At 68.6% G+C, this 227021-nt stretch carries 225 protein-coding genes, 4 tRNA genes and 1 riboswitch (2 of these 230 only partly in view); of the genes, 110 read left to right on the top strand and 119 right to left on the bottom strand.

Features of this window, described 5'->3' with window-relative positions:
* Nucleotides 1–939, bottom strand: the 5' portion of a protein-coding gene (locus DMC64_RS12440; RefSeq protein ID WP_125733577.1) for an NADH:flavin oxidoreductase/NADH oxidase family protein. 291 nt of this gene lie to the left of the window's left edge; the window shows 939 of its 1230 coding nt (coding positions 1–939); its start codon is at nt 937–939; its stop codon lies off the left edge, out of view.
* Between the two features lie 73 nt (nt 940–1012).
* Nucleotides 1013–1387: a DUF4440 domain-containing protein gene (locus tag DMC64_RS12435; protein ID WP_233629630.1), complete on the bottom strand. Its 375-nt coding sequence runs from the start codon at nt 1385–1387 to the stop codon at nt 1013–1015.
* Here DMC64_RS12435 and DMC64_RS12430 point away from each other — a divergent pair.
* Complete coding sequence (locus DMC64_RS12430) at nt 1379–1783, top strand: helix-turn-helix domain-containing protein (RefSeq protein ID WP_125733575.1); 405 nt, start codon at nt 1379–1381, stop codon at nt 1781–1783. The two genes, DMC64_RS12435 and DMC64_RS12430, sit on opposite strands and share 9 nt — an antisense overlap.
* Here DMC64_RS12430 and DMC64_RS12425 read toward each other — a convergent pair.
* Nucleotides 1769–2239: a DUF309 domain-containing protein gene (locus DMC64_RS12425; RefSeq protein ID WP_037340862.1), complete on the bottom strand. Its 471-nt coding sequence runs from the start codon at nt 2237–2239 to the stop codon at nt 1769–1771. The two genes, DMC64_RS12430 and DMC64_RS12425, sit on opposite strands and share 15 nt — an antisense overlap.
* A gap of 35 nt (nt 2240–2274) precedes the next feature.
* Here DMC64_RS12425 and DMC64_RS12420 point away from each other — a divergent pair, with 35 nt between their 5' ends.
* The 3 genes from DMC64_RS12420 to DMC64_RS12410 are packed head-to-tail and all read left to right on the top strand — an operon-like array spanning nt 2275 to nt 6385.
* Nucleotides 2275–3714, top strand: coding sequence for a GuaB1 family IMP dehydrogenase-related protein (locus tag DMC64_RS12420; RefSeq protein ID WP_037340859.1), 1440 nt, complete (start codon nt 2275–2277; stop codon nt 3712–3714).
* Nucleotides 3715–3746: 32 nt separating this feature from the next.
* The gene (locus DMC64_RS12415; RefSeq protein ID WP_125733574.1) at nt 3747–4790 is read left to right on the top strand and encodes a glycosyltransferase family A protein; all 1044 of its coding nucleotides are present in this window, start codon (nt 3747–3749) and stop codon (nt 4788–4790) included.
* Nucleotides 4787–6385 (top strand): alkaline phosphatase family protein, encoded by a 1599-nt coding sequence (locus tag DMC64_RS12410; protein WP_125733573.1) that lies wholly within the window; start codon nt 4787–4789, stop codon nt 6383–6385. Before DMC64_RS12415 ends, DMC64_RS12410 begins: the two co-directional genes overlap by 4 nt.
* A gap of 61 nt (nt 6386–6446) precedes the next feature.
* On the opposite strand, the gene DMC64_RS12405 is transcribed toward DMC64_RS12410, so the two are convergent.
* Nucleotides 6447–7733 (bottom strand): PhoH family protein, encoded by a 1287-nt coding sequence (locus DMC64_RS12405; RefSeq protein ID WP_016337181.1) that lies wholly within the window; start codon nt 7731–7733, stop codon nt 6447–6449.
* Nucleotides 7734–8463: 730 nt separating this feature from the next.
* On the opposite strand from DMC64_RS12405, the gene DMC64_RS12400 reads away from it, so the two are divergent.
* The gene (locus DMC64_RS12400; protein ID WP_037340855.1) at nt 8464–8712 is read left to right on the top strand and encodes a hypothetical protein; all 249 of its coding nucleotides are present in this window, start codon (nt 8464–8466) and stop codon (nt 8710–8712) included.
* Nucleotides 8713–8772: 60 nt separating this feature from the next.
* Here the strand turns inward: DMC64_RS12400 and DMC64_RS12395 are convergent, their stop codons facing one another.
* Nucleotides 8773–9549: an isoprenyl transferase gene (locus tag DMC64_RS12395; RefSeq protein ID WP_037306485.1), complete on the bottom strand. Its 777-nt coding sequence runs from the start codon at nt 9547–9549 to the stop codon at nt 8773–8775.
* A gap of 86 nt (nt 9550–9635) precedes the next feature.
* Between DMC64_RS12395 and DMC64_RS12390 the strand changes: the two genes are divergently transcribed.
* The 3 genes from DMC64_RS12390 to DMC64_RS12380 all read left to right on the top strand — a co-directional run bounded on the left by DMC64_RS12390 (nt 9636) and on the right by DMC64_RS12380 (nt 11667).
* Complete coding sequence (locus tag DMC64_RS12390; RefSeq protein ID WP_369797418.1) at nt 9636–10322, top strand: hemolysin III family protein; 687 nt, start codon at nt 9636–9638, stop codon at nt 10320–10322.
* A 188-nt stretch (nt 10323–10510) separates the two neighbouring features.
* Complete coding sequence (locus DMC64_RS12385; RefSeq protein ID WP_125733572.1) at nt 10511–10882, top strand: pyridoxamine 5'-phosphate oxidase family protein; 372 nt, start codon at nt 10511–10513, stop codon at nt 10880–10882.
* Nucleotides 10883–10920: 38 nt separating this feature from the next.
* Nucleotides 10921–11667: a potassium channel family protein gene (locus DMC64_RS12380; RefSeq protein ID WP_125733571.1), complete on the top strand. Its 747-nt coding sequence runs from the start codon at nt 10921–10923 to the stop codon at nt 11665–11667.
* Here DMC64_RS12380 and DMC64_RS12375 read toward each other — a convergent pair.
* The 3 genes from DMC64_RS12375 to DMC64_RS12365 form a co-directional block, all read right to left on the bottom strand.
* Nucleotides 11624–13510, bottom strand: coding sequence for an acyl-CoA dehydrogenase (locus DMC64_RS12375; protein ID WP_125733570.1), 1887 nt, complete (start codon nt 13508–13510; stop codon nt 11624–11626). The two genes, DMC64_RS12380 and DMC64_RS12375, sit on opposite strands and share 44 nt — an antisense overlap.
* Before the next feature lie 65 nt (nt 13511–13575).
* Complete coding sequence (locus DMC64_RS12370; RefSeq protein WP_125733569.1) at nt 13576–14931, bottom strand: glycoside hydrolase family 28 protein; 1356 nt, start codon at nt 14929–14931, stop codon at nt 13576–13578.
* Between the two features lie 69 nt (nt 14932–15000).
* Complete coding sequence (locus DMC64_RS12365) at nt 15001–15561, bottom strand: hypothetical protein (protein WP_125733568.1); 561 nt, start codon at nt 15559–15561, stop codon at nt 15001–15003.
* Between the two features lie 155 nt (nt 15562–15716).
* On the opposite strand from DMC64_RS12365, the gene DMC64_RS12360 reads away from it, so the two are divergent.
* Nucleotides 15717–16214 (top strand): hypothetical protein, encoded by a 498-nt coding sequence (locus tag DMC64_RS12360; RefSeq protein WP_125733567.1) that lies wholly within the window; start codon nt 15717–15719, stop codon nt 16212–16214.
* On the opposite strand, the gene DMC64_RS12355 is transcribed toward DMC64_RS12360, so the two are convergent.
* Nucleotides 16195–18213 (bottom strand): thioredoxin domain-containing protein, encoded by a 2019-nt coding sequence (locus DMC64_RS12355; protein ID WP_125733566.1) that lies wholly within the window; start codon nt 18211–18213, stop codon nt 16195–16197. The genes DMC64_RS12360 and DMC64_RS12355 overlap by 20 nt on opposite strands.
* 63 nt (nt 18214–18276) lie before the next feature.
* Here DMC64_RS12355 and DMC64_RS12350 point away from each other — a divergent pair, with 63 nt between their 5' ends.
* Together DMC64_RS12350 and DMC64_RS12345 are read left to right on the top strand one after the other, a co-directional pair.
* Entirely contained in the window at nt 18277–19644 is a 1368-nt protein-coding gene (locus DMC64_RS12350; protein WP_125733565.1) for a 3' terminal RNA ribose 2'-O-methyltransferase Hen1, read from the top strand.
* Nucleotides 19641–22133, top strand: coding sequence for a polynucleotide kinase-phosphatase (locus tag DMC64_RS12345; protein ID WP_125733564.1), 2493 nt, complete (start codon nt 19641–19643; stop codon nt 22131–22133). Before DMC64_RS12350 ends, DMC64_RS12345 begins: the two co-directional genes overlap by 4 nt.
* 70 nt (nt 22134–22203) lie before the next feature.
* Here DMC64_RS12345 and DMC64_RS12340 read toward each other — a convergent pair whose 3' ends face one another.
* Both DMC64_RS12340 and mca read right to left on the bottom strand, forming a co-directional pair.
* A complete protein-coding gene (locus DMC64_RS12340) occupies nt 22204–22533 on the bottom strand; it encodes a hypothetical protein (RefSeq protein WP_125733563.1) in 330 nt (109 codons plus the stop codon).
* On the bottom strand, nt 22534–23427 hold the full coding sequence (gene mca, locus DMC64_RS12335; RefSeq protein ID WP_037340831.1) for a mycothiol conjugate amidase Mca: 894 nt from the start codon (nt 23425–23427) through the stop codon (nt 22534–22536).
* A 146-nt stretch (nt 23428–23573) separates the two neighbouring features.
* Between mca and DMC64_RS12330 the strand changes: the two genes are divergently transcribed.
* The 3 genes from DMC64_RS12330 (at nt 23574) to DMC64_RS12320 (ending at nt 25783) form a co-directional block, all read left to right on the top strand.
* Complete coding sequence (locus DMC64_RS12330; RefSeq protein WP_037340828.1) at nt 23574–24029, top strand: DUF4307 domain-containing protein; 456 nt, start codon at nt 23574–23576, stop codon at nt 24027–24029.
* A gap of 199 nt (nt 24030–24228) precedes the next feature.
* Nucleotides 24229–24729, top strand: coding sequence for a transcription elongation factor GreA (greA, locus tag DMC64_RS12325; protein ID WP_016337198.1), 501 nt, complete (start codon nt 24229–24231; stop codon nt 24727–24729).
* A gap of 250 nt (nt 24730–24979) precedes the next feature.
* A complete protein-coding gene (locus DMC64_RS12320) occupies nt 24980–25783 on the top strand; it encodes an MBL fold metallo-hydrolase (RefSeq protein ID WP_125733562.1) in 804 nt (267 codons plus the stop codon).
* Here the strand turns inward: DMC64_RS12320 and DMC64_RS12315 are convergent.
* Nucleotides 25780–26253 carry an Lrp/AsnC family transcriptional regulator gene (locus DMC64_RS12315; RefSeq protein WP_005167940.1) on the bottom strand — a complete coding sequence of 158 codons (474 nt, stop codon included), beginning with the start codon at nt 26251–26253 and terminating at the stop codon, nt 25780–25782. The two genes, DMC64_RS12320 and DMC64_RS12315, sit on opposite strands and share 4 nt — an antisense overlap.
* 122 nt (nt 26254–26375) lie before the next feature.
* Here DMC64_RS12315 and hppD point away from each other — a divergent pair, with 122 nt between their 5' ends.
* The 8 genes from hppD to DMC64_RS12260 all read left to right on the top strand — a co-directional run bounded on the left by hppD (nt 26376) and on the right by DMC64_RS12260 (nt 36147).
* Nucleotides 26376–27575, top strand: a complete 1200-nt coding sequence (gene hppD / locus DMC64_RS12310; protein ID WP_037340823.1) for a 4-hydroxyphenylpyruvate dioxygenase — start codon at nt 26376–26378, stop codon at nt 27573–27575.
* A 198-nt stretch (nt 27576–27773) separates the two neighbouring features.
* Nucleotides 27774–28319, top strand: coding sequence for a YbaB/EbfC family nucleoid-associated protein (locus DMC64_RS12305; protein ID WP_125733561.1), 546 nt, complete (start codon nt 27774–27776; stop codon nt 28317–28319).
* Nucleotides 28320–28352: 33 nt separating this feature from the next.
* Nucleotides 28353–28667: a type VII secretion target gene (locus DMC64_RS12300; RefSeq protein ID WP_037340818.1), complete on the top strand. Its 315-nt coding sequence runs from the start codon at nt 28353–28355 to the stop codon at nt 28665–28667.
* Complete coding sequence (locus DMC64_RS42670) at nt 28667–33322, top strand: hypothetical protein (protein ID WP_158634211.1); 4656 nt, start codon at nt 28667–28669, stop codon at nt 33320–33322. Before DMC64_RS12300 ends, DMC64_RS42670 begins: the two co-directional genes overlap by 1 nt.
* On the top strand, nt 33322–33768 hold the full coding sequence (locus DMC64_RS12275; protein WP_037340815.1) for a hypothetical protein: 447 nt from the start codon (nt 33322–33324) through the stop codon (nt 33766–33768). Before DMC64_RS42670 ends, DMC64_RS12275 begins: the two co-directional genes overlap by 1 nt.
* On the top strand, nt 33765–34886 hold the full coding sequence (locus tag DMC64_RS12270) for a TNT domain-containing protein (protein WP_125733557.1): 1122 nt from the start codon (nt 33765–33767) through the stop codon (nt 34884–34886). Before DMC64_RS12275 ends, DMC64_RS12270 begins: the two co-directional genes overlap by 4 nt.
* An 11-nt stretch (nt 34887–34897) precedes the next feature.
* Nucleotides 34898–35749 (top strand): ferredoxin, encoded by an 852-nt coding sequence (locus DMC64_RS12265; protein ID WP_125733556.1) that lies wholly within the window; start codon nt 34898–34900, stop codon nt 35747–35749.
* A 119-nt stretch (nt 35750–35868) separates the two neighbouring features.
* Nucleotides 35869–36147 carry a hypothetical protein gene (locus DMC64_RS12260; RefSeq protein WP_125733555.1) on the top strand — a complete coding sequence of 93 codons (279 nt, stop codon included), beginning with the start codon at nt 35869–35871 and terminating at the stop codon, nt 36145–36147.
* Between the two features lie 131 nt (nt 36148–36278).
* Here DMC64_RS12260 and DMC64_RS12255 read toward each other — a convergent pair whose 3' ends face one another.
* The 6 genes from DMC64_RS12255 to DMC64_RS12230 all read right to left on the bottom strand — a co-directional run bounded on the left by DMC64_RS12255 (nt 36279) and on the right by DMC64_RS12230 (nt 42342).
* Nucleotides 36279–37436 (bottom strand): cystathionine gamma-synthase, encoded by a 1158-nt coding sequence (locus DMC64_RS12255; protein WP_037340807.1) that lies wholly within the window; start codon nt 37434–37436, stop codon nt 36279–36281.
* A 51-nt stretch (nt 37437–37487) separates the two neighbouring features.
* Nucleotides 37488–38081, bottom strand: coding sequence for a hypothetical protein (locus DMC64_RS12250; RefSeq protein ID WP_125733554.1), 594 nt, complete (start codon nt 38079–38081; stop codon nt 37488–37490).
* 35 nt (nt 38082–38116) lie between these two features.
* Entirely contained in the window at nt 38117–38587 is a 471-nt protein-coding gene (locus DMC64_RS12245; RefSeq protein ID WP_125733553.1) for a hypothetical protein, read from the bottom strand.
* A 36-nt stretch (nt 38588–38623) separates the two neighbouring features.
* Nucleotides 38624–39184, bottom strand: a complete 561-nt coding sequence (locus tag DMC64_RS12240) for a hypothetical protein (protein ID WP_125733552.1) — start codon at nt 39182–39184, stop codon at nt 38624–38626.
* A 153-nt stretch (nt 39185–39337) separates the two neighbouring features.
* On the bottom strand, nt 39338–40738 hold the full coding sequence (locus DMC64_RS12235; protein WP_125733551.1) for a hypothetical protein: 1401 nt from the start codon (nt 40736–40738) through the stop codon (nt 39338–39340).
* A 233-nt stretch (nt 40739–40971) separates the two neighbouring features.
* Nucleotides 40972–42342, bottom strand: coding sequence for a cystathionine beta-synthase (locus DMC64_RS12230; protein ID WP_125733550.1), 1371 nt, complete (start codon nt 42340–42342; stop codon nt 40972–40974).
* 179 nt (nt 42343–42521) lie between these two features.
* Between DMC64_RS12230 and DMC64_RS12225 the strand changes: the two genes are divergently transcribed.
* Entirely contained in the window at nt 42522–43742 is a 1221-nt protein-coding gene (locus tag DMC64_RS12225) for an acetyl-CoA C-acetyltransferase (protein WP_037340795.1), read from the top strand.
* Nucleotides 43743–43842: 100 nt separating this feature from the next.
* Here DMC64_RS12225 and DMC64_RS12220 read toward each other — a convergent pair whose 3' ends face one another.
* The 5 genes from DMC64_RS12220 to DMC64_RS12200 all read right to left on the bottom strand — a co-directional run bounded on the left by DMC64_RS12220 (nt 43843) and on the right by DMC64_RS12200 (nt 49199).
* The gene (locus DMC64_RS12220; protein ID WP_125733549.1) at nt 43843–45378 is read right to left on the bottom strand and encodes a DHA2 family efflux MFS transporter permease subunit; all 1536 of its coding nucleotides are present in this window, start codon (nt 45376–45378) and stop codon (nt 43843–43845) included.
* Nucleotides 45379–45603: 225 nt separating this feature from the next.
* Nucleotides 45604–46872 (bottom strand): YeeE/YedE family protein, encoded by a 1269-nt coding sequence (locus DMC64_RS12215; protein WP_125733548.1) that lies wholly within the window; start codon nt 46870–46872, stop codon nt 45604–45606.
* Between the two features lie 211 nt (nt 46873–47083).
* The gene (locus tag DMC64_RS12210; RefSeq protein WP_233629629.1) at nt 47084–47665 is read right to left on the bottom strand and encodes a hypothetical protein; all 582 of its coding nucleotides are present in this window, start codon (nt 47663–47665) and stop codon (nt 47084–47086) included.
* 111 nt (nt 47666–47776) lie between these two features.
* Nucleotides 47777–48289, bottom strand: a complete 513-nt coding sequence (locus DMC64_RS12205) for a hypothetical protein (RefSeq protein WP_125733547.1) — start codon at nt 48287–48289, stop codon at nt 47777–47779.
* 73 nt (nt 48290–48362) lie between these two features.
* Nucleotides 48363–49199: a Bax inhibitor-1/YccA family protein gene (locus DMC64_RS12200; protein WP_038508335.1), complete on the bottom strand. Its 837-nt coding sequence runs from the start codon at nt 49197–49199 to the stop codon at nt 48363–48365.
* 315 nt (nt 49200–49514) lie between these two features.
* On the opposite strand from DMC64_RS12200, the gene DMC64_RS12195 reads away from it, so the two are divergent.
* The 4 genes from DMC64_RS12195 (at nt 49515) to DMC64_RS12180 (ending at nt 55017) form a co-directional block, all read left to right on the top strand.
* Nucleotides 49515–50984, top strand: coding sequence for a SpaA isopeptide-forming pilin-related protein (locus DMC64_RS12195; RefSeq protein WP_125733546.1), 1470 nt, complete (start codon nt 49515–49517; stop codon nt 50982–50984).
* Nucleotides 50985–50996: 12 nt separating this feature from the next.
* Nucleotides 50997–51686: a class F sortase gene (locus tag DMC64_RS12190; protein ID WP_125733545.1), complete on the top strand. Its 690-nt coding sequence runs from the start codon at nt 50997–50999 to the stop codon at nt 51684–51686.
* A 99-nt stretch (nt 51687–51785) separates the two neighbouring features.
* Complete coding sequence (locus DMC64_RS12185) at nt 51786–53777, top strand: SDR family oxidoreductase (RefSeq protein ID WP_125733544.1); 1992 nt, start codon at nt 51786–51788, stop codon at nt 53775–53777.
* A 118-nt stretch (nt 53778–53895) separates the two neighbouring features.
* Complete coding sequence (locus DMC64_RS12180; protein WP_125733543.1) at nt 53896–55017, top strand: cell division protein DivIVA; 1122 nt, start codon at nt 53896–53898, stop codon at nt 55015–55017.
* Between the two features lie 84 nt (nt 55018–55101).
* On the opposite strand, the gene DMC64_RS12175 is transcribed toward DMC64_RS12180, so the two are convergent.
* A complete protein-coding gene (locus DMC64_RS12175; protein WP_125733542.1) occupies nt 55102–56427 on the bottom strand; it encodes an amidase in 1326 nt (441 codons plus the stop codon).
* 28 nt (nt 56428–56455) lie between these two features.
* Nucleotides 56456–57550 (bottom strand): alkene reductase, encoded by a 1095-nt coding sequence (locus DMC64_RS12170; protein WP_125733541.1) that lies wholly within the window; start codon nt 57548–57550, stop codon nt 56456–56458.
* Between DMC64_RS12170 and DMC64_RS12165 the strand changes: the two genes are divergently transcribed.
* Nucleotides 57549–58031, top strand: a complete 483-nt coding sequence (locus DMC64_RS12165) for a MerR family transcriptional regulator (RefSeq protein ID WP_125733540.1) — start codon at nt 57549–57551, stop codon at nt 58029–58031. The genes DMC64_RS12170 and DMC64_RS12165 overlap by 2 nt on opposite strands.
* 6 nt (nt 58032–58037) lie before the next feature.
* On the opposite strand, the gene DMC64_RS12160 is transcribed toward DMC64_RS12165, so the two are convergent.
* The 3 genes from DMC64_RS12160 to DMC64_RS12150 are packed head-to-tail and all read right to left on the bottom strand — an operon-like array spanning nt 58038 to nt 59484.
* Nucleotides 58038–58613, bottom strand: a complete 576-nt coding sequence (locus DMC64_RS12160; protein ID WP_125733539.1) for a TIGR03086 family metal-binding protein — start codon at nt 58611–58613, stop codon at nt 58038–58040.
* The gene (locus DMC64_RS12155; RefSeq protein ID WP_125733538.1) at nt 58610–59104 is read right to left on the bottom strand and encodes an SRPBCC family protein; all 495 of its coding nucleotides are present in this window, start codon (nt 59102–59104) and stop codon (nt 58610–58612) included. Before DMC64_RS12155 ends, DMC64_RS12160 begins: the two co-directional genes overlap by 4 nt.
* A 29-nt stretch (nt 59105–59133) precedes the next feature.
* Entirely contained in the window at nt 59134–59484 is a 351-nt protein-coding gene (locus DMC64_RS12150) for a helix-turn-helix transcriptional regulator (protein ID WP_125733709.1), read from the bottom strand.
* 276 nt (nt 59485–59760) lie between these two features.
* Here DMC64_RS12150 and DMC64_RS12145 point away from each other — a divergent pair, with 276 nt between their 5' ends.
* The 4 genes from DMC64_RS12145 to DMC64_RS12130 all read left to right on the top strand — a co-directional run bounded on the left by DMC64_RS12145 (nt 59761) and on the right by DMC64_RS12130 (nt 64151).
* Nucleotides 59761–61002: a glycoside hydrolase family 3 N-terminal domain-containing protein gene (locus tag DMC64_RS12145; RefSeq protein WP_125733537.1), complete on the top strand. Its 1242-nt coding sequence runs from the start codon at nt 59761–59763 to the stop codon at nt 61000–61002.
* 155 nt (nt 61003–61157) lie between these two features.
* Nucleotides 61158–62096 carry a PHB depolymerase family esterase gene (locus tag DMC64_RS12140; RefSeq protein WP_125733536.1) on the top strand — a complete coding sequence of 313 codons (939 nt, stop codon included), beginning with the start codon at nt 61158–61160 and terminating at the stop codon, nt 62094–62096.
* Nucleotides 62097–62203: 107 nt separating this feature from the next.
* Entirely contained in the window at nt 62204–62908 is a 705-nt protein-coding gene (locus DMC64_RS12135) for a TetR/AcrR family transcriptional regulator (RefSeq protein ID WP_125733535.1), read from the top strand.
* A gap of 37 nt (nt 62909–62945) precedes the next feature.
* A complete protein-coding gene (locus DMC64_RS12130) occupies nt 62946–64151 on the top strand; it encodes a cytochrome P450 (RefSeq protein WP_125733534.1) in 1206 nt (401 codons plus the stop codon).
* On the opposite strand, the gene DMC64_RS12125 is transcribed toward DMC64_RS12130, so the two are convergent.
* Nucleotides 64148–64789, bottom strand: coding sequence for a histidine phosphatase family protein (locus DMC64_RS12125; RefSeq protein WP_037340757.1), 642 nt, complete (start codon nt 64787–64789; stop codon nt 64148–64150). The two genes, DMC64_RS12130 and DMC64_RS12125, sit on opposite strands and share 4 nt — an antisense overlap.
* 97 nt (nt 64790–64886) lie before the next feature.
* Nucleotides 64887–65684, bottom strand: a complete 798-nt coding sequence (locus tag DMC64_RS12120) for a TIGR03084 family metal-binding protein (RefSeq protein WP_125733533.1) — start codon at nt 65682–65684, stop codon at nt 64887–64889.
* 129 nt (nt 65685–65813) lie between these two features.
* Between DMC64_RS12120 and DMC64_RS12115 the strand changes: the two genes are divergently transcribed.
* Nucleotides 65814–66260, top strand: a complete 447-nt coding sequence (locus tag DMC64_RS12115; RefSeq protein ID WP_037340753.1) for a heavy metal-responsive transcriptional regulator — start codon at nt 65814–65816, stop codon at nt 66258–66260.
* Between the two features lie 109 nt (nt 66261–66369).
* On the opposite strand, the gene DMC64_RS12110 is transcribed toward DMC64_RS12115, so the two are convergent.
* Both DMC64_RS12110 and DMC64_RS12105 read right to left on the bottom strand, forming a co-directional pair.
* The gene (locus tag DMC64_RS12110; RefSeq protein ID WP_125733532.1) at nt 66370–67497 is read right to left on the bottom strand and encodes an acyl-CoA dehydrogenase family protein; all 1128 of its coding nucleotides are present in this window, start codon (nt 67495–67497) and stop codon (nt 66370–66372) included.
* A 77-nt stretch (nt 67498–67574) separates the two neighbouring features.
* A complete protein-coding gene (locus DMC64_RS12105) occupies nt 67575–68126 on the bottom strand; it encodes a DUF4190 domain-containing protein (protein WP_037340750.1) in 552 nt (183 codons plus the stop codon).
* A gap of 224 nt (nt 68127–68350) precedes the next feature.
* Between DMC64_RS12105 and DMC64_RS12100 the strand changes: the two genes are divergently transcribed.
* Complete coding sequence (locus DMC64_RS12100; protein ID WP_199754955.1) at nt 68351–69550, top strand: sensor histidine kinase; 1200 nt, start codon at nt 68351–68353, stop codon at nt 69548–69550.
* A gap of 30 nt (nt 69551–69580) precedes the next feature.
* Entirely contained in the window at nt 69581–70228 is a 648-nt protein-coding gene (locus DMC64_RS12095; RefSeq protein WP_125733707.1) for a response regulator transcription factor, read from the top strand.
* On the opposite strand, the gene DMC64_RS12090 is transcribed toward DMC64_RS12095, so the two are convergent.
* The 9 genes from DMC64_RS12090 to DMC64_RS12050 form a co-directional block, all read right to left on the bottom strand.
* A complete protein-coding gene (locus DMC64_RS12090) occupies nt 70201–70773 on the bottom strand; it encodes a hypothetical protein (protein WP_125733531.1) in 573 nt (190 codons plus the stop codon). The genes DMC64_RS12095 and DMC64_RS12090 overlap by 28 nt on opposite strands.
* Complete coding sequence (locus tag DMC64_RS12085; protein ID WP_037340743.1) at nt 70773–71609, bottom strand: alpha/beta fold hydrolase; 837 nt, start codon at nt 71607–71609, stop codon at nt 70773–70775. The genes DMC64_RS12090 and DMC64_RS12085 overlap by 1 nt, the downstream gene beginning before the upstream one ends.
* A gap of 22 nt (nt 71610–71631) precedes the next feature.
* Nucleotides 71632–72162, bottom strand: coding sequence for a hypothetical protein (locus tag DMC64_RS12080; protein WP_125733530.1), 531 nt, complete (start codon nt 72160–72162; stop codon nt 71632–71634).
* 346 nt (nt 72163–72508) lie between these two features.
* Entirely contained in the window at nt 72509–73015 is a 507-nt protein-coding gene (locus DMC64_RS12075; protein ID WP_125733529.1) for a winged helix-turn-helix domain-containing protein, read from the bottom strand.
* Between the two features lies 1 nt (nt 73016).
* The gene (locus DMC64_RS12070; protein WP_125733528.1) at nt 73017–74252 is read right to left on the bottom strand and encodes a sulfite oxidase; all 1236 of its coding nucleotides are present in this window, start codon (nt 74250–74252) and stop codon (nt 73017–73019) included.
* A gap of 81 nt (nt 74253–74333) precedes the next feature.
* Nucleotides 74334–74407: transfer RNA gene (locus DMC64_RS12065), tRNA-Leu, on the bottom strand.
* A gap of 167 nt (nt 74408–74574) precedes the next feature.
* Complete coding sequence (locus DMC64_RS12060; RefSeq protein ID WP_005155795.1) at nt 74575–75903, bottom strand: NAD(P)/FAD-dependent oxidoreductase; 1329 nt, start codon at nt 75901–75903, stop codon at nt 74575–74577.
* A gap of 84 nt (nt 75904–75987) precedes the next feature.
* Nucleotides 75988–76680, bottom strand: coding sequence for a uracil-DNA glycosylase (locus DMC64_RS12055; RefSeq protein WP_016337262.1), 693 nt, complete (start codon nt 76678–76680; stop codon nt 75988–75990).
* Nucleotides 76677–77357 (bottom strand): endonuclease V, encoded by a 681-nt coding sequence (locus tag DMC64_RS12050; protein WP_125733527.1) that lies wholly within the window; start codon nt 77355–77357, stop codon nt 76677–76679. The genes DMC64_RS12055 and DMC64_RS12050 overlap by 4 nt, the downstream gene beginning before the upstream one ends.
* A gap of 28 nt (nt 77358–77385) precedes the next feature.
* Between DMC64_RS12050 and DMC64_RS12045 the strand changes: the two genes are divergently transcribed.
* Nucleotides 77386–78882 (top strand): S10 family peptidase, encoded by a 1497-nt coding sequence (locus tag DMC64_RS12045; RefSeq protein ID WP_037340732.1) that lies wholly within the window; start codon nt 77386–77388, stop codon nt 78880–78882.
* 22 nt (nt 78883–78904) lie between these two features.
* Nucleotides 78905–79972 (top strand): hypothetical protein, encoded by a 1068-nt coding sequence (locus DMC64_RS12040; protein ID WP_233629628.1) that lies wholly within the window; start codon nt 78905–78907, stop codon nt 79970–79972.
* Nucleotides 79973–80084: 112 nt separating this feature from the next.
* Here DMC64_RS12040 and DMC64_RS12035 read toward each other — a convergent pair whose 3' ends face one another.
* The 12 genes from DMC64_RS12035 to DMC64_RS11980 form a co-directional block, all read right to left on the bottom strand.
* A complete protein-coding gene (locus DMC64_RS12035; RefSeq protein ID WP_125733526.1) occupies nt 80085–81806 on the bottom strand; it encodes a S8 family serine peptidase in 1722 nt (573 codons plus the stop codon).
* Nucleotides 81807–81883: 77 nt separating this feature from the next.
* Nucleotides 81884–82882 (bottom strand): ABC transporter ATP-binding protein, encoded by a 999-nt coding sequence (locus DMC64_RS12030; RefSeq protein WP_037340729.1) that lies wholly within the window; start codon nt 82880–82882, stop codon nt 81884–81886.
* Complete coding sequence (locus DMC64_RS12025) at nt 82875–83867, bottom strand: ABC transporter ATP-binding protein (RefSeq protein ID WP_016337268.1); 993 nt, start codon at nt 83865–83867, stop codon at nt 82875–82877. The genes DMC64_RS12030 and DMC64_RS12025 overlap by 8 nt, the downstream gene beginning before the upstream one ends.
* 6 nt (nt 83868–83873) lie before the next feature.
* Nucleotides 83874–84827 (bottom strand): ABC transporter permease, encoded by a 954-nt coding sequence (locus DMC64_RS12020; RefSeq protein WP_037340726.1) that lies wholly within the window; start codon nt 84825–84827, stop codon nt 83874–83876.
* The gene (locus tag DMC64_RS12015) at nt 84820–85746 is read right to left on the bottom strand and encodes an ABC transporter permease (RefSeq protein WP_016337270.1); all 927 of its coding nucleotides are present in this window, start codon (nt 85744–85746) and stop codon (nt 84820–84822) included. The genes DMC64_RS12020 and DMC64_RS12015 overlap by 8 nt, the downstream gene beginning before the upstream one ends.
* An 87-nt stretch (nt 85747–85833) precedes the next feature.
* Nucleotides 85834–87453 carry an ABC transporter substrate-binding protein gene (locus tag DMC64_RS12010; RefSeq protein WP_016337271.1) on the bottom strand — a complete coding sequence of 540 codons (1620 nt, stop codon included), beginning with the start codon at nt 87451–87453 and terminating at the stop codon, nt 85834–85836.
* Nucleotides 87454–87709: 256 nt separating this feature from the next.
* Entirely contained in the window at nt 87710–88663 is a 954-nt protein-coding gene (locus tag DMC64_RS12005) for a Ppx/GppA phosphatase family protein (RefSeq protein ID WP_125733525.1), read from the bottom strand.
* A 23-nt stretch (nt 88664–88686) separates the two neighbouring features.
* Nucleotides 88687–89835 carry a lytic transglycosylase domain-containing protein gene (locus DMC64_RS12000; protein ID WP_125733524.1) on the bottom strand — a complete coding sequence of 383 codons (1149 nt, stop codon included), beginning with the start codon at nt 89833–89835 and terminating at the stop codon, nt 88687–88689.
* A gap of 184 nt (nt 89836–90019) precedes the next feature.
* The gene (locus tag DMC64_RS11995) at nt 90020–90529 is read right to left on the bottom strand and encodes a DUF501 domain-containing protein (RefSeq protein ID WP_125733523.1); all 510 of its coding nucleotides are present in this window, start codon (nt 90527–90529) and stop codon (nt 90020–90022) included.
* A 24-nt stretch (nt 90530–90553) separates the two neighbouring features.
* A complete protein-coding gene (locus DMC64_RS11990; RefSeq protein WP_123799156.1) occupies nt 90554–90916 on the bottom strand; it encodes a septum formation initiator family protein in 363 nt (120 codons plus the stop codon).
* A 195-nt stretch (nt 90917–91111) separates the two neighbouring features.
* The gene (gene eno / locus DMC64_RS11985; RefSeq protein ID WP_016337276.1) at nt 91112–92398 is read right to left on the bottom strand and encodes a phosphopyruvate hydratase; all 1287 of its coding nucleotides are present in this window, start codon (nt 92396–92398) and stop codon (nt 91112–91114) included.
* 103 nt (nt 92399–92501) lie between these two features.
* A complete protein-coding gene (locus DMC64_RS11980) occupies nt 92502–92990 on the bottom strand; it encodes a glyoxalase/bleomycin resistance/extradiol dioxygenase family protein (RefSeq protein WP_125733522.1) in 489 nt (162 codons plus the stop codon).
* 71 nt (nt 92991–93061) lie between these two features.
* Here DMC64_RS11980 and DMC64_RS11975 point away from each other — a divergent pair, with 71 nt between their 5' ends.
* A complete protein-coding gene (locus DMC64_RS11975; protein ID WP_016337278.1) occupies nt 93062–93475 on the top strand; it encodes a tetratricopeptide repeat protein in 414 nt (137 codons plus the stop codon).
* A gap of 28 nt (nt 93476–93503) precedes the next feature.
* Here the strand turns inward: DMC64_RS11975 and DMC64_RS11970 are convergent, their stop codons facing one another.
* The gene (locus DMC64_RS11970) at nt 93504–94073 is read right to left on the bottom strand and encodes a helix-turn-helix domain-containing protein (RefSeq protein WP_007028810.1); all 570 of its coding nucleotides are present in this window, start codon (nt 94071–94073) and stop codon (nt 93504–93506) included.
* Nucleotides 94074–94127: 54 nt separating this feature from the next.
* Between DMC64_RS11970 and DMC64_RS11965 the strand changes: the two genes are divergently transcribed.
* Complete coding sequence (locus DMC64_RS11965) at nt 94128–95048, top strand: NAD(P)/FAD-dependent oxidoreductase (protein ID WP_125733521.1); 921 nt, start codon at nt 94128–94130, stop codon at nt 95046–95048.
* On the opposite strand, the gene DMC64_RS11960 is transcribed toward DMC64_RS11965, so the two are convergent.
* Complete coding sequence (locus DMC64_RS11960) at nt 95021–95725, bottom strand: murein transglycosylase (protein WP_125733520.1); 705 nt, start codon at nt 95723–95725, stop codon at nt 95021–95023. The two genes, DMC64_RS11965 and DMC64_RS11960, sit on opposite strands and share 28 nt — an antisense overlap.
* A 274-nt stretch (nt 95726–95999) precedes the next feature.
* On the opposite strand from DMC64_RS11960, the gene efeU reads away from it, so the two are divergent.
* Genes efeU through DMC64_RS11940 form a run of 4 tightly spaced genes read left to right on the top strand, consistent with a single transcriptional unit; the run spans nt 96000 to nt 99680 of the window.
* Nucleotides 96000–96839, top strand: coding sequence for an iron uptake transporter permease EfeU (gene efeU / locus DMC64_RS11955; protein WP_037340711.1), 840 nt, complete (start codon nt 96000–96002; stop codon nt 96837–96839).
* Between the two features lie 4 nt (nt 96840–96843).
* Entirely contained in the window at nt 96844–97974 is a 1131-nt protein-coding gene (gene efeO, locus DMC64_RS11950) for an iron uptake system protein EfeO (protein ID WP_125733519.1), read from the top strand.
* Nucleotides 97971–99236 carry an iron uptake transporter deferrochelatase/peroxidase subunit gene (efeB, locus tag DMC64_RS11945; protein WP_125733518.1) on the top strand — a complete coding sequence of 422 codons (1266 nt, stop codon included), beginning with the start codon at nt 97971–97973 and terminating at the stop codon, nt 99234–99236. Before efeO ends, efeB begins: the two co-directional genes overlap by 4 nt.
* A gap of 33 nt (nt 99237–99269) precedes the next feature.
* Nucleotides 99270–99680, top strand: coding sequence for a PPOX class F420-dependent oxidoreductase (locus DMC64_RS11940; protein WP_037340705.1), 411 nt, complete (start codon nt 99270–99272; stop codon nt 99678–99680).
* Nucleotides 99681–99747: 67 nt separating this feature from the next.
* Here the strand turns inward: DMC64_RS11940 and DMC64_RS11935 are convergent, their stop codons facing one another.
* The 6 genes from DMC64_RS11935 to DMC64_RS11910 are packed head-to-tail and all read right to left on the bottom strand — an operon-like array spanning nt 99748 to nt 104333.
* A complete protein-coding gene (locus DMC64_RS11935; RefSeq protein ID WP_233629625.1) occupies nt 99748–100320 on the bottom strand; it encodes a hypothetical protein in 573 nt (190 codons plus the stop codon).
* On the bottom strand, nt 100317–101690 hold the full coding sequence (locus tag DMC64_RS11930) for a hypothetical protein (protein WP_125733517.1): 1374 nt from the start codon (nt 101688–101690) through the stop codon (nt 100317–100319). The genes DMC64_RS11935 and DMC64_RS11930 overlap by 4 nt, the downstream gene beginning before the upstream one ends.
* The gene (locus DMC64_RS11925; protein WP_037342448.1) at nt 101687–102490 is read right to left on the bottom strand and encodes an ABC transporter ATP-binding protein; all 804 of its coding nucleotides are present in this window, start codon (nt 102488–102490) and stop codon (nt 101687–101689) included. The genes DMC64_RS11930 and DMC64_RS11925 overlap by 4 nt, the downstream gene beginning before the upstream one ends.
* A 17-nt stretch (nt 102491–102507) precedes the next feature.
* Complete coding sequence (locus tag DMC64_RS11920) at nt 102508–103323, bottom strand: zf-HC2 domain-containing protein (protein WP_125733516.1); 816 nt, start codon at nt 103321–103323, stop codon at nt 102508–102510.
* Nucleotides 103320–103862, bottom strand: a complete 543-nt coding sequence (locus DMC64_RS11915; protein WP_125733704.1) for an RNA polymerase sigma factor — start codon at nt 103860–103862, stop codon at nt 103320–103322. Before DMC64_RS11915 ends, DMC64_RS11920 begins: the two co-directional genes overlap by 4 nt.
* Before the next feature lie 54 nt (nt 103863–103916).
* The gene (locus DMC64_RS11910; RefSeq protein ID WP_037340693.1) at nt 103917–104333 is read right to left on the bottom strand and encodes a helix-turn-helix domain-containing protein; all 417 of its coding nucleotides are present in this window, start codon (nt 104331–104333) and stop codon (nt 103917–103919) included.
* Nucleotides 104334–104399: 66 nt separating this feature from the next.
* Here DMC64_RS11910 and DMC64_RS11905 point away from each other — a divergent pair, with 66 nt between their 5' ends.
* Entirely contained in the window at nt 104400–105314 is a 915-nt protein-coding gene (locus DMC64_RS11905) for an NADP-dependent oxidoreductase (RefSeq protein WP_233629624.1), read from the top strand.
* Here DMC64_RS11905 and DMC64_RS11900 read toward each other — a convergent pair.
* The 4 genes from DMC64_RS11900 to DMC64_RS11885 all read right to left on the bottom strand — a co-directional run bounded on the left by DMC64_RS11900 (nt 105311) and on the right by DMC64_RS11885 (nt 111827).
* On the bottom strand, nt 105311–106231 hold the full coding sequence (locus DMC64_RS11900; protein ID WP_125733514.1) for a MazG family protein: 921 nt from the start codon (nt 106229–106231) through the stop codon (nt 105311–105313). The two genes, DMC64_RS11905 and DMC64_RS11900, sit on opposite strands and share 4 nt — an antisense overlap.
* Complete coding sequence (locus DMC64_RS11895; protein ID WP_125733513.1) at nt 106228–107232, bottom strand: hypothetical protein; 1005 nt, start codon at nt 107230–107232, stop codon at nt 106228–106230. The genes DMC64_RS11900 and DMC64_RS11895 overlap by 4 nt, the downstream gene beginning before the upstream one ends.
* 69 nt (nt 107233–107301) lie before the next feature.
* Nucleotides 107302–110856, bottom strand: a complete 3555-nt coding sequence (gene mfd, locus DMC64_RS11890; protein ID WP_037340682.1) for a transcription-repair coupling factor — start codon at nt 110854–110856, stop codon at nt 107302–107304.
* Nucleotides 110857–110912: 56 nt separating this feature from the next.
* Nucleotides 110913–111827: an LLM class flavin-dependent oxidoreductase gene (locus tag DMC64_RS11885; RefSeq protein WP_125733512.1), complete on the bottom strand. Its 915-nt coding sequence runs from the start codon at nt 111825–111827 to the stop codon at nt 110913–110915.
* Between the two features lie 85 nt (nt 111828–111912).
* Here DMC64_RS11885 and DMC64_RS11880 point away from each other — a divergent pair, with 85 nt between their 5' ends.
* Nucleotides 111913–112677, top strand: a complete 765-nt coding sequence (locus DMC64_RS11880) for a helix-turn-helix transcriptional regulator (protein WP_038508252.1) — start codon at nt 111913–111915, stop codon at nt 112675–112677.
* Here DMC64_RS11880 and DMC64_RS11875 read toward each other — a convergent pair.
* Nucleotides 112667–113173 (bottom strand): DedA family protein, encoded by a 507-nt coding sequence (locus tag DMC64_RS11875; RefSeq protein WP_125733511.1) that lies wholly within the window; start codon nt 113171–113173, stop codon nt 112667–112669. The two genes, DMC64_RS11880 and DMC64_RS11875, sit on opposite strands and share 11 nt — an antisense overlap.
* Nucleotides 113145–113747, bottom strand: a complete 603-nt coding sequence (locus tag DMC64_RS11870) for a class I SAM-dependent methyltransferase (RefSeq protein WP_125733510.1) — start codon at nt 113745–113747, stop codon at nt 113145–113147. The genes DMC64_RS11875 and DMC64_RS11870 overlap by 29 nt, the downstream gene beginning before the upstream one ends.
* A gap of 131 nt (nt 113748–113878) precedes the next feature.
* On the opposite strand from DMC64_RS11870, the gene DMC64_RS11865 reads away from it, so the two are divergent.
* The 3 genes from DMC64_RS11865 to DMC64_RS11855 are packed head-to-tail and all read left to right on the top strand — an operon-like array spanning nt 113879 to nt 116907.
* Nucleotides 113879–115045 (top strand): sensor histidine kinase, encoded by a 1167-nt coding sequence (locus tag DMC64_RS11865; protein WP_125733509.1) that lies wholly within the window; start codon nt 113879–113881, stop codon nt 115043–115045.
* Nucleotides 115042–115701: a response regulator transcription factor gene (locus DMC64_RS11860; protein WP_125733508.1), complete on the top strand. Its 660-nt coding sequence runs from the start codon at nt 115042–115044 to the stop codon at nt 115699–115701. Before DMC64_RS11865 ends, DMC64_RS11860 begins: the two co-directional genes overlap by 4 nt.
* A 21-nt stretch (nt 115702–115722) precedes the next feature.
* Nucleotides 115723–116907, top strand: a complete 1185-nt coding sequence (locus DMC64_RS11855) for a sorbosone dehydrogenase family protein (protein WP_125733507.1) — start codon at nt 115723–115725, stop codon at nt 116905–116907.
* A gap of 160 nt (nt 116908–117067) precedes the next feature.
* On the opposite strand, the gene DMC64_RS11850 is transcribed toward DMC64_RS11855, so the two are convergent.
* Complete coding sequence (locus DMC64_RS11850; protein ID WP_125733506.1) at nt 117068–117793, bottom strand: SDR family NAD(P)-dependent oxidoreductase; 726 nt, start codon at nt 117791–117793, stop codon at nt 117068–117070.
* A gap of 32 nt (nt 117794–117825) precedes the next feature.
* On the opposite strand from DMC64_RS11850, the gene DMC64_RS11845 reads away from it, so the two are divergent.
* Complete coding sequence (locus tag DMC64_RS11845) at nt 117826–118347, top strand: isochorismatase family protein (protein WP_125733505.1); 522 nt, start codon at nt 117826–117828, stop codon at nt 118345–118347.
* A gap of 3 nt (nt 118348–118350) precedes the next feature.
* A complete protein-coding gene (locus tag DMC64_RS11840) occupies nt 118351–118743 on the top strand; it encodes an NUDIX domain-containing protein (protein ID WP_125733504.1) in 393 nt (130 codons plus the stop codon).
* A 3-nt stretch (nt 118744–118746) separates the two neighbouring features.
* On the opposite strand, the gene DMC64_RS11835 is transcribed toward DMC64_RS11840, so the two are convergent.
* The 3 genes from DMC64_RS11835 to DMC64_RS11825 all read right to left on the bottom strand — a co-directional run bounded on the left by DMC64_RS11835 (nt 118747) and on the right by DMC64_RS11825 (nt 121109).
* Nucleotides 118747–119385, bottom strand: a complete 639-nt coding sequence (locus DMC64_RS11835) for a hypothetical protein (RefSeq protein ID WP_125733503.1) — start codon at nt 119383–119385, stop codon at nt 118747–118749.
* 81 nt (nt 119386–119466) lie between these two features.
* Nucleotides 119467–120060, bottom strand: coding sequence for a TetR/AcrR family transcriptional regulator (locus DMC64_RS11830; RefSeq protein ID WP_037342446.1), 594 nt, complete (start codon nt 120058–120060; stop codon nt 119467–119469).
* Nucleotides 120061–120158: 98 nt separating this feature from the next.
* Complete coding sequence (locus DMC64_RS11825; protein ID WP_125733502.1) at nt 120159–121109, bottom strand: acyl-CoA desaturase; 951 nt, start codon at nt 121107–121109, stop codon at nt 120159–120161.
* A gap of 173 nt (nt 121110–121282) precedes the next feature.
* On the opposite strand from DMC64_RS11825, the gene DMC64_RS11820 reads away from it, so the two are divergent.
* The 5 genes from DMC64_RS11820 (at nt 121283) to DMC64_RS11800 (ending at nt 126660) form a co-directional block, all read left to right on the top strand.
* Nucleotides 121283–121354 (top strand) — tRNA-Gln (locus DMC64_RS11820).
* A 43-nt stretch (nt 121355–121397) separates the two neighbouring features.
* Nucleotides 121398–123146, top strand: a complete 1749-nt coding sequence (locus DMC64_RS11815) for a diguanylate cyclase (protein ID WP_037340650.1) — start codon at nt 121398–121400, stop codon at nt 123144–123146.
* 44 nt (nt 123147–123190) lie between these two features.
* Nucleotides 123191–124678: a bifunctional UDP-N-acetylglucosamine diphosphorylase/glucosamine-1-phosphate N-acetyltransferase GlmU gene (gene glmU, locus DMC64_RS11810; protein WP_037340648.1), complete on the top strand. Its 1488-nt coding sequence runs from the start codon at nt 123191–123193 to the stop codon at nt 124676–124678.
* Nucleotides 124675–125655: a ribose-phosphate diphosphokinase gene (locus DMC64_RS11805; protein WP_037340645.1), complete on the top strand. Its 981-nt coding sequence runs from the start codon at nt 124675–124677 to the stop codon at nt 125653–125655. Before glmU ends, DMC64_RS11805 begins: the two co-directional genes overlap by 4 nt.
* Before the next feature lie 129 nt (nt 125656–125784).
* Nucleotides 125785–126660: a TIGR03621 family F420-dependent LLM class oxidoreductase gene (locus DMC64_RS11800; protein ID WP_125733501.1), complete on the top strand. Its 876-nt coding sequence runs from the start codon at nt 125785–125787 to the stop codon at nt 126658–126660.
* On the opposite strand, the gene DMC64_RS11795 is transcribed toward DMC64_RS11800, so the two are convergent.
* Nucleotides 126654–127271, bottom strand: coding sequence for an NAD(P)-dependent oxidoreductase (locus DMC64_RS11795; RefSeq protein ID WP_125733500.1), 618 nt, complete (start codon nt 127269–127271; stop codon nt 126654–126656). The genes DMC64_RS11800 and DMC64_RS11795 overlap by 7 nt on opposite strands.
* Nucleotides 127272–127367: 96 nt before the next feature.
* Nucleotides 127368–128489: a hypothetical protein gene (locus DMC64_RS11790; protein ID WP_125733499.1), complete on the bottom strand. Its 1122-nt coding sequence runs from the start codon at nt 128487–128489 to the stop codon at nt 127368–127370.
* A 338-nt stretch (nt 128490–128827) separates the two neighbouring features.
* On the opposite strand from DMC64_RS11790, the gene DMC64_RS11785 reads away from it, so the two are divergent.
* The 4 genes from DMC64_RS11785 to DMC64_RS11770 all read left to right on the top strand — a co-directional run bounded on the left by DMC64_RS11785 (nt 128828) and on the right by DMC64_RS11770 (nt 130888).
* Nucleotides 128828–129433, top strand: a complete 606-nt coding sequence (locus DMC64_RS11785) for a 50S ribosomal protein L25/general stress protein Ctc (protein ID WP_125733498.1) — start codon at nt 128828–128830, stop codon at nt 129431–129433.
* A gap of 10 nt (nt 129434–129443) precedes the next feature.
* Nucleotides 129444–130040 (top strand): aminoacyl-tRNA hydrolase, encoded by a 597-nt coding sequence (gene pth / locus DMC64_RS11780; protein ID WP_125733497.1) that lies wholly within the window; start codon nt 129444–129446, stop codon nt 130038–130040.
* A 159-nt stretch (nt 130041–130199) separates the two neighbouring features.
* The gene (locus DMC64_RS11775) at nt 130200–130559 is read left to right on the top strand and encodes a DivIVA domain-containing protein (RefSeq protein WP_037340635.1); all 360 of its coding nucleotides are present in this window, start codon (nt 130200–130202) and stop codon (nt 130557–130559) included.
* Nucleotides 130559–130888, top strand: coding sequence for a DivIVA domain-containing protein (locus DMC64_RS11770; RefSeq protein WP_038508226.1), 330 nt, complete (start codon nt 130559–130561; stop codon nt 130886–130888). Before DMC64_RS11775 ends, DMC64_RS11770 begins: the two co-directional genes overlap by 1 nt.
* 60 nt (nt 130889–130948) lie before the next feature.
* Here DMC64_RS11770 and DMC64_RS11765 read toward each other — a convergent pair whose 3' ends face one another.
* From DMC64_RS11765 to rsmA, 5 genes are all read right to left on the bottom strand, one after another.
* Complete coding sequence (locus DMC64_RS11765) at nt 130949–132640, bottom strand: fatty acyl-AMP ligase (protein WP_125733496.1); 1692 nt, start codon at nt 132638–132640, stop codon at nt 130949–130951.
* A gap of 51 nt (nt 132641–132691) precedes the next feature.
* Nucleotides 132692–134464, bottom strand: coding sequence for an ABC-F family ATP-binding cassette domain-containing protein (locus DMC64_RS11760; RefSeq protein WP_125733495.1), 1773 nt, complete (start codon nt 134462–134464; stop codon nt 132692–132694).
* 67 nt (nt 134465–134531) lie between these two features.
* Nucleotides 134532–135497 carry a 4-(cytidine 5'-diphospho)-2-C-methyl-D-erythritol kinase gene (locus DMC64_RS11755; protein ID WP_007028772.1) on the bottom strand — a complete coding sequence of 322 codons (966 nt, stop codon included), beginning with the start codon at nt 135495–135497 and terminating at the stop codon, nt 134532–134534.
* Between the two features lie 122 nt (nt 135498–135619).
* Nucleotides 135620–136630: a methionine ABC transporter ATP-binding protein gene (locus tag DMC64_RS11750; RefSeq protein WP_125733494.1), complete on the bottom strand. Its 1011-nt coding sequence runs from the start codon at nt 136628–136630 to the stop codon at nt 135620–135622.
* A gap of 213 nt (nt 136631–136843) precedes the next feature.
* Nucleotides 136844–136934: riboswitch (SAM riboswitch) on the bottom strand.
* A 247-nt stretch (nt 136935–137181) separates the two neighbouring features.
* Nucleotides 137182–138018, bottom strand: coding sequence for a 16S rRNA (adenine(1518)-N(6)/adenine(1519)-N(6))-dimethyltransferase RsmA (gene rsmA / locus DMC64_RS11745; protein WP_125733493.1), 837 nt, complete (start codon nt 138016–138018; stop codon nt 137182–137184).
* 40 nt (nt 138019–138058) lie between these two features.
* Between rsmA and DMC64_RS11740 the strand changes: the two genes are divergently transcribed.
* Both DMC64_RS11740 and DMC64_RS11735 read left to right on the top strand, forming a co-directional pair.
* Nucleotides 138059–138640, top strand: coding sequence for a GNAT family N-acetyltransferase (locus tag DMC64_RS11740; protein WP_158634210.1), 582 nt, complete (start codon nt 138059–138061; stop codon nt 138638–138640).
* Between the two features lie 147 nt (nt 138641–138787).
* Nucleotides 138788–139801, top strand: coding sequence for a DUF222 domain-containing protein (locus DMC64_RS11735; protein ID WP_125733491.1), 1014 nt, complete (start codon nt 138788–138790; stop codon nt 139799–139801).
* A gap of 58 nt (nt 139802–139859) precedes the next feature.
* Here DMC64_RS11735 and DMC64_RS11730 read toward each other — a convergent pair whose 3' ends face one another.
* The 3 genes from DMC64_RS11730 to metG form a co-directional block, all read right to left on the bottom strand.
* Nucleotides 139860–141239 (bottom strand): resuscitation-promoting factor, encoded by a 1380-nt coding sequence (locus DMC64_RS11730; protein ID WP_037340616.1) that lies wholly within the window; start codon nt 141237–141239, stop codon nt 139860–139862.
* Nucleotides 141240–141652: 413 nt separating this feature from the next.
* Nucleotides 141653–142489 (bottom strand): TatD family hydrolase, encoded by an 837-nt coding sequence (locus DMC64_RS11725; RefSeq protein WP_125733490.1) that lies wholly within the window; start codon nt 142487–142489, stop codon nt 141653–141655.
* A gap of 7 nt (nt 142490–142496) precedes the next feature.
* On the bottom strand, nt 142497–144290 hold the full coding sequence (gene metG / locus DMC64_RS11720) for a methionine--tRNA ligase (protein WP_199754954.1): 1794 nt from the start codon (nt 144288–144290) through the stop codon (nt 142497–142499).
* A gap of 62 nt (nt 144291–144352) precedes the next feature.
* On the opposite strand from metG, the gene DMC64_RS11715 reads away from it, so the two are divergent.
* The 5 genes from DMC64_RS11715 (at nt 144353) to DMC64_RS11695 (ending at nt 148894) form a co-directional block, all read left to right on the top strand.
* Nucleotides 144353–144949 (top strand): PadR family transcriptional regulator, encoded by a 597-nt coding sequence (locus DMC64_RS11715; protein ID WP_125733489.1) that lies wholly within the window; start codon nt 144353–144355, stop codon nt 144947–144949.
* 87 nt (nt 144950–145036) lie between these two features.
* On the top strand, nt 145037–146047 hold the full coding sequence (locus DMC64_RS11710) for an ATP-binding cassette domain-containing protein (RefSeq protein WP_125733488.1): 1011 nt from the start codon (nt 145037–145039) through the stop codon (nt 146045–146047).
* Nucleotides 146037–146801 carry an ABC transporter permease gene (locus DMC64_RS11705; protein ID WP_037340604.1) on the top strand — a complete coding sequence of 255 codons (765 nt, stop codon included), beginning with the start codon at nt 146037–146039 and terminating at the stop codon, nt 146799–146801. The genes DMC64_RS11710 and DMC64_RS11705 overlap by 11 nt, the downstream gene beginning before the upstream one ends.
* A gap of 91 nt (nt 146802–146892) precedes the next feature.
* Nucleotides 146893–147507: a glycoside hydrolase family 25 protein gene (locus DMC64_RS11700; RefSeq protein WP_037342442.1), complete on the top strand. Its 615-nt coding sequence runs from the start codon at nt 146893–146895 to the stop codon at nt 147505–147507.
* Nucleotides 147508–147616: 109 nt separating this feature from the next.
* On the top strand, nt 147617–148894 hold the full coding sequence (locus DMC64_RS11695; protein ID WP_125733487.1) for an aminodeoxychorismate synthase component I: 1278 nt from the start codon (nt 147617–147619) through the stop codon (nt 148892–148894).
* Here DMC64_RS11695 and DMC64_RS11690 read toward each other — a convergent pair whose 3' ends face one another.
* Nucleotides 148895–149854 carry a zinc-binding dehydrogenase gene (locus DMC64_RS11690; protein WP_037340602.1) on the bottom strand — a complete coding sequence of 320 codons (960 nt, stop codon included), beginning with the start codon at nt 149852–149854 and terminating at the stop codon, nt 148895–148897.
* 177 nt (nt 149855–150031) lie between these two features.
* On the opposite strand from DMC64_RS11690, the gene DMC64_RS11685 reads away from it, so the two are divergent.
* On the top strand, nt 150032–150508 hold the full coding sequence (locus DMC64_RS11685) for a QsdR family transcriptional regulator (RefSeq protein WP_228708412.1): 477 nt from the start codon (nt 150032–150034) through the stop codon (nt 150506–150508).
* Here the strand turns inward: DMC64_RS11685 and rsmI are convergent.
* Nucleotides 150505–151341, bottom strand: a complete 837-nt coding sequence (gene rsmI / locus DMC64_RS11680) for a 16S rRNA (cytidine(1402)-2'-O)-methyltransferase (protein WP_125733486.1) — start codon at nt 151339–151341, stop codon at nt 150505–150507. The genes DMC64_RS11685 and rsmI overlap by 4 nt on opposite strands.
* Before the next feature lie 68 nt (nt 151342–151409).
* Between rsmI and DMC64_RS11675 the strand changes: the two genes are divergently transcribed.
* The gene (locus DMC64_RS11675; protein ID WP_125733485.1) at nt 151410–152981 is read left to right on the top strand and encodes a dolichyl-phosphate-mannose--protein mannosyltransferase; all 1572 of its coding nucleotides are present in this window, start codon (nt 151410–151412) and stop codon (nt 152979–152981) included.
* A gap of 103 nt (nt 152982–153084) precedes the next feature.
* Nucleotides 153085–153645, top strand: a complete 561-nt coding sequence (locus tag DMC64_RS43210; protein ID WP_233629623.1) for a hypothetical protein — start codon at nt 153085–153087, stop codon at nt 153643–153645.
* An 81-nt stretch (nt 153646–153726) separates the two neighbouring features.
* On the opposite strand, the gene DMC64_RS11660 is transcribed toward DMC64_RS43210, so the two are convergent.
* On the bottom strand, nt 153727–155496 hold the full coding sequence (locus DMC64_RS11660) for a serine/threonine-protein kinase (protein ID WP_125733483.1): 1770 nt from the start codon (nt 155494–155496) through the stop codon (nt 153727–153729).
* Between the two features lie 184 nt (nt 155497–155680).
* On the opposite strand from DMC64_RS11660, the gene DMC64_RS11655 reads away from it, so the two are divergent.
* Both DMC64_RS11655 and DMC64_RS11650 read left to right on the top strand, forming a co-directional pair.
* Nucleotides 155681–157552 carry a propionyl-CoA synthetase gene (locus tag DMC64_RS11655; protein WP_125733482.1) on the top strand — a complete coding sequence of 624 codons (1872 nt, stop codon included), beginning with the start codon at nt 155681–155683 and terminating at the stop codon, nt 157550–157552.
* A 109-nt stretch (nt 157553–157661) separates the two neighbouring features.
* Nucleotides 157662–159242, top strand: coding sequence for a beta-N-acetylhexosaminidase (locus DMC64_RS11650; RefSeq protein WP_125733481.1), 1581 nt, complete (start codon nt 157662–157664; stop codon nt 159240–159242).
* Nucleotides 159243–159291: 49 nt separating this feature from the next.
* On the opposite strand, the gene DMC64_RS11645 is transcribed toward DMC64_RS11650, so the two are convergent.
* Complete coding sequence (locus DMC64_RS11645) at nt 159292–159903, bottom strand: TetR/AcrR family transcriptional regulator (protein WP_125733480.1); 612 nt, start codon at nt 159901–159903, stop codon at nt 159292–159294.
* On the bottom strand, nt 159893–160588 hold the full coding sequence (locus tag DMC64_RS11640; RefSeq protein ID WP_125733479.1) for an MOSC domain-containing protein: 696 nt from the start codon (nt 160586–160588) through the stop codon (nt 159893–159895). Before DMC64_RS11640 ends, DMC64_RS11645 begins: the two co-directional genes overlap by 11 nt.
* 39 nt (nt 160589–160627) lie before the next feature.
* Here DMC64_RS11640 and DMC64_RS11635 point away from each other — a divergent pair, with 39 nt between their 5' ends.
* A complete protein-coding gene (locus DMC64_RS11635) occupies nt 160628–161200 on the top strand; it encodes a TIGR03086 family metal-binding protein (protein ID WP_125733478.1) in 573 nt (190 codons plus the stop codon).
* Here the strand turns inward: DMC64_RS11635 and DMC64_RS11630 are convergent.
* Nucleotides 161154–161537 carry a DUF779 domain-containing protein gene (locus DMC64_RS11630; protein ID WP_037340581.1) on the bottom strand — a complete coding sequence of 128 codons (384 nt, stop codon included), beginning with the start codon at nt 161535–161537 and terminating at the stop codon, nt 161154–161156. The two genes, DMC64_RS11635 and DMC64_RS11630, sit on opposite strands and share 47 nt — an antisense overlap.
* A complete protein-coding gene (locus DMC64_RS11625) occupies nt 161537–163060 on the bottom strand; it encodes an aldehyde dehydrogenase family protein (RefSeq protein ID WP_037340578.1) in 1524 nt (507 codons plus the stop codon). Before DMC64_RS11625 ends, DMC64_RS11630 begins: the two co-directional genes overlap by 1 nt.
* A gap of 105 nt (nt 163061–163165) precedes the next feature.
* On the opposite strand from DMC64_RS11625, the gene DMC64_RS11620 reads away from it, so the two are divergent.
* The 5 genes from DMC64_RS11620 to DMC64_RS11600 all read left to right on the top strand — a co-directional run bounded on the left by DMC64_RS11620 (nt 163166) and on the right by DMC64_RS11600 (nt 168122).
* Complete coding sequence (locus DMC64_RS11620) at nt 163166–164647, top strand: helix-turn-helix domain-containing protein (protein ID WP_125733477.1); 1482 nt, start codon at nt 163166–163168, stop codon at nt 164645–164647.
* Between the two features lie 68 nt (nt 164648–164715).
* Nucleotides 164716–165516, top strand: coding sequence for an SGNH/GDSL hydrolase family protein (locus tag DMC64_RS11615; RefSeq protein WP_125733476.1), 801 nt, complete (start codon nt 164716–164718; stop codon nt 165514–165516).
* Entirely contained in the window at nt 165495–166052 is a 558-nt protein-coding gene (locus DMC64_RS11610; protein WP_125733475.1) for a TetR/AcrR family transcriptional regulator, read from the top strand. Before DMC64_RS11615 ends, DMC64_RS11610 begins: the two co-directional genes overlap by 22 nt.
* Nucleotides 166053–166299: 247 nt before the next feature.
* A complete protein-coding gene (locus tag DMC64_RS11605; protein ID WP_125733474.1) occupies nt 166300–167460 on the top strand; it encodes a sensor histidine kinase in 1161 nt (386 codons plus the stop codon).
* Nucleotides 167457–168122, top strand: a complete 666-nt coding sequence (locus DMC64_RS11600; protein WP_125733473.1) for a response regulator transcription factor — start codon at nt 167457–167459, stop codon at nt 168120–168122. The genes DMC64_RS11605 and DMC64_RS11600 overlap by 4 nt, the downstream gene beginning before the upstream one ends.
* Here DMC64_RS11600 and DMC64_RS11595 read toward each other — a convergent pair.
* Nucleotides 168086–169549: an NAD(P)/FAD-dependent oxidoreductase gene (locus DMC64_RS11595; RefSeq protein ID WP_125733472.1), complete on the bottom strand. Its 1464-nt coding sequence runs from the start codon at nt 169547–169549 to the stop codon at nt 168086–168088. The two genes, DMC64_RS11600 and DMC64_RS11595, sit on opposite strands and share 37 nt — an antisense overlap.
* 94 nt (nt 169550–169643) lie before the next feature.
* Here DMC64_RS11595 and DMC64_RS11590 point away from each other — a divergent pair, with 94 nt between their 5' ends.
* Entirely contained in the window at nt 169644–170378 is a 735-nt protein-coding gene (locus DMC64_RS11590; protein WP_037340562.1) for a DUF2786 domain-containing protein, read from the top strand.
* Here DMC64_RS11590 and DMC64_RS43655 read toward each other — a convergent pair whose 3' ends face one another.
* Nucleotides 170379–170702 carry a CPCC family cysteine-rich protein gene (locus DMC64_RS43655; RefSeq protein WP_233629622.1) on the bottom strand — a complete coding sequence of 108 codons (324 nt, stop codon included), beginning with the start codon at nt 170700–170702 and terminating at the stop codon, nt 170379–170381. It abuts the gene before it with no gap.
* Between the two features lie 50 nt (nt 170703–170752).
* Here DMC64_RS43655 and DMC64_RS11580 point away from each other — a divergent pair, with 50 nt between their 5' ends.
* Both DMC64_RS11580 and DMC64_RS11575 read left to right on the top strand, forming a co-directional pair.
* On the top strand, nt 170753–171508 hold the full coding sequence (locus tag DMC64_RS11580; protein ID WP_125733471.1) for a GNAT family N-acetyltransferase: 756 nt from the start codon (nt 170753–170755) through the stop codon (nt 171506–171508).
* Between the two features lie 131 nt (nt 171509–171639).
* Nucleotides 171640–172362, top strand: coding sequence for a bifunctional 2-polyprenyl-6-hydroxyphenol methylase/3-demethylubiquinol 3-O-methyltransferase UbiG (locus tag DMC64_RS11575; RefSeq protein WP_125733470.1), 723 nt, complete (start codon nt 171640–171642; stop codon nt 172360–172362).
* Here DMC64_RS11575 and DMC64_RS11570 read toward each other — a convergent pair.
* A complete protein-coding gene (locus DMC64_RS11570) occupies nt 172359–173732 on the bottom strand; it encodes a UTP--glucose-1-phosphate uridylyltransferase (RefSeq protein ID WP_125733469.1) in 1374 nt (457 codons plus the stop codon). The two genes, DMC64_RS11575 and DMC64_RS11570, sit on opposite strands and share 4 nt — an antisense overlap.
* A 31-nt stretch (nt 173733–173763) precedes the next feature.
* Nucleotides 173764–174336, bottom strand: coding sequence for a 5-formyltetrahydrofolate cyclo-ligase (locus DMC64_RS11565; protein ID WP_125733701.1), 573 nt, complete (start codon nt 174334–174336; stop codon nt 173764–173766).
* A gap of 218 nt (nt 174337–174554) precedes the next feature.
* Between DMC64_RS11565 and glp the strand changes: the two genes are divergently transcribed.
* The 5 genes from glp (at nt 174555) to DMC64_RS11540 (ending at nt 178738) form a co-directional block, all read left to right on the top strand.
* On the top strand, nt 174555–175826 hold the full coding sequence (glp, locus tag DMC64_RS11560) for a gephyrin-like molybdotransferase Glp (RefSeq protein WP_016337356.1): 1272 nt from the start codon (nt 174555–174557) through the stop codon (nt 175824–175826).
* On the top strand, nt 175826–176497 hold the full coding sequence (locus DMC64_RS11555) for a GNAT family N-acetyltransferase (protein WP_037340548.1): 672 nt from the start codon (nt 175826–175828) through the stop codon (nt 176495–176497). The genes glp and DMC64_RS11555 overlap by 1 nt, the downstream gene beginning before the upstream one ends.
* A gap of 161 nt (nt 176498–176658) precedes the next feature.
* A complete protein-coding gene (glpR, locus tag DMC64_RS11550) occupies nt 176659–177465 on the top strand; it encodes a gephyrin-like molybdotransferase receptor GlpR (RefSeq protein ID WP_037340545.1) in 807 nt (268 codons plus the stop codon).
* A gap of 72 nt (nt 177466–177537) precedes the next feature.
* Nucleotides 177538–177610 (top strand) — tRNA-Ala (locus DMC64_RS11545).
* A gap of 132 nt (nt 177611–177742) precedes the next feature.
* Nucleotides 177743–178738, top strand: coding sequence for a teichoic acid biosynthesis protein C (locus DMC64_RS11540; RefSeq protein WP_125733468.1), 996 nt, complete (start codon nt 177743–177745; stop codon nt 178736–178738).
* Here DMC64_RS11540 and DMC64_RS11535 read toward each other — a convergent pair.
* Genes DMC64_RS11535 through DMC64_RS11520 form a run of 4 tightly spaced genes read right to left on the bottom strand, consistent with a single transcriptional unit; the run spans nt 178714 to nt 181609 of the window.
* Nucleotides 178714–179967 (bottom strand): MFS transporter, encoded by a 1254-nt coding sequence (locus tag DMC64_RS11535; RefSeq protein ID WP_125733467.1) that lies wholly within the window; start codon nt 179965–179967, stop codon nt 178714–178716. The two genes, DMC64_RS11540 and DMC64_RS11535, sit on opposite strands and share 25 nt — an antisense overlap.
* Nucleotides 179964–180311 (bottom strand): VOC family protein, encoded by a 348-nt coding sequence (locus DMC64_RS11530; protein WP_125733466.1) that lies wholly within the window; start codon nt 180309–180311, stop codon nt 179964–179966. Before DMC64_RS11530 ends, DMC64_RS11535 begins: the two co-directional genes overlap by 4 nt.
* On the bottom strand, nt 180308–180463 hold the full coding sequence (locus tag DMC64_RS11525) for a hypothetical protein (RefSeq protein ID WP_037340520.1): 156 nt from the start codon (nt 180461–180463) through the stop codon (nt 180308–180310). Before DMC64_RS11525 ends, DMC64_RS11530 begins: the two co-directional genes overlap by 4 nt.
* A gap of 9 nt (nt 180464–180472) precedes the next feature.
* Nucleotides 180473–181609: an MFS transporter gene (locus DMC64_RS11520; RefSeq protein WP_125733465.1), complete on the bottom strand. Its 1137-nt coding sequence runs from the start codon at nt 181607–181609 to the stop codon at nt 180473–180475.
* Between the two features lie 77 nt (nt 181610–181686).
* Here DMC64_RS11520 and DMC64_RS11515 point away from each other — a divergent pair, with 77 nt between their 5' ends.
* Nucleotides 181687–182244 carry a helix-turn-helix domain-containing protein gene (locus tag DMC64_RS11515; protein ID WP_125733464.1) on the top strand — a complete coding sequence of 186 codons (558 nt, stop codon included), beginning with the start codon at nt 181687–181689 and terminating at the stop codon, nt 182242–182244.
* Between the two features lie 2 nt (nt 182245–182246).
* Here the strand turns inward: DMC64_RS11515 and DMC64_RS11510 are convergent, their stop codons facing one another.
* From DMC64_RS11510 to DMC64_RS11500, 3 genes are read right to left on the bottom strand one after another with little or no spacing between them, the layout of a single operon-like run.
* Nucleotides 182247–182654 (bottom strand): VOC family protein, encoded by a 408-nt coding sequence (locus DMC64_RS11510; protein WP_125733463.1) that lies wholly within the window; start codon nt 182652–182654, stop codon nt 182247–182249.
* A 5-nt stretch (nt 182655–182659) separates the two neighbouring features.
* Nucleotides 182660–184057 carry an aminotransferase class V-fold PLP-dependent enzyme gene (locus tag DMC64_RS11505; RefSeq protein WP_125733462.1) on the bottom strand — a complete coding sequence of 466 codons (1398 nt, stop codon included), beginning with the start codon at nt 184055–184057 and terminating at the stop codon, nt 182660–182662.
* Complete coding sequence (locus tag DMC64_RS11500; RefSeq protein ID WP_125733461.1) at nt 184050–184634, bottom strand: class I SAM-dependent methyltransferase; 585 nt, start codon at nt 184632–184634, stop codon at nt 184050–184052. The genes DMC64_RS11505 and DMC64_RS11500 overlap by 8 nt, the downstream gene beginning before the upstream one ends.
* A gap of 227 nt (nt 184635–184861) precedes the next feature.
* Between DMC64_RS11500 and DMC64_RS11495 the strand changes: the two genes are divergently transcribed.
* From DMC64_RS11495 to mscL, 3 genes are all read left to right on the top strand, one after another.
* Nucleotides 184862–185173: an FmdB family zinc ribbon protein gene (locus DMC64_RS11495; protein ID WP_037340509.1), complete on the top strand. Its 312-nt coding sequence runs from the start codon at nt 184862–184864 to the stop codon at nt 185171–185173.
* A 115-nt stretch (nt 185174–185288) separates the two neighbouring features.
* A complete protein-coding gene (locus tag DMC64_RS11490) occupies nt 185289–185930 on the top strand; it encodes an SAF domain-containing protein (RefSeq protein WP_125733460.1) in 642 nt (213 codons plus the stop codon).
* 91 nt (nt 185931–186021) lie between these two features.
* Nucleotides 186022–186426 carry a large-conductance mechanosensitive channel protein MscL gene (mscL, locus tag DMC64_RS11485; protein ID WP_005155596.1) on the top strand — a complete coding sequence of 135 codons (405 nt, stop codon included), beginning with the start codon at nt 186022–186024 and terminating at the stop codon, nt 186424–186426.
* A 6-nt stretch (nt 186427–186432) separates the two neighbouring features.
* On the opposite strand, the gene DMC64_RS11480 is transcribed toward mscL, so the two are convergent.
* Nucleotides 186433–186606, bottom strand: coding sequence for a hypothetical protein (locus tag DMC64_RS11480; RefSeq protein WP_174491993.1), 174 nt, complete (start codon nt 186604–186606; stop codon nt 186433–186435).
* Between the two features lie 55 nt (nt 186607–186661).
* On the opposite strand from DMC64_RS11480, the gene DMC64_RS11475 reads away from it, so the two are divergent.
* The gene (locus DMC64_RS11475; RefSeq protein WP_073846255.1) at nt 186662–186940 is read left to right on the top strand and encodes a hypothetical protein; all 279 of its coding nucleotides are present in this window, start codon (nt 186662–186664) and stop codon (nt 186938–186940) included.
* Here the strand turns inward: DMC64_RS11475 and DMC64_RS11470 are convergent.
* Nucleotides 186937–187437: a molybdenum cofactor biosynthesis protein B gene (locus tag DMC64_RS11470; protein WP_005155592.1), complete on the bottom strand. Its 501-nt coding sequence runs from the start codon at nt 187435–187437 to the stop codon at nt 186937–186939. The two genes, DMC64_RS11475 and DMC64_RS11470, sit on opposite strands and share 4 nt — an antisense overlap.
* 122 nt (nt 187438–187559) lie before the next feature.
* Between DMC64_RS11470 and DMC64_RS11465 the strand changes: the two genes are divergently transcribed.
* On the top strand, nt 187560–188621 hold the full coding sequence (locus DMC64_RS11465) for an NAD-dependent epimerase/dehydratase family protein (RefSeq protein WP_125733459.1): 1062 nt from the start codon (nt 187560–187562) through the stop codon (nt 188619–188621).
* 71 nt (nt 188622–188692) lie between these two features.
* On the top strand, nt 188693–189496 hold the full coding sequence (locus DMC64_RS11460) for an MBL fold metallo-hydrolase (protein ID WP_125733458.1): 804 nt from the start codon (nt 188693–188695) through the stop codon (nt 189494–189496).
* A 1-nt stretch (nt 189497) separates the two neighbouring features.
* On the opposite strand, the gene DMC64_RS11455 is transcribed toward DMC64_RS11460, so the two are convergent.
* Genes DMC64_RS11455 through DMC64_RS11440 form a run of 4 tightly spaced genes read right to left on the bottom strand, consistent with a single transcriptional unit; the run spans nt 189498 to nt 193813 of the window.
* Nucleotides 189498–190664 carry a serine hydrolase gene (locus DMC64_RS11455; RefSeq protein WP_125733457.1) on the bottom strand — a complete coding sequence of 389 codons (1167 nt, stop codon included), beginning with the start codon at nt 190662–190664 and terminating at the stop codon, nt 189498–189500.
* 53 nt (nt 190665–190717) lie between these two features.
* The gene (locus tag DMC64_RS11450; RefSeq protein ID WP_125733456.1) at nt 190718–191767 is read right to left on the bottom strand and encodes a sensor histidine kinase KdpD; all 1050 of its coding nucleotides are present in this window, start codon (nt 191765–191767) and stop codon (nt 190718–190720) included.
* Complete coding sequence (locus DMC64_RS11445; RefSeq protein WP_125733455.1) at nt 191764–192462, bottom strand: response regulator transcription factor; 699 nt, start codon at nt 192460–192462, stop codon at nt 191764–191766. Before DMC64_RS11445 ends, DMC64_RS11450 begins: the two co-directional genes overlap by 4 nt.
* 10 nt (nt 192463–192472) lie before the next feature.
* Complete coding sequence (locus tag DMC64_RS11440) at nt 192473–193813, bottom strand: hypothetical protein (RefSeq protein WP_125733454.1); 1341 nt, start codon at nt 193811–193813, stop codon at nt 192473–192475.
* 143 nt (nt 193814–193956) lie between these two features.
* Here DMC64_RS11440 and DMC64_RS11435 point away from each other — a divergent pair, with 143 nt between their 5' ends.
* From DMC64_RS11435 to DMC64_RS11415, 5 genes are read left to right on the top strand one after another with little or no spacing between them, the layout of a single operon-like run.
* Nucleotides 193957–194613 (top strand): glycosyltransferase family 2 protein, encoded by a 657-nt coding sequence (locus tag DMC64_RS11435; RefSeq protein WP_125733453.1) that lies wholly within the window; start codon nt 193957–193959, stop codon nt 194611–194613.
* Nucleotides 194610–195254 carry a DUF2064 domain-containing protein gene (locus DMC64_RS11430; RefSeq protein WP_125733452.1) on the top strand — a complete coding sequence of 215 codons (645 nt, stop codon included), beginning with the start codon at nt 194610–194612 and terminating at the stop codon, nt 195252–195254. The genes DMC64_RS11435 and DMC64_RS11430 overlap by 4 nt, the downstream gene beginning before the upstream one ends.
* Entirely contained in the window at nt 195251–195859 is a 609-nt protein-coding gene (locus DMC64_RS11425) for a class I SAM-dependent methyltransferase (RefSeq protein WP_125733451.1), read from the top strand. Before DMC64_RS11430 ends, DMC64_RS11425 begins: the two co-directional genes overlap by 4 nt.
* Nucleotides 195856–196923, top strand: coding sequence for a molybdopterin-dependent oxidoreductase (locus DMC64_RS11420; RefSeq protein WP_125733450.1), 1068 nt, complete (start codon nt 195856–195858; stop codon nt 196921–196923). Before DMC64_RS11425 ends, DMC64_RS11420 begins: the two co-directional genes overlap by 4 nt.
* Nucleotides 196920–197330, top strand: a complete 411-nt coding sequence (locus tag DMC64_RS11415) for a hypothetical protein (RefSeq protein ID WP_125733449.1) — start codon at nt 196920–196922, stop codon at nt 197328–197330. Before DMC64_RS11420 ends, DMC64_RS11415 begins: the two co-directional genes overlap by 4 nt.
* A gap of 113 nt (nt 197331–197443) precedes the next feature.
* On the opposite strand, the gene DMC64_RS11410 is transcribed toward DMC64_RS11415, so the two are convergent.
* The 3 genes from DMC64_RS11410 to DMC64_RS11400 form a co-directional block, all read right to left on the bottom strand.
* Nucleotides 197444–198853, bottom strand: coding sequence for a S1C family serine protease (locus DMC64_RS11410; RefSeq protein WP_125733448.1), 1410 nt, complete (start codon nt 198851–198853; stop codon nt 197444–197446).
* 72 nt (nt 198854–198925) lie between these two features.
* Nucleotides 198926–200008 carry a galactose-1-phosphate uridylyltransferase gene (gene galT / locus DMC64_RS11405; protein ID WP_125733447.1) on the bottom strand — a complete coding sequence of 361 codons (1083 nt, stop codon included), beginning with the start codon at nt 200006–200008 and terminating at the stop codon, nt 198926–198928.
* Nucleotides 200005–200805, bottom strand: coding sequence for a DeoR/GlpR family DNA-binding transcription regulator (locus tag DMC64_RS11400; protein ID WP_037340477.1), 801 nt, complete (start codon nt 200803–200805; stop codon nt 200005–200007). Before DMC64_RS11400 ends, galT begins: the two co-directional genes overlap by 4 nt.
* Before the next feature lie 82 nt (nt 200806–200887).
* On the opposite strand from DMC64_RS11400, the gene DMC64_RS11395 reads away from it, so the two are divergent.
* Nucleotides 200888–201133: a VOC family protein gene (locus DMC64_RS11395; RefSeq protein WP_233629621.1), complete on the top strand. Its 246-nt coding sequence runs from the start codon at nt 200888–200890 to the stop codon at nt 201131–201133.
* Nucleotides 201134–201153: 20 nt separating this feature from the next.
* On the opposite strand, the gene lspA is transcribed toward DMC64_RS11395, so the two are convergent.
* The 6 genes from lspA to DMC64_RS11365 form a co-directional block, all read right to left on the bottom strand.
* Nucleotides 201154–201672, bottom strand: a complete 519-nt coding sequence (lspA, locus tag DMC64_RS11390) for a signal peptidase II (RefSeq protein WP_125733446.1) — start codon at nt 201670–201672, stop codon at nt 201154–201156.
* Complete coding sequence (locus DMC64_RS11385) at nt 201650–202144, bottom strand: carboxymuconolactone decarboxylase family protein (RefSeq protein WP_125733445.1); 495 nt, start codon at nt 202142–202144, stop codon at nt 201650–201652. Before DMC64_RS11385 ends, lspA begins: the two co-directional genes overlap by 23 nt.
* Nucleotides 202144–203568 (bottom strand): HAMP domain-containing sensor histidine kinase, encoded by a 1425-nt coding sequence (locus tag DMC64_RS11380; protein WP_052120752.1) that lies wholly within the window; start codon nt 203566–203568, stop codon nt 202144–202146. Before DMC64_RS11380 ends, DMC64_RS11385 begins: the two co-directional genes overlap by 1 nt.
* Nucleotides 203565–204257, bottom strand: coding sequence for a response regulator transcription factor (locus tag DMC64_RS11375; protein WP_037340466.1), 693 nt, complete (start codon nt 204255–204257; stop codon nt 203565–203567). Before DMC64_RS11375 ends, DMC64_RS11380 begins: the two co-directional genes overlap by 4 nt.
* 85 nt (nt 204258–204342) lie before the next feature.
* Entirely contained in the window at nt 204343–204957 is a 615-nt protein-coding gene (locus tag DMC64_RS11370) for a trimeric intracellular cation channel family protein (RefSeq protein ID WP_037340464.1), read from the bottom strand.
* Entirely contained in the window at nt 204957–205610 is a 654-nt protein-coding gene (locus DMC64_RS11365; protein ID WP_005155565.1) for a response regulator transcription factor, read from the bottom strand. The genes DMC64_RS11370 and DMC64_RS11365 overlap by 1 nt, the downstream gene beginning before the upstream one ends.
* 371 nt (nt 205611–205981) lie before the next feature.
* Between DMC64_RS11365 and DMC64_RS11360 the strand changes: the two genes are divergently transcribed.
* Nucleotides 205982–206054 (top strand) — tRNA-Arg (locus DMC64_RS11360).
* A gap of 251 nt (nt 206055–206305) precedes the next feature.
* A complete protein-coding gene (locus DMC64_RS11355) occupies nt 206306–207646 on the top strand; it encodes an NtaA/DmoA family FMN-dependent monooxygenase (protein ID WP_125733444.1) in 1341 nt (446 codons plus the stop codon).
* A gap of 55 nt (nt 207647–207701) precedes the next feature.
* On the opposite strand, the gene DMC64_RS11350 is transcribed toward DMC64_RS11355, so the two are convergent.
* Nucleotides 207702–209579 (bottom strand): DNA/RNA helicase domain-containing protein, encoded by a 1878-nt coding sequence (locus DMC64_RS11350; RefSeq protein WP_233629620.1) that lies wholly within the window; start codon nt 209577–209579, stop codon nt 207702–207704.
* A gap of 129 nt (nt 209580–209708) precedes the next feature.
* Here DMC64_RS11350 and DMC64_RS11345 point away from each other — a divergent pair, with 129 nt between their 5' ends.
* Nucleotides 209709–211601 carry a DUF2075 domain-containing protein gene (locus DMC64_RS11345; protein ID WP_199754952.1) on the top strand — a complete coding sequence of 631 codons (1893 nt, stop codon included), beginning with the start codon at nt 209709–209711 and terminating at the stop codon, nt 211599–211601.
* 4 nt (nt 211602–211605) lie between these two features.
* On the opposite strand, the gene DMC64_RS11340 is transcribed toward DMC64_RS11345, so the two are convergent.
* A complete protein-coding gene (locus tag DMC64_RS11340) occupies nt 211606–211995 on the bottom strand; it encodes a cupin (protein ID WP_125733443.1) in 390 nt (129 codons plus the stop codon).
* A gap of 78 nt (nt 211996–212073) precedes the next feature.
* Between DMC64_RS11340 and DMC64_RS11335 the strand changes: the two genes are divergently transcribed.
* Nucleotides 212074–212652, top strand: a complete 579-nt coding sequence (locus tag DMC64_RS11335) for a TetR/AcrR family transcriptional regulator (protein ID WP_125733442.1) — start codon at nt 212074–212076, stop codon at nt 212650–212652.
* Here DMC64_RS11335 and DMC64_RS11330 read toward each other — a convergent pair.
* Nucleotides 212623–213093, bottom strand: coding sequence for a molybdenum cofactor biosysynthesis protein (locus DMC64_RS11330; protein ID WP_125733441.1), 471 nt, complete (start codon nt 213091–213093; stop codon nt 212623–212625). The two genes, DMC64_RS11335 and DMC64_RS11330, sit on opposite strands and share 30 nt — an antisense overlap.
* Nucleotides 213072–213566 carry a peptide-methionine (S)-S-oxide reductase MsrA gene (gene msrA, locus DMC64_RS11325; protein WP_063273222.1) on the bottom strand — a complete coding sequence of 165 codons (495 nt, stop codon included), beginning with the start codon at nt 213564–213566 and terminating at the stop codon, nt 213072–213074. Before msrA ends, DMC64_RS11330 begins: the two co-directional genes overlap by 22 nt.
* A 108-nt stretch (nt 213567–213674) precedes the next feature.
* Between msrA and DMC64_RS11320 the strand changes: the two genes are divergently transcribed.
* The 5 genes from DMC64_RS11320 (at nt 213675) to DMC64_RS11300 (ending at nt 223854) form a co-directional block, all read left to right on the top strand.
* The gene (locus tag DMC64_RS11320; protein WP_125733440.1) at nt 213675–214001 is read left to right on the top strand and encodes a hypothetical protein; all 327 of its coding nucleotides are present in this window, start codon (nt 213675–213677) and stop codon (nt 213999–214001) included.
* An 87-nt stretch (nt 214002–214088) separates the two neighbouring features.
* A complete protein-coding gene (locus DMC64_RS11315; RefSeq protein WP_125733439.1) occupies nt 214089–215582 on the top strand; it encodes a TIGR02677 family protein in 1494 nt (497 codons plus the stop codon).
* Nucleotides 215579–216799 carry a TIGR02678 family protein gene (locus DMC64_RS11310; RefSeq protein ID WP_125733438.1) on the top strand — a complete coding sequence of 407 codons (1221 nt, stop codon included), beginning with the start codon at nt 215579–215581 and terminating at the stop codon, nt 216797–216799. The genes DMC64_RS11315 and DMC64_RS11310 overlap by 4 nt, the downstream gene beginning before the upstream one ends.
* A complete protein-coding gene (locus DMC64_RS11305) occupies nt 216796–220779 on the top strand; it encodes a TIGR02680 family protein (protein WP_125733437.1) in 3984 nt (1327 codons plus the stop codon). The genes DMC64_RS11310 and DMC64_RS11305 overlap by 4 nt, the downstream gene beginning before the upstream one ends.
* Before the next feature lie 87 nt (nt 220780–220866).
* Entirely contained in the window at nt 220867–223854 is a 2988-nt protein-coding gene (locus tag DMC64_RS11300) for a BTAD domain-containing putative transcriptional regulator (RefSeq protein ID WP_233629619.1), read from the top strand.
* Here the strand turns inward: DMC64_RS11300 and DMC64_RS11295 are convergent.
* Complete coding sequence (locus DMC64_RS11295) at nt 223851–224264, bottom strand: hypothetical protein (protein WP_125733436.1); 414 nt, start codon at nt 224262–224264, stop codon at nt 223851–223853. The two genes, DMC64_RS11300 and DMC64_RS11295, sit on opposite strands and share 4 nt — an antisense overlap.
* 128 nt (nt 224265–224392) lie before the next feature.
* Between DMC64_RS11295 and DMC64_RS11290 the strand changes: the two genes are divergently transcribed.
* The 3 genes from DMC64_RS11290 to DMC64_RS11280 all read left to right on the top strand — a co-directional run.
* Nucleotides 224393–225241 carry a DUF4394 domain-containing protein gene (locus tag DMC64_RS11290; RefSeq protein ID WP_125733435.1) on the top strand — a complete coding sequence of 283 codons (849 nt, stop codon included), beginning with the start codon at nt 224393–224395 and terminating at the stop codon, nt 225239–225241.
* Between the two features lie 184 nt (nt 225242–225425).
* Nucleotides 225426–226649, top strand: coding sequence for an HNH endonuclease signature motif containing protein (locus DMC64_RS11285; protein WP_125733697.1), 1224 nt, complete (start codon nt 225426–225428; stop codon nt 226647–226649).
* Between the two features lie 269 nt (nt 226650–226918).
* Nucleotides 226919–227021: the start of a hypothetical protein gene (locus DMC64_RS11280; protein ID WP_125733434.1), read on the top strand. It continues 605 nt past the right edge of the window; 103 of the gene's 708 nt are visible here — the first part of the coding sequence; it begins with the start codon at nt 226919–226921; its stop codon lies beyond the right edge, outside the window.

The following is a 227021-nucleotide window of genomic DNA, read 5'->3' as shown; positions in this document are numbered from 1 at the left end:
CGCCATACCCTCCGGGCTGGTGAAGCCGCCGGTGACCATCAGCGCGACGTCGGTGACCTGCCGCGCCTTCGCGGCGTAGTCCAGGAAGTAGGCCTCACGGCTGAGAGTGCTCGCCTTGGCCGAGCCCATCATGGCGGCTTTCTCGTAGGTCCCGCCGGAGACTTCCAGCAGGTCGATGCCCGCTTCACCCAGTTCGCGGACGACTTCGAGCGAGTCCTCCTCGCTGAAACCACCGCGCTGGAAGTCCGCGCTGTTGAGCTTGACCGCGATCGGCACGGCGTCGCCGACCTCGGCGCGCACGCGGGCGACGACTTCGAGCAGGAAGCGGCGCCGCCGGAGCGCGTCGCCGCCCCAGCCGTCGGTGCGCCGGTTGGTCAGCGGGGAAAGGAACTGCGACACGAGGTAGCCGTGCGCGCCGTGGATCTGGACGCCGGCGAATCCCGCGTCGACGACGGTCCGCGCGGCCACCCCGAACCGATCGACGATCGCCTCGATCTCGCCGACGGTGAGCGCGCGCGGCGTCGCGAAGACCGAGCGGATGCCGCGGTCGCCGAACGGCACCGCCGACGGCGCGACCGGCTGACGGGACAGGAAACGCGGGCTCTGCCTGCCCGGATGGTTGAGCTGTGCCCACAACCGGGTCTCGGTCCCGTCGACCGACCGCGCCCACGGCTTGAACTCGGTCGCGTCCGGTTCCCGCGGCACCGCGACGTTGCGCGGTTCGCCGAGCGCGGTGGGCTCGACCATGACGTTGCCGGTGATCAGCGTCCCGGCACCGCCGCGAGCCCACGTCCGGTACAGCTCGGCCAGTTCGGCGGTCGGCCGGTTGCGGCGATCGCCGAGCTGCTCGCTGAGCGCGGCCTTGGCCAGCCGGTTCGGCAGGGTCGCGCCGCATCGCAGTTTCAGCGGTTCGGCCAGCAGTTCCTTGGGCTCGCTCATCGCGCTTTCTCCCGCCGTTACCTACTGGGCAGTATCCCTACTCGAAGTAACATACTCGCGGTATGTCGAGTACTCAAGGCGCGGCGATGCCGAAGGGGTTGTCGATCACGTAGCGCCAGAGCCCGTCCTCGCCACGCTTCGCGACATCGGTCGCCGTCGCGGAGAGGTGCCCTTCGATGCTCCAGTCGACGATCAGCAGGGCCAGGTCACCGGCGACGTGCACCTGGCGCGGCGTCACCTGGATCGGCTGCCCGAGCGCGAGGATCCCGCCGTTCGCGGCCCGGCGTTCCGCGCCGCTCACCCGCACACCGTCCCGGCGGACGAACACGGCGTCCGGTTCGTAGACCGTGTCGAGGATTTCGGCGGATCCGGTGTTGAAGGCGGCTTGGAAGACGAAGGGATGTTCGGCCGGGTCGGTGGTCAAAGGCACACTGGGGGAATGCGTCATGCGGACAGCGAAACCGACCGCGAAGCAGGTCACCAAACGGAAACCTTCGACGGCGAGCTCGTCCCGGACGCCCGCGGCCGCACCCGGCGGCCGGAGCCGGACTGCCCGGTCGAGGTCGCGCTCGCCGCGATCTCGGGCCGCTGGACGACGCTGGTGCTGCGGGAACTGATGGGCGGGCCTCGGTCGTTCAGCGACCTACGCGTGGCATTGCCCGACCTGTCCGCGAAGGTGCTGACAGAACGCCTCGGCGACCTGACCACGCGACGCCTCGCCGTGCGCGAAGAGCTGCCGGGCTTCCCGAGCCGGACCAGCTACCGGCTCACCCCGGCGGGACTGGAGCTACGGCCACTGCTGATCGAGCTGTACCGCTCGGGTTCGGCCCTACTGGCCAAGTAGGCGAGGGGCGACCGGCTCCACCCGAGCCCGCACCTTCACCTCTTCGGCCATCGCCCGCGCCCAAGCCTGCAATCCCGGGATGTCGATCCCGTGCGGCCCCGCCTCGCGAAACGGCTCGATGTTGTCCGCGCCACGCTCCAGCAGCGAAGCCGCGCCGTTGCCGTTGCCCCTGGCCGCGTGGGTCAGGCCGACGGCGAGCTGCGCGAGACCGCGCCACAGCTCCCGCTCCGGGCCGTCGGTGGATTTCCACGCGTCCTCGAACACCTCGTGCGCGTGGAACGGACGGCCCGCGTCGAGCAGGCGCTGAGCCTCGGAAATGGTGTCCTCTGGGCTGCGTTCGATGCCCTCGGGCTGCCGTTCGACCCCGTCGGCGCCGTACGGGAGCGGCCTGCCGAGACCGTCTCGCGGGCGCGCGTTGCGGGCTCGTCCGGCTTCGTCACGGTCCCGGTCCGTCATGCCGCCATTGTCCCACGCGGGTATCCTGGGGCCTCGTGCGCTTTCTCGACGGGCATCGGCCCGCTCACGACCTGACCTACGACGACGTGTTCCTCCTGCCGAACCGGTCGGACGTGGAGTCCCGCTTCGACGTCGACCTGTCCACTGTGGACGGAACCGGCGCGACGATCCCGATCGTGGTCGCCAACATGACCGCCGTCGCGGGCCGCCGGATGGCCGAAACGGTCGCCAGGCGCGGCGGGCTCGTCGTCCTGCCGCAGGACGTCGACGTGGCCGCGGTCGCCGACATCGTCACCTGGGTCAAGAGCCGTCACACCGTGTGGGACACCCCGCTCGTGCTGACCGGCGGCGACGCGGTGGCCGACGCGCTGAACCTGGTCGGCAAACGGGCCCACGGCGCCGTCGTCGTGGTGGACGAGGACGGCAAGCCCGTCGGCGTCGTCGACGAAGCGGCCTGCGCCGGCGTAGACCGCTTCGCACGGCTTGCCGACGTCGCGGAGCCCGCGGTCGTCACGGTCCCGCTGGACACTCCGCCCCGCGAGGTGTTCGAGCGGCTGCACGACCACGGCGGCCGCCTCGCGCTCGGCATCGACGAGAACGGCAGGCTCGCGGGCGTCCTGACCGAGATCGCGGCACTGCGCGCGGAGATCTACACCCCGGCCGTCGACGACGGCGGCAACCTGCGGGTCGCCGCCGCGATCGGTGTGAACGGCGACGTCGCGGCGAAGGCCGAGGCCGTCCTCGCGGCGGGCGTCGACGTGCTCGTGGTCGACACCGCGCACGGCCACCAGGAGAAGATGATCTCCGCGCTCAAGGCCGTCCGGTCGGTGAACCCCCAGGTGCCGGTGGTGGCCGGGAACGTGGTCACCGCGGAGGGCACACGCGACCTGATCCACGCGGGAGCGGACGTCGTCAAGGTCGGTGTCGGCCCCGGCGCCATGTGCACGACCCGGATGATGACCGGCGTCGGACGCCCGCAGTTCTCCGCCGTCGCCGAATGCGCGGCCGCGGCCCGTGAACTGGGCAAGCACGTCTGGGCGGACGGCGGCGTGCGGCATCCGCGCGACGTCGCGCTCGCGCTGGCCGCCGGCGCGTCGGCCGCGATGGTCGGCTCGTGGTTCGCCGGCACCCACGAATCCCCGGGCGACCTGCGCTACGACGAGCAGGGCAAGCCGTACAAGGAATCGTTCGGCATGGCGTCGAAACGCGCCGTCGGCGCCCGCACGCGTACCGACAACGTCTTCGAACGCGCCAAGAAGGGCCTGTTCGAAGAGGGCATTTCGGCGTCGCGGATGGCCTTGGACCCGGCTCGCCCCGGCGTCGAGGACCTCCTCGACTCGATCGGCTCCGGTGTCCGTTCGGCCTGCACGTACGCGGGCGCCCGTACGCTGGAGGAGTTCCACGAGCGCGCGCTGCTCGGGATCCAGTCCGCCGCCGGTTTCGCGGAAGGACGTCCGCTGCCGTCGGGCTGGTGATTCGGCGCACCCGAAGCACTAAGGTGCACCGGGTGAGACGCCTGAGACGGATCGTGGCGGCGGCGAGGGACGACCGCCGCCACGCGGAAAACGGGGAAATCGCCGAGCTGCGGACCGCGCTCGCGGAGCAGGCGGCGGAGATCGAGCGCTTGCGCGCCACGCTGGAGCATCGCACCGCCTGGCTCGAAGACCACGGCAAGGCCCTTCGGGACGGTGAGGCGCGCATCTCCACCGTCGAGGACCGGCAAGCCGCCCTCGACGCCCGGCAGGAAGCGCTCGACGGCTGGCTCGCCGGTCACGACACCGCGTTCGAAGGCCTGCACCTCCGTACCGAAGACCTCGAGGCCGCGCGTGACGTCCGCACGTTCACGCACTGGATCGATCAGCACGAACTCCTTGCCGCACCGAAGATCTCGATCGTCCTGCCCACGCACGACCGGGCCGCGCTGCTGCCGCGCGCCGTCGCTTCGGTGCTGGCGCAGCGTTACGAGAACTGGGAACTGGTGATCGTCGACGACGCCAGTTCGGATTCCACGCCGAAGGTGATCGCCGGTTTCGAGGACCCGCGGATCCGTTCGATCCGGGTCGAGCACGGCGGTGTCTGCGCCGCCCGCAACGCCGGGCTGGCCGAGGTCACCGGCGACGTGGTCGCCTACCTCGACGACGACAACACCATGCATCCCTTGTGGCTCAAGGCTTTGGGCTGGGCGTTCGGCGCGCATCCGGAGATCACGGCGGCCTACGGCGGTTTCGTCATCGACGACATCGGCGGGCTGCCGACGTTGTTCCTGCGCCGCTACGACCGGGAAACCCTGGAGCGGGAGAATCTCGCCGACATCGGCGCCGTCGCGCACCGAGCCGGTCTTCGAGAGGCCCGGTTCGACGAATCGCTGGTCGAGATGGGCGACTGGGATCTGCTCCTGGCGCTGACCGCGAACCGCGCGCCGCTGGTCGTCCCGGCGATCTCCTGCTACTACACGACGACTTCCGGGGACCGGCTTTCCCACGGGCCGACCTACGACGACGATTTCGCCGCCATCCGCCGCAAGCATTCAGGACCGGAGCACCGAGTATGACCGAGCCCGCCAAGATCCTCGTGGTCGCACTCGATGCGTGCGATCCCACCACGATCCGCGAACTCGCCGCCGCGGGTGAGGTGCCGACGCTGGCACGCCTGCTCGAAACCAGCGCTTCGGCGACCACGCACAATCCCTACGGCCTGTTCGTCGGCTCGCTGTGGAGCAGCTTCTTCACCGCGCGCACCGCCGCGCGGACCGGGTTCCACTGCTGGGAAGAGGTCGACACCAAGACCTACGAACGGCGGCTGACCAGCCCGCTGGAGATCCGGGGCACCCCGTTCTGGGAGACGCTTTCCGATGCGGGCAAACGGGTCGCCGTGCTCGACGTCCCGCATTCCCGTGCGGACAAACCGATCAACGGCGCCATGGTGAGCGAATACGCCTGCCACGACCGGCATTTCGGCTTCCACACCTCGCCACCGGAATTGGCCAAGGAGATCGAGGCCGAGTTCGGGCTCACTCCCATCCTCACCGCCGAGCCCGACCTGGTCCGCGACTGGGCGCCGGACGACTATCTCCACCGCGAGGGCCCGCACCGCACGCCGGACGAGGAACGCGCGCTGACCCACGGCCTCGTCGCCGGGATCGGGCAGAAGACCCAGGTCTCGACGAAGCTGCTCGCCGAGGGCGATTGGGATCTTTTCCTTTCGGTGTACGGGGAATCCCACAGCATCGGCCATCAGCAGTGGCATCTGCACGACCCGGGCCACCGCGACCACGACGTCGCGCTCGCCGCGGAACTGGATCCGATCCGCGCGGTCTACCGCGGCCTCGACGAGGCGATCGGCGAGCATCTCGCGCTGGCCGGACCGGACACCACGGTCTTCGTGCTGCTGAGCCACGGCATGGGATCGCGGTACGAGGGAAGTCATCTGCTGCACGAAATCCTGCGGCTCCTCGACACGGTCGAGACCGAAGGACTGCGGGGCGGCGGCGCGATGACGACGGCCAAACGTGCCTACTCCGCACTCCCCCGTCCTTTGAGGACGAAGCTCGCTTCGGCCGCGATGCCCTTGCTGCGCAAGCGTCTCGCTTCTTCCCCGCTGCCCGCGGTGCCGAACTGGGCGACCGCCGAACAGCGGTCGAAGCAGCGGTTCTATCTGTCTCCCAACAACTTCGTCTTCGGCGGGGTGCGGATCAACCTGGCCGGCCGCGAACCGCACGGCGTCGTCCAGCCCGGCGCCGAGTACGAAGCCGTGTGCGAGCAGCTGACCGAAGACCTGCTCTCACTGGTGAACGTCGCGTCGGGGAAACCCGTCGTGCGCGAGGTTTCCCGCACGAGCGACCACTACGACCGGGAAGCCGACGACACGTTGCCGGATCTGCTGATCGACTGGGCCCGCACCGGGCCGATCGAGACGGTCTGGTCGCCCAAGACCGGCGTCGTCTACGGCCCGGACGAGCACTGGCGCACCGGGGACCACCGGCCGGACGGGCTCCTGCTCGCCAGCGGTCCCGGTTTCGAACCGGGCGCGAAACTGCCGGATCTGGACGTCGTCGACCTGGGTTCGACCCTTTCGGCCATGCTCGGCGTGGAACTCACCGACGACGTGGACGGACGGCCGCTTCCCTGGGCGAAACCAGTGTCGTGAGTGTCATGAAAGGGTCGTTCAGGACAGAAAACGTCCTGAACGACCCTTTCATGACATGTGCCTAGCCGTGGTCCTCCAGCATCTCGGTGACGAGCGCCGCGATCGGCGAACGCTCGGAACGGGTCAACGTGACATGCGCGAACAGCGGATGCCCCTTGAGCTTCTCGATCACCGCGGAAACGCCGTCGTGCCGGCCGACCCGCAGGTTGTCGCGCTGCGCGACGTCATGCGTGAGCACGACCCGCGAAGCCGTGCCCAGCCGCGAAAGCACGGTCAGGAGCACGTTGCGCTCCAAGGACTGCGCCTCGTCGACGATGACGAACGTGTCGTGCAGCGACCGGCCGCGGATATGGGTCAGCGGGAGCACCTCGAGCATGCCGCGGTCGAAGACCTCGTCGAGGACGTCCTGGCTGACCAGCCCGCCGAGGGTGTCGAACACCGCCTGCGCCCACGGCTGCATCTTCTCGCTCTCGGAACCGGGCAGGTAGCCCAGTTCCTGGCCGCCGACCGCGTAGACCGGCCGGAACACGACCACCTTGCGGTGCTGGCGGCGTTCCATCACCGACTCCAGCCCCGCGCAGAGCGCGAGCGCCGACTTACCCGTCCCGGCCCGTCCGCCCAGCGAGACGATGCCGACGTCGGAGTCCAGCAAAAGATCCAGCGCCACCCGCTGTTCGGCCGAGCGGCCGTGCAGCCCGAACGCCTCCTTGTCGCCGCGCACGAGCCGGATCCGCTTGTCCGCGGTGACCCGGCCCAACGCGCTCGAACTGCCCGCGAGCAGCCTCAACCCGGTGTGACAGGGCAGTTCACCGACCTCGGGCATCCCGAATTCCGCCGGATCCACCGAAGAGCCGCTGAACAGCGCGTCGACGAGGGTCTGCGGGACGTCCACGTCCGCCATCCCCGTCCAGCCCGAGGGCGTCACCTCCTGCGCGCGGTACTCGTCGGCTTCGAGGCCGACGGCTCCCGCCTTGACGCGCAGGGGGATGTCCTTGGTCACCAGCGTGACCGACGCGCGTTCCGCCGCCAGATTGAGCGCACAGGCGAGGATGCGGTGGTCGTTGGAGTCGGTGCGGAAGCCGACCGGGAGCACCGTGGGATCGGAGTGGTTCAACTCCACCTGCAGGGTGCCGCCGTGCTCACCGATCGGGATCGGCGCGTCGAGCCTGCCGTGCTGACGACGCAGGTCGTCGAGCATGCGAAGCGCTTCGCGCGCGAACCACCCCAGTTCGGGATGGTGACGTTTCGCCTCCAGTTCACTGATGACGACCAGCGGGAGCACGACCGCGTGTTCGGCGAAACGGGTCACCGACCAGGGGTCAGAAAGCAGGACCGACGTGTCGAGCACGTAAGTGGACCGCTGGGATTCGGGCGAGATCGAGGCTTTCTCCGGGCCAGAGGCACCGGTCGAAGAACGGCCAGAGGCCTTGCGGGGTGAACGCTGCGCAGTCACGACGGCATCTCCCTCGTGGGCGTGGCACCACGCCCGCACTCGCTGGGCCGGGCACCTCCCTGGCTAACCGCTCCTTCCGACGTCTTCCGACGTCAGTCGGCACGGCCGCGAGGGCCGGGTGCCGGCCCCCTCGTGCATCCACTGGGCGGCTGTGCCGCCCTGTCGACAACCGCCACGACCAGGGCCTCCCGCGAGAGTCCGCATGGGACGCGAACCCTCACTTCCGGAAGGTACCTGCGTCCGGCCGATCGCGCAGGCAGCCACCACGGTGATTCGCCAAACCGTCATCTCACTGTCGGTCGCGTGACATCAACGCCTGGTCACCATCACGGTGCGTAGTGATGATCTCCATTCAGGGACGCTCGTCGATGCGACCCGGATGGATTAACGCGACGCAGGGCGTTCACCTGATGGGATCGAGGGTTCTACCACGCTTGGTAGCCGGTCGCATTTTGTGCCCGAGACAGAGAACCGGACCGAGTGAAACGCGCCTTTTCGGGCTCACACAATGGGCTTACGCAACGGTCACAACTGCTGAATAGCGAGTAATTTTCTCACTGCGGGACACCCCCACCGGATTTCGGTGCCCCCGATCCCTGAATATCTCTACCAAGGAGTGTGCGAAGTGCTGAAGAAGGCTGGTTTCGTTTCCGCCGTCGCCGCGGGCATCATGATGGTCGGCGGGACCGCGTTCGCCGCCACTGGTGACACCTCCGGCACCCCGGACCCCACGTTCGGCGACGCCTACAACACGTTCATCGAGGGCGGCGGCGCGCTGGGCTACGGTGCCGCTTCGCTGGTCGCCGGTGCCTACACGGGCGTCGCGCTCACCCCGGCGCTGATCGCCCACTCGCTGGAGCACCACCACCACTGATCTTCAGTGACGACGTCGAAGGCCCCGGAGTGCACGCCGGGGCCTTCGTCATGTCACCGGTCAGGAACCGAAGCGCCGGTGCCGCCACGCGTAATCGCGCATCGCGCGGAGAAAATCGACGCGGCGGAATGCGGGCCAATAAGCTTCGGTGAACCAGAATTCAGAATGCGCCGATTGCCAGAGCAGGAATCCGGAAAGCCGCTGCTCACCCGAGGTGCGGATAATCAGATCCGGATCGGGCTGGCCCGAGGTGTACATGTGTTCGGAAATATGGTCGACGTCCAGGATCTTCGCGAGCTCGCGGATCGAGGTGCCCTCGTCGGCGTGCTGGAGCAGGAGTTTGCGGACCGCGTCGGCGATCTCCTGACGCCCTCCGTAACCGACCGCGACGTTGACCTCCATCCCCGAGCGCCCTTCAGTGCGCTCCGCGGCCGCGCTGAGGGCCTTCGCGACCTCGGGCGGCAGTAAGTCAAGGGCTCCCACGATGCGGAGCCGCCAGGGCGTGTGCGGCGCGGCGAGTTCGTCGGTGACGTCGGTGATGATCTTCAGCAGCGGGCTGAGTTCCTCGGCCGCGCGCCCGAGGTTGTCCGTCGAAAGCAGCCACATGGTGACGACCTCGACGTCGGCCTCGTTGCACCAACTCAGGAAGTCGGCGATCTTCTTGGCGCCGGCCCGGTGGCCGTCGGCGACGTCCGTGAAGCCCGCTTCGCGCGCCCAGCGGCGGTTGCCGTCCAGCATGATGGCGATGTGGCGTGGATGGCGCCCCTTGGCCTGCTGGATCAGGCGCCTGCCGTAGGCGCTGTACACGACGTCTGACAAGAAGGACCGAAGACTCACGCCAGTGGAGACTAGTCACCCCGCGGGCCCCAGTGGGACGCGCCACGGAGACTGGCGAAAAACCTACGGTGCCGTAACCTGAGTGAGTGAGCGTAGCGACCGAACCCCAGCCGTCCGGCCCCGCGCCCGTGGTGGACACGCGTCCTCGATTGCGTGGGCACATCCATTTCTGGTCCTTCTTCGGCGCCGTCGCCGGAGCCGCGACCCTCATCAGCCTCGCGGCGTCCACTGTGTCTGGTATCGCCGCTTTGTCCACTTCGGTCTACGGCCTGACCGTCCTCGGCGTCTTCGGCGTCAGCGCGCTGTACCACCGTCGCTTGTGGAGCCCACGAGCATACGAATGGATGAAGCGCGCCGACCATTCGATGATCTTCCTGTTCATCGCCGGCACCTACACGCCGTTCACCCTTCTGGCCATGTCCCAGCCGACCGGGTACATCGTGCTCGCGATCGTGTGGGGCGGCGCGATCGGCGGCGTCACCCTGAAGATGCTGTGGCCGAACGCGCCACGGTGGCTGGGCGTGCCGATCTACATCGCGCTGGGCTGGGTCGCCGTCTTCGTCCTGCCCGAACTGGCCACGCACGCCGGCGTCGCGGCGCTCGTGCTGCTCTGCGTCGGCGGCCTGTTCTACACGCTGGGGGCGGTGTTCTACGCGGTGAAGTGGCCGAACCACTTCCCGGACACCTTCGGGTACCACGAGTACTTCCACGCCTGCACGGTCCTCGCCGCGGTTTCGCACTACATCGCGATCTGGCTGGCGATGTACGCCTAGCTCGCGTGATTGAACCCGTAACTCGCGTGATTGGAGACGGAACTCCGAGTTCCGCCCTCAAACACGCGAGTTACGTCTTCAATCACGCGAGTGCGGTGTCCCGTGACCAGGACGGACACAAGCGTGTTCCCTCTGGCACAAGAAAGTGCCTTCTTCCGCGCTCTCGCCGTGCCAGCCATGATCACCGCATGGCCAAGAACGCACCTCCCCGCCGCCTCGACGACGCGGCCCTCAGCGACTTCCTCGCCGGACACACCTTCGGCGCCCTCGCGACCGTCAAGCGTGACGGCCGCCCGCATCTCTCCACCGTCCTCTACGCGTGGGACCCTGAGACGCGCGAGATCAGGATCAGCACGACCGAAGACCGTCTGAAGGTCAAGCAGCTGCGCAACAACCCGACCGCCTCCCTCTACGTCTCCAGCGCCGACCACTGGAGTTTCGCCGTCGTGGAAGGGAAGGCGGAACTCTCCGAAGTCACGCCAACACCCGAAGGCGAGCGAAGGCTCTACATCACCCTCAAAACCGACAAACTCTATGGAACGGCCCTCGACATCGCTTAACGTACGCACCTGGGAAAGGCCAGGTGAGGAGACGTCCGATGTGGGAAAAGCGGATGGAGTGGCCGCTCAACGCCGCCGCCGTACTGTTCCTGGCCGCGTACGCCTGGCCGATCCTCCAGCCCTCGCTCGGGCACACCGGGCGGGTCTGGTGCGAGGTCGTCACCTGGCTCGCGTGGGCGGTCTTCGCCCTCGACTACGGCGTCCGCCTCAAACACGCCGAGGACAAACGGGTCTTCCTGAAGAACAACGTCTTCGACCTGCTGATCATCGTGCTCCCGCTGATCCGGCAGCTGCGCCTGCTCCGGCTGGTCACGGTGCTCAACGTCCTCAACCGCAACGCCGGCCTGTCGCTGCGCGGCCGGGTCGTGGTCTACACGGTGGGCGCGACGGCGCTCATCGTGTTCTGTTCGGCGCTCGCCGTGCTCGACGCCGAACGCGCCGCGCCGGACGCGCCGATCACCGACTTCCCGGACGCGGTGTGGTGGTCGATCACGACGATCACCACGGTCGGCTACGGCGACCGCTATCCCGTCAGCGGCACCGGCCGGATCGTCGCGGTCGGGCTCATGGTGGCCGGGATCGCCCTGCTCGGTGTGGTCACCGCGACCCTCGCGTCGTGGCTGATCCGCCGGGTGACCGAAGCCGACGAGAACGCGCAGGCCGTGACCCGCGAGCATCTCGACGAGCTGACCCGCGAGGTCAAGGCGTTGCGGGCCGAGCTCGCCGAGCAGCGCGCCCAGGTCAGTCCCGCAGCATCGGAGCCGCTAGGTACGGCTCGGGGATAGCGAAGGCGTCCACGAGGGTCCGCGCGTGCGGGCGCAGGTCGGCGCACAGCGCGTTCACCGCGGCGGTGACGGCCTTCGAGCGTCCGGAGGTCAGGCGTCCGTGTTCGAGGAACCAGCCGCGATCCGCCTCGATGTTCGCGAGCGCGTAGAGGTCGCAGACCCGCTCAAGCAGCTCACGGGCCTCGGCGTCGGCACAACGTTCGATGGCGTCGACGAACGCTTCCAGCACCACCCGGTCGACGTGTGCTCGGCCCGCGCGCAGCACGTGGTCCTGCGCGTCGTTGAAGACACCGAAGGGGTCTGAGCCAGCTTTACGCAGACGCTGCGCGACGCCGGCGAGCACATGCTCTTCGCGGTCTTCGAACAGCTTTAGGTGCCACTCGCGGGAGTAAAGGACGTCGCCGTCGTCGGCCTCGGTGAGCCGCTCGACGACCTTGCGCGCGGACGTCCGTTCGATCACGGCCTCGACGAGCTGCTCCGCCACGAACCGCGCGGTCGCGAGCGGGCTGAGGTCCTCGAAGTGGTCCTTGTAGCTGGTCAGCAAACCCTTCGCGACCAGCTGCAGCAGCACGGTGTTGTCACCCTCGAAGGTGGTGAAGACGTCCGTGTCGGCCTTCAGCCCGGCGAGCAGGTTCTCCGAGAGATAGCCGGAGCCGCCGCATGCCTCCCGGGCCGCCTGGATGGTCGCCGTCGCGTGCCAGGTCGAGACGGCCTTGATGCCGGCGGCACGCGATTCCAGCTCGCGCTGCTCCTCTTCCGGCGCGTCCTCGGCGATGTCGTGCAGCTTCGAGACGAGCCCTTCCTGCGCGAAGTGCAGCGCATACGACGTCGCCAGCGCGGGCAGCAGTTTCCGCTGGTGGGCGCGGTAGTCGAGGATCACGACCTCTTCGCCGTCGGGCCGCGCGAACTGCCGCCGCTGCTCGCCGTAGCGGATGGCCAGCGCCAGCGCGCGTTTCGTCGCGCTGCCGGCGCTGCCCGCGACGCTGACCCTGCCGCGGATGAGCGTGCCGAGCATCGTGAAGAACCGGCGGCCGTCGCTTTCGATCGGGCTCGTGTACGTCCCGTCCTCGGCGACGTCACCGAAGCGGTTGAGCAGCGCTTCGCGCGGAATCCGCACTTGGTCGAACGTGAGCCGCCCGTTGTCGACGCCGTTGAGGCCCGCCTTGCGGCCGCAGTCCTCGATCTCGACGCCACGCGCCTTCTCGCCGCGGATCGGCACCAGGAACGCGTGCACCCCGCGTGACTCGCCGCCGGTGATCAGCTGCGCGAACACCACCGCGAGTTCGCCGTCGCGGGCGGCGTTGCCGATGTATTCCTTCATCGCGCCGCGGTCCGGCGTGTGCACGACGAACTCGCGCGTCGCCGGGTCGTAGGTCGCGGTGGTGCGCAGATGCTGGACGTCCGAGCCGTGGCCGTGCTCGGTCATCGCGAAACAGCCCAGCAGCTCCAGATCCTTGATGTCGCGCAGATACCGCTCGTGGTGGCGTTCGGTGCCCAGCAGCTGCACGGCGCCACCGAACAGACCCCATTGGACACCGGCCTTCACCATCAGCGAGAGATCGCCGAAGCCCAGCATCTCGAACGACGTCAACGCGCCGCCGACGTCTCCGCCACCGCCGTACGCCGGGTCGAAGCCGAGCCCCGGCCGGTCGGTGCGGGCGAGCAGCCGCAGCCATTCGAGCACCTGGGCGCGATGCGTTTCGGTGTCGACGTCGACAGGGTCTTCGAAGACCTCCGCGGCCATCTGCGCGCGCACCGCGCGGCGGAGCCCGGCCCACCGTCCATCGAGGACGGTGGTCAGCACGTCCGGGTCGATCTTCGCGGGAAGTCCTGGTGTGTCCACGATTCCTCCGATGCGGTGCGGTCTGCGTTCAGCCTGCCGCACCGCATCGGGAAGCGCAGGACGAATCAGACCGGTTCCCCGTTGATCGTCGTGTTCTCGAACCGCAGGTCGTCGACGTGTTTCAGGGTGTTCTCCGTGTTCGCGACGCCGTCGAAGCGGCAATCGCTCACCCGCAGCCCCCGAACGTGTGAGTTGGGCAACCCTCGGATGTTGAACGCCGCTTGCCCGCATTTCGTACCGGTCGAACGGCTGAGGGTGAACGGCCCGAACCGGGGCACATGCTCGCCCGTCTGTCCGTTGTAGTCCGGCAGCACGTACACGGCCGAACGGACGAACGTGCCGGAGACGCTGTCGAGATTGACGTTCTCGGTGAATCCGCCGCGCAAGGTGTTCGACTTGACGTACAGCCCGTACTTCGTCTCGCCGGTGACGGTGAGCCTGTGCGCGTAGACGTTCCGGATACCGCCGGTCTGTTCGCTGCCGCAGGTGATCGCGCCCCAGTTGCCGTCCATCACGCAGTTCGCGACGACGATGTTCTGGCACGGCACGCCGACCCTGCGGCCGTCGGCGTCCCGGCCCGATTTCAGCGCGATGTTGTCGTCGTGCGCGCCGAGGTGGGAGTTCACGATCACGACGTGGTCGCAGGACTCCGGATCGCAGGCGTCGGTGTTGGAATGCGCGGTGCTCGCGTCCGTGCGGACGCCGTCGATCGTGACGTTCCGGCAGAGCGTCGGATGCAGCTGCCAGAACATCGGGTTCTTGAGCGTGATTCCTTCGATGAGCACGGTGTCGCACGAGTACGGCTCGACGAACGTGGAGCGCATGGCGTGCCCGGAGCCGGGAACGATCCGCCGCTCCGGCGGGATTCCCTTGGCCACCAACGATTCCAGGTACTCGCGGTCCTTGCCCTTGTTCCAGGACGCCGTGCCCGCCGCGTCGAGGGTGCCCTTCCCGGTCACGGCGATGTTGGATTCCTTGTACGCGTAGATCATCGGCGACCGGTTCACGCACTCGATGCCCTCGTAGCGGGTGAGCACGTTCGGGAACTTCGAGGCGTCGGAACCGAAAGCGAGTACGGCACCCGCCGCGAGATGCAGGTCCACGTTGCTCTTGAGGTACACCGCACCGGTGACGAAGGTGCCCCTCGGCACGACGACGCGTCCGCCGCCGCGCGCGTTGGCCGTCTCGATCGCTTTCCTGATCGCCGCGGTGTTGTCGGTCTTCCCGTCACCTTTGGCGCCGAAGTCGAGCACCGAGAACGTCCGGTCCGGGAAGACCGGCCGTTTCGTCCGCGCGACGATGTCATTGGCGGCGGGCCAGGGAAGGGCCGGGGCCGCCGAGGCGGTGGGCGCGAGCAGTGGGCTCGCGGCCACCGCGAGACCGCCCTTGATGAGCCAACGCCGGGAGAATCTGCCGTCCATGACGCCTTCTTTCGCAAGAGGACTTCGGTGAAGACGGCGGAATCCCGACTCTACGGGCGGACCCCGGCCTCAGGAAAGGTCCGGTCCCTGTGAGCGGAGATCGTCGACCTTGGTCATCGCCTCCCGAAGCTCGGCGAGCCAGGCGTCCGCGTGTTCCCCGACCAGCCGGACCGCCCAGGCGAGCGCCTCCGACCGGGACCGGGCGACACCCGCGTCGACGAGGGTGTCGAGGACCAGGCGTTCCGGCTGCCGCAGCCTGGTCATGACCGGCGCCGAATGCGTGGTGAACAGCCGCCGTGTGCCGCCGAGGCTCGCGCCCCACGCGACCTTGCGCTGATAACGGTGCTCGGCCTGGCGCGCGATCTCGATCCGCTCGTCGCGGGTCTCCTCGCGGAACCGGCTGATCCGGCCGTCCTCGGCCGCCGCGCGGGCCGCGTCGTCGGCGTACTCGCCGGTGAGCGGCTGGAGTTCGCCGACGATGACGATCTCTTCGCGATCCACCGTGACCTCGGGGTCTCCGGTGAACCAGCCCTCGGGGAGCCTGCCGCCGAACCACGCGGCCGCGTCGTCCGCCGCCGGGATGTCCGCCTGCTGCCAGCCACCCCGGCCTTTCCAGCTTCCGCGTCCCATCCGCCTCGCCTCCTCGATTACATGATTACAACGCTGCCGACGCTACGCCCGCAACAGGCGAAACGCACGCGTGTTCTCCCCGGGCGAAAACCCGGGGCAACCTGATGACCTGCGCGGACGTGTTCCCACCAGCAGTCGACAGGGAAGGGGACCTCATGTTGAAGAAAGCCATGATCGGCGCTCTCGTGCTCGGAGCGGCCCAGTTCGGCGTGGTCGTGCCGGCGGCGGCGGAGGCCAAGGACGTGTCCTGGTTCTTGGCCCCGACCGAAGTCGAACCCGGCGGGCAGATCTATGCCGAGACGAAGGCCGCGATGGGCGGCTGCGGACCGGCGACCCCGGTGACATCGCCGGGGTTCGCGGCGCCGCTGCAGTGGACGATCGGCGGCAACTGGGGGAAGGCCGCGGGCTACGGCAAGGTCGGCAAGACACCGGGCAAGTACGTGGCGACATTCACCTGCTCGGATGGCACGAAGACTTCCCGCACTTTCACCATCATCGGAACGCCGCCGACCACGAAGCCACCGACCACCACGAAGCCACCGAAACCCACCAAGACCACGTCGGCCAAGCCGAAGCCACAGGTCGCGGTGAAGCCGGTCGGGGCACCGCAGACGGGCGGCGGCGCCTTCGCCCCTATGTCGTGGGACTGGTGAGCTGAGACCGCAGCTCCTCGGCGGTGGTGACGGGCCGCTCGCACACGTACCCGCGGCACACGTACGCGGCGGCGGCGCCGTCGACCAGCGGCCGATCGGCCAGCAGCGGCACCCCTTCGGCATCCGGGGTCCCGCTCACGACGACGGCACCGTCCGGCAACGACGCGACGGCCGCGGCCAGCAGATCCGCGCGTGAAGCGGCATCCGGGCCGACGACGGCGACCTGCACCGGTCCGGCGGCGGCCGCTTCGGCCACGGTGAGCCAGTGCCCGGCGAACCGCGGCGCGTGGGCGGCGAGCCGTCCCGCCCGGGCGAGCGCCTGCTCGGCCGCCTCGCGGTAGCGGCCCACCCGGTCGTGCCCGGCGAGGACCGACGCGGTCAGCAAGGCGTTCGCCAAGGCCGAGGCTCCCGAGGGGCTCGCGTTGTCGGTCGGGTCGGAAGGCCGCTGCACCAGGACTTCCGCGTCGTCGGCGGTGTCGTAGTAGGCACCCGTCGAGTCCGGGACACCGAAATGGGCCAACGCGAGGTCCAGCAACGTGATGGCGTCCGCGAGCCATCGCGGTTCCCCGGTCGCCTGGTGGAGTTCGAGCAGCCCCTCGGCGAGGCACGCGTAGTCATCCAGCACCCCGGCCGTCGTGCCGACGACGCCGTCGCGGGAGGTCCGGCGCAGGCGTCCGGCCACGAAATGGGTGTCCATCAGGAAAGCCGCCGCGCGAGCCGCCGCTTCGATCCACTGTGGACGATCGAGCCGCGAACCGGCTTTGGCGAGCGCGCCGATCGCGAGCCCGTTCCAGGCGGCGATCACCTTGTCGTCGCGGGCGGGCTGGGGACGCTCGTTTCGCGCGGCAAGCAACGCACGGCGGACTCGCTCATAACGCGTTTCGTCCTCTGGATGCGGTTCACGCAGCCGCAGCGTCGAGGCGCCATGCTCGAAATTGCCCCGTTCGGTCACCTGGAACAGCTCGGCCGCCCAAGCACCGTCCTCGTCGCCGAGCACTTCGGCGAGCTGCGCCGGCGTCCAGACGTAGGTGAGCCCTTCGACGCCATCGGTGTCCGCGTCGAGCGACGCGGCGAAACCGCCCTCGGCCGTCCCGAGGTCGCGCAGCAGGAACTCCGCCGTCTCTTCGACCGCCCGCCGCGCGTACCCGTGCCCGGTCACGCCGTGGAACTGCGCGTAGAACCGCAGGAGCAAACCGTTGTCGTACAGCATCTTCTCGAAATGCGGCACTTCCCAGCGCGCGTCGACCGAGTACCGCGCGAACCCACCCGCGAGCTGGTCGTTCAGCCCGCCCAGCGCTATCGTCTCGGCGGTGTGCTCGACCATGGCGAGGTCGGCTCCGGTGCGCTCGTGGTGACGGAGCAGGAAGTTCAACGCCATCGTCGGCGGGAACTTCGGCGCTCCCCCGAAGCCGCCGTTCCCGGTGTCGAACTCCTTGCGCAGCGTGGCGACCGCGGCGTCCAGCGCCGCACCGTCCACAACGGACTCGGGCAGCGGCCCGCTCTTCTCCGTGAGGTGGGCGATGATCTGCCGGGCACCGGAACGCAGCTCGTCCGGCCGCTCGCCCCAGGCCTCGGCGACCGCGACGAGCAGCTGCGAGAACGACGGCATCCCCGGGCGCGGCGACGGCGGATAGTAAGTGCCGCAATGGAACGGCTCACCCTCCGGCGTCAGGAAACACGTCATCGGCCAGCCGCCCTGACCGGTCATCGCCTGCGTGGCCGCCATGTACACCGAGTCGATGTCCGGGCGCTCCTCGCGGTCCACCTTGATGTTGACGAAGTTCGCGTTCATCAGTGTCGCGGTGGCTTCGTCCTCGAAGGACTCGTGCGCCATGACGTGGCACCAGTGGCAGGCCGCGTAGCCGACCGAAAGCAGGATCGGCACGTTCCGCCGTTTCGCCTCGGCCAGCGCCTCCTCGCCCCAGGGCCACCAGTCCACCGGGTTCCCGGCGTGCTGCAGCAGGTACGGACTGGTCGCGGCCTTCAGGCGGTTCGACATGTCACCAGGGTCGCATGCGGAAAAGCGGGGGCGCAGAACGGCCGTCTGCGCGACACTCGTCCGGTGCTCCTGACCATGACCACCACCCGGAACCCGGCCACCGACCTCGGCTTTCTCCTGCACAAGCATCCGGAGAAGGCGCAATCGCTCACGCTCTCGGCCGGGACGGCGCACGTCTTCTACCCGGAGGCGTCCGACGAGCGCTGCACGGTTTCCCTGCTGGTCGAGATCGACCCGGTCGACCTCGTGCGCGGTGGCGGCACGTCGCTGACCCAGTACGTCAACGACCGCCCGTACGCGGGTGGCTCGTATCTGGCGGTGGCGCTGCGGGCCGCCTTCACCACGGCGCTGGCCGGCCGGTGCGCGAACCGGCCGGAGCTGGTCGACGAGCGTTTCCCGCTGGAGATCCGGGTCCCGTCGCTGACCGCGCGCGGCGGCGCCGAGGTCGTCCACAAACTCTTCGAACCGCTCGGCTGGCAGGTCGAGGCGAAGGTCGTCCCGCTCGATCCCGAGTTCCCGCAGTGGGGCGATTCCCGCTACGTCGATCTCCGGCTGACCGGCACCCAGCGTGTCGTCGACGCGTTGCGGCACCTGTACGTCCTGCTGCCCGCGCTCGACGGCGACAAGCACTACTGGATCGGCCAGGACGAAGCGGACAAGCTGCTGCGTGTCGGCGAAGGCTGGCTCGGCGCGCATCCGGAACGCGACCTGATCACCAACCGGTACCTCGAACGCCGCCGCCCGATCGTCTCGTACGCGCTCGGCCGGCTCGCCGAGGCGGACGACGTTCCCGCTGAGGCCGAGGCCAGGGTCACCGAGCAGCCGGACCGGCCCGAACCGCTGGCCGTCCAGCGTCAGGGCAGTGTGCTCGCGGCGCTCCGGGCGGCGGGCGCGCGGCGTGTGCTCGACCTCGGCTGCGGTGGTGGCGCGTTGCTGCGCGTGCTGCAGAAGGAGCCGTCGTTCACCGAGATCGTCGGTGTCGACGTGTCCACGAGCGCGCTCGACATCGCCGACAAGCGGCTGAAAGACAAGACGCGGATCACCCTGAAGCAGTCCGCGCTGACCTACGCGGACCCGTCGCTGGCCGGTTACGACGCGGCTGTGCTGATGGAGGTGATCGAGCACGTCGACGAGGAGCGCCTGCCCGCGCTGGAGCACGCCGTGTTCGGGGTCGCCGCGCCGCGGACGGTCCTCGTCACGACGCCGAACGCCGAGTACAACCGGCACTTCGAATTCCTCGAAGAAGGCCGGTTCCGGCACGCCGACCACCGTTTCGAGTGGACACGCGAGCAGTTCCGCACGTGGGCCGAAGGAGTCGCGGCACGGCGCGGCTACGACGTCCGCCACCTGCCGGTGGGACAGGAGTCCCAGGAATCAGGACCGCCGACCCAGATGGCGGTCTTCACGTCTCGAAAGGAGGCCGTGGCATGAAACTGACCATTCCCGACATGTCCCTCGTCGTGCTCGTCGGCGCCTCCGGCTCCGGCAAGTCGACCTTCGCGCGGACGCATTTCGCGCCGACGCAGGTGCTCTCCAGCGACTACTTCCGCGGCCTGGTGGCCGACGACGAGAACGATCAGAGCGCTTCGGGCGCCGCTTTCGACGTGCTCCACTACGTCGCGGCGAAGCGGCTCGAAGCGGGACGGATCACCGTCATCGACGCGACGAACGTCCAGCGCGCGTCGCGGGCGAGCCTGCTGAAGCTGGCGAAGGAGTACGACGTCCTTCCGACGGCGATCGTGCTCGATCTGCCCGTGAAGGTCTGCCAGGAACGCAACGAGGCCCGGCCGGACCGCGATTTCGGCGAGCACGTCGTCCGGCGTCAGCGCGGCGAACTGCACCGCTCGCTGAAGTCGTTGGAGCGCGAGGGTTTCCGTCGCGTGCACGTGTTGCGGAGCGAGGCCGAGATCGCCGAAGCGGAGATCGTCGTCGAGCCGCTGCGCAACGACCGTCGCGACCTCACCGGACCGTTCGACGTCATCGGCGACGTCCACGGTTGCCGCGAGGAACTGGACGAACTGCTCGTCGAACTGGGCTACGTCGACGGCGTGCACCCGGAGGGACGGACCGCCGTGTTCGTCGGCGACCTCGTCGACCGCGGCCCCGACACGCCGGGCGTGCTGCGTCGCGTGATGGCGATGGCCGAGGCGGGCAGCGCGCTGGTCGTCTGCGGGAACCACGAACAGAAACTGGTCCGCGCGCTGAACGGGCGCAAGGTCAAGACCACGCACGGTCTCGCGGAGTCGCTGGAGCAGCTTTCGGCGCAGGACGAGGACTTCCGCGCGAAGGCGCACGCCTTCTGCGAAGGACTCATCGCGCACTACGTCCTCGACGGCGGCAAGCTCGTCGTGGCGCACGCGGGCCTGCCCGAGAAGTTCCACGGACGCGCGTCCGGCCGGGTGCGGAGCACCGCGCTCTACGGCGACACCACCGGTGAGACCGACGAGTACGGCTTGCCGGTGCGATTGCCCTGGGCGCGCGACTACCGCGGCAAGGCGATGGTCCTCTATGGACACACGCCGACGTTGGAGCCGGAGTGGATCAACGGGACCATGTGTCTCGACACCGGTTGCGTGTTCGGCGGCAAGCTGACCGCTTTACGTTACCCGGAGCGGGAAGTCGTCTCGGTCAAGGCGAAGAAGGTCTGGTACGAACCGACCCGGCCGCTCGAACCGGCGCGGCCGCTGGGCGGACGCGAGCCCGCGGTGCTGGAACTGGGTGACGTCACCGGGAAGCGGATCGTCGAGACCCGGCACCACGGCCGGGTCGGTGTCTCCGCCGAGCAGTCGGCGGCGGCACTGGAGGTGATGAGCCGCTTCGCCGTCGACCCGCGCTGGCTGCCGTACCTTCCGCCGACCATGGCGCCGTGTTCGACGTCCGCCACGGACGGCTACCTGGAACATCCCGAAGAGGCTTTCGCCGAGTTCCGCGCGGCGGGTGTCGATCACGTCCTGTGCGAGGAGAAGCACATGGGTTCGCGGGCCGTCGTGCTCGTGTGCCGTGACGACGACGTGGCTCCCGCGCGGTTCGGGATCCAGGGACCCGGCGCGGTCTACACCCGCACCGGCCGTCCGTTCTTCGCTCCGGACCAGAACGCGCGGCTGCTCGCCGATGTGCGGGAAGCGGCGTCAGACCTGTTCGAGGAACTGGACACCGGCTGGCTGCTGCTCGACGCGGAGTTGCTGCCGTGGAGCGCGAAGGCCGGATCGCTGATCTCGGGCCAGTACGCGGCCGTCGGCGCGGCGGCGCAGTCCGTGCTGCCCGCCGCCGTCGCGTCACTGGACGCGGCCGCCGCTCGCGGGATCGACGTGTCGGAACTGTTGGCACGCACCAGGACTCGCGAGTCCACTGTGGACGCGTACCGGCAGGCGTACCGGCGTTACTGCTGGCCGACCGACGGTCTCGACGGTGTCCGGCTGGCGCCGTTCCAGATCCTGGCGTCGGAGGGACACGCGTACCACGACCGGCCGCACGAGTGGCATCTTTCGCTGCTGGACCGGCTCACCGGCGACCGGTTCACCCGCACGCGGACGCTGGCCGTCGACACCACCGACCCGGCGTCGGTGGCACGCGGCGTCGAGTGGTGGCTGGAGTTGACCGGCGCGGGTGGCGAAGGCATGGTCGTCAAACCGGCGGCGAACCTGACTCGCGGCGCGCGCGGGCTGGTTCAGCCCGGCGTGAAGGTGCGCGGACGCGAGTACCTGCGGATCATCTACGGGCCGGACTACACGCTGCCGGAGAACCTCTCGCGCCTTCGCAAGCGGGGTCTCAACCGGAAGCGGGCACTGGCGTCGCGGGAGTACGCGCTGGGGCTCGAGGCGCTGGAGCGGCTGGCGCGCGGGGAACCGCTGTGGCGGGTGCACGAGTGCGTATTCGCTGTGCTGGCGCTGGAGTCGGATCCGGTCGACCCGCGCCTCTGACGCGCTTCCCGAATGTCATGAAAGGGTCGTTCAGGACACTTTATGTCCTGAACGACCCTTTCATGACACTTCAGTCGGACTTGGCGGTCGGCTTCTCGGCCTTCGCCGCGGGCGCCTCCGCGTCGGCCTTCGGCGCCTCGGTGGCCTCCTCAGCAGGAGCCTCCGAAGCGGAGGCGGGCTCGTCGAAGCTCTCCGGCAGCCGCTTCAGGTGCTTGGTCATCGACCGCACCAGCAGCCCGACGGCGATCAGGAACAGGATCAGGATCAGGAAACCCACCGGCGACGACTTGCCGAAGTCCTCACCTTGGCCGCCGTTGTCGCCGTTGCCGGGCTGCTGCGCCAGGAACTGCGACGACACCGTCACCGGAATGACGGCGAACGCCGGCACCACGAAACTCATCTAACCCTCCTTCAAGCCGGCGAACAGATCGTCCTCCGGCAGGGTGCTGTCCACCAGTGAGCGGACCAGCTCGTACTCCTCGGTCGGCCAGACCTCGCGCTGCAGGTCGCGCGGGACGGCGAACCAGCGGCTGTTCGGGTCGATCTGGGTGGCGTGCGCCTTGAGCGCCTCGTCACGCTGCTCGAAGTACTCGCCGCATTCGACGCGCGTGGTCACCCGCTCCATGACGTCGGCCTTGTCCGGGTCCCACGACTTGAGCCACTCCTCGTACGGCGACTCCAGGCCGCGCGCGAGCAGGGCCTCGTGGAACACGGTCATCCTGGCGCGCGAGAACCCGTGCACGTAGTACAGCTTCATCGGCTGCCACGGCTCGCCCGCCTCCGGGTACCGCTCCGCCTCGCCCGCGGCGTCGAAGGCCGCGACCGAGATCTCGTGCGTGCGGATGTGGTCGGGGTGCGGATACCCGCCGTTCTCGTCGTAGGTGACGATCACGTGCGGGCGGAACTCGCGGATGACCTTCACCAGGGCGCCGGTGGACTCTTCGAGCGGGATGACCGCGAACGAGCCTTCGGGGACCGGGGGAAGCGGGTCGCCCTCGGGCAGCCCCGAGTCGATGAACCCGAGCCACGTGTGGCTCACGCCGAGGATCTTGGCCGCGCGGGCCATCTCCTCCCGGCGGATCTCGGTCATGTTGGCCAGTACTTCGGGACGGTCCATGGCCGGGTTCAGCACACTGCCCGCTTCGCCACCGGTACAGGTCACGACCATGACCTCGTGCCCCTCGGCGGCGTACCTGGCCATGGTGGCGGCACCCTTGCTCGACTCGTCGTCGGGGTGCGCGTGCACCGCCATCAGGCGGAGGCGTGACTTCGGCGGTTCCTCGGCAGACACCATGCTCCGAACGTCCCCTTCTCGTTCCCTATTCCCCTCCAGACCCTGCCTGACGGCTCGCCCGGCCGGGCGCGGATACTCGAGGGGAACCACTCGCATACGCCCCCATTGTCCCTGCGAGCACGACGACACCAACCGGGAGGCCCGGGTTGAGCACGGGACAGGACGCTCCCACCGCGGAAAGCACCCGGACGGACGTGCCAGGAGACCGGTACGGCAAGACCCGCGCCGCGAAGCCCGCCCGCTGGCGGCGCCTGGTGTTCGCCCTGGTCGCGCTGCTGGTCAGCGGTGGGATCGCCTATGTCGCGTACACGAACTTCGGCAGCGCGCCCATCGAGGGCGAACGCGTCTCGTTCTCCGAGAAGCCGGGCGACGCGATGGAGATCACCATCAACGTGACCAGGGACGATGTGAACCGTCCCGGCGTGTGCGTCGTCCGGGTCCGTGACAAGGCCGGCGCGGAAAGCGGCCGTAAAGAGGTCCTCGTTCAGCCTGGTTCGAAGAACAGCCGGGTGACGACCACCATCAAGAGCATCGGAAAGCCGGTCACGGCTGATATCTTCGGATGCTCATACGACGTACCACGGTACCTGTCAAGGCCATAGCGGCCAACGGGGTGAAACAGGCGCCCAACGCCGAGGCGCGACCGAATTCCACCGGCGGCGATACCTCGCGCCGTGTTACTCTGATCTACCGGCACGGCCCAAGACGGGCCGTGTTTTTCCTTTATCTCAGCCAGGCCGGCGCGCCATGCCGGTCCGGTGGCCGGCTTGTACACCCAAGCCTGGCAGGCCCTACTAGGAGATGGTGACCGTGAGCGACACAAAGGTGACCTGGCTGACCCAGGATGCCTACGACAGGCTCAAGCAGGAACTCGACCACTACATCGAGCTCCGCCCGGTCATCGCTGCGAAGATCAACGACAGCCGGGAAGAGGGCGACCTCAAGGAGAACGGCGGCTACCACGCCGCCCGTGAGGAGCAGGGCCAGCACGAGGCCCGCATCCGCCACCTCCAGGAGCTCCTCCGCTCGGCCAAGGTGGGCGAGCCGCCCGCCAACGACGGCAGCGCCGGACCGGGCAAGGTCCTCACCGTGCGTTACGACGGTGACGACGAGGACGAGAACTTCCTCTTGGCGACCCGTGAAGAGGGCACCGAGGGCGACCTGGACGTCTACTCGCCGGAGTCCCCGCTCGGCAAGGCGCTGCTCGGCGCCAAAGAGGGCGAGACCCGCGAGTACGAGCTGCCCAACGGCAGCATCCAAAAGGTGACGCTCGTGAAGGCCGTGCCGTACACCGGCAAGTAAGTGCGCCGCCGGTCTCCCCAAGGGCGCCCAGCGCCCGACGGAGACTTCACCCGTCGCGCGCCGCTTTGCGGCCGAAGGCCCCGGAAACTCGATGAAGAGGCGCCCTCCACGCAGCGCGAGTTCGACTGCGAACCGGCGCCTCTTCGGCGAGTTTTCGTCAGCGCGCGACAATCGACACTGCGCCCGGCTCCATGGCCGGGCGCGCATATGAGCCGTTAGCGTGACCTCCGGAGAATTCTGGAGGGAAACGATGAGCGAACTACCCATCTGCGTCGCCTGCGGCATGCAGTACGCGGAGCCCCGGTCGGACTGCCCGATCTGCGAGGACGAACGTCAGTACGTCCCGCAGGCCGGACAGCGCTGGACCGATCTGAACGCCGTCCGAGCGAGCGGGACGTATCAGGCACGTATCGAGGAGCAGGGCCCCGGCCTCATCGGGGTCGGGTCCACTCCCAACTTCGCCATCGGCGAGCGCGCCCTGCTGGTCAAGGCCGAATCCGGCAACTTCCTGTGGGACTGCGCGGGCTTCATCGACGACGACCTCGTCGCCAAGGTCCGTGACCTCGGCGGCCTCACCGGCATCGCGATCAGCCACCCGCACTACTACACCACCATGGTCGAATGGGCCCACGCCTTCGACGTGCCGGTCTACCTGCACGAGGGCGACCAGCAGTGGATCGGCAGGCCGGATCCGGCGATCAAGCTGTGGAGCGGGACGACCCTCGACGTCGCCCCCGACCTGCGGCTCATCAACCTCGGCGTGCATTTCGCCGGCGGGACGGTGCTGCACTGGCCGGGCGGGGAGAACGGCCGCGGCGCGGTGCTCTCGGGCGACATCCTGCAGGTCATCCCGGACCGTCGCTTCGTCGGCATGATGTACAGCTACCCGAACCTGATCCCGGAGCGCCCCGAGGTCGTCCGCCGCGCGGCCGAACTGCTCGAACCGTACGCGTTCGAGGCGATCTACGGCGCCTGGTGGGACGCGATCATCCGCACCGACGGGCACGAGGCGGTCCAGCGGTCGGCGAAGCGGTACCTGAGCCAGGTGGGCTAGCTCCTCGCCAGCCGTTCCAGCAGCGGCCGTACGCGCGGCGGAACCGGCGTCGACAACGCGATCGACGTCGAGGTCCGCCGCACGTACGGCGCGCCGACCACCTCGTCCACCACCCGCTGCAGGTCGTCGTTGTTGCGCGCCACCATCCGCACGAAGAGATCGCCCTGCCCGGTCGTCGCGTGGACCTCGCACACCTCGTCGATGGCGGACAGCGCCTCCGCGACCTCGGCCCGCCTGCCCTGCGCGATCTCCAGGACGGCGAACGCGGTGAGGCCGTATCCCATCGCCGCGAGGTCGAGTTCGGGCGGGAACCCGCCGAGGATCCCACGTTCGGTCAACCGGTCCAGCCTCGCCTGCACGGTGCCCCGCGCGACGCCGAGACGGCGGGCGCATTCGAGCACGCCGAGCCGGGGCGAGTCGGTGAGCAACAGCAGCAGCCGCGCGTCCAGTTCGTCGAGCGAGTCCGACATCGTGCCTACCTCCTACGCAGGTTGCCCACTTTGACTGCGTCTCCCGCCCTCTCACTGGACATAGTGCGCAGCAAAATCTTTGACCATTGCACATTTTGTCACGCCCTCGGATGCTTCAGGGCATGACGCACACAGTGGAACCCCAGGGTGCTCTTGACGACGTGAGCTACGACCAGCTGCGTCAGCTCGTCGGCCTCGTCGACCACGACTCTTCGACCGACCCCTTCCCGGTGAAGTCGATGGACGCGGTGGTGTTCATCGCGGGCAACGCCACGCAGACCGCCTGGTTCTACCAGGTCGCGTTCGGCATGCAGCTCGTCGCGTACTCCGGCCCCGAAACCGGCAACTTCGAGCGCAAGTCGTTCGTGCTGAAGTCGGGCTCGGCCCGCTTCGTGATCACCGGGGGCGTCAAGCCCGACTCCGCGCTGCTCGACCACCACCGCCGTCACGGCGACGGCGTCATCGACCTCGCCCTCGAGGTCGCCGACGTCGACAAGTGCATCGACCACGCCCGCGCGCAGGGCGCCACCGTCCTCGAAGAGCCGCACGACGTCTCCGACGAGCACGGCACCGTCCGCATCGCCGCGATCGCGACCTACGGCGAGACCCGCCACACGCTGATCGACCGGTCGAAGTACACCGGTGTCTACCTGCCCGGCTACGAGCCGCGCGAGAGCAAGATCGTCCGGCCCGAAGGCGCGCCGAAGCGACTGTTCCAGGCCGTCGACCACTGTGTCGGCAACGTCGAACTCGGCAAGATGGACTACTGGGTCGACTGGTACCACCGCGTCATGGGCTTCGTGAACATGGCGGAGTTCGTCGGCGACGACATCGCGACCGAGTACTCGGCGCTGATGAGCAAGGTGGTCTCCAACGGCAACCACCGCGTCAAGTTCCCGCTGAACGAGCCGGCGATCGCGAAGAAGAAGTCGCAGATCGACGAGTACCTCGAGTTCTACGGCGGCGCGGGCTGCCAGCACATCGCGCTGGCCACCAACGACATCGTCACGACGGTGAAGGCGATGCGCGCGGCGGGCGTCGAGTTCCTCGACACCCCGGACTCCTACTACGACGACCCGGAGCTGCGCGCGCGGATCGGCGAGGTCCGGGTGCCGATCGAGAAGCTCAAGGAGCACCGCATCCTGGTCGACCGCGACGAGGACGGCTACCTGCTGCAGATCTTCACCAAGCCGATCGGCGACCGCCCGACGGTGTTCTACGAGCTCATCGAGCGGCACGGTTCGCTCGGCTTCGGCAAGGGCAACTTCAAGGCCCTGTTCGAAGCCATCGAGCGTGAGCAGGAGCGTCGAGGCAACCTCTGACCCGGCAGTTCGCAGGGCGTGAAAGGGCTCTTCATCGCACTTCGTGCGGTGGAGGGCCCTTTCGCTACGTGACGGGGCCGACTTTGTCGGCGGAGGGTGGTACACCGGACGGGAACTAAACTTCGAGCGCACCCGGAACCGGAGGCCTCTCCGGACCGTCAGTGTGAAGACGTCAGCACGCAGCTTGGAAGGGTCCCGATGCCGGACAACGTCGACGCCAGCGAACGCATGGTGGACAACTGGACGAAGCAGATCCAGGAGACCGCCGCGCGCTATCAGGCGATGGCCGCCCGCATGCAGGGTCAGACCGTGACCGAGCGGTCGAAGGACAACACCATCGAGGTCACGATCGACTCGAAGGGCCTCCTCACGAACCTCGTCATCTCCGAAGCCGCGAGCGGCAAACGGATGGCGGAGGTCTCGGCGCAGGTCATGCGCCTCGTCCAGCTCGCGCAGTCACGGATCCCGGAACTGCTGCAGGCGGCGATGGCCGAGACCGTCGGCACGAACGACGAGACGGCGAACAGGGTGATCGCGGAGGCGCAGAGCACCTTCCCGGAAGCTCCGCCGGAGGAGGACCTCGCACCGCCGGAGCCCGAGCGGCACCACCGCTTCGGCCCGGAGGAGGACGATCCCGCTCCGCCGCCGGCGCAGGCGAACCCGCCCCAACCGAAGCCGATCCCGCGTCGCCGCCGCACGCAGGACGACGATGACGACGACTTCGGCGGCAGCATTCTTTCGTAGCCGTTCCATCCGGCCTGGTAGAGGGGAGAAACCATGGCAGGCAAGGGTTTTGAGCTCGGCGCCGACCTCGACGCGCACGCCAAGCAGATCGACGGCATCGCCGACGGCCTGCGCACGGCGGTCGACGCCGCGCAGCAGGTGAGCATGCCGACCGACGCGTACGGCATCATCTGCCAGCCGTTCCGGATGATGCTCGACCCGGTCGAGGAGTTCGGCATCAACGCGCTGACCAAGGCCGTCGAGGCCGCGACGGCGGTGGCGAACAACGTGCGGTCCGCGTCCAACGCCTACCAGACGCAGGACGAGAACTTCGCCGCCGAGTTCAAGAACGCGCAGGTGCCTGACTGATGCCCGAGGGAAACCCGCTCGTCGCGAAGGCGCCGACGGATGGCGACGGCCCGGGTCCGCTGACGGCCGGGAACAGCGAATACGGCTACGCGGCGGGCATCGGCGTCGCCGAGTCGGCCATGGACGCCTTCAACGGCATCTCGAACGGCGACTGGATCGGCGGCGGGCTCGGTGTGCTGAGCCTCGCGGGCGAGCTCGCCAGCGCGGCGATCGACCCGTTCGGTTACCTGATGTCGTCGGTGGCCTCGTTCCTGATGGAACACATGCAGCCGCTGAAGGACATGCTGGACGCCGTCGCCGGCGACCCGCCGGTCATCCAGTCGTACTCCGAAACCTGGGGCAACGTCGCCAAGAAACTGGAAGACACGCAGGTCGAGTTCTCGAACGCGGTCAAGAACGGCACGACCGGCTGGACGGGCGAGGCGGCCGACCAGTACCGCAAGCAGGCCGCGGAACAGGCCGAGGCGATCAGCGGTGCGGCGACGGTCGCGGGCGCGATCAGCACCGTCGTGATGATCTTCGGCGAGATCGTCGCGTTCGTCCGTGAGTTCATCCGCCAGCTGATCGCGGACGCGGTCGGCAAGCTCATCGCGTGGGTCATGGAGACCGTGTTCTCCCTCGGCTTCGGCACGCCCGTGGTGGTCGCGCAGGCCGTCACCGCGATCGCCAAGTGGGCCGCGAAGATCGCCGACAAGCTCAAGGAACTGTGCGACGCGATGCGGCGGGTCTCGCCGCTGCTCGGCAAGCTGGCCGACGTCTTCGAGAAGATCATCAAGATCTTCGGCAAGATCGCGGGCAAGGTCACCGGCCTGGACGTGATCAACACCAAGAACATCAAGACGGGCGGGTTCATCCAGCGCGGCGGCAGCGGCGGCGGATCCGGTGGGTCCGGCTCCGGCTCCGGCTCGGGTTCCGGGGACGGTCCGGACGGTGACGGTTCGGGCAGTGGTAGCGGCTCCGGCGACGGCTCGAACGGCGACGGCTCCGGCAGTGGCTCCGGTGACGGCAATGGCTCCGGTGATTCCGGCAGTGGCTCCGGTGACGGCAGCGGCTCGGGCGACGGCTCCAACGGTTCGAACGGTTCCGGCGGCGACACGGGCAGCTCGGGCGATTCGGGCGGCCCGTCGAGCACCACCCGCGGCGACGGCGGCGGCTCATCGTCCACAAGGGACGGTGGCGGCTCGCCGTCCCGGTCCGACGGCGGCTCTCCCGACCGCACCGGCGACGGACCGTCCACTTCGGACGGTGGTACGGGCGGCAACGGTTCCCCCAGCGCCGCCCGCTCCGACACGTCGACTCCGCACACCCGGTCCGACGGCGGCTCACCGAGCCCGAACCGCACGGACACCGGCGGTTCGCCCAGCCACACACCGGACGGCGGCTCCCCCGCCCCGCACACTCGTGCGGACACCGGCGGCTCCCCGAGCCACACACCGGACAGCGGCTCCTCCACTCCGCACACCCGTGCCGACGGCGGTTCACCCGCTCCGCACACCCGTGCCGACACGGGCGGATCTCCCAGCCACACACCCGACAGCGGCTCCCCCGCCCCGCACACCCGTACGGACACCGGCGGGTCCCCGAGCCACACACCGGACAGCGGCTCGCCCGCTCCGCACACCCGTGCCGACAGCGGCTCCCCGAGCCACACCGGCGACGGCGGCGGCTCGCCCCGGACGCACGGCGGCGACGGCGGCGGTTCACCCACCCCTCGTTCCGACCCGTCGCCCGGTCACCACGGCGGCAACGACGGCGGCAGCCCCACCAGGCCGACCGACAGCGGCACGACGACCAGCGGTACCGCGCCGACGGCACCGCGTCTCGGCGACGCGGGCCCGTCGCACGTGCCTTCGCAGCGCGGCGGTTCCGGCGGCGACGGTTCGCCCGGTGTCCCGCCGCAGGGCCAGCCGATGGCGGGCGGCATGCCGCCCCAAGGCGCTCCGGGCGGCACCCCCGGCGGCACTCCGGGTTCGCCCGGCGGCAGGCCGCAAGGTGGCGGCTGGACGGGTACGCCCGGTTCGCCGCGCACCCCGGACCCGCACGCCCCGCGTACACCCGACACCCACACCGGTCCCAGCCGCGGTCCCGGTCAGACCGGCCCCGGCGGACGGCCCAACCAGCCGCATCAGCCGCAGCCGGTCGCCCGTGGCAACGACTTCGGCCCCGGCGCCCAGCCGCACACCGGCACTCCCGGCACCCACGGCCCGGGCAACCGGCCGGGCGGCACGGGTCCCGGCAACACCGGTCCGGGCGGCCGAGGCCCCGGGGGCCACTCCGGGCCGCCGCACTCGCCGGACGGCCACGGCCCCGACGGGCACGGCCCGCGCCAGGACGGCCACCCCGACGGTTCGCCGCACGACCGCGGCCCCGACGCCGAGCCGGATCGTCCGCTGACGCCGGACGAGGTCAACCAGCGGCATTCCGAAAGCACGCCCGCGGGCAGCTCGTACCACCGCGGCGACTCGGACATGGGCGACCTGCCGCACCGGGTCCAGCCGGATCCGGACGGCCGCTACACCGTCGACGTGCACGTCACGCCGGACGGCCACGCCCGTATCGGCAACCGCACCTACACCCCGGAAGAGTTCGCGGACATCCTGCGGCGCAACGGGGATTACGACGGCCGCCCGATCCGGCTGATCGGCTGCGACGCCGGCTCGAACGATTTCGCGCGCCGTCTGTCGCGGGAACTCGACACCGAGGTGATGGCGCCGAGCAAACCGGCGTGGACCGACTCGAACGGGCGCGTCTTCTCGTCCGACTACGAGATCGGCCCCGACGGCCGCCCCCGGCCCAAGATCCCGCCGAACGGCGATTGGGACGTCCACAGCCCAGACGGCACCGCCCGCCGGGCGAGCGACGACGGCTTCACCCCGGACACCACGCACGCCGACAAGCAGGACGTGGACGCCGACAGCGCCCGCAGCCGCGGCGACGGCGACGAACCACCGGACGCGGACGACAACACGACACCGGACCGGCAGGGCACCGAGCCGCCGGATCGCGACCATCCGAACCGGAATCCCGAATCCCGTCAGCAAGAACGGGATCTGCTGGACGAGGACCGGCAGCAGCAGCGCCGCCAGAACCCGCAGCGGATCACGGACTTCACGCCGGAGTCCGTCGGCGAGCCGGTCCGGGTGCGGCCGGACAACCCGGAGCCCGGTGCGCCGAGGGCTCCTCGTCCGGACGAGCCGTTCCCCGGGAACCAGCGACTCGAGAACAACCGCAGCTACGAGGTCCGCGACAGCGACGGCACCCTGCGCGGGACGTACCACACCGACGGCACCGGCCGGGTCACGCATATCGACACGAACCAGCCGAACGTCCCGCACCGGCTGTCCGACGGCTCGCCGAACCCGGACTACCGGGCGAACCCGGATCTTCTGCACCCCCGTCCGGACACGACGTACCGGGTGGAGATCGACGGCGAGCACCAGGTGTTCCGCACCGGTCCCGACGGGCTCCCCGAGCCCGCCGTCCGGTTCCACCGGCCCGACTTCCCGGCGGACAGGCACGTCGACATCGGACCGGGTCATCCGGACTCACCCAACCCGCCGAAGCCCGGTCAGCCGTTCGTCGCCCGGACGGACCTGGAGAAGAACACCGCCTACCGGGTGCACGACACCAACGGCGACTACCGGGGCACCTACTACACCGACGGCAACGGCCGGGTCCGCTGGGCCGAGGTCGAATCCGGCCGGATCGCGCGGGTCAATCCCGATCTCGTCAACATGCCGCGCGCCGACATCGGGGAGGTCCGGCTCGTGCAGCGGATCGACCCGGACGCCGAGGTCCCGCCCAATGTGCGCAACCCGCAGGATTTCGAGGGTTCGACGAGGCGCGACGTCACCATCGGCAAGGGCGAATCCTTCTTCGACAGGCACACGCCGCCTCTCGAAGCGAATTCGCGGTACGTCGTCGAGAGCGAATACAAGGACGGCGACAAGACCGTCACGAGGCAGCGCGCGGTCTACTGGACCGACGAACACGGGAACATCCGGCTCGCCGAGACCTACCAGCCGCATCACCCGGACCTGAACTACCCGAAGCCGAACATGGTCTACAACGTCGACGGCGGACGGTTCGTGTACGAGACGGGCCCGGAGGTCGGCAACCGGCACGGCACGCGGTCCTACGACACCGACACGGTCGCGGCCACGAGCAACGACCTGGAGCGTGCGGACAAGCACGAGATCGACCGGCGCGACGAATCCTCGCAGAAGCGCGGCGGCGGGGTCGAAGGCAAGGAACCGGAGCTGGACGCCGACGGCAACCCGACCGGCCGCAACATCAACAAGTACGACGGCGGGCATATCGCGGGCAACCAGTTCCGCGGTCCCGGCGAGCTGCTCAACATGCTCGGCCAGTGGCGGGCGCAGAACCAGGGTCTGCACTCCGCCGGCGACGCGCATTGGTACGCCTTCGAAAGCGACCTGTCCGACTTCCTCGATCCGGCCAAGCACACGGACGGGCTCAACCGGAGCATCGAACAGGTCGACACGTACGCGCTGCGCGCGGACGGCGACCGGGCACCGCACACCTTGCAGGTGCGGTGGGTGGAGAATGTGACCGACGCGGACGGCAACGTGGTCCGCACCGTGCGCATTCGGAGTTTCCCGAATGTGCCACCTAGCGCAGGGGGCGGTACGTGATGGCGATCGACGCCACGCAACGGCAAGAGCTGACGAACGCCGTGGGCATCGCCCTCGTCGACGCGGCTCCCGAGGGCTGGCGGCGCATCGACCTGATGTGCCTCGCCAACATCGACGTGCACGACCTGTCGCTGACGGTGCTGCTTGCGGACGGCTCCAACCCGGCCGTGCTCATTCCCGACGAGGTGCGCCAGAGCCTGCTCCGGCTCCGCGAAGGGATGCACGAACCCGACAAGGGAACGTGGTTCTCGTCGCGGGTGATCATCGACGCGCCGGGGACGATCTACGTCAAGTACAACTACGACTGGGATCCGCTGTGGAACCCGTCGATCGCGACCGAAGGCTGGGCGCGTGACCTCGAGGCGTTCCCGCGCGACGAGGCGCACATCCCGGACTGGCTGAACGAGAAACTGGCCGAGGCCGGAGCCGCGGAGGAAGACCGATGACCACCGCACAGGAACCTTTCGGCGCCAAGGAACAGGACGAGCTCTGGAGTCTGGTCTCCAACCTGGTGACCAACTTCTGCCCGGTGGACTGGTCGCAGGTGATGATCACCTACCGCGCGGTCGGTGATTACACCGAGCTTTCGGTGATGGTCCGCCGGGCCACCGACGGCGGACTGAACCTGTGGACGCCGCGGCCGGAACTGGCCGGACTGCTTTCCCGTCTGCGAGCCGGGATGTACCGGCCGGGCCGGGGAACGTGGAGCGAGACCACCGCGCACGTCCACCTCGATTCGCGGATCGAGTCGACCTACGTCTGGGACCAGGAACCGTCGTGGGACGGCGAACCGCCCGCCTCGGCGTTCGTGCGGGAGCTCGCCGACTTCCCCCGTGACGCCGGGATGGTGCCGGACTGGCTGGCCGACCGGGCGGGCCGGGCCGCCGTCGCGACACTCGCCGGACACTCCGACGCGGACATCGCGGCCAAAGAAGCTTTGGCCGCGGCGAGTCAGGCCGCGATCGAGCTGGAACTGGACACGAGCCGCTACCGGATCGGCGAGGTCGCGGACGGCGCGTGGTGCCTCGTTCCCGAAGAAGGCCGCTGGGCGGTGTTCTGGGCACAGGGAGAAGACCACTTCGCCCGGGCCGAGTTCGCCACCGCCTGGGAGGCCGCGCGGTACTTCACCGGTCACCTGTACCTGAACCGGCCCGCCTTCCGCGACGAACTGCCTCCGGACGCCAAGCGACCGACGTCGGCCTGGCCGATCCAGCCGATGAGCGATGACGGCGGGCTGTCGCTGTACGAAGGGAAGCGGCTGGTGACGCTGCCGCCGGGAACCGAGATGGACCGCTACGGCGACCCGTCGGGCAACACGCTGTTCGCCGCCCGCACCGAATTCACCCACCGGTCGCACAAAGCCGAGCGGGCGGAGCGGGAGTACCACGTCTACCGGCTGGTGCGACCGGTTCGCGCGATCACCGGTACGGCCGTCGCCTGGTACGAGCAGGCCGGCGGCGGTACCGCGTACGTCCTCGCCAGGTCGGTCGCGGACCTGCTCGCCGACGGCTCCCTCGTGGAGATCCCGCAGGCGACGACGCAGCCCCCGCCGCCGCGGAGCTGAGGGGAGCATCGATGACCACGCCGCCCGGGCCGCTCGGCCCGGAACAGCAACAGCAGATCGTCGCCCAGATCGGCAACGGCCTCGCGTCGATGGCCCCGCCCGGCTGGCGAAGGCTGCGGACCGAGCACCGCGCCGTCGGGAGGCATCTCGAAACCGACGTGCTCATCACCGGACCGGACGGAACGACGCAACCGATCGCGGCACCGCCGGAACTGGTCCAGCTCCTCGGCACGCTGCGGGCCGGGATGTACCAGCCCGGCCAGGGCACCTGGCTGGCCGCGACGCTGACCTTCGACGCCGCTCAAGGCACCTCCGTCGATTTCATGCTGGACCAGGAGCCGGTCTGGCGGCGTCCCCCGCCGCCGATCGGGTTCCAGGACGAACTGCGGTTCTTCCCGCGGACCGAGCAGTACATCCCGCCGTGGCTGCGGCAGCGGGCAGGGCTGGCGCCCTTGCCGGTGGCCACCCCACCCGCGGAGACACCGGAAGCCTTGAAGTCGCCGCGGGTCCACGACGGCCTCGACGAGTCGGGCCGCCCGGTGGTGAACCGTGAGCCGCTGTCCCCGGCCGAGCGGGACCAGGTGCTGAGGTACCTCGACGGCGCGCCGGTCGTGCTGGCGTCGCGGACCTACGACGCCGACGCCTTCGACCCCGACCGGGAACCGTTGGTGCCGTTGAACTTCCGCACGGACGGCCGGTGGTACTGGCCGGGCGCGGTCGCCTACTACCTGCGCGAGCACGACGTCGCTCCCGATCCCGAACTCCTCGGCCACATCCGGGCGTTGCGGTTCACCCTGCCCGAGGTCGGCGAGCCCGAACGGGAACTGGCGGTCGCCGCGATCACCGGCCGTCCGTCCACTTAGGACTCAAGTGTTCGAGGCCGATCCGCGACCGGAAGATGCCACCTGACGGATACGTCACGTGACAAGTTCGCGGTCCGGGTACTCTTGACGGCGTCGGCGAAGGCGACCAGGGAGCACACATGGCACGGGGGAACATCGGCAGGGTCCGGACGACCCGCTCCGCCGGGATGCTCCCGGTCGTGCTGGCACTCACCTCGGCCGCGCTGCTGACCGGCGCCGCCGTCTACACGGTCGACCGCGCCGGCTGCGTGGACCCCGGCCAGTACATCCGGCACGACAACCACATCGAGCTCGTCGGCGGCTGCGTCGACGGCTCGGAGCTGCCCGCCGCGCCGCAGGGGACTTCGCACGAGGCGGACGCGAAGACCGGTGTCACGCCCAGCAACTTCCGCCCGTAACCGGGCGCTTCCTCCCACCACACCGCGCTGACCAGCGCGAAAGGAGCAAGGGACCTTTGCTGTCATTCGCTTAGCATGGCTACGCGAACGACAGCAAAGGTCCCTTGCTCACTCTCCGGGCCCGGCGGCGGTCAGCCCAGGGCGCTGGCCAGATCGGCGACCAGGTCGCTGCCGTCCTCGATACCGACCGACAGCCGCAGCAGGTTGTCCGGCACCTCCAGGGTGGACCCGGCGGTGCTCGCGTGGGTCATCCGGCCCGGGTGCTCGATGAGCGACTCGATCCCGCCCAGCGACTCCGCCAGGATGAACAGCTTCGTCTTCGACGCGGCCTCGAGAGCGGCCTGCTCGCCGTCGACGTGGGTGAACGAGATCATCCCGCCGAAGCGCCGCATCTGCTTCGAGGCGACCTCGTGGCCGGGGTGCTCCGGCAGACCCGGGTAGTAGACCCGCTCGACCTTCGGGTGCTTCAGCAGCATCCGGGCGATCAGTTCGGCGTTGTCGCTGTGCCGCTCCATCCGCAGCGCGAGCGTCTTGATCCCGCGCAGGGTCAGCCACGCGTCGAACGGGCCGGGGACCGCGCCCGCGGCGTTGCGCAGGTAGAACAGCTGCTCGCGCAGTTCGTCCTCGTTCGTCAGGATCGCGCCGCCGACGACGTCGGAGTGCCCGCCGAGGTACTTGGTCGTCGAGTGCAGGACGACGTCGGCACCCAGCGACAGCGGGTTCTGCAGGTACGGGGTGGCGAAGGTGTTGTCGACGACCAGGCGGGCGCCGGCGCCGTGCGCGACCTCGGCCAGCGCGGCGATGTCGGCGATCCCCAGCATCGGGTTCGTCGGCGACTCGCACCAAATCAGCTTCGTCTCCGGCCGGATCGCGGCGCGGACCTCGGCGATGTTCCCCAGGTCGGCGACCGTGTGCTCGACGCCCCACAGGCTGAGCACCTTGTCGATCAGCCGGAAAGTGCCGCCGTACGCGTCGTTGCCGAGCACGAGGTGGTCTCCGGGCCGCAGGGTCGCCCTCAGCAGGACGTCACTGGCCGCCATCCCCGACGCGTACGCCAGACCGTGCCGCGCGCCTTCGAGCGCCGCGAGCGCGACCTCCAGCGCGGTGCGCGTGGGGTTCGCGGTGCGGGAGTACTCGTAGTCACCTTCGCGCGTGCCGCCGACGCCGTCCTGCGCGTAGGTCGAGGTCTGATAGATCGGCACGATGACCGCGCCGGTCCGGGGATCAGGGGTCTGCCCGGCGTGGATCGCGCGCGTCTCGAAGCCCAGCAGAGAGTAATCGTCGGCCATACCCCCAAGGGTACGGCCACCCACTCGAGATCCCATCGTCTGGGATTGAACTCACCACTGCGCGGGTGGTTGTCCCTGCTGCTGGGCGCCAGGACCCGGCGGGTACCCGGGCTGCGGCGGATACCCGAAGTTCTGCGGCTGCGCGGCCGTGTCCTTGGCCGCCAGCCAGCGTCCCGTCGGCGGGATCAGCGCCAGCACGAGGGTCACGATCGCCGGGATCAGCACCACGAAGAGAAGCCAGCCGAAGCCGAAATGCAGCATCACGCCGCCGTACGAGAAGTAGAAACTCGAGCCGATCGCCCGGAACAGGAAGGTCAGCACCACGAAGCCGATCGCGCCCGCGGACCCGATCACGGTGAGTACCCGTCCGGCGCGTTTGCGTACGAGCAGCAGGATCCCGCCGCCCAGCAGGAGAGCCGCGCTGACGAAGTCCAGCACCGCCCCCACCACGAGGAACGAAATGACGTAATGCGAAAGCTCGACGACATGGGACACGACCCCGGCGAGGAACCAGAGCCCGCCGAGGATCGCCAGGACCCCGGCGATGATCCCGGTCGCCCCGCTCGGTTGCCTCGCCATGCCCGGGGGCGGATAGGCACCGGGTGCCGGATAGCCGCCCTGTGGCGGGTAGTGCTGGAAAGTCATTTCTCCCCTTTGCCGAATCTTCGTTCCACCCCGGGCTACCAGCCGGGAAGTCGATCCTGCTTCGACGGCTCTTCGTCGTCACGCCGCCGCCCCTCCAGCCAGTCCGAAGTCGGCCTGAGCACCGACAGCACCAGCGCGGCGAAGGTCATCACGAACAGGAGGAACGCGACCACCTCACCCGTCACCAGCGGCTCTCCGTCCACTTCGGCGAAGAAGTACGCGCGGACCGCGCCGTTCGCGAGCAACGTCGCCACCATCGCGAGCGCCGTCCCGGCGACGACCAGGGTGCGGCCGAGTGTCCTGCGCAGCAGCAACAGGACGCCGCCCACGAACAGGGTCGCCGTCAGCACCCCGTTCCACGCCGTTCCGGCGAAGTACTGGGGAGCCGGCCCGAGAAAGGCGAGCTGCCCGACGAAGGTGCCCGCCTCGGACAAGTACCGCATGCCGCACAGGATGGCGAGGACGGCCGCGCCGATCGCGGTCCCCGAAGACTGGTTCTGACCCATCGAACTCCCCCAAGCCGAGCCGGACGGCTCAGGATCTCACCATCCGCCCTGCTGGGGAAACTGATTCTGCGGTCGGTACGGCTGCACCGGGGCGGGCCGCCAGCGCAGGTACCTGAACGTCGGCGGGAGCACCGCCAGCAGCAGCGCCACCAGGCCGAACACGACCATGGCCAGCCGGAGGACACCGTCGAAGGTGGCGAACCGGAGCAGGATGTCGAGATGGATCCGGTACGGCACGCGGAACGCGATCGGCTCCAGCACGACGGCCAGGATGGCGAGCAGCGAGCCGAGGATCAGCAGGATGGCGCCGATCAGCGAACGGAAGAACGTCGTCAGCGCGCCCATCAGCAGGAACAGCGCGGCGACCAGGTACAGCACCAGCTCGACGAGCGCGAAACCGGGCAGGTTCGAGAGGCTGAACCCCGACGGGAGCTCGATGAAGTAGCGGATCGGGATGAAACCGGACGCGAGCGCCCCGACGAGACCGAGCACCGCGGCGATGATCGCCGTCGCCCCGGACGGCTTGGCCTGCGGTGCGGGATACCCGAAACCTGGCGGTCCGGGCTGCTGGGCGGGATATCCGTACGGACCGGTCACGTCGCTCCCGTCGGGCCAGGTGTGGGTTGACCGCGCTCACCCTAGTCCGCGGGCACCGGCCCTGGCAGGCGAATCGGCATACCCCGGCCAAAACGGAACACCCCCGGCCACGGGCCGGGGGTGCTCCGTACGAAACCGTTCAGTGGCGGCGAATCACCACTGCTGCGGGGGCTGACCGGGCTGGCCCGGCTGGCCGAAACCGCCGCTCGGCGGACCCTGCTGTCCGGGCTGCTGCCCGAAACCGCCGGGCTGCTGCGGAGCCTGGCCGAAACCACCCTGCGGCGGCTGACCGGGCTGGGCGAACCCGCCGCTGGGCGGACCCTGCTGGCCGGGCTGCTGCCCGAAACCACCGGGCTGACCCTGCTGCGGGAAACCACCCGAAGACGGACCGGGCTGTCCGGGCTGGCCGAAGCCACCCGGCTGCGACTGGCCGAACTGTCCGGGCTGCCCCGGCTGGCCGAAGCCACCCTGCGGCGGACCGCCGAAACCACCGGGCTGACCACCCTGCGGGGCACCCAGCACCGAACCGCCGCCACCGAGGCCGACGAACTGCGCGGTCGCCGGGATCAGGCCCAGCACACCGACGATCAGGATCACGATGCCGAGGAGCAGGTGCAGCAGGCCACCGCCGATACCGGCGCTGTCCCTGGCGGACGGCGGCAGCTTGTCCAGGAAGTCCGACGACGGGGACGAACCGCTGAGCAGGAGGACACCGAACAGCACCAGCAGCGCGCCACCGGCGGCGACGACGATCGGCGCGATCTTCTTCACCGTGCCGGGGAGCTTGCCCGCGAGGGCGAGCCCGACACCACCGGCGAGCGAAGCGAGCGAACCGACCAGGAGCATGATCACGTAGAACCAGATCGCGCCCGGGCCGACCAGGCCCGCCTCGTCGAGGAACTTGTCGATCTGTTCCTGGTTCGGAGCGCTGTCGAAGACCTTCGAGTAGTCGCTGGCGTCACCGAAGTAGACGAACGAGACGATCAGGGCGATCAGGCCGAGCAACGCCACGACGCCGCCGGCGATGAGCCCGAACATCTGGTTGCCACCGCCCCCGCCCGCCGCGGCGGGGCTGTAACCCGGCGGCGGCCCGCCGAAACCGGGCTGCTGGCCGAAGCCGCCCTGCGGCGGTCCGCCGAAGCCCTGCTGCGGCTGGCCGAAACCGGGCTGCTGCTGGCCCTGCGCCGGGTCGAACCCGCCCTGCTGGGGCTGGCCGAAGCCCTGCTGCTGGCCGAAGCCGCCACCCTGGGCGCCGTAGGCACCGGCGGCCGGGTTGTCGGCCGCGCTCGGCGGCGGGGAGTACGGGATGGCGGGCGGCTGCGAACCCGGCGGCACGAGCTGGGTGGACTCGGCGGTGGGGCTTTCGCCGCCGCCGCTCACCGGCTGCACGACCTGGGTCGCGTTCGCGTCGCCGGAACCCGGCTGGACCGGCTGCACGACCTGCGTGGGCTCCGGCGTGTCGCCGAACCCGCCGCCCTGCTGCTCATGGGAAGGCTGCTGCCCGTACTGCGGCTGCCCGTAGTCGGGCTGGGCCGGCTGCCCGGGCTGCACCACCTGGGTCGGTTCCGGGGAACCGAACGGGTTGTCTTGCTGCGGCTGAGGGCCACTCGGGGGTCCCTGCGGTGGCTGGGCGCCACCCCAAGGCTGATTCGGTGGCTGCGGAGCACTCATTTGGGTCTTGAACCCCCTTGACGAGGACATAAAAGTTCAACTCACCGGACACGCTATCGGATAGCCGGGCGGGCCGCTCGTAACGCCCCGGCCCGACCATCCGATGAAATGCTTCTTTACCGTCCCGCGAGAAACGCGAGCAGGTCGTGCCGGGTGACGACCCCCGCCGGTTTGCCGTCGACCAGCACCAGCGCGCCGTCGGCGCCCGAGAGCGCGTTCATGGCCGCGCTCACCTGTTCACCGGCGCCGATGGTCGGCAGCGGGGGCGACATGTGCTGCTCGAGCCGGTCGGCGAGCTGTGCCTTGCCGGTGAAGAGCGCTTCGAGCAGGTCGCGCTCGTTGACCGCGCCCACGACTTCGGCCGCCATGACCGGCGGCTCCGCGCTGACCACGGGCATCTGGCTGACGCCGAACTCCGAAAGGATCGCCACCGCTTCGGCCACGGTCTCGTTCGGGTGACTGTGCACGAGGCTCGGCAGCGAGCCGCTCTTCTTCATCAGGACGTCGCCGACGGTCGCGCCGCTGGAGTCCGGCGGCAGGAAGCCGTAGGAGGACATCCAGCTGTCGTTGAACACCTTGGTGAGGTAGCCGCGGCCGCCGTCCGGCAGGAGCACGACGACGACGTCGTCCGGGCCGAGCCCCTCGGCGAGCTTGAGCGCGGCGGCGACGGCCATACCGCACGAACCGCCGACGAGCAGCCCCTCTTCGAGCGCGAGGCGGCGGGTGATGTCGAAGGAGTCCGCGTCCGACACCGCGATGATCCGGTCGGCGATGTCGCGGTCGTAGGTGTCCGGCCAGAAGTCCTCGCCGACGCCCTCGACCAGATACGGCCGTCCGGTCCCGCCGGAGTACACCGAACCTTCGGGGTCGGCGCCGATGACCTGGACGCGTCCGTCGCTGACCTCCTTGAGGTACTTGCCGGTGCCCGAGATCGTGCCGCCCGTGCCGACGCCCGCGACGAAATGCGTGATCTTGCCCTCGGTCTGGCTCCAGAGCTCCGGGCCGGTCGAGTGGTAGTGGCTGGCGGGGTTCTCGGGGTTGGCGTACTGGTTCGGCTTCCAGGCGCCTTCGATCTCACGGACGAGGCGGTCGGAGACGTTGTAGTAGGAGTCCGGGTGCTCCGGCGCCACCGCGGTCGGGCAGACCACGACGCGGGCACCGTAGGCCTTGAGCACGTTGCGCTTGTCCTCGCTGACCTTGTCCGGGCAGACGAACACGCACTTGTACCCCTTGCGCTGCGCCACCATGGCCAGCCCGACGCCGGTGTTGCCGGACGTCGGCTCGACGATGGTGCCGCCGGGCTTCAGTTCGCCGGACCGCTCCGCGGCTTCGATCATCCGCAGCGCGATGCGGTCCTTGACGCTGCCGCCGGGGTTGACGTACTCGACCTTGGCCAGGATGAGCGGCTGCAGCCCCTCGGCCAGTGCGTTCAGCTTGACCAGAGGGGTGTTGCCCACGAGGTCCACGATGTGCTCGACGTATTCCACTCCCACAGCCTAAACGCCGCAGGTCGTGATGTGTCCACTCAACCAGGCGGCGTGAAAACCGCACTTTCGGAGAGTGGCGTGGGTCGCGTTCGCCTTTGACCCGCACCTCCCTCCGGTGGAGGATGCGGGGTGAGCAACCGCTTAGCGCGTCTGGATCGAGAACAAGGGAGTGTCGTTCCATGCCCGAAGCCGTCATCGTCTCCACCGCCCGATCCCCGATCGGCCGCGCCGGCAAGGGATCGCTGGTGAGCATCCGTCCGGACGACCTCACCGCGCAGATGGTCCGCGCCGCGCTCGACAAGGTCCCCGAGCTCGACCCGACGCAGATCGAAGACCTCATGCTGGGCTGTGGTCTCCCCGGCGGCGAGCAGGGCTTCAACATGGGCCGGGCCGTCGCCGTCGAACTCGGCTACGACCACCTGCCCGGCTGCACGATCACGCGGTACTGCTCGTCGAGCCTCCAGACAACCCGCATGGCGCTGCACGCGATCAAGGCGGGCGAAGGCGACGTGTTCATCTCCGCCGGCGTCGAGACGGTTTCCCGCTTCGCCAACGGCAGCTCGGACTCCTGGCCGAACACGCACAACCCGCTGTTCGCCGACGCCGAGGCCCGCACCGCGCAGGTGGCGGCCGAGGGCGCCGACAGCTGGACCGACCCGCGCGAGAACGGTGCCCTGCCGGACGTCTACATCGCGATGGGCCAGACCGCCGAGAATCTGGCGCGGCTGAAGAACGTTTCGCGTGAGGAGATGGACGAGTTCGGCGTCCGCTCGCAGAACCTCGCCGAGAAGGCCATCGCCGACGGCTTCTGGGCCAACGACATCACCCCGGTGACCCTCCCGGACGGCACGGTGGTCTCGAAGGACGACGGCCCGCGCGCCGGAGTCACCCTCGAAGGCGTCTCCGGCCTCAAGCCGGTCTTCCGCCCCGACGGCCGGATCACCGCGGGCAACTGCTGCCCGCTCAACGACGGCGCCGCCGCGGTGATCATCATGTCCGACACCAAGGCGAAGGAACTCGGCCTCACGCCGCTCGCCCGCGTCGTTTCGACCGGTGTTTCGGGGCTGTCGCCGGAGATCATGGGCTACGGCCCGGTCGAGGCGTCGAAGCGGGCGCTCGAGCGTGCCGGGATGTCCATCGGCGACATCGACCTCGTCGAGATCAACGAGGCGTTCGCCGCGCAGGTCATCCCGTCGTACAAGGACCTCGGGATCGACCTGGACCGGCTGAACGTCAACGGCGGCGCGATCGCCGTCGGCCACCCGTTCGGCATGACCGGCGCGCGGATCACCTCGACGCTGATCAACTCGCTGCGGCACCACGACAAGCAGTTCGGCCTCGAGACGATGTGCGTCGGTGGCGGCCAGGGTATGGCGATGGTGCTGGAGCGCCTCTCCTGACCCGCTGACCTGCGAAAAGAGAGCAAGGGACCTTTGCTACCACTCGCTTAGCGTGACTAAGTAGGCGGTAGCAAAGGTCCCTTGCTCTCTTTTTCGTGCCCTAGTGGGTCATGACCGGCGGTGCCGCTGCGATCTCACCGTCGGCCGCGCCCTCCGGCACGGCGGGCCTGGTCTTCGGCAGGAACGCCGCCGGGATCAGGCACAGCGCGAGCAGGATCATCGACCACAGGAACGTCGTCGAGAACGCGTCCGCGGTCAGCCCCGAAGCCGCTTCGCGCGTCGCCGGGTTCATCACCGCGGCCGTCGCGGCCAGCTGCCCCTGCGCGGTCGGCACGCCGAACTTCCCGGCGAGCAGCGCCGCCAGGATGATCGACAGCACGGCCGAACCGATCGCCCCGGCGGTCTGCTGCAGGATGTTCGTCGCCGTCGACGCCTTCGCCATGTCCTGCGATTTGAGCGTCTGCAACGCGGCCGAGGTGATCGGCATCATCGTCGCGCCCATGCCGAGCCCCATCACGAACAGCGCCGAAAGCAGCAGCCAGTACGGCGTCGCCGCGGTGATCTGGGTGAAGGCGATCAACCCGGCGAGCATCAGCACGAGACCGGGCAGCACGATCTTCCGCGCGCCGATCTTGTCCGCGAACCGGCCCGCGATCGGCATGGTCAGCATCGCGCCGACACCCTGCGGGGCGAGCAGCAGGCCGGCGTTCATCGCCGATTCCCCGCGCGCCAGCACGAAATACGTCGGCAGGAGCAGCATCGCGCCGAAGAACGCGACACAGAAGAAGGTCATCGTCACCATGGCGACGGAGAACGACCGGTTCTTGAACAGCTTCAGGTCGAGCAGCGGGTTCGTGACCCGGTTCGCCCGGAACACGAACGCCACCAGCAGCGCGACCCCGGCCAGCGCGGGCAGCCAGACGTCCACCGCGCCGACACCGCCCGCCGCCGGGATGTTCGAAACACCGAAGATCAGCGCCGCCAGGCCCGGCGAGACCATCAGCATGCCGACGAAGTCGAACCGCTCACTGGGTTCCGGCCGGTCCTTCGGCAGCAGGCGCCAGGCCATCGCCATGGTGATCAGGCCGATCGGCACGTTGATGTAGAAGATCCAGCGCCAGCTCACCGCGTCGACCAGCCAGCCGCCGAGGATCGGGCCGCCGATCGGGCCGAGCAGCATCGGCACCCCGAGCACACCCATCACCCGCCCGATCCGGTGCGGACCGGCGGCCCTGGTCAGGATCGTCATGCCGGCCGGCATCAGCATGCCGCCGCCGAACCCCTGCAGGACCCGGAAGATGATGAGCGATTCGACGTTCCAGGCCATCCCGGCGAGCATCGAACCGATCAGGAACAGCCCGATCGCGGTCATGTAGAGCCGTTTGGTGCCGAACCGGTCCGAAGCCCAGCCGGTGATCGGGATGACCGTCGCCAGGGCGAGCATGTAGCCGGTCGCGATCCACTGGATGGTGTCGAACGAGGTCTGGAACTCGATGGTCAGTTTCTGGAGCGCGACGTTGACGACCGTCGTGTCGAGGATCGCCATGATCGCGCCGAGGATGACGACGCCGGCGACCTTGAGCACGCCGGCGTCGAGTTTGTCGCCGCCCGGTGCGGCCGGGCTTTGCGTTGACATGAAAGGTCCGTCCCCTGGTACTGAGTGGACGCGACAACCCCCGTGGTCGCGACTACGAGATCGACGCCCGGCGAAGCGCCGGGCCTTCCCCAACCGAGCTTGTGCCTGAGGGCGCAAGCTCAGGTATGTAGCCGAGGGTAGCCGAACACGGGTTTTACCTGCCAACTTTTTCCCTGTATGCGGGCCGAAAGGGCAGACCCGCGTACAGGGCGTGACGAAGAGTGATCAGCAGACGCTGTCGGTCGGAGCCGGATTGCCGAGCCCGAACAGCGGCCGCAGCTTGAGCCCGATCCAGGTGCCGCCGAGCGCGAAGACGCCCCACAGCCAGCCGTGGAGGCTGCCGACCGAGATACCGCCGAGGTAGGCGCCGATGTTGCAGCCGCCCGCCATCCGCGCGCCGACGCCCATCAGGACCCCGCCGAGCACCGCGGCCACGGCGGTCCGCCACGGGATCGAGCTGTGGATCTTCCACGCGCCCGCCGCCGCGGCCGCGACGCCCGCGCCGATCATGATGCCGATGTCGGTGAGGCTGTTCTTGTCCTTCCAGATCGGCCCCGCCAGCGAAGCCGCGTTCGCCTTGATCCGCCAGAACTCCCAGGTCTCGGGGTGCAGGCCGAACACCTGCAGGATCTTGGCGCCCCACAGGCTGAACGCGCTCGTGACACCCCAGATCCCGCCGGAGACCAGGAAGACCGCGCCCGCCAGCACACCGAGGACGACGGCGCCGACGAGGATCGGCCAGGAGCCGCGGTAGATCCGGGCGAATCCGCGCGCGGTCGGGACGACGTCGACCGGCGGCGGGTTGCGGCGCTTCTGCACGAACCGGGTCCCCAGCACGATCGCGGCGAGGACGGCGACGGTGATCACCCACGAACCGAACCAGCCGACGTGGTCGGCGAGCAGGACACCCTTGAACTCGGGCCAGCCCGACAGCAGCGGATACGCCCACGTGTAGAGGACCGATCCGGTGATGAACCCGCCGAGGGTGAGCACGATCGTCGACTGCCCGGAGCCGACGGCGAACAACGTTCCCGACGCGCACGCACCGCCCAGCTGCATGCCGATGGCGAAGATCGTCGCGCCGACGAACAGCGCGAGCCCCAGCCCTCCCGCGGTCGGTTTCGGAGTGCTGCCGAAGAGCCCGGAGCCGGTGCCGACGATCAGCGCGATCAACGTCGCGGCCGTGCCGAGCAGCAGCGTGTGCGCCCGCAGGCCCTGGCCGTTCCCGACCGCGATCAGCTGCCGCCAGGCCGAAGTGAATCCGAACCGGGAGTGGAAGAGCGCGAGGCCGAGCAGGAGGCCGAGGATGAGCAGCACGCCGAACTTCGCGCCGTGCGCGGCCCAGACGTACCAGGTCAGCCCGACCGCGAGGGCGCCCGCGACCGCCAGCGGCACGACCTTGACCGGTTCCTCCGGTTGCGGGACCGGGGCGGCGCAAGAGGTCGGGAAGTCGAGGAGTTTCTTCTCACCGGCTTGGGTTTCCGTCGTCGCCACCAGGACTCCTGATCGATCGGCGGGGTGGGGGACGAGCAACGTTAGGACCGGTGACCGTCCGATCGCAGCCCGTCCCACACTGTGCGACGAACGGCGGCTCCGACGCGGCCGGATGGCGGGGTGGTAGCAAAGGTCCCTTGCTCCCCCGGCACGCGTGAAGGCCCCCTTCCCTCGACTGAGCCGAGGGAAGGGGGCCTTCACGCGCTTAGGTCTACTCCGCCGTCTTGATGCAGAACGTGGTCGGCGGCGTCGAGTACGTCGCCACTCGCTTGGCTTCGGTGCCCTCGCAGGACGCCTCGTCCGAAACGTTGGCGATCTTCACCAGTTCCGCGTCCTTGGCGGGGTCGGTGCAGGACACCTTCTGGTAGCCGGCGGTCTGCGAGACGTAGCCCTTGAGGCAGTCGCCCTGTTTGACGTTGGGCATGAGGCACAGCTTGTACGAGATCCGGCCGGACATCGAGACGCTGTCGTAGCCGCCCTCCGGGCAGGACTCGCCGCCGCCCACGCGGGCGGCGACCTTGACGTTCGCCTCCGGCGCGCCGCAGTCGATCTGCTTCGGGTCGTCGGCCGTCCGGGAGAATTCGGTCACGCTGAGGCAGTCGCCCGCCTGGGCGCTGCCCGTCCCGGTGAAGTGGTTGAAGAGGAACAGGCCGCCGCCGATCACGACGACGAGTACCGGGATGGCGAATCTCAGCCAGGTGAGCTTGGACTTCTTGGGTGCAGACGGCTGACCGAAGACGTCGGGCTGTCCCACCGGCATTTGGCCCCCAGGGGCCGGCTGGGAAGTGGTCACCGAGAAACCTCACAGGTGTGAAGAGGAATGAGAACCTCGGTATCAAACACTTACCGTGATCAAGGCCACCATCCAGCCCCCCGAAAGAGTGAAAGCCCCTGGTGGAGGTCGCTATTTGAGGCTCTTCACGCAGACCGTCGACGGCGGCGTCGAGTAGCTCTTGAGATGGGTGGCTTCCGTGTCGTCACAGGTCGCGACACCATCGACCACCTTCAGGACCTCGGCGTCCTTCGCACGGTCCGAACAAGGAACCTTCTGATAGGCTACGCTGTCGGCGAGGAAGTTCTCGAGGCAGTCGCCCTGCTTCGCGTTGATCATCATGCAGAGCCGGTACGAGGCGAACGTCTTGTCGACGGTGAGCTGGTCGTATTCGCCCGCCGGGCACGCGCCGCCGGCGTCGGTCTTCGCCCCGGCCTTCGCGTTGGCCTCGACGGAGCCGCAGTCCGCCTTGGCCGGATCCTCGTCGACGTCGCCGAAGGTGGTGACCGCGTAGCAGTCGCCCACCCGGACGTCGTCCGTGTTGGAGAGATAACCGATGATCCACGAAGACGCGCTGAGCACCACGATCGCGACCGGCAGCAGGATGCCCAGCCAGAACCACTTGGAACGCCTGTGTTCGGTCATGCCAGCAGGGTATTCGCCGCCACGGAAAAGGGCGCCCCGATCGCTCGGAGCGCCCTTTCGCGGAGAATCCGCGTCAGTCGTTTTGGAAGTACGACAGCAGCCGCAGGATCTCGAGGTACAGCCAGACCAGCGTGGTCATGAGGCCGAAGGCGGCGAACCACGCCCACTTCGACGGCATGCCTTCGCGGATCATCCGGTCGGCCTGGTCGAAGTCGAGCAGGAAGCTGAACGCCGCGACACCGATCACCACGAGGCTGAAGATGATCGCGATCGGCCCGCCGTCACGCAGCGGGTTGAAGCCGAAGAAGCTGGTGATGAGGTTGACCAGCATCAGGATCGCGACACCGACGACGGCGCCGATGATCCACTTCGTCAGCTTCGGGGTGACCTTGACCGCGCCGGTCTTGTAGACGACCAGCATCGCGACGAAGACACCCGCGGTACCGATGATCGCCTGCAGCGCGATACCGGGGTACAGCGCCTCGAAAAGGCCGCTGATCGCACCGAGGAAGACACCCTCGGCCGCCGAGTACGCCAGCGTGAGCGGGCCGCTCGGCTTCTGCTTGAAGATGATCACGAGCGAGATCACGAGGCCGACGATCATGCCGCCGACGAGGGCGCCGATCACGCCGCCGCTGATACCGGTGATCCGGCCCGCGGCGTCCGTGGGCAGCTGGCTGAGCGCCCAGATCGCGGTGAGCACACCGGTCACCAGCGCGGTGCCGAGGCTCAGCGCCGTCTTGATGACGACGTCGTCGACGGTCATCGGACGGTCGTCGGCGCCGGCGGAGGTCTGCGGAGGGCCGTAGCCGGGCACGCCGCCCTGGGGTTGGTTGAAGCCTACGTTGGGTCCGTACTGAGCCGCGCCACGCGGCAGGTTCCGGAACGCCGGGTTGCTACTGGATCGCACCTGATCCTCCTGGATCTACTGGCACCTGCATCGGGTTCAACGACCGCGTGGGCCGCCCGGTTCCCGTCGAAGTAAAGACGACTTTACTCACAATCGGCGCGACGCCCATCCCCCACACCGTATGCGGCGGAGATCACCGACCGTTCACCGATACCCCACCTGATGCCCTATTGCCAAAAGCGCTGCTCACAGGACACTCTCCACGTTGCGTGTTCGGATAATCACCGAAGGCGTGTCGGGGAACCTATCGATCGTGTGACCTGCGTCGACGTACAGGCGTCGACGGCAGAGCACGGCCAAAGGAGTCAACACACCATGGGGTGGACCACACGCCCGAGCGTGCGTTCGCGCGCCTTGACCAGCCTGATCGCGACGTGCCTGCTAGGCGCCTTGTCCGCCACCGTCGCAGCGCCACCGGCTTCGGCCGAGAAGAAGGAGGGCGTCGGCTACCAGGTCACGCCCGGCCAGACGGTCAGCGGCAAGCCCAGGGACCGGGACTGGCTCGGCTCCTACGTCGTCAACGGCAAACACGTGTTCTGCGTGAGCTACCAGCTCAAGGCGCCGGACACCGGCGAGCAGTACAAACCCGGGGACGAACTGCTCGACAAGTGGAAGCAGAAGCTGCCCGACGACATCGCGGCCAACATCTCCTACCTGCTGCTGCGCTACGGCGGCACCCAGGACAACGCCGAAGCGGCGGCGCTCGCGCACCTGCTGCACTCGTGGACGTCGAAGCCGCGCACCAATGCGGATCTCGACCCGACCCGCGGCCCGGACGAGATCGGCTACGACGTCGAGGGCCAATTCGCCAAGCTGAAGAAGCAAAAGCCCGACGCCGCGACGGCCGTCGAGAAGCTGACCAAGGACGCCGAAGCCAACCGCGGCCCGTGGACCACCGCGATCGCGCCGCCGAAGGAAGACCAGCACATCGGCACCGCGGGCGAGTGGACGATCAGCGTCAAGAACGCCAAGGGCAAGGGCGTCTCCGGTGTGCCCGTGCAGCTCACGCCGTCGAACGCGACGATCGGCGGCGGCGAGAGCACGAAGCCCGCGTCGACCTCGAACGCCAAGGCCGAGAAGGCCACCACGGTGAAGACCGGCGAGGACGGCACCGTGACGGTCAAGGTGACGCCGACCGGTGACCAGCCGAAGCTGGCCAGCTCGCTGTCCGCCCCTGCGGACCGGCCGTACGTGCAGTTCCCCGTCGAGACCGGGGTGCAGAAGGTCGTGTCGACCGGCGGCGAGAAGGAACTGAAGGCCCAGGGGGTCGCGGTCGTCGCGAAGCCGGGCAAGGTCCAGGTGACCAAGGTCGACGCGAAGACCGGCAAGGGCATCGCGGGCGCCGCGCTGCGGATCACCGCCAAGGACAAGTCCACCGCCGCCGTCGGCCACGACGGCAAGCCGCTCAACGGCGCCGACGGCAAACCCGCCGTCGTCACCACCGAAGGCGAGAACGGCACGGTCACCGTGGATAACCTGCGGACCCCGCAGGAGATCTGCGTGGTCGAGGTCAGCGCGCCGCCGGGCTACACCAACGCGTTCGACCCGAAGAATCCGCCGTCCGCCTGCGGCGAGCTCAAACCGGGTGAGACGCTGGCCCTCAAGGTCGCCAACACGCCCAACGAGGTACCGCGCACCATCCCCGCCGGTGACCGGCCGGTGGCGATGATGCAGGGCACCGTCGAGAACACGGCGTCGACCGCCGGCATCCTCGGCGTCGGCGCGCTCGCGCTGCTCGGTTCCGTGATGGTGGGCGTGGCCGCGCGGCGGTCTTCGCGACGCTAAGAGGGTTCAGGAATGTCAGTACGACGCGGGTTCGCGCTGGGAGCGGTCACGGTCCTGTGCGCGGACCTCGTCGCGGCCCTGCTCATCTGGCCGCCGACGACCGTGGTGACGGGGACGGCTCAGCCCGTCTCCGTCACCGTCGCGGGTGGCGCCCCCGCCGCGCCCGCACAACAGGAGGTCCCGCCTCCGCCGGACATCGTCCCCACGACCCCGACGTCCGCTCCGCCGCCGTCGTCGTCGAAGGAGCCTGAAGCCCCGAAGCCGCAGGGCCCGGGGACGATCAGGCTGCCCGCGGGCGGCGCGGCGAAACTCGTGCGCAAGGAACTCGGGCCGGGCGCGGAGCTTCCGGTGCCGGAGAACCTCGGCGAAGTGACCTGGTGGGGCGCCGAGCTGAGCTCGGCCACCGGGGCGAGCGTGTTCGCCGGGCACGTGAACTGGAAGGGCGCGACGGGTCCGTTCGCGGAACTGTGGACCGAGCGGATCGGCGGCGCCGTCACCGTGGTCGACAAGGCCGGGAAGTCCTGGCAGTACAAGGTCTCCCAGCTGATCACGCTGAAGAAGAACGAGCTGCCACAGCGGGCGGACGAGTTGTTCGGCCAGTCCGGTCCACATCGGATCGTCCTCGTCACCTGCGGCGGCCGCTGGGTCGGCGGGGAGACCGGCTACGCCGAGAACCGGGTCGTCATCGCCGACCCGGCCTAGTTACCCGTGAGTAACTTCACCGGCGCCGTGGTGGTCCTCGCCGTCCCGATGCAGCAGAATGCCGGGGGACGCGGGCGAGCACGGTGAAGGGTGAGGCAGATGGCGACTTTTCTGGTGACCGGGGCGACCGGACTGATCGGGCGCCAGTTCACCCGGCTACTGCTCACCAGGGACGACGTCGACAAGGTCGCGCTCGTCGTCCGCGCGTCCTCGCGGGACAAACTCGCGAAACTCGTGAACGCCTGGCCGCATCCCGAACGCGTCACCCTCATCACTGGCGACCTCGGCGAGCCGCTGCTCGGCGTCGGCGAAGAGGATCGAGAGAAGCTTCGCGGCGTCGACCACGTCGTGCACCTCGCCGCCCTGTACGACCTCACCGCCGACGACGAAGCCAGCATCAAAGCCAACGTCGAAGGCACCGCGCAGGTGATCGCGCTCGCCGCCGAACTGAACGCCGGCTGCCTGCACCACGTGTCCTCGGTCGCCGTCGCCGGTGACCACGAGGGCATGTTCACCGAGGAGATGTTCGACGTCGGCCAGCGGCTCCTCACGCCGTACCACCGCACGAAGTTCGAGGCGGAGCGCCTCGTCCGTGAACAGCAGGACGTGCCGTGGCGGGTGTACCGGCCCGCGGTCGTCGTCGGGAACTCCGAGACCGGCGAGATGGACAAGATCGACGGCCCGTACTACCTGTTCCCCGCGATCAGCAGGCTGGCCGGGCTGCCCGACGTGCCGATCGTCGGCCCCGACCTCGGCGACACCAACGTCGTCCCGGTCGACTACGTCGCCGAGTCGCTGAACGCCCTGGTCACCACGAAGGGGCTCGACGGGCGCGCGTTCCACCTGGTCAACCCGGAGCCGCAGCCGGTCGTCTCGGTCTACAACGCCTTCGCGAAGGCCGCGGGCGCGCCGACGATCTCCGTGCAGCTGAACGAACGCGTGTCCAAGGGCATCGTCAACCTGGTGAAGCTGAGCGAGCACATCCCCGGCTTCACCATCGCGCGCGACGCCGTGATGGAGCGGCTCGGCATCCCGCCGGTGCTGCTGGAGACCATGGCCTTCCCGTCGGTGTTCTCGTCGGCGTCGACGCGCAAGGCACTGATCGGCTCGGGTGTCGAGGTGCCCCGGATCGAGGAGTACGCGCCCACCCTGTGGCGCTACTGGCGAGAGCACCTGGACCCGTTCCGCGCGCGCAAGCACGGACCCCGCGGCGAGCTGGACGGCCGTCGCGTGATCATCACCGGCGCGTCCTCGGGGATCGGCCGCGCGACCGCGATCAAGGTCGCGGCCGCGGGCGGGGTGCCGCTGCTCGTCGCGCGGCGTCGTCACGAACTCGAAGAAGTGCGGGACGAGATCATCGCCGCCGGCGGCACGGCGTCGGTGTACCCGGCCGACCTGACCGACGAGGAATCGGTGCACAAGGCCGTCGACGCGATGCTCGCCGAGCACGGCCGGATCGACATGCTCGTGAACAACGCCGGCCGCTCGATCCGCCGGTCGATCAAACTGTCGTACGACCGGTTCCACGATTACGAACGCGCGATGGCCATCAACTACTTCGGCGCGGTGCGGCTGATCCTCGCGGTGCTGCCGCATATGTCCGAGCGGAAATTCGGGCATATCGTCAACGTCTCGTCGATCGGCGTGCAGGGAATCGCGCCGCGCTTTTCGGCGTACGCGGCGTCGAAGGCCGCCTTGGACTATTTCTCCCGGATCGCCGCGACCGAGACCCACGGCGACGGAATCACCTTCACGACCATCCACATGCCACTCGTGCGGACGCCGATGATCCGGCCGACGAAGATCTATGACGCGTTCCCGACCAAATCCCCGGATCAGGCCGCGGACATGGTGATGAAGGCGCTGCGGGAACGTCCGAAGCACATCGGCACGCCCGCCGGGCAGGCGATCGGGCTCGCCTACACGCTCACGCCGGGGCTCACGGATGCCGTGGCCTACCAAGGATTCCGCGTGTTCCCGGATTCCGCGGCCGCGGGCGGCGAAGGCGGACTCAAGATCGGGAAGGGCGAGCAGCACCTGTCCCGTGCGGCGATGGCGCTCGCCCGGCTCAGCCGCGGGTTCCATTGGTGACACTGCGCACACGGGTGGCGGCCGTTCAGGTGAGGGATCGCAGCTGAGAGACGACACACGTCGGTGAATCACCAAGCCTGACAACGGCGACCCCGCGTACGCAGGTACCGTCGTGGCCATGGTTCCCGAGCGAGACAACGGCCTGTTGCCCCTGCGGCGCGAGTACACCCAGGCCTGGCACGGCTTCGACCGGAACGAAGTGCGCCAGTATCTGGATCATCTCGAAGCCCAGCTGCATCGCGTGATCAACGACCGCGACGCCGCGATCGCGCAGGCGACGTCGGCCACGCGCGAACTCGAAACCGTCCGCCACGAGGTGGCGAAGCTGAACGCCAGGATCGAGGAACTGAAGAAGCCGCCGGAGCGGCTCGAAGACCTCGACGAGCGGATGCAACGCACCGTCACGCTCGCGCAGGCGCGCGCGGACGAGATCACGAAGCGTGCCGAAGTCGCCGCCGAGAAGCACTGGGCTTCGTCGAGCGAAGCCTCGAAGAAGCTCCGCGAGCGCTACACGCGGCTCGTCGCCGAGCTGGACAAGCAGGCGGACGCGCTGCACTCCGAGCACGAATCCGCGCTCGCCGAGACGCGCGCCGAGGTCCAGCGGCTGACCGTCGAGGCCGCCCAGCGCCGGGAACTGCTGGACAACGAGGCCGAGCGCAAGCGCCGGAAGATCGAGCGCGAGTTCGAGCAGACGATCTCGGCGCAGAAGGCGGCGCACGAAAAGCACATCGCCGACCAGCAGACGGCCAGCAAGAACCAGGCCGAACGCCGGATCGCGGAGGCCACCGCGGAGGCCAAGCGCCGCATCGACGAGGCGACGGCCGAGGCCAAGCGCCGGCTCGACGAAGCCACGACGACCGCCGCCCAGCGCACGACGGCCGCCCAGCGGAAGGTCGAGCGGCTGGCGGAGATCCGCGAACAGGCCCGCAAGAGCCTCATGCAGGCCGACGAGGTCCTGAAGGGCAGCGAGGCGATGCTCGCCGCGCTGCCTGAGGAGTCGGTGATTCCGCACGCCTCGAAGCTCGTCGGCGGAGACAGCAAGGCCGAGGAGACGAAGCCGGCGGGTAAGCCCGCCGAGCCGCCCGCCTCGAAGGCCGCCGCTCCGGCCGCCGCCAAGCCCTCTCCCGTCAAGCCCGCTTCTTCGGCGCCTGCCGCCGCTGCGCCGAAGAACGGACAGGGCGAGCAGAACGGCCCGAAGGCGAACGGGCAGAAGCCGTCACCGGCCAAAACCGGCTCCTGACCAGCGCGAAGTAGCAAGGGACCTTTGCTACCGCTCCCCTGTGGAGAGTGGTAGCAAAGGTCCCTTGCTCTCTTTCGGGCTTGGTCAGGACGCGGTGGTGCGTGGCCAGGGATTGGCCGCTTCGAGCTGGGCGGCGAGGCTCAGCAGGAGCGCTTCGCCGCCGGGCGCGGCGACGAGCTGGACGCAGGCCGGGATACCCGAAGGATGCACGCCGATCGGCACCGACATCGCCGGATAGCCCGCCAGATTCCACAGACCGGCGAAACCCGCCACCCGCACCGACGGCAGCACGTTGGCGATCCATCGGCTCTCGTGCCACGTGCGCGCCTTGAGCGGGAGGGTCGCGATCATGGGCGTGACCAGGACATCGTGGTCGGCGAAGAACTCTTCGGCACGTTCCAGCCAGCGCTCCCGGGTGGTCTCCCGGACGCGTTTGGCCACCAGCCGTCCGAGCCGGACGTGGGTACGGGTGCGGGGCTGGAGCGCGCCGAGATCGAACTCGGCCGCTTGCTCGGCCGGGCCCGCGACCCAGCGCGCGAGGAGGCCACCGATCGCTCCGGCGTTGTACCGCGGTGTTCCGGGCGCGACGGTGTGCCCGGCCTCGCGGAACAGCTCGCCGGCCCGGGTGACGGCCTGCCTGAACGCGCGCGGAAGCGGCGCCCTCGTCAACGGGACCTGGGTCGACAGGGCGATGCGGGACCGCTTCGGCTCGGTGAGGTCAGCCAGGCCGGGTTGCTCGGCGAGGACCGACATCAGCACGGCGGCGTCCGCCACCGTGGTCGTCATCGGACCGTGCGTGGACAGGCCGAACCAGCCGTCCTCCCCCGGTATGCGGACCACACCCTTACCCGGTTTGAGACCGACGATCCCGCACATCGCGGACGGCAGCCGGATCGAGCCCAGACCGTCGGTGCCGTGTGCGATGGGCACGAGCCCGGCCGCGACGGCCGCGGCACTCCCGCCCGACGAACCGCCGGCGGCGTACGACGGGTTGCGCGGATTGCGCGCCGTCCCGTCCGGATCGTCGCTCGACGGCCAGATGCACAGCTCCGGCACCCGGGTCAGGCCGACGATCACCGCACCGGCGGCGCGCAACCGCCGCGCTATCTCACCGTCCTCTGTGGACGGCGTCGACGAACCCGCGCGTGAACCCCATGAGGCGTATTCCCCCTCGATCGGCGCGACGTCCTTGACCGCGACCGGCACTCCGGCCAGGGGTAGATCGGCCAGATCCGCGCGTTCGGCCACAGTGGCGGCCTCGGCGAGGGCTTCCTCGACCCGCACCCGGCGGAACGCGCCGACCACCCCGTCCGCCGCCTCGATCCGGGCCAATGCCTCACGCGTCACCTCGACCGGGTCGAGTTCCTTAGCGCGCACAGCCGCCGCGATTTCCACTGCCGTCTTGACCATCCCCGCACTGTAGAACGGGCGGCCAAGATCAGCTGCGCGCCGAACAGGCGAACTTCGCCGAGTCCGGTTCGAACGCCGGGAAATCGGTGTAGCCGTCGAGCCGGGCGCCGTAGTAGACATCGCGATCCGCCTCGGCGAGCGGGGCGTGGAGAGCGAATCGGGCAGGCAGATCCGGGTTCGCGATGAACAACCTGCCGAAGGCGACCACGTCGGCCAGACCGGCTCCGATCAAGCACTCCCCCTCGGCGCGACTGGTCGGCTTCTCGGATCGCAGATTCGCGACGAGAGTTCCCGGCCACAAAGGTCGCAGGTGAGACAACACCTCGACGTCAGGGGTATCGATGACGTGCAGGTACGCGAGCTCGTACCGGCGGAGTTCCGCGAGCAGTCGTGAGTACACCTCCTTCCAATCGTCTTCCACGATGTCGTTCTCCGGGTTGCCCGGCGAGATTCGCAGAGCGACCTTGGCCGCACCGATCTGCTCGGTCACGGCCGCCACCACCTCGAGCGGGAAGGTGAGCCGGGCGGCGACCGAGCCGCCGTAGCGGTCCTTCCGGCGGTTGGTGTTGCCGGCGAGGAACTCCTGGATGAGGTAGCCGTTGGCACCATGGAGCTCCACGCCGTCGAATCCCGCCTCGACGGCCCGGCGTGCCGCCTCGGCGAAGTCCTGGACGACCTCGCCGATCTCCCCCTCGCCGAGCGCACGGGGTTCGACGGTGTCCGTCCAGCCGCCGGCCGTGAAGATCCGTCCGGCCTGCCGGACCGCCGACGGCGCCACCGGTACCCGGCCCGTCACGCCGGGATGGCTGACCCGTCCCGCATGCCAGAGCTGCGCGTAGATCCGGCCGCCTTCCTCGTGCACGGCCGCCGTCACCTCACGCCATGCCTCGGTCTGCTGCTCTGTCGCCAGCCCTGGGATTCCCGGGCCGCTCTTGCCGGTCCTGTTCACCCAGATGCCTTCGCTCACGATCAACCCGGCGCTCGCACGTTGCGAGTAGTACTCGGCCGTCCGCGGATGCGGCACGCCGGTGACATCGTCGGCACGGCCCCTGGTCATCGGAGCCATCGCCATGCGGTTCGGCAGCTGGATCGCGGCACCGCGGAACGCTTCTAGCAACCTCATGGACGCGAAGCTAAACCCTGACACCGGCGTCACGGTCAACCTCGGTTTCCGCGGCTACTGTGGACTCATGCGGATCGGCGAACTGGCGAAGCGAACAGGGGTGAGCGTCCGCTCGTTGCGGTACTACGAAACGGAAGGCCTGCTGCGACCCGACCGATGCGGTAACGGCTACCGGACCTTCTCCGAAGACGACATCGCCAGGGTGCTGCAGATCCAGCTCTTCTATTCAGCCGGGTTGTGCAGCGGCAAGATCGCGGAACTCCTTCCCTGTGTTTCCGGGGATCACACGCATTTGGTGCCCTCGCCGGAGTTGACCGGCGAACTGGAGATCGCCAAGATCCGCATCCAGAACCAGATTTCCTTGCTCACCACCTCTCTGTCGGTTCTGGAACGTGTCCTGGCCGCGGCCAAGGGGACCGATACCGCCGAGGTACCGGTTCCCGCCCGGCCCGTCCGGCGCCATCGCGGGATCCATGTCTGACCTGTATCAGGCGTTCGGGTCTCGGCCCATCAGTCCGAGCAGCCTGTCCTGCAAGGGCGCGTCTTCGGGCACCTTCACTTCAGGGCCGAAGACGACGATGCCGGGCCCGAAGGCACCCGGGATCCTCATCTGGTCGGGGATGGCCTGCGCCGCCGGCCACATCCGCGCGACCTCTTCCGGATCGATCGTGTCGTCCTGACCGGTGGCCCTGGCCAGGTCCCAGCCGTGGATCACCATGTCGGCACTGACGACTTGATCGATGTGCTGTTCGGCGGACATCTTCCCCGTCGGCGTCTCGTGCTCCGTGGCCGCGAGCACGGGATCGCCGAGGATGGCTTCGACATCGGCGCGAGCCGCCCGGAAAGCGCCCAGCGGGTCGTCCAGGAGCGAGGGCGCCGGCCCGAGGTCGCGCCCGAACGGGCTCAGCATCGCGCCATGCATGTCGACGATGTGCCCGACGACATCTCTGGCGTTCCATTCCGCGCAAGGAGACTTGCTCTCCCATCGCCCGGCCTCGACGGCGGCGACCTTGCTCTCGAAGGCGTCGGCCCTTACGCGATAACGGTCGGCGATGGCGTTCATCGTGTTCCCACCCGCACCGGAGCGGCCATGACCTCGGCCAGCTTGTCGAAGCCCTCGCCGACACCCCGCTCCATCCCGGATTCGAGCACGGCGTCCCGGATTCGCTCCGAGCCGTACCGCACCACCTGGGTCAGCGTGGTGACCCCGTCGTGTTCGACCAACGTCAGAGTCGCCAAGGCCTGACCTTCAGACGCCTCACAGTCCTCGTTCGTTTCGAGGGAGACGAGCAGACCCGGACGATCGATCTCCTGGTAGACGCCCTGCAGCAGCATCTCCATCCCGCCGCCGTGGCGCAGCCGGTAGCGCCATCTGCCGCCGACCCGCAGGTCGATCTCGCACTCTACGACTTCGCAGTCGCGTGGACCGAACCAACGGCGTACCAGCTCGGGTTTCGTCCACGCGTCGAACACCAGCGTCCTCGGCGCGTCGAAGGACCTCGTCATGACGATCTCGAGATCGCCGGATTTCGTCACGCTGAGAGTTCGTCCCATCGTGCTGTTCCTTTCCGCTCGTGTGGTGGTCAATCGGTCTCGCCCCGGTGTTCCGGGTGCTGGATCTCCCCTTCCAGGACGAGATCCAGGTCCGCGAAGGCCTCGTCCCAGTAGCGGCGGTAGCCGCCGAGCCATTCGTTCGCCCGCTTCAGCGGCTGGGCCACCAGCCGGCAGGGACGGCGCTGGGCGTCGCGCCCCCTCGCCACCAGCCCCGCTCGCTCCAGCACCTTCAGATGCTTGGAGATTGCGGGCTGGCTCATCGCGAACGGCTCGGCCAGCTCCGTCACCGTGGCCTCACCCCGCGCGAGCCGGGCGAGGATCGCGCGGCGGGTGGGGTCGGCGAGCGCCGCGAAGGTGACATCGAGCAGATCCTGTGCCACGGTCGCCCGCCTTTCGTTCATCTGTTCTCACGAGTTCGACTTCTTACGATCGGCCGGATCCGGCGCCCGCCGAACCACTGGATAACCTTGCGGTTCCATAACCATGTGGTAATCTACGTTGGAGCAGATCGAGCTGTCAAGTCCGAACATCCGTTTGACGAGGGAAAACGCAGAAGAGGAAGGAGATGAGGCTAAAGGCCCGGCAGGGCGCAAGCACGCACCGAAGGGCACGCGAGCGCGTACGAAAGGGCAAGTGGGGTTACCGTCGATACCGGCATGGACGACGAACGAAACGAGCCGATGAACTCCGGGCGACCGAAGACGACGAAGCGATGGGCGACCGTCATCCTGGGAGCCGCGACCGTTCTGCTCACCAGCGTGCAGTGCGGTACGGCGAACGACGAGGCCGGATCAGCACAGCCGGCGGGGACAGTGCCTCCGCTGCGCAGCAGCGTCGCCTCAGTCCCACCCAGCTCCAGCAGGCCTTCACCCTCGCCGTCACCGAGAGTGGAGCAGGCGCCCGTTCCAGGCTGTGAAGCCGTCATCGCCGGGATGAGCCCCCGGCAGCGGCTGGCCCAGCTGGTGGTGGTCGGCGTGAACGCCGGCGACCCGCAGGCGGCGGTGAAGCTGGTGCGCGATCAGCAGGTCGGCGGAATCTTCCTCGGTGGCAACGAAACGGCCCTTCTGCGAAACCGCGCGTTGGACGAGGTCCAGCGTGCCGCCAAGGTCCCGGTCTCGGTGGCGATCGATGAGGAAGGCGGCCGTGTCCAGCGGATCGACGCCCTCGACGGCGACATGCCGAGCGCGCGCAAGATGGCCTCGACCCTGACACCGGCACAGGTGCGGGCGAAGGCCGCCGAGCGAGGCCGGCAGATGCTGGCCCGTGGCGTCACCGTCGATTACGCGCCCGACGCCGACATCACCGACCAGCCGGACCGCGACATCGTCGGCGACCGGTCGTTCGGCGCGAATCCCGAAGTCGCGCGCAAGTACGTTCTGGCGTTCGCGCAGGGCTTGCGGGACGCCGGGGTGCAGCCAGTGCTGAAGCACTTCCCCGGGCACGGGCACGCCAGCGGGGATTCCCACAAGGGACTGGTGCGGACACCGCCGCTGGCCTCGTTGCGGAAGGTCGACCTGGTTCCGTACCGCGACATCGGCGAGTACGGCGAGATCGGCGTCATGGTCGGACATCTGGACGTGCCCGACCTGACCGGCGGCACGCCGTCGACCCTGTCGGCGGCGGCGTACGGGCTGCTGCGGAAGGACTACGCGTTCGACGGCCCGGTGATCACGGACGATCTCGGCGCGATGAAGGCGATCACGTCGCAGTACCCGCTGCAAACGGCCGTGCTCAAGGCATTGCAGGCGGGGGCGGATCAGGCACTGTGGTCCTCTGGCGGCAACGTCGGCACGGTGCTGGCCACTTTGGAGCAAGCTCTGGCGTCCGGCGATCTCCCGGCCGCCCGGGTCGAAGAGGCCTTGACCCGCGTGCTCACGGCGAAACGCGCCTGCGGCTGACCTGGCCGGTCGCAACGGAGGCCGGGTGGATCAGGCGGGTCGCCCGGCGGGGTGACGTGAAAAGCGGTCCGAAAACTCAATGAACACAATGCTGACCAGGCCCGCGTCAGGAGTGACCCTGATCACCGCCCTGCCGCCCGATCAAGGAGGATCGCGTGCCTGGTCCCACGAAATACCTGCGTCGTCTCGCGCTGATGGCCGCCGCCGCTGCCGGTCTGAGCCTGCTCGCCGCTCCGATGGCGTCGGCCACGCCGTCGTCAGTCGACCATCCGGTGCGAACGACCGGCTGCCAGCGTCCGTCCCCGGTCCCCGCCGGGGCGACGACGCTGCGGACGTTGACGTCCGGCGGTCTGGTCCGCGAGTACACGGTGCACGTCCCGGCACGGTACCGGTCTTCACGGCCGTACCCGCTGGTGTTGTCGTTCCATGGCCACAAACGGACGTCGAAGTATCAGGAGGAGCTGTCCGGGTTTTCCGCGTATGACGCGATTTCCGTCTACCCGCAAGGACTTCCGGGTACGGATGGGGAGTCGGCATGGACCGGCGCGCCGTACTCGGCCGCCGCGGACGATGTGCTCTTCACCAGTGATCTGCTGAACACGCTCCAGCGCGAACTGTGCGTCGATTCCCGCCGGATCTACGCGACGGGCAAGTCGAACGGCGGTGGGTTCGTCGGTGTTCTCGCTTGCCGGATGCCGGGCCGGATCGCGGCGTTCGCCCCGGTCGCCGGCGCGTTCTACCCGCAAGGCGGCGAGTGCCACCCGTCGCGCCCCGCGCCGATTCTCGATTTCCACGGCACTGCCGACGCGACGATCCCCTACACCGGGAACCCCGCCAAGGGCCTGCCGGCACTGCCGGATTGGCTCGCGGCGTGGGCGGACCGGAACGGCTGTTTCCCGCGGCCGATTCAGTACTCGCCGAAAGCCGACGTCACCGTCCAGCGATGGCTCGGTTGCTCGCTTCAGCACTACCGGGTCGAAGGAGCCGGGCACGTCTGGCCGAGCACCGCACCGAACAACGACTCCGCCACTCCGACCGTCATCGACGCGACCCCGGTCATCTGGAAGTTCCTGCTCGCCCACCGTCTGCGTTAAGAACTCGTCGATTTCCTTGCCGGACGAGCCCGTCCGGCGCTACCGTTGAACTGACCGGATGACCAGATGAGCAAATCTGGTCATGAAGTCAGAACATGGGAGCGCACGTGGCAGAACGTCCGGACCGCACCGCCGGTCGCGCCGATCGCATCCTCGACGCGGCCGGCGTCCTGCTGTCACGGCTGGGCTATCGCAAGGTGACCATCGAGGACATCGCGAGCCAGGCGGGTATCGGGAAGGGCACGATCTACCTGCACTGGCCCACGAAGGAAACCCTCTTCCACGCGCTGCTCCTGCGTGAATCCCTCCGTGCCGCCGAAAACCTTCTCGAGCGGCTCGCCGAAGATCCGGCGGAAGTCGTCCCGCACCGGTTCCAGCGGGCCGCTTTCCTGTACACCCAGCGAAACCCGTTGCTCGGCGCGCTCATCACCGGCAACACCGAGCTACTGGGCCGGTTGAAGAAACATCCCTTGCAGGATCAGGACGCGGTCGTGACCGAGCGGTACCTGAAGACGATGACCGACCGGGGATTCCTGCGCGACGACATCCCGAACCTGCTGTTCTCCCTGCGTGCTTCGGCGCTGGGGTTCTACCTGATGGACAGCTTCACCGGCGACGGCGCCGACCTCACGATCGAAGAGAAGGCCGACGCTCTCGCGCACATCATCCGGACGGCGTTCGAGCCGCCGGAGCCACCGTCCACCGCGAATCTGGCCGCCACCGCGGCCGAAGTGATCCAGGCGTTCCAGGATCTGATCTCGTCCTATCACGCCTGGATCTACCGGAAGGACGGCCCCGAGGAGCCCGCTTGATCCGCGCTCCTCCACCACGAGAAGAAGGGGGCAAGCCATGACCACGATCGCCGAAACCTGGGGCGTCCACGAAGCCCAGTTCTGGCTGCGGGACGAATTCCCGGCCGACCCGGTCCGTTTCGACGCCGAGACGGGCATGTGGAACGTCTACGGCCACGCCGAGGCGTTGAAGACCCTGAGTGATCCCAAGGTGTTCTCTTCCGACACCACCCGGCTGATCCCCAAGGAGATCTCGCCGGACAAGGATCTGTTCGTCGAAGGCAATCTGCTCCAGATGGATCCTCCGGATCACAAGAAACTGCGCACGCTGGTGAGCCACGCCTTCACACCGAAGGTCGTCGCGGATCTCGAACCGCGCATCGCCGCACTGACTCACGAGCTCCTCGACGCGGTCGACGGCGCGGACTCGATGGAATTGGTGACCCATCTGGCCTACCCGCTGCCGGTGATCGTCATCGCCGAACTCCTCGGCATCCCGGCGAGTGATCGCGACCTGTTCAAAGAATGGGTCGACACGTTGCTGCGGAACAGCCAGCAACGGTCGTTGATCAAGCAGACCGAAGAGGACAAGAAGGCCGCGGAGGAAACGTCCGCGCAGGTGAAGAACCTGGTGAACTATCTTTCCGAGCACGTCGACGATCGACGGCGGAATCCGCGCGAGGACCTGCTGACCAAACTCGTCGAAGCCGAGGTCGACGGCACGAAACTCACGCAGAACGAGGTCGTCAACTTCGCGAACGTGCTGCTGCTCGCGGGGCACATCACCACCACGATGCTGCTCGGGAACACCGTGCTGTGCCTGGATTCCCATCCGGACGAGTACCGGCGCGTCCGTGAGGACCGTGCGTTGCTGCCCGCCACCATCGAGGAATCCCTGCGGTTCCTCAGCCCGTTCGCACTCGTCGCCCGCGCCACGACGACCGAAGTCGAACTGGGCGGCCGGACGATCCCGGCGGACAGCATGCTGGGCATCTGGGTCGCGGCGGCGAACCGGGATCCGCGCACCTTCACGGATCCGGGCGTCTTCGACCCGGCACGGGCGCACAACCCGCATCTGGCCTTCGGACGCGGAATCCATTTCTGCATCGGCGCCCCGCTCGCCCGGCTCGAAGGCAAGACGGCGCTCAACATCCTGCTGGACCGTTTCCCGGATCTGCGCACCGATCCGGCCGTTCCGCCGTCGTTCATCCCCAGCCCGCACATGACCGGGGTGAACGAGCTCCGGCTGCTGCTGAAGCCCTAGCGGTCGGCGAACCGGGAGGCGAGTGGGACCACCATGCGCGGAATCCGCTTCCCTGGCGTGTACCGCAGTTCGGTGATGTTGCCGTTCGGCACGACGTAGGTGTCGGCGAAAGTGCGGAATCGGTGCATGGCCGCGCTGTCCGGGGTGGTGGTCCCGGTCAGCAGTGACCACATGACCGCGCGGATGAAGAGTCCGTGCGTGAAGACGGCGATCGGCCCGGGTTCCCGTTCTCCCAGCCGTGCCAGGAATTCCTGGGTCCGGATGAAGAGAGCGGCGAAGGATTCCGCGCCGTTCACCGCGTGGTGCGGGTCGGCACGGGACCAGTAGGCCTCCGTGTACGGCTTGCGGGTGGCGGTGGTGGTGACCTGTCCATGGAGTTCGCCGAGAAACGTGAACTCCTGGACAGGCCACTCCTCACGCTCCGCGCCGGGGAACCGCTCGATCGTCGGCTCGGCGGTCTGCCGCGCCCGTAGGAACGGCGAGGTCACGATCAAACGAGGCGGTTCGGCCAGGGAATCCGCGATTTCGACGGCCTGCCGGCGGCCGAGTTCGGTCAACGCCGAAGCTCCCGGCTCGCCGCCGGGAAGCCCCGCGTTGGATTCGCTTTCGCCATGTCTGATCAGCCACACCCGTGCCACGATCGCCTCCTAGACCCCGTGTGCCATCGACGATCGCACCGAGCGGAGTTGATCGCGTCTTCCAGGATGCCCAATCACCGCGGAAGCGGCGGAATTTTCACCGGCCGAACTGTCCCGGCGAGCGTCCCTCGCCCGCGGGGCCGCGGTACGCCTGCGCGATGTCGAGCCACTGGTCCGCCAGCGCGCCCTCGGCGCGGACGTCGAGGTCGTCGCGGTGACGGCGCCGGGTGACCAGCAGACAGAAGTCCTCCGCGCTCCCGGTGACGCGCTGCCGGGAGTCCTCGGGGCCGAACGTCCACAACTGCCCGGACGGCGCGGTGATCTCGAACCGGAACTCCTGCTCCGGCGGGGTCAGCCCCCGGGCCTCATAGCCGAAGTCCCGCACCCGGACGGCGAAACCGACGAGGTACGCGAGCCGGTCCGTCCGCTCCGGGCGCACTCCCAGCGCGTCCGCGATGTCCTGACCGTGGGCGAACAGTTCCATCATCCCGGCGCAGGCGAGGATGGCCGGCGGCAGCGGGTTGACCAGCCACGGGACGACCTGGTCCGCCGGGACCGCGGCGAGCGCCTTGATCCCGGCGTCGCGTTCGGCACGCCAGCGGCTGAGCACGACCTCGTTGGGGTCGCCGAGGTAGTCGTCGAGAGCCGCGTTGACCGCGGCGTCGAAACCGCGCACCATCGAGCTCTTCATGACTTCGGCGAACCTCTGCGGCTCGCCCGCGGACAATCCGGCGATCTTGAAGATGAAGGAGAGATGCGCGATCTGGTGTTTGACCGACCAGCCCGCCGCGGGGGTCGGCAGCTCCCATCCCGCGTCGTCCAGGCCGGCCACCAGGGCATCGACCTGTTCGCCCTCCGTGGTGAGGTCCCTGATCACGTACCGGAAGTCAGTCACCGTGCCGTCCTCTCGCCGTTTCCACCCTTTCGAATGATGCGGACGCGCCGGGCCGTCGTCTTCTCTTCGTGAGCCCCCGTCGAATTCGGACTTGATTCTGGAGCCGGGTCCAAGTTCTACCCTCGGATCATGCGAACCGAAGCGGCGAAGGCGCTGACGGCGTTGACCATGTCCCAGGTGACCTCTCGCGCCGGAGTCCGGCCGGACACCGTGCGCTACTACGAGCGCATCGGTCTTCTGCCCGCACCCGCGCGGACAACCGGGGCACACCGGCGCTACGACGAGGACGTCATCGACAGGTTGCGGTTCATCCGCGGCACCCAGCGGCTCGGGCTGACGCTGACGGAGATCGGTGACCTACTGAGCGTGCGCGACACCGGGGTGTGCCCGTGCGAACCCGCCGAAACCATGCTGGAACGCCATCTCGCCGAAATCGAAGCGGAGATGGCCCGCCTCGGCGAGCTGCGCGCCGAGCTCACTTCCCTGCTGTCCGGGATGTCCGGCGACGAATGCGCCGATCCGCTTCCCGGCGCCTGGTGCCCGCCCGAATGCGGACCCGAGGGAGGAGGTGGATGACCATGCGGAACGACGACTGGTGCGACTGCGATTGCTGCGGCAGCGGCTGCTGCTGACCCGCTCCGGCGGGACCGGCCGGGCTTGACGTCACCCGGCCGGCCATCCGAGGTCAGTCCTGCGGCAGCAGCACCGTCTTCCCGATCCGGTCCTTGCTGACTTCCGCCGAATAGGCCATCAGCCCGCCCGCCTGCGCGTCCCGGAACAGCCGCTGGATCGGCGAAGCGCGCAGGAAGCCCGAACCCCCGCCTGCTTTCAGCGCGACTTGGGCGACGTCACGGGCGATGTCGTTCGCGAGCACCTTCGCCGTCATGGTCGCGGGCAGGAACTCCGGCGAGTTCTGATCCGCCAGCCACGCCATGTTCCGGGCGTACATGAGCGACGCTTCGAGACGGGCGTGGACGTCCGCGACTTCGAACTGCAGCCATTGCATTCCGGCGAGCGGCTCCCCGGTCGCGGGGATGACGCGGCTCCGGGCGTGCGAGATCAACGCCTGCTCCGCCGCGTCGGCGATCCCCAGCGACAGGAAGGCGAGGCCGGCCGCGATGTGGTTCGGCCGCCGCACGGTCGACGGCGGGCACCGGCGGTCCTCCCGCAGAACTGTGCCTTCGAACGAGACGAGCTGGCTTCGGCTGGCGCGCAATCCCATCGTGTCCCAGATGGGAACGAAGGTCATCGTGTCGTCCGGCGCGACGCCGAAGAACGTGGGCACGCCGCCGACGAGCGCGTTGACCAGGAAGTGGTCGGCGACCTCGCAACCGGAGACGAACCGCTTGGCGCCGGTGAGCCGGTATCCGCCGTCCACGGGCTCGGCGACCTGTTGCGGCATCAGGAACATGTTGCCGCTGCTCGGTTCCGACAGCGCGTTGGCGAAACGCTTGCCGCCGATCAGCTCGTCGGCGTAGAAGCGCCCCACATCAGGGGCGGACAACTGGGCGAGTCCGACGGCGGCGCCGATGTGCATCACCCAGATACACGCCGTCGAAGAACAGGCCGCGCTGAGGATCCGGACGATCTCGCCGTAGGTCCGATAACTGAGGTCCTCGCCGCCGAACTCCGCGGGCAAGGTGGCCCGGTCGAGTCCGGCCGCGTGCAAGGCACGGAGGTTGTCGATAGGAAGCTCGGCCGTTTCGTCGAACTCGGCGGCACTCGCGGCGAAATCCTTCGCCAGTTCGGTGACGGTTTCGATCCAGTGACGTTCGTTGGCGGGTGGGGAGAACGGATGGACGGGCTCGGTCATGACCGCATCATGCCGGAAACGCGAAGGCCTCCCCGCCACCCCGAGAATGGCGAAGGAGGCCTTTCACGGTCCGACCGTCACACTCCGGTGCAGGCGGCCATCGCGAATTCGCCGGAAGCGGTCTTGGTGGAGACCACCGCGCCGTCGACGGTGATCTTGCAGGTGACGGATCCACCGGTCTCGCCGGTCGTGACGGTGAGCGTCCCGCCCTTGTAGACGCCCTTGTTCTCGACTTCCTTGTTCCACGGCAGCGCCGGGACGGTCTCCGTGACGGGGTTGAGGACCTCGCCGTAGATGACCTCGACGTTCGTGGCGTCGCCGGTGACCTCGTAGGACACCTTGGCGGTGCGGTTGATTTCGTCGTTGACCTCGTTGACCGCCGCGTTGAACACGAAGATCCACACCACGCAGACCACGAGGCCGAGCGCGGACAAGGCGATACCGGTGATGGAGAGGCCCTTGTTGGAGGCCTTCCCGTTCTTGACGCGGATCAGCCCGATGATCGAGAAGATCAGGCCGAGGATCACCAGCGGCCAGGCGATGACGCCGACGAACGGGATCGGGGAGAAGACCAGCCCCACCAGGCCGAGGACGAAGCCCGTGACGCCGATGCCGTTGCGGGGCGGCATCGGGCTGGCGGGGGCTTGCGGGGCCGGCGTGTAGGGGGTTTGCTGGGTCACGGGGGATTTTCCTTTCCAAAGGGATGAACGAGGCGGCATACAACCAGCGATCGCGAGGTGCCCGCGTCGTCCTCGGCGCACGAACCCGGTACGACGAAAGTCGTAATCCACGCGTCGTGAAGGACCGCTTTCGCTGATGCCTCCGGCCAAGCGGGTTTGCGTACGCTCAGCGCATGGCAAGGCGTGTGCTCGGTGTGGTGCTCACCGTCGTGGCGGTCGCGGCGTGCGTGATCAGCAGCATTTTCGTCTTCAGCGCCCAGGGTTACCTTCCGGCGACGCAATCCTTCGATCCGACATGGTGGTCCACGCTCGGTTTCTTCACCGGGATCGCGGCCGCGGTCATGCTCTGCTGGCGGCACAAATGGCCGGAACTCGTGCTCGGCATCGCGTTGGTGCCACCGCTCTGTTTCCGGTCCGACGCGCTGGCCGCGTTGGTCGCCCTCGCCGCCTTGGCCGCGCGCCGCCGCGACCGCGTCCTGTGGAGCGGGTCCGTCCTGGTCTACGTCGCCACCGCGTGGGCGTTGTTCGGCGACGCCAACCGCCATCCCGACGTGACCGTCGCGGGGCAGATCGTCGGCAAGCAGTTCTCCGCCGTGCAACTGATGGGGACGTTGACGGTCGCCGTCGTGATGACGGCCGTGCCGCTCACCGTCGGAGTCGTCCGCGGGATGCAGGACACGCTCGCGATCCGCGAGGCCAAGGAAGAGGAACTCCGCGCCGAAATGACCCGCCGCGCGGAGCGCACCCGGATCGCGCGCGAGATGCACGACGTCCTCGGGCACCGGCTCTCGCTGCTGTCCTTGCAAGCCGGTGCGCTGGAAGTCAGCAAGGGACCCGCGACGACGGAAGCGGCGAAAACCGTCCGCACTACCGCGCGCCAGTCGCTCGAAGATCTGCGGCAGGTCATCGGGGTCCTCCGCGATGGCCAGGGTTTCGGCGAAACCAGCGAGAACGGAATCCATCCGGAACCGCCACAGCCGACGCTGGCGGACATCCCCGAACTCGTGGCCAACGCCCGCCGGGCGGGTTTGGGGGTCAACGTGACGATCCTGCTCGACGACGCGGGCGGCGCGCCGGCGTTGCTCGGCACGACCGCGTACCGGATCGTGCAGGAGTCGATGACCAACATCCTGAAACACGCTCCGGGTACGACGGCCGAGGTTTCGGTTCGCGGCGGGCCCGGGAACGGGCTCACTGTCGAGGTGGTCAATCCGCTGCCCGCGATCGCCGCGGCGGGAAAGCCGCCGGGCGCGGGAGCCGGACTGACCGGGATCGGTGAACGTGTCACGCTGATCGGCGGCAACGTCAGCGCCGGCCCCACCGAAGAGCGCACATTCGCCGTCCGGGCTTGGCTACCGTGGGGACACCACTAACCTGTCCGGGTGAACCAGCGCCCACTGCGAGTGCTGCTCGTCGACGACGACCCGCTCGTGCGAACCGGTTTGTCGATGATCCTGTCCAGCACGGGCGACATCGAGGTCGTCGCGGAAGCTGGTGACGGGGACGAAGCCGTGCCGAAGGTGTCCATGCACGCGCCCGACGTCGTGCTGATGGACATCAGGATGCGGCGGATGAACGGTCTCACCGCGACCGCCGCGGTCACCGCGCTGCCCAACCCACCGAAGGTTCTCGTGCTCACGACCTACGACCTCGATGAATACGTCTTCGACGCGCTCGGCGCGGGCGCCAGCGGGTTCCTGCTGAAGGAGGGCTCGCCGCAGGAGATCATCGACGCGGTGCGCGTGGTCGCGGCGGGTGAGGCGATGCTCTCGCCGAGGACGACGCGGAAACTCATCGGGCATTTCGTCGCGACCAGGACGAGCCCGCGCCGTCATCGGGCGCGAGCCGGGCTGGGCACCTTGACCGAACGTGAGCGGCAGATCGTCACCGCCGTCGCGCGAGGCGGGACCAACGCCGAAATCGGCGCGGAACTGCACCTGAGCGAGGCGACGGTGAAGACCCACATCACCCGGATCTTCGCGAAACTCGACGCGACCAACCGGGTCCAGCTGACGATCTTCGCCTACGAAGCCGGGCTCGTCGCTCCCTGACCTTCCGTCGCGAGCAGCCCGGCGGCGACGGTCCCCCAGAGGACCACGGCGCCTCCGAAGCCGGGCACGAGCTGCCAGGCCGCGGCCCAGCCCACGATCGCGAGCACGGCGACAGCGCACAACAGAGCGCTCAGCACCAGAAAACGCCGTGAGTCGAACAATTTCGCGAACGGTAGGAAGTGCAGGCCGACCACGAAGAGGACCCAAGCGGGCACGGCCTCGGGAAGTTCGAAGACCGCTGAGAACACTCGCGCTCCGGCGAAGATCCCCACCAGCATGAGCAGCACGGCGATCCCGTACTGCTTGCCGAACGGGCTTTCCTCCCGGCCGCCGCCCGCGGGCAGCCCGGCACCCCGGCGGGCGGTCAGGACGAGCCAGCCCACCAAGCCCAGCACCGCGACGATGCCCACGACGACCAGCGGCGTCGATCCGTCGCCGACGGAGGATGCGCCGAAGAACCACCATCCGGCACCGAATCCCACGCCGATCGCGGAACTGATCAGCAAGGTGATCAGATGCCCCTTGGTGAACCGCGCTTCCGTCATCACGCGAGCCCGGCGAGGATGGCGGCGGCCTCCTGCGGGTGCACGAGGAACCGGACGTGGCTGCTCGTCAGCGACCGCACGTCCGTCGGGTTGCCCGGGGTGAGCGCGTCCGCCTCCTTGATGAAACGGTCCTGCAGCGCGAGCGGCATCGACCGGTCTTCGGTGAGCCTGATGTAGGTGCGCGGGATCCGGCCCCAAGTGGCGGCGTCGGCGAGTTCGGTCCCGGCGTCGAGGCTCTCGTCCGGTTCGAGCGTGTTGAGGTAGGCGAAGAACTCCTGATCGGTGCCGTCCTCGATCATCGCGATCTTCAACGCGGCCAGCAGCGCGGGATCGGCGGTGCGCCAGTTCATCCGGAGCGCGCCGAGTTCGGCCGGGTTCGCGACGACGACCCCGCCGACGTCGTTGAGCGCGCTGCTCGCGTACTCGGGTCCCTGCATGTACTCGCCCACCGTCGCGTCGACGCAGCACCACGCGGAGATGTAGACGATCCGGTCGATCAGCTCCGGGACGGCGTTCGCGACGCCGGTGAGCGGCAGCCCACCGCGGCTGTGCCCGACCAGGATGACGGGACCGTGCTCGGCGACCTTGCGCACGACGTCCACCACCTGCTCGACGGCCTCGGCCAAGGTGGCGCCCGCCTGGTTCGACGGCGCCGTGGCCAGCGCTTCGAGGTCTTGCGGCGCCTGGTAAGCGGCGTGGAAACCGGCGGCGAAGCCGTGGCCGGGAAGGTCGACGGCCAGCGTGCGGTGGCCGAGCAGGGCGAGCTCGCGTTGCAGCGGCCCCCAGGTGAACGAGGCGCTGTTGGAACCGTGGAGCAGGACGTAAGTGGGATTCACGGTTCGATCTTCCCATCCCGCGTCAGCGCTTCTGGACGAAATACACCTTGTCATCGGTCACGGCGCCGACCTGGATCGTCACGTCTCCCGGTGCGTCGACGAACCCGACCCTGAACGTGAGGTCCTTGCCCGGCAGGATGTCCTGGCTCGGTGTCCCGCCGAGGCCCGCGTTGGTGTCGAAGACCTGCTCGGCGCTGGTGTTGCCCATGGTGGCTTGAACGAGCAGCATCGCCGCGGACCACGGCTTGTCCGAGTGGTTGACGACCGTCACCTGATAGCTAGTCGCCTTCGCATTCTGAGCCGGAGCGGCGTATTCACCGGTAGTGAAAGCCTTCGGGTCCGCGACGGTGATGTCCACGGCAGTGCCTCGATGGGTTTCTCCCACTGCGTACGTCTGACCGCTGGCCTTCTTGTCCGATTCGGGCAGACCGAGCTTTTCGTTCAGTTCCTTCACCGCCGCTCCCTGGGCGATGACCGTGAAGACGACGGCCAGCACACACAAGACAACGCCGATGGCGGCGAGGATCTTCTTCGAGCCGAAGAGCGCGATCACGCCGAGGACGAACCCGACACCGGCGACCACGGCCGTGAGGTTGTTGAAAAAGATGATCGGAGAGCCGACGACACCGACGATGCCGAGAATGAGCGCGGTCCAAGCGAGTCCCGCGAACTTCGTGGGACGCGGAACCGGATGGGCCGTGGGTACGGGCGATGGCGGGTTCGGGGCGTACATGTCAGACATCTCCAAGAGATCGAGGGCGACCGCTTAGAGGCCGCGCATCAGCCGAGTGTCTGACAATTCGAGAAAGTGTCGCGTTGTGTTACCTCGGAGGATCCCTCGTCATCGCACCGTAACCAATAACGACCTGAGTGAGTGACTGACGCACCGAGATCATCACTCAGTCCGCGATGAGCACCTGCCCCGCCCCGTCGAACCGGTAACCGACCCCGCGCACCGTCGCGATCGGTGTCAGCACGGGTTCCAGCTTGCCCCGGATCTTGCGGACGTGGACGTCCACGGTCCGGACGTTGCCGCCGGACAGGCCCCACACCCGCTCCATCAGCGTGATGCGGTCGAAGACGCGGTCCGGATTCCGGCTCAGGAACAGCAGGAGGTCGAACTCGAGCCTGGTGAACTCCAGTACTTCGCCGCGCAGCAGCACTCGCCGCGAATCCGGCTCGATCCGCAGCGGCGGGGCGAACTCACTGGACCGCCTCCGTCCGGCGAGTTCGACGACCTGGCCGGTTTGGACGGTCCGCGCGGTCAGCGTCACGCCGACAGTGTCCTCAAAGGACTCAAGCAGGCGCGCGGCGATCGTGGCGGCGTGCTCGGAGTCGGTGCTCACCCGCAACGCCAGGGTCAGCTCGACGGTCGGCTCGATGCTCACCGCGACCGACTGCGTCATCTCACACCACCCGGACCGGATGCCGGACGATGGCGTCGAACAGGTAGCCCTGGGTGTTGTGCGGGGTGACCTCGGGCTGGGTGACACCGGTGATGTCGGTGGCACGCGCCCGCAACGTGTGGACACCGGGAACGCCTGCGCGCCAGGGGATCTCCCAACGCTGCCACCCCCGATCCGCCGCCGCGCCCACGAACTTCGCCTGCCGCCAACCGTTTCCGGTATCGACGTCGACCCGCCGGATCCGGCCGTTGCCCGACCACGAGCGGCCGCGCAGCACCTTTCTGTCACCGGCCGCGAACTCGGCGTTCCAGGGCAGTTCGAACGCGCTCTTGACCACCTGCCGGGTCACGAGCGTGCCCTCCGCCGGATGGTCCGGCCCGAGCAGCCGGTAGTACTGCGTGTTCCACGGAGACACCAGTGGCGTTTCGGAGACTTCGATGCGCCCCAGCCATTTGATCGACGAGATCCCGGCCCAGGAGGGCACGACGAGCCGCACGGGATAGCCGTGATCCGGCGGGAGCGGTTGCCCGTTCATCTCGTACGCCAGCAGAACGTCCTGCAGCGCCTTCGCGACCGGCAGCGGACGACGCACCTTTCCTAGGTTGACCCCTCCGGTGACGTAATCGGCGTCCAGCCCCTCCGGCAGGACGTCGACCGCGTTCCGAGTCAGGCCCGCCTTGGCCAGCACCGTGGCGAGCCGGACACCGCGCCAGCGCGCGACGCCGATCGCGCCGAGCTTCCAGTCCGTGCCCGACACCGTTTGCCCTTGCTGGCTGGTGAAGTAGCTCCGTCCGTTGCCCGCGCATTCGATGGCGGAAGTGATCGTCTCGGACGGCAATCGGAGCAGGTCCCGGTAGCTGAACTCGACCGGCCCACCACTCAGTCCGCTCCCGAAGAGCTTCAGCCGCCAGGTGCTGACGTCGATCGCCGGAGTGGCGGTGTGGTTCCGCACGAAGAACCGCTCGACCGGGGTCAGATAGCCCTGGCCGCTCAGCGCCTCCCAGCGCGTCTCCGCGTTGGTGCCGTAGACCTCGAAGATCTCCGGCGGCAGGGGTTTCACGATCGGTGTGGCCGCCGACGCCGTACCGGACGGAAGCGCGCCGAGCGCCGTCAGCGCGAGCGAGCCGCCGGCCGTCAGCCGGAGCATCCCGCGCCGCGACAGCGCGTTCCCCGCCCGCCATTGCTCGATCCGCGTGCGGTCGTAGGTGGCTTCGTCGGTCAGGCCGGTTCCGGTCATGCGGCTCATTGTCGGCAGCGGCCGACCGCGCGGACCAGCATGTCCACAGAGCGGAACACTTCAGGTCCGGAACGCCGTTCGTGCCCCGGACGGGGATCGAACCCGCACTGTGTCGATTTTAAGTCGACTGCCTCTGCCAGTTGGGCTACCGGGGCACCGACAGCCTAGGCGATCCCTGTCAGCTCGCCGCTTCAGTACGCCGATATTCGAGCCAACGGAGCCTGAGCTCCTCGCGGAGCCGGTAGAGCCGGAGCGCGAACGCCGTGAAGGCCTCCTTTCCTACCTTGAGCGTAGGGAAGGGGGCCTTCACGGACCTACGAAGTCAGGACTTCGACAGCCGGTCGAATTCCTCGCGCGGGTTGTTGATCTGGCCGAGCGAGATGACCTCGCGCCGGAACAGGCCACCGAGCATCCAGTCGAACAGGATGCGGATCTTGCGATTCCACGTCGGCATCGCCTTGAGGTGGTACGCGCGGTGGAAGAGCCAGGCCGGGAAGCCCTTGATCTTCAGGTTCAGCGCGTCGGCGACACCCTTGTGCAGGCCGAGGCTGGCCACCGCACCCAGGTTCTTGTGGTAGTAGTCCTTCGGCTTGCCGCCGCGGATCACCTTGATGATGTTCTTCGACAGCAGCCGCGCCTGGCGCACGGCATGCTGCGCGTTCGGCGGGCAGGTCGCGGTCGGGTCCTGCTCGGTACGCGAGAGGTCCGGCACGGCGGCGTTGTCACCGGCGGTCCAGACGTCGGGGTGCCCGACGACCTGCATCGCGGCGGTGGCCTCGACCCGGCCGCGCTTGTCCAGCGGCAGGTCCGAGCTGGCGAGCACCGGGTTCGCCTTCACACCGGCGGTCCAGATGATCGTGTCGGTGTCGAATTCGGTGCCGTCCGAGAGCACGACGTGGCCGTTCTCGAACGACTTCGCGGCTGTCGACAAATAGACTTCGATGCCGCGCTTCTCGAGCTGCTCGACGGTGTACACACCGAGCGTCTCGCGCACCTCGGGGAGGATCCGCCCGGCGGCCTCGACGAGCACCCAGCGGATGTCCTCGACCTTGAGGTTCGGGTAGTAGTTCTCCACCGCGAACCGGGTCATGTCCTCGAGCTCGGCGAGCGCTTCGATACCGGCGAACCCGCCGCCGACGACGGTGAACGTCAGCAGGCGCTTGCGCTGCTCGGGATCGAGCGTGCTGGCGGCCTCGTCCAGCTTCGTCATGACGTGGTTGCGCAGGTAGATCGCCTCGCCGATGGTCTTGAAGGCGATACCCTCTTCGACCAGGCCCGGGATCGGCAGGATGCGCGCGACGGCGCCGAGCGCGACCACGAGTACGTCGTAGTTCAGCTGCTCGACGTGCCCGTCGGCGGCCTCGACCGTCACGGCTTTGCGCTCGTGCTCGATCTTCGTCACGCGCGCGGTGAGCACGTGGCAGCGCTTGAGCACGCGCCTCAGCGGCACGACCACGTGCCGCGGTTCGATCGCACCGGCCGCCGCCTCGGGCAGGAAGGGGGCATAGGTCATGTGCGGCTGCGGATCAACGACCGTCACGGACGCTTCGTTGGCCCGGAGCATCTTCTGGAGCCCGTACGCCGTGTAGAGCCCGACGTACCCACCACCAAGGACGAGGATCCGTGTCGGTTCCGACTTAACACCAGCCATATTCCTATAGTCGCACCCATCTGCTGAGATCGCTCGCAGACCCCATCCGGCTGTGACCAGCGTCGCCACGGTTTCCGCACCGATTCAGTTCAGGCCGGCCGCCGAGGTCGCGGAGGCCAGGACGTCGCACACCATGTCAAGCGTCAGGCGGCCGGTCTGGACATTGCGCTGCGACACGTGGTAACAGCCGAAAAGGCGCAGGTCGCCGAGTTCCACTTCCACCCCGTGACCGAACTTCGGGCGTGGCGCGGGCACCGGCCAGCCCGCCTCCGCGAGCACCGGAAGCAACGCCTGCCAGCCGAACGCGCCGAGTACCACGACGGCCTTCAGCGTCGGCTTCAGCAACGCGAGTTCGGCCGCGAGCCACGATCGGCAGGTCTCCCGTTCCTCAGGTGTGGGCTTGTTGGCGGGTGGCGCGCATCTCACCGGGGAGACCATCCGGGTGCCCCGCAGCTCGAGCCCGTCACCTATATGGGTCGACGTCGGCTGCGACGCCACCCCGACCCGGTGAAGCGCCTTGAAGAGAACGTCACCGGACGGGTCGCCGGTGAACAGGCGGCCGGTCCGGTTCGCGCCGTGCGCGGAGGGGGCCAGGCCGACGATGGCCAGTGACGCGTCCGGCGGTCCGAAGCCGGGTACCGGCCGGGCCCAGTAGGTCTCGCCGGCGAACGCCGCCCGTTTGACCACGGCGATCTCCTCGCGCCAGGCGACCAGCCGAGGGCAGGCACGGCAGTCCACGACCTCGGCGTCGAGTTCGGCGAGCGAACGGAACCTCATAACGCTTCTTTCAGGGTGTCTCGGGCGAGGCGGTCGGCGTGCCGGGTCGTCTCCGGCTGACGGAACGACGGTGCCAGCCGCAGCACCTGGCGGCACGCGTTCTCCAGCGAGATCTTGTGGCCGACGGAGACGTAAACGGGCTTCACGTCGTCCTGGGTGCGCAGGACCGAGCCGACGACTTCGCCCTCGTCCAGCAGGGGTGCCCGCGAGCCACGGGTGCCGCCGGGTTCGTCGTGTTCACCGATGAACCGGGTCTTGCCGACCCCGATGGACGGCAGGCCGGTCACGACGCCGACGTGGCAGGCGAGCCCGAATCGGCGCGGGTGCGCCAGGCCGTGCCCGTCGCAGACCAGCAGATCCGGGACGTGATCGAGCGCGCGGAGGGCGTCGAGCAGCGGAGGAAGCTCGCGAAACGCGAAAAGGCCCGGTTCGTACGGGAACGAAACCCGGGAGACGACCGATCGCTTTTCCACGACGCGGAATCCGGAGGTTTCGAGGGTGACGGCGGCCGCGGCGATCAGGCCGCTGGCCTCGTCGTACGCGACGTCCAGCCCGGTGACCGTGACGATCTCTTGTGGACAGCGGTCTTCGAGATCGACCAGGCCACGCAGGGTTTCCTGGATCTCGATCGCCTGCGCTGGCGTGCTCGGGCGATCATGCGCCGTGACGATGTCCACTCCTACAGACTGCCAGTAAGTTGGAGGCATGCCGGACACGAATCCCGATTCGAAGGCCACCGACGAGAAGGACACCCCGTCGGTGGAAACCAAGGTCGAGCCGACCGACGACCTGGTCACCACGAAGCACACGCTGACGCTCAAGCGCAAGAAGCTCGCGTACACCGCCCAGACCGGGCGGATCGTGCTGCGGAAGGAGGTCATCACCGACGGCAAGTCCGAAGGCCACAAGGCCAAGGCCGAGGTGTTCCTGACCGCCTACACGCTCGACGACGCGGAGCCTGGTTCGCGGCCGGTCACGTTCGCGTTCAACGGCGGGCCCGGCTCGGCGAGTGTCTGGCTGCACATGGGCCTGCTCGGCCCGCGCCGCGTGCTTTCCGGCGATGTCGACGACCCGGTCGCGCCGCCCTACGGGCTGACCGACAACCAGGAAACCCTGCTGGCGCACAGCGACCTGGTGTTCATCGACCCGGTGTCGACCGGCTATTCCCGCGCCGTGGACGGCGAGGCGGCCAAGGAGTACCACGGATACACCGCCGACATCGAGTCCATCGGCGAGATCATCCGGCTGTGGGTCTCGCGCAAACAGCGCTGGCTGTCGCCGAAGTTCCTGGCCGGCGAGTCGTACGGAACGCTCCGCGCGGCCGGGCTGGCGTCGCATCTGCAGGAACGCCACGGGATGTACTTCAACGGGCTCCTGCTGATCTCGTCCGTGCTGGACCTGGGAACGCTGCGGTTCACCGAGGGCAACGACCTGCCGTACTCGCTCTACGTGCCGACGTACGCGGCGATCGCGCACTACCACGGTCTCCACGGCGACCGGCCGCTCGACGACGTCCTCGCCGACGCCGAGGACTTCGCGGCCAAGGAACTCCCCTGGGCCCTCGCCCGCGGTGCCCGTCTGTCCACACAGGACCGCGCGGAAGCGGTGGCGACGCTCGCTTCGCTGACCGGACTGAGCGAGTCCTATGTGGACCGGGTCAACCTGCGGATCGAGCACGTGCGGTACTTCACCGAACTGCTGCGGGACAAGGGGCTGGTCGTCGGGCGGATGGACGGCCGGTTCACCACCTGGGAGCCCGACGGCGGCCGTGAGCACATGAGCGACGATCCTTCGATCTCGCGGATCATCGGCGCTTACACGGGCGGGCTCAACCACTACGTGCGGGCAGAGCTCGGCTACGAGAATGACCTGCCTTACGAGATCCTCTCGACGGACGTCTTCAAGGCCTGGTCGTACTCGGACTTCGAGGGTCGCTCGGTGTCCTCTGTGGACTCGCTCGCCTCGGCCATGCGGGCGAACCCGCACCTTCGGGTGCACGTCGCCTTCGGTCACTACGATGGCGCGACGCCGTACTTCGCGTCGGAGCACGTGCTGGCGCGGCTTCAGATTCCCGAGGAACTGCGGGAGAACATCGACACGGCGTACTACCCGGCCGGGCACATGATGTACGTGCACGAGGAGTCGCGGGTGCGGCAGGCGAAGGACCTGGCGAAGTTCATCAAGGCCGCTTCGGGAAAGTAGCCGGAGACGCGCCAGAAGTGTCATGAAAGGGCCGTTCAGGACGTTTTATGTCCTGAACGGCCCTTTCATGACATATCCGTGGCGGATTCTGTCGGAGGTCGGGCCGATCATTCCCGACATGACCAATTCAAAGCTCCTCCTGACCCAGTCCCTACTACTCGAGCACAGCAGCCACGGCGTGATCACGGCTTGGCGGCTCGAACAGCTGGGCGTGCCCCAGCGCACGACCTATCGCAGATGCCAACCCGGCGGTCCATGGACACATTTGTTGCCAGGGATCGTGCTCTTGTCCCGAACACCTCCGACGGCTCGCCAACGCATCGAAGCAGCCCTGCTGCACTGCGATCACCGAGGCATGGTGACCGGGTTCGAGGCACTGCGTTTCTACGGGCTGTCAGCGACGCTCAAAACCCGAGCGGTTCATGTGCTCGTCCCGGAGGGCCACAAGTTCACGAGCGCGAACTTCACGATCGTCGAACGAACGAAGCACTTTCCCGAACCGGTAGTCCTCGGCGGCGTACCTGTCGCTCCGCCGAGTCGGGCGGTTTTGGACGGTCTCCGTCGCGTACGTGACTTCGACCTGGTGAGTGCCACCTTGCTCGAAGCTCTTGAATCAGGTCTGTGCGACCATCACGATCTCGTGACCGAGCTGGACTCCGGTAGCCGGAGAGGTACCGCGCTGCCGAGATCAGTGTTGCGCAGACTGACGGACGACGTTCGCTCCGTGCCCGAGCTCGACGCCGTCGCGCTCTGGCGAAGTGCCGGCCTTCCCGAACCGATGTGCAACGTCAAGGTCTTCGACCACAACGGCCGGTTCATCGCGATGTCCGATTTCTGGGACGACGAAGTCGCCATGGCATGGGAGGTCGATTCTTGGGAGTTCCACCAGAAGGGCGCGCTCTTCGCGAAGACCGTGGAGCGAAACAACCGCTACACGGCAAGCGGAATCGTCGTGGTGCAGACACTGCCGAGCAAGTTGCGCTCCGATCCTCAAGGCGTGATCCGTGACCTGAGGGCAGCGCGCAAATGGGCGTCCGCTCGACCGAGGCCGCCGGTGACCGTCACCCCAGCTCGGAAACGGTCGGCCTGATCCTGCCCCGATGTCATGAAAGGGTCGTTCAGGACATAAAACGTCCTGAACGACCCTTTCATGACACGCAAACCAGGCGACACGTATCGAAGCGACGCCCAGGAACCGAAGATCAGCCGCGCAGGAACTCCGAACCGCGCGTCACGGCCGACCAGGCGTCAACGGCACCATGACCGTAGAAGCCGTTGAACGAAGCATCACCGGTGCAGGTCGCGGTGAACGACGCGTCCCGGCCTTCCTTCAGGTAATCGACGGTCCGCGGCGTCGGGCAGGCGATGTCCGAAGCCGTGCCCTCGAGCACCCGCTGCACGGCATCGGGGTTCATCCCGAAGTCGCGCGAACCCTTGCCGTACTGCGAAACGATCAGCGCCGCGACACCGGTCGCGTGCGGCGACGCCATCGACGTCCCCTGCAGCCACTGGTAGTAGCCGACGCGCCCGTCGGCGGCGGTCGCCTTCTTGACACCGGCGGTGACACCGTCGGGCGTGACGTTCCCGTCCGCGTCGATCATGCCTTCGGCGACACCGACGTTGCGCGGGTAGGTCGAGAGGATCTGGTTCTCGACCGTGCGGAACCACGGGGTGCCGTAGTAGTCACGGAAGTAACCACCGGGCGCGGACACCGAGATCTGCTCGGTCCCATAGTTCGAGTAGTCCGCCTTCGCCTGCGACGGGCCGAAGGACGAGACGCCGATCGTGTGCGGGCCTTCGATGGGCAGAGAGAGGCAGCTCGCGTTGTCGATCTGCCGCGGGTGCGTGCTGTTCGACGGGTAGCCCGGGCTCGACGCGTCCGGCTGCGGGGCGGCCAGGTCGCTGTGCTGGTTGCCCAGCGAGACGACCTGGGTGACACCCTTGCGGTGTGCATAGTTCAGCGCGCGGGTCGTCGCCTCGATGATGGTGCGCTGCTCGGCCTGCTGCTCGGGCGTGTCCGCGGGGTTCGCGGTGCAGTTGTACAGCCACGGGTCCGTGAAGAAGCTCATGTTCACGACGTCCACACCGGCGTCGCCGGCGTAGGTGATCGCGTCCACGGTCGGCTGCAGGAAGAAGAAGCCCGAGTCCTGCCCGGCGCGGAGGTTCACCAGCGTCACGTTCGGGGCGACGCCCGAGACACCGAAACCGTTCGCGGCGGCGCCGATGGTGCCGGCGACGTGCGTGCCGTGGCCGTTGTCGTCGTGATCCACCGGGTCGACACAACCGCGGAATTCACACGGTCCGTCGACGACGCCGCCGTTCACGTCGGAGACGATGTCCTTCGTGAAGTTCCGCGACGCGGCACGGTCGAAGTTCGGCGCGATGTCCGGGTGGCTGCCGTCGACACCGGTGTCGATGACGCCGACCTTCACCCGTTTGTCACCCGGCTGCTTGGTACGCGAAAGGTCCGACCGGACGGATTTGAGGCCCCAGAGCTGATCGTCGAGCGGGTCCATGCCGACGGCGTTCGCCTGCACCGGCTTCTTGGCCGACGCGGCGCCCCGGCCCTCCTTCTCGACGACACCCGGCTTGACCTTCGCCTTGCCCTGTTTCGGCGCGGTGCCGATCGCCTTCGCCTTGGCGGCACCGAAAACCGCGCGGTCCGCGGAGACCCGCTCGGCGAAACCGTTGGCGGGCGCGGTCGCGGTGATCAGGCCGACCGCGGCGTTGCTCGTCACGACGGTGCCCCCGGCCGCGCGGATCGCCCTTTCCACCGAGGCCACGCTCTGGCCTTCACGGGCCAGTACGGAGAATTCGGTCGCCGCACCGGAAAGCTGCGGCTGCGCGGAAGCCGTCGGCGCGGCCACGATTGCACCGAACAGCGGTACCGCGAGCGCGATCACGAGAGATCTTGGCTTTTTCACTTCCTGCCTCCTGAAGAATGCTATTCGTGCAAACTACGTCAGCTGTCCATCACGTATCAACGAAGTCCCTACGAAAGTCAGGGGACGACGGTTTTCTCCTCCGCGAAATGACAGGCGGACAAATGCCCACCGGACCGGGTGATCAATTCGGGTTCCTGATCCGCGCAAATGTCCTGCGCCTTCCAGCACCGCGTGCGGAACCGGCAGCCGGATGGCGGATCCAGCGGGCTCGGCACGTCGCCTTCCAGGCGGATCACCTGACGCTGCCCGCGTAACGCCGGATCCGCGACCGGCACCGCGGACAACAGCGCCTGCGTATACGGATGCGACGGATGTTCGTAGATCTCCTCTTCCGTCCCCATTTCCACGATCTTGCCGAGATACATCACCGCGACTCGCGTGGAAAGGTGACGGACAACGGACAGATCGTGTGCGATGAACACATAGGAAAGGCCGAATTCCTTCTGCAGTTCACCGAGCAGGTTCATCACCTGCGCCTGGATCGAAACGTCCAGCGCGGAAACGGGTTCGTCGCAGATGATGACCTTCGGCCGCAACGCCAGCGCCCGCGCGATCCCGATGCGCTGACGCTGCCCGCCGGAGAATTGGTGCGGGTAGCGGTTGATGTGCTCCGGGTTCAACCCGACGACGTCGAGCAGCTCTCGCACCTTCGCCGCCCGCGACCCCTTCGGCGCCACCTCGGTGTGGATTTCGAAGGGTTCGCCGATGATGTCGCCGACCGTCATCCTCGGGTTCAGCGAGGTGTACGGATCCTGCAGCACGATCTGGATTTCGCGCCGCAGCCTCCGCAGTTCCGCTCCCCGCAACGCGAAGATGTCGCGACCTTCGAAGGTCGCGAGCCCGCCCGTGGGTTCCTCCAGTCGCATCAGCACCTGGGCCAGCGTGGACTTGCCACAGCCGGACTCCCCCACGACGCCGAGTGTTTCCCCCGGCATCAGGTCGAAGGAGACTCCGTCGACGGCCTTCACGTGCCCGATGGTGCGTTTGAAGAGGATCCCCGCCCGCACCGGGAAGTACTTCACCAGGTTCTCGACCCGCAGAATGGGCTCAGACACGGCCGCTCACCACCTCGTCGGCGAAGTGGCAGGCGCTGACCCGGCCGAAACCGAGACTGTGCAGGGCGGGCCGTTCGGTCTCGCACCGGCTTTCCGCCCGCGGGCAGCGCGGATGGAACGGGCAGCCGGGCGGCACGTTCAGCAGGCTCGGCGGCAGGCCCTTGATGGTCTCCAGCGTCTGTCCTTTGAGGTCGAGCCGCGGCAGCGAGGCCATCAGCGCCTCGGTGTAGGGATGCCCCGGCGAGCGGAACAACTCGGCGACGTCGGCCTGTTCGACGATCCGGCCCGCGTACATCACCGCGATCCGGTCGGCGACCTCGGCGACCACCGCCAGGTCGTGGGTGATCAGGATCAGCCCCATCCGCCGTTCGGCCTGGATCTCCGCCAGCAGGTCCATGATCTGGGCCTGCACGGTGACGTCGAGCGCGGTCGTCGGCTCGTCCGCGATCAGCAGATCCGGGTCGAGCGCGAGCGACATGGCGATCATCGCGCGCTGCCGCATCCCGCCGGAGAACTGGTGCGGATACTCGCGGACGCGGCGGGCGGCCGCCGGGATGCGCACGATGTCGAGCAGTTCGATCGCCCGTTTGCGTGCGTCCTTTTTGGACATACCGAGCCGGACCCGCAGCTGTTCTTCGATCTGGAAGCCCACGGTGAACACGGGATTCAACGCCGACAGCGCGTCCTGGAAGATCATCGCGATCTCCCCGCCCCGCACTTCACGCCGCCGCTCTTCGGTGGCGGTGAGCAGATCCTCGCCGCGGTACCGGACCGCGCCGCCGGTGACGACGGCGGGCGGGCTGTCGAGAATGCCCATCACCGTCTGCGCCGTGACACTTTTACCGGAGCCCGATTCTCCCAGCACGGCAAGGGTTTCCCCGGCGTGCACGGAGTAGTCGACCCCGTTGAGCACGGTCGCGACTCCGTCGGAGGTACGGAATTCGACGTGGAGGTCTTCCACTTCCAGCAGCAATTCGTCGGTCACGGCCGATCACCGGGCCTTCGGGTCGAGCGCGTCGCGGATCCCGTCACCGAGCATGACGAAAGCGAGCACGGTGATGGTCACGAACCCGGCGGGGAACAACAGCATGTGCGGATTCACCCGGAAGTAGTCCCGCGCGTCGCTGATCATCACGCCCCACGAGACGACCGGCGGCCGCACGCCGACACCGAGATACGCCAGTGTCGCTTCCGCGCCGATGAACGCGCCGAGCGCGATGGTCCCGTAGACCAGCACCGGCGCGACCGTGTTGGGCAGCAGATGCCGGAACACGATGCGCGGCGTGCTCGCGCCGAGACCGCGCGCGGCCTTGACGTAGTCGAGCTGTTTGGCCACCAGCGTCGCCGACCGCATGATGCGCATCGCCACCGGCCAGCTCAGCGCGGCGATCGAGACGACCACCTGCACGATGATGGTGACCACGCCGGGATTCGAGCCGGGCGCGTTGAACGTGGTCAGGATGACGATCGCGCCGAGCACGAACGGCAGCGCCGCGAAGATGTCGCCCACCCGCGAGAACAGGCTGTCGACGAGACGGCCGTAGTACCCGGCGACGATCCCGACCACCGAACCGATCAGGATCGTCAGGATCGTCGCGAAGACACCGACCAGCAGCGACGCCCGCGCGCCGTGGATGGTCCGCGCGTAGACGTCGTAACCCTGGTTGTCGTAACCGAACCAGGCGTCCGCGGACGGTCCTTCGTTGGCGTGAAGCAGATCGCTGAACCCGGCGGGCCGGGAGCTGAACAGGTCGGGCGCGATCGCGATGAGCACGACGAGCGCGATGATGACGGCGGAGATGATGAACGACGGCCGCTTGCGCAGCATCCGCCAGGCGTCGCCGCCGAGGCTGCGCGGCTTGTGCGCCTGCGCGGAGTCGTCGGCGACACCGGCGCTCGCGACGTCCACAGAGGACACCCCGCCGGCCACATTGGGGTCAGTCATAACGGATCCTCGGGTCGAGAACGGCGTAGAGCAGGTCGACGATGAGACTCACCAGCAGGTAGACCATCACCAGCAGGACGACGACACCGGTGACGGTGGCGCCCTCCCGGTTCTGGATACCGCGGAAGATGAGCCCGCCGATGCCGTTGATGTTGAACACGCCTTCGGTGACGATGGCCCCGCCCATGAGCGCGCCGATGTCGGTACCGATGAAGGTCAGCACCGGGATCACCGAGTTCCGGAGCAGGTGCACACCGACGACCCGGCTGCGCGGCTGTCCTTTCGCGACGGCCGTGCGGACGTAGTCGGCGTGCCGGTTCTCCGCGATACTCGTTCTGGTCAGCCGGGCTATGTAGGCCATGGAAAGGCTGCCGAGCGCGATTCCGGGCACGATCAGTTCGCCGATCGTGGCGTCCTCGGACACGCTCGCGTCGATGATGCCCAGTTCCGAACCGAGGACGATCTGCAGCACGATCGCGGTCACGAACACCGGGATCGAGATCAGGAACGTGGTGGACATCAGCACGAGGTTGTCGAGGAAACCCTTGCCGCGCAGGCCGGTCAGGATGCCCGCGGACAGGCCGATGATCGCTTCGATGGCCACCGCGATGAGGGCGAGCCGGACGGTCACCGGATAGGCGTTGCCGATCAGCTCGCCGACCGAGACACCGTTGAAGGTCTCGCCCCAGTCGCCGGTGAACAGGTTGCCGAGGTATTTGAAGTACTGGACGAAGATCGAATCGTCGAGGTTGAACTTCGCCGTCATCATCTCGATGTAGGCGGGCGGGCAGGCGACCTGGCCGCATTTGCCGGCGAACGGGTCACCGGGCACCGCCCACACGAGGGCGTAGATGAGGAAAGTCGTGCCGAAGAAGACCGGGATGAGTTGAAGTAGTCGTCGAAGGATGTACTGGGGCATGGGCGTGCCGTCCTGGGGATCGCGTGGTGGGAGCCGTGGGTCCGGCCGGCCGGGAGCGGTGCGCTCCCGGCCGGCACGACCACGCGATTACTTCGCCGCGACCTCGATGGACGAGTAGTCCGCGAGACGACCGAAGTCGAGCTTCGCGACCTTGAGCCGGTTCGATTTGCCGCCGACACCCTTCTCTTCCCACACGGGGATCTGCGGCAGATCCTTCGCGATCAGGTCCTCGGCCTGCTGGTACAGCTTGATCGCGGCCGCCTTGTCGGCGGTCTGGTCAGCCTGGGTCAGCAGCGCGTCGACGGCCGGGTTGTTGTACGTGGAGTCGTTCGACGAACCGGTGCTCTTGTAGCGCGGGTTCAGGTAGTTCTCGATCGACGGGTAGTCGGCGGACCAGTCGGAGCGGCCCATACCGGTCAGCTGGCGGTTGTTGACGATGCTGCGCCACTGTCCGAAGTCGGTCGCCGGCACGAAGTCGCATTCGACGCCGAGCGCGTTCTTGATGCTGTTGCACGCCGCGACCAGCGGCTCCTTGCGGCCACCGTCGGCGTTCGACGCGATGGTCAGCTTGCCGGTGAAACCGGACTTCGCGAAGAACTCCTTGGCCTTCACCGGATCGAACTTGCAGAACTCGCCGCAGACGCCGGGCCGGTAGCCCTCGATACCGCGCGACACGTAGCCGTCGGCGGGCGCGTAGGTGTCGTTCATGACGGTCTTGACGATCTGCTCGCGATCGATGGCCAGCGAGATCGCCTTGCGCAGGTCGAGGTTGTTGTAACCCGGGACGTAGTACGGAAGGGCGAGCGCGCTGATGCCGAGCAGCTTCCCTTCGACCAGACGCTCACCGAGGTCGGTCTTGTACTTGCCGCCGGCCTTCGCCGCCGGCGGAAGCGCCTCCATGAAGTCGAGGCGGTTGCTCAGCAGATCCTGGTACGCGGTCTCCTGGCTGGTGTAGATGCGGACTTCCAGGTCCTTGAACTTGACCTTGTCCTCGCCCTGGTACTCGTCGTACCGCGTGAGCTTCATGTTCTGGTTGGGAGTGCGCGAAACGAACTTCAGCGGGCCGTTGCCGATCGGGGCCTTGGCGAACGCCTCCGGGTCGGCGAAGAACTTGTCCGGCAGCGGCGCGAAGGCGAGGTAACCGATCTTGGTGGCGAACACCGAGAACGGGCCCTTGAGGGTGACCTGGAACTCGTAGTCGTTCACGACCTTGAGCCCGGACATCTCCTTGACGGCCGGTTCCTTGGCGCTGATCTCGTCGTAGCCCTGGATCTGCTCGAAGAACGACGCGTTCTGCATGCCGTTCTTGCCGTTCGCGCTGTAGTTCCAGGCGTCGACGAAGTTCTTGGCCTTGACTTCGGTCCCGTCGTGGAACTTCCAGCCCTTTTTGATCTTGATGTCGAAGACCTTGGAATCGGTCGTGTTGATCGATTCGGCCATCAGGTTGTACGGCTCGGCGGTGTCGGATTTGTAGCCGACCAGCGCCGAGAAGACCGGCTTGAGGGCCTTGGACCCGCCGAGCTCGTTGGTGTTGGCGGGAATCAGCGAGTTCTCCGGCTCGGTGCCGTAGACCGAAACCGACGCGTTGGCGTCGGTGGCGCCGGATCCCTTGTTCTCACCGGACCCACCACCCCCACAGGCCGTCAGCAGCAGGGCCGCCGTGGCCACCACCGCCGTCGCTCCCCAGAACCCGCGTGAAGCCCGCATGTCCCCTCCAACTCTCGTCGTCGGATTGTCGGCGGGCGCTGGTCGCGCCCTACCGCCCAGAAGGTGAGACGACGCTATGGGACAGGTGAAGGCGATCACAGTGCGTTGGTGTTGCAAATGTGTGACGGTCTCCCGGACCACCCGGTTAGAGCACAACGTTGGTAGGAACGACGCTGCGCCGAATGGCCCAATCCTGGCTGGAGGTCACCACTTGATCACCTAAAGAAATGGCTTCACGTAAGAGAAAACCCGACTGTCAAGCCAAGGACAGCGCGATCCCGTCGAGGATGTCGTGCTCGGAGATCACCAGCTCGTCGGGACCACCGCGCGTGGCGAACTGCTCCGCCAGCACCTGCACGATCACCGAGCCGCCGCCGATCACGTCGACCCGCCCCGGGTGGATCACCGGGTTCGCGGCGCGGGTGGCGTGGTCGGCCGTGAGAAGCGACTGCGCGACCCGGTCGATGTCGGCATGGGAGAGCTTCGAAAGGTGCGTGCGCGCGGAGTCGTACTCCGACAGGCCCTGCGCCACGGCGGTCAGGGTCGTGACCGTCCCGGCGACGCCGATCCACGTCTTGGCGGTGGACACGTCCACGACGTCGAAGGCCTCAGTGAGCACCTTCGCGGCCAGCTCGCGGGCTTCGGCGATCTCGGCCGCGGTCGGCGGGTCCGACTTCAGCGCGCGTTCGGTGATCCGCACACAGCCGATGTCGACCGATTTGGCCGCGATGACCTCCGCCTGGCGGCCGTCCCAGGTGCCGACCACGAGTTCGGTCGAGCCGCCGCCGACGTCGACCACCACGAAGGGGCCGTCGTCGGGATCCTGCTCACCGACGGCGCCGGTGAAAGAAAGGCGCGCCTCTTCGTCGCCGCTGATGACCTCGGCCTCGGTGCCGAGCACCTCGCGCGTCATCGCGAAGAACTCGTCGCGGTTGCTCGCGTCACGGGTCGCGGACGTCGCGACCATGCGGACCTTCTCGACACCCTTGCGGCGTGCGGCGATCGTGTAATCGGCCAGCGCCTTGCGGGTGCGCTCGAGCGCCTCGGGCGCCAGCTTGCCGGTGGCGTCCACACCCTGGCCGAGGCGGACGATCCGCATCTCACGGTGCAGGTCGCGCAGGTCGACCGTCCCGTCGTGGCGGGGGGTCAGCTCGGCGACGAGCAGGCGGATGGAGTTGGTCCCACAGTCGATCGCGGCAACACGAGGCATGACGCCAGCGTAGTCAATGCCGATCAGGTGGGCTTGCCGCTGGTCGACCCTTCCGAACTCGGCGGAGGTGTACACGTCGGCGTCGCCGTGGGGCTCTGGGACGTGCTCGGCGGAGTCGAAGACGGGCTCTCTGTCGGGCAGGGCGGCAGAGAAGTCGACGAAGGCGGAGTGGATGTATTCGAAGTGGTTGCAGGCTTCGACGACGACGGCGAACCCGAATTGCTCGGCGGCAGCGAGGTCGACGGCGGCGGCGTCACCGAACCGGGTGGTGTCGACGGCACCGGAGGCGGCGGCACCGACACGGGCGGCGGCGCGGCACCGGCGTTCGGCGCGCCGATGGGCACCTTGCTGTCCGGCGTCGGCAGCACCCCCGTGCGGTAGGCCTCGGCCCAGATCAGCACGGTGTTCACATAGGTGTCCGAGTTGTTGTAGCGGAACACGGCCGCGCGCAACTGATCCGGTTTCGACAGATCGAGGCCGCCGGAGCACAGGTACCGGCCCGTGCCCAGCGCCGCGTCGAAGATGTTGTTCGGATTGGATTCGCCGTCGCCGTTGCCGTCGGAGGCGTAGCGGGCCCAGGTCGACGGGATGAACTGCGTCGGGCCGACGGCGCGATCCCAGACCGTGTCGCCGTCGAACTTCCCGCCGTCGGTGTCCGGGATGGCCGCGAACGGGCCGGCGCCGTTGAGCTGCGGGCCCAGGATCGGTTCGAGGGTGTTGCCCTTCGCGTCGACGTAACCGCCGCGCGCGTGGTTGGACTCGATGCGGCCGATACTCGCGATCAGCGCCCAGTCGATATGACAGCCGGGCTGTTCGGCGATGAGGATGTCGGCGGCGTTGCGGTACGCGGCGAGCGCGGTGACCGGGATGCCGAGCGGTCCGTTGGGGAGTTCGTCCGCGGGGAGCGGGAGCGGGGTCGGCGCGTTCGGCAGGCTGCCGTCGACACCGATCTGCTGGACCAGCGGGTTCTTGGGGTCGTAGCCGCCGACGAGGGCGACGTTGTCGGTGTGGATCGTGCTCGCCGTCGCGGCCCAGCTGCCGGTACCGACGACCGCGGCACCGGCCGGGACGATGGCGAGGACACCTCCGGCCACCGCGGCGATCGTGCGGTGCCGGAGACAAAGTCTCCGGACATGACCGGAGACCGCGCCTGGCACCTGCCTCACGCGCATACCCCTGAACCCTCCCCGGCGGATCACGACTCGGTGATCCGGTAAACCCACCCCGACAAACCCACGACTGGTATCCAGCCTGCCGCATGCGGTGACCGGTTTCACCCCATTGAGGACGACCAGTTGGCCGACATCGGGTGAATTAACCCACCTGGAGGAACTATCTGTACATCGGCGGCCGGTGTTACCCCTGGCAGTCGCCCGATGGCCATCCGTTCGCCTTGAGCAGCGCGAGGGTTTCGTCGCCGAACGGGTTCACGCCGGGGCCGACGGCGAGCGTGTGCGCGAGGTGGACGTGCAGGCATTTGACGCGGCCGGGCATTCCGCCCGCGCTGACCTCGTGACCGAGCGGGTCGATGGCGTCGCGTTCGGCGAGGTAGCTCTCGTGGGTCCGCTGGTAGGCGGCCGCCAGCTCGGGGTCCTCCGCGAGCCGGTCGGTCATCTCCTTCATCAGCCCGGACGCTTCGAGCGTGCCGACCATCGACGTCAGCTTCGGGCAGGTCAAGTAGTAGAGCGTGGGGAACGGCGTGCCGTCGTCGAGGCGGGGGCTGGTCTGCACGACCGACGGGTGGCCGCTCGGGCAGCGCGCGGCGACGGCGCGCAGCGCACGGGGTGCCCGGCCGAGCTGTTCCGCGATGATCTCGCGGTCGGCGTCGGTCACGGGCTCGAAGGAAGACTTTTCCGTGCTGTTCACATCCCTAAGGCTAAAGGGAGTGCTTCAGCCGCCCGCGACCTGATCCCACAGCTTCTCGTACCAGGAGCCCGCGGGCACCGGCTGCTGGCCTTGCGGCTGTCCCTGCTCGGGCGCCTTGTCCTCGGGGAGCTGCACGATGTACGGCGTCTCGCCGGGCTTCACGAAACCGAACCGCTTACGGGCCTCGGCCTCGATCTGCGCCGGGTCGCTCAGCTCGGCCTTGCGGCCTTCCAGCTGGGTGACGCTGCGCTGCAGTTCGGACTGCAGCTGCTGCTGTTCGTTCACCTCGGACTTCTGGCTGAGGTACGTGCGCAGCGGGACGGCGATGGTGAACGCGAGCGCGCACACCACGATCGCCACCACCGCGGCCCGGCGGGTGGTGGACATGCCGAGCACCTTCGCGGCACCCGATGCCCGTTTCGCCGCCAGGCTGCGGCGCAGCCGGGTTCGGGCGCGGACCTCCGTCGTCGTCGTGCGACGGGCACGCTCCGGCCGGCGACCCCTGCTGGAGCCGCCACCGCCCGCGCGCCCGCCGCTACGACGGGTCGTCGTCCGCGCCCTCCCCCGGTCCGCCATGGCTGATTACCCCTCCGGGCTGAACCGCGGGAACGCGAGGTCGCCGGCATAGCGAGCCGCGTCGGCGAGGGTCTCCTCGATGCGGAGCAGCTGGTTGTACTTGGCGATCCGCTCGCCGCGCGCCGGGGCGCCGGTCTTGATCTGGCCGACACCGGTCGCGACGGCGAGGTCGGCGATGAAGGTGTCCTCGGTCTCGCCGGACCGGTGGCTCATCATCGACTTGTAGCCGTAGGAGGTGGCCAGCGAGATCGCGTCGAGGGTCTCCGACAGGGTGCCGATCTGGTTGACCTTCACCAGCAGCGCGTTGGCGGCGCGGCGGGTGATGCCCTCTTCGAGGCGGTCCGGGTTGGTGACGAACAGGTCGTCGCCGACCAGCTGGACCTTCTCGCCGATCTCGGTGGTCAGCTGGACCCAGCCGTCCCAGTCGTCCTCGCTCAGCGGGTCCTCGATGGACACGAGCGGGTAGTCGCGGACGAGCTCGCCGTAGTAGGCGGACATCTGCTCGGCGCTCTTCTTCGCGCCTTCGAAGGTGTACGCGCCGTCGGAGAAGAACTCCGTCGCGGCGACGTCGAGCGCGAGCGCGACGTCGCGGCCCGGGGCGTACCCGGCCTTTTCGATCGCCTGAAGGATCAGGTCGAGCGCTTCGCGGTTGTTCTTCAGGCTGGGCGCGAAACCGCCTTCGTCACCGAGGCCGGTCGCCAGGCCGCGGCCCTTCAGGACCGACTTCAGCGAGTGGTAGACCTCGGTGCCCCAGCGCAGGGCCTCGCGGAACGACTCGGCGCCGATCGGCGCGATCATGAATTCCTGGATGTCGACATCGGTGTCGGCGTGCGCGCCACCGTTGAGGATGTTCAGCATCGGCACCGGCAGCACGTGCGCGTTCGGCCCGCCGAGGTAGCGGAAGAGCTCCAGCTCGGCCGACTCCGCGGCGGCCTTCGCGACGGCGAGCGAAACACCGAGGATGGCGTTCGCGCCGAGGCGGGACTTCGCCGGCGTGCCGTCGAGGTCGACCAGCTTCTGGTCGACGATGCGCTGGTCGACGGCGTCGGTGCCGACCAGGTCCGGGCCGATCTCGTCCAGGACGGCCGCGACCGCGCGCTCGACACCCTTGCCGTTGTACCGGCCGGTGTCGCCGTCACGCAGCTCGACGGCTTCGTGTTCGCCGGTGGACGCACCCGAGGGGACCGCGGCCCGCGCCAGCGTGCCGTCGTCGAGAGCCACCTCCACTTCGACCGTCGGGTTGCCTCGCGAGTCCAGAATCTCGCGAGCGCCTACCTGCTCGATGAGCGCCACGCCATGCTCCTCATGTGGGTTGTGCCTGCGGTGACCGGGCCCAGCCTAGCCGTCACCGCAGTTCACCCGTTGGAGGCACGCGCCACATCGCGCCTGACCAGACCTATTCCTCGGCTGGTTCGTCCGCCCGGACTTCCTTCCAGCCCGACGGGAGCTCGACCGTGTCGGAGAACTGCTGCCAGAAGGTCCAGCTGTTGCCGCCGATGTCAGAGACGGTGAACACGCGGGCGCCGTACGGCTGGTCCTGGGGCGCGTCGATGTCGGCGTCGTCGCCCAGCGCGGCGCGGACCCGCTCGTACTGCGCGTCGGCGTCGGCGACGTAGACGATGTTCAGCTGCCCGACCGGGCCGTCGACGCCCTTGGCCTGCCAGTACTCGGGGCCGACCCCGGCCAGCTGGATCTTGGCCGGACCGGCGCACAGCGTGGCCTGGAACACCTCTCCCGAGCCGTCGGCGAAGCGCACTTCCTCGGTGAACCCGAACACTCTGACCAGCCACGCGACCGCCTCGGTGGCGTCGGCGTAGTAGAGGTACGGCGCGAGCCCGAGGTATCCGGGCTCGTTTTCGGGCCTATCCGCTTCGGTACTGCTCATGGCAGGACAGTCCACCATGACCGTTTCAGCAGTCGAGATCGGCCCTGCCCAGGCGTATCGTGGAGCGGACCATGATGGATGCCGAACCCGCCCCAGAACCCGGCCCGGACCCGTCCGGCGAGTCACGGTTCCGCGCCTTCCGACAGGCTGAGGCGCTGGTCGAAAGCCGGAGGCCGCTCGACGCCCTCAAGGCACTCGAGCCCTTGCTGGAACACGAAACCGACAAACCGAGTGTTCAGTTGCTGGCGGGCCGCGCGTACTTCCACTCCGCACAGTTGCGGCGGGCGGAGCGTGCCTTCACCCGGGTGCTGGAGCTGGATCCCACCGATCATTACGCGCGGTTCGTACTCGGACGGACCCTCCAGCGCCTCGGCCGGTTGACCGAGGCGCTCGCGCAGATGCGGATCGCGTCGGCGATGCATCCGATCCCGGAGTATCTGGAGGCGATCAGCGAGGTCAGCGCGCGGATCGCGTTGCGCGACTGAGCCGCCGGGGAGCAAGGGACCTTTGCTCTCATTTCGACCTGGCCCGCAGATGCGCCCGTTCGCCCTGCTTGCCGAACAGCACCAGCAGCTCCACCGGTCCCGGCCCCGCGCTGCCGAACCAGTGCGGCACCCGAGTGTCGAACTCGGCGGCCTCGCCGGGCCCCATCGTGAAGTCGCGATCGCCGAGCAACGCCCGCAACCGTCCACTGAGGACGTACATCCATTCGTAGCCCTCATGGGTGCGCTGCACCGGCTCGATGTCCTCGACCGGGATCAGCAGTTTGAACGCCTGCGGTTGCCCGGGCTGCGCGGTCAGCGCCCACGCGGTGAACCGGCCGAACTTCTGTGCCTTCATCCGGACCCGCGGATCGGCGGGTTCGGGTTCGCCGACCAGTTCGTCGAGCGGGACCTGATGCGCCGCCGACAGCGTGAGCAGCAGCTCCAGCGTGGCCTTCCGCGTGCCCGATTCGAGCCGCGAGAGCGTGCTGGCGGAGATCCCCGTCGCCTCCGAAAGCGCGGAGAGGGTGGTACCGCGTTCCTTGCGAAGGGCCTTGAGTTTCGGGCCGACCTCGGCGAGCCGCCGTTCGATGTCCTCCATGTCTCCAGTTTGCCAAATCGGCAATGAACTTTGCCAACTTTCGCGGAGATCCGGATGCTCGGGACCATGAGCGAAGAATTCGACGTGGTGATCATCGGTGGTGGCGTCGCGGGCCTCAGCGCGGCATTGGTACTGGGCAGGGCGCGGCGCAAGGTGGCCGTGATCGACGGCGGCACCCCGCGCAACGCGCCCGCCGCGCACGCACACGGTTTCCTGACCAGGGACGGCATTCCACCCAAAGAACTACTGGAGATAGGGCGTGACGAAGTCCGCGCGTACGGCGTCGAAATCATCGACGACGTCGTCCACCGGCTGCGCCACGACAAGGCGGTGGAACTGGCGAGCGGGCGGGTCGTCGGCGGACGGCGGATCGTGGTGACCACCGGGCTGGCCGACGAACTGCCGGACGTCCCCGGCGTCGCGGAGCGCTTCGGCGCCGACGTGCTGCACTGCCCGTATTGCCACGGCTGGGAGGTGCGCGACCAGCGGTTCGGCGTGCTCGCCACGTCCGAGAAGTCGGTCCACCAGGCGCTGATCGTCTGGCAGTGGAGCAAGGACTTGACCTTCTTCACGCATACCCAGCAGCTCTCGGCCGAAGACCGGGCGAAGCTGACCGGGCTGGGCGTCCGGATCGTCGACGGGAAGGTGTCCGAGCTCGCCGTCGAAAACGACCGGCTGACCGGCGTCCGGCTCGCCGACGGCGAATTCGTCGAACGCGACGTCGTGTTCGTCGGCCCGAAGTTCGTCCCGCACGACCGGCTGCTCGCCCAGGTCGGCTGCGCCCGTACCGAAACGGGCTCGATCGCGGTGGACGCACAGGGCCGCACGAACGTCGACGGTGTCTGGGCGGCGGGGAACGTCGTCGATCCGATGGCGCAGCTCGTCGTCGCGGCGGGCGACGCCTACCGGATGGCGGCGGCGCTCAACTTCGATCTGGTGCTCGAAGATCAGGGCGCGACGCTGGCGTCCGCGTAGGTGTCGGCCGCGCTGAACACTTCCTGGACGTAGGGCACCGCGGGGTTGAACACCCGCATCGACTTCCACCAGCCGTCCGGGGTGGCGACGTCGTCGCCGGCGGCGCAGAGGTAGCGGGCGGTGGCGAAGGCTGCGTCGTCGAGGTCCTTCGGATCCGGCTGTTTGCCGTCGCTCCTGGCCCGGGCGGAGTGCTTGGCCCAGATCTCGGGCGGGAGCGTGATCGGACCGGGCCTGCCCTGCGCCGTCTCGACGTGGGAGATTCCGGCGAGGGTCGCCCACGAGAGATGACAGCCCGGCTTCTGCCGCCGCAGCCACATCTCGGCCCGGCCGTAGGCGGACAGATCGGTGACGGAGAGCCGGGTCTTCGCGGCCACGCGCTTCGCCCAGGTCTCCAATTCGGCCGCGTCGGAAACGGTGGGCCGGTCGGGCGGCGCGGCGAGCCCGGCACGCGGCGTCGCCACCCCGGGCTGCGGCTTCTGGTCGGGGACCGCGAGCGCGGGCTGGGGCTGAGGTGCCGGAGGCGGTTCCTCGCCGGCAGGCCGGTTCACCCCGACCGTCATGATCAGCACCACGCCCGTGAGCACGAGCCCGCCCGCGAAGGCGAGCCTGGGGACGTACGGCGGCAGAGGGCGCGCTGGATGCTCCGGGGCGTCGGTGCTCTGGGCGGTTTCGGCCACCCGGACAGGTTACTTCGCCACACTTCCGGGCGATGACCCATTCGGCTTACGAAGCCAACTGACGGTAAAGCGAATCGGTAACCGGTCCTCGGCGGCCGATTCGTTATCTGAAGCACCGAGTTCGCGCTGACCTGGGAATGCTTCGAAACACCCCGTCCGATCAAGGTCTCTTCATGCGTTTCGTCCAGTTCTGGACCGTGTCACTCCCCCTGGACTTTCAGGGAAGCCTTACCTAAAACCAGGAGGTTCAGTCGGCACGACCAGGGAGAACGACGTGTGGTTCGCGAGTGCGCTCATCGGCCTGCGTGAAGGCCTCGAAGCGGCCCTCGTCGTCAGCATCCTCGTCGCGTTCCTGGTCAAGACCGAACGACGGCACGCGCTGCGCTGGGTCTGGCTCGGGGTCGGCGTCGCGGTCGCGCTGTCGGTCGGGGTCGGCGCGATCCTCACCTATTCCACCGCCCAGCTGACCTTCGAACAGCAGGAGCTGCTCGGCGGCACGCTGTCGATCGTCGCGGTCGGTTTCGTGACGGCGATGATCTTCTGGATGCGCAAGGCGTCGAGGACGATCGCCGCGGAACTGCGCGGAAAGCTCGACGAAGCGCTCGACGTCGGCCCGGTCGCGGTGCTCGTCCTGTCGTTCTTCGCCGTCGGCCGCGAAGGCCTGGAGACGGCGGTGTTCTTCTATTCCACCGTGCAGACCGCGCAGGGCGGCACGACCGAGCCGTTGATCGGTTTCAGCGCGGGCATCCTCGTCGCGGTCGTGCTGGCGTACCTGATCTACCGCGGCGCCGTCCGGTTCGACCTCGGCAAGTTCTTCACGATCACCGGTGTCCTGCTGGTGTTCGTCGCGGCGGGCGTCCTCGGCTACGGCCTGCACGACCTGCAGGAGGCCGCCTTCCTGCCCGGGCTGACCACGCTCGCGTTCGACGCGTCGGCCGTCCTGCCGGAGGACAGCTGGTACGGCGCGCTGCTCAAGGGGATCTTCAACTACTCGCAGCAGACGACGGTCCTGCAGGCCGTCGCGTGGGTCGCCTACGTGGCGATCGTGCTGCCGCTGTTCCTCAGGCCCAAGAAGAAGGCCACGGCACCCGCCGCGGCCGCGATCAAGGAGTGACCTCGTGTCTCGTCGATTCCCGCTCGTCGCGCTCGCCGGCGTCGGCGCCATCGTGCTCACCGCCTGCGGTGGCGGCGAGGAAACGCCCACCGCGGCCGGCGGCCCGATCAAGGTCGAAGCCTCCGACTCGGCCTGCGCCGTCTCGGCGACCACCGCGAACGCGGGCAACGTGACCTTCGAGATCACCAACAAGGGCACCAAGGTCACCGAGTTCTACCTCTACGCCGAGGGCGACCGGATCATGGGCGAGGTCGAGAACATCGCGCCGGGGCTGAACCGTCGGCTCATCGTCGAGGTCGCCGAAGCGGGCAAGTACCAGACCGCGTGCAAACCCGGTATGACCGGCACCGGCATCCGCGGCGACTTCACCGTCACCGGCGGCGGCGCGAAGCAGAACGACCCGAACTCGCAGAAGGCGCAGGCGGTCAAGAGCTACGCGGAGTACGTCGCGAACAACACCAAGGCGCTCGACGAGGAGACCGCCAAGTTCGTCGCGCTGGTGAAGGCGGGCAAGGTCGACGAGGCGAAGGCCGCGTACGCTCGCACGCGCGTCTACTTCGAGCGGGTCGAGCCGGTGGCCGAGAAGTTCGGCGACCTCGACCCCAAGATCGACGCGCGCGAGGCAGACCTCGAACCGGGCCAGAAGTTCACCGGATTCCACCGGCTGGAGAAGGATCTCTGGGTGACCGGCCTGCAGGCCGACTCGCCGCAGATCGCCGACCAGCTCCTCGCCGACGTCAAAGAACTGGTGACCAAGTCGGCGTCGATCGAGCTGAACGCGCTCGACCTGGCCAACGGCGCCAAGGAACTGCTCGACGAGATCGCCACCGGAAAGATCACCGGCGAGGAGGAGGCGTTCTCGCACACCGACCTCTCGGACTTCCAGGGCAACCTCGACGGTTCGAAGGCCGCGATCGCCTCGCTGCGTCCGCTGCTGCAGGCGAAGGACCCGGCCTTGGTGTCCACTTTGGACAAGGAGTTCGGCAACGTGCAGGCACTGCTGGACAAGCAGCGTGAAGGCGACGGCTTCAAGCTGTACACCACGCTGAGCCAGGACCAGGTCAAGGAATTCGCGTCGGCGGTGGACGCGCTGAGCGAACCGCTGAGCAAGGTCGCCGAGGTCGCGGCGCAATGACCGGCGCGGAGCACACCCCGGTCACCCGCCGGAAGCTGTTCGGCATGGCGGGCGCGGGCGCCGCCCTGGTCGGGACCGGGGCGGCGGCGGGCTTCGGCGCGAACCAGCTCCTCGGTGGGGACAGCCCGGCGCAGGCGGCGCAGAGCGTCGTCGAGTTCCACGGCGAGCACCAGGCCGGGATCGTGACTCCCGTGCAGGAGAACCTGCATTTCGTCGCGCTGGACGTGACGACGAAGGATCGCGAAAAGCTGGTCAAGCTGCTGCGCACGTGGACGGACGCGGCGCGGCGGATGACCGCGGGCCAGGAGGTCGGGACGGGAGGCGCCGTCGGTGGCGCCCCCGCCGCCCCGCCGAGCGACACCGGCGAGGCACTCGATCTGGCGGCGTCCTCGCTGACGCTGACGATCGGTTTCGGCCCGTCGCTGTTCGACGACCGGTTCGGGCTCGCCTCGAAAAGGCCCGCCGCGCTGATCGATCTCCCCCTGTTCCCCCAGGACAAACTCGACCCCGCGCGTAGCGGCGGCGACATCTGCGTCCAGGCTTGCGCGGACGATCCGCAGGTGGCGGTGCACGCCATCCGGAACCTGGTGCGGCTGGGTTTCGGCGTCACGGCGGTGCGCTGGTCGCAGCTCGGGTTCGGCCGCAGCTCGTCGACGTCGCGGGCGCAGGCCACGCCGCGGAACCTCTTCGGGTTCAAGGACGGGACGCGCAACATCAAGGCCGAGGAGACCGACGTCCTGCGCGACCAGGTGTGGGCGACGGCCGAAGACGGGCAGCCGTGGATGGCGGGCGGGTCGTACCTCGTGGCCAGGCGGATCCGGATGCACATCGAGACCTGGGACCGGGAATCGCTGAAGGGGCAGGAAGGGATCGTCGGCCGGTCGAAGGGCTCGGGCGCGCCGCTGGGCCAGGCCGCCGAATTCGACACCCCCGATTTCCAGGTCGGCGGCGCCGGCGGCGAGAAGCTGATCCCGGAGGACTCCCACGTCCGGCTGGCCTCGCACGAAAACCTGAACGGGGCACGGATCCTGCGACGCGGCTACAACTTCGTCGACGGTTCCGACGGTGTCGGGCATCTCGAAGCCGGGCTGTTCTTCCTCGCCTTCAACCGGGACACGCGCAAGCAGTTCGTGCCGATGCAGCAGGCGCTGTCGTCGAAGGACGCGATGATGGAGTACCTGCAGCACACCGGATCCGCTCATTTCGCCGTGCCGCCGGGCGTGCGCGAAGGCGGTTTCTGGGGCGAGGGCCTGTTCTCTTGACCTCCAGTTAAGTGGAGGTCGCACACTGGGCCCATGTTCAGTGAAGCGGAACTCGACTACCTCGCCGCCCAAGGTCTCGGACGGCTCGCGACGGCGCAGCCGGACGGCACGCTGCAGGTCAGCCCCGTCGGCTACGCCTACAACACCGAGACCAAGACGATCGACATCACCGGCTACGAACTGGCGAAGAGCAAGAAGTTCCGGAACGTGGCCGCGAACGGGCAGGCCGCGTTCGTGGTGGACGACATGCCTTCACAGGACCCGCCTCGGATCCGCTGCCTCGAGATCCGCGGCCGGGCCGAGGCGCTCACCGGCGCCCGCACGGCCGACGGGCATTTCGACGGCGCGGTGATCCGGATCCACCCGTCGCGGATCATCAGCCTCGGTGTCGACGACCCGGACCACGATCCGCTCGATCTCGTTCCGCACAACCGGAACGTCTGAGCCCCGCGGATGTCATGAAAGGGCCGTTCCTGACGAAAAACGTCAGGAACGGCCCTTTCATGACATTTCAGCGGCGGTTGCCGAAGACCGCGTAGCTCCCGAGGCCCGTCACGGCCAGCACCGCGGCCGTCCACGTGGCCTCCGCGACACCGGCCGGCTGGAAGAGCCAGGTGATCACCAGGTGCGCGCTCTCCGTACTCGACGTGGTGGCCCAGACCACGAACGCGACCGCGAAGCCGAGCAGCGGCAACGTCCACCCGAAGGCCCCGCCGAACAGCACCGCGGCGATCCCGGCGAGACCGAGGAGCCCGCCCGCGTTCCGCACGATGATCTCCACCGGGACCCGCCCCGTCTCCCACAGCCGCGGCAGCAGCGCGGCACCGGCGCCGAGGCCGCCGATCAGCAGGAGATGCAGGACGCGGCGGGGCGCCCAGCGGATCGCGGCGGTCCGGTCGAGGTCGGCGTCCTGCCCGCTGAGGCCGATGGCGGTGACCGCGATCGCCACCAGGAGCGCCAGGGAGACCGGGACCTCCGTCCAATGGTCCCGCGCGAGGAACCAGATCACGGCCATGCTCACCGCCAGTCCCGCGAAGGACGCGGGCACGGCGCGGGAGCGGGCGTACAACACCGCCCATCTCATCGCGCACCGCCGAGCAGGATGCCGAGCTGGTCACCTTCGCAGGTCAGGCCCGCCCGCCGCTGCGCGATGATCCGCTCCCGCTGCACATCGGGCGGAAGGGCACGGAAGACCTCCCACTTCCGCACGACCTCGTTCTTCGTGTCGTCGCTCAGCCAGGAAGCCCCGGTCACCTTCCATTCGCCGAGGAACCAGCTCGCCGAGATGGACCGCGCGGCGAGTTCGTCCAAAAAGGACTTGTTGACACCGCGCGGGCTGTAGCAGGTCGGCGTCCCGGAGCCGGCGACCAGTGTCCGCGTCATGTCGTCCGAATTCAGGACCGAACGGATGGACCAGTCCACCAGGTCCACGTAGACGGTGTCAGCGGCACGCGGCGGCACCTCGTCGTAGCCCAGCCGCCGGTCCAGTACCGCGACCTTCACCGGCGCGTCCGGCAAGGTTCCCAACAGCCGCAACGCTTCCCTGCCCGGACCGGCGAGGCGAGGCAGCTCGGCTTCGAGCATGCGGGGGACGCAGACCGGGCCGTCGCAGACCATCTCCGTCGCGGCCGGGTCGGACACCTCGGCTTCGGCCGTGTCGCCGGGAAGAACGGGCAAGGCGATCACGACCGCCGCCAGCGCCGGGACGACGGCGAGCCACTTCGCCCGCTTGGTGCGGGCTGCCAGCAGGAGGAATCCGGTCACGGCCAGTCCGGCGAGCCAGACCCCCTGCCCGAGATCCATCCAGCCCGCTGTGGTCTTGAACGGATCCCTGACGACGTCCATCGCGGGAGACAGCAAGGAGACCCGGAACGGCACGATCCCGGCCAGCACGCTGCCCTCCGCCCCGGCGAACTGGAACAGGAGCACGACCACGAAGGCGGCGACGGCCACCGCGGGCGCGGTCAGCGGATGCGGCAGCAACCGGCCGATCCCGAGCCCGAACCAGGCGCCCGCGAGCATCGCGAGCACCCCGACCACGACGATCGGCAGCCAGCCGAAGGTGAAGAATCCGCCGTTGAAGGCGGCCTGGACACCACCGACGGCGAAGATCAGCAGGAAGCCCAACGCCAGGAGGCCGCCCAGCGCGCCGGCGAGTTTCGCGGCCCGCTGCCAACCGGGACGCGGCATGGTGGTCATGAGTTCGACCGTGCCGGACCGGCTGTCGCGCATGCCTTGGATGACCCCGGCGCCGATCGCGATCGGCCACAGGAACACCAGTAGGAACCGGCTCCACTCCGCGGCGTGCGTCCAGTGCTCGTCCCAGGCGAGCGGCGGCTTCGTCCACGGACCGCTGAACGAATAGAGGAAGCCGAACGCGACGACGAGGATCGCGAGCGTGGCCCAAGGGGCGATGGAACGGCGGGCTTCGGTCCGCAGGACGCGAGTGTTCACCAGTTCCCCTTCCCCGGCTCGTGCCCCAGCAGCGCCGAGTAGCCGCGCTCGATCGGGCTGTCGCCGACGTGCTCCTCGCTCCCGGCCGCGGCCAGTTCGTCCGGAGTGCCCTGGAAGACGAGCTTCCCGTTTTCGAACAGGACGACGTCGGTGCACGCCGTCGCGACGTCCTCGACGAGATGCGTCGAGACGACGACGCAGGCGTCCCGGCCCAGTTCCTGCATGAGCTCCCGGAAGCGCACACGTTGCGCCGGATCGAGTCCGGCGGTCGGCTCGTCCAGCAGGAGGATGTCCGGATCGTTGACGATCGCCTGCGCGATCCCGACCCGCCGCACCATTCCGCCGGACAGTGTCTTCATCCGGTCGTCGGCGCGATCGGCGAGGCCGACGCGTTCGATCGACCGCTGCACCGCCGCCGGAATGTCCTCTTTGGACATTTCCTTGAGCCAAGCGATGTACTCGACGAACTCGCGGACGGTGAATCGCTTGTAAAAACCGAAATTCTGCGGCAGATAGCCGATACGGCGGCGCAGGCGGCGCTGATCGGTGAACCCCCCGACGGATTCACCGAGCAGCGTCAGCCCTCCCTCCGCCGGCCGGAGCACCGTCGCCAGTGCCCGGATCAGCGTGGTCTTCCCAGCCCCGTTCGGGCCGAGCAGACCGTGCACCCCCGTGCCCAGGTCCAGGTCGAGCCCGTTCACGGCGAACTTGCGTTTGCCGACCCGGACCTTCAGCCCCTCCGCCTTGATCTGCCACGCGTAGGTCGTCGGCGCGACCTCCGCGGCCCCGACAGCACGCATCATGTTCTCCCCTTCGTTCAACGTTCGGATCCGGTGAGCAGGCCGAAGACGCTCCGCCGGAGCACCACCACGACCGCGGTCACCGCGAAGATCGCGCCCCATACCGGGAGCAGCCGGGGTTCGAGCGCGGTGGCACGCCCTTGTGAAGCCACCGCGGGCGCCAAGATCACCGCCACCCAGACCCCGGCGAGGACATAGGCCGCCCGCACCACGCCGATCAGCCCGCCGAGAGCGAGCGTCCCGGTGGTGAAGGCCAGGCTCGGCATGAGACCGAGCCCGAATCCGCCGCCGCCGAGCCAGCTCGAAAGGGCCTGGATCGGCAAGACGACGGCGAGGACCGCCGTCGTCCGGCGGAGCAGCAGGTAGAGACCGGCCCTCGGCGTCGAAGTGACGAGTTCGTACGCGGGGTCGAGCCCCTTCGCCCACGACACCGCCACCCCGAGCACCGGCAGGACCGGCGAGAACAGCTGGACGAACGAGTAGCCCTTGCTCCCGGTGAACCCGACCCCGTCCAGCAGGACACCGATCGCCGGGATCAGGAGGATCATCGCCAGCCACGGCAGCATCACCGGCGTCACCCAGGTGTGCAGCCGTCCGGCCCACCGCCTCGGCATCGGGCTCGGCCCCGCTTCGGCGAGTTTCGGCCCCAGCCCGGCCCAGACGTCGTCCACCAGCGCAGACACCGACGGCAGACTGATCGCGGACAGCCGTCCCCGGCATTCCGCGCACGATTCGAGATGGGCTTCGACCGCCCAGACCTCGTCACCGGCCAAGCCGTCGTCGCCGAGGACGTAACCGGCGAGGAGCTGTTCGGACACGTGTTCCTTGTTCACGACAGCGCCTCCCGCATCGCGATCCGAGCCCGCCTGGCGCGGGTTTTGACGGTTCCTTCCGGCACACCGAGCAGCACCGCGGTCTCGCGGACGGTCAGCCCGTCGAGCACCATGGCCTGCAGGACCTGTCGGAGTTCGGGAGCGAGCCGTCGCAACGCGTCACCTACGTGGTCACCGACCGCACCGGCCAGTGCCTCGTCCTCGGCCGCGGGTGCGACGGCCGTTTCCGCGACCGGCAGCGGCTGCGCGAACTTCGCCCGGCGGCGGAAGGAGTCGACCAGCCGCCTCGCGGCGATCGTCCACAGCCAGCCGACGGCACTTCCGCCGACGGCCGCACCGGCGAACGCACCGGCCGCGCGCCAGACCGCGAGGTAGGTCTCCTGCATCACCTCGGCGACGATCTGCTCGTCGGCGCAGCGACGGCGCAGGCGCACGGCCAGCCACGGCGACGTGCGGCGGTAGAGCTCCTCGAACGCCGCGCGGTCGCCTTTGGCGGTGCGGCGGACGAGCTGCTCTTCGTCCGGTTCCGTTCCCTTCACATCCGGCAAGACGCCGAGATCACCGAACCGGTTCTCACCCGATTGTGTTCCGCATCACAGCGGCCGGACGGCTTCGGCGGCCTTCTCGTCGAAAGCGGAACGTGAAGCGAGGATCTGGTCGACGTTTTCGACGGCCCATTCGGCGACGGCGTTCGTCAGCCTGCCGACGTCGACGCCGAGCGGCGTGAGCCCGTACTCCACCCGCGGCGGAACGGTGGGATAGACGTCGCGCCGGATCAGCCCGTCCCGCTCCAGCGAGCGGAGCGTCTGGGTCAGCATCTTCTGCGTGATCCCGTCGAGCAAGCGGCGAAGTTCGCTGAACCGCATCGGCCGTTCGTAGCGCCGGATCGCGCCGAGGACGTACAGCGCCCACTTGTTCGCGAGCACTTCGATGACCGTCCTGGACGGGCAGTCACGGCCGTGCACGGCCACCCATTCCTCGAACAACCGCCGCTCGTCGAAGGTACCCATGAGGTACCTAGATATCAGTGGAGTGCCTACTTCACAACAGGTACCGGCCGCGAAATGCTCGTTTCCATGCGGAAGATCCAGCAAGTCTCCTTCGGCGGACCCGGCGTCCTCGAACTCACCGAATCCGAAAAACCCGTTCCGGGCGCGGGCCAGGTCTTGGTGCGCGTCTACGCGGCCGGGGTCAATCCGGCCGATTGGAAGATTCGGAACGGGCTGGTCATCGGCGAACTGCCGCTGACAGTCGGCCTCGATTTCTCGGGTGTGGTCGATTCGGCCGGGACACGGTTCCAGCCCGGGGACGAGGTCTACGGCGTCACGTTCCCGCCGAACGGCTCGTACGCCGAGTACGTCGCGGTCAGCGAAGACGCGCTCGCACCGAAACCGAAAAGTCTGAATCACGTCGAGGCTGCCGCGCTCCCCATCGCGGCGCTGACCGCGTGGCAGCCGTTCACCAGGGTGTTCCCGGTCGGACCGGGACACCGGGTGCTCGTCCACGCCGCGGCGGGCGGGGTCGGACATCTCGCCGTCCAGATCGCGAAGGCCCGCGGCGCGTACGTCATCGGAACCGCCAGGGCGGCGAACCACGCGTTCCTGCGCGACCTCGGCGCTGACGAACTCATCGACCACACGGCCGACGATTTTGCGAAATCGCAGGTCGTGGACGTCGTGCTGGACCCGATCTCCGGGGATTACGGTCCCCGGTCGCTCGACATTCTCGAACCGGGCGGTTCGCTGATCGACATCGTCGGGCACGGCCCGGACCGGACGGAGGTCCGGCGGAAAGCCGCGGAACTCGGGGTCCGTTTCGACGAGTTCTACGTCTCCCCGTCCGGAACCGATCTGGCCGAAATCACCACTCTGGCCGACGCCGGTTCACTACGGGTCTCGATCGCCGAGGTCCTCCCGCTCGAACAGGCGGCGAAGGCACACGAACTGAGCGAGTCCGGACGCGTCCGGGGCAAACTCGTGCTGACGATCTAGCTCGGCCAGAACTTGCGCCAGCCGTCGGCCTCCAGCGTCGTCGGCTCCAGACCGGCGTCCCGGGCGGCCTGTTCGGCATCCCGGATGTCACGCGCGAACCGCTTCGCGACGGCGCGGAGCTCACCTTCGGGATCGATCCCCGCCCGGCGCGCGGTCGCGGCCACCCGGAACAGCTGGGCCGCCGCCTCGGTGCCGTCGGGGAACAGGTCGAGCGGGATCCCGGCCCGGCCGCTGCGCTGGCCGAGCTTCCCGGCGAGCGCCACGGCGGGCTGCCCGAGCGCGACACCGTCCACAATGGACTGACGGCTCTTCTCGGCCTGCTTCAGTTCTTCCCATTTGAGGTTCTGATCGCTGACGGTCTCGACCCGAGGAGCGTCGGCGAAGACATGCGGATGACGTCCGACGAGTTTCGCGACCAGGTCGGACGCGACCTCGTCGATCCCGAACGGATCGGCCGCGTCCTCGACGGCGACGCGCGCGTGGAAGAGAACCTGGAGCAGGACGTCGCCGAGCTCCTCGCGCAAGGCGACCCTGTCGCCCTCCTCGATCGCGTCGAGCAGCTCGTAGGTCTCCTCGACCAGGTACTGGCGCAGCGACTCGTGGGTCTGGACGGCGTCCCACGGACATCCGCCCGGCGAACGCAGGCGGTCCATCACCTCGGCGGCTTCGACCAGCGGCGGAACGGGCGCTTCGATCACCCGCGCGCCCGCCCTGATCAACGCCGCGGCCTTGGCCTCCCGGCGCGAACCCGCGATGAGCACGAGGTCGCGCACCTGCGTGTCACCGAGCGCGGGCACCCCGAAAACGTCGGGATCGACATCGGAAGCCGCGTACACGGCGGCGGTGCTTCGCAGGATCGGGAGTGCCGCGGCGGGCAGTGTCGCCCCGCGGGCGATCACGACGACGGCAGCGGTCACGGGTTTTGCGGCGCGGCACCGTGCACAGGCAGCACGATGCCCTTCTTCGAAGCTTCGTTGGGCGCGAGGTCCATGCCGACAACATCCCACACGCCGTAGCGCGGGTTCACCTTGAGGTCGACCTGGTCGAGGTACGGCTGGAGGAGCCGGATACCCACTCCGGCCAGCTGCTGAGCGCTCGGCTGCGCGGCCTGGTCCGACGCGACGGGCTTGTCGGCGGCCCGCTCGCGCACCACGACGACGACCCAAAGCGGCTGCTGCGGTGTCGGCTGGAAGGCGGCGACGGTGTTGGGTTCGAGACCGAACAGGACGGTGGCCGCGGTCGCGGGCGACTGCATCGCCGGCAGCTTCTGGCCGGTACCCGCCTGCGTGTCGGCGGTCTGCTGGTCCTGCGCGATCAGCTCGGCGGCCGCGTTCGGCGACGCGGCGAACTTCTTGGCCTTCTCGATCGCCTGCTCGCGCAGCTTGTCCGCGTCGGAACCGGTGGCGTCGGTCGAGGAGACCGAGCTGAAATCGAACGTGACGGTGAGCTTGTCCAGGTACTTCATCGCGAGCTGGGTCTGCAGCGCCGCGTCGACCAGTGCGTCGCGGTGGTCCCGCACCCGCGCCACGAGCTGCTGGACGCTCAGCGCGGGATCGTTCTGCGGGTTGGCCTCCATCGGCTTGGCCAGCGGGTCGTTCTGCAGCGCGTTCACGACGAGGGACTCGTCGACCCGGACGCCTTCCCGCTGAGCGGCACGCTCGGTGAGGTCGTGCAGGATCTCCTGCCGGACGATCTCGCGGCCGACGAGGTCGAGCTTGTGCTCACTGGCGAGCTGCTGCCCGTACGGGTGCTCACGGACGGCCTTGTCGATCAGCTGCTGCACACGATCCACCGAGACGGTCTTGCCGTCGATGATCACCGCGGCACCGACCTGCCCGGGACCGGCGTTGCACCCGGCGAGAAGGAGAGAACCGGCAAGAACCCCGACCAGCGCGCGACGGCGCCCCATGATCCGCATCACAGGGCCTACCCTCTCATACCGGCCCCGGCGAGAGAACCAGGTCATAAGTCGCGATTCGAGCTCGGCTCACGCGACGGGCGCCGGCGACTTCATCAGATTCGTCAGCAGCTTCGCGCACCAGTCCAGCAATTCCTCGTCGCGCAGCGCCGGGGCGCCCATGCGACCACCCGCCGGGCCCTCCGTCGGCTTCGGCACGGAGACCGTGTTCGTCACCGCCTTGTAGAGAGCCTTGGGGTACAAGCGCTTCAGCCGCACCATCTGCGAATCCGCCAGCGGCAGCGGCGCGAACCGGATCGACGTGCCCTGGACGGCGACCTCGGTGACGCCCGCCGCGCGGCAGGTGTGCCGGAACGCGGCGACCGCGAGCAGCCTCCGCACCGGGGCGGGCGGCTGACCGTAGCGGTCGATCAGTTCCTCGCGCACGGCGTCGAGCCCGGCCTGGTCGGGAGCCGCCGCGATCTTGCGGTACGCCTCCAGCCGCAGCCGCTCGCCCGGCACGTAGTCGTGCGGGATGTGCGCGTCCACCGGGAGATCGACGCGGACTTCGGCGAGCTCCTCCTCTTCGGAGGTTTCCGCGCCCGCGTGCCGCCGGAACGCGTCGACCGCCTCGCCGACGAGCCGCACGTACAGATCGAAACCGACTCCCGCGATGTGCCCGGACTGCTCCGCGCCGAGGATGTTGCCCGCGCCGCGGATCTCCAGGTCCTTCATCGCGACCGCCATACCGGCGCCCAGCTCGGTGTTCTGCGCGATGGTCGCGAGCCGGTCGTGCGCCGTCTCGGTGAGCGGCGCCTCCGGCGGGTACAGGAAGTACGCGTACCCGCGCTCGCGCCCACGCCCGACCCGGCCGCGCAACTGGTGCAGCTGCGCGAGCCCCAGCAGGTCACCTCGTTCCACCAGCAGTGTGTTGGCGTTCGAGATGTCCAGCCCGGTCTCGACGATCGTGGTGCAGACGAGCACGTCGTACTCGTTCTCCCAGAAACCCTGGATGATCTTCTCGAGTTTCTCCTCGTTCATCTGACCGTGCGCGGTGACGACGCGCGCCTCCGGCACCAGCTCGCGAATGCGCTTCGCGGCCTTCTCGATCGAGGAAACCCTGTTGTGCACGTAGAAGACCTGGCCGTCACGCAGCAACTCGCGCCGGATCGCGGCGCCGACCTGTTTGTCGTCGTACGCGCCGACGTAGGTCAGGATCGGGTGCCTGTCCTCGGGCGGGGTCAGGATCGTGGACATCTCGCGGATGCCGGCGAGCGACATCTCCAGCGTCCGCGGGATCGGCGTCGCCGACATGGTCAGCACGTCGACGTGCGTCCGCAGCGCCTTGATGTGCTCCTTGTGCTCGACGCCGAACCGCTGCTCCTCGTCGACGATCACCAGGCCGAGATCCTTGTACCGGATCCCGGTCTGCAGCAGGCGGTGCGTGCCGATCACGATGTCGACGTCGCCCGAAGCGAGCTGTTCGAGGATGGCGTCCGACTCCGGCTTCGAAGTGAAGCGCGAGAGCCCCTTGATCTTCACCGGGAACGAACTCATCCGTTCGGTGAAGGTGTTGAGATGCTGCTGCGCGAGCAGCGTCGTCGGCACCAGCACCGCGACCTGCTTGCCGTCCTGCACCGCCTTGAACGCCGCGCGCACCGCGATCTCGGTCTTGCCGTAGCCCACGTCGCCGCAGATGACGCGGTCCATCGGGACGCCGCGTTCCATATCCGACTTGACCTCGTCGATCGCGGCGAGCTGGTCGTTGGTCTCGGTGAACGGGAAGGCGTCCTCGAGTTCGCCCTGCCACGGGGTGTCCGGCGCGAACGCGTGCCCCGGCGCGGCCTGCCGCGCGGCGTAGAGCTGCACGAGTTCGGCGGCGATCTCCTTGACCGCCTTCTTCGCCTTGGCCTTGGTGTTCTTCCAGTCCGATCCGCCGAGTTTGTTCAGCGTGGGCAGCTCACCGCCGACATAGCGGGAGACCTCGTCGAGCTGGTCGGTCGGGACGAACAGCCGGTCCCCCGGATGCCCGCGTTTGGAGGAGGCGTACTCCAGCAGCAGGTACTCGCGGGTCGCACCGGCGACGGTGCGCTGCACCATCTCGACGAACCGGCCGATGCCGTGCTGATCGTGCACGACGTAGTCGCCCGCCTTGAGGGCGAGCGGGTCGACGGCGTTGCGGCGCCGCGACGGCATCTTGGTGCTGAAGTCCTTTGTGGACGTTCCGGCACCCGAGCCGCGACCGGTGAGGTCCGATTCGGACAGCACCACGAGGGCGCGCTCCGGCGAGACGAAACCGTCCGACAGACCGCCGCACGTCACCGTCACGACGCCCGGCGTCAGCGGACCGGTGATGCCTTCGGCGAGCGACGCGGGGACATCTCCCGCCGACAGCTGCTCGACGGCGCGGGCCGCGGTGCCGTGCCCGGCGACGACGAGCACGGCCGTCCCGCCCGCCGCAGTGTGGGCGCGCAGATCGGTCGTCGCGCGCTCGACCTCGCCGCGGTAGTTCGGCGCGGCCTCGATCGAGACGCGGTAGACGTCGGGATCGTCGCTGGCCAGCTGCGTCAGCGTCCACCAAGGGCGCTTCGTCTCCTGAGCGTGCTTCGCGATCTCCGCGAGGTCCCGGTACGCGGACGCGCCGAGGTCGATCGGCGCCTGACCGCCCGCGGCGGCCGTGGTCCAGGACGCTTCGAGGAACTCCTGCCCGGTGCGGACCAGGTCGGCCGCGCGGGCGCGGATCTTCTCCGGATCGGCCAGCAGCACGTGCGTGCCCTGCGGCATCGCGTCGGTCAGCAGGTCCAGCTCGCCCTCGCACAGCACGGGGATGAGCGCTTCCATGCCCTCGACGGGGATTCCGCCGGAGAGTTTGGTGAGCATCTCGGTGAGCTGCGCGTCCGCCTCGTACGTCGTCGCGAGCTCGGCGGCCTTCGCGCGGACCGGCTCGGTGAGCAGCAGCTCACGGCACGGCGGCGCGCTGACGTGCTGGATCTCCCCCGGCAGCGACCGCTGGTCGGACACCGCGAACGCGCGGATCTCGCTGACCTCGTCGCCCCAGAACTCGACCCGCACCGGATGCTGCGCCGTCGGCCCGAACAGGTCGAGGATGCCGCCGCGCACGGCGAACTCGCCACGCTTCTCGACCATGTCCACCCGCGTGTACGCGAGCTCGACCAGCCGATCCAGCAGCCCTTCGAAACTCTGCTCCTCGCCGACGACCAGGTCGATCGGCGCGAGCGAACCGAGCCCGGGCGCCATCGGCTGGATCAGGCTGCGGACGGTCGCGACGACGACGCGCAGACCGTCCGAGCCGGTCTTGAGCCGGTGCAGCACCTCCAGCCGCCGCCCGACGGTGTCCGCCCGCGGGGACAGCCGCTCGTGCGGCAGCGTCTCCCAGGACGGGAAGTCGACGACGGCGCCCTCGCCGAGGAACGACTTCAGGGAAGCGGTCAATTCGTCCGCCTCGCGGCCGGTGGCGGTCACCGCGAGCACGGGGCGGCCGGCGCCCTCGTCCGCGGCGAGGGCACCGGCGACCAGCTGGCGGGTGGCGATCGCGCCCTGGAGTTCGAGCACCGGGGCACCGGCCCGCTCCACGACCCCGCGAAGGGCCGGATCGGGAAGGATGGAATGAAGGAGTCCGGACAATGGAGCGTTTGTCACCGTCCCAGCCTACGTGGGGGCACCGACAGTCCGCCGCGCGATTACCGGGGCAGGGCGTCGAAGACCTTCGGGAGCTGCTCGTCGAACTCGGCCGGTTCCTGCGTCGCGATGCGGATCAGCAGGTGTTCGGCACCCGCGTCCTGGTACTGGCGCAACCGGTCGGCGACCTGCTCCGGGCTGCCCGCGACCAGCATTTGGATCTTCTCGACGAAGTCCAGCGGGACGCCGTAGTTCCGCTGTGCGTAGTCCTCCAGCCGCTCGCGTGCCCTGATCGGGTCATCCTCGATGAGCACTGTCGCGAACAGCGCCGGCGTCACGGGGCGTACGGCCGTTTCGCGGATCTTCGCGAGACCGTCGGTGTAGTCCGCGACGTCGGGCGGATACGGCAACCAGCCGTCGTAAAGCCGCCCCGCACGCTTCAGCGCGCCCGGGGTGAAGGCGGCCAGCCACACCGGCGGGCCACCGGGACGGTGCGGTTCCGGGTACTCCGGCAGGGTGTCGTAGTGCAGCACGTCGCCGTGGAACGGGCCGCTCTTCCCGCTCCAGACGTGCCGCCACAACGCGACGATGTCGTCGAGCCGGGCGCGGCGGCGTTCCCACGGGACCCGGGTGAAGGCGAATTCGGGTTCGCTGCGACCCGCGAATCCGGCACCGACGCCGAGCGTGACGCGGCCCTGGCTGAGCAGGTCGAGCGAGAGGATCGCGTTCGCGGAAAGGAGCGGATCCCGCAACGCCGGCAGCAGCGCGGCGGTGCCGAGGGTGACCCGCTCGGTTCTGGCGGCGAACGCGGCGAGCAACGTCAAGGAATCGATGGGCGCCTTCGCGAGCGTGTCCCCGACCCAGACCGAATCGAAGCCGAGGCGTTCGGCTTCGACCGCGACGGCGACCATTTCCGGCGCGGTGCGCCCGGCGTCGAGGGTGGACCGATAACTGGGGACGACCAGACCGAATTTCATGCCGGAAGCATCTCCGCGGTGGGGAATCGTCTCAATTCCTTCGAGGGAATGGCGACGCCGACGACGTCTCGGCCAAGATGACGCCATGGTTTCCGGATTCGGCCCCGCGCTCCGGGGCTGGCGCGAACGACGGCGGCTTTCCCAGCTGGAGCTGGCGATCCGGGCCGGTACCACGCAACGGCACGTGAGTTTCCTGGAAGGCGGCCGGTCGATCCCCGGCCGCGGCCTGGTGCTGCGCGTCGCCGAATCGCTCGAACTGCCCCTGCGTGAACGCAACGGCCTGCTGCTCGCCGCCGGGTTCGCCCCCGGTTTCCCCGAAACCGAATTGGACGATCCGAGCCTGCGGCCGGTCCTCGACGGTATGCGGCGGCTGCTCGACGGGCACCGCCCGTATCCGGCCATCGTGGTCGACCGCTACGGCGTGCTCGTCGCCCGCAACGACGCGCTCGACCTGCTGTTCGAGGACGTGGCACCGGAACTGCTGGAGGAACCGGTCAACACCCTGCGGCTCGCGCTGCACCCGAAGGGGATGGCGCCGAGGGTGCGCAACCTCGCGGACTGGGCCCGGCACATCCTGGAGCGGTTGACGCAGGAGATCGCCCACGCGCCCGACGAGCGGCTCACCGCGCTGCTGGCCGAACTCGAAGGTTACGTTCCGGCTCCCGGCCCGCCAGGGCCCGATCACCTCGGTTTCGCGGTGCCGATGCGCCTGTCCACTTCGGCGGGTGAACTGCGGCTGATCACGGCCATCACGACGTTCGCGACCGCGGCCGATGTCACGGTTTCGGAATTGAAACTGGAGACCTTCCTCCCCGCCGACGCCGAGACGGCGGCGATCCTCACCCGTTGACCCAGGCGCCCGCGTGGCCCAGGAACAGCTCGGCGCACGCCCACAGCACGGCCGCGCAGACACTCCCGGGCACGAACCGCCGGTACGGCATCTCGGCGGCACCCGCGATACGCGGCACCACGGTCCGCACCCCGGCCAGGCAGCGGCCGGCGATCACGGCCGGAACGCCGTACCGGGCGACGGCCCGTTCCACGCGCTCCCACCGATCCCGGCCGAACCGCCGCCCGAATCGCGTGGTCCGCAGCCGCGGGCCCAGCCGCCGCCCCTCCAGGAAGGCGATCTGGTCGCCGGCCACGGCGGCGCCGATCGCGACCGTCAACGCCAGCGGCAGGTCGAGCGTGCCCCGTCCGGCGAGGAACCCCATCAGCAGCAGGCTGGACAACGTCGGCAGAACGATTCCGGGCAGCAGCGCGGTTTCCAGGAAGATCAGGGCGCCGCAGACGAGGTAGACGAGCGCGGGCGGCGACTCAAGAAGCGGCCGCAGCAGGCTGTCCACGACGCCTCCCCGCTTTCTGTGGCAGCGCCGCGCGATGTACGAAGGCGGGCGGCAGGTTCGGCCAGACCAACGGGGTCCGGCCGGTCACCGCGAACCGGTCCCGCAGCGCCGCGGAGAACCGGCGTGCGGGTGTCGTCCAGGCCGCGTGCGCGTAGGCGAACGTCGTGAACCGTCCGTGCGGGGCGAGGATCTCCGTCACCTGGTCGAGGATCCGCAGCTGCCGTTCACCGGGCATGACCGTCCACGGCAGTCCGGAGACCACGACGTCGGCGGCCTCGTCCACATACGAAATCAGGTTTTCGGCGGACCCCTCGACGACCTCGACGTCCCCGTGCCGGGACCGCAGTTCCCGCGCCAGCCGCGGATTGATCTCGACCGCGATCAGCCGCGCGCCCGGTGGCAGACGGCGGACGACGGCCCCGGTGAACACACCGGTCCCGGGGCCGAGCTCGACGACGAGCCTGGCGCTTTCCAGGCCGAGGCCCGCGGTCATGGCCTCCGCGAGTTTCGGGGAGCTGGCCGCGACGGCCCCGGTCAGGACGGGATGACGGAGGAATTCCCTGGTGATCGACATGTTCCCGACGCTAGGAACGGGTTTCGTGGCTCCGCGTCGGCTTCGTCGGCCGATTCCGTCCTCCTGTGGGAGGACCCCGGAGGTACCGCAGGACGACGCGCTCTCGTGCCGGGCGAGGTTACGTTCGAACGGTGCAAAGGCTGCTCGACCGGCTTCGCGCCCACCCGTGGGTGACCGACCTTCCCCTGTACGCGTGGTTCGTCTTCCTCGCGCCGACAGGATCGTCGTCGGCCCCCAAGGCCGTCCTGCTGGTGCCGTACCTCTTCCTCGTGCCGCTGCTCTGGCGGCGGCGTCACCCCGAGATCGTCGCGGTGCTGATCGTCGCCGGGGTGACCGCGCAGTACACGACGGAGCTCTGGGCCTACGACCGCGGCCGGGGCGAACTGGCCATGGCCGTCGCGCTCTACACGCTGGTCCGCGCGGGGAACCGCCGCTTCGCCGCGGTGATCGCCGCCGCGATCGTCGCCCTCGACGTCACGTGGGGTCTCGCCTGGGGAGTCACCACCGAACAGGGCACTTGGCTCGCCATCGGCGCGACGATCCCGCTGCACGTCGCCGCCTGGGCGCTCGGCGAATTCTTCCGTGCGCGGCAACGGCTTTCGGCGGAGGAAGCGACGAAGGCGGAGCTGGCCGCGTCCGAACAGGAGGCCCGCGCCCGGGCCGCCGTCGCCGAGGAACGCACCCGCATCGCCCGCGAACTGCACGACGTCCTCGCGCACAGCGTGAGCGTCATCGTGATCAACGCCGAGGGCGCGAAACTCATGCGCGACAAGGATCCCGAGGTCGTCGACCGGACACTCGACACGATCGGCAAGGCCGGCCGCGACGCGCTCGCCGAGCTGCGCCGTCTGCTGGAGGTCCTCCATGCCGGCGAAGCCGCCCGAAGCCCGCAGCCGACCGTCGCGGAGCTTCGCGACCTGGTCGCGCAGGTCAGCGCGAGCGGACGGGACGTGGATCTCCAGGTCACCGGGGACGCCGAGGGGTTGCCGCCGAGCGCCGCGCTGCAGGCGTACCGCATCGTCCAGGAGTCGCTGACCAACATGATCAAACACGCGCCGGGCGACGCGAGCGGCCAGGTCGAGATCGATTTCGGCCAGGGCGGCCACCGCCGGAACGTCCGGATCGAGGTGACGAACACGGGCGGGAGCGAACCCGTCGCGCCGCGGCTCCCGTCGTCCGGCCGGGGGATCACCGGCATGACCCAGCGCGTCGAGATGTTCCACGGCACCCTCGACACCGGGCCGACCCGCGATGGTGGCTACCGGGTCGCCGCGAATCTGGTGGTGGAGGCGGGATGACGGCGGTGAAGGTACTGATCTGCGACGACCAGGAACTGGTCCGGGTCGGGATGGGGATGATCGTCACCAGCCAGGACGACCTGACCGTCGCGGGCGAAGCCACCAACGGCGCCGAAGCGGTCGAGGCCGCCGAGAAGCTGCGGCCGGATCTGGTCCTGATGGACGTCCGGATGCCCGTACTCGACGGCGTCGCGGCGACCGAGCGGATCTGCCGGTCGCTTCCGGACACCCGGGTCCTGATGATCACCACGTTCGACCTCGACGAGTACGCGTACGCCGCGTTGCGTGCCGGTGCCAGTGGCTTCCTCGTCAAGGACGCGCCCGCCGACGAAATCCTCGTGGCGATCCGAGGTGTCCTCCGCGGCGATTCGATGGTCTCCCCCTCGGTGACGAAACGGCTGCTCGACCGCTACCTGACCGACGAACGGGACGCCGGTGAGAGCGCGCGGCTCGAAACGCTGACCGAACGCGAGAAGGACGTCCTCTCGCTGATCGCGCGCGGCCTGACGAACTCCGAAATCGCCGCGAAGCTCTACATCGGGGAGACGACCGTGAAGACCCACGTCGGCCGGATCCTCGCGAAGCTCTCGCTGCGCGACCGTGTGCACGCGGTCGTGTTCGCCTACGAAAGCGGTTTGGTTCGCGCGGGCGGTTGAGCCCGGTGGCATGCTGATGTCATGCGCACCTCCGCCGCCGTCGCGTTCGCTTCCCTGTCCTTGCTGGTCACGGCCTGTTCCGGGGCGTCGAGCGAGACGGTGCAGAGCGCGCCGCCGGTCACCTCGAAGCCCGCGGTGTCGAAGCTGAAGGTCGAGCAGGTGACGGCCGGACTCGAACACGGCTGGGACGTCGGTTTCCTGCCGGACGGGAAGATCCTCGTCACCCAGCGCCCCGGGAAGCTGGCCCTGATCGAGGGCGGCGCGAAGCGTGACGTCGCCGCGGACTTCTCCGACGTCCACGTACGCGGCGAAGGCGGGCTGATGGGGATGGTGATCAGCAAGGACTTCGCGACGTCACGCGAGTTCATCACCTGCCAGACCCACAAGGAAGGCGACAAGGCCGTCGACATCCGGCTGGTCACCTGGCGGCTTTCGGACGACGGCGCGAGCGCCACGAAGGTCAAGGACCTGCTGACCGGGCTGCCGGTGAACCCCAGCGGCAGGCATTCCGGCTGCCGTCCCGCGTTCGGCGCGGACGGCGCGCTCCTCGTCGGCACCGGGGACACCGCCCGCCCGCAGCACCCGCAGGACCGGACGAGCCTCGGCGGCAAGGTGCTGCGCGTCGACGCGAAGACCGGGAACGCGTTGCCGGACAACCCGTTCGCGAAATCCGCGAACCAGAACGAACAGCGCGTGTTCACCTACGGGCACCGCAACGTCCAGGGCGTCACGGTCCGCCCGGGTACCGGGCAGGTGTTCACCGCGGAGCACGGGCCGACCATCGACGACGAGGTCAACCTGGAGACCGCGGGAGGGAACTACGGCTGGGACCCGTCCAAGGGCGGCACCGAGACCAGCTACGACGAAAGCGTCCCGATGACGGACAAGCAGCGCTTCCCGGACGCCGTCAGTCCTTTGTGGACGACCGGGGAGATCACCGAGGCGATCTGCGGCGCCGAGTTCCTCACCGGCTCGCAGTGGGGAGCGCTCGAAGGTTCGCTCGCCGTGACGGCGCTGAAGGGACAGAAACTCCTGCTGTTCCGCCTCGACGACGCCGGCAAGGTCACCGAAGTGACGCTGCCGCCGGAGTTCGACGACAAGTTCGGCAGGCTGCGCGCCGTCCGCGGCGGTCCGGACGGCGCCCTCTACATCACCACTTCGGAAGGCCAGGACGACAAACTGCTGAAGGTCACGCCCGGCGCTTAGGCCGTGTCCTGTAAGTCTGTTCGATGGGCTTCGTGATCCAGGTGGTTCCTGACGGTGCGGGCGGATCGGCCTCGTACCGGGTCGTACTCGGCCGCATCCGCCCGTGCCGCCAGGGACCGCCTGGGCGCGAAGACCGCGAACAAGACTTGCAGGACACGGCCTAACGGCCGAGGTGCGCGCCGCCGTTGACGTGGACGATCTGCCCGGTGACGTGCCGCGCCTCGGGGCTCGCCAGGAAGGCGACCACTTCGGCGACGTCCGCGGGTTCGCCGGCGCGTTTGGTCAGCGTGTTGCCGATCAGCCACGCCCGGCGCTCGTCGGAGAGCTTGCCCTGGAAGAACTCGGTTTCGCCGACCAGCCCGGGCGCGACGATGTTCGCGGTGATCCCGCGCGGCCCGAATTCCCTTGCCACGTCGACGTTCCACGCCTCCAGCGCGGCCTTGGCGGCACCGTAGGAACCCGCCCCGGTACGCGCGGCGATCGAGCCGATGGTGACGATCCGCGCCCCGTCGGCGAACCTTTCCCGCAAGGCACGGGTGACCAGGACGGCGGTGAAGACGTTCGCGTCGAGATTCGCCTGCCAGTTCGCGGCGAACGACTTCAGGTCTTCGGCCTGCCCGCCGCGGAAGTCGGTGTTCCCGCCCGCGTTGTTGACCAGGACGTCGACGCGCTCCGGCAAGTCGGCCAGTGCGCGTTCCACCGCCTCCGGATCGGCCGCGTCGAACGGGACCGGGTGCGCGCCGAGCAACGTGGCGGCCTCGGTGAGGACCTGCTCGCGACGGCCGGTGATCGTCACCCGATCACCTCGCGCGGCGAAGGCCGCCGCGACCGCGTAGCCGATTCCCGTTCCGCCGCCGGTGACCACTACTTCCCTGTTCTGCCCCATGTCTCCAGCATAGGGACCACTAGGCTGCCCGCATGACGAAGATCGACCCGGCGACGACGGCGCTCGTCCTGATCGACCTCCAGACCCGGATCGTCGCACTGGAGACCGTGCCGATCGAAGGCACCGAAGTCGTAGCGAACGCCGTCCTGCTGCGAGACGCCTTCAGCGCGGCCGGCTCGCCGATCGTCCACGTGCGGGCACATCGGCCGGACGTCGACGAGCAGCCGCCCGGCAGCGAACTGGTCGCAGAACTGACACCTCGCCAGGGCGAGCATCTGATCACCAAGAACACGATCGGCGCGTTCTACCGCACCGGACTCGACGAACTCCTGCGCGGGCTCGGCGTGAAGACGCTGGTGCTCGCCGGGATCGCCACCGAGTACGGCGTCGAATCGACGCTGCGGGCCGCGATCGACCACGCCTACGAGACCATCGCCGTTTCGGACGCGATGGCGGGTATCGCCGCGATCTCCCACGAATCGGCGATCACGAAGGTGTTCCCGCGGCTGGGCGAAGTGCTCACGACCGCCGAAACCGCCGCGGCGCTGGGCTGAACCATGATCGACAAAATCGCGTTGCTGTATTTCCAGGACGGCCGTGTCCTCGGCGCCCGCTCGCGCGGCAAATCCGTGTTCTACCTGCCCGGCGGCAAACGCGAACCCGGTGAAACCGACGCCGAGACCCTGGTCCGCGAAATCCGCGAGGAACTGAACGTCGAGATCGATCCGGCGACGATCGAGCCCGCCGGCTCGTTCGAGGCCCAAGCCGACGGGCACCCGTCGGGGCTCGTGGTCCGGACGACCTGCTATCTCGCCGAATTCAGCGGAACACCCACGGCCAGCAGCGAAATCGAGGAAATCGCGTGGCTGGGCCACGAGGACAGGGACCGGCTCTCCGCGGTGGGCAAGCTCATCTTCGACCACCTGCGGGAGACCGGCCTCCTGCGCTGACCGCTACTTCTTGAGGTCGTCCAGGCACAGCACCCGCGACTGCGGGAGCGTGCCGCCCGACCGCTGCCACTGGATCTTCTCGTCGGTCGACGGCACCTGGGTGCACACCGTGCTGCCGTCGATGAGGAAGGTCGCGCTCTTTTCGATGGCGAGGACCTTGTACCGCGCTGTCGCGCAGTCCTCCTTCGTGAGCTTCTTCGCGCCGATGACGCCGTCGGGGAGGCAGTCACCGACGACCGGCGCCCGTTCGCCCGGGTTCTTCAGGTCTTCCAGGCAGAGCAGGGTGCCGTCGGTGGCCCCCCTCTTTCCTTGGAAGAAGTACGCGTCGGTCGTCGGGTAGTCGTCGCATTCGGACCCGCCCGAGAGCCTGAGCCCGATTTCCGACTTGTTCTCCTGTTTTCCGACGACTTTGAAGTTCGCGTCCGGAGTTCCGCATTCGGTGCTCTTGACGCTGTCCGCGTTGTCGACACTGCCCTTGAGGCAAGCGCCGACCTCGGTGCTCGACGCCGTGAACGGATTCGCCACGAAGAACGCGATCAGGGCGACGACACCGAAGATGCCCAAGCGGATGACCGGCTTCAGCCACGTTCTCTTCTTCTGCGGCACCATCTGTTCGACGGCGGGCGCGGGAAAGTTCTCCACGGTTGTTCCCCCAGTTGGATGATCTCTATGGGGACCTAGCGCTCACCACCCGGGAAACGTTACTGCCGCGCGACGCAGGTCTCAGTGCAGCCGCAGCTTGGGCTTGTGCTCCAAATTGGACAGACCGTTCCACGCCAGGTTGACCAGATGCGCGGCGACCTCGTCGCGTTTCGGTTTCCGGGCGTCGAGCCACCACTGCCCGGTGAGCGCCACCATCCCGACGAGCGCCTGCGCGTACAGCGCGGCCAGCTTCTCGTCGTAGCCCCGGGCGGCGAACTGCTGCGCGAGGATGTGCTCGACCTGGCTGGCGATGTCGTTCAGCACCGTCGAGAACGTGCCCGTCGAACTCGCGACCGGCGAATCCCGCACCAGGATGCGGAAGCCGTCGTGCGAGTCTTCGACGTAGGAGAGCAACGCGATCGCCGCCTGCTCCAGCATCACCCTCGGGTGTCCACCGTGGAGGGTGGAGACCATCCGGTCGAGCAGCAGCTGCGTCTCGCGGTCGACGACGACGGCGTAGATGCCTTCCTTGCCGCCGAAGTGCTCGTACACCACCGGTTTGGAGACGTTCGCGCGGTGCGCGATCTCCTCGATGGACGTTCCTTCGAAACCCTTCTCCGCGAAAAGGGCCCTGGCGACGTTGAGCAGCTGCTGTCTGCGCTCGGTCCCCGTCATCCGCACCCGGGCCACCGGGGCGACAGGACGCGCCCCGGTGACCGCTTCACGTTTGGTCCGCCTTCTCCCCGCCATCGCAGAAGACTAACGCGACCTCGCTATCTGCTTTCGGTCGCGATGCGCGCGAGGCGCTGCGGGGTCGGCCAGCGCACGTCGTAGGCCCAGCCGAACTTCTCGAAAATCCAGATGAGCCGCGCGGAAATGTCGATCTGACCGCGCTGCACCCCGTGCCGCGCCGAGGTCGGGTCGGCGTGGTGCAGGTTGTGCCACGACTCGCCGAAGGAGAAGATCGCCAGCGGCCAGAAGTTGGCCGACTTGTCGCGGGCGGCGAACGGGCGCTCGCCGATCATGTGGCAGACCGAGTTGACCGACCAGGTCACGTGGTGCAGCACGCAGACCCGCACCAGCCCGGCCCAGAAGAACGCGGTCACCGCGCCCCAGAACGACCAGGTGATCAGTCCACCGAGGATCGCGGGCAGCACCAGGGTGAGCAGGCTCCACAGCCAGAACAGGTCGTCGACCTTCTTGATGGCCGGGTCCTTCACCAGGTCGGGCGCGAAGCGCTCCGCATTGGTCTGGTCTCGATCGAACAGCCAGCCCATGTGCGCGTGCCAGAACCCCTTGGCGATGGCGACCGGTGTCGTCCCGAACAGCCACGGCGAATGCGGGTCGCCGTCGCGGTCGGAGAAGGCGTGGTGGCGCCGGTGGTCGGCGACCCAGGTGATCACGGGGCCCTGGACGGCCATGCTGCCGGCGATCGCCATCGCGACGCGCAGCCACGGCTTGGCCTTGAACGAGCCATGCGTGAAGTAGCGGTGGTACGAAACGGTGATGCCGAGCCCGCTGATCGCGTAGAAGACGACGAACAGGCCGACGTCGACCCAGGTCAGTCCCCAGCCCCAGGCGAACGGGACGGCCGCGAGCAACGCGGCGAGCGGGAAGATGACCCCGAGGTAGACCGAGAGCTGCACGCCGCTCGATCGATGTCCTTCGATTACCGGCTTGGGGCCCTTCGCGGGCTTCTGGGAACGGTCCAGGGTAGCCGTCATGCAGTCACTTCTTTTCTATGCGCAACCCCCAGGGCTTCCCTAAGGGTGACCTTACCTACGATGCCGTAAGTTACGGTACAGGAGGTTTGGTCCCCTGTGGAGTGCCCGCGACGGTGACGCCACCCCCGGGCGCACGTGGACGTCCCCGACATGGCTATCCTGACCAGGATCGATCCGCCGTAGTGTAATCGGCAGCACTTCAGATTTTGGTTCTGACAGTTCAGGTTCGAATCCTGGCGGCGGAGCAGACGAACAGATGACCAGCGGCGTTTTCAACGGTGGGGGTGTGTGCGGCTGACCGAGGACGCGACGACCAGTGGCAGGCGGCCGGCGCTTGCGGAGATGTCCGACGCCTGGCTCTACGGTCGCGCGCGCGAACTCGGTGCGGCCATACAGCGTGTCAGCTTCGCCGAGCAGCTGGACATCGTCACCAGCCTCGACGAGCTCCTCGACGAGACGCAACGCCGCGGCGAACCGCTCCTGGTCGCCCAGCTGCTCCGCTACTCCGCTATGGCCAGGCTGGTCACCCGCGGTCTCGCCGCCGAAGCCGAGCCCAGGCTCGACGAGATGCTCGCGCACACCCGGCGGCACGGTCTCGCGCTGATGCGGGCCGACGCGCACGCCATGCGTGGCCGCCGCCTGGTGATCGCCAAACAGGAGGACGCCGCCCTCACCGAGATCGCCAGGGCGCTGGCCATCCTCGACGACTCCGCGGTCCCGGACCGCCAGGTCGGCAGGCGCAACTGGGACCGGATGCTGTCCACGACCCTGGTCGACTGCTGGCTGGTGCTGAACCAGCTGGGTGTCTACGAGGCGGCCGAGGAGGCCATCGCTCGCGCGGCGCAGGCGATCCGCGACAGCGCCAGCCCGCACGAGATCGCGCTCCAGCTGATCAACCGGGTCAAGATGCTGCTGGGCTGGGGCCTCCGTCTCGAACGCATCGAGCGGTACGACGAGGGGGCGGACAAGTTCCGCACCGCGGCGTCGATGGCCCAGGCCGCCGAAGGCCCGTTCACCGAATCGCTGTTCCCGCGCAAGGCCGGGGTGCCCGCGATCGACCAGGTCGGCGTGCTCGCCGCCGCGGCCGCGCTGGCGTCGCCCGATTCGTCGCATATCGAGCGGCTGACCTCGCTGCTGCATCCGGAACTGGTGTTCCCGCACGAACGCGAGATCATCGCCATCGCGCTGGCCCGCTGCCTGGACAACGACGGCCGCCGCGAGGACGCGCTGCAGGTGCTCAAGGAGGTCCGGGAGGACAACGAAGAGGGCTCGCTGCCGTCGATGCGGTTGAACCTCGCCCGCGAGCTGGCCAGGCTCGACACCACGCCGGACTACGCGTCCGGGGCGAGCCAGTCGCTGATCGACTACGCCACCATCCTGGAAACCGAGATGTGGTCGCTGCGGGAATCGCAGATCGCCACGCTCAACGCGCGGCGGGAGCACGAGCGGCTCTCCGCCGAGCACGGCGCCATCACCCAGCAGGCCTTGCAGGACCCGCTCACCGGGTTGCCGAACCGGCGCGCGCTCGACGAGAAGCTGCGTTCGCTGGCGTCGTCCGCCGACGCCCAGCCGCTAGCGGTGGCGCTGGTCGACCTCGACGGCTTCAAGGACGTCAACGACAAGCAGTCGCACGCCGAAGGCGACAACGTGCTCCGTGTCATCGCGAGCACGCTACGTGACGCCCTGCGCGGCGACGACGTCGTCGCCCGCTACGGCGGAGACGAGTTCATCGTGCTTCTACCTGGGGCTCCGGCGTCCGCGGCGAAACAGGCGCTGGGTCGTTCTGTGAATGCCGTCGCATCTCTGCCGCACCATCTTTCGCACGGCGTCACCCTCTCCGTCGGCCTTGTGTCGCTCCGCCCGCAGGAACGGGCCGAGCAGGTCCTCGCACGCGCCGATGCGGCCATGTACCAGGCGAAACGCGGCGGCGGGAACCAGGTTTCGTCGGTGAACTCGATGGCCATCGATCCGGTGACCGGATGGCCCGGCGAGGATGCTCCGACCGACCCCGCGTGGGACGCCGAGCAGCCCACGTAGGATCAATGCCCGACAACCACCGTTGGTGAAATGTTGGGAGTGCCGTGACCGGCCCGCTGAGCACGTTGATCCTCGCCGCGGGTGAGGGCACCCGCATGCGCTCGTCCACCCCGAAGGTGCTGCACCCGATCGCCGGCCGCCCGTTGGTCGAGCACGCGGTGCGGGCCGCCGCGGGACTGAACCCGGAGCACCTGGTCGTCGTCATCGGCCACGGTCGCGATTCGGTCGGCGCCCGGCTGGCGAACGTCGGCGAGGCGCTCGGCCGCGAGGTCGTCACGGCCGTCCAGGAAGAGCAGAAGGGCACCGGGCACGCCGTCTCGTGCGCGCTCTCGGCGCTGCCCGCGGGGCTGACCGGCACCGTGGTCGTCAGCTACGGCGACGTCCCGCTGCTCGACACCGAAACGCTCGCTTCCCTGGTCGCGGAGCACACCTCCACCGGGAACGCGGTCACCGTGCTGACCGCGGTCGTCGAGAACCCGACCGGTTACGGCCGGATCATCCGCGATGAGAACGGCGTCGTCACCTCGATCGTCGAGCAGAAGGACGCCACCCCCGAACAGCACGAAATCGCCGAAATCAATTCCGGCGTGTACGCCTTCGACGCCTCGGTCCTGGTCGACGGGCTTTCGAAGCTTTCGACCGACAACGCCCAGGGCGAGCTCTACCTCACCGACGTCCTCGGCATCGCCCGCGGCGACGGCAAGGGTGTCGGCGCGCTGGTCATCGACGACCCGTGGGTGACCGAAGGCGTCAACGACCGCGTGCAGCTCTCCGTCCTCGGCGCCGAGCTGAACCGCCGGATCGTCCGCGGCTGGCAGCGGGCGGGTGTCACCGTCGTCGACCCGGCGAGCACCTGGATCGACGCGGGCGTGACCTTGTCGCGCGACGTCGTCATCGAACCCGGCGTCCAGCTCAAGGGCTCGACGTCGGTCGGCGAGGGTTCGCAGATCGGGCCGGACAGCACTCTGGAAAACGTCTCCGTCGGCGCGGGCGCGTCGGTGGTGCGGACGCACGGTTCCGATTCGGAACTGGGCGACGGCGTGAAGGTCGGTCCGTTCACCTACCTGCGTCCCGGCTCCAAACTGGGGACCAAGGGCAAACTCGGCGCTTTCGTCGAGACGAAGAACGCCGACATCGGCGCCGGCACGAAGGTCCCGCACCTGACCTACGTCGGCGACGCGACCATCGGCGAGAACAGCAACATCGGGTGTTCCAGCGTCTTCGTCAACTACGACGGCGTGAACAAGCATCACACCACGATCGGCTCCCATGTGCGGCTCGGCGCGGACAACACGTTCGTCGCCCCGGTGACCATCGGCGATGGCGCTTACAGTGGGGCAGGCACCGTGATCAGGCAAGACGTGCCCCCGGGCGCGCTCGCCGTGTCCACCGGGCCGCAGCGCAACATCGAAGACTGGGTGTCCCGGCGCAGGCCGGGCACACCCGCGGCGGAAGCAGCTTCCGCCGCGAAGCAGGACACCACCGCCGTGTCCGATTCAGATAAGGGAAACGACGGGGAGTCGCCAGCATGAGCTCGAAGTCCGGAACACCGAAGAAGAACCTGATGCTGTTCTCCGGGCGCGCGCACCCGGAGCTCGCGGAAGAGGTGGCCAAGCACCTCAACGTGTCGGTCGTCCCGCAGACCGCGCACAACTTCGCCAACGGGGAGATCTTCGTCCGGTTCAACGAATCGGTGCGCGGGACCGACGCGTTCGTGATCCAGAGCCACCCGGCGCCCATCAACGAATGGGTGATGGAGCAGCTGATCATGGTGGACGCCCTCAAGCGCGCGAGCGCCAAGCGGATCACCGTGATCATGCCGTTCTACCCGTACGCGCGGCAGGACAAGAAGCACAAGGGCCGCGAGCCGATCTCCGCGCGCCTGATCGCGGACCTGTTCAAGACCGCCGGCGCCGACCGGATCATGACGGTCGACCTGCACACCGCGCAGATCCAGGGCTTCTTCGACGGTCCCGTCGACCACCTGCTCGCGCAGAACGTGCTGGCCGCGCACATCAACAAGACCTACCAGGACGAGAACATCACCGTCGTCTCGCCGGACTCGGGCCGGGTGCGGCTCGCCGAGAAGTGGGCGGCGCAGCTGGGTGACCGGCCGATCGCCTTCATCCACAAGACCCGCGACCCGGACAAGCCGAACCAGGCCGTCGCCAACCGCGTCGTCGGCAAGGTCCGCGGTCAGCTGTGCGTGCTGATCGACGACATGATCGACACCGGCGGCACGATCGTGAAGGCCACCGAGGCCCTGCTCGACGAGGGCGCGGCCGACGTCGTCATCGCCTCGACCCACGGCATCCTGTCCGACCCCGCCACCGAGCGGCTGTCGAACTGCAAGGCACGCGAGGTGATCGTCACCAACACGCTGCCGATCCCGGAGGAGAAGCGGTTCCCCGGGCTGACCGTGCTGTCCATCGCGCCGCTGCTGGCGCAGGCGATCCAGCAGGTGTTCGAGGACGGGTCGGTCACGTCCCTCTTCGACGGCAACGCCTGACCCCCGACGAAGCAAGGGACCTTTGCTACCACTCTCTTTCGGAGAGTGAGAGCAAAGGTCCCTTGCTTCGTTTTCGGCTCCTCGCGAAACGGCGCGCGCCCGGCCTCCCCGCGTGGCTAGGTTTCCGGCATGGGGAAATTCAAGTTCGGCGTGAACCTGTGGGGCGCCGAGAACCGCGAAAACTGGGTCGCGAAGTGCCGCCGCGTCGAGGCACTCGGATACGACGTCATCTCCGTGCCGGATCACCTCGGCTCAGGACGGAACTCGCCTTTCCCGGCGCTGACCATGGCCGCCGCGGTGACTGAACGGCCCCGCGTCGGCACTCTCGTCTCCAACGTGCCCTTCTACAACTTCGCGCTCTTCGCGCGCGACGTCGTCACGACGGTGAAGATGACCGGCGATCGGCTGGACCTCGGTCTCGGCTCCGGTCACATGAAATCGGAATTCGACGAGGCCGGCCTGCCGTGGATCCCGGCCAAGGAACGTATCGAGTACCTCACCAAGGGCCTTGACCACCTGCGCGAACACTTCGCCGCCGAAGGGATCACGCCCCCGCCACTGCTCCTCGCGGGCAACAGCGACGGCGTGCTCTCCCTCGCCGCCCGCGAAGCCGACATCGCCGGCTTCGCGGGCCTTCGTCAAGCACCGGGAAAGCCGCCGGGAACCTTCCGGCTCGACGACGCCGAACGCATGGACGAGCGCGTCGCCTTCTTTCGTTCACACACGAACGGCCGGGATCCCGAACTGAACATGCTCGTCCAGCGGGTCGTGGTCACGGACGACCGGCGCGCGGCCGCCGAGTCCTGGCGCGAAGAGCTGAAGGACCAGGACAGCCTCGACGTCGACGCCGTGCTCGAAACACCCCAATTGCTGTTCGGGACCACCGACGAGATGGTCCGGCAGCTCCAAGAGCGCCGCGAAAGGTACGGCTTCTCCTACATCACGGTGTTCGAGCCGATGTTGGAAACGTTCGCGCCGGTCGTCAAGGAACTGTCCGGTCAGTAGGCGACGCAGAAACGCTGACGGCGGCGCTCCGGCTTGTCGATCTCGTCGACGAACGCGATCGCGTAGTCGGCGCCGCTGATCTTCGACCCACCGTTCTCGTCGGTCAGCAGCACGTCATCGCCGAGCCGGAACTCGCCGGTCCGCTCGCCCTCGGCCCACGCGCCGAACTCCGCGGCCGGGCTGAGGTAGAACCAGTCGACGTCCTCGGGAAGTTTCCGGAACGCCTCCAGCACCTCGGCGTGCGCACCGGCCTCGCCCTTGTACTCGTCCGGGAACTCGGGGGTGTCGATCAGGCGCGGCCCGTCTTCGGCCACCTTCAGGCTGCCGGCCCCGCCGACGACGCCGATCCGCGCTCCGTTGTCTTTCGCGATCTGGGCGATCGAGGGCACCGCGTCGAGCAGGCCGCTCTGCCCGTGAACCGCGATGACCAGGACATCCGCTCCCTTGGCGACGTCGGCCAGGAAGGCCTCGTCGTAGAGCGAGCCCGCCCGGGTGCCCTCGCCTTCCGCGTTCCTCGACACCACCAGGACCTCGTGACCGCGGCCGCGCGCCTCCTCGGCGATCTTTCCGCCCGCGTATCCGGTTCCACCGAACACAACCAACTTCGCCATCGCGTTTCTCCCTTTTCATCGGCGACCACGCCGATGCTAAGAACGCGAGATCGGCTACTTCAACGTATGCAACGCACCCGGAGGTGAGTGTGCAGGTCAGCCACCCAGCGCGGCGAACTCGGACTTGAGCTTCTCGCGGACGGCGTTGACGTCGAGCGCCGCCCGGACCTCGCCGCGCGCCGAAGGCTTCGCCTGTACCTGATAGCTGGCGTTCCGATTCGGCAACTTGAATTTGACCTCGCAGGTCATGCTCGTCGTGGCACCGGGTGCCGCGTCGGCGTTCGCCGTACAGCTCTGGGCGCCGAGCGATTGCGCGGAGAAATCGACGGTCAGCGTCAAATGCACGGGCGTCCCGCTCACGCCACCGATGACGGTGTTGGCCACGTCGATCGTCGCCCGGCAGGTTCCGACGAAATCCGTGCAGTCCAGCTTGTCGTTGACGACGCTGACACTCACTTGGGCGAGCGCGTCGAACGGCTGCCCGATTCCCCCGATCGCGCCGTCCAGATCCGTCTGGAGTTTCTTCAGCGCATCCCCGGCGAGCGGTTCGACTCGCATTTCGGCACCGAGCGTCTTACCGCCCGCCGCGGCGACGAGGGAAGGCGCGAAGCTGACGACTCGATGCGGCGCGGCGGTGGTCACCCGCAGTGCCCCGAGCCCACTCCCGACGTCGTAGACCTCGGTCCCGTCGGGCAACTTCGACCGGACCGGATCGGTCAGCGGGTCCATCGCGGACACCGCGGTCCTCAACGTCGACGCGGCCTTGCGCGGGCTGAGCACCTCGACCGCGTTCACCGGCAGGTCCGAGCCGTCCGTACGGACCCAGTTGGTGCCGTACTGCTCGCTGTTGCCGAGCCCGTGCGCCTTCCAGTACTCCGGCGTCGCCGAGAGGTACAGCTGTTTGTCGGCGGACACGATCTGGATCGGCTGACCGTCGACCGGGAGGGCCCCCTGCGCGCTGCCGTTACGAGTGATCCGGAACTGCAGTTCGGCAGGTTTGCCCGAAGCGTCCTTGATTGTCGACTTGTAGACGACGGCGGGCGCTTGTTCAAGCGCCTTCAGCGCACTCTCGACAGCGCCGCGCTGTTCGGCGCGCCTGTCCACCCGCTGTTGCTCGGCGGGCGAGATCCCGGCCGCCCCGTCGATGGCGACGTCGCAACCCGCCAGGAGGCAGCACAAGGCGGCGATCGCGCCGATCCTCGACCGTCGTGCCGCCATTCCGCCCCCTTGTCTCGAGTGCGAGGAGATCACACCTTAGAAAAGGGGTCGCGCACCACCGCATCCGCGGGTTCCCGAAGCAGCTGTCACCGACTTGTCACCTGAACGAGCCACCCGGCGGGACCCCGGCACGACCGCTTGGTCTACACTTTCCCGGTCTCGGCGAGGCGGGTTCCGTGAGCACCTGGTGCCCGACGTGATCGACGCGGCGGCTTGAGTGGCCACACGCGGTCGAGCACGCCTGTGGAATTCGCCGCCGAACACCCGAACCGCCCGAACCATCCCCACCTCAGCATGCTTTCGCTGAACATGTTGGTGAATTGAAGGAGTGCTACACCGTGTCCGAGGTAAGCCTGTCCGTCGAGCCCCGCACCGAATTCGGCAAGGGTGCCGCGCGTCGCACGCGTCGCGCCGGCAAGATCCCCGCGGTGCTGTACGGGCACGGCTCGGACCCGCGCCACTACGCCCTGCCCGCCCTCGAGTTCGCCCGCGTCGTGCGTGAGAACGGCAGCAACGCCGTCATCACCCTCGAGCTCGAGGGCAAGAGCGAGCTGGCGCTGACGAAGACCATCGTCGTCCACCCGCTGAAGAACTACATCGAGCACGTCGACCTGCTGGTCGTCCGCCGCGGCGAGAAGGTCACCGTCGACGTCCCGGTCGTCGTCACCGGCACCGCGGGCCCGGGCACCCTGGTCACCACCGACCTCGACACCCTCCAGGTCGAGGTCGAGGCGCTGCACATCCCCGAGCAGGTCGAGGTCTCGGTCGAGGGCGTCGAAGCCGGCACCCAGATCCTCGCCTCGCAGGTCACCCTGCCGCAGGGCGCCACCCTGGTCACCGACGCCGAGGCGCTGGTCGTCGCCGTGAACGAGGCGCCGTCCGAGTCCTCGCTCGAGGGCGAAGAGGCCGAGGCTGCGGAAACCCCCGCCGAGGACGCCGAATAAAGTCACCGGTGTGACCGAAGCAGTACTTCCCGGGGCCGGCGAGCAGATCCTGCTCGCCGGCCTCGGCAATCCCGGCCCCCAATACGCGGGCAACAGGCACAACGTCGGCTTCATGGTGCTCGACGAACTGGCCGGCCGCGTCGGCGGCAAGTTCAAAGCGCACAAGAGCGGCGCCGAAATCCTCGAAGGCAGGCTGGCGGGCCAGCGGGTGGTTTTGGTCAAGCCGCGTTCGTACATGAACCTCTCGGGCGGCCCGGTCGTGGGCGCGGCCCGGTTCTACAAGATCCCCCCGGCCGGTGTCGTGGTCGTCCACGACGAGCTGGACGTCGACTTCGGCGCGATCAAGATGAAGCTGGGCGGCGGCGACAACGGCCACAACGGTCTCCGCTCGATCACCAAATCCCTGGGCACGAAGGATTACTACCGTGTCCGTTTCGGCGTCGGCAGGCCTCCGGGGCGGCAGGATCCGGCCGATTTCGTGCTGAAAGACTTCTCGACGGTCGAACGCAAAGAGCTCGCTTTCGAGATCGATCGTTGCGCCGACGCCGTTGAAGCGCTTATCAGCACCGGTCTCGCGGCGGCTCAGAACACCTTCCACGCTGGGTGAATCCGCTCACATGGCGGTGCGTTACACCTCGTCACTCGAAGGCGTTTCACCACGCCCCTGATCGAGTCGTGGAATAGGGCGAGCTCTTCCGGGGAACTCTCAAACCCGTTAGGACGGAATGCGGAGATCGCATTCCCCACCGAAACCGGAGAGAGTTTCATGTCGTTTACGGCCGAAGACATCACCGGCGCCACTTTCCCGAACGCCCCGATCGGGCGGCGCGGATACGCCAAACACGAGGTCGACGCGTTCCTGGAACGGATCGCCGACACGCTCTCGGACCGGGACGACCTGACGGCCGCCGAGGTCCACCACGTCATGTTCTCGCGTCCGTTGATCGGGAAGCGCGGCTACGACGAACGCGAAGTCGACGATTTCCTCGACAAGGTCGAGGGGCAACTCGCCCACCGCACCGGCCAGCACGCACTCCACGTGCCCGGCGCCCGAGGAGAAGACGAAGCCACGGCCGAACGCGCCGTTCCGGACCGCGGTCCCATCGAGACCCTCCGGGAGCGCTAGTGCCCGTTACCGCGTTCGAGGCCAGAACCCGGCAGTTCGACAGGGCGCCGATCGGTGCGCGTGGCTACCACGAACCCGCGGTCGACGCCTTCCTCGAACGGGTCGCGGCGACTCTCGACGGCGACGACGACCTGTCGGTTTCGGACGTCCACAACGTGGCGTTCGCCAAAGCGCCGCTCTCGAAACGAGGCTACGACCCGGCAGCCGTCGACGCGTTCCTGCGAGACGTCGAGGGGACGTTGGCCGGGTTGTCCCAGTCTTCCGGCTACTACATAGCGCCCGCACTGGAGCACACCCATAACCGCAAGCCATTGTGGCGACGCCGCTGACCAACGGGAGGTGCCGCGAAAGGGCCGGGCCGCGATACTCGCGGACCCGGCCCTTTCGTCTCAGCTGGTCGCCGCGTTCTTGGCGATCTTGTCCGCGAACTGGACTGCGGTCGCGGCCCGCTTCACCTTGCCTGAGGGTGTCTTCGGCAGGCTCCCCGCCGGGAGCACCACAACAGCGAAGGGCCGCATGTCGACGGCGCCGCGCACCTTGGCCGCGACCTCCTTCGCCAGCGCCTTCTCCGTCTCCGGGTCCCCGGCGAGTTTCGATTCGACGACGACCGCGAACCGTTCCCGTCGGCTGCCGGCGTCGAGCCGCACGGCCACGGCGTTCCCCGCGCGCACCCCTTCGACCGAAGTCGCCGCTCGTTCGATGTCGGTCGGATACAGGTTCCGGCCGCCCATGATGATGACGTCCTTGCGACGCCCGCAGATCACGATCATGCCGTCGACCAGGTAACCGAGGTCGCCGGTGAGCAGCCAGCCGTCCTCGTCCTGGGTCGCGAGCGGACCGTCCATGGTCAGGTACCCCGGCGTCACGGCCTCGCCCCGCAGGCGGATCTCCCCGACCTGGCGTTCCCCGAGCACGGTTCCCTTGTCGTCGACGATCTCGGCCTCGAGCCCGTCGAGCGGTGGCCCGAGCACGGCGAAGGACCGGACCTCGTCGGTCCCGCGGCGCGAGTCGCCCTCGGGCACCGGCACCGCGCGGTTGTCCGTCTCGAGCGCGTCGGCTTCGACGACGTCCAGCGTCAAGCCGGTGAACAACGGCGCGAACGAAACCGCGAGAGTCGCCTCCGCCATGCCGTACGCCGGAAAGACGCATTCGGCGGGCATCTTGAAGCGCGCCCCGGCATCGACGAACGTCTGCACGGCCGTTTCGTCGATCGGCTCGGCGCCGTTCAACGCGATCCGAAGCTTTGAGAGGTCGTACGCGTTGTCGTCCTCGACGCGGGCCATCCGCCTGCCCACGATCGCGTACGCGAAGTTCGGCGCGGCCGTGGTCGTGCCGTTGTACTTGCTGATCAGCTGCGGCCAGATCAACGGTCCGGACAGGAACTCGAGCGGCGTGATCTTGACGAGCTCGACACCGAAGGTCATCGGGACCGTCAGGAAGCCGACCATCCCCATGTCGTGGAAGGTGGGCAGCCACGAGACCATCACGTCGACGTCGAAATCGAACTCGGCCCGATCGACCATCGCCTTGACGTTCGAATACAGGTTTCCGTAGGTGATCTGAACGGCCTTCGGGTCGGCCGTCGACCCGCTGGTCAGTTGCAGGAGCGCCGTATCCGATTCGGCCGTCGGCACGGGCTCCGCCAACGGTTCCGCTTCGAGGAGCTCGGTGATGACCTGGAAGGCGATGCCGTGCTCGGTGAGCACCGGCGCCAGCTGGTCGAACGGCTCACCGAGCAGAACCAGGCCGGAACCGATCATCCGCAGCACGCGAACGGTGTCCTCGGCCCATTCCGCGAGGTCGGTGCGCTGCGTCGGCTGGTGCAGCATCGTCACGCTGCCGCCGGCGAGCCAAACCGCCTGAACCGTCGGCGCGATCAGCGACGGCGCCGCCGCCAGGACCGCGACCGCTTTGCCGGGCTCCAGCCCGGCCGCCACCAGACCCCCGGCGACCCGTTTGGCCTGCTCGTGGATCTCGGCCCAGGTCCGCCGAACCGGCTCCTTGGGCTCCCCGGTGACCATTCCCCGCTGCTGACCTCGCCCCGCCGCGGTGGCGACGAGCGTGTCCACGAACCGACTCATGCGCGTCACACTACTGTCCGCGCTGGAAGACCCGCGCGCCGTCGCGTGAACTCATTCGATCGCTTCGGAGGTCTCGAGCCACTGAGCTTCGACCTCCTCTTTTTCCGTTTCGACAGCCTTCAGTTCGGTGTTCAGCTCGATGAGCTTCGTCGGATCGGTCGCCGCGGCGAGCAGCGCCGCATGCAGCTTCTCTTCCTTCGCGTGCAGCTGGTCGAGCTTGCGTTCGAGACGGGACAGCTCCTTTTGCGCCGCACGCTGCTCCGCGGCGCTCTTCTTGGGTGCGCCAGCCTGCGCGTTGCCTGTCTTCCGGTCACTGCCTGCCTTCTCGAGGCTCTTGGCGCGCCGGTCCAGGTACTCCTCGATGCCGCCGGGCAAGTGGGTCACCTGCCCGTCGCCGAACAGGGCCACGATCGTGTCGCAGACGCGTTCCACCAGGTACCGGTCGTGCGAGACGACGACGAGGCTGCCCGGCCAGGAATCCAGCAGGTCTTCGAGCTGCTGCAAAGTGTCGATGTCGAGATCGTTCGTCGGCTCGTCGAGCAACAGCACGTTGGGCTCGGCCATCAGAAGCCGGCACAGCTGCAGACGACGTCGTTCGCCACCGGAAAGGTCCTCGACCGGCGTCCACTGCCTCGCCGCGGGGAACCCCAGCTTCTCGGCGAGCTGCGAAGCGGTGAGCTCCTGCTTGCCGAACACGACCCGGCCGGACACCTCTTCGATCGCCTGCAGCACGCGCAGATCACCCGGCAGGTCGTCGAGCTCCTGCCGCAGGTGCGCGAGGCTGACCGTCTTGCCCTGGATACGTCGCCCCGTCTCGGGTTCCTTGTCGCCACCGAGCAGCTTGAGGAGCGTGGTCTTGCCCGACCCGTTGACGCCGACGAGACCGACCCGGTCGCCGGGGCCGATCCGCCAGGTGACGTGATCGAGCAGGGTGCGGTCGCCGACGGTCAACGTGGCGTCCTCGATCTCCAGCACGGTCTTGCCCAGCCGCCGACGCGCGAACGCCTGCAACTCGACCGAATCACGCGGCTCCGGCACATCGGAGATCAGCGCCTCCGCCGCCTCTACGCGGTAACGCGGCTTCGAGGTCCTGGCCTGCGGGCCGCGACGCAGCCACGCGAGCTCTTTACGCGCCAGGTTCTGCCGCTTCTCCTCGGCGGTCGCCGCCAGTCGCGCCCGTTCGGCCCGCGCGAAGATCCAGTCCGCGTACCCGCCTTCGTACTGCTCGACGCGGCCGTTGGTGACCTCCCAGGTCAGGCTCGCGACCGTGTCGAGGAACCACCGGTCGTGCGTGACGACCACGACCGCGATCTTGCGGTTCAGCAGGTGATCCGCGAGCCAGCGGACGCCTTCGACGTCCAGGTGGTTGGTCGGCTCGTCGAGGACCACGAGGTCCAGCTCACCGGTGAGAGCGGCCGCCAGCGCCACCCGGCGGCGTTCACCACCGGACAGGTTCGCGGTTTCCTTCTCGACGCCGAGAGCCGTGATCCCCAGACCGTCCATAATGGACCGGACACGCGCGTCAGCGGCCCACTCGTGCTCCGCACCGTAACGTTCCAGCACGACATCGCCGACGGTGCTGCCGGCGGGCAGCTCGGTCCGCTGGGTGACCACGGCCATCCGCAAGCCACGGACCTGACTGACCCGTCCGGTATCCGGCTCGCTGATCCCCGCGAGAACCTCCAGCAGCGTCGTCTTCCCACCCCCGTTGAGACCGACGACACCGATACGCTGCCCCTCCGCCACACCGAGCGAAACACCGTCGAGCAGCGGGCGCACCCCGAAGGACTTGCTCACCGACTCCAGGTTGACCAAGTTGGCCATGCCTCAGCCGATCCTTTCCGAAAAGCTTGCACCACAACGAATTAGTCGATGTCCATTTCGGACACCCTCACGCGTGCACCCGCGGCGGAGACGGCCGCGGAGCGTCGTCACCGCCGACCAGCCGCGCCCCGGGCACCGGCCCGTGCGCGACGCGTACCGTGCGGCAGACACCCGCGCCGGACAGCTCTGCGGCGACCTCGACGGCCGACTGGGCATCCGCGCACAGAAAGGCACAGGTCGGTCCGGAGCCGGAGACAGTGCCGGCGAGCGCACCCGCGTTGACCCCGGCCCGCAAGGTGCGACGCAGCCCCGGCCGCAACGAGACGGCGGCCGCCTGAAGGTCATTGCCGAGCAGCAGCGCCAGCTGCCGCGGGTCACCGGACGCCAGCGCCTCGACCACCGGAGTGTGCGAACCGATCCGCGGCGGGCTGCCCTCTTCACGCAACTTGTCCAGCTCGCCGAACACCCTCGGCGTCGAAAGACCTCGCTGGTCGAAGGCCAGGACCCAATGGAAGGTGTGCCGCGACAGAACCGGCACCAGCTGCTCACCCCGGCCGGTGCCCAACGCGGTCCCGCCATAGAGCGCGAACGGGACATCACTGCCGAGCTTCGCGGCGATACCCGCCAGTTCGTCTCGGGAGATGTCAAGCTTCCAAAGCGACGCGAGCCCCACCAGGGTCGCGGCCGCGTCAGCGCTACCACCGGCCATCCCACCTGCCACCGGGATGCCTTTGCGCAGTACGACCCTGACCTTGGACTCGCCGTCCGCCTTGCCGACATGTGCCGCCAGCGCCTGCGCCGCCTTCCAAGCGAGGTTGTTGGCCCCCGTAGGTACGGAGCCTTCGCCTTCGCCGTAGACCTCGACACCGGGATCTTCGGTGACCGCGACGGTCACCTCGTCGGTCAAGGAAAGCGCCTGGAACACGGTCACCAGCTCGTGGTAACCGTCCGGGCGTACGTCACCGACCGACAGGTGCAGGTTGACCTTGGCGGGAACCCTGACGGTTACTGGGGGCGGTACGACGGCGAGCACCCGTCAAGCCTACGTGGCCGTTCCACTTGCGCTGCCACCAGGAGAAAAGAGAACAGGACGAGTCGGACACGAACGGGCCGCCCCGGACGGATTTCGTCCTGAGCGGCCCGTTCGTGGAGGAATCAGGCAGCGACACCCTGCGGTCCGCGGACCGGGTGGGTCACGTGGCCGCCGCGTTCGGCGATCCAGGCGAGCGCGGCGTCCGCGCGCTCACCTCGCACACCGAGACGGAACCGGCCCACCGGCGTGTCGCCGATCCGGGTCAGGCCGCCGCCGATGGTGGCGAGTTCGACGTCGAAGCGACCGGCGGCCTCCGGGAGGAGCGCACCGACCGAAGCGAAGCCGACGAGCACGACGTCCACTGCCCGGTCGTACTTCGAGGCCTGCGCCCGCCCGGTCTCGATCGCGGGAAGCAGCGCCTGCGCGGTCCGGCTGTTCGGGTCGGAAACCAGGTCGAGCACGGTCCCTCGTTCGATGATCGCCCCAGCCTCCAGAACCGCGACGTCGTCGCAGACACGGCGAACCACGCCGGCGTCGGGAGTGGTGAGCAGCACGGTGACTCCGAGCTCGGCACGGGCCCGGTCGAGCACGGTCAGGACCGCGCCGGTCTCCTCGGACTGCACACCGGCGGTCGGGTCGTCGGCCAAGAGCACGGACGGCCCGGCGGCCAGCGCTTTGGCGATGGCGACTCGGCGCAGCTGCCCTTCGGACAGGTCACCCGGCCGCTGCCCCGCCCGAGGGGTGAGACCGACCAGGTCGAGCAGGTTGCCGACCCGGTTGCGACGCTGCGGCCCGTCGAGACCGAGCTGTTCGAGCGGGGAGGCGATGTTGCCGGCGATGGTGCGCTCGGCGAGCAATTCCGGCTTGGTGCTCACGACACCGACCTGCCGCCGGATCTCGCGCAGCCGGCGTCCGTCGAGCGTCCCGGTGTTGAGGCCGTCGAGGCGGACGACGCCGCGGTCGGGGCGCTCCTGAAGACCGATGCAACGAGCGAGGGTCGACTTGCCGGAGCCCGCCGGGCCGACGACTCCGAACAGCGAGCCCGCCTGGATGTCCACGCTCACATCGCGCAGCGCGACGACGGGATTTCCGTTGAGGGGAAAGGATTTGGACAGGTTTTCGACAGTGATCACGAGAGGCTCCATGCGAATGGGGCGCTGCTTCTTTCGAGCGCGCCGACCGTCACCGAGTGACCGTCCGGAAACGGACGGTTTTCAGAGGTAAGGGAGAAGGACTCAGGCAGTAACGGTGGAGCGTCGACACGCACTTACCGTGCGGCGACCTTCATCGACGACACGTCGCCTGGTCAGCAGGAGCGGGTGGGTGACCCTGTTCATTAGGCACAGCCTCCATCGGTCCTGGCTGTAGCACCTGCCCTGTGGAGGGTGGTTGCTGCGACTTCGGCGAGCCAGGTCTCTCAGTCGCTCGGGATGGCTCACTGAGTAAAACCGATCCCACTGGATGAAAGCAAGCGCGTAGGCGCAGATCACACGTCTGGTCGCGTCCATCATACAGGATCCGCTGTCCATATATTGGAACAAAGGCAGGCGCCTTCGGCCTGCCTCAGGCGGGCTACCTGCTAAGACAATGCCGGCTCATACAGATCGAGAGGAAGACTTACGCACTCGTGCTGACCTGGGCCGAGGGGCGTTCGCGCGGTGCCGGTCACATCCCTGGCAGGCGGTCAACCCGCGGCTGCGGCGATCCGCGCGAACTGGTGGACATCCAACTGCTCACCGCGCGTCTTGGGATCGATACCCGCCTTCTCGAGCAGCGCCCCCGCCCGTTCGGCGGAACCGGCCCATGACGCCAGCGCGGCGCGCAAGGTCTTCCGCCGCTGGGAGAAAGCGGCGTCGACCACCGCGAACAATCGCTCCCGGTCCACGGACGACACCACCTCACCCCGCTCGAAAGCGACCAGTGCGGAGTCCACGTTCGGAACGGGCCAGAACACCGCGCGAGGCACCGCGGCGACCTTGCGCGCCTTTCCGTACCACGCGAGCTTGACGCTGGGGACGCCGTAGGTCCGGCTCCCCGGGCCGGCCGCCATCCGGTCCGCCACTTCCGTCTGGACCATCACGAGGCCACTGGTCAGCGACGGCAGCTCGGCGAGTAGGTGAAGCACGACTGGAACCGCGACGTTGTACGGCAGGTTCGCGACGAGCGCCGTCGGACGCGCGGGCAGGTCGTCCGCCGTGATCCTCAACGCGTCCGCGCCGACGACCGTCAATCGTTCGGCTCCGCCCCGTTCGGCGGCGGTATTCGGCAATCGCCCCGCCAGCACGGGATCGATTTCGACCGCGACGACCTCGGCGCCGGTCGCGAGCAGTCCGAGCGTCAAGGAGCCGAGGCCTGGCCCGACCTCCAACACGACATCGCCTTCGCCAACCCCCGAGAGGTCGACGATGCGTCGCACCGTGTTGGGATCGTGCACGAAGTTCTGGCCGAGCTTCTTGGTCGGACGTACGTCCAGCTCGGCCGCCAGCGCCCTGATCTCCGCAGGACCGAGCAGTTCAGTCACCCGACGATCGTAACCAGCCCCGGTGGGCCACTATTGGCCGGTGGACGACGTCGTACTCGAGGGCGAAAAAGTCCGGCTGCGCGACTGGACGCCGAGCGACCTTCGACCGCTTCGCGACCTACTCGATCCCACTCGGCCCTGGCACGAAACGAACGGGCCCTACTTCGGCACCCCGAGCGCGGCAGCGGCCGACTCGACGGCACGCGAACTCACCACGCCCACGGCCGAGCCCTCCGATCCCCGCGCCAGCCTCGCCGTATGCGATCTGAAGGACGGCGGCTTGATCGGCAGGGTCAGCTGGTACTGGGAAAGCAGGCAGACCGACTGGCGGCGGATGGGCTTGGTGATCTACGACGAGCGGTACTGGGGCGGCGGGTACGGCACTGAGGCCTTACGCCTGTGGACGACCTATTTGTTCGCTCGCACCGACACGCTCCGCCTGGACTTCGCCACGTTCTCGGGGAATCCGGGGATGATCGCCGTCGGGCAGCGGCTGGGATTCGTCGAGGAGGGCCGGTTCCGACGCGCTCGACGCTGGTCCGGAGGCGTGCATGACGCCGTCGTCTACGGGGTGCTCCGGGAGGAGTGGGACCGGATGAACCAGTTGAGCGCCGAGCCGTGATCCCGCCCCCACCATCCGTATGGCGTTTTCGAACTGACACGTATCCCACTCCCGTGTGATCGGCGCAGGTCAGCGCAGCCGGAGCGTAATGATCATCCACCCGATCGATACCGTGCATTCGTTCGAATCTGCCTCGACAATCGAGGGATGACCAGCACAAATACTCCCAAGGCCTTCCCGCTCAACCTGCCGGAAGGCGACGCCGAACTGCTCCTCGACGAGTTGCAGACACGGCTACGCGAAGGGCGACGTCTGTTCGCCGAAGTCGGCCAGATCCTGGCCGAGATCGAGGCACGTGGGGTCCGAGACCTCTACGGATACAACTCGATCGCCGCCTTCTACGAGCATGTGGCTCGAGTGCCTCGAGCAGAGGCACAGAAAGTGGCAAGCAGAGCGCTCGCGCTCAATTCGAGACGGGCGCGCGACGGCACGTCGATCGACCCCGTCGCGCCGTTGACCGGCGAGTCGGCCAGTACCGGCGCGTTGGCCGAGGCGGGTATCGACCGGATCGTCACCGTCATGAAGAGGCTGCCGGACCACCTCGACGCGGACGAGCGGCTTGACGCCGAAAAGGGTCTGGTCGAACTCGCGGCTGTCGCAAGACCGCGCGACGTCACCATGGCAGGTACCGACCTGCTCGCACGACACGATCCGGACGGGAAGCCCAAGGACGATCCCGAGCCGAAACGTCGACGAAGCGAATTCTGGTTGCGCCAGAAACGGACCGGCCGCTGGGACATGCGCGGGAACCTCGACCCCGAGACAGGCGCCCGCCTGAACGCGCTCCTGGTGCCGCGCGCGTATCCGGCTCCCGGCGAAGTAGCCGACAACCGTGCGCCGGCGGAGAGACGCGGCGACGCGTTCTCAGAGATCGTCGATCTCGCGGAGGCCGGCCCGGACATCCCCGCGCCCCGACAGACCGCGGAGCGGGCCGCTGAGGAGCCTCAGCCCGCACAGCCCAGCGAGGAACCGGCGAGTCACCCTAAGCCCACCCAGATGCCGCCACAGGGCCGCCACCGCGGCGACGAAGGCGTACAAGCGGCCACCGCGGCTGGAGGACCCCGAAATGTCGCCCACCTACGTCCCCCTCGATGGTGGGCACGACTGTCGAGACCTAGATCCGGGAATCCGACACAGCCGCAGAAGCCTCTAACGGCCTGAAGGCCACCGTGCGGGCGAACCCACATGGTGACCTTCAGGAAAGGAGGACGATCTGGCGTCAGGCCTTCTTGCCGCAGTGCGGCCAAGCGCTGTAGCCACCACGCGCGTCGCGGACCTTCTCGGCGACAGCGATCTGCTGGGCCTTGCTGGCCTGGTGCGGGTACGCGGCGTACTGCTCGCCACCGTAGGCGTCCCAGGTGCTCTTGTTGAACTGCAGGCCACCGTAGTAGCCGTTGCCGGTGTTGGCGGCCCAGTTGCCGGTCGACTCGCACTGGGCGATGCGGTCCCAGGCTCCGGCGTCTCCGATGACCGGATCGGCGGGCTTCTTGGTACCGACCTTGACGATCTTGGGCTTGGCCTCGGTGATGACCTCTTCCGAGACCTTCTCGCGGCCGACCTCTTTGCCGTTGCGCTTGGTGACCTTGTAGGTCACGGTCTTCTGCCCCGGTGTGCCCGGGTCCTCGACCTTGGTCTTGCCCTTTTCGAGCTCCGGGTCGTCGACCTTCTGCTCAGGCGGAGCGATTTCCTCGTTCTGCTTGACCATGGTGACGCCGGTCCGGCTGATGTGGACCTCGGCGCCGTCGACCAGCTTGACGTCGAGACCGCCGACGGCCTCGTCGTCCGGGCCGAGGGTCATCCGGAGTTCACCGAGGAATTCCTGGGTGGTCACCGAGTTGGTCTGAACCTTGCGCGGTTCGTTCGCGCCGTCGTAGACCGTGACGTTCTTGAGAGTCTTGACCTCCACGGTGGCGCCCTCGAGCGGCAGCTCACCGTTTTGCGGGAGCGAGGTCCAGGTGCCGGCCTTGGCGAGGTCGGCGCGACCGAGCTGGTTCAACGCTTCGCCGAGGTTGGTCGCGCGGACCCAGGACTCCTGCTGCGGCGCGCCGTCGACGATCAGGTTCAGCTTGCGGCCGCGCTCCAGCTTGATGACGCCGCCGTCGCCGACCTCGGCCTGCGGCGAGGGCGAGAGCGAGTCGTGCGCGCCGACCGAGAGACCGGCGTCTTCGAGGACCTCGCCGACGGTGTCGCCGAAGCTGTGGACGGTCTGCTGCTTGCCGTCGACGTCGAGCGTGACGCTCTTGTTCATCGCCATGGCGGCCGCGCCGCCACCGCCGAGGGTGAGAAGCACCGCCATGACGGTCCCCTTGAGGAACCGCTTCTTCCAGACGCGGGTCGAGTTCGAGATGACCTCGTCCTTGGTCGCGACCTTCATCGGCGCGCCCGCGGTGCGGTCCTCGGCCACCTCGTCCGGAATGACGATCGGCGGGAGCATGGTGGTCTCGGCGCTGATGAGGCGGATCAGCTCGTCGACGTCGACGTCGATCTCGGCCATCAGGGCGTCGGCGTCGGGGCCGAGCGCGGCCAGGACGTCCTGGTGCGTGATGCGCGGATCGTCGGAGTAGTCGAGCTCGCCGTAGTGGGTGTCGCGGTCGAGCACGGCGACCGAGCCGGCGGAAGCGAAGGTGTTCGTCTCTGCGCCGAGGCGCGAGCCATCCTGCCTACTGCTACCAGTCACTGGGTCGTTCCCTTTCCCAAGACGTCGAGGAGCTCGACAACCGCTCCACTACGTCCTTCGTCTCGATGCACTCTTCGGCACACCTCTAGAAGTCCGACACCCGCAGCCAGCGCCATCGTCACGGTTCCAGGCCGTACCGCTCCTGGTTCCGCTTCCCCGACGTGCACTGACGTGACTGTGGGCGTAACAGCCGGAAACCGCATGAGCGGGTACCGACCGGCACGATCACGGGACAGTAACGAACCTCGCCGGGTTGCGCAAACACCGCCCGGAGTGTCGTGACGTTGGTCACTCATCAGAGTGGACCATTGCTGATCACTAATGTCGCAATCCGTTCAACCCGTGGTGACTGTCGGCAAACGGAAGACCCGCTCAGCGGTCTTTCGCACCGATTCGGCCACCTCGTGCACCGCCTCGCCCCTGAGGGTGGCGAGGTGCCGAACCGTGTAGGCGGCGCAGTAGGGCTCGTTCGGCCGCCCACGGAACGGATGCGGGGTCAGGAAGGGAGCATCCGTTTCGACGAGGTACTGGTCCGCCGGAACGATCCGTGCGGCCTCATGGAGCCCTCGGGCGTTGCGGAAGCTGACCGTCCCGGCGAAGGACAGCACGTATCCCGCGTCGACACAGCGGCGCGCGACGTGCTCGTCCCCGGAGAAACAGTGGAAGACGACCTCCTCGGGCGCTCCCTCTTCCTCGAGGATCCGGAGAACGTCGTCGTGAGCGTCTCGATCATGGATCATCAACGGCTTGCCGATGCGCTTGGCGAGATCGATGTGCCACCGGAAAGCGTCCTGCTGGGCGTCGTGGGGCGAATAGTCCCAGTAGTAATCGAGACCGGTCTCGCCGACCGCGACCACTCTGGACTCTTTCGCGAGACTCTCCACTTCGGATTTCTCGGCTTCGCCGAATTCCTTGGTACGCGTGGGATGGATCGCGACGGCGGCCCACACCCGCGGGTCCCAAGTGGACGCTTGCGCGGCCCAGCGAGCGGCCGCGAGATCGTCCGCGACGGTGATCACCCGCGACACGCCGGCGCGCTCGGCGCGGTCGACCATGGCTGTCACATCAGCCGCGGTGACCGCGCCGCACGCGTCGAGGTGGGTGTGCGCGTCCACCACCGAAACCGGCAACCTGTCCGGGATCGGCGGCAGTTCCTTCTTCTCCGCACCCATCAGTTGCTCATTTCGAGATCGGCGCCCATTCGGGACCGGTCTCGCCGAGCTCCGGGTCCAGCTTGGCGAACAGCGGGGTCGGCTTCTCCAGAGGCTTGCCGACCTCGATCGGCACGGACTTCCAGCGCGCCTGCTCGGCCTTGTAGTCCCCGGTGAGGATGGGATTGATCCGGCCGGGGATGTCGAGGTCCTCGACTTCCTGCAGCTCGGGCTGGGCCGCCCAGACGCCGGTGCCGCCGAGGGCCTCGTGCACCTTCTGCGCCGAGTGGGGCAGGAAGGGGGTCAGCAGCGTGTTGGCGTCGGAGACGACCTGCAAGGCGGTGTGCAGAACACTGTCGCGCCGCGCGGGGTCGTCCTTGAGCTTCCACGGCTCCTGGTCCGAGAGGTACCGGTTGGCCGCGGTGACGACGCGCATGGCCTCGCTCGCCGCCGCCTTGAACCGAGACCGCTGCAGGTGGGCGCCGGCGGTGTCGAACGCCTTGCGGGAGAGCTCCTTGAGCTCCTCGTCGGCGGCCGTGGGGGCGTCGGGACGCGGGATGGCTCCGACGTTCTTGTGCGCCATCGAGATGGACCTGTTGACGAGGTTGCCCCACTCGTTGGCCAGCTCGAAGTTGGTCCGGCGGACGAATTCGTCCCAGGTGAAGTCGGTGTCCTGGGTCTCGGGGCCGGCGACGGAGATGAAGTACCGCAGCGTGTCCGGGCCGAAGTCGCGCAGGAAGTCGTGCACGTAGATGACCGTGCCACGCGAGGTCGAGAACTTCGAGCCGCTCATCGTGAGGAACTCGCTGGAAACGATCTCGTCGGGCAGGTGCAGCTTGCCGTACTTGCCGGGCACGCCGCCTCGGTCGCCCTCACCGTTGTGACCGAAGAGCAGGGCGGGCCAGATCTGGGCGTGGAAGGTGATGTTGTCCTTGCCCATGAAGTAATAGGAGCGGGCCTCCGGGTTGCTCCACCACTCCTGCCAGGCGTCCGGGTTCCCGGTCCGGCGCGCCCACTCCACACTCGCCGAGAAGTAGCCGATGACCGCGTCGAACCAGACGTAGAAGCGCTTCATCGGCTGGTCGCGCCAACCGTCCAGCGGGATCTTCACGCCCCAGTCGAGATCGCGGGTGATCGGCCGCGGCCGCATGTCGTCGATCAGGTTCTTGGTGAAGTTGAGGACGTTCGGACGCCAGTCGGTCTTGCTGGACAGCCATTTGCCCAGGGTCTCGACGAAGGCGGAGAGGTCGAGGAAATAGTGCTCGGTCTCGACGAACTTCGGCGTTTCACCGTTGATCCGGGACTTCGGGTTGATCAGCTCGGCCGCGTCGAGCTGATTGCCGCAGTTGTCGCACTGGTCACCGCGCGCGCCGTCGTAACCGCAGATCGGGCAGGTGCCCTCGATGTAGCGGTCGGGCAGGGTGCGGCCGGTCGAGGGGCTGATCGCGCCCCGGGTCGTCTTGGGGACGACGTAGCCGTTGCGGTGCAGCGCGAGGAAGATCTGCTGCGTGACCTCGGCGTGGTTACCCGTGGTGGTGCGGGTGAACAGGTCGTAGGTGAGGCCGAGCCCTTGCAGGTCCTGGCCGATCTGGCGGGTGTATTTGTCGGCCGTCTGCTGGGAGGTCATGCCTTCTTTGTCGGCCTGGACGGTGATCGGGGTGCCGTGTTCGTCGGTACCGGACACCATGAGCACCCGGTTGCCGGCCATTCGCTGGTAGCGGGAGAAGACGTCGGACGGGACGCCGAATCCGGACACGTGGCCGATGTGGCGGGGGCCGTTGGCGTAGGGCCAGGCCACCGCAGTCAACACTGGGGTGCTCATGCTTGTTTAGCCTACGGACGTCGTCTAAGGCATTGTTGTCCGGGAGAGGATCGGAGGCCTCGGTGTCCGCCACGCGTCTGCTGGTGCTGGGTGTCGTGCGCATGTACGGCAAGGCGCACGGCTACCAGGTCCGGCGCGAGCTTCTCTCGTGGGCGGCCGACAAGTGGGGCAACGTCCAGCCGGGTTCGATCTATCACGCGCTGAAGAAGATGACCACCGAAGGCCTTCTGGAACAGGTCGAGGACATAGAAGCGGACGGCGGGCCCGACAGGGTCGCGTATAGCTTGACCGAAGACGGCGAAACCGAGTTCGTCGTGCAACTCGGCAGGGCGTTGTCGAGCGAGGACGCCACCGGGTACTCGCTCTCGGCGGCGGTCATCTTCATGCCGACGCTGCCCCGCGCGCAGGTGCTGGCGTTGCTGAAACAGCAGCTGGCGAATATGGAAGCGCACGCCCAGTCGACTCATTACGCCCGTGAACACGCCGTCGATCTGGGAAAGCCTCCCCACGTGAGTGAGCTGTACCGCCTGTGGAGCGTGCACGCGGACGCCAACGTGACTTGGATGAGGGATCTCATCGGCCGTCTCGAAGCCGGCGAGTACGTCATGGCGGGCGAAGGCGCGGACGACGAAGCGGTGTTCGGCGCGCCGCCCAAGTAATCAAATTTGACTATGGAACGACTCCTAGGGCACAGTGCGTCCAGCCACTAGTCAAACTTGACTAGCCGGGCACCGAAAGGAGTAGACATGATCAAGGCACGCGGCCTTGAGCGGCGGTTCCGCCGCAAGGGCCGCAATGGGGGCGAGGTCCACGCCGTCAAGGGCGTCGATCTCGACGTGTCGGCCGGGGAACTGGTCGGCTTCCTCGGACCGAACGGCGCGGGGAAGACCACGACCCTGCGCATGCTGACGACGCTGCTCAAGCCCACCGCCGGTGAGGCGACCGTCGGCGGCTGCGACCTGCTCGCCGACCCGCTGGGGGTGCGCCGGCGAATCGGTTACGTCGCACAGGGCGGCGGCACCGCGCCGGCGAGCAAGGTCGTCGAGGAGATCGAGTTCCAGGGCAGGCTGTACCGGATGAGCAAGGAGGACGCGCTCGCTCGTGGGGCCGTTCTCGCCGAGCAGCTGGACCTGGCCGGGCTCGACCAGCGGACGACCGCGACGCTGTCGGGTGGACAGCGCCGCCGGCTCGACATCGCGCTCGGGCTGATCCACTCGCCCGGGCTCGTCTTCCTCGACGAACCGTCGACTGGGCTCGACCCGCAGAGCCGGGCGAACCTGTGGGACCACATCCGCAGGCTGCGCGACGAGCAGGGCGTCACGGTCTTCCTGACCACGCACTACCTCGACGAGGCCGACGCGCTCTCGGACCGGCTGATCGTCATCGATGACGGGAAGATCGTCGCCGAAGGCACGCCGGACTCCTTGAAAGCGAGGGTTTCCGGCGACAGTGTCGTCATCGGCGTCTCACCGGAGTCGGCGAAGGAGACCGCGGAGGTCGCGGGCCACCTCGAAGGGGCTCACGAAATGACGGTCACCGACGGCGCCGTGCGTTTCCGGGTGCCGCGCGGGGACACCGCGATGCCCGAACTGCTGCGGGCGCTCGACGCGCGTGGCATCGCGATGACGTCCATGCAGGTGCACCGGCCGACGCTCGACGACGTGTTCCTGACCCTGACGGGCCGGAGCCTGCGCGACGCCGAAGAGGGCGCGCCGACCGGCTCCGCCGAGGAGAAGGAGACCACGCATGTTGCATGACACCTGGTTGATCTTCCGCCGTGACATGCTCGCGGCGTTGCGCAACCCGACGTGGCTCGCCATCGGCATAATGCAGCCGCTCCTCTACCTGTTCTTCTTCGGGCCGCTTCTGGTAAAGGCGCTCAACGCGCAGGGCCTGTCCGATGTGGACGGATGGATGATCTTCACCCCGGCGATCATCGCGCAGCTCGCGTTGTTCGGCAGTTCGTTCGTCGGGTTCGGGCTCCTCGCGGAATACCGGTCGGGCGTGGTCGAACGCCTGCGGGTCACCCCGGTGAGCCGGGTGGCCTTGTTGCTGGGCAAGGTGCTCGCCAACGCGTTGCAGACCGTCGTCCAGGCGTTGCTCATCATCGCGCTGGCGTATCTGGTCTTCGACCTGAACGCGCCGTTCAGCGGCGTGGTGCTCAGCCTGGTGATCGTCTTCCTCCTGTCGGTCACGCTGGCGTCGTGCTCGTACGCGCTAGCGCTGACCCTCAAGAGCGAAGACGCCTTCCCGGCTTTGCTCAACGCGGTTCTCATGCCACTGCTGCTGCTTTCCGGAATCCTGATCCCGATCACCGCGGGCTCGGCGCCGGATTGGCTGTACACGATTTCCCGCATCAATCCGTTCCGGCACGTGGTGGATGTCGAGCGGAACAGTTTCCGCGGCGACTTCTCGATGGACGCGCTGTTCACCGGGAGCGTCGTGGTGCTGGTCATGGCCGTTCTGGCCATCTGGTGGGGCTCGCGGACGTTCCAACGCGAAAACGCCTGAGACACGCTGTACCGAAAGGTCACCTTGCGGCCGCTCCGCGGACGTAAGGTGACCTTTCGGTCGTACTGGGGCGAATTCGAGGCGGGTGGGTTTGATAGATCCGGAAGGCGAGCACGGCGTCACCCTGTCCCACCGTGAGACGGTGACGGACTGGGCGGCGGTGCGTGGCGCCGACATCCGGTTCGCGTCGGTCACCGTCACAGAGAACACCAACTGGCGGGACGCCGCGGCGGAACGCAATCTGGCCGGCGCGCAACATGTCGGCATCCACACCGGCGCGCGGCACTACGCACGTCCTGGTGCCGTCCACGACCAAGCCGAGCATTTCGTGCGGACGGCGAGCGCGCTCGGCGCTTTCGCACCCGGTTCGCTCGCGCCCGCGCTCGAAGTGGAGGCACCCAGCGTCGACGACCGGTTCATCAAAGCGTGGATCAAACACGTCAGGCAGGCGGCGCGCGTCGAACGCGTCCTGGTGTACGCGGGGCTCGACTGCTGGACGAACCGGTTGCGGCCGGACAAATGGGCGGACAGCGAAGTAGTGTTGTGGCTGGTCAGGCACAACGAAATCCCGGGAAGACCGGGCTGGTTCCACTCGCGGCTGGGATTGCATCAGCACGGTTTCGGCGCCGGATTGCCCGGTGTGGACGGACCGATCGCGCAGGACGCGGTGGTCTATCCCTTCAAACTGACCGACGTGCTCTTGTAGTTTCCGCTGCGTGACGGGGGATGCGCACGACGTCACCATGTGGTCGCGGATCTCACTTTCCGGCAGAGGCGGGTTGCTTTTCCGGCCACTCGAACGGCGACAATGTCGCGTGCGGTTGATGTGCCGGAAGCTGCGGACCGACGTCGGGCCCGAACGGGCACTGGCGGTCCTCGGCGCGCGCGCCGAGAAGCTCGGGCTCGCACCGCCCGCCGCGCTTTGCGGCGAGTGGTTCTCTTCGCGCGCGGTCATCGCGCTTAACGCTTCGCTGACTCCGGTCCATGACGTGACCGAAGCGTTCTCGATCCCCACTCGGATGCCTGACGTCCGTGACGCGGTGCCCGGTGCGGTCGGGGGCGGCTGGTTCGGTTACCTGAGCTACGACCTGACCGATCCTTCGGGCCGTTCCGGATCGCTCCCCCCGGCCGCGTGGGGCTGGGTCGACCGGATTCTCCGGCTGGACGCGGACGGAACCTGGTGGTTCGAAGCCCTGATTCCCGACGGCGATCCGGATCCGGTCGACGAAGTGTCCGCGATGGAATCCGCGCTCGCCGAGCTCCCCGAGGCGATGACTTGGAGTTCCGGCCCGTTGTCACGGCCGCTTCCTTCGGAGCACTACGACGCCGTGAAGGCGTGCGTGCACGCGATCGAGGCCGGCGAGCTTTTCCAGGCGAACATCTGCGCCCGCTTCGGCGGAACGTTCACCGGCGATCCGATCGCGTTGTTCGCCGAAGGCGTGCGTCGCCTGGGAGCCCGCCGGGCGGCGTTCCTCGCCGGGGACTGGGGCTCCGTCGTGTCATTCTCCCCTGAGCTTTTCCTTGCCAGACATGGGCGAACTGTCCGGTCGACGCCGATCAAGGGAACCCTGCCGCGGCGGAACGCCGCTGACGAACACCTCGCGCGGCGGCTTCGGGAATCCACCAAGGACGTCGCCGAGAACGTGATGATCACCGATCTCGTCCGCAACGATCTCGGCCGGGTGTGCGCCACCGGCAGTGTGCGTGTCCCCGAACTGCTCGCGGTCCGGCCCGCGCCGGGGGTCTGGCATCTGGAGTCCACTGTGGAGGGATCGCTCGCCGCCGGGATCGACGACGCCGCCCTGCTCGCGGCAACGTTCCCGCCGGGTTCGGTGACGGGCGCGCCGAAGATCCGCGCGCTGGACCTGATCGCCGAGCTGGAGCCCACGGCGCGCGGCGTCTACACCGGCGCGATCGGCCTCGCTTCGCCGATCGCCGGCCTGGAACTGAACGTCGCGATCAGAACGTTCGAAATCCACGAAGGCACGATCGCGCTCGGAGTCGGCGGCGGGATCACCGCCGACTCCGACAGCGACGCGGAATGGCAGGAATGCCTGCACAAGTCCGCGCCGCTGGAGCGTCTGCTCGGCTGACTACTTGGTGGGGTCCAGCAGGAGCTTGCCCATCGTGCCGCGCGAGCGCAGGGCCTCGTGGGCGGCGCGAGCGTCGGACAGCGCGTACTCGCCACCGGCGACGGCGCGAACCCGGCCGGCAAGAGCCAGCTCGAAAAGCTCGTCGAGCGCGCGGCCGAAGACGTTGCCGGGAAGCTTGAACGCGTGCGGCAGCCACATCCCGGCCACGGCGGTGCTGTGCCCGAGGAGGTTGCGGGCTTCGATCGGCTTCGGGTTCTCACGGCTGGCCATGCCGTAGAACGCGAGACGGCCGAACGGCGCGAGGGCCGCGATGCTCTGGTCCGTGACCGGGCCGCCGGTCATGTCGAGCACGATGTCGACGCGTTTGCCGCCGTTCGCCTCGCGGAGCGCGTCGGTCATGTTCTCGGCCCGCGAATCGATGGCGACGTCGGCGCCCAGTTCGAGGGCGAGGGCGCGCTTTTCGTCGCTGCTGGCGGTCGCGATGACCCGGCTCGCTCCCCATGCCTTCGCGAGCTGCACGGCGATGGAGCCGACCCCGCCCGCGGCCGCGTGCACGACGACGGTTTCCCCCGGTTCGAGGTGGGCGCTCTTGCGCAGCAGAAGCGAGGCCGTGGTGCCCTGGACGATGAAGGAGAGCGCGGTCAGATCGTCGACGCCGTCGGGAACGTCGTAGCTGGTGACGTCGTCGGCCACCGCGCGCTCGGCATAACCGCCGCCGCCGTTGAGCAGCGCGACGATCCGCTTGCCGTCGGCGGTGCGGCCGACGACCTCGCCGCCGGGGACGAGCGGGAGCTTGCTCGGCGCGAGGTACGAGTTCTCCGCCTGATGCGTGTCGGCGTAGTTGATGCCGATCCGGTCGACCTCGACCAGCCGCTGACCTGGGCCGGGGACGGGATCGGGAAGGTCGACGAGGTTGAGCACCTCGGGTCCGCCGAACTCGGTCACCTGTACTGCGCGCATCCGCATCCTCCTCGTCGAGATGAGACATTCTTACATATGTCTCATGCATGAGACACCGCGTGATATGTTTCACGCATCGAAACCGCACTCGAACGCCAGCTGACCTCGCCGCGCCCGGACGCCCTGCGCGCGTTCACGATCGCGCGCGCCCGCTTTCTGGAGGGGCGCCGGGTGGACATGGGCGAGCTGGCGAGCGAGCTCGGGATCAGCCGGGCGACCTTGCACCGCTGGGTCGGCGGCCGGGATCAGCTGCTCGGCGAAATCCTGTGGTCGATGACCGTGGAGGTCTTCGAAGCGCGGTCTTCCGGCAAGCTCGGGCGCGGCGCGGAAGGGATCGCGGAACTCGTCGGCACCTTCGTCCGGACCGTGAACGGCTCGAAACCGTTCCGGGAGTTCCTGCGCAACGAGCCCGAGCGGGCGTTGCGGATCCTGACGACGAAGGCCAGCGTGGTGCAGAGCCGCGCGATCGCGAAGATGCGCGAGTTCCTGGACGAAGAGGTCGAGGCCGGGCGGCTCACTCCCCCGCTGCCGGTCGAAGACCTGGCTTACCTGCTGGTGCGCATCGGCGAGTCCTTCATCTACACCGATGTCATCACCGGCGACGAACCCGATGCCGGGAAGGCGCACGCGGCCGTGACGGCCTTGCTGTCCTAGCGCTTGCGGGAAGCGAGAACAGCGTCGTAGAGCTCCTTCTTCGACACCCCGGCCGCTTCGGCGACCTCGGCGGCGGCGGACTTGAGGCGTTCACCCGCCGAGACCCGCGACGAGACCTCGGAGACCAGGTCCTCGACGCTCACCGCACGCGGCGGCGCACCCGCCAGAACGACGGTGATCTCGCCCTTGACCCCTTCGGCGGCCCAAGCGGCCAATTCCGGCAGATTGCCGCGTTTGACCTCTTCGTAGGTTTTGGTCAGTTCGCGGCAGACGGCGGCACGACGCTCGGGGCCCAGGACCTCGGCGGCGTCGGCGAGGGTGCTCGCGAGGCGATGCGGAGATTCGAAGAACACGGCTGTGCGGGGCTCGTCCTTCAACGAACCGAGCCATTTCGCGCGTTCACCGGGCTTGCGCGGGGCGAAACCTTCGAAACAGAATCGGTCGCAGGGCAGGCCGGAGAGCGCGAGCGCCGTGGTCACCGCGGACGGGCCGGGCAGACAGGTCACCGGCACGTCCGCCTCGACACAGGCCGCCACCAGGCGGAATCCGGGATCCGAAACGCTCGGCATCCCGGCGTCGGTCACCAGGAGCACCGTCTCGCCCGCTTGCAGCGATTCGAGCAGTTTCGGCAGACGGGCGGTCTCGACGTCCTCGTAGAAACTGACGACGCGTCCGACCGGCGAAACATCGAGGGCGGCGGTGAGGGAGCGCAGGCGCCGGGTGTCTTCGGCGGCGATCACGTCGGCCGTCGCGAGGGCTTCGGACAGGCGCGGCGAAGCGTCACGGACGTCTCCGAGCGGGGTGGCTGCCAGCACGAGGCGTCCTTCGGTCATTCCCGAAGGTTAACCGGTTCGCAGATCCGGACACCGAGTTCACTCTTCCGCCCGTAGGATCATGCCCCGTGACCGCACTGCTGACCCGCGACAACGAGAGCGTGCGGCCGGACCCGGTCGACGCGCTCAGGCCACCGAACGACCGGGAGGCCACCCTCCTCGGCCGCGGCATGCCGACGGACCGCCTTCGCGGCTGGATCGTCACGCTGGTGCTGACGCTCATCGGCGGCATCGTCCGGATCCAGAACCTGGGGACGCCCACGGACAAGGGCACCCCCGTCTTCGACGAGAAGCACTACGTCCCGCAGGCGTGGCAGATGCTGCGCAACGGCGGTTATGAGGACAACTACGGCTACGAACTGATCGTCCACCCGCCGCTGGCGAAGCATCTCATCGCGATCGGCGAGTGGATGTTCGGCTACAACGCCTGGGGCTGGCGGATCATGCCGGCGCTGGCGGGCACGCTGATCGTGTTGCTCACCATCCGGATCGCCCGGCGGCTCACGCGGTCGACGCTGCTCGGCGCGGTCGCCGGGATCCTGGTGATCAGCGACGGCGTCCTGCACCTGCAGTCACGCATGGGCATGCTCGACATCTTCATCGCGTTGTTCGTCCTCGCCGCGTTCGCCTGTGTGCTGTGCGACCGCGACCAGGTGCGACGACGGCTCGCCGTGGCCGTCCGCGAAGGCTGGATCGACGAATCCCGGTTCGGCCCGAAGCTGGGTTTCCGCTGGTGGCGGTTCGCCGGCGGCCTGATGATCGGGCTGACCTTCGGGGTCAAATGGTCGGCGCTCTACTACATCGCCGCGTTCGGCCTGCTCACCGTCTTCTTCGACGTCGCCGCGCGCCGGGCCGCCGGGGTGCAGCGACCTTGGGTCGGCACGCTGCGCCGCGACGTGCTGCCCGCGCTGTGGGCGATCGTCGTCATCCCGATCCTGGTGTACTTCGCCTGCTATTGGGCCTGGTTCGCGAGCGAGACCGCGACCGACCGCAACTACGTGGCGATCAAGGAGATCGATCCGGGTTTCTGGGCCTGGGTGCCGCCCGCGTTGCGGTCGCTCGGCGATTATTCGATGAACGTGCTCGACTTCCACGCGAACCTGGTGACGCCCAAGGACAAACCGCATCCGTGGGAGTCGAAGCCGTGGACCTGGCCGATGGGGCTGCGGCCGATGCTGTACGCGTACGCGGGCGGCACCGACGCGACCGGCTGCGGCGAGTCGACCTGTGTGCGGGCGACGATGCTGATCGGGACGCCGGCGATGTGGTGGCTGGCGCTGCCGATGCTCGGCTGGAGCGTGTGGCGCTCGGTCTTCCGCGCGGACTGGCGCTACGCCGCCGTGCTCGTCGGCTACCTCGCCGGATACCTGCCGTGGTTCACCAACCTCGACCGCCAGATGTACTACTTCTACGCGACGCCGCTGGCGCCGTTCCTGGTACTCGGGTTGACGCTGGTCCTCGGGCAGATCCTCGGCAGCGCGAAACGCGGATTCGAGCGGCGGGGCACCGGCCTGCTCGTCGTCGCCCTCTACGTGGGGCTCGTCGTGGCCAACTTCGCCTGGTTGTGGCCGATCCTGAACGGCAACGCGATCACGAACGAGCATTGGAACGCCGAGTTGTGGCTTCCGTCCTGGAAGTGACCGCGATCGGTCGAGCAACCTCGTGATTTTCCCGATTCAAGTGTGACACTTGCCCCCGAGTTGTTACTCTTCGCTGGTCAACAGCAGCTCTACAGGGGGCATCATGACGATCCGACCGCTCGGAGCGGCCTGTGCGGCCGTGGCGTTGTTCTTGATCGCGGGGTGCGAAGAGCAGACGCCGGGAACGGCGTCGCCGCAGACCTCGGCCGTTCCGAGCACTTCCGAAGCGCCTGCCACCAGCACGACACAAGCCAGCGCTTCGAAGCCTTCGGCGACCGCGGCGACCGTCTCCGAGGCCACCACGCCCGCCGCCGGCGGCGCCGTGGCGCACACCCCGGACGGCGCCGCGAGCGTGATGGAGGAGTACCACCACGCGCTGGGCGACAAGGACCTCGAAACCGTCTGCCGGATCACCGGGCCGGCGTTCGACGGTGGGATGAAGGAATGCCGTCAGCTCACCCCGATGCAGTTCGGGATGCTCTCGGCCGACGACGTGAAGAAGCTGAAAGCCACCCGCGTGGACCGGGCGAAACTGCAGAGCAAGGGGCCGGACAAGGTCGTCGTCCCGCCGGGTGCGATCGCGCCGCAGATCGCGATGATGGCGGCTCAGCCCAAGACGTTCACCATGGCCTGGCGAGGCGGGACCTGGGTCATCGTCGACTGAGGAGAGCAGGGGACCTTTGCTACCACTTATCTCGATGTCGAGACAAGTGGTAGCAAAGGTCCCTTGCTCCCTTTTCACAGGTCAGCGCGGGTGACGCTGAGGCTGCGGCTGCTGGCGGGGCTGCGGCTGCTGCTGCGGAGGGCGACGCGTCACGATCTGCGTCACCGGGCCATCCGGCGACTTCCCGGCCCGGGCGAGCCAGCCTTCGACGTCGCGCTGCACGGCGGTGAGCGTCGGACGACGGCGTGGCTCCTGGTCGAGCGACGCGATGAGGATCCGGGCGTGGGCGCTGCGGTTCGGCAGCTTCGACACCGGTTCGGCGCGGGCGGCGGCCATCAGCGCGGCCATCGGCGTCTCCCGGGTGCCGCGCGGCGGCTGACCCGAGAGCGCGTAGCTCACCGTCGCTGCGAGCTGCCAGGCGTCCGACGCCGGGCTGGCCGGCGAGCCCATCGCCTGCTCGGGGGCGACGAAGTCCGGCGTGCCGATCATCATCCCGGTCGCGGTCATCTTCGAATCGCCCTGACTGCGGGCGATGCCGAAGTCGATCAGATGGGCGAGCCCGTTGCGGTCGAGGATGATGTTCGACGGCTTCAGGTCCCGGTGCAGGACACCCTTCTCGTGCGCAGCCGCGAGCGCGCCCGCCATGGTCGACCAGAGCCGTCCGGCGGCGATGTCGTCGAGCGGGCCCTGCGAGTCGACGATCTCGGCCAGCGATCGCCCTTCGAGGTACTCCATCACCAGCGCGAGCCCGTCGGGTTCCTCGACGAGGTCGTACACCTTGACACAGTTGGGGTGGTTCACCACGGCCAGCGCACGGGCCTCGCGCTGCATCCGTTCCTCGGTGTCCCGGTCCGGCGCGTGCGCGATCTTCAGCGCGACCGTGCGGTTGAGCTGCGTGTCGACCGCTTCCCAGACGGTGCCGAAACCACCGTGGCCGAGCCGCCGGACGCGCTTGTAGCGGCTGCCGCCGGAGTTACGGGAACCCGGCGGAGGCGGGATCGGGCCCGGGGCCGCGGCGAGCGCAGGAGGTTCGGGCGCCTGCGCCAGAGCGGTCGCCGGGTACTGCTTGGCGGGCGGGGGCGGCAGTTGCGGTTGCGGCTTCGGGGCGGGCGGCTCCGGGCGATACGGCTCCACCTTCTGCCGGGGCTGCGGGTCGGGCCGGTTGATCACCGACCACGGCGGCGGACCGACGAGCGCGACCGGGATCAGGCCCAGCACGCTGAACGGCAAGAACCCGAGCCAGAAGTGCACGGCCGTGTTCGCGCCCATACCCACGCTCGCCAGCACCATCAGCACGAACGGGATCCAGAAGAACCGCGAAGGCCACTTCGGGCCCCGGCGGAACGCGGTACGCGCCTGCAGCATCACGAACAGCAGCGACAGCGCGGGCAGCCCGACCAGCAGGATCAGGTAGAAGATGTAACTGAGCTGCATCCCGTTCGGGTAGAACAGGACCTCGTACACGTTCTGGCCGCGGCCGAGGTATTCGCTCTGCTTGCCGATCAGCGGGCTGTAGTCGGCGTTGTAGGTCGCCAGATCACTGCCGGAGAAGCCGGATTGACCGCCCGACTTGGACGCGGCCTCCTGGTACGTCTGCGAAACCCCGGTGGCCAGCAGCCACGGCAGGAGGAAGACGGCGACCACGCCGATCCCGCCGAAGACGGACAGGGTCACCACGTCGTAGCGATTGCCGGTGCCTTTGCGGATGATCGCGACGATCATCGCTCCCAGTGCGGGCAGCAGCGCGACCAGCGCTCCCGCGGTGCTCGTCGCCCACACCCAGTCCCCAGGCCAGATCCCTGGCCCGAACAGGCTGTGCGCGAACGAAAGCAGCGCGCTCGCTAGTCCCATGGACCCTGCTCCCCTCGCTCGTCGAGGCCGTTTCCGGCGGTTTTCCCCCTAGTCCAGCTTAGGACGCTCCATGCCCTCACAGGGTTGCCGGGTTGTCGCGGGCGTCTCTCCGCCGTTACCACCAGGCATCGGCCGGTCCGGAAGTCCATGATGGTCCCCGTACCCGAACGCGAAGGAGCATTCGATGCACGCCGAGTCGTACCAGCGGAGCCTCGAAGACCCGGAGGGTTTCTGGCTCGAAGCCACACAGGCGATCGACTGGACCCGCACGCCGACGCAGGCACTCGACGCGTCGAAAGCGCCCTTCTACCGCTGGTTCCCGGACGGGGAGCTGAACACGGCGTTCAACGCGCTCGACCGGCACGTGCGGGACGGCCGCGGTGAGCAGACCGCGCTGATCTGGGATTCGCCCGTAACCGATTCGGTTCGCCGGTTCACCTACGCGGAACTGCTGGACGAGGTCGCGCGCTTCGCCGGCGCGCTCGCCTCCCTCGGTGTCGGGAAGGGCGACCGCGTCATCGTGTACATGCCGATGGTCCCCGAAGCGGCCGTCGCGATGCTCGCTTGCGCCCGGCTCGGCGCGGTGCATTCGGTCGTCTTCGGCGGCTTCGCGCCCAAGGAGCTCGCGGCGCGGATCGAAGACGCGAAACCCAAGGTCATCGTCGCGGCGTCGTGCGGGATCGAGCCGACGCGGATCGTCGAGTACAAACCGATCATCGACGAGGCACTCGCGGGCACCGCCCACCAGCCGGACAAGGTCGTGGTCCTGCAGCGGGAGCGCGCCCGCGCCGAACTGGGTGAGCGCGACGCCGATTGGGCCGAACTGGTCGCGAAGGCCTCCCCCGCCGATCCGGTGCCGGTCGCGGCCACCGACCCGCTGTACATCCTGTACACCTCCGGCACCACGGGGAAGCCGAAGGGCGTCGTGCGCGACACCGGCGGGCACGCGGTCGCGCTCGCCTGGTCGATGAACGCGATTTACGACATCCGGCCCGGCGACGTGTGGTGGACGGCGTCCGACGTCGGCTGGGTCGTCGGCCATTCCTACATCGTCTACGCGCCGCTTCTGATCGGGGCGACGACGGTCATGTACGAGGGCAAACCGGTCGGCACTCCGGACGCGGGCGCGTTCTGGCGCGTCATTTCCGATCACGGGGTGAAGGCGTTGTTCACCGCGCCGACCGCGTTGCGGGCGATCAAGAAGGTCGATCCGGACGGCGTCGAAATCGGAAAATACCAGCTCAGCGGATTCAAGACGTTGTTCATGGCGGGGGAACGACTCGATCCGGAGACCTATCACTGGGCGCACGACAAGCTCGGCGTACCGGTGATCGACCACTGGTGGCAGACCGAGACCGGCTGGCCGATCGCCGCGAATCCGCGCGGTTTGGAACCGATGCCCGTCAAACCCGGTTCCGCGACGAAACCGGTGCCGGGCTGGGACGTGCGGATCCTGGACCAGGCCGGCGATCCGCTTCCCGCCGGGCGCGAGGGTGCCATCGCCATCAAATTGCCGCTTCCGCCGGGATCGCTGCCGACGTTGTGGCAGGACGACGAGCGGTATCACGAGGCGTATCTTTCGCGGTATGAAGGTCACTACCTGACGGGTGACTCCGGGTACGTCGACGAGGACGGCTATCTATTTGTCATGGGCCGCACCGACGATGTCATCAACGTCGCGGGGCACCGGCTTTCGACCGGTTCCATGGAGGCCGTGCTGGCGTCGCATCCCGCCGTCGCCGAATGCGCCGTGATCGGGGTCCGCGATCAGCTCAAGGGGCAGCTTCCGCGCGGTTTCGTGGTGCTGAAATCGGGCGCCGACGTCGACGCCGAAACGCTCAAGGCCGAATTGGTCGCGCTGGTGCGGCGCGACATCGGCCCGGTCGCCGCGTTCCGCGAGGTGTCCATTGTGGACGCGCTACCGAAGACGCGGTCCGGGAAGATCCTGCGCAAGACCATGCGCGGCATCGCCGACGGCCGCGACGAGCAGGCGCCCTCGACGATCGAGGACGCGAGCGTTCTCGATGCCCTGAAAGCGGTTCTGCGCGGCGAGTGACCGGTGATCGGTACGGCGTACTGGTCCGATCGGGTGTTGTCGTGTTTGCCCTATTGGTCTATACCTCTAGAAGCAGAGAGTCTCCAGGTACCCCGACCGGAGGTGCTCCATGAGTAAACGCCTGTCCAGAACCGTGCTCGGCGTGGCCGTCCTGAGCCTCGTGACGCTCGGTCTCCCCGCCACGGCGAGCGCGGGACAGCACGCGAAGGCCGAACGGACCGTCACCGACGTCGTCCCCGCGCCGGTCGACGCGAAACCCGACCCCCGCGCGAACTTCCGCCTCGGCCCCGCGACCGTCATCCGCACCGACCGCGACGGCAAGCAGGTCGCCGAATACCTGGCGGGCCTGCTCCGGCCCGCCACCGGTTACCGGCTGCCCGTCGTCAGCGGCCACCGCGGCGGCGGCCCGGCCATCTCGCTCGAAACCGGTCACGCGGGTGACCGCGTCGGCAGCGAGGGTTACCAGCTCAAGGTGTCGCCCTCCGGCGTGACCTTGAAGGCGAACACCGACGAGGGCCTGTTCCTCGGCGTGCAGACGCTGCGTCAGTTGCTTCCTTCGGCGATCGAGGCGAAGACCGTCCAGAAGCGGTCGTGGGTGGTCTCGGGCGGCACGGTGCTCGACTATCCGCGCTTCGGCTACCGCAGCGCGATGCTCGACGTCGCCCGGCACTTCTTCACGCCGGACCAGGTCAAGCTGTACATCGACCAGATCGCGCAGTACAAGATCAACAATCTCCACCTGCACCTGAGCGACGACCAGGGCTGGCGGATCGAGATCAAGAGCTGGCCGAAGCTGGCGACCGTGGGCGGCCAGACGGCCGTCGGCGGCGCTCCCGGCGGTTACTACACGCAGGAGCAGTACAAGGACCTGGTGCGCTACGCGGCTTCGCGGCACATCACGATCGTTCCCGAGATCGACATGCCGGGCCACACCAACGCGGCCCAGTACTCCTACGCCGAACTGAACTGCGACGGCAAGCCGATACCGCCGCGCACGGACATCGAGGTCGGCTACAGCTCGCTGTGCATCGGCAAGGACATCACCTACAAGTTCGTGGACGACGTCATCCGCGAGCTGTCGGCGATCACCCCCGGGAAGTACATCAACATCGGTGGCGACGAAGCGCACTCGACCACCCCGGCCGATTACCAGACCTTCGCCACGAAGGTGCACCCGATCGTCGCGAAGTACGGCAAGACGATCACGGGCTGGCACGACGTCGCCAAGACGAATCCGCCGGTTTCGGCCGTCCCGCAGTTCTGGGGCACGACGGGCACCGACGCGAACGTCGCCGCGGCGGCCGCCCGGGGCAACAAGATCCTGATGTCGCCCGCGAACAAGGCGTACCTGGACATGAAGTACCACCCGCAGACGCCGCTCGGGCTGAGCTGGGCGGGCCTGATCGAGGTCAAGACCGGCTACGACTGGGATCCGGCCACGTACCTGGAGGGCGTGACGGAGAAGAACGTGATCGGGGTCGAGGCGCCGCTGTGGTCGGAAACGCTGATCACCAGTGACCACATCGAGTTCATGGCGTTCCCGAGGTTGCCGGGTTACGCCGAGATCGGGTGGTCGCCGAAGGATTCCCGCACCTGGGACGCCTATCGGCTCCGGCTGGCGAAGCAGAGCCCGCGGTGGGTTCAGCAGGGCATCGACTTCTACCGGTCCACGCAGGTCGACTGGAAGTAGCGCGCCATGAAAGGTCCTTTCCTTGCAAAATTTGCGAGGAAAGGACCTTTCATTGCACGGCCGCGGCGTCGAGACGGGCGGTGATGGCGGCCCGCGCCAGCGCGTAGGGCTCGGTCCCGCCGAACATCACCGAATCGGCGTTCGCGGCCCGCCCCAGCGCGTGCAGCTCGAAGGCCAGCCGGTTCACGTCGACGGACTCACGCAGGTGCCCGGCCTTCCGCGCCTCGACGACGGTGGACCGGATGAACTGAGCGAAGGCCCGGCTCGCGTTCGCGACCGCGTCGTGCACCCGGCCGGTCCGCGCGTCGAATTCGGCGCCGGTGTTGAAGAAGAAACAGCCGCCCGGGAACACGCGGCGTTCCGAGTAGTCGAGCCAGTTCGCGCACAACGCGCGCAGCCGCGCGATCCCCTGCTCGACCTCGAGCGTCGGCTCGACGACGTTCTCCGCGAAGATCGCGCTCGCCGTCTCGACCGCCGCGAGCTGCAGTTCCTCCTTGGAACCGAACAGGGCGAACACGCCGGATTTGCTCAAGTCCAATTCGGTGGCGAGCCTGCCGAGGGACAACCCGTCGAGCCCCTCGACGGACGCGATGTCCACGGCGCGCCGAAGCACGATCCGCCTCGTCGCGTCACCGCGGGCCACCCGGCCGTCAACCGGCATTCCGCTCCTCTCGCCGCTTCTTCGCCGATGCCAGGCCGTCACGGTACTGCCGGGAAAGCGACGGCGCCGCGAGCACCCGGTCCACCAGAGCCCAGTACGCCTCCCTGCGCTCGTCGTCGAGCTGGGCGACGTTGGTGAACGACGCGACGTACACCTCGGCGATCGTCGGACTCATCAGATCGCGTTCTTCGAGCGTCATCCGTCCCGACGTGGGCACCACGCCCGTCCGCAGCACGCGCAGGTACCAGCCGCTGCGACCGGAATCGATCATCGCCGGGATGACGTCCTTGCGCCCGGTCTTCATCGCGAGCTTGAAGCACGGCGTCCTCGGCTGCGAGACCTGGACCAGCGTGTCTCCCCAGGCCCAGACATCGCCGATCCTGACGTCGTACTCGTCGGCGCCCGTCACCGAGGCGTTCTCCCCGAAATCACCCGCCGACACCGGGAAACCCTGTTCCGCCCAGGCGGCGTAGTGCGTCGCAGGGTAGACGTAGACCGCCTTGTCGACGCCGCCGTGGACGGTGCGGTCGGCCTGGTCGTCGCCGGCCAGATTGATCTCGTCCAATTCCAGGAACGGCGTCTCGACCCGCGATTTCGCGATGGCGCTGTACACCGGCACGTCGCGCTTCGTCCCCAGCACCGACGGACGGCCGACGAAGACCTCGTTCACTTCGAGAGTGTTCACCTCTAGAAGATAGCACGATCGTTCGTATACATTGCCGCCATGGATCTCATCGCACTCACCACCCGGGCCCATCGGGCCACCGGAGCCACGATCGCCGGGATCGGCGCGGACGACTGGGACCGCTCGACCCCCTGCGCCGAGTGGACCGTCCGTGACATCGTGAAACACCTGATCGAGGGCCACGATTCCCGCACCGCGCAGGCGACGGGCCGGCCGATTAAGAGCAGGCCGTCGGCCGACGACGACCTCGCCGGGTCCTACGAAGCGAGTTCCGCCGAGTTCCTCGCGGCCTTCGACGGCGAAGCGCTGGAGAAGACGTTCGACTTCGGGAGCTTCGGTCCGCTCCCCGGGAAGAACGCGCTGGCCGTGCTGTTCGTCGACACGCTCACCCACGACTGGGACCTCAACACCGCCCTTGGCCGCGAACACCGCTGGGACGACGAACTCGCGACGGCCGCGTTGAAGGTGGCGAGCCGCTATCCCGACGTCACGCCGGTCCGCGGGCCCGGCGGCGCCTTCGACCACGCTGTCGAGGCACCGCCGGACGCCGGACCGGGCGCACGGCTCATCGCGTTGCTGGGCCGTTCAGCTCAGCCGACTCCTCGTCGCTGAACAACCGGGACCGGACCAGGAAACGGACCCCTTCCGGCGCCTCCAAGGAGAATCCGCTCCCCCGGCCGGGGACGACGTCGATGGTCAGATGCGTGTGCTTCCAGTACTCGAACTGGGGGCCCGACATCCACACCGGAACGTCGCCGACGCCTTCGACGCTCAGGTCACCAAGGTGGACGTCGGACGCCCCGGTGCGGAATTCGCCGGCCGGGTAACACATCGGGGCGCTCCCGTCGCAGCATCCGCCGGACTGGTGGAACATCACCGGCCCGTGGAGTGACACCAGCCGCCGCAGCAGATCCGCGGCGGCCGGTGTCAAGCCGACCCGCTCGGCCATCAGAAGAACCCGAGCGCACTGTCCGAATAGGACACCAGCATGTTCTTGGTCTGCTGGTAGTGGTCCAGCATCATCTTGTGGTTCTCGCGCCCGATCCCGGACGCCTTGTAGCCGCCGAAGGCCGCGTGCGCCGGGTACGCGTGGTAGTTGTTGACCCACACCCGGCCCGCCTGGATGTCGCGGCCGGCGCGGTAGGCGGTGTTGCCGTCACGCGACCAGACACCGGCGCCGAGGCCGTACAGCGTGTCGTTGGCGATCTTCAGCGCGTCGGCGTAGTCGTCGAACCTGGCCACCGAGACGACCGGGCCGAAGATCTCCTCCTGGAAGATCCGCATCTTGTTGTCGCCCTCGAAGACCGTCGGCTGCACGTAGTACCCGCCGGACAGTTCGCCGCCGAGGTCGCTGCGCTCACCGCCGGTGAGGATCTTCGCGCCTTCCTTCTGGCCGATGTCGATGTAGGAAAGGATCTTCTCCAGCTGGTCGTTGGAGGCCTGCGCGCCGATCTGCGTCTCGGTGTCGAGCGGGTGCCCCTGCTTGATCTTCTTGACCCGCTCGACGGCGTCGCCGAGGAACCGGTCGTAGATACCGGACTGGATCAGCGCCCGCGACGGACAGGTGCAGACCTCGCCCTGGTTCAGCGCGAAGAGCGCGAAGCCTTCCTGCGCCTTGTCGTAGAACGCGTCGTTGGCGGCGGCGACGTCGTCGAAGAAGATGTTCGGGCTCTTGCCGCCGAGTTCGACGGTGACCGGGATGATGTTCTCGCTGGCGTACTGCAGGATCAGCCGTCCGGTGGTGGTCTCGCCGGTGAACGCGACCTTCCGCACCCGGTTGCTCGACGCGAGCGGCTTGCCCGCCTCGACGCCGAAACCGTTGACGATGTTCAGCACGCCCGGCGGGATCAGGTCGCCGATGAGCGACATCAGCAGGTGGATCGACGCCGGGGTCTGCTCGGCGGGTTTCAGCACGATCGCGTTGCCCGCGGCCAGCGCGGGCGCGAGCTTCCAGACCGCCATCAGCAGCGGGAAGTTCCACGGGATGATCTGGCCGACGACGCCGAGCGGCTCGTGGAAGTGGTACGCGACGGTGTTGTCGTCGATCTGGGAGATCCCGCCCTCCTGGGCGCGCAGGGCGCCGGCGAAGTAGCGGAAGTGGTCGATGGCCAGCGGGATGTCGGCGGCCAGGGTCTCGCGGACCGGTTTGCCGTTCTCCCACGATTCGGCGACGGCGATCGCTTCGAGGTTCTGCTCCATCCGGTCGGCGATCCGGAGCAGCACGTTCGCACGCTCGTCCACCGACGTCCGGCCCCAGGCCGCGGCCGCGCCTTCGGCCGCGTCGAGCGCGCGGTCGATGTCGGCGGCGGTGCCGCGGGCGACCTCGGTGAACACCTGTCCGGTCACCGGGGTCGGGTTCTCGAAGTACTGACCGCTCGCGGGCGGTACGTACTCGCCTCCGATGTAGTGGTCGTAGCGCGACTCGTAGCTGACGACGCTGCCTTCGGTGTTCGGTGCCGCGTACTTGGCCATCTTTCCTGCCTCATCGCTAGGGGTGGCGGATGACGGCGAAGCTAGGGCGGGTGAGGTTGCACGTACGTTGCAACGAAGTGAGCGCGGTCACCTATTCTCGGAAAGGTGGCAGAGCGGCCCGCTGGAGAGTCCTCGCCGCGTGACCCTCAGGCGTACGCGCGGCTGCTGAAGGACGTCCACGACGCCATCCTCTCCGGGGTTCCCGCGCCGCGTTCCCCCAGGTCGATCGTGTCCGCGTCGTGGAATCGCTCGCTCGCCGCGCACGTCGATCCGGACACCGGCGTCGCCCCGCTCGTCTACGACTCCGGCGAGGTGAACGGGCTGCGCGACGAGCATCCACTGGCCCCGGTCCTGCCGATCCTGCGGCAGACGCTGGTGAGCATCGCCGACGACGCCGAGCACATGATGATCGTGACCGACGCGGCCGGGCACATCCTGTGGCGGGAGGGCGCCGCGGGCGTGCTGCGGCGCGCGGACGACGTGATGCTCGCCGAAGGCACGCGCTGGAGCGAGGACGTCATCGGGACGAACGCGATGGGCACCACGCTCGCCACCGGGGAGCCGGTGCAGATCTACTCGGCCGAGCATCTGGTGCGGACCTATCACGGCTGGACCTGCGCGGCGGCGCCCGTACGCGATCCGGAGACCGGCGCGCTGCTCGGGTCGATCGACGTCAGCGGTCCGCTGCGGACCGTCCATCCCGCGATGCTCGCGCTGGTCACGGCGGCCGCCCAGCTCGCCGAAGGCCAGCTGCGGGCCCGGCTCGCGATGCGCGACGAGCGGCTGCGGGCCGCGAACATGACCCATCTGGAAGCGTTGCGTGGCGCGCCGGGAGCACTGCTCTCGGCGAAGGGCCGCGTGCTGGCGGCCGAATCCTGCGGCGACCTTCCCGCCACTGTGGACATCCGGCCGGGCGGCGGCGCGGTCACCCTGCCGGACGGGCGGCTGGGCACGGTGGAGCCGTTGACCGAGGGCTACCTGCTGCGCCTGCGGAACCGGGCTGCGGCGCGGCGGCCGCGGCTCGCGCTGGAGTTCCTCACCGACGGGCCACCGTCGACCACAGTGGACGGTCGCGAGGTGCCGTTCACCTTGCGGCACGCGGAGATCCTCACCCTGCTCGCGCTGAACCCGGGCGGACTCTCGGCGGAGCGGCTGGCTCTGCTGCTCTACGGCGAGAGCGGCAATCCGGTGACCGTGCGCGCCGAGATCCACCGGCTCCGGACACAGCTCGGCTCGGACATCGTGCAGACGCGGCCGTACCGGCTTTCCGCCGAGGTGGACGCCGACTTCCTGCGTGTCCGCGCGGCGCTCAAACGAGGCGACGTCGCGGCCGCGGCGGACGCCTTCCGCGGTCCGCTGCTCGCCGAATCGGAATCGCCCGCCGTCCGCGAGGAGCGCGAGGCCGTCACCGCGTCGGTCCGGCGGGTCGTCCTCGGCAGCGGCGACGCGTCGGCGTTGTGGTCGTACTGGGAGACCCCGTGCGGGGCCGACGACCTGGAGATCGTCGACGCGCTGTGCCGGGTGCTCCCGGACGGCGATCCGCGGCGCGCCGTCGCCTTCACCCATCGGAACCGCCTCGACCGCTGAGTAGACAGCGTCTACATCGGTTTGATAGACAGTGTCTACAAGGTGAACTCGCGGTTACGGAGATCTGGATGGGCTACCAACGTTTCGTCGCGCTCGGCGACAGCTGCGCCGAAGGGCTGGCCGATCCGCATCCGTCGGGTGGTTTCTACCGCGGCTGGGCCGACTTCGTCGCGCACCGGCTCGCCGAGGACGAGCCCGGTTTCCGTTACGCCAATCTCGCGGTCCGCGGGCGCAGGCTCGACCAGATCCACGCCGAGCAGACCCCGGCGGCGACCAGGCTCCAGCCGGATCTGATCGCGTTGTTCGGCGGCGGCAACGACGTGATGAGCCGCGGCTGGGACGCGCGCACGGTCGCCCGCCGCGTCGACACCGCCATCCGCGCCTGCACCGAGATCGCGCCGCGGGTCGTCACCTTCACCCTCAGCGACATCTCCCACCGCATGCCGATGGGCCACCGCATGCGCCCGCGCATCGTCGCGCTGAACGACGCCGTCCGCGAGGCGTCCGTCAGCTACGGCGCGACGCTGGTCGACCTCTGGCCGGACGACGCGGCACACGATTCCCGCTACTTCGGCCCGGATCGGCTGCATCTGTCCGAGCAGGGCCACCGGCGCCTGGCCGGGCACGTGCTCAGCAAGCTCGACGTCACCCACGACCCGGCCTGGCTCGCCCCGCTGCCCGGTTCGGACGGACGGCCCGGCCTGCGCGCGGATCTGCGCTGGCTGACCAGGGAAGTCCTCCCGGTCGCGGTCAGCCGGTTCCGCAACCGGCTCATCGGCCGCCAGCCGGGTGACGGTTTCCTGCCGAAACGCCCCGACCTGCTGCCCGTTCTCGAGGAGACCCGGTCGTGGGCGCCCGAACCCGCCTGATCGACACCGCGGCGACCCTGCTCGCCGAAGAAGGCGTCGGCGCCGTGACGCTGCGCGGGATCGCCAAGGCCGCGGGCGTCTCGCACGGCGCGCCGCTGCGGCATTTCACCGGCCGGGCGGCGCTGCTATCGGCGGTCGCGATCCGCGGTTACGTCGAACTGCTCGAACGCGGCGCCGACCTGCCGGCCGGGACACCCCGGGAGCGGCTCATCGCGGCCTGCCACGGCTATCTCGATTTCGCGCTGGCCAATCCGGCGATGTTCGAGCTGATGTTCCGCCGCGATCTCGTCGATCCGGACGATCCCGAGCTCACGCGGGTGAGCAGCGCGGTGTTCGACTTCTTCGCCGCATTGGTCGAGGACGTGCAGGAAGGCGGCTGGCATCCCGCGACCGATCCGCGGCTGCTCGCGTCGTCGCTGTGGGCGTCCCTGCACGGCCTCGCCCAGTTGTGGCTCTGGGGCGGGCTGGCGGGCGCGAGCTTCGCGCCGACACCGGAGCGGGCGCTGGCCGTCACGTTGGACGCCTATCTGGGCTGAAACTCGGCGAAGAGGCGGCCTGTTCCGGATATCCCCTCCCGAAGGCCCTCTTACCCGGAGCGGGTCATCCTCTTCGCCGAGTCGGGGAATGGAATATCCATCCTGTTCCGACGTTATCCGGACCGATCACCGAGCGGAATCCCCGCGAGTCGGAAGCCGGGGTAAACCTTGGCGGTATAGGGCGCGCTGAATACCGCGCTGGTTGCAGGAATTGGGCGCCCTCTCGCCGCGACGGTAACTTGCGGAAGTGCCGTCCCTCTTCTCTCTCCTCCGCGCACGGCCGCTGCTCATCGACTGCCTGATCACCGCGGCGGCGGCCACCCTTCTCGCCTTGGGCGCGGCACCCCGCGGCGGTTCGTTCGGCGACCCGGCCGGGGCCGGCGTCATCCTCGCGGTGCTCATCGCCCTCCCGCTGTTTATGCGCCGCCGCCATCCCATCGCTGTCCTGCTCGCGTCGGTCTCGCTCATGACCGTCTACACCGCCTTGGGCTACCGGGCCACGCTGGGCGAGCCGTCGGCGTTCATCGCGGCGTACACGGTGTGGGCGCGATATCCGCCCGCCAAGGCCGTCCCGCCGACGATCGCCTGGATCGCCCTTTTCGAACTGGGACTCGTGCTCGGCGAAGTGCCGTCCTTCGTGGTGGACACGACCCGCCTGCTCGCGCAGTGCGCGGGCACGATCATCGTCGGACGGCTCGGCTACCTGCGCGCGGACCGGATGGTGGAACGCGCTGTCCGCGCGGAACGGGAGATCCGGCTCGAGGCGGAACAGGCCGTCGTCGAGGAGCGCATCCGCATCGCCCACGAGCTACACGACGTCGTCTCCCACCACATTTCGGTGATCGCGGTGCAGGCGAATCTGGCCCGCTACGTCTTCGAATCCTCCCCGGACACCGCGCGCACCGCACTCGACACCATCACCGGGACCACGACCGAAGCGCTCGACGAACTGCGGCGCCTGCTCGGCGTACTGCGCCCGCCCCAGCGCGAAACCCACGAGTACCGCCCCCAGCCCGGCCTCGCCGATCTTCCCGCACTGGTCACCCGAGTGCGTGAAGCCGGCCTCACGGTGAAGACGCGGACCATCGGCGAACCGCGACGACTTCCGCCGGGTCAGCAGCTGTGCACCTACCGAATCGCGCAGGAAGCGCTTACCAACGTGCTGAAACACGCGGATCAGGCGATCGTGGAACTCGTCCTCGAATACGGCGAAGACGCGCTCGTGCTGAGTGTCCGCAATTCCGCGTCCGCAGGGACACCACCACCGAATCCGGCGGGACAAGGCCTCATCGGAATGCGTGAACGGGCGAGAATGTACGGTGGTTCGATCGAAATGGGACCGGCCGGATCCGGTGGTTTCGCGATCGAACTGACCCTTCCCTATCTGCCGCAGGAGCGAGCCCGGTGACCAGTGTGCTGGTGGTCGACGACCAGGATCTCGTCCGGGCGGGATTCGTCGCCCTGCTCGAAGCCGTTCCCGGTGTCCGGGTCGCGGGCGAGGCGCGAGACGGGCTCGAAGCCGTCGAGAAGGCTCGTGAACTGCGTCCCGACGTGATCCTGATGGACATCCGGCTTCCCGAACTCGACGGGGTGAAGGCGACCGAGCGGATCCTCGCGGACACCGGGGCGGAAAAGCCGCACGTGCTCATGCTGACGGTGTTCGACCTCGACGAATACGTCTACACGGCGTTGCGCGCGGGCGCGGCGGGTTTCCTGCTCAAGGACAGCCCGCCGGAGACCCTGATCGCCGGGATCCACGCCGTCGCGCGCGGCGACATGCTGTTCGGCCCGACCATCACGCGGCGGCTGGTGGAGGCCTTCACCCAGGGCCCGCCGGAAAAGCCGGCGGCTCCGCCCGCGCTGGCCGGGCTGACCGAACGCGAAATCGAGGTGCTGCGTTTCGTCGGCACCGGCATGCCGAACGCGGACATCGCCCGGAGCCTGATGGTCAGCGAGGCCACGGTGAAAACGCACCTGAACCGTTTGATGACCAAGCTCCGGATCTCCAGCCGGGCCCAAGCCGTGGTGGTGGCCTACGAAACGGGACTCGTGCGACCGCGCGGTTCCTGAATCACCCGCTCGAAATCCTTCCCCAGCACGGCTTTCGCGGCGTACCAGCCGCCCATCCCGTGCACGCCGGGGCCCGGGGCCGTCGCGGCCGAACACAGGAAGACACCGCCGAGCGGCGTCCGGTGTGTGTTCCACCGGGCGACCGGCCGTCCGAGCACCTGCCGCAGATTCACCGCGCCCGCCGCGACGTCGCCGCCGGGATAGTTCGCGTTGTAGGCCTCCAGTTCCGGCGCGGTGATACAACGGCTCGCCAGGATCGTGTCGGAGAAGCCGGGCGCGAACCGTTCGATGCGCCGACGGACGAGCTCGGTGACGTCTCGCGGATCCCCGTTCGGGACATGGCAATACGCCCACACCGGCCGCTTGCCCGGCAGCCCGCGGGACGGGTCGATCGCCATCGGATCCGACACGAGCACGAACCGGTCGTCCGGATCTTGCCCGCGCACGATGGCGTTTTCGGCGGCGTAGACCTCGTCTCGGGTGCCTCCGAGATGGACGGTGCCCGCCTTGCCGACCTCCGGCGCGGCCCACGGAACCGGTTCGGACACCAGGAAATCGACCTTCGCCGCGCCGGGTCCGTAGCGGTAGGCCTCCAGCGCCTTCCGGTATCGCGGCGGCAACAGCCCGCCGGCGATTTCGAGGAAACCACGCGGGGCGATGTCGAGGATCACCGTGCGCGACTTCGCCAGTCTCCGCAGATCGGTGATCCTGCTTCCGGTGTGGATCCGTCCGCCGCGGGCGCGGAGATCGGCGGCCAGAGCCTCGGTGATCGTCCGGCTTCCGCCGCAGGCGATCGGCCAGCCCGTCGAATGCGCGAGGTGGCTGAGCAGCAGTGTCGCACCGGCCGCGGCGAGCGAGGGCTGACGGCTCATCACGTGCGCGGAAACCCCGGCGAGCAGCGCGGGCGCTTCCGGACCGGTGAACATGCGGCGCTCCGAACCGGACGCGAGCAGCGCGATCCTGGCCGGGAGGAGGGCCGCGGCGCGCGGGTCGCGAGGCGGACGGCGAAGGTCTCCGAGCAGGAGATCGGCCAGTTCGCGGCTGCGTTCGGCCAGCGGGCCCAGCAGACGCCGCCACCGGGGACCGTCCGCGCCGAGGGCGTCACAGGTCCGGTCGAGATCTTCGTACGCGAGAGCGGCCCGGTCACCGCCAAGGGGATGCGCGTACGCGATCTCCGGCCGCAGAAGGTCGACACCGTGTTCGGCGAGGTCGAACCAGCGGAAGAAGGGAGACGCCGCGGCCAGCGGATGTCCGGTGGCGCAGATGTCGTGCCGGACCTCGTCGTCGAACAGCGAAGCCGTGCGCGTCCCGCCGCCGATCTCTTCGGCAGCTTCGTGCACTTCGACCGTCAGCCCCGCCCTGACCAGCAAGACCGCCGCCGCGAGCCCGTTCGGCCCGGAACCGACCACCGACACGTCGACCGGCATACCGCCCCCTCACCGGGATCCGGACCTCTCGTCCGAATATTGTCGGACCTCTCTCCTAGATTGATCCGCTCCAACCCAATCAGGAAGGAGGACCATGCCCGACCATGACACGCTGCTCGCGCGCGTCCGGAAACTCCTCGCGAAGGCGGAGGACCCGGCGGTCACCGAGGCCGAAGCCGAGTCGTACAACACCAAGGCCGCCGAACTGATCGCCCGGTACGGCATCGATCAGGCCTTGCTGGCCGCCTCCGGGGCGACCGCCGACGAGATCACCCAGATCAAGATCCCGATCGACAACCCGTACAGCCGGGACAAGGCGGGCCTGCTCACGAACATCGCGCATCCGCTGCGCTGCCGGGCCCTGCTGCACCGGCTGGGCCAATCGGTCACCGCGGTGACGGTGTTCGGTTTCCGTTCCGATCTGGAGCGGACGGAACTGCTGTACACGAGCCTGCTGCTGCAGGCGACCACCCAGCTGACCAGGGTGCGCCCGGAGAACCGGGTGTTCGCGGGCGAATCGCTGGCCGCGTACCGGCGGACTTGGCTGCACGGATTCTCCGGCGCGGTCTACGAACGGCTCCGCAACAGCGAGGACACCGCGGCCAGGACCCATACGGCCACCGCCGGTCACCGCTCGGCCGAACTGGTGATCCAGGATCGGACGGCGATGGTCAAACAGGCGTACGACGAGCAGTACGGCGACCTGCGCTCGGCTCCGCCGAGGCGGCTGTCCGGCAGCGGCTATCTCGACGGTCACTCCGCCGGCGAGCGCGCCAACCTCAACACCACCGGAATCACCGGACGGCGCCGCGCGCTGCCCGTACGCTGATCAGTACCGCATCCGTTTCACCCGCCTGACCTTCGCGTCTTCGGGCAGCGGCCGAGCGCTCCCGTCAACAGGGATCTCGTCCGGTTCCGGAGGCCGCACATTGTGCACATGCGCCTCTTCGCAGGCACCGTGAAGATCGAAGTTCCGCCGAGCGACCGTAAGTGACAGGGCACCGTTAGGCCCACCTCGGACGACGTCAGTGTCGTGGTCGTCCTGCCCGTCGTCTTCCCAGAAGCAGACCGAGCAGATCTCGAACGCGCCGCGCTCGCCCAGCGTGAGATAGCCGCAGCAAGGACAGGCGTACGCTCCACTTCCTCTCGTCATACCGGAAAACTACCTCGTGAGAATCGCGTGTCCTCGGGTCTACTGAGGACATGATCGTGATCGAAGACCTGGCCACCAGGCCCGAACTGCGCGAGCCCGCGCTCGGCCTCGGCGGCGTCGGCGGCGAATTCCTCCAGCACGGTCTTGCCGGACTGCTGGCGAAGTCGTCCCACCTGGCCGCCCGCTGGCCAGAATACTTCCTCGTGCTGCTGGAAGACGGCGTTCCCGTGGCGAGAACCGCCGCCGTCCCGGTCGGCTTCCCGACCGCCGAACGCCCGGAACTGCCGGACCACGGCTGGGACGCCGCCCTGATCTGGGCTGCGGAAGACCTGCTGAGCTCCCGTGAGACGAATACGTTGATCGCACTCGAAGTGATGGTCGCGCCAGGCCGCCGTGGCGGCGGCCTGGCCACAAAAGCGTTGGAAGCGTTGAAAAAGCGCGCTTCGGAAAAAGGAATGGGCAAACTCGTCGTGCCGGTCCGCCCGGCCGGAAAGGAGAACGAACCAGGACTGTCCTTTGAGGACTACATCGCCCGCCGTCGCGCGGACGGGCTGCCGGAGGATCCGTGGCTGCGCACGCATGAACGGCTCGGCGCCCGGTTCCGGAAAGTGGCGCCGTTCGCGATGACGGTCACCGGCACCTTCGCCCAGTGGAAGGCGTGGACCGGCGTCGAACTCCAGGACGGCCTCACGGCCGTGCCGGGCGGGATCGCGCCGGTGCTCGCCTCCTCGGCGCTGGACGTCGGCGTCTACACGGAGCCGAACGCCTGGCTCGAGCACCCGGTGGACGAAGCCGGCACCGGCTAGGTTTCTTCGGCATGTACAGGAGCTCGGCGTCAGCCGGGCGTTGCCGCAGCTGGCGTCACCGGGAGAACGTGCGTGGCGGCGCGACCGTAAATCCGTGGCTCCCGCACGCGTCCCGGAACTATCGTCGCCGAATGCCTGACGCGCTCTTCGCCCACGCCCGGCTCGCACCGATCTACGACGCCTTCGACGGCGCTCGCGACGACCTGGACCACTATCTCGGCATCATCGGCGAACTCGGGGCGAAGAGAGTGCTCGACGTCGGCTGCGGCACCGGTTTCCTGGCCGTTCTCTTGGCCGCGCGCGGAATCGAGGTCGTCGGTGTCGATCCCGCGAAGGCGTCACTGGACGTCGCGAAGGCCAAAGACCCGGAAGGGAAGATCACCTGGATCCATGGTGACGCGCGAGCGGCGGGCGACGTGGGAGCCGATCTCGCGGTGATGACCGGGAACGTGGCCCAGGTCTTCCTGACCGACGACGAATGGAACCGGACCCTCGAAGGCGTCCATGCCGCGCTGGTGCCGGGCGGTCATCTGGTCTTCGAGATCCGGCGCCCCGGACGCCGGGCGTGGGAGGACTGGGCGGCCGACACGGCACACGAAACCATCGATGTTCCCGGCGTCGGCGAGGTGGAGCAGTGGCGCGAGGTCACCGAGGTGAACCTCCCGTTCGTGTCGTTCCGGTACAGCTACCGGTTCCCCGACGGCGAGGTCGTCACCTCGGACTCGACGTTGTGGTTCCGCGAACGCGAAGACCTGGAGTCCCTGCTGGCGGAGCACGGATTTCGCGTCCTGGACGTCCGGGACGCCCCCGATCGTCCAGGACGCGAGTACGTGTTCATCGCCCAGCGCGGCTAGAGGACTTCGCCGTCCGCGATGGTTTTCGGCCCGGTGATCTTCACATCGCCCCGGACGACGACGTCCTTTCCGAAGGTGACGTCGCCGTCCACCGCGAGGCTCGTGCACTCCTTGAGCGAAGGCGCGACGGGGATACGCGCGTCGAAGTCCGGAAGGAGCTTGTAGAACTCCTTGCTCAGCGACACGACCGGCGGGGTGGTGGTGAACTCCGGGACCATCTCCCCGCCGTCGTCGAGCACGTACGCGTCGGACCGGACGACCAGCAGATCGTCGGTGGTCTTGACCGGCGCGAACCGGCTCCGCGGGATCTCGATGGCCCGCGCGCCCTCGACCGAACCGATCGCCGCGCCCATCGCCGTTTCGAGCTGGATCACCGGCGTGCTGGCGGCGTCGGCGGGATCGACGGTCTTCCGGTTCACGATCAGCGGCAACAACGGCGCGGCGGGGTCCGCGTCCTGCAGCGCCTTCAGCCGTTCGAGATCGAACCAGATGTTGTTGGTGTTGAAGTAACGCCACTTGGCGACGTCGCCGAACGAGTCGTCCCCGTCGGGGACCTGCGCGGATTCACGCAGGACGATCCGGCCCGCGCGGCGTGCAAGGTGCCCGCCCTTGCGGTCGGCCGCGGTGCCGAGCACCGTCTCCATCGCGAACGGGATGTCCTCCTTCGCCAGCCACGCCGCGATCCGGGCGTCCGGAAGCGCGCCGAGGTTGTCGGAGTTGGACACGAAGCACCAGCGGATTCCCTCGGCCAGCAGGGTTTCGAGCATTCCGCTCACCGCGAGCGCGACGTAGATGTCGCCGTGCCCCGGCGGGCACCATTCGAGCTCCGGGTTCGCGGGCCAGGCGACGGGCCGCCCGTCGGCGGTGATCTTCGGTTCGCGCCCCTGCAGGAAGTCGGCCGGGATGACGTCGTCGCCGAGATCGGGATACTTCTTCAACAACTCCAGCGAAGGTTCACGGGTGCCCGCCGAATTCATCAGGATCAGCGGGAGCCGCGCGTTGTACTTCTCCCGGGTCGAAAGCACCTGCATGGCGATGACGTCGAGGAACGTCTTCCCCGGTTTGATCTCCAGCAGCGATTTCGGGCCGGTGAGCCCCATGCTCGTGCCGAGCCCGCCGTTGAGCTTCAGGACGGCGGTGCGGTCCAGCACCCGGCGCGCTTCTTCGGGGTCCGGCTCGGGCAGATCCACGAGCCTGCTGATGTCATCGAGAGGTTCGAGTTCGTTTCCCGGCAATTCACCGGCGCCGGGTGCGGTCAGCTGCTCGAGACGCCGTCGCAGGGCCGCCAGCTCCATGGGGTGGGCGCCCGCGGAACGCATTTTCGACAGCGTTTCGGCGAAATGATCGGACAGGTGCGCGTCAGAGCTCATTGTGCCCTTTCTGAACCACTGCGTCGGGGCGTCAGTCTATTACCGGGCGCGGCGCCAAGCCGTGCTCCGGGGTCAGTACCCCGGTCATGCGGACGTCATGCGGTTCCGCGGGCAACTCGCGCACGAGTTCGGCGTCCCGGACGACGGCGATCAGCGCCGCGCCGGGCGCGGCGAAGGAGAGCGACCGGTCGTAGTACCCCGCGCCGCGGCCGAGCCGGACGCCCGCGTCGTCGACAGCGAGCGCGGGGATCAGCACCAGATCGGCCGTCCCCAGCGTGTCGGGACCGAGGCGGCGCCCGGTCGGCTCGAGCAACCCCCGCAGCCGTCCCGGCCCGAGGCTCGACGGGTCCTCGTAGACGGCCCAGTCCAGCGGGCCCGGCGCGTCGGGGACGATCGGCAGCAGCACCCGTTTGCCCTGGTCCAGAAGTTGATCAAGCAGTGACGTCGAACCTGGTTCGGTACCGAACGGAACATAGGCGCACACGACTTCACCGGGCAGCCGAGCGGCGGCCGCGGCTAGCGCCACGGCCTCCCGCGCATGCTCTTCCGACACCTGCGAACGCCGTTCGGCGGTTATCCGCGAACGCCACTCCGTTTTGCTCAGGTGTTCATTGCCGGGCTCGACCACGTGGTCAGGTTAGGCTTCACGCCTATGACAGGCGCAGCGACCACCCCGGCGGCACGGACCACGAGGAGCTTGCCCGATCGGGCGATTTCCGCGGCTTCGGACCGCATCACTCCTGGTAACGGTGGTGAACTTCAGTTCACCGACGGGCCTTCAACGCGTGCCTGGTCGAACGAACGGATCGAGATCCCCCAGTCATGACGGAACCCATCGCCGAAGCGGCCGAGACCGAAGACGCGGGACAGTTCCGTTCCGTCGAGGATCAGATCTCCCTGACCCTGGACGCGGCGGTACGCCCGCGCCCGGTCCGGGTCGCCATCTCCGAGGCCCAGGGCCTCCTGTGCGCCGAAGAGGTCGTCGCCGAACACGCGCTGCCCGGATTCGACCAGGCCGCCGTCGACGGCTACGCGGTGCGAAGCGTCGACGTCCGCTCCGCGGGTCAGGAGCCGGTTCAGTTGCCGGTGGTCGGCGAGATCGCCGCCGGTTCCCGCCAGCCGCGGCGGTTGCAGCCGGGGCAGGCCGTGCGGGTCGACACCGGCGCGCCGTTGCCGACGCTCGCCGACGCCGTCGTCCCGACCGCCTACACCGACGGCCACCAGGCCAAGGTCACCGTGCACCGGTCGGTGCCGTCGGCCGGTTACGTGCGCCGGACCGGCGAAGACGTGCAGATCGGCGACGTCGCCGTGCGCAAGGGCGACACCATCGGCTCGGCCCAGGTCGGCCTGCTCGCCGCGGTCGGCCGCGCGAAGGTCCTGGTCTACCCGCGACCCCGGGTTTCGATCGTTTCCGTCGGCGACGAACTGGTCGACATCGACCGCACCCCCTCGGTCGGACAGGTCTACGACGTCAACTCCTACGCGCTGTCCGCGGCCGCGCGGGACGCGGGCGCCGAGGTGAGCCGCGTCGGCATCGTCCCCGGCGATCCGAAACGCCTGCGAGAGGTCGTCGAAGGCCGCCTGCTGATGTCGGAGATCGTCGTCGTCGCGGGCGGCGCCGGCGGGAGCGCGGGCGACGAAGTGCACGCGGCGCTGTCCGATCTCGGCCACATCGACATGACCCGCGTCGCCATGCACCCCGGTTCCGTGCAGGGTTTCGGCAGGCTCGGTCCCGACTCGGTCCCGACGTTCCTGATCCCCGGCAACCCGATGAGCGCGCTGGTCGTGTTCGAGGTGCTGGTCCGCCCGCTGATCCGCGCCGCGCGCGGCACCCGCAACCCGCACCGCCGGATCGTCGGCGCGCGGCTGCTCTCCCCGATCACCTCGACCAAGGGCCGGAAAGGGTTCCTGCGCGGGCAACTGCTGCGCGACGAGGGCAACGGCGAGTACCTGGTGCAGCCGCTCGGCACCTCCGGCGCGCATCTGCTCGCGTCGCTGGCCGAGGCGAACTGCCTGATCAACATCGACGAAGACCTCACCGAGGTCGCCGCGGGCGAGCAGGTCAAGGTGACCTTCCTGGCCCAGCGGGCGTAATGGGCGCACCGATTTCCGGCGTCGCGTATCCGATCGAGAGCAGGCATCCGGGCTGGCCCGCGAAGCTGGGCCCGCTCCGGGTGCCCGCCGGGATCCTCGCCGTCCGGCCGGTCCGGCTCCGCGACGCCGGCGAGTGGAGCCGCGTCCGGCTGCGCGATCGCGAGCACCTGGAAATGTGGGAACCCACCGGCGTCGGGCCCTGGCCGGATCGCAACGCGTATTGGTCATGGCCGTCCCAGTGGCTGGCATTGCGCGGCTTGGCCAGGCGCGGTCAATGTCTCCCGTTCACCATCACGGTGGACGGACGCTTCGCCGGGCAGATCACTGTGGGTAACGTCATCCGGGCGTCGCTCCGATCGGCCTGGATCGGCTACTGGGTGTCATCGGACATCGTCCGCGGCGGGGTCGCGACCGGCGCCGTCGCCCTCGTCACCGACCACGTCTTCGACTTCGGCGGACTGCACCGCCTCGAGGCGACTGTCCGCCCCGAAAACACTCCCAGCCTGCGGGTTCTCGGCAAAGCGGGCTACCGGCAAGAGGGACTTTTCGAGCGTTATCTCGATGTCGCGGGTGGCTGGCGGGACCATTTCTGCTACGCCGTCACCAAGGAGGAGACCGGTGACGGACTGGTCTCACGGCTCGTCTCGAAGGGCCTCGCGGAGCGCGTTTGACCCCATTACCGGGTCGTTCCGGTGACCGCGTTACCACAAGCTGTGAGATTCACCTAATTTGGTGATGCATTTTCCGTGATCGAAACCGGCGAGTCTGCGCGGCGTGTGTGACTGTTGTGGCTAGCGTGACTACAGCAGTGGATCGGGGGAGGTGACGGGAGATGCCCAGTTCGGTGATCATCGTCGCGCTCGCAGCGGCATGGCTCGTCGTTCTCGTGCCCATGGTCGCCCGCAAGCGCCAGCAGGTCGCACGGACGACGGACTCGGCCTTGGCGGCGCGAGTCGTGCGGAGCGGGAGCACACGCCACGAGGGACCGGAGGAGTTCGCGATGGCGGAAAACACGGAACCATCGGTAGAAGACGACCTGGCCGAACTCGAGGCGGAGCTCGACGCCGACCTCGAGGACGAGGAGCCGGAAGCCGAACCGCTTCCCCAGCCCTCGCACACGGCCCGCCCGGAACGAGAACGCCAAGGCACGGGCTACCGTCCCGGCCGCGGCGGCTTCGACCCGGAGGCGGCGGACATCGCCGCCCGCGCCAAGTACGCGTTCCGGCAGCGGGTCGTCATCGCCCTCCTGGTGCTGGTGGTCACCACCGCGGCCGTCGCCGGCTTCCTGACCCCGACGGTCTGGTGGGCCAACGGTGTCGTCGACGCCGTCCTCATCGGCTACCTGGCGTACTTGCGCCGCCAGGTCCGCATCGAGAACGACATCCGGCAGCGCCGCCTCGCCCGCTTCAACAGCACCCGCGCCCCGCGCCGCCCGGCGGTCGACGACGAAGACCACGAGTCCCGTGAGGACATCGAGGTCGTCGCCACCGAACGTCCCGCCGTCGTGGAACGCAAACCGTCCCCGATGTCCCGCCTCCGGCGCCAAGCCGTCGTCGTCGACCTGGACGACGAGGACCCGGCCTTCCACGAGCTCGACGAGCCCGGGACCAGGCCTTTCCGCCGGGCCTCCGGAGAGTGACCCCCCTGCGTTTGAGCCTCCAGAGCCACTGCTAAGCTCATGGAGCCTCAAACGCAGGGGCAAGCTTCACCAGGGGCTGTAGCGCAGTTGGTAGCGCGTCTCGTTCGCATCGAGAAGGTCAGGGGTTCGATTCCCCTCAGCTCCACAGCACGCAAAAGGGCCTTTCCCAGGAAATCGGGAAAGGCCCTTTTGCCGTCGTACCGCCGGGTTGTACGAATCTTGTACGAGCGTGAACAACCTTCGATCGGACCGCGAAACCCGACGAAGGCGAGCGCCCATGTCCGAGCAGCTGCCCCCGGACCCCGTCCGGTCCCCGTTCTCCCGGCGTTCGCTGCTGCGGGCCGGCGGTGGTCTCGCCGCGACCGCGGCGCTGCTCGGCACCGGCGCGGTGTTCGCCGGGCCGGCTTCGGCCGCGGTGCCGGCGTCCAAGCGGTTCGACCTCACCAAGCCGTCCTACGACGAGTTCCGCAGCAAGATCCTGCACGAATCGCACCATGTGATGCAGGGCTTCGCCTTCGACAACCAGAACGTGCGCATCTTCATCGTGAACGCCCGCAACGGCGGGACCGGCGACGACCTGTGCGTCACCCAGGTCAACTTCTCCGGCGAGATCCAGGGCTCGATGCATCTGAACAACGCCGGGCACGGGGTGTCGATCGGCGTCGAACCGGTGGGCACCGACTCCTACATCTGGATGGAATGCGACTCGGACGGCCCGACGAGCGCCGGTCGCGGGACGGCGCTGGCGCGGTTCAAGTTCGTCAACGGCGGCACGCCGTCGGTGAAGAAGTTCCTCACCGGCAGCGACACGATCACCTGCGCCACCGATCCGATCAACAAGCGGATCGCGGTACGCCGCAAGGAAGGCGGCAAGATGTTCTACAGCGTCTATCCGCTCGCCTCCGCGGCCGCGGGCAACTTCAGCTCACCGCTGGCGCACTTCGCGCAGCCCGCGCTGTCGACCGTGCCGGTGACCTTCCAGGGTTACACCATCTACGGCCAGTATCTGTACACATTGGACGGTACGGGGCACGAGGATCCCGCCGACATCAACTCCTACGTCACCTGCATCGACATGAACACGGGCACCGTGAAGAGCCGCGCGCTGACCAAGGCGGGGCAGTCGCTGGTGTTCCGCGAACCGGAGGGGCTCGGGATTTACCGGAGCCTCGCCGGGGAAACCCGGCTGTACATGGGTTTCGGATCGCGTAGCAGCATGGACAACATCAACCGCTACGCGAACCTGTTCTACAAGAACGTCCTCATCGACTGACGACTCGCGGCGAACGCGGCCGCCGCCAGGGCGGCCGCGAAGAGCCCGTACGAGACGAACAATCCGGTGCCTGAAGAACTCAGGGCACCGCCGACGGCCCTGCCCAGCAATTGCCCGACGCATTCGGCGGTGATGACGGCGGTCGCGAGCTCGGCGGCGGTGAAACCGCTCGCGTCCGCCGTCGTGGCCCTGATGTACAGGCCCGGGTAAGCGAGTCCGACGCCGATTCCGGCGACCGTCCAGGCGACGAGGGCTATGGCGAACGAACCACCGAAGGCCACGGCCGCGGTGCCGAAGGCGGTCAGGCTCAGGCCCACGACGGGAAAGCGCGCGGAGGAGAACTTGGCCGCGACGAGGCTGGTCAACGCCCAGCCGAGCGGGGCGGCGCTCAGGACGATCGCCGCTTGCCCGAGGCTCAGGTGGAAACCGCTCGTCAGGAGCACGGTGATCAGGCTGTCCGCGCCGAAATAGCCGATCGCGAACAGCACCATCGCGCCGAGCGCGGCGGGGGTTCCCGGCCGGAGCCGTGCGGTGCCCGGCGGCAGGATCGCGATCATCCCGGCGGCGGTGATCGCCGCCCCGGCGAGCGCGAGCGGCCAGAAACCCGCGCTGAACACGACGATCGCCGCTCCCAGTGGCACCGAAAGCGTCCGCAGCAAGGGCCGTGAAGCGGCATCGGGTGCGTCGCCGCGGGCGGCACGCACGACCAGCAACCGTCCGAAAAGGACGAACGGCACCGGAAGCAGCAAGGTCCACCGCCAGCCGACGAGATGTTCCAGGCCGAGGGTCGCGGCCGGGCCGACCAGGGCGGGCACGATCCACATCGCCGACGACGCCGCGATCACGCGGATCCGCAGCCGGTCGTCGAGATGCCGGATCGCCGAGCTGACACCGAAAATCGCCAGCAGACCACTGGCGAGCCCGGCCGAGAACTGGCCGAGGGCGAACATCCACGCCGTCCGCGCCGACGCGGCCAGGGTGAGCCCGCCGAGGTAGGCGATCATCCCGACCGCGAGCGTGCCGCGGGGACCCAGCCTGCTGAGAACCCGGCTCGCCAACGGGAGCGCGACGAACAACCCCAGCGTCGAGCCGGCGATCAGGAGTCCGAGGTCGCTCCTCGCGTCGAGATCGCCGGCGACGACGGGCAGCAGGGTGGAGGCGACGAAACCGGTGACGGCGGCCGCGAATTCGAGCGCGACGATGCCGACCGCCAGCCGGATTCCGGTCATGTGTAGAGGTCTCGGTCGTACCGGTTCAGCTGCACCCAGACCCCGTCCGGATCCTGGACGCGCAGCGAGTGACCGTAGCCCTCGTCCATCGGCGGGCCCGGCGCGAATCCGGCTGCCCGCAAGCGTTCCGCGACGTCCTCCAGTGGTTCGTCGACTTCGAAGGCCAGCTCACAACGCCCGACGTCGTCGCCGGACGACCGGTGGATGGCCAGCATCCCGGCCTCGGCGGGCATCTCGACCCAGCCGCCGGGGCGCGACACCGGCCCGGTCCGGAGGCCGAGCACCTCGTAGAACCGCGTCATGGCCTCGACGTCCGCGCTGTAGCGGATCGGCATGATCTTCATCGCTCGCGTTCCTCACTGGTCCGCAGCAGGTACTCCTCCAGCACCCGTTCGACGAACGACGAGAGCGACTCGTCCGCGTCGACGGAGGCGTGCTTCACCCGCTTGATGAGGTCGGGCGGCAGATAGACGTTGAATTGCCGTTTCTCGACCATGCTCGCATGCTAGCAAACGAGCACAAGCAGCACCGTGACCAACGCCAGCCCCGCGCCGATCCACGGGATGGCGGCCAGCGAAGCGCCCAGATTCAGCGCCCCGGCAGCGAAGGCCGGGGTGAGGCTGATGCCCAGCTGGAAGGCCGAGACCGTGGTCGCGCCTGCCAGAGTCGGGGCGGACGCGGCGATTGTGAACACCCGCCCGTAGAGCGCCGGATTGAGCACGAAGGCCGCGATACCCAGCAAGAACACCGTCGGCACGACGACCCAGACGGAGGTGGTGAAAAGGGCGAGTATCGCCGAGAAGACCGCGATGCCGACACCGCCGCCGAACAGCGCGTGGTGCGGCCGACGGTCGGAAATGCGGCCGCCGATCGACAGCCCGGCGAAGGCACCGATCCCGAACAGTGCGAGGACCGCGGGGATCCAGACCGCGGGCACGACGTCCGCGAGCATCGCCGCCAGGTAGTTGAAGGACACCATGTACGCGGCGGTGCTCAGGATGGTGATGGCGTAAACGCCCCAGAGGCGCGGCGTCCGCATGGCGCGCAGCTCCCCCGACAGGCTGGGTTCCGTCGAAGGCGCGGTGGCGGGCAGGCCGACGGCGCACGCGACCACACCGACGACGGTCAGCGTCACGACGCCCCAGAAGCCGCCGGTCCAGTCGGTGAGGTTGCTCAGCAGGGTGCCCACCGGTCCCCCGGCCACCATGGCGACGCTGAGCCCGGCGACGACGACGCCGGAGGCGCGGGCGTTGCGGTCGGGGGTCACCAGGCTGATCGCGGTCACGGTGGCGATCGCGAAGAACCCGGCGTAGGCGAGACCGGCGACGAACCTGGTGACCAGGAGGATCCAGTAGTCGTCGGCGAGCAGGCCGACGGCGATGGCCGCAGCGAAGGCGGCTTGCGTGGTCATCAACGCCGTACGACGCGGCCATTTCAGGCTGAGCACGGCGAACGGCGGACCGCCCAGGACGACACCGAGCGCGAACGCGGTGATGAGCGCGCCCGCGGCGGACAGGGAGACGCCGAGATCGGCGGCGACCGCGGGCAGGACCCCGGCCATCAGGAACTCGGCGCTCCCCATCGCGAACAGGCTGAAGGCGAGGAGGTAGACACCGGCGGGAAGGCGTTTCGTCTCGATCATGGCGCCAGCATCGAGAGGTTCTGGCTGTTTCGGCAAAGAACTTTGCCGGAATCGGGACGAGCTGCTCTGCTGGCGGCATGGAGAGCCAACCCGCCGTCACCGCGGCGATCGAACTGATCGCGCCCCGGCTGCGCCGCGCCAGGGACAAGAAGGGCACGACGCTGGTGGAGCTCAGCCGCGCCACCGGCATCTCCACCAGCACCCTGTCCCGCCTCGAATCCGGACAGCGCAAGCCGAGCCTCGAACTGCTGCTGCCGGTGATCGCCGCGCTGGGCCTGCGCGTCGACGAGATCGTCGCCTCACCGAGGGTGCTCGAAGCGCCTTCGGACGGCCGGGCGCTCATCCCGCTCACGCGACACGAGGACGGGCCTCGCGCCTACAAGATGACGATCCCGGCGAGCGACGACGAGCCCCGCACCCGAAGCCACACCGGTCGCGAATGGCTTTACGTGCTGCGAGGCAGGCTGCGGCTCGTGCTCGGCGACCAGGACGTCGTACTCGGTCCCGGCGAGGCCGCCGAGTTCGACTGCCGGACGCCGCATTGGTTCGGCGCCACCGGCCGCGGGCGGGTCGAGGTGCTCAGCCTCTTCGGCGAACAGGGCGAGCGGATCCACGTCCGCGCCCGCACCCGATGACGTCAGACGCGCTGCTGGATACGGATCAGGTTCCCGGACGGGTCGCGGACGGCGCCGTCACGCAGGCCGTACGGCTGGTCGGTCGGCTCCTGGATGATCTCGGCGCCCGCCTCCTGCAGGTGCTTGAAAAGAGCGTCGAGGTCGTCGGAGGAGAACAGGATCCCGGCGTAGGTGCCCTTGGCCATCATCTCGCTGATCACCCGGCGTTCGTCGTCGGTGATGCCCGGGTCGACGGCGGGCGGGTGCAGCACGATCGACACGGGCTGTCCCGGCGGGCCGACGGTGAGCCAGCGCATGCCGTCGTAGCCGACGTCGTTGCGCACCTCGAAACCGAGGAGGTCGCGGTAGAAGGCCAGTGCGGCTTCGGGGTCGGTCTGGGGAAGGAAGCTTCCGTGAATGGCGATGTCCATGACGGTCACGCTAGGTGAGACCGGTTCTCGACGCTTCTCGATTCCTGATCGCTCTTCCGAGCCGCCTTGATCGCCTCGACACTGCGATCGACGTCCGCTTCGGTCGTGCTCCAGTTCGACACGGAGATGCGCATCAGGCGCCGTCCGTGCCAGGTGGTCGCGCCCATCCAGCACTCGCCGGACCGCTGGAGGGCTTCGACGACGCGGTCCGTTTCGCCGTCGAAAGCGACGAGCACTTGGTTCAGCACCACGTCGTTCACGACGGTGACGCCCTCGCACGCCTCGAGTTTCCCGGCGAACCTCCTGGCCAGCGCGCAGCATCGTTCGACCATCTCGGCGATGCCCTCGCGGCCGAGTTCGCTGAGCGCGGCCCACGTCGCGAATCCTCGCGCCCGGCGGGAGGATTCCGGCACGAAGTCGCCCGGCGCCCGCACCCCACCGGCGCCCTGGCCGGTCAGGTATGCGGCGGTGACCGCCATGGCGGCCCGGTGCGACTCGGGATGGGCGCAGAACGCGTAGCCGCTGTCGTACGGGACGTTGAGCCACTTGTGCCCGTCGACCGCCCAGGAGTCGGCCCCTTCCAGTCCCGCGGTCCATCGCCTGAGCGTGGGAGCGGCGGCCGCCCAGAGCCCGAACGCGCCGTCGACGTGGACCCACGCGTCGTGCCGGCGGGCGATCTCCGTCGCGGCGGCGAAATCGTCGAAAGCGCCGGTGTTCACGTTCCCGGCCTGGAGGCAAACGATTGCGGGCCCGTCGAGTGTCCTTTCGAGATCGGCGACGTCGATGGCACCCTGGCCGTTCGCGCGCACCGGCCGCACGGCGTCGGTGCCCAGGCCGAGCAAGCGGAGCGACCGGTCGATCGACGCGTGCCGCTCTTCTCCGGCGACGACCCGCAGAGGTGGTGCCCCGTGCAGTCCCCGGCGCTCGACGTCCCATCCCGCCCGCGCCAGCAGGTGATGCCGGGCGGCGGCCAGGCCGACCGTGTTCGCACCCTGGCCGCCGGTCACGAAACCGAACGAGGCCCCGGCCGGGAGACCGAGGACCTCCTTGAGCCATTCGCCCGCCACTTCTTCGACGATCGCGGCGGCGGGCGAGGTGACCTGGTTGAACGCGGGCTGGTCCCATCCGGTCGCCAGCATGTCGGCCGCGGTCGCGGCGTCGAGCGCGCCGCCGGTGACGAAACCGAAATACCTCGGCCCGGTGTTCGCCACCAGCGCCGGCTCGACGGCGTCGGCCAGCCGCCGGATCACGTCAGCGGGCGGGATGGGCTTCTCGGGCAGTTCGCCGAGTTTCCCCCGGACGCCCGTCGTGTCGTCCGGGAAGACCGGGGCGTCGGCGACGCTTTCGCGGTATCGGGTGACGCGGGCGGCGACGTCGGCCAGGAGATCTCGCAGCTCACTCATCCGACGGCTCTCTTTCGATCGTCGCGAACCACGCGGGAGCGCCCTCTTCGTCGTGGAACCTCGTCCGGACGCGTTCCTCCACGATGGCCTTCACACGCCATCCTGCCCCGAAGGGCTTTGTCAGCGCTTCACGTTTTACCGGGTGGGGCCCGGCGTTCTCGCCGTCGCTGAAGCACAGGATGTAGAGCGTCCCCTTGGTGACCGCTTCGAGGCTTTTGACGTACGCGACGCGCTCGTCCGCGTCGAAAGCGTGGAAGAGCCCGCAATCGAGCACCGTGTCGAACCGCCGCCCGAGCCGCTCCAGGTGAAGCGCGTCCGCCGTCATGAATTCGGCGTCGAGCCCGAGCTCGCTCGCCCTTCGCCGTGCGATGGCGAGGGCCGTCTCGGCGACATCGACGCCCAGCACCGGAAACCCTCGCGACGCGACATGAAGCGCGTTCTCGCCCGAGCCGCAACCCGCGTCGAGCACCGTGCCGATGAAGCTCCCCGCCGCCCGCACGACCGCGGGCTGGGGTCCGCCGAAGTCCCAGGGGGCGGGGCCTTCGAGGTACGAGGCGTCCCAGGGCAGGCCGGTCATCCGCTCGTGACTGGTCGGGTTCCTGCCGCCGAACGGATCCTCTTGCGACATGGTGACCGCCTTTCCCGCACTCCGGCGTGGCACGACCTCACGAGCTTAGGCGCGACGCCCGTGACCAGCGCGTCATGTGACCTTGGGAAACCTTGTTTGACCTGCGGCGGAATGCCCCGGTACCGTTAGGCGTTAGCACTCTTGTCGGCTGAGTGCCAATGCACGAAGGAGCAGCAGTGCCCACCTACCAATACGCCTGCAAGGAATGCGACCACGCTTTCGAGGCCGTGCAGTCGTTCTCCGACGCGAGCTTGACCGTGTGCCCGCAGTGCTCGGGCCCGCTTCGCAAGGTCTTCAGCTCGGTCGGCGTGGTCTTCAAGGGCAGCGGTTTCTACCGCAACGATTCGCGCGACTCGAAGGCCAACACGACCGCGGCCCCGGCCAAGACCGAGACGAAGTCGGAGTCGAAGACCGAGTCCAAGTCCGAGACCAAGAGCGCGGCATCCTCCTCCACGGGTACCACGAAAACCGCCGCCGCCGCTTCCTGACGTCCCGAGTTGTCCACAGGCCCCCGGTTATCCACAGCCGGGGGTTTTCGTTCTTTCCAGGGCCGCGTGCCGCCCCTAGCGTCGAGATCATCACCGATCGACGAGGGGGAATCCCGTGCTCCACGCTCTGCCCGTCCTGCGAAGACTTCGCGGCAGGCCCGCGCGGCTGTTGCGCCGCTGGCTTGCCGTGTCCCTGCTGCTCAGCGGCCTGGTCGCGCTCCTCCTGCCCGCGTCCGCCCGCGGCGCGCCCGGCACCGCGACCGTGGTCTCCGCCCGCGACCTCCCGGCCGGGTCGGTGCTGCGCGCCGCCGACCTCAAGCTCGTCGATCTCCCGGACGACGTCCGTCCACAGGGCGCCACCGGCCTGCCCGCGTCCGTGGAGGGACGGCTGCTCGTCGGCGCGGCGCGGGCGGGTGAACCGCTGACCGACGTCCGCCTGCTGGACGCGGCCATCCCCGGATCGGGTGATCCCGAGAGTTCAACTGTCCCGGTGAGACTCGCCGACGCCGGTGTCACGGAGCTGCTCAGGCCGGGCCAGCGGGTCGACGTCGTCGCGGCCGCCGAAGCCGGGCACGAAGCGTCTGTGCTGGCCAGCAGGGCTGTCGTAGCGGCCGTGGGGGCTCAGGCTGCCCGTGACCCGACGGCTCCCGGCGCCGGGAGCAAGGGACCTTTGGTGCTGCTTTCCCTGCCTTCCGCGATCGCGACACGAGTCGCCGCCATCTCGCTGGAACGGTCCATAACGGTTACCCTCCGCTAGCTCGCGCCTGCCCATGGCGGCGGGCGCCTGCGTCCCCCCGGTATGGAAAAGGGACGGTCGGCGAACCGTCCCAGGTGAAGAGGAGAGCGTCTTGCTCAAGGGTTTCAAGGACTTCCTGATGCGTGGGAACGTCGTCGACCTCGCGGTCGCGGTGGTCATCGGCGCCGCGTTCACGGCGATCGTCACGGCCTTCACGAACGGCCTGATCAAACCGTTGATCAACACCATCGGCGGGTCGGACGCCGCCAAGGGGCTGGGGTTCAACATCCTGGCCGAGAACGACGCCACGTTCCTCGACTTCGGCGGCGTGATCAACGCGGCGATCAACTTCGTGCTGGTCGCGGCCGTCGTCTACTTCGTGATCGTGCTGCCGGTCAAGCACGTCCAGGAGCGGCGCAAGCGCGGCGAGGAAGCCGGCCCGGCGGAGCCGACCGACGTCGAACTGCTCACCGAGATCCGCGACCTGCTCCGCGCGCAGCAGAACCGCCAGGGCTGACCCGGTTCACCGGTCGTGATGAGGCGGCCGGTTCTCCAGGAACCACGAGTCGGAGTCCGGGGTGCGCCGCCCCGGCTCTCGCTCGTCGGAGGTCGTGTCCGGCAGGACGTCGCCGAAGATCTCGTCGACCCGTCGTTTCGCCGCCGCGGCGGAGCGCTTGTCCTCGTCTTCACCTGGCATGACGTCCATTTTCGCACCGGTCGCGAGGTCCGCCGACCGGTGGGACCATCAGCGCATGAGCATTGTCGACAAAGCGAAGGGGCTGGCCGCCCAGGCCATCCACAAAGCGGAAGAGGTCGCGGGCGAAGTCCGCGAGAAGGCCGGGCCGCTGGCCGAGAAGGCGGGCGACGTCGCGGCCAAGGGTGTCTCGGCGGCGTCCGCCGGGGCGAACAAGGTCACCGGTGGCCGGTTCGAGGACAAGATCGGCCACGTCACCGAGAAGGTGGAAGGAGTGTTGCACCAGGACAAAAAGGGCGAGCCCGGGACAGAGCCCGGACCCGCGCCCAAGAATTAAGCCTCTTCGAGCCCGGACAGCTCGTCGATCACGTACGGCACCAGCGACGAGAGTGTCGCCATGCCGTCGCGGACGGCCGCGCGTGAACCCGCGAGGTTGACCACCAGCGTGCTGCCGGAGACGCCGACGAGCCCGCGGGAGATGCCCGCGTCCACCGCGCCGGCGGCGAGGCCGGACGCGCGCAGTGCCTCGCCGATGCCCGGGATCGGGCGGTCGAGCACACCGGCCGTCGCGTCGGGCGTGCGGTCGCGCGGGGAGACCCCGGTGCCGCCGACGGTGATCACCAGATCGGCGCCGCCGATCACCGCGGTGTTGAGCGCGTTGCGGATCGCGGCCGTCTCGGCCTCGACCACGACGACGCCGTCGACGATGAATCCGGCCTCTTCGAGCAGCTCCGTGACCAACGGTCCCGTGTTGTCCTCGTGTTCGCCGTGGGCGACGCGATCGTCCACGATGACCACCAGTGCGCGGCCCAGCCGTTGTGCGCTCCGTTCCATAGGCACACCGTATCCGGTTTCGGCTGATCTTCGCTTCGGCGGTGCCGCGTAGTTGTGACGATTCCCTGACGTGAGCCGGTGATCCGGCGCCGCCGCCGGAAATCGCCCCTAGCGTCGGAGCGGTGCGAACACTGATTACCGGCGGGGCCGGGTTCATCGGCTCCCACATCGCCGATCTGCTGTCCGATCAAGGCCACGAGGTGGTCGTCCTCGACAACCTCCTCGGCACCGCGCACGGTTCGCCGCACCCGCCCGGCTACACCGGCCGACACCGGTTCCTGCGTGGCGACGTCACCGACACGGAACTGGTCGCGGAACTGCTGGACGGCGTCGACGCGGTCTGCCATCAGGCGGCCGTCGTGGGACACGGGATCGATCCGTCCGACGCGCCGTCGTACGCGCTGAACAACGACTACGGGACGGCTGTGCTGCTCGCGGCGATGCACCGGGCGAAGGTCCGGAAACTGGTGCTCGCCTCGTCGATGGTCGTCTACGGCGAAGGTCGCTACGAGTGCCCCGTCCACGGGATCGTCGCGCCGTCGGCGCGGAAACAGTCCGATGTGGATGCCGGACGCTTCGAGCCTACCTGCGCGGCTTGCGGCGCCGAGCTCGGCTGGCGGCTGGTTCCCGAAGACGCGCCGTTGCGGCCGCGGAGCACCTACGCGGCCACCAAGCTCGCCCAGGAACATCTGGCGGCGGCTTGGGCCCGGCAGACCGGCGGAACGGTCTGGGCTCTGCGCTACCACAACGTCTACGGGCCACGGATGCCGCAGAACACCCCGTATGCGGGCGTCGCGTCGCTGTTCCGATCCTCGCTTTTGCGCGGCGAGGCGCCGATCGTGCTGGAGGACGGCAAACAGCAGCGCGACTTCGTGCACGTCCACGACGTGGCGAGGGCGAACGTCCTGGCGCTGGGCACCGACGGCCCAGAAGGCGACCTGACACCGCTGAACATCTGTTCCGGGCAGCCCCACTCCGTGGGCGAACTCGCCGAGGAGCTCGCGAAGGCCTGCGACGGACCTGCCCCGAAGATCGCGGGCGGCGCCCGGCCGGCCGACGTGCGGCATGCCGTCGCGGATCCCGCTCGCGCCGAAAAGCTGCTCGGCTTCACCGCGCGAACGGGTTTCGCCGAAGGCATCGCCGGTTTCGCCACCGCTGAGCTGCGGGAACCGGTCGGTTCCTGAAACCGGGAACAGACCGGGCCCCCGGCCGGTTGTCGTTCCCGGCAACGGAATCGACTTTTTTGGGGGTTTTGGTGGGCATCACCGTCGGAGACATCGAGATCGAAGCGCTCGGGGACGGCCTGATCCGGCTGCCGCTCGCGTTCTTCCCCGGTCTCGACCCCGAAGCCCACCCCGACGTCTTCGACGAGGACGGCACCGTGCACGTCCCGACCGGCGCGTACCTGATCCGCGGCGACGGCCGCACGATCCTCGTCGACACCGGCCTCGGCCCGCGCGAATTCGCGTTCCCGCCGGGGATGACGCCCGCCAAAGGCGACCCCACCCCGCCGATGGGCACGGGCGGCGACCTCGCGGCCGCGCTCGACAAGGCCGGATGCCCGGTGGACGAGATCGACACCGTCTTCCTCACCCACCTGCACAACGACCACATCGGCTGGATCGCCCCCGAAGGCGACCTGACCTTCCCCGGTGCCCAGGTCGTCTTCGGCCAGCTCGACTGGGACGCGCTGATCGCGCCCGCCGGAACGGGCGAATGGAGCCGTGTCGGGATGGAGACCGCCCGCGGCGCGGGGCTAACCGAGGCGATCAGCGGCGACGACGTCGAGATCGCGCCCGGGATCGTGGCGCGGCACGCCCCCGGGCACACGCCCGGCCACTACGTCCTCGACATCACCGCGGACGACGAGCGTCTGCTGCTGCTCGGCGACGTCCTGCACACTCCCGCGCAGCTGACGGACTCGCGAGTCGGCTTCCTCAGCGACATCGACCCGGATCTCGCTCTCCGTACCCGGCAACGCTTTCTCGCCGAAGCGGAAGAGACCGGCGCGATCATCGCGCCGGCCCACTTCCCGGATATGGGGTTCCTACGGCTCTGAGCTACTTGCCGCAGAGCACCTTGTCGGTGAGCAGCTGGTCCGCCTTGTTGTAGGCCTGCCCCAGATCGGCCGCCGAGTCGCCGTAGGTCATGGACAACTCGAAGGTCCGGCTGCCGTCGGCCGTGCTAGCCATCACCGTTCCGAAGCCGTGGAAACCGCCCATTCCCTTGAGGACGGTGCCACAGCTCGCTTCCTGGACGTACAGCCCGAGTCCGTAGCCGCCCTTCGGGTGCGGCTTGCGCATCTCGGCGAGCAGTGGGGCGGGCAGCAGCTTTCCGCCCAGCAGCGCGGAGAAGAACGTGTGGAGATCCTTCGTGGTCGAGATCAGCTCACCGGCGCTGGACGCCCACGACGGGTTCTGGTTGGTGATGTCGACCGTCTTCCACTGCCCGGGCTTCTCCTCGTAGCGGTAGTAGCCGTGGGCGTGCGGCCCGAGGATACCCGGCCAGGTGCCGGGCACCACGGTGTCCCGGAGTCCGAGCGGCCGGAAGATCCGCCGCTGGAGCTCGTCGCCGTAAGGGCGGCCGGTGACCTTCTCGATCACCAGTCCGGCCAGGACGTAGTTGATGTTCGTGTACGTCCAGTCCGTTCCCGGCGCGAACAGCGGCGGCTTGGACAGGCCGAAGCGCACCAACTCCTCCGGCCGGTAGGCGTGATACCGGTTGTCCAGGAACTCCTTGCCCGTCAAGGGGATTCCGGGCACGATCGTGCCGTCGGGCAGCATCGCGCCGGTGTAGTCGAACAGGCCGCTGGTGTGCTGCAACAACATCCGCACGGTGATCCGCCGGTCGAGGCCGAACTCGGGCAGGTACCCGGCCACCGGCGCGTCGAGGCCGACCTTGCCCTCCCCGACCAGCTGCAGCACGGCGGTGGCCACGAAGGTCTTGGTGTTGCTGCCGATCCGGAACCGTCCGTTGGTCGGCGGTTTGGCGGCCGAGCCCAGCTCACGCACCCCGGCGCTGCCGGTCCAGTCACCTCCCGGATCGTGCACCCGCAGCTGCGCGCCGGCGAAACCGGAGGTGGCGATCTCCTCGGCCATCGCCCGCAGGTCCGGCCGGTCCCGTCCGCTGTCCGCGGCGGCCACGCCGGGCGCGACCCCGGCCAGCAGTGCGGCCGCCACCGCGGTGATCGCCGTCCGTCGGAAGAATCGCTTCGCTGAAGTGGTCATGGCGGCAACGATCGCCGTCCGCGCTGACACCGCGGTGACACGCCGCTGACACGTCAGGGCATGGCGAGCGGAAGCCGGACCTCGAACCGGCAGCCGGGTCCGTGGTTCTGGACGCCGATCCGGCCGCGATGCGCTTCCACCATGCCTTTCGCGATCGCGAGGCCGAGTCCGCCGCCGCTCGCCAGCCCACCGCGTTCGGGCGTCCGCGCCCGCGTCCCTCGGAAGGCGACGTCGAAGACGCGCCCGATTTCGTCGTCGGGGATCCCGCCGCAGCCGTCGGAAACCGCGAGCAGCGCCTCGCCGCCTTCGATGCCGATCTGGACGGCGACCGTCCCGTCCGGCGGGGTGTGCCGCACGGCGTTGGACACCAGGTTGCGCACGATCCGCGCCAGTTCCGGGTCGCTGCCGGAAACGACCGGCCACACGTTGGCGTACTCGATCATGCGCACGCGTTTCTGGTCGGCGAGCGGCGCCTGCGCGGCGACGGCGTCGCTCACGACGTCGCGCAGCGGCACCGCGGCCATGGTCAGCTGCAGCGCGCCCGCGGTGATCCGCGAAAGCTCGAACAGATCACCGACCATGCCGGACAACCGCGTGGTCTCCCCACTGATCCGCCGCGCGTAACCGGTGACCTCGATCGGGTCGGCGACGACACCGTCCGCGACGGCCTCGGCCATCGCCTGGATGCCGGCCAGCGGGCTCCGCAGGTCGTGGCTGATCCACGCGACCAGTTCGCGCCGCGACGCCTCGGCCGCGCGCTCCCGTTCCCGCGCCTCCCGTTCCCACACACTGCGGCGCGCGATCGCGCGGCCGAGCACGAGCGCCGCCGGCACGGTCACGAGCGCGACCAGCAGACAGACCAGGGTCATCGTGGTCAGCGCCGGGGTGAACATGAACCCGCTGATCCCGAGCACCGCGATCAGCGTCGCGAGCACCGGGATCAGCACGAGGATCGTCATCGTGCTGGCCAGCGAACCGTGCCGTAGCAGGTACAGGGCCAGCCCGCCGAGCAGCACCACCGGCAACGCGAACATCAGCGCGAACGGCAGGATGTGCCAGGCGTGCGCCAGCATCTCGCCGAGCGACTCCCCGGAGCCGATCATCGCCGCACCGGGTCGTATCGGTAGCCGCGGCCCCACACGGTGGCGACGCGGACGGGTTTCGCCGGATTCTTCTCGATCTTTTCCCGCAGCCGTCTGACGTGGACGGTCACGGTGGACTGGTCGCCGAAGTCCCAGCCCCAGACCTTCTCCAGCAGATCGGCGCGGGAGAACGCCACCCCGGGATGGGTGAGGAAGAACGCGAGCAGATCGAATTCCCGGCTCGTCAGGGGAAGTTCCACGCCGCCGAGGGCCGCCTGCCGGGCCGACATCTGCAACGCGAGGTCGCCGTCGGTGATCACGCGCGCCGCCGGTTCGGGGCGTGGCATCCGCGCCCGCCGCAGCACCGACGCCACCCGCAACGCGAGTTCCTTGGGGCTGAACGGTTTCGTGACGTAGTCGTCCGCGCCGAGCTGGAGTCCGGCGATGCGGTTCTCCTCCTCGCCGAGCGCGGTCAGCATCACGACCGGCACCTGGCTCACCTGCCGCAGGCGGCGGCACACCTCGAGCCCGTTGAGCCCGGGCATCATGACGTCGAGGACCACCAGGTCCGGCCCGGTCGTGGAGAACAGCCGCAGCCCCTCGGTGCCGTCCCCGGCGACGTCGACCTCGAAGCCCGCGACCTCCAGATACCGCCGGACGACGTCCCGCACGGTCTCGTCGTCGTCGACGACGAGCACGCGGCCCTGTTCTGTCATGCCATCCACCTCACCAGCTCGTCAGCACCAGATGGTTCACCACCAGCGCCGTGGCCGCCGACGCGGCGAGCCACCACCGCCGCCCCTTCGACGGCAGCAGCGCCACCGCGGGCAGCAGCCACACCTCGAACGGTAGCCAGATGCGTTCGACCTCCGCCTTCGACAGGCCGGACAGGTCGGCGAAAGCGATCGTCAGCGCCGCGGCCAGCACGATCAGCGTGACCGGCTCGCGGAACGACCGTTTCGGCTCGGCGAGGAAATCCGCGCCCGCCCGTCGTGTCCCGGCGATCACGGCGGGACCGATCGCGATCAGCACCGCCGCGATATCCGCCCACACCCAGTAGGAGTACGGGCGCAGCGTCGCGATCCCCTGGTAATAGCGCTCGACGACCAGGTGATAGCCGTCGAGCCACCAGAAACCCGCCAGCGCGAACGCCAAGACGACCACGGCCACACCCACCGTGGCGAGGAGCAGGATCCGCCACTCGCGGGTCAGCACGACGACGGCCAGCACGAGCACGCCCAGCAGCACGAGGCCGTACGAAAGGAAGAGCCCGAACCCGAGCAGCAGACCGCCGGGAAGCGCGAGGATCCGCCGTCGTGTGGCGAGCGCCAGCAGCGCGATCCCGGTCGCCGTGACCCCCGCGAAGAGCCCGTCCGCGGACACCCCGATCCAGATCGCGCCCGGGGTCAGCACCGCGAACGGCAGGACCGTCCTCGCGGCGTCCTCCCGCCCCAGCGCGGCGAGCGTCACCGGCACCGCGACCACGGCCAGGCACCCGACGAGCACGACGACCGTCGAAGCCCACGCGCCGCCCTGCAGGCCGAGCCGGTCGAGCCAGACGAAGACCAGCGTCGCGCCCGGCGGATGCCCGGAAACGTGCGTCGTCCACGAGTCCGGCTGGAAGTCGAGGATGCGCGAGGAGAATTCGGTCAGCATCGCCGGGATGTCGGTGATGCCGGGGACCTCGTGCAGGTACTCGTGTTCCGTGGTGAGCCTGCCGGTGAAACCGCGCGCCCAGCCGTCGATCATCGCCAGCGAGAACGTCCACGCCAGCGCGGTCACGTAACCGAGCGCCAGCAGCGGACGCCATCGCAGCCGCGCGGCGAGCGAGGGACCTTTGGTGACGACGAGGAGCGCGAGCACCACGGCGGCGACCGAACCCGGCCCCACGTGCGGCAGCCACAAACCGAACAGCGGCGGCGCGAACGCGTAGATCACCACGCCGGAACCGGGACGGTTGTAGTAGAGGCCGACGCCGATCGCGGCGGCGACCACGAGCATCGCCAGCCCCACGGCGATCAGATCGGCCCGGCGACCGGTACGGGAAGGGGCGGTGACAGTGGACATCACCGGCACCGTAACCGCGTTCCCCCGGTCCGGCGGCCTGGGCGCGCGATCCGTCAGAACTCGGTAAGAACTTCGCCGACGTCATGATTCGGTAAGCACGGCAAGGGTTTTCGTCCGTCCATCCCGGACATAGCGTGCTTTGCGTGAACGATGACCAGGTTGACGTCGTGCTCCCCTGTCTCGACGAGGCCGGTGCCCTGCCCGGCGTACTGACGGCGTTGCCCGAGCGGTATCGGGCGATCGTGGTCGACAACGGCTCCACGGACGGTTCCGCCGAGATCGCGGCCGGGCTCGGGGCGAAGGTCGTCCATGAACCCCGGCGCGGCTACGGGGCCGCCGTGCACACGGGGCTGGAAGCGGCGACGGCGGACGTCGTCTGCTTCGCCGATGCCGACGGTTCTCTCGATCTCGCCGAACTGCCGATGCTCGTCCAGAGCCTCGCGGACGCGGATCTGGCGGTCGGGCGGCGGGTGCCGACCGGACCGGGAGTCTGGCCGTGGCACGCGAGAGCCGGGAACGCGTTGATCTCGTCGCTGTTACGGCACAAAGGATTGCCCGTGCGGGACATCGCGCCGTTGCGGGCAGTCCGGCGGCAGGCACTGCTCGATCTCGACGTCACCGATCGCGCCTTCGGCTACCCGCTCGAACTGCTGATCAAGGCGAAGCGCGCGGGCTGGCGGGTCACCGAATTCGACGTGTCCTACGGCGAACGCGCCAAGGGCACGAAGTCGAAGGTCTCCGGTTCGCTCCGGGGAACCTTGCGCGCCACACGGGATTTCGGGCGGGTGCTGAGCCGATGACCTTCTGCCTGTTGATCGTCGCCAAGGCGCCCGTGCCCGGTTTCGCGAAGACGCGGCTGTGCCCGCCCGCGACGCCGGAACAGGCCGCCGAGATCGCGGCCGCCTCGCTGCTCGACACCCTCGACGCCGCCCTCCGGACCCCGGACGCACGCGTGGTCGTCGCCATGACCGGCGACCTCGGCGAGGCTGCCCGCGGCACGGAAATCGCCGCAGCACTCCGAAAGACCGACGTGATCCCGCAACGCGGGGAAGGTTTCGACATCCGGCTCGTCAACGCGCACGCGGACGCTCCCCGCCCTGGGGAGCCGGTCTTGCAGATCGGCATGGACACGCCTCAGGTCACCCCGGAGCTCCTGGCCGACGCGGCGAACAGGCCTGAGGATTCCGTCCTCGGGCCTGCCGAGGACGGTGGCTGGTGGGCATTGGGGCTCAAGGATCCGTTACACGCCAAGGCTCTCGCCGGGGTCCCGATGTCGCGTGACGACACCGGACGGCAGACCCTGCGCGTACTGGCGGACGTCGGGCTCCACCCCGGGCAGCTGCCCACACTGTCCGATGTGGACACCATCGCGGACGCTCGCCGCGTCGCCGCAGTGGCGCCGCACGGCCGGTTCGCCCGAGCGGTGGGCGAAGTCCGGTGACCGCCTTCGACCGCGGCCTGCTCGGCCACCGCTGCTGGCTGGAACTGGCGACCGGCGAACGCGTCGACCTGCCGGTGGACCGCTGGACGGCCATCCCCTGCGAAGGCGACGAAGTCCTCCTCGACGCCTGTGACGGCCCGACCCTCGACGTCGGCTGCGGCCCCGGCAGGCTCACCGCCGCGCTGTCCGAACGCGGGGTCGCCTCGCTCGGGGTCGACATCTCCGCCACCGCCGTGCGGCTCACCCACGACCGGGGCGCCGCCGCGCTCCATCGCGACGTCTTCGACCGGCTCCCCGGCGAAGGACGCTGGCGGCATGTCCTGCTCGCGGACGGGAACATCGGCATCGGCGGTGATCCGCACCGCCTCCTGACCCGGATGGCGGAACTGGTCGCCACCGGCGGGACGGTGCTCGTCGAACTCGACCCGCCCGGCCGCGGCCTCCGCCAGGACCGGGTCCGCCTGCGCCCCGACGACGGCGCCTGGTTCACCTGGGCGTGGGTCGGTGTCGAAGCGATCGCGGACCTCGCCGCCCGCACCGCGTTCCGCGTCGCCTGGTCCACCAGCCACGGCCACCGCTGGTTCGCCTGTCTGGAGAAAGCATGAACACGCCTTCGGAACGCGTGACGTCCCGGATCGGGCTCGCCCTCGCCGTCACGTTCACCCTGTGCTTCGTCACCGGCCTGATCAGCCATCTCATCCAGCATCCGCCGTCGTGGTTCGGCTGGCCGAGCCGTCCGGTCTGGCTGTACCGGGTCACCCAGGGCACGCACGTGATCTCCGGGATCGCATCGATTCCCTTGCTGCTGGCCAAACTCTGGAGTGTCTACCCGAAACTCTTCGAGCGACCGGTGATCCGTTCGCTGCCGCACGCGCTCGAACGCCTGTCGATCCTCGTGCTTTCCGCGGCCGCCTTCTTCGAACTCGTCACCGGCCTGTTCAACGTCGCGCAGAACTATCCGTGGAACTTCAACTTCCCGCAGCTGCACTACGCGGTCGCGTGGGTGGCGATCGGCTCGATCCTGGTGCACATCGCGGTGAAACTCCCCATCGTCCGCCGTTCGCTCACGACGAAGCCCGAACCCTCGCGGCGCGCATTCCTCCGCACGACCTGGCTGGCCGCGGGGGTCGCGGTCGTGGCGACCGCCGGAGCGACGGTTCCGTTGCTGCGCACCGTTTCCGGGCTGTCGTGGCGGAGCGACAAAGGCTCGCAGGGGTTGCCGGTGAACCGGACCGCCGTGGCGGCCGGTGTCCTGGACACGGCGAAAGATCCGAACTGGCGGCTTTCGGTGGTGACCCCGAACGGCACCAGAACCTATTCCCTGGACGAACTCCGTGCCCTGCCGAGGACTTCGGCCGAACTGCCGATCGCGTGCGTCGAGGGCTGGAGCGAGTCCGCCCACTGGAGCGGGGTCTCCCTGCCGGAGTTGTTGCGGCACGCCGGAAGTACGCCGGGGACACCGATCCGCGTGTTCTCGCTCGAGAAGGCGGGGCCGTACGGGATCAGCGATCTCCCCGGCGAGCACACCGCGGACGATCTCACCCTGCTGGCGCTGGAACTCAACGGCGAGGTGCTCGACGCGGACCACGGCTTCCCGTGCCGGATCATCGCCCCGAACCGGCCCGGCGTCCTGCAGACGAAATGGGTCACCCGCTTGGAGACGCTGTGAAGACGTTGCGGTTGCTGTTGTTCCTGCCCGGCCTCGCCGCGCTCGCCTGGGGCGCGGTGCTGTTCTCCGAGTACGCGTTCCCGCTGCGCCCGGACGTCTTCGGGACACTCGGCTGGCTCGCCGGCGGTCCGCTGGTCCACGACCTGCTGATCGCGCCGCTGGTCGGCGCCGTGGGTTTCGCGCTGAGCAGGTTCCTCCCGGATCGGTGGAAGACCCCCGTGAAGACGGGCGCGGTGCTCACCGGTGTCCTGACGCTGCTCGCGTTCCCGTTGCTGTGGCGGCCTTTCGGCGGCGCTCGGAACCCGGGCCTGCACGACGCCGATACCGTCACGGGCCTGCTCGTCACCCTGGCGGTCGTCTGGCTCGGCGTGCTCGTGGCCGTGTTCCTCAGGCGGAAGACGCATTAAAAGGGGCCACGCGCGACCGGGATTGGCAGCCGGTCGCACGTGGCCTCCGAGGTCCGGCCCGCTGGGGGTTCGAGCCGGAGCTGGTCTCGGCCGCGCACTGCGGCCGAGCGTCTCTAGTTCGGTGTGACGGGCTGGCCGCCGAGGGTCACCTCGATGACCTTGCCACCGCTGAGGGTGAACTTCACCTTGTCGTTCGGCGCCCTGGTGCGGATCTCGGCGACGAGCGCGTCCGCGTTGGGGATCGACCGGTCGTCCAGCTTCGTCACAACGTCGCCGGATTTGAGGCCCGCCTTCTCGGCGGGGCTGCCCGGCGTGATCTCGCCGAGCTGCGCCCCACCGGTCGGCGCCGTCTGCACCCGTGCGCCGATGAAGGTCTGCGTCGCCTGGCCGGTGTTGATGATGTCGTCGGCCGTGCGGCGCGCCTGGTCGATCGGGATCGCGAAACCGATGCCGACGTTTCCGCCGCTCTCGCCGCCCTGGCCCTGCGCGGACTTCGGGCTGTAGATCGCCGAGTTGATGCCGATGACCTGGCCGGCCATGTTCGCGAGCGGGCCGCCCGAGTTGCCGGGGTTGATCGCCGCGTCGGTCTGCACCGCCGACATGACCGTGGTCTGGTCGCCGTTGCCGCCCGCGCTCACCGGCCGGTTCAGCGCGCTGACGATGCCCGACGTGACCGTGCCCGTCAGCTCGAACGGCGAACCGATCGCGACCACCGGCTGCCCGACCCGCAGGTCGTCGGACCGGCCGAGCTCCACCGGGGTCAGGCCGCTGACGCCGCTGACCTTCACCACGGCGATATCCGTCGTGGGGTCGCGGCCGACGACCGTCGCCGTGCCCTTCTTGCCGTCCTGGAACACCGCCTGGATCTGCCCGCCACCGGCGGCGACCTCGACGACGTGGTTGTTGGTGAGCACGTAACCGTCGGTGCTGAGCACGAAGCCGGAGCCCTCGCCCGCCCCCGAGCGGCCGGAGACCTGCAGCTCGACCACGCTCGGCGACAGCTTCTGCGCCACGGCCTCGACCGAACCGGCGGGCAGATTGCCCGTCTGCTGGGCGGGCTTCGGCGCGTCGAGCGCGTTCACGGCGGAGCCGCCGGACCCGTCACCGGTCAGGTAGCCGACCGTGCCACCCGCGACCCCGCCGACCACGAGCGCGATCGCCGCGACACCGGCGAGCAGCTTGCCCGACGTGGACTTCTGCGCCTGGCGCTGCTGCGGGACCGCGTAGACGGACGGACCCGGCTGGGTGAACGGCGTCTGCTGGCCGGGGATCTGGTGCCCCTGGGTGTACTGGCCCTGCGCCTGGTGTTCCTGGGTCTGAGTCTGCTGGGCCTGCGGCGACCACGGGTTGTACTGCTGCTCCGCGGGGTAGGCCTGCTGCGCTCCGGTGTGCGGAGTGGCATGGCCGCCGAGGCCGGTCGCGTCGGGCTGCTGCGGCGCGGGCTGAGCCGCCCAGTTCGCGCTCTGCTCCGCCTCCGGCCGATCGCCGGCGGGCCGCGCCTTCTCGGCGTCGTTCTCGGTCATGTCTTCACCTTGCGGGATGGTCCTGAGAAGTTCCTGAGCCAAAGCTGTGCATCGCACATGAGTATGGCCCTGTCAGCGGGTGGCGCGCAGCCTGTCCGCGATCTGCTCGGGGGTGGCGTCGTTGATCCACACGGCCATCCCGGACTCCGAACCCGCCAGGTACTTCAGCTTGTCCTTGGACCGCAGGACCGAGAAGACCTCCAGGTACAGCCAGCCGAGTTCGCGGTCGCGTTTGGCGGGCGCCTGGTTCCAGGCCGCGATGTAGGGCAACGGCCGGTCGTAGAGCCCGTCGCAGCGGCGGAGGACTTCGAGGTAGACGTCGGCGAAGTCGTCACGCTCGGCGTCCGAAAGCGCCGGGATGTCGGGCACCTGGCGATGCGGCACGATCTGGACCTGCACGGGCCAGCGCGCGGCGGGCGGCACGAACGCCGTCCAGTGCTCGCCCGCGACCACGACCCGTTCCCCGGACGCCCGCTCGGCGGCCAGGACGTCCCCCATCACCGGACGGCCGTGCTCCGCCTCGTAGGCGCGGGCGACCTCCAACAGGCGCTCGGTCTTCGGCGTGACGAACGGGTAGCCGTAGATCTGACCGTGCGGATGGTGCAGGGTCACGCCGATCTCTTCGCCGCGGTTCTCGAACGGGAAGACCTGCTCGACACCGTGCATCGCGGACAGTTCGGCGGTGCGGTCGGCCCAGGCGTCGACGACCGCGCGGACCTGTTTCGCCGTTAGCCCGGCGAAAGAACCGTCGTGGTCGCTGGTGAAGCAGACGACCTCGCAACGACCGACACCCGGCGCGACCGGTACCAGCCCCGCTCCATCCACTGTGGACGGATCACCGAGGACGTTGCGGGCGAAGGAAGGGAACCTGTTTTCGAACACCGCGACGTCGTAGTCCGGCTCCGGGATCTCACTGGGTTTCCCGGGTTTCGTGGGGCACAACGGGCACAGGTCGGCGGGCGGTTTGTAGGTGCGCGTCTGCCGGTGCGCGGCCATCGCGACCCATTCGCCGGTCAGCGGGTCGCGCCGGATCTCCGACGCGGCGGCGACCCGGGGCAGGTCACGCGTGTCCTCGGCGGTGCGTTCGGTCGCGCCCGGTGCGTCGAAGTAGATGATCTCCCGGCCGTCGGCCAGGTGCCTAACCGTGCGCTTCACGCTTCTTCAGCCTCAGCCGTCTCCGCCGTTTCGGCGATCATCAGCTCACCCGCCTGTTCGGTGAGCGTTTCCCTTGCGTTGTCGGACAAACCGTCGTCCGAGACGACGACGTCGGCCTCTTCGAGCCCGGCGATGGTGGAGATCCCGACGATGCCCCATTTGGTGTGGTCGGCCAGCACGACCAGCTTGCGGCCCGCCTCGACCAGCGCGCGGTCGGTCTCGGATTCGGTGAGGTTCGGCGTGGTGAACCCGGGGCCGTCGGCCATCCCGTGCACGCCGAGGAAGACGACGTCCAGATGCAGCGACCGCAGGCTCTGCACGGCGACCGGCCCGACCAGCGCGTCCGACGGGGTGCGGACGCCGCCGGTGAGGACGACCGTGCGATCCGGCTGGTTCGCGCCGCGCAGCACGTCGGCGACCTGGATGGAGTTCGTGACGATCGTCAGGCCGGGGACCTCGTCGAGCGCCCTGGCGAGCGTCCAGGTGGTGGTGCCGGCGGAGATGCCGATCGCGGTGCCCGGCCGGACCAGCCCGGCGGCGAGGGCGGCGATGGCCTCCTTCTGCGCGCGCTGGCGCACGGATTTGGCCTCGAAACCGGGTTCGTCGGTGCTCTTGCCGACGATGGAGGTGGCGCCGCCGTAGACCTTTTCGACCAGACCCCGGCTCGCGAGCACGTCGAGGTCGCGGCGCACCGTCATATCGGAAACGCCGAGCCTCACGACGAGATCGCTGACCCGGACCGCCCCGGTCCGGCGCGCCTCCTCGAGGATCACCGCCTGTCGTTGCCGCGCGAGCAAGACGCCTCCCTGGATCAACTACACAAAATCCTACACGATCAAACATGGCGCGACGAGCCGAGCCGCCTGGCACCATGAGGCCGTGGCCAGGCTTCGCGACGTCGTCTTCGACTGCCGGCATCCGGCTTCGCTCGCCCGCTTCTGGGCGGCCGCGCTCGACGGCTACGAAGTCGCACCCTATGACGAAGAGGAGCTTGATCGCCTTCGTTCCCTGGGGTTTTCCGGTCCCGACGAGGATCCTTCGGTCCTGGTCGAAGCGGCATCGGGACCGCGGCTCTTCTTCAACCTGGTGCCGGAAGCGAAGCTGGTCGTGCTCGCGGATCCCTGAAGGGAACGAGTTCTGCCTCGTTACTCCTCCGCCGTCTCCTTGACGCCCTCGATCGGGACACCGCGGAAACTCAACACGAACAACGAGACCGCGCCGAAGAACAGCGCGATATCCGCGACGTTCCCGACGAACCAGCCGTTGTAGTCGATGAAGTCGACGACGTGACCGCGCGCGAAGCCGGGCTCGCGGAACAGGCGGTCTCCCAGGTGGGTCGTCGCGCCGCCGAGCAGCAGCCCAAGCGAGATCGCCCAGCCCGCCGAACGGACCTTGCGGGAGATCCACAGCAGCGCGACCACCGCGGCCGCCGCCAGGATCGCGAAGATCCAGGTGGAGTTCGCGCCCAGCGAGAACGCCGCGCCCGGGTTGTAGAGCAGCCGGAACCGGATGAAGTCGCCGATCACCGGGATCGGCGCGTGGTCGGTGAGGGCGTCGACCGCCCACCATTTGGTCAACTGGTCCGCGGCCAGCAGCACCGCGGCCACCAGCAGTGTCCATAGCAGACGGCGGGGCGGCAGCTCAGGCGCGTTCTCGGTGCTCATCACCCGTCAGCGTAATGGCGAGCGCGTTGAGCGCGGCGGGGAAGCCCACGTACACGGCGAGATGGAGGATCGCCTCGACGGCCTCCCGGAGCTCACCCGCGTCCTTCGCTTCCTGAAGGACGTCGGCCAGTTCCGGCGCCACGCCGCCCTTCGCCGTGTACACCGCGATCCGCTTGAGCCGCCGCGTCGTTTCGTCGTCCTGTGCCAGGTCACCGCCGACGTTCGCCACGGCGTCGCGGTGGAACCGAAGCTGCGCCTCCGCGTATCCCAACGTCTCCAGCGCCGCGACGGTGATCACTTGCCGCTGTGCCAGCGAAAGCCCCGGCCGCTGGTAGACGCCGCCATAGACGAAGGCGACCGCTTCCCTGCCGTAGTCCGTCGCCTCGACTGCGTCGAACAGCTCCAGCACCGCGGGGTTCTCGACGCCGCCGAGAAGCCGGAGCAGTTCGAGGCCCTTGCCGTAATCACCCATCAGGCCGGGGCTCCCGGGAGCCGCAACGTCATCAGCGCGCCGCCGGTGGACGCGCGGCCCGCGTAGACGTCGCCGCCGTGCCGCTGCGCCGCGTGCTGGACGATCGCGAGGCCGAGCCCGGAACCGGGCAGCGTCCGCGCCTCCGACGAGCGGTAGAAGCGGTCGAACACCTTCGGCAGATCCTCGTCGGCGATCCCCGGCCCGGAGTCCTCGACTTCGAGTACCGCCGTGCCGTCGCCGACCGGGTACAGCCGGACCCCGACCGTCGAGCCCTCCGGCGAGAACTTCACCGCGTTGTCCAGCAGGTTCAGCACCGCGCGTTCCAGCGCGCTGGTGTCGCCGGTCAGCACCCACGGCTGGAGCGAGACGTCGAACTCGATCTCGCCCGCGCGGCGGCGTGCCCGGTCCAGCGCGCGCTCGACGACGTCGACCATCTCGACCCGCTCGTGCTCGATCCGCGGCTCGTCCTGACGCGCGAGTTCGACGAGGTCGCCGATCAGCTGGGTCAGCTCGTCGAGCTGGCCGCGGATGTCGGCCTCGATGTCGCTGCGGTCCTCGTCGGACAGCGTCCGCGCGCCCGGCCTGCTCGCGGACAGGAGCAGCTCCAGGTTCGTGCGCAACGACGTCAGCGGGGTGCGCAGTTCGTGGCCGGCGTCGGCGACGAGTTGCCGTTGGCGTTCCTGCGATTCGGCGACCGTGCCCAGCATCGTGTTGAAACTCTGGGTGAGACGGGCGAGTTCGTCGTCGCCGCTGACCGGGATCGGTCGCAGGTCGCCCGTGGTGGCGACGCGTTCCGCCGCCGACGTGAGCCGGTCGACCGGCCTCAGCCCCGCTCTCGCGACCGCCGTTCCCGCCGCCGCGGCGACCAGGATCCCGGCGCCGCCGATCAGGAACAGGACCACGGAAAGCTCGTTCAGGGTGCGCTTGGTCGGGCCGAGCGACTGGGCGAGCACCATCGCCTGGCCGGCGCCCTGCGGGAGGGCGACGACCCGGCTGTCGGTCTTCGGGTCGGTGCGCAGGGAGAAGGCCTTGTCCCCGGAGGCGACGGCGATCTCGTCGTCGCCGTACGGCGGGCGGCTGCCGGACTGCGGATAGGTCAGCCGGACCTTCTGCCCCACCGTCAGCTGGCCGATCTGCAGGTCCGCGCTGGCCAGGAAGGCGCCGGGGACCTGCTGCAGTTCGGTCTGCACCTGCGGCGAATCGACCGCGGCCTGCGCGCGGGCGAGCAGGTTGTCGTCCACCTGCTGGTAGAGGTTGTCGCGCACGACGAGATACGCGCCGAGGGAGACCAGCGCCACCGCGCCCGCCACCGACGCGGCGGCGAGCAGCGTCACCCTGCCGCGGAGCGAGAAGCGCCGCGTGCCCCAGCGGTCGCCGCGCGGATCCTTTTCGGACACGTCGACGACCGGGACCGGCTCCGTCACGGCGGGGTTTCCCTCAGCACGTAGCCCACTCCCCGCACCGTGTGGATCAGCCTCGGTTCGTTCCCAGCCTCGGTCTTTCGGCGCAAATAACCGACGTAGACCTCCAGCGCGTTGCCCGACGTCGGGAAGTCGTATCCCCATACTTCCTCCAGGATCCGGCTGCGGGTCAGCACGTGCTTCGGGTACGAGAGGAACAGCTCCAGCAGGGCGAACTCGGTCCTGGTGAGACTGATCTCCCGCCCGGCGCGGCGCACCTCGCGCGTCCCCGGGTCCAAGGTGAGGTCCGCGAACGAGAGGACCTCGGCGTTCTGACCGGCCTGCGGATCCGGGATCGCCCGGCGCAGAAGCGCGCGAAGGCGCGCGAGCAGCTCTTCGAGCGCGAAGGGCTTCGGCAGGTAGTCGTCGGCCCCGGCGTCGAGGCCGGACACGCGATCCGAAACGGTGTCTCGCGCGGTCAGCACGAGGATCGGCAGGTCGTCACCGGTGCTCCGCAGCCTCCGGGCGACCTCCAGGCCGTCGAGCCGCGGCATCATCACGTCGAGGACCATCGCGTCCGGTCTGTTGGCGATGATCGCTTCCAGGGCCTGCGCGCCGTCCCCGGCCAGTTCCACCTGGTACCCGTTGAACTCAAGGGATCGCCTGAGTGATTCACGGACGGCCCTGTCGTCGTCCACTACGAGGATGCGCATGGCGACAGTCTTACGCAGAGTGCTGAGACTCGCCTAAGAACACACACAGAACCAACAAAGGAAATCCGGCGGTCCGGAAGACGTTTCAGCCGGTCTCGGGCCCTTTTGCAACAGGTGCGTTCCATCTACGCCACAAAGCGAGCATCCGGACCCCCACGACGGCGGCGGCTGCTACCACCGTCACCGGCCCCGGTGGCAGTCGCAGAGCGTGACCGATCACGACGAGTACGGCCCCCGCGAGCGCCGCGACCGCGTAGATCTCCTTCCGCAGCACGAGCGGGATTTCCCGCAGCAGGAGATCACGCACCGCACCGCCGCCGATACCCGTCGTCATGCCGATCAGGCACGCCGCGTAGGGAGTGGCGCCCGCGTTCAACGCGATGGTGGTCCCCGCCGTCGCGAACACCCCGAGCCCGAGCGCGTCCGCGAGGAGTACGGCACGCCGCAGCTTCGCGATCTGCGGATGGAAGACGAACACGATCAGCGCCGTCCCGCCGCAGACCGCGAGATAAGGCCAGGTCCGCAGGGTGGTGGGCGGCGTGATCCCGAGCAGGACGTCGCGGATGACCCCGCCGCCGAGCGCGGTCGTCAACCCGACGACCACGACTCCGAAGACGTCCAACCTGGACCGCACCGCCGCGAGCGCCCCCGAAGCGGCGAACGCGATCAAGCCGAGGAACTCGAGGGCGGTGAGGATCATTACTGGTCGAGCAGGCCACCGCGGTAGGCCAGCAGCGCGGCCTGCACCCGGTTCGCCGCACCGATCTTGGACAGGACCGCCGAGACGTAACCCTTGACCGTGGCCTCGGACAGGTGAAGGCGGCCGCCGATCTCGGCGTTGGACAGCCCCTGACCGATCAGCCCGACGACCTCACGCTCCCGCTCGGACAACGAGGCGAGCAGCTTGCGCGCCGGCTGTGCGGCCCGCTGTTCGTCCCGATGCGACTGCACCATGCGCGCCGCGACCCCAGGGTCGAGCACCGCGCCGCCGCGGGCCAGGTCGCGCACCGCCCTGAGCAGCGCCGCCGGGTCGATGTCCTTGAGGAGGAAGCCGTTGGCCCCGAGCCTGAGCGCGAGACTGACGTAGTCGTCGATGTCGAACGTGGTCAACATGGCCACGGTCGGCGGATCCGGCAGGGCCAAGATCGCCCTGAGCGCGCGAATGCCGTCGTCGGGCGCCCGCATCTTGATGTCGAGCAGCGCGACGTCGGGGTGGTACCTCCGGGCGACCTCGACCGCTGATCTCCCGTCGCTCGCCTCGCCCACGATCTCGATATCGGCAGCGCCCGACATCATGGCACGCAGGCCCGAACGGACCAGTTCCTCGTCGTCGGCGAACATGAGCTTGATCAACGAAGCCCTCCGGCAGCCGGGGGAGCGGCGTCTCGCGTCCCGTTAACGAAGATTACCTACTGTTGTTCAGGGTTTCGAAACCAGACACGTACGAGTGACCCGCGCGGGTCATCTGTGTCGATCTAGCGCTCGATTCAGACCCTGTTTTGCCTGGATCGAGTGTCGCCGCTCCCGGGCGGATCCGCAGGTCGAGTGTCACTGGACGGCCACTGTCGCTGTCCGGCCGCATGCTGTCGCCAGCCTGCCGGGCAACCGCCGTTCGGGGCATTTCGGACTTTCACCGGGCCGGCCGCTTGGTCCGCCCGGGTGTGACTTGCGACCTCGCGCTCGGGCGGCTCGCGTCACCCGGTAGGCTGCGCCTGGCAGTACATGCCCTCGTAGCTCAGGGGATAGAGCACCGCTCTCCTAAAGCGGGTGTCGCAGGTTCGAATCCTGCCGGGGGCACATCACTCGGCTTGCGGCCGCACATCCACCTTCGGCGGGCCCGCGGTGCTCGCCCGGTTCCCGGGCAAGATCAACCGTTTGCCGGGACACATGCCGTTCCTCCTCCATTACGATTCCAGAGCCTGGGGTGCGCGAGACAACGAACCGAGTTCCGTGCCTTCTTCCGGCTAAAGCCAGGTTCGACGACTGAAGCGCACGAACGAACGGAACAAGCAAAACAGGAGTCCGTAAGCGTGGATCCTCGGCCACGAATGCTCTTCAACGCATTCTCCATGGCGACGGTGTCGCATCATGCCCAAGGCTTATGGGCGGAACCCGACAGCCGGCAACTGGAATACGCCAACCCGCAGATGTGGATCGATCTCGCCCGGCTTCTCGAGCGCGGGCGATTCGACGCGTTGTTCAATGCCGATGTGATCGCGCCATACGCGCGGTACCGCGGGTCCCGTGACTCGGCCGTGCACGAGGGCATGCAGTTCCCCACCCTCGACTTCTCCCTGCTGATCCCACTGCTCGCTCACCACACCGAGCATCTCGGTTTCGCCTACACCCAGAACATCCTGCAAGAACCGCCGTACGCCTTCGCTCGACGTATGTCCACTTTGGATCATCTTACCCAGGGGCGCGTCGCGTGGAACGTGGTCAATTCCTTCTTGCCGGGAGCGGGCCGGAATCTGGGCTATGGAGGCCTTCCCGACCACGACGAGCTCTATGAAAGGGCGCAGGACTACCTGAGCGCCGTCTGCAAGCTGTGGGAGTGGAGCTGGGACGACGACGCGGTCGTCAAGGACAAGGTCACGCGCCAATTCGCCGATCCGGCGAAGGTGCATGAAATCAAGCACCGTGGCCCCTATTACCAGGTGGACGGCCCACATCTGTGCGAACCGTCGCCACAGAGGACCCCATTGCTGTTCCAAGCGGGACAGTCCGCGGTGGGCCGGAAGTTCGCGGGACGGCACGCGGAAGCGGTCTTCATCGGAGCGCAGAGCCCGGAGAACGCGGCACCGTTGGTCGCCGGTTTCCGCCACGCCGCCCGGGCGGCCGGCCGACACCCCCGGTCGATCAAAGTTTTCGTGCCACGCACCTACGTCGTAGGGAGCACAGAGGCCGAGGCCAAGCGTCGAGATGCCGATTTACTGGAACGGCAGACCATCGAGGGCAACCTCGCCCGGATGTCGGTGTTCCTCGATCGCGACTTCGCCGAAGACGACCCGGCGACGCCGGTGGGAGAACTACGCCGCCGAAAGAACCTTCCGTCGGAGTTACGGACGCTGCTCGATGCCGGCGAGCGGGACGAGCAGACGCTGGGCGAACTCATCCTCAGGATCGGCAACAGACGCCTCGCCGGAACTCCGGACCAGATCGCCGAAGATGTCGCGCGCTGGCAAGCGGCCGGCGTGGACGGCATCAACCTGCAGTATGTCGTCCTGCCGACCAGCTTCGCCGAGTTCGTCGACCATGTCTGCCCGGTGCTGCGGGACCAAGGTCTCATGCAACGCGAGTACACCGGCGGCACCCTGAGGGAGAAGTTCTTTCCAGGCGCCGGCCCGCGTCTACCGGAAGATCATCCAGCCCGACGTCGAGCCGGGTGAGGAGTTCCAGCGGACACCGAAGTCGGCGCCACCTTCGCACCGCCCGCCATCGCGCCTACCGCGCGTACTCACGAAGGAAGGCGTTGGTCTCGTCATCCGTGGAGTAAACGCACAATCCCTGCATTCCGCGCGTCATGAGCACTTTGTAGGTGTTGCGGACCAATCGGTCGAAGTCAGCGGGATCGGCGGCCTTCACCGATTTGTCGAAGGAGAAATCGCGCCGGGCGCGCCACTCGCCGTCTCGGATCACGAGGTCGTCGCCGAAGATCGCGCCCGCCCAGTCGTATTCGAAACCCTGCGCGGTGTAGATGCAACCGACCTGTCCGAACCCGTCCGGCTCGGAGGCCCACAGTGAAGCCGATGGAACGCCCGGTACGTCGAAACCCTGCTTGGCGTTCCAAGGCCGCCGCCAGCCGCCGATCTGCACGTCCTCGAGCAACCTCAGGCTTCCCTCGACCTCGACCGGGTCGCGCCACTCCCAGCAGAATCCGGCCGCCATCCGCGCCGTTCCCGAGAAGTGCCTGGCCTGCCGGAGAAGCCAGCTCTCCAGTTCATGGGGAGATCCGACGGAGTCCACCACATACTCGTCTTCGGTGTCGTCCACGAGTTCGGACCAGGTCACCGGCGGCTCCGCACCGAGTCCCAGAAGCCTGACCACCCACTCGTCGAACTTCGCCGAGCCGCCGCAACGGTACTGGCCGTCGAGACTGATCTCGATGACCTGGCAGCCCTTCATTTCCGCGATGGAGACGATGTCGGTCTTGGTACCGATCTCCGTCGGGCGCACGACCTGGTGCTCGTCCAGGAGGAAGAGCGGCACTTTGGCGACATCGATCAGCTCGTCGATCTGGCTCCGTACTCTGCCGTGCAGATGCCGAGGCATGCCTCGGACGCGGTGCGCCTCGTCGCAGATCAGAACGTCGAGAGCGTCCGCGGGAGCCCTGCGGAACTCATTGAAGTACTTGAAGATCTCGCCGGACCGAACATCGCCACCGGAGACCTTCAGCCGCAAGGTTTCGGTGAATGCCTTCGAGCCGGTCGCGTGCAGTGCTTTTCGCTTCTGCCTCGCGAGGGCGGCGAGAAGCGTCACCGCGATGGCGCTCTTGCCCGAGCCCGGTCCTCCGTTGACGACGACGACCTTCTTCTTCCCGCCACCGGAATCGGCCTCTGCCACCGCGTCGAGCACGGTCTTGTAGGCGACCTGCTGTTCATCGAGAAGGACGAAATCGTCCCTGTCATCAAAAGCGTCCGCCGCTGTCTTCAGCAAGTTCCGCGCTGGGGACGGCGGAGCCGAGATCAATTCGTGAGCGGCTGCCATCGCCGCGCCCGCGGTGGCGGGATCCGTGTCCAGCAAGGACCACAGGTCGGCGACCAGGTCCGCCTGGAGATCCGAAGTGTAGAGCTGGCCGAAGTCGTCGAACTCGAACTCGTCCAACGACCAGTCGGCTCCGCGCACGGCGTTGTGCATGTACGCGATTCCCTTGACTTGACCTGGAATACGTGCGAACGCCGGGACGAAGTCGAGTAGTTGGCGACAATACCGTCTGACCTGTTCCGCCGGATGCAGGTCAGGCTGCTTCTTACCGTAGGGAGTCAGCACCAGACCGGCGCCAGTGGCTTTCGCCTTTTCCCACTGTTTCAGCTCGACGAGCACATAGGAGGGCTTGCCGGTCTCCGGGTGGACGCCACAGAGGATGGCGTCCACCCGCTTCGGGCTGTATGGAAGCTTGTATTCCAGCAACACCTGCACGTGGCCGAGCCTCGCGGCGCACAACGTGTTGGCGAGTACCGGCAGGCTGCGCTTCCACGAGCCGATCTCACCCGACTCCTCGGACCCCCTGAACGGGATGCCCACGTGTTTTGACAGCTCTATCAGGATCCGCTTGTGCTGAAGTTCTTCGCGCAGGTCGTACGCGGTCTTGATGACCGGCAAGCCACCCTCCCCAGGGCCGTTCCCGTCTCTTGGCCTTTCGCGCCATTGCGTGAAGGCAAGAATCACTCTAGCGGGTTATGATCGACAGCTGGGGAGCATTCGAGCGACCCACGCCCAGGGGAGGGACGAGTGGCTCTTGCGCGCGGCAGCGCGGCCGATCTCTTGATCGAAGCCCGTGCGGGACATCTGCACAGCCGGTTGCAGGAACAAGCCGGATTCGCCCTCGGCAGCAGGGTGGGAACCAGCGAAGTGGCCTCCTGGCAACGGAGCCTGCCCATCGTGTTGGCGGATCTCGTCGACGCGGGTCTCGGCGACGTCGAGGTTCTCCTCGAACATCAGCTACCGCACAGCAAGCAACGCATCGACGTGGTGCTGTGCGGCGTTCACCCTCGCGGCGGGCAAAGTTCTTTCGTCTTCCTCGAGGTCAAGCAGTGGTCCAAGGCCGAGTCCTACCTGTCCGAGGTGATCAACATTCCCGGCCTGCCGGGAAAACACCTCCATCCGGCCGAACAGGTGCACGGGTACCGCCAGTATTTCGTGGACCACACCCCCGCGCTGGTGGAGCGGCCACAGGCCATACACGCGGCCGTGTACCTGCACAACGCTCGACGTGCCGATGTGTCCGGTCTCCTCAAGGACAATCCTCGTCCCGCCAGCCGGTTGTTCACCATGGACGACAAGGCGGCGATGGGCGAGCACTTCAACGCGGTCCTCGACAGCTCGGCACCCCGGCGGACCAACATCGCCGCCGGTGACGAACTGAGCGGGTTCGCGCACCGTCCCACCAAGCCGTTGCTCGACCTCGCCGCGGCCGAGATCAAGGATCGCGAGCAGTTCGTTCTCCTCGACGAGCAGAAGGTCGCGTACGAACTCGTCTTGCAGGCTGTCGAGCGGTCTCGAGCGGCTCAGACCCGCACGGTCGTCATCGTCGAAGGCGGACCGGGCTCGGGCAAGAGTGTCATCGCATTGAGCCTTCTCGGCGAGCTGGCCCGACGAGGCCGCGCCGTCCACCACGCGACCGGCTCGAAGTCGTTCACCTCGACCATGCGCAAGTACGCGGGCCGCGGAAGCACTCGTGTCCAGGGGTTGTTCAAGTACTTCAACGCCTACGTGGGCTGCGAACCTCGCGAACTGGACGTCCTGATCTGCGACGAAGCACATCGCATCCGGGAAAGGGGTGTCGACAGGTTCACGAAGAAGGAGAAGCGCGAACGCGCCGATCGGCAGGTCAACGAACTCATCAACGTGGCGACCGTTCCGGTGTTCCTTCTCGACGAGCACCAGGTCGTGCGGCCTGGTGAAATGGGCTCGCTCAAGGAGATCACCACGGCCGCCCATGCTCTCGGCTGTGAGGTCGAGGTCGTCCGCCTGCACGATCAGCTGCGTTGTGGCGGCTCGGTTTCCTACGACACTTGGGTCGCGAGGCTGCTCGGACTCGGCTCCGCCGAACCGCCGATACCGTGGAGCAAGCTCGCGGGCCCGCTCGACGAAGGCATCACCTTGACCACCGCCGCGTCTCCCGAAGCCCTGGAATCCTGGGTGCTGGAGCAACGGTCCAGGCATGGCGGAGGAGGTCGGCTGACGGCCGGCTTCTGTTGGCCGTGGAGCGATCCCGTCCAGACTCCGGACGGCCTTCGCCTCGTGGACGACGTCCGGCTCGGCGAGTGGAAACGGCCTTGGAACGCGAAGGGCGAGAAGTCGGTGCCCGACGTGCCCGGATCCAGCTACTGGGCGACGGACGAACGCGGGTTCGGCCAGGTCGGTTGCATCTACACCGCCCAGGGCTTCGAATACGACTGGTCTGGCGTGATCTTCGGCAAGGACCTCGTCCGCCGTGACGGCATGTGGTGCGCGGTCCGGGCGAACTCCAAGGACTCCGAGGTCAAGAAAGCCGACGAGCTGCATTTCAGCGCATTGATCAAGAACACGTACAAAGTCCTGCTCACTCGCGGGATGCGCGGAACGGCGATTTTCTCGGAAGACCCCGAAACCCAGGAGTTCCTGGAAGAGATGACGCGGTAGTCCTTTACCCGGCCTCGTGGAAGTCGTCGAGGCGATGCGCTTCGGCCGACGACTCCGTGGCGGCCAGCCAATGCGGATAGGTGACATAGACGAGTTCCGTGTCCTCCTCGGCCACGTAGACGACCTCGGCACCGGAACGCAGGTAGATCGCCTCGCCGGCCCGAGCCGTCACAGAGCCCGAAGGGCCCTCGACCGTGAAAACGCCCGAAGTGATGACGAGGGCCTCGTCGTAGGTCATCTTCCAGGGGTTCTTCTCCCCTTTGCCGTAGCGGGCGAAGCCGACGGACATGGCCGCGCCGCTGTCTTGCGCGAGGACGTCGGCCAAGAAGATCTGCTGGTCGAGCCGCTGGAACCAGGTCGAAGCGTCATCGCTCGTGAAGTGTTCGACGGACATCCAAGTCTCCTTAAGTGGAAGTTTCTCCACTTAGTTAACTGGAGAAAGTTCCACTTGTCCACCGGTTAGGCTCACGAGGTGCTTCCCATCGCAGGAGCCGGGACTCCAGAGCGGGCGGACGCGGCTCGCAACCGGCAGAAGATCGTCCGCGCGGCGGCCAAGCTCGTTGCGGCCAAAGGGATCGACGGGCTCGCGTTGGACGAGGTCGCGGCGGAGGCGGGCGTCGGGATCGGAACTGTGTATCGCCGATTTCCGGACAAGGGGGCGTTGGCGCAGGCGCTACTCGACGAGAACGAGCGCGAGTTCCAGGAAGCGTTCATCAGTGGGCCGCCGCCGTTGGGACCCGGGGCTGCGGCGGCTCAAAGACTGAGGGCGTTCCTGGAAGCGTACGTCGACAGGCTTGAGACGCATGGCGAGCTGCTGATGGTCGCGGAGACGGAGACGCCGATGGCTCGATTCGTGACCGGCGCGTACAGGCTGCACCACAGTCACCTGGTCGCGTTGATCAGCGAGATCGAGCCGGAAGCGGACGTGCACTTCAGGGCCGATGCGATCCTGGCGCCGCTGGCTGCGGCGCAGTACGTCTACCAGCGCCAGAGGATGACGGCGGAGCAGATCAAAAAGGGCCTAGTAGATCTCTACCGGACCGACGCGTAAGACGCCGTCGTCCAGCGGCACGCAGCGCTTCCCACCGCGGCCCCGCAGGGCGGCGAAAGTCCCGCGAGGGTAGACGACGTCCATCCAAGCGCACGGATTCGCGGGCCGGTGCACCTCAAACCGCACAGGACCGTCACCGGAATCCAGAGTCACCACGGAGCCTCGTGGCACAGCGTCCACATCGAAGCCCGACAGCACGATGTTCCGCCGGGCCAGCAGCGGATCACCAGGGACAGCGGAAGAGAAGAGCGTCACCGCGGCCGAGCGATGCGCGGGATGGTTGAAGTACCGGTCCCCCACCAGCCCCAGTCCCGCGCGCACCTCGACGTGGTCGCGCGAGACCGGAGTGGGATCGTGGCGAGGGCCGTCAGAGGGACGGCCCTCGTACGCGTGCACGGAAGAGACGTGCAGCGCGACGATCAGCGCTCCCCGAGTTGCCATTCCGGCCGCACGTAGTGGCAGGTGTAGCCGTTCGGGATGCGTTCCAGGTAGTCCTGGTGCTCCGGCTCGGCTTCCCAGAAGTCACCGGCCTGGGTCACCTCGGTGACCACCTTGCCCGGCCACTTCCCGGAGGCGTCGACGTCGGCGATCGTCTGCTCGGCGACCTGCTTCTGCTTGTCGTCGGTATAGAAGATCGCCGACCGGTAGCTCGTGCCGATGTCGTTGCCCTGGCGGTTGCGGGTCGTCGGGTCGTGGATCTGGAAGAAGAACTCCAGGATCTGCCGATACGTCAGCTGCGCGGGGTCGAAGACGATCTCGATGCCTTCGGCGTGGGAGCCGTGGTTGCGGTAGGTCGCGTTCGGCACGTCGCCGCCGGTGTAGCCGACCCTGGTGGAGACGACCCCGGGGTGCCGGCGGAACAGGTCCTGCATGCCCCAGAAGCAGCCGCCCGCGAGAACAGCCTTTTCCGTCACTGTAGATCTCCTTCGGTCGTTGACACCCAGTACAACGTGTCGCACCGCCCCTGTCATCCCCGTCCAAGTGTGACGGAACGCTTACGTCCACCGTGCGTCTCACGCTAGGTGAAAGCCCTCCTCGCGGTCCTCGCCCTCCTCCTGGCCGGCTGTGCGACGCCCCCGCCGAGCCCGACGCCGGAGGACGCCTTCCGGTTCGGCGGGATCTCGATGCCCGCCAGCGGCAAGGTGCTGGAGACGCAGTACGACCGGGGTATCGACTCGCGCTACGTCGTCGTCCTCACCCTGCCTGCGGAGGACGTGCCCAAGCTGCTCGAAGGGTCGAACTTCGCGCCCGGGGTCCTGAACGACGACCGGGTCGTCAACGGTCGTCACGTCTACCGCAGGGTCACCGTCGAGGGGACCACGGTGCGTCTCGAGATGTTCACGACGTGAGCACTCTGCGTGAAAAAGATGGGCCGTTCGGGCTCGCCTGGGTGACCCCCTAACGTGTACCTCCACGCACCATCCGCCGGAGGACGCATGGATCCGTTCCGTGTACCGCCCGAGCTGTTCCGTTTCACCGACGGGAGCAGATCAGGGCTTCCCCTGGCGATCCTGCACGCCTTCGGTGAGGCGAACGAGCGGCTGGAGACGGCGCTCGGGATCGACGACGTCCGCACGCGGCTGCGTGAGGTCGGCTGGCTGGAGACGCTCGCCGACGAAGACCTCGTCAAAGCGCTGGACCAGCTCAAGGGCCAGGGCCACCTCGACGTCGTCCAGAGCCACGCGGGTGACTACCGGACCGCGTCCGAGTACGAGCGCCGCAATCTCCAGTACGCGCTGACCCGGCAGGGCGAGGCGGCGTACGCGGGTGTGGTCCGCGCGAACGAGGTGCTCAACGCGACCGGGGCGCTTCAGACGGCGACGCTCGAAGCGCTCGGCGAACGGCTCGGTGAGCTCGCGAAGCAGCTCGAAGACGGCACCGACAGGCGCGTGTTCAGCACGCTCACCGAAGTCGAGGGCCACCTCGAAGCGTTCCGCGACAACACGAAGCGCTTCAACGGCGACCTCCAGCGCCTGCTGCACGCGGAGGCCGACCTCGCGACGTTCCACGAGGTCAAGGCGGCGACGGTCGCGTATCTGCAGGAGTTCCTCAACGACCTCGAGCATCACACCCACACCATCGCCACCCGCATCAAGGAGATCGACGACCACGGCATCGAGCGCGTGCACCGGCGGGCTCTCAACGGGGCGGCCCTCCTCAACCCGGATCAGCGCTGGCTCGACGTCCGCAAGGCGCGGTGGGACGGGCTGCGCGCGTGGTTCCTGCCCGAGGACGGGGCTACACCGCGGGTCGAGGACCTCCACAACCTCGCGCGGCGGGCGATCATCACGCTTCTCCAGGTGCTGGACCGGATCACCGAGTCGCGACGGCGCGCGAGCAGCGCGGTCGCCGATTTCCGCGAGCTGGCGCGGTGGTTCACCGTCGTCCCGGCGCAGGAGGACCTGCATCGCCTGTGGTCCACGATGTTCGGGCTGAGCTCCGCGCGGCACGCGCATCTCGCCCACGCCGACCCGGAAGTGGTCAGCACGACGGCCTCATGGCTCGACGCGCCGCCGGTCGAGGTGTCGGAACTGCTCCGCTCCGCCGGCCGCACCGAGCGGTTCACCCGGACCGGGCGGGTCCGCGACGTCAGCGCGATCAGAGCCGCGAGAGCCGAAAAGGCCCTGCAGGAACGCGCCGAGCTCGAAGCGGCGTGGAACATGCTCGACACCGGCGGCGTCGTGCGGCTTTCGGCGTTCGAGAAGCTGGACCACACCGTTTTCGAGCGGCTGCTGGACCTGCTGGGACAGGCGCTGGGCAGGCCTCCCGGCGCGGAGGGCGCGCGGCGGAGCACGACGTCCGACGGCCAGATCGAGATCGTCCTGCGGCCACCGCGGAACGGCGCGGTCGCGCGCCTGACCACCACGAGCGGCGTCTTCCGTGGCCCCGACTACGAAATCGAGATCAGCACGGCCGGAGGCGGTGCGTGAGCCTCACGAACCAACTGGTCATCGCGGAACGCGAAGAGGTCGCGCGCGGGATCCGGGCCCTGCTGGCCACCCCGCTGATCGGCGAACGCGGCTCCCCCGAGACCTTCGACCTCATCCGGCGCCGCCGCGAACCCATCCGGCAGTGGTTCGACTACTACTGCGGTTGGACACTCACGGTCGAACCGCGGCTCGGCTACGCGCGGCTGGTCAAGGTCCGCGCGGCCGCCGACCCCACCCGACCGGCGCGACGATTGCGCTCCGGGCGCGCGGCGTTCGACCGCCGCCGCTACGTCCTGCTGTGCGTGGTGGCGGCCGAACTGCTGACCGTGCCGGTGACGACCATCGGGCTCCTCGCCGGCCGCGTCGCGCAGGCGAGCGCCGCCGACGATCTCGTCACCACGTTCGACGTCGCCACCAGGGCGGAGCGGCTGGCGTTCGTGGACGTCCTCAAACTGCTGGAGTCCTACGGCGTGCTCGAAGCCGCCGACGGCGATCCGGAGTCCTTTGTGGACGATCCGGCGGCGAAGGTGCTGTTCCGGGTCGACGCGACACTGTTGCTTCGGCTGCTCGCCTCGCCGGTCGGTCCTTCCCAACTGGCCGTGCCCGCCGACGATGTCGCGCTGCGGTTCGAGGAACTGCTGGAGGCGGTGTCGCACGAGCAGCGCTACGGCCTTTCCTCCGGCCGCCACGAGGACACGCCGAGCGCGTCGGACGTCCAGCGGAACCTGTGGTTGCGGCACACGGTGTTCCGCCGTCTCGTCGACGATCCGGTGCTGTACTTCGCCGAACTGACCGCGGAGGAACGCGCGTACCTCGGCACGCCGACCGGACGCCAGTTGCTGCGGCGTGCCGCCGAGCAGGGCGGTTTCGTCCTCGAAGAGCGCGCGGAGGGTGTGCTGCTCGTCGATGTCGACGGGTTGGCCACCGACGAGCGGTTCCCGGACGACGGCAGCAACGCCAAGGTCGCCGCGCTCCTGCTGCTCGACGCGCTCGACGAGCCGCGGACCATCGATTACCTGCAGAAGGCGGCCGCCAAACTGCTGAAACGCTTCCCGCGCTGGGCCAAGACCTACCGGGGCAAGGACGGCGTGCGACGGCTGACCGTCGACGCGCTCGCCGTGCTGACCGGCTTCGGACTGGTCCGCACCGAAGCCGAACTCGTCCGGCCGCTCCCGGCCGCCGCGAGGTACACCGACCGCACCGAGGAGGCGCCGTGACCGTGACGAGGTGGATCCCCTCCCGTGCGGGCATCCTCAACATCTGGCGCTACTACGACGAGATCTTCGAGTTCCACGACGGGCGCCTGCTGCTGCGCGGTCCCAACGGGAGCGGGAAGTCGAAGGCGCTGGAGCTGCTGCTGCCGTTCCTGTTCGACGCGAGCCTGCGCGCCAACCGGTTGTCGACGTTCGGCACCAGCGAGCGCAGCATGCACTGGAACCTGATGGGCGAAGGCGCGTCCGGCGCCACGCGGGTCGGGTACGTCTGGCTCGAATTCGGCATGTCGGGCGAGAAGTGGTTCACCTGCGGCGCGCGGCTCCAGGCCAGCACGCACACCAGCACGGTGCACGCCGACTTCTTCACCACCGATCTGCGCGTGGGCGACGGCTTGCCGCTGGTCAACGAGGCCGGTCAGCCGCTGACCAAGGGCGCGCTGGAGGAGACGCTCGGCGAGCACGGGACGGTGCACGACGGCGCGGCCGAGTACCGCGCTGAGATCCGCGCGAAACTGTTCCCCACCTTGAGCGAACAGCGCTACGACGCGCTGATCACCGCGCTGCTCCAGCTGCGGATGCCCAAACTCTCGCAGCGGCTCGACCCGAGCCTGCTGTCCAACCTGCTCTCCCGCGCGCTTCCGCCGTTGGGGCAGCAGGAGATCGCGGATCTCGCCGAGGGTTTCGAGCGGCTCGACGCGCAACGCGAGCGGCTGGGCTCGCTGGAGACCGAGGTCGACGCGACCCGTGCGCTCGCCGCGCGGCAGAAGACTTACGCCCAGCGTGTGCTGCGCGCGGGCGCCGCGAACCTCATCAACGCCACCACGGAACTCGACGAACTCGCCGCGGCCGCCCGCCGTTCGGCCGAGGAGCACGACGAGGTCGCCGCGAAGAAGGAGGCCGCCGAGGAACGGGCGGCGAAGCTCGAAAAAGACGTCGAAGAGACCGAAGCGCGTCTGTCGGGGCTGACCGAATCCGAGTCGTACCGCAAGGGCCAGGAGCTCGACAAGCTGCGGCAACGGACCTTGTCCACGAGCGAGAAAGCGGAGGCACTGCGCGCGGACGCGGACCGGCTCCGTGCCGAGGCGGACGCCGACGAGGAGCGCTCACGGGCGGCGAAGCAGGTCGCGAAACGGCAGGCCGACCTCGTGCGCTCGCTGGAGACCGAGGTCCGCGCCGCCGCGACCCGCGCGAATCTGGCCGGGGTACACGACGAACTCGTCGCCGGGCTGGACGAACCGGCCCGGCTCCGCCCGTTGCTGCAGGCCGCCGTCCGCGGCAAACGCGACCAGGTCGAGGCGCTCGGCCGGGCACTGGACAAACACGAACGCGCCGTCGGACGACGTCACCAGGCCGAGGCGGATCTGGACCGCGCACGAGCGGATTTCTCGGTCGCGCAGGAGCGGGTCGAACTCACGACGGCGACGCGGGAACTCGCGCTGAGCGATCTGCGCACCCGGCTCGCCGAATGGGCGATCGGCTGCCGCGAGCTGCGGTTCCCCGACGTGGAAGCGGTCGTGCGGGACGCCGAGGCGGAGGTCTCGCTGCTGGGCAGGCTCGGCGTCGTCGCCGAGACCGTGCTCGAAGACATCATCCGGCGGGAGGCGGCGACCGGTGCCGCGCTGGCCACCGCGCGCGCCGAGCACGACGAACTCCTCGTCGAGGCGGGCGTGCTCGAAACGGAGAACATCCTCGCGCCCGAGCCGCCGCGCACCCGCACGGCGGACCGGGCCGAGATGAGCGGCGCGCCGTTGTGGCGGCTGGTCGATTTCGCCGGCTCGGTCCCGGAAAGCAGCCACGCGGGGATCGAGGCCGCGCTCGAAGGCGCCGGACTGCTGGACGCCTGGGTGAACTCCCACGGGGTCGTTGACGGCCACGACGTGCTCGCGGAGTCCGGGACGCTGCCGGTGGCCTCCGGTCGTTCGCTCGCCGACGTCCTCGTGCCGGAACCCGACGCGGAGGTTTCCCCGACGAAGATCCGCCGGATCCTGGAAGTGATCGCGTTCGACGACACCCTCCCCGCCGGTCCCGCGGCGATCGGCGCGGACGGTGGCTGGCGGATGGGCAGCCTGTCGGGCAGCTGGACGAAGGACGCCCCGGCCTACATCGGCGGTTCCGCGCGGCTGCGTGCGCGCGAACGCCGCATCGCCGCGCTGCGGGACAAGATCTCCCTCCGTGAAAAGACCATCGCCGAGCTGGAGGGCGAACTGGCCGCCCTGCGCGGCAGGCGCGAGCTGATCAAGATCGAACGCGCCGCCCGCCCCGGTCACGACGATCTCCTTGCCGCCACAGGGGAACTGACCACGGCCGAGGCCGAGCTGACCGCCGCCGACGCCGCCGTCCGGCATCTGGAGGGCGCCGTCTCCGCGCTGGAGATCGAGGCCAAGACCGCGCTGCACGAGCTGACCGCGCAGGCTTCGGAATCCGGGTTGCCGACCGAACGCGCGCCGCTGGCCGCACTCGCGACGGCCCTGCGCACGTACTCCGACCAGGGCGAGAACTGGTTGTACGAGCACGGAAACCTGCTCACCGCGACCCAGCGGGCCGAGCTGTGCGCCGAGCAGGCGGACCGGTCGGAGGGGAACGCGGCCCGGCGCGAGGAGGAGGCCGCCGACGCGGAGGCCGAACGCACCAAGCTCACCGCGATGCTCGACGCGATCGACGGGACGGTCGGCACCGGCCAGCGCGAGGTGCTCGCCGAGATCGACGGCCTGCGCACGAAACTGCGTGAACTCTCGGGCGAACTCCGCGCCGCGAACGCCGACGCCAAGGAGCTCGCGGTGTCGCTGGGCGCGCTCGGCGTCCGCCGGACCACCGACGCGCGGGCACGCGAAGAGGCGGCCAAGAAGCAGGACGCCGCCGCGCTCCGGTTCCGGAAGCTCGCCACCGGGATCTTCCCCGCGGACGGCGGGATCGAGGATCTGCCGAAGTTCCAGGCCACCCTGTCCGCGTCCGAGAGTGTCCGTGCCGCGCTCGACACGGCCCGGCTGGTGGCCGCGGCGTGGCCGTCCGTGCCGCACGCGCCGAGCAACCTCGGCGAGGCACTGCACCGGCTGTCGGAAGCCGTGCACACGTGCCGGAACACGCTCAGCTCGCGCGCGGAACTCGATCTGGAGACGGACGAGGACGTCCAGATCTTCACCGCCGTCGTCGACGGGCTGCGGGTCGGCGCGGCCGAACTGCTCAAGATCCTTTACGCGGAAGCGGAACAGAGCAGGCACGAGATCACCGACCGCGAGAGCGACCTGTTCGACAAGACGCTGACCGGCGACACCCGCCGTCATCTCGCGGCCCGCATCCGGCAGGCCAACGACCTCGTCGACGGGATGAACGCGCGGCTGGAACGCGTGCGGACCGCGTCGCGGGTCGCCGTCCGGCTGGTCTGGCAGGTCTCCCCGGATCTGCCGCCGGGCACCAAGACCGCGCGGGATCTGCTGCTGAAGGATCCGGATCAGCTGACCGCCGAAGACCGCGTGTCGCTGCACAAGTTCTTCCGTGAGCGCGTCGAGCAGGCGAAGGCGGACGACACGGCGACCAGCTGGGAACAGCAGCTCGCGCAGGTCTTCGACTACACGTCGTGGCACCGGTTCGTGGTCAAGGTGGACCGCGCGAACGGGGCGGGCTGGCAGCTGCTGACCAAGAAGCTGCACGGCGCGCTTTCCGGTGGGGAGAAGGCGATCGCGCTGCACCTGCCGCTGTTCGCCGCCGTCGCCGCGCACTACCAGGCCGCGCCCGAGGCGCCGAGGGTGATCCTGCTCGACGAGGTGTTCGTCGGCGTCGACACCACCAACCGGGGGCAGGTGTTCGGCCTGCTGTCCGCACTCGACCTCGACCTGATGCTGACGTCGGACCACGAATGGTGCACCTACGCCGAACTCGGCGGCGTCGGGATCCACCAGCTCATCACCGGCGGCGACGGCGACGACGCGGTCACCACGGCCCGGTTCACCTGGAACGGCCACGACCTGCAGCCCGCCGGGCATTAGCCTGAGCGGCCCCAAAGCCGGGCGCAGCGGGGCCCTTTCCGTCGTTCTTCCTTGTGCGGCGCGGAAGGGCTCGCTACGTTCCTGCCGGTGGCCGTGCGGATCCAGGTGCTGGGCTCGCTGCGCGTGTGGCTGGCCGGGGCGGAGGTCGACCTGGGCCCACCGGGCCGCCGCGCCGTCCTGGGATTGCTCGTGCTCGCCGGCGGCGAGGCGATGTCCAAGCAGGAACTGGTGGACGCGCTGTGGGGTGACCGGCCGCCGCGCAGCGCGGTGAACGTCCTCCAGACCCACGTCAAACACCTGCGGCGGTTGCTGGAACCCGGCCGCCCGTCGCGATCCGGAAGCGACATCCTGCCCCATGTCGGCGGCGGTTACGCGGTGCGCTGGGACGCCGTCGAAATCGACCTGCCCCACGTCCGCGGGCTCGTCGCCCAAGCGAACGACGCCCAGCGCGACGGCGAGACCGGGCGCGCCGCGTCCCTGTTCGGCGAGGCCGTGCGCCGGTGGCGTGGCAGGCCGCTGGCCGATGTGCCTTCGCTCGCAACGCATCCCAAGGTCCTGGCCCTCCTCGCGGAACGCCGCGCGCTGCTCGCCCGCTACGGCGACGCGATGCTCGCGATCGGCGCCGCCGACGAAGTGCTGACCGAACTGGTCGAAGCCGCCGCGGATCAGCCGCTGGACGAACCCGCGCAGGCGCGGTTGCTCCGCGCGTACCATCGCGCGGGCCAGCGGGCGACGGCTTTCCGGCTCTACCAAGACGTTCGTGAGCGGCTGCTCGAAGAACTGGGCGTCGAACCCGGGCCTGAACTCGTCGCGGCGCACACCGCCCTGCTCGAAGACGGCGAACCGCTCCCGAGCCCGCGTCCCGCGACCCGGGTCCCCCGGCAGTTGCCCGCCGAACCACCCGGCTTCACCGGCCGGGTGACCGAACTGTCCATTTTGGACGAACTGGTGCCGCGCCCCGGCGGCTCCGGTGGCGCGGTGGCGATCGCGGCCGTCACGGGAACGGCGGGCGCCGGGAAGACCGCGCTGGCCGTGCACTGGGCGCATCGGATGAAGGACCGGTTCCCGGACGGGCAGTTCTACGCGAACCTGCGCGGCCATTCCGGCGGCGCGCCCGCGACCGCACTCGAAGTGCTCACCCGGTTCCTGGCCGCGCTGGAGATCCCCGCCGAACGGCTTCCCGCGGACACGGAGACCGCGTCCGCGCTGTACCGGACGCTGATGACCGACCGGAAGGCGTTGGTGGTACTGGACAACGCCGTCGACGTCGAGCAGGTCCGGCCGCTGCTGCCCGCCGGCCCCGGCTGTCTGGTGCTGGTCACCGCCCGGGACCGGATGGCGGGGCTGGTCGCCTTGCACGGCGCCCGACGGATCACCTTGGGTGTCCTCGATCCCGGTGAAGCGCTGGAACTGCTCGCGCGGCTGCTCGGCGTCGAGCGCGTCCGGGCCGAGCACGAAGCGGCCGTCGAGGTGGCCGGGCTGTGCGCGTATCTTCCGCTGGCGCTGAGGATCGCGGCGGCCAATCTCGCCGACGATCCCGGGAACGGTATCGAGGACTACGCCATCGAGCTGCGCAAAGGCAATCCGCTCGCCGCGCTCTCCGTGCCGGGCGACGAGCAGATCGCCGTCCGGACCGCGTTCGACCTTTCGTACGCGGCCTTGCCCGCGGAAACACGACGGCTGTTCCGGCTGCTGAGCCTGGTGCCGGGTAACGACATCGGCGTCGAAGCGGTCGAGATCCTCACCGGTTCGGATGAGGCGGGACGGATGCTGGACACGCTCGCCGGCGCACATCTCGTAGAGCAACACGCGCCGGATCGCTATCACTTCCATGACCTGCTTCGCCGTTATGCCGCCGATCGCCTGCGGGAATCCCCGGCGGAGATCGGATCCGCCCGGCAACGCCTGCACGAGTGGTACCTGCGTGGCGTCGACGTCGCGGCGAAACTGTTGTACCCGCACATGTTCCGGCTCCCGCTGTCCGTGCCCGACGGCCCGGTTCCCGCCGCGGCGGCGGACTGGCTGGAAACCGAGCTGGGAAGTCTTGCCGCCGTCGCCGAAGACGCGGCGCGGACCGGACCGCTTTCGGTCGCCTGGCTGCTGTCCGACGCCCTGCGTGGCTACTTCTGGATGTCGTCGCGCCAGGTGGAATGGCGGGCGACCGCCGAAGCCGCGTCGTCCGCCGCCGAACAGGACGGCGATCTCCGTGCCCGTGCGTCCGCTCGGTTCAGCCTGGCGGACCTGGGTTTCCGTCAGGGACGGTATCGAAAGGCCGTCCGGGACTACACCGGCGCGTTCGTGCTTGCCCGGCGGTCGGGCTGGGTGGAGGCGCAGGCCGCGGTGCTGGGCAATCTCGGTTGCGTGTACTGGCAATCCGGACGGCTCCCGGCGGCCGCGGCACGGTTTTCGCGAGGGCTGGAGCTGAGCAGACGCGCCGGAACACCCGCCGGGGAGGCCGTCGCGCTGGGCAATCTGGGGCTGGTGCAGTGGGAGATGGGCGATCTTTCCGGGGCCGCGGGGCATTACGTCCAAGCACTGCGCCGGTATCGCGGCATCGGCTCGCGTTACGGGGAGGCGATCAACCTGGCCAACCTCGGGCAGACGCAGCACGCCCGCGGCCGGGTCACGGAGGCCGCCGGACTGCTCACCAAGGCGCTCGCGCTGCATCGCGAGGCCGGGAATCGCGCCGGGGAAGCGGAAACGCTCGGCAGGCTCGCGTCGGTGTACTGCGATCTCGGCCGTCACTCGGACGCGCTCGACCACGCGCGCGAAGGGCTGCGACTCGCGCGAGAGACCGGCGAACCACGCGGTGAGGGCGAGGCGCTCGTCGCACTCGCGCACGTGCACCAGCGCGCGGGACACCGGCAGGACGCCGTCCGCCGGTACCGGCAGGCTTTGGTGCTGTTACGGGAAACCGGTGATCGGTATCCCGAAGCCGACGCGCTCATCGGGCTCGCCACCGTCACCGGCGACCTCGGGCAGGCCCGTCAGGCGCTCGCCCTCGCCGAGCAGGCGGGCTATCACGCGTTGCGAAGACAGGCGTCGGCCGCGGTGGATTCGATCCTCCGTGCCTAGACCGCGATGTCGCCGCTGGTGTCGTACGCGCCCGCCGGGTGGAAGGTCACGACGACCCACGGGTTGACGCCGTGTTCCTTGCCCGCGGTGTCCAGGCAGGAGAACTCGCTCATGTCGAACACGCTCCACGTCTTGTCCGGGAGTCGCCTGATCGACTCCTCGACGCGGCCGACCCAGCGACAGGCCGGGCTGTGCACCCGCGCCGTCACCGAGGGCTCCGCCCAAACGATGCTCCCGCCCTCGGCGCACCACGAAAGGTCGAACGTGTAGGTCCACCTCCCCGGATCTTCGAGCACGACCGGCTTGATGACCTTGGCACCGGAAGCGCATTCCCGGACCGCTTCCGCTTCACCGGGCACGGCGAACGTGAGACCGGCGCAGAGGATCGCCGAGCAGACAAGGACGTTCATCGCTCCCACTGTTCCGCCGGACTCGCTCGTCCGCAAGCCGCCGGATGCCGGGTCCAACCGACGTCCAATGGCCGTCCAGTGCCGCCGAATAGCTTGTGCTCGCACAGTTTCCGCTGAGGGGAGTACGGATGAGGGCACGACTCACGAAGGTCTTGGCCGTGGTGGCGCTCGCGACGGCGCTCGTCGTCGGGACCGCGAACTCGGCGCAGGCCGCCGGGCCGCGGGCGTTCGCGATCTCGTCGGACGGCAAGCTGATGGCCACCTTCTACACCGACACACCCCAGGTCCTCGACTGGGTCCGGCTCGTACAGGGACTCACCTGCGGGGAAACGCGCCTGATCGGGCTCGATTTCCGCGTCCAGAACGGTTTGCTGTACGGCGTGGGCGAGAAAGGCTGTATCTACACGATCAAGTTCCCGCCCGCGGCACCCGACGTCATCGTCACGAAGGTCTCGCAACTGAGCGTTCCGTTGTACGGCAAGGACTTCGGCGTCGACTTCAACCCGGCCGCCGACCGGCTCCGGGTGATCAGCGACTACGGGCAGAACCTGCGGCACAATCTCGGCGACCACGTCACGATCGAAGACACCGTCCTGACCACGCCGCCGGCCGGCGGGCCGACCAGGGGTGTCACGGCGGCCGCCTACACGAACAACGATCTCAACCCCGACACCGCGACCACGTTGTTCGACATCGGCACGGCCACCGACCAGGTACTCGTCCAAGCGCCGGCCAACAACGGATTCCTCAGCCCGACCGGCGCGCTCGGCGTCGACACCGGCCCGATCGCGGGCTTCGACATCTACAGCGATCTGACCAACGGCAAGACGACCTCGGTGAGCGGTTTCGCCGTGCTCAACCCGGCCGCCGGGCCGTCGGCCTTCTACAGCGTCAATCTGCTGACCGGTGCGGCGACAAAGGTCGGCGACTTCCCGCTGCCGATCGGGGATGTCGCGGTGGCACTCGACGGTAGTTGAGTGGGGAACGCCGCTGTCCGGTGCCGGGTCTTCGGACTGGGCGCCGGATGGTGGTGTTTCCGGGAATCGGCGACATCGACAGTTCTATCGTTGCCGAAAATCGGCAATGCGTCTGCCGTTCGTGCGGCCGGGAATTGTCGGTGGCGGGTCGTATGTTCGTGGGGTGGACACTCATTCCGCGCCTGTGGCGCTCTTGGAGAGCATCGTCGACGCCGTGGTGTTGGCCGCGGTGAACTCCGTGGTGGATTCTTTGGACGACAAGGATTCCGTCTCGTTGGCGCAGGCCGCGTCGGCGGGGATCGCGCGCCTGGAAGCGGTCCGGTTTCGGGCGTTGGCGCAGCTGAATCGGCATCGTGAGGGTGCGCGGAGTGTGGCGCAGGAGGTCGCGCTTGAGTTGTCCCTTGTGGACAATCATGCGGGTGCGCTGGTCGCCGCCGCGGACGCGCTGACCACCCGCCTACCCCGCACGTTGAATCTGATGGATGAGGGGAAGCTGGCCGGGTTCAGCGCGATGAAAGTCGCGACGGCCACCGCCTGGCTCTCCGACGAGGACGCTCAAGCGGTCGACGCGCTGCTGGAAGAGCGGATCGCGGGCAAGAACCCGGATCAGGTGCGGAAAGCCGCGAACCATGCGGCGAACACCGTCGATCCCGAGGGTGCCGGTAAACGGGCCGATCAGCACCGTGAAGGCCGCCGGCTGACTGTGCGGCATGGTGAGATGGGGGTGGCGTCGATCGAGGTCGAGGATGGGCCGGTGGAGAAGGTCGCTGCCGCGTATCAGCGGATCGACCGTGAAGCGCGCGCACTCAGAACCGGTGGTGAGACTCGTACGTTGGAGCAGTTGCGGGCGGATGTCGCCCTCGATCTGCTGCTCGGTGGCCAGGGCGGGGCGAGTGAGCGCAGCGAGGTGTTTCTCTATATGGATTTGTTCACTTATCTCGGCCTGAACGAGGATCCGGCGGAGCTCGCGGGACATGGCACGATCCCTGCCGCGTTGGCCAGGGAGATCGCCATGGGTGGGAACAGTGTGTTGCGGCGGATCATCACCGATCCGCTGTCAGGACAGGTTCTCGATCTCGGCCGGGACCGGTGCCGGCCCAGCGCGGGTTTGGCGGAGTTCGTGCGGGTGCGGGACCGTGAGTGCCGAAGACCCGGCTGCCATCGCCCGGCGCAGGCGTGCGACATCGATCATGCGGTGCCATGGCAGCACGGCGGACACACCACCGACACCGACCTCATCGACCTCTGCCGCCGCGACCACCGGTTGAAAGACGAACCCGGCTGGACCTACCACCTCGCCACCGATGGCACCCTCACGATCACCACACCCACCGGACAGCGCTACGACAGCACACCGCCACCGCTCCACGAACCCCGCCCGGCAGCCGACGAGCCGCCACCGTTCTGAGCCCGTCGCCGGAAAACGGCGACAGGCGGGCCGGACTCAGCCACAAAACTGCCACTGACAGTCTCCCCGTTCCGACCCATAACCAAAAACCGGTAACGGGCCCGACCGGGCTGAAGCTGCCGCCGTCCGGTCTCTCTGCCTGAGCCTGTCGCCGGAAAACGGCGACACCCACATCACAGCACCCACACGCAAACTCCACCCACGGTCTGACCCGCGAAATCGGCCCCTGACCCGATCCGCCCACCCACCGCGATCGGCACGCTCACAGCATGGAAACCGACCACGTCTTCCCCGGCCGCCGCATCGCCGCGGTCTCGATGATCCTCGGCCCGCTCCTGCTGCTCACCGGAACGCTATTACGGTCACGCTTCA

This window comes from Amycolatopsis sp. WAC 04197 (assembly GCF_003947475.1).
GTDB lineage: Bacteria > Actinomycetota > Actinomycetes > Mycobacteriales > Pseudonocardiaceae > Amycolatopsis > Amycolatopsis japonica.
The sequence above is the reverse complement of the archived record's forward strand: the minus strand, read 5'-3'. Positions and strand labels throughout refer to the sequence as shown.

Bases quoted from the DNA above. Each gene is read 5' to 3' on its own strand.
- DMC64_RS12430 (WP_125733575.1), top strand. From the start codon at position 1,379: ATGCGTCATGCGGACAGCGAAACCGACCGCGAAGCAGGTCACCAAACG.
- DMC64_RS12435 (WP_233629630.1), bottom strand. From the start codon at position 1,387: ATGACGCATTCCCCCAGTGTGCCTTTGACCACCGACCCGGCCGAACAT.
- DMC64_RS12425 (WP_037340862.1), bottom strand. From the start codon at position 2,239: ATGACGGACCGGGACCGTGACGAAGCCGGACGAGCCCGCAACGCGCGC.
- DMC64_RS12410 (WP_125733573.1), top strand. From the start codon at position 4,787: ATGACCGAGCCCGCCAAGATCCTCGTGGTCGCACTCGATGCGTGCGAT.
- DMC64_RS12385 (WP_125733572.1), top strand. From the start codon at position 10,511: ATGGCCAAGAACGCACCTCCCCGCCGCCTCGACGACGCGGCCCTCAGC.
- DMC64_RS12380 (WP_125733571.1), top strand. From the start codon at position 10,921: ATGTGGGAAAAGCGGATGGAGTGGCCGCTCAACGCCGCCGCCGTACTG.
- DMC64_RS12370 (WP_125733569.1), bottom strand. From the start codon at position 14,931: ATGGACGGCAGATTCTCCCGGCGTTGGCTCATCAAGGGCGGTCTCGCG.
- DMC64_RS12365 (WP_125733568.1), bottom strand. From the start codon at position 15,561: ATGGGACGCGGAAGCTGGAAAGGCCGGGGTGGCTGGCAGCAGGCGGAC.
- DMC64_RS12360 (WP_125733567.1), top strand. From the start codon at position 15,717: ATGTTGAAGAAAGCCATGATCGGCGCTCTCGTGCTCGGAGCGGCCCAG.
- DMC64_RS12355 (WP_125733566.1), bottom strand. From the start codon at position 18,213: ATGTCGAACCGCCTGAAGGCCGCGACCAGTCCGTACCTGCTGCAGCAC.
- DMC64_RS12345 (WP_125733564.1), top strand. From the start codon at position 19,641: ATGAAACTGACCATTCCCGACATGTCCCTCGTCGTGCTCGTCGGCGCC.
- DMC64_RS12340 (WP_125733563.1), bottom strand. From the start codon at position 22,533: ATGAGTTTCGTGGTGCCGGCGTTCGCCGTCATTCCGGTGACGGTGTCG.
- mca (WP_037340831.1), bottom strand. From the start codon at position 23,427: ATGGTGTCTGCCGAGGAACCGCCGAAGTCACGCCTCCGCCTGATGGCG.
- greA (WP_016337198.1), top strand. From the start codon at position 24,229: ATGGTGACCGTGAGCGACACAAAGGTGACCTGGCTGACCCAGGATGCC.
- DMC64_RS12320 (WP_125733562.1), top strand. From the start codon at position 24,980: ATGAGCGAACTACCCATCTGCGTCGCCTGCGGCATGCAGTACGCGGAG.
- DMC64_RS12315 (WP_005167940.1), bottom strand. From the start codon at position 26,253: ATGTCGGACTCGCTCGACGAACTGGACGCGCGGCTGCTGCTGTTGCTC.
- hppD (WP_037340823.1), top strand. From the start codon at position 26,376: ATGACGCACACAGTGGAACCCCAGGGTGCTCTTGACGACGTGAGCTAC.
- DMC64_RS12305 (WP_125733561.1), top strand. From the start codon at position 27,774: ATGCCGGACAACGTCGACGCCAGCGAACGCATGGTGGACAACTGGACG.
- DMC64_RS12300 (WP_037340818.1), top strand. From the start codon at position 28,353: ATGGCAGGCAAGGGTTTTGAGCTCGGCGCCGACCTCGACGCGCACGCC.
- DMC64_RS42670 (WP_158634211.1), top strand. From the start codon at position 28,667: ATGCCCGAGGGAAACCCGCTCGTCGCGAAGGCGCCGACGGATGGCGAC.
- DMC64_RS12275 (WP_037340815.1), top strand. From the start codon at position 33,322: ATGGCGATCGACGCCACGCAACGGCAAGAGCTGACGAACGCCGTGGGC.
- DMC64_RS12270 (WP_125733557.1), top strand. From the start codon at position 33,765: ATGACCACCGCACAGGAACCTTTCGGCGCCAAGGAACAGGACGAGCTC.
- DMC64_RS12265 (WP_125733556.1), top strand. From the start codon at position 34,898: ATGACCACGCCGCCCGGGCCGCTCGGCCCGGAACAGCAACAGCAGATC.
- DMC64_RS12260 (WP_125733555.1), top strand. From the start codon at position 35,869: ATGGCACGGGGGAACATCGGCAGGGTCCGGACGACCCGCTCCGCCGGG.
- DMC64_RS12255 (WP_037340807.1), bottom strand. From the start codon at position 37,436: ATGGCCGACGATTACTCTCTGCTGGGCTTCGAGACGCGCGCGATCCAC.
- DMC64_RS12250 (WP_125733554.1), bottom strand. From the start codon at position 38,081: ATGACTTTCCAGCACTACCCGCCACAGGGCGGCTATCCGGCACCCGGT.
- DMC64_RS12245 (WP_125733553.1), bottom strand. From the start codon at position 38,587: ATGGGTCAGAACCAGTCTTCGGGGACCGCGATCGGCGCGGCCGTCCTC.
- DMC64_RS12225 (WP_037340795.1), top strand. From the start codon at position 42,522: ATGCCCGAAGCCGTCATCGTCTCCACCGCCCGATCCCCGATCGGCCGC.
- DMC64_RS12220 (WP_125733549.1), bottom strand. From the start codon at position 45,378: ATGTCAACGCAAAGCCCGGCCGCACCGGGCGGCGACAAACTCGACGCC.
- DMC64_RS12205 (WP_125733547.1), bottom strand. From the start codon at position 48,289: ATGACCGAACACAGGCGTTCCAAGTGGTTCTGGCTGGGCATCCTGCTG.
- DMC64_RS12195 (WP_125733546.1), top strand. From the start codon at position 49,515: ATGGGGTGGACCACACGCCCGAGCGTGCGTTCGCGCGCCTTGACCAGC.
- DMC64_RS12190 (WP_125733545.1), top strand. From the start codon at position 50,997: ATGTCAGTACGACGCGGGTTCGCGCTGGGAGCGGTCACGGTCCTGTGC.
- DMC64_RS12185 (WP_125733544.1), top strand. From the start codon at position 51,786: ATGGCGACTTTTCTGGTGACCGGGGCGACCGGACTGATCGGGCGCCAG.
- DMC64_RS12180 (WP_125733543.1), top strand. From the start codon at position 53,896: ATGGTTCCCGAGCGAGACAACGGCCTGTTGCCCCTGCGGCGCGAGTAC.
- DMC64_RS12175 (WP_125733542.1), bottom strand. From the start codon at position 56,427: ATGGTCAAGACGGCAGTGGAAATCGCGGCGGCTGTGCGCGCTAAGGAA.
- DMC64_RS12165 (WP_125733540.1), top strand. From the start codon at position 57,549: ATGGACGCGAAGCTAAACCCTGACACCGGCGTCACGGTCAACCTCGGT.
- DMC64_RS12170 (WP_125733541.1), bottom strand. From the start codon at position 57,550: ATGAGGTTGCTAGAAGCGTTCCGCGGTGCCGCGATCCAGCTGCCGAAC.
- DMC64_RS12160 (WP_125733539.1), bottom strand. From the start codon at position 58,613: ATGAACGCCATCGCCGACCGTTATCGCGTAAGGGCCGACGCCTTCGAG.
- DMC64_RS12155 (WP_125733538.1), bottom strand. From the start codon at position 59,104: ATGGGACGAACTCTCAGCGTGACGAAATCCGGCGATCTCGAGATCGTC.
- DMC64_RS12145 (WP_125733537.1), top strand. From the start codon at position 59,761: ATGGACGACGAACGAAACGAGCCGATGAACTCCGGGCGACCGAAGACG.
- DMC64_RS12130 (WP_125733534.1), top strand. From the start codon at position 62,946: ATGACCACGATCGCCGAAACCTGGGGCGTCCACGAAGCCCAGTTCTGG.
- DMC64_RS12115 (WP_037340753.1), top strand. From the start codon at position 65,814: ATGCGAACCGAAGCGGCGAAGGCGCTGACGGCGTTGACCATGTCCCAG.
- DMC64_RS12110 (WP_125733532.1), bottom strand. From the start codon at position 67,497: ATGACCGAGCCCGTCCATCCGTTCTCCCCACCCGCCAACGAACGTCAC.
- DMC64_RS12105 (WP_037340750.1), bottom strand. From the start codon at position 68,126: ATGCCGCCCCGCAACGGCATCGGCGTCACGGGCTTCGTCCTCGGCCTG.
- DMC64_RS12100 (WP_199754955.1), top strand. From the start codon at position 68,351: ATGGCAAGGCGTGTGCTCGGTGTGGTGCTCACCGTCGTGGCGGTCGCG.
- DMC64_RS12090 (WP_125733531.1), bottom strand. From the start codon at position 70,773: ATGACGGAAGCGCGGTTCACCAAGGGGCATCTGATCACCTTGCTGATC.
- DMC64_RS12075 (WP_125733529.1), bottom strand. From the start codon at position 73,015: ATGACGCAGTCGGTCGCGGTGAGCATCGAGCCGACCGTCGAGCTGACC.
- DMC64_RS12070 (WP_125733528.1), bottom strand. From the start codon at position 74,252: ATGACCGGAACCGGCCTGACCGACGAAGCCACCTACGACCGCACGCGG.
- DMC64_RS12060 (WP_005155795.1), bottom strand. From the start codon at position 75,903: ATGGCTGGTGTTAAGTCGGAACCGACACGGATCCTCGTCCTTGGTGGT.
- DMC64_RS12055 (WP_016337262.1), bottom strand. From the start codon at position 76,680: ATGAGGTTCCGTTCGCTCGCCGAACTCGACGCCGAGGTCGTGGACTGC.
- DMC64_RS12045 (WP_037340732.1), top strand. From the start codon at position 77,386: ATGCCGGACACGAATCCCGATTCGAAGGCCACCGACGAGAAGGACACC.
- DMC64_RS12040 (WP_233629628.1), top strand. From the start codon at position 78,905: ATGAAAGGGCCGTTCAGGACGTTTTATGTCCTGAACGGCCCTTTCATG.
- DMC64_RS12020 (WP_037340726.1), bottom strand. From the start codon at position 84,827: ATGACTGACCCCAATGTGGCCGGCGGGGTGTCCTCTGTGGACGTCGCG.
- DMC64_RS12015 (WP_016337270.1), bottom strand. From the start codon at position 85,746: ATGCCCCAGTACATCCTTCGACGACTACTTCAACTCATCCCGGTCTTC.
- DMC64_RS12010 (WP_016337271.1), bottom strand. From the start codon at position 87,453: ATGCGGGCTTCACGCGGGTTCTGGGGAGCGACGGCGGTGGTGGCCACG.
- DMC64_RS12005 (WP_125733525.1), bottom strand. From the start codon at position 88,663: ATGCCTCGTGTTGCCGCGATCGACTGTGGGACCAACTCCATCCGCCTG.
- DMC64_RS12000 (WP_125733524.1), bottom strand. From the start codon at position 89,835: ATGCGCGTGAGGCAGGTGCCAGGCGCGGTCTCCGGTCATGTCCGGAGA.
- DMC64_RS11990 (WP_123799156.1), bottom strand. From the start codon at position 90,916: ATGTCCACCACCCGCCGGGCCGCGGTGGTGGCGATCGTGGTGTGCGCG.
- DMC64_RS11980 (WP_125733522.1), bottom strand. From the start codon at position 92,990: ATGAGCAGTACCGAAGCGGATAGGCCCGAAAACGAGCCCGGATACCTC.
- DMC64_RS11975 (WP_016337278.1), top strand. From the start codon at position 93,062: ATGATGGATGCCGAACCCGCCCCAGAACCCGGCCCGGACCCGTCCGGC.
- DMC64_RS11970 (WP_007028810.1), bottom strand. From the start codon at position 94,073: ATGGAGGACATCGAACGGCGGCTCGCCGAGGTCGGCCCGAAACTCAAG.
- DMC64_RS11965 (WP_125733521.1), top strand. From the start codon at position 94,128: ATGCTCGGGACCATGAGCGAAGAATTCGACGTGGTGATCATCGGTGGT.
- efeB (WP_125733518.1), top strand. From the start codon at position 97,971: ATGACCGGCGCGGAGCACACCCCGGTCACCCGCCGGAAGCTGTTCGGC.
- DMC64_RS11940 (WP_037340705.1), top strand. From the start codon at position 99,270: ATGTTCAGTGAAGCGGAACTCGACTACCTCGCCGCCCAAGGTCTCGGA.
- DMC64_RS11935 (WP_233629625.1), bottom strand. From the start codon at position 100,320: ATGAGATGGGCGGTGTTGTACGCCCGCTCCCGCGCCGTGCCCGCGTCC.
- DMC64_RS11925 (WP_037342448.1), bottom strand. From the start codon at position 102,490: ATGCGTGCTGTCGGGGCCGCGGAGGTCGCGCCGACGACCTACGCGTGG.
- DMC64_RS11910 (WP_037340693.1), bottom strand. From the start codon at position 104,333: ATGGGTACCTTCGACGAGCGGCGGTTGTTCGAGGAATGGGTGGCCGTG.
- DMC64_RS11905 (WP_233629624.1), top strand. From the start codon at position 104,400: ATGCGGAAGATCCAGCAAGTCTCCTTCGGCGGACCCGGCGTCCTCGAA.
- DMC64_RS11895 (WP_125733513.1), bottom strand. From the start codon at position 107,232: ATGCGGATCATGGGGCGCCGTCGCGCGCTGGTCGGGGTTCTTGCCGGT.
- DMC64_RS11885 (WP_125733512.1), bottom strand. From the start codon at position 111,827: ATGAAATTCGGTCTGGTCGTCCCCAGTTATCGGTCCACCCTCGACGCC.
- DMC64_RS11880 (WP_038508252.1), top strand. From the start codon at position 111,913: ATGGTTTCCGGATTCGGCCCCGCGCTCCGGGGCTGGCGCGAACGACGG.
- DMC64_RS11870 (WP_125733510.1), bottom strand. From the start codon at position 113,747: ATGTCGATCACCAGGGAATTCCTCCGTCATCCCGTCCTGACCGGGGCC.
- DMC64_RS11860 (WP_125733508.1), top strand. From the start codon at position 115,042: ATGACGGCGGTGAAGGTACTGATCTGCGACGACCAGGAACTGGTCCGG.
- DMC64_RS11855 (WP_125733507.1), top strand. From the start codon at position 115,723: ATGCGCACCTCCGCCGCCGTCGCGTTCGCTTCCCTGTCCTTGCTGGTC.
- DMC64_RS11850 (WP_125733506.1), bottom strand. From the start codon at position 117,793: ATGGGGCAGAACAGGGAAGTAGTGGTCACCGGCGGCGGAACGGGAATC.
- DMC64_RS11845 (WP_125733505.1), top strand. From the start codon at position 117,826: ATGACGAAGATCGACCCGGCGACGACGGCGCTCGTCCTGATCGACCTC.
- DMC64_RS11840 (WP_125733504.1), top strand. From the start codon at position 118,351: ATGATCGACAAAATCGCGTTGCTGTATTTCCAGGACGGCCGTGTCCTC.
- DMC64_RS11830 (WP_037342446.1), bottom strand. From the start codon at position 120,060: ATGACGGGGACCGAGCGCAGACAGCAGCTGCTCAACGTCGCCAGGGCC.
- DMC64_RS11825 (WP_125733502.1), bottom strand. From the start codon at position 121,109: ATGACGGCTACCCTGGACCGTTCCCAGAAGCCCGCGAAGGGCCCCAAG.
- DMC64_RS11805 (WP_037340645.1), top strand. From the start codon at position 124,675: ATGAGCTCGAAGTCCGGAACACCGAAGAAGAACCTGATGCTGTTCTCC.
- DMC64_RS11800 (WP_125733501.1), top strand. From the start codon at position 125,785: ATGGGGAAATTCAAGTTCGGCGTGAACCTGTGGGGCGCCGAGAACCGC.
- DMC64_RS11795 (WP_125733500.1), bottom strand. From the start codon at position 127,271: ATGGCGAAGTTGGTTGTGTTCGGTGGAACCGGATACGCGGGCGGAAAG.
- DMC64_RS11790 (WP_125733499.1), bottom strand. From the start codon at position 128,489: ATGGCGGCACGACGGTCGAGGATCGGCGCGATCGCCGCCTTGTGCTGC.
- DMC64_RS11775 (WP_037340635.1), top strand. From the start codon at position 130,200: ATGTCGTTTACGGCCGAAGACATCACCGGCGCCACTTTCCCGAACGCC.
- DMC64_RS11765 (WP_125733496.1), bottom strand. From the start codon at position 132,640: ATGAGTCGGTTCGTGGACACGCTCGTCGCCACCGCGGCGGGGCGAGGT.
- DMC64_RS11760 (WP_125733495.1), bottom strand. From the start codon at position 134,464: ATGGCCAACTTGGTCAACCTGGAGTCGGTGAGCAAGTCCTTCGGGGTG.
- DMC64_RS11735 (WP_125733491.1), top strand. From the start codon at position 138,788: ATGACCAGCACAAATACTCCCAAGGCCTTCCCGCTCAACCTGCCGGAA.
- DMC64_RS11725 (WP_125733490.1), bottom strand. From the start codon at position 142,489: ATGGGTGCGGAGAAGAAGGAACTGCCGCCGATCCCGGACAGGTTGCCG.
- metG (WP_199754954.1), bottom strand. From the start codon at position 144,290: ATGAGCACCCCAGTGTTGACTGCGGTGGCCTGGCCCTACGCCAACGGC.
- DMC64_RS11710 (WP_125733488.1), top strand. From the start codon at position 145,037: ATGATCAAGGCACGCGGCCTTGAGCGGCGGTTCCGCCGCAAGGGCCGC.
- DMC64_RS11705 (WP_037340604.1), top strand. From the start codon at position 146,037: ATGTTGCATGACACCTGGTTGATCTTCCGCCGTGACATGCTCGCGGCG.
- DMC64_RS11690 (WP_037340602.1), bottom strand. From the start codon at position 149,854: ATGCGCGCAGTACAGGTGACCGAGTTCGGCGGACCCGAGGTGCTCAAC.
- DMC64_RS11685 (WP_228708412.1), top strand. From the start codon at position 150,032: ATGGGCGAGCTGGCGAGCGAGCTCGGGATCAGCCGGGCGACCTTGCAC.
- rsmI (WP_125733486.1), bottom strand. From the start codon at position 151,341: ATGACCGAAGGACGCCTCGTGCTGGCAGCCACCCCGCTCGGAGACGTC.
- DMC64_RS43210 (WP_233629623.1), top strand. From the start codon at position 153,085: ATGACGATCCGACCGCTCGGAGCGGCCTGTGCGGCCGTGGCGTTGTTC.
- DMC64_RS11660 (WP_125733483.1), bottom strand. From the start codon at position 155,496: ATGGGACTAGCGAGCGCGCTGCTTTCGTTCGCGCACAGCCTGTTCGGG.
- DMC64_RS11655 (WP_125733482.1), top strand. From the start codon at position 155,681: ATGCACGCCGAGTCGTACCAGCGGAGCCTCGAAGACCCGGAGGGTTTC.
- DMC64_RS11650 (WP_125733481.1), top strand. From the start codon at position 157,662: ATGAGTAAACGCCTGTCCAGAACCGTGCTCGGCGTGGCCGTCCTGAGC.
- DMC64_RS11645 (WP_125733480.1), bottom strand. From the start codon at position 159,903: ATGCCGGTTGACGGCCGGGTGGCCCGCGGTGACGCGACGAGGCGGATC.
- DMC64_RS11635 (WP_125733478.1), top strand. From the start codon at position 160,628: ATGGATCTCATCGCACTCACCACCCGGGCCCATCGGGCCACCGGAGCC.
- DMC64_RS11630 (WP_037340581.1), bottom strand. From the start codon at position 161,537: ATGGCCGAGCGGGTCGGCTTGACACCGGCCGCCGCGGATCTGCTGCGG.
- DMC64_RS11625 (WP_037340578.1), bottom strand. From the start codon at position 163,060: ATGGCCAAGTACGCGGCACCGAACACCGAAGGCAGCGTCGTCAGCTAC.
- DMC64_RS11615 (WP_125733476.1), top strand. From the start codon at position 164,716: ATGGGCTACCAACGTTTCGTCGCGCTCGGCGACAGCTGCGCCGAAGGG.
- DMC64_RS11595 (WP_125733472.1), bottom strand. From the start codon at position 169,549: ATGCCGGTCGACGTGTCGGTGGTCGGTTCCGGGCCGAACGGGCTCGCG.
- DMC64_RS11590 (WP_037340562.1), top strand. From the start codon at position 169,644: ATGCCCGACCATGACACGCTGCTCGCGCGCGTCCGGAAACTCCTCGCG.
- DMC64_RS43655 (WP_233629622.1), bottom strand. From the start codon at position 170,702: ATGACGAGAGGAAGTGGAGCGTACGCCTGTCCTTGCTGCGGCTATCTC.
- DMC64_RS11580 (WP_125733471.1), top strand. From the start codon at position 170,753: ATGATCGTGATCGAAGACCTGGCCACCAGGCCCGAACTGCGCGAGCCC.
- DMC64_RS11575 (WP_125733470.1), top strand. From the start codon at position 171,640: ATGCCTGACGCGCTCTTCGCCCACGCCCGGCTCGCACCGATCTACGAC.
- DMC64_RS11570 (WP_125733469.1), bottom strand. From the start codon at position 173,732: ATGAGCTCTGACGCGCACCTGTCCGATCATTTCGCCGAAACGCTGTCG.
- glp (WP_016337356.1), top strand. From the start codon at position 174,555: ATGACGGAACCCATCGCCGAAGCGGCCGAGACCGAAGACGCGGGACAG.
- DMC64_RS11555 (WP_037340548.1), top strand. From the start codon at position 175,826: ATGGGCGCACCGATTTCCGGCGTCGCGTATCCGATCGAGAGCAGGCAT.
- glpR (WP_037340545.1), top strand. From the start codon at position 176,659: ATGCCCAGTTCGGTGATCATCGTCGCGCTCGCAGCGGCATGGCTCGTC.
- DMC64_RS11540 (WP_125733468.1), top strand. From the start codon at position 177,743: ATGTCCGAGCAGCTGCCCCCGGACCCCGTCCGGTCCCCGTTCTCCCGG.
- DMC64_RS11535 (WP_125733467.1), bottom strand. From the start codon at position 179,967: ATGACCGGAATCCGGCTGGCGGTCGGCATCGTCGCGCTCGAATTCGCG.
- DMC64_RS11530 (WP_125733466.1), bottom strand. From the start codon at position 180,311: ATGAAGATCATGCCGATCCGCTACAGCGCGGACGTCGAGGCCATGACG.
- DMC64_RS11525 (WP_037340520.1), bottom strand. From the start codon at position 180,463: ATGGTCGAGAAACGGCAATTCAACGTCTATCTGCCGCCCGACCTCATC.
- DMC64_RS11520 (WP_125733465.1), bottom strand. From the start codon at position 181,609: ATGATCGAGACGAAACGCCTTCCCGCCGGTGTCTACCTCCTCGCCTTC.
- DMC64_RS11515 (WP_125733464.1), top strand. From the start codon at position 181,687: ATGGAGAGCCAACCCGCCGTCACCGCGGCGATCGAACTGATCGCGCCC.
- DMC64_RS11510 (WP_125733463.1), bottom strand. From the start codon at position 182,654: ATGGACATCGCCATTCACGGAAGCTTCCTTCCCCAGACCGACCCCGAA.
- DMC64_RS11505 (WP_125733462.1), bottom strand. From the start codon at position 184,057: ATGAGTGAGCTGCGAGATCTCCTGGCCGACGTCGCCGCCCGCGTCACC.
- DMC64_RS11500 (WP_125733461.1), bottom strand. From the start codon at position 184,634: ATGACCGGCCTGCCCTGGGACGCCTCGTACCTCGAAGGCCCCGCCCCC.
- DMC64_RS11480 (WP_174491993.1), bottom strand. From the start codon at position 186,606: ATGCCAGGTGAAGACGAGGACAAGCGCTCCGCCGCGGCGGCGAAACGA.
- DMC64_RS11475 (WP_073846255.1), top strand. From the start codon at position 186,662: ATGAGCATTGTCGACAAAGCGAAGGGGCTGGCCGCCCAGGCCATCCAC.
- DMC64_RS11470 (WP_005155592.1), bottom strand. From the start codon at position 187,437: ATGGAACGGAGCGCACAACGGCTGGGCCGCGCACTGGTGGTCATCGTG.
- DMC64_RS11455 (WP_125733457.1), bottom strand. From the start codon at position 190,664: ATGACCACTTCAGCGAAGCGATTCTTCCGACGGACGGCGATCACCGCG.
- DMC64_RS11450 (WP_125733456.1), bottom strand. From the start codon at position 191,767: ATGATCGGCTCCGGGGAGTCGCTCGGCGAGATGCTGGCGCACGCCTGG.
- DMC64_RS11445 (WP_125733455.1), bottom strand. From the start codon at position 192,462: ATGACAGAACAGGGCCGCGTGCTCGTCGTCGACGACGACGAGACCGTG.
- DMC64_RS11440 (WP_125733454.1), bottom strand. From the start codon at position 193,813: ATGTCCACTGTCACCGCCCCTTCCCGTACCGGTCGCCGGGCCGATCTG.
- DMC64_RS11430 (WP_125733452.1), top strand. From the start codon at position 194,610: ATGACCTTCTGCCTGTTGATCGTCGCCAAGGCGCCCGTGCCCGGTTTC.
- DMC64_RS11420 (WP_125733450.1), top strand. From the start codon at position 195,856: ATGAACACGCCTTCGGAACGCGTGACGTCCCGGATCGGGCTCGCCCTC.
- DMC64_RS11410 (WP_125733448.1), bottom strand. From the start codon at position 198,853: ATGACCGAGAACGACGCCGAGAAGGCGCGGCCCGCCGGCGATCGGCCG.
- lspA (WP_125733446.1), bottom strand. From the start codon at position 201,672: ATGAGCACCGAGAACGCGCCTGAGCTGCCGCCCCGCCGTCTGCTATGG.
- DMC64_RS11385 (WP_125733445.1), bottom strand. From the start codon at position 202,144: ATGGGTGATTACGGCAAGGGCCTCGAACTGCTCCGGCTTCTCGGCGGC.
- DMC64_RS11375 (WP_037340466.1), bottom strand. From the start codon at position 204,257: ATGCGCATCCTCGTAGTGGACGACGACAGGGCCGTCCGTGAATCACTC.
- DMC64_RS11370 (WP_037340464.1), bottom strand. From the start codon at position 204,957: ATGATCCTCACCGCCCTCGAGTTCCTCGGCTTGATCGCGTTCGCCGCT.
- DMC64_RS11355 (WP_125733444.1), top strand. From the start codon at position 206,306: ATGCTCTTCAACGCATTCTCCATGGCGACGGTGTCGCATCATGCCCAA.
- DMC64_RS11340 (WP_125733443.1), bottom strand. From the start codon at position 211,995: ATGTCCGTCGAACACTTCACGAGCGATGACGCTTCGACCTGGTTCCAG.
- DMC64_RS11330 (WP_125733441.1), bottom strand. From the start codon at position 213,093: ATGGCAACTCGGGGAGCGCTGATCGTCGCGCTGCACGTCTCTTCCGTG.
- DMC64_RS11315 (WP_125733439.1), top strand. From the start codon at position 214,089: ATGGATCCGTTCCGTGTACCGCCCGAGCTGTTCCGTTTCACCGACGGG.
- DMC64_RS11295 (WP_125733436.1), bottom strand. From the start codon at position 224,264: ATGAACGTCCTTGTCTGCTCGGCGATCCTCTGCGCCGGTCTCACGTTC.
- DMC64_RS11290 (WP_125733435.1), top strand. From the start codon at position 224,393: ATGAGGGCACGACTCACGAAGGTCTTGGCCGTGGTGGCGCTCGCGACG.